This is a genomic window from Spongiimicrobium sp. 3-5 (assembly GCF_046557915.1).
Classification (GTDB): Bacteria; Bacteroidota; Bacteroidia; order Flavobacteriales; family Flavobacteriaceae; genus JBHEBG01.
Window position 1 is genome coordinate 1 of the sequence record NZ_JBHEBG010000003.1, and the last position, 230,686, is coordinate 230,686.

The 230,686-nt window shown below is 40.6% G+C and carries 210 protein-coding genes and 2 tRNA genes (1 of these 212 cut by a window edge); 130 read left to right on the forward strand and 82 right to left on the reverse strand.

Annotated features, from left to right (window positions below; genetic code table 11):
• Positions 1–105: 105 nt before the first annotated feature.
• Positions 106–972 carry an AraC family transcriptional regulator gene (locus ACEQ81_RS11505; protein WP_411031048.1) on the reverse strand — a complete coding sequence of 289 codons (867 nt, stop codon included), beginning with the start codon at positions 970–972 and terminating at the stop codon, positions 106–108.
• Positions 973–1,203: 231 nt separating this feature from the next.
• Here ACEQ81_RS11505 and ACEQ81_RS11510 point away from each other — a divergent pair, with 231 nt between their 5' ends.
• The 7 genes from ACEQ81_RS11510 to ACEQ81_RS11540 all read left to right on the forward strand — a co-directional run bounded on the left by ACEQ81_RS11510 (position 1,204) and on the right by ACEQ81_RS11540 (position 7,238).
• A complete protein-coding gene (locus tag ACEQ81_RS11510; protein ID WP_411031049.1) occupies positions 1,204–1,884 on the forward strand; it encodes an RraA family protein in 681 nt (226 codons plus the stop codon).
• 32 nt (positions 1,885–1,916) lie between these two features.
• Positions 1,917–2,714, forward strand: a complete 798-nt coding sequence (locus ACEQ81_RS11515; protein WP_411031050.1) for an SDR family NAD(P)-dependent oxidoreductase — start codon at positions 1,917–1,919, stop codon at positions 2,712–2,714.
• A 13-nt stretch (positions 2,715–2,727) separates the two neighbouring features.
• Positions 2,728–3,861, forward strand: a complete 1,134-nt coding sequence (locus ACEQ81_RS11520) for a mandelate racemase/muconate lactonizing enzyme family protein (RefSeq protein WP_411031051.1) — start codon at positions 2,728–2,730, stop codon at positions 3,859–3,861.
• A complete protein-coding gene (locus ACEQ81_RS11525; RefSeq protein WP_411031052.1) occupies positions 3,858–4,736 on the forward strand; it encodes a RidA family protein in 879 nt (292 codons plus the stop codon). The genes ACEQ81_RS11520 and ACEQ81_RS11525 overlap by 4 nt, the downstream gene beginning before the upstream one ends.
• Positions 4,737–4,862: 126 nt before the next feature.
• Positions 4,863–5,618 (forward strand): creatininase family protein, encoded by a 756-nt coding sequence (locus ACEQ81_RS11530; protein WP_411031053.1) that lies wholly within the window; start codon positions 4,863–4,865, stop codon positions 5,616–5,618.
• Between the two features lie 10 nt (positions 5,619–5,628).
• The gene (locus ACEQ81_RS11535) at positions 5,629–7,104 is read left to right on the forward strand and encodes a sodium:solute symporter family protein (protein WP_411031054.1); all 1,476 of its coding nucleotides are present in this window, start codon (positions 5,629–5,631) and stop codon (positions 7,102–7,104) included.
• Positions 7,105–7,106: 2 nt separating this feature from the next.
• Positions 7,107–7,238, forward strand: coding sequence for a hypothetical protein (locus ACEQ81_RS11540; protein ID WP_411031055.1), 132 nt, complete (start codon positions 7,107–7,109; stop codon positions 7,236–7,238).
• Positions 7,239–7,322: 84 nt separating this feature from the next.
• Here ACEQ81_RS11540 and ACEQ81_RS11545 read toward each other — a convergent pair whose 3' ends face one another.
• The 3 genes from ACEQ81_RS11545 to ACEQ81_RS11555 all read right to left on the reverse strand — a co-directional run bounded on the left by ACEQ81_RS11545 (position 7,323) and on the right by ACEQ81_RS11555 (position 14,778).
• Positions 7,323–8,789 (reverse strand): glutamate synthase subunit beta, encoded by a 1,467-nt coding sequence (locus ACEQ81_RS11545; RefSeq protein WP_411031056.1) that lies wholly within the window; start codon positions 8,787–8,789, stop codon positions 7,323–7,325.
• Positions 8,790–8,800: 11 nt separating this feature from the next.
• On the reverse strand, positions 8,801–13,309 hold the full coding sequence (gene gltB / locus ACEQ81_RS11550) for a glutamate synthase large subunit (protein ID WP_411031057.1): 4,509 nt from the start codon (positions 13,307–13,309) through the stop codon (positions 8,801–8,803).
• Positions 13,310–13,635: 326 nt separating this feature from the next.
• Positions 13,636–14,778, reverse strand: a complete 1,143-nt coding sequence (locus ACEQ81_RS11555) for an acyl-CoA dehydrogenase (RefSeq protein ID WP_411031058.1) — start codon at positions 14,776–14,778, stop codon at positions 13,636–13,638.
• Between the two features lie 307 nt (positions 14,779–15,085).
• Between ACEQ81_RS11555 and ACEQ81_RS11560 the strand changes: the two genes are divergently transcribed.
• From ACEQ81_RS11560 to ACEQ81_RS11600, 9 genes are all read left to right on the forward strand, one after another.
• Positions 15,086–16,318, forward strand: a complete 1,233-nt coding sequence (locus ACEQ81_RS11560) for a Glu/Leu/Phe/Val dehydrogenase dimerization domain-containing protein (RefSeq protein ID WP_411031059.1) — start codon at positions 15,086–15,088, stop codon at positions 16,316–16,318.
• A 19-nt stretch (positions 16,319–16,337) separates the two neighbouring features.
• Positions 16,338–17,672, forward strand: coding sequence for a sodium:proton antiporter NhaD (gene nhaD / locus ACEQ81_RS11565; RefSeq protein ID WP_411031060.1), 1,335 nt, complete (start codon positions 16,338–16,340; stop codon positions 17,670–17,672).
• A gap of 50 nt (positions 17,673–17,722) precedes the next feature.
• On the forward strand, positions 17,723–18,415 hold the full coding sequence (locus tag ACEQ81_RS11570) for a MotA/TolQ/ExbB proton channel family protein (protein WP_411031061.1): 693 nt from the start codon (positions 17,723–17,725) through the stop codon (positions 18,413–18,415).
• Between the two features lie 9 nt (positions 18,416–18,424).
• A complete protein-coding gene (locus ACEQ81_RS11575) occupies positions 18,425–18,811 on the forward strand; it encodes an ExbD/TolR family protein (protein WP_411031062.1) in 387 nt (128 codons plus the stop codon).
• Positions 18,811–19,707 carry a cell envelope integrity protein TolA gene (locus ACEQ81_RS11580; protein WP_411031063.1) on the forward strand — a complete coding sequence of 299 codons (897 nt, stop codon included), beginning with the start codon at positions 18,811–18,813 and terminating at the stop codon, positions 19,705–19,707. The genes ACEQ81_RS11575 and ACEQ81_RS11580 overlap by 1 nt, the downstream gene beginning before the upstream one ends.
• Positions 19,708–19,738: 31 nt before the next feature.
• On the forward strand, positions 19,739–20,950 hold the full coding sequence (locus ACEQ81_RS11585) for a bifunctional folylpolyglutamate synthase/dihydrofolate synthase (RefSeq protein ID WP_411031064.1): 1,212 nt from the start codon (positions 19,739–19,741) through the stop codon (positions 20,948–20,950).
• A 148-nt stretch (positions 20,951–21,098) separates the two neighbouring features.
• Positions 21,099–21,173 (forward strand) — tRNA-Val (locus tag ACEQ81_RS11590).
• Positions 21,174–21,899: 726 nt separating this feature from the next.
• Complete coding sequence (locus ACEQ81_RS11595; protein WP_411031065.1) at positions 21,900–23,105, forward strand: porin; 1,206 nt, start codon at positions 21,900–21,902, stop codon at positions 23,103–23,105.
• A 78-nt stretch (positions 23,106–23,183) separates the two neighbouring features.
• Positions 23,184–25,475: an inorganic phosphate transporter gene (locus ACEQ81_RS11600; protein WP_411031066.1), complete on the forward strand. Its 2,292-nt coding sequence runs from the start codon at positions 23,184–23,186 to the stop codon at positions 25,473–25,475.
• 330 nt (positions 25,476–25,805) lie between these two features.
• On the opposite strand, the gene ACEQ81_RS11605 is transcribed toward ACEQ81_RS11600, so the two are convergent.
• Entirely contained in the window at positions 25,806–26,222 is a 417-nt protein-coding gene (locus ACEQ81_RS11605) for a Fur family transcriptional regulator (RefSeq protein ID WP_411031067.1), read from the reverse strand.
• 300 nt (positions 26,223–26,522) lie between these two features.
• On the opposite strand from ACEQ81_RS11605, the gene ACEQ81_RS11610 reads away from it, so the two are divergent.
• Both ACEQ81_RS11610 and ACEQ81_RS11615 read left to right on the forward strand, forming a co-directional pair.
• Positions 26,523–26,852, forward strand: coding sequence for a YegP family protein (locus ACEQ81_RS11610; protein ID WP_411031068.1), 330 nt, complete (start codon positions 26,523–26,525; stop codon positions 26,850–26,852).
• A 351-nt stretch (positions 26,853–27,203) separates the two neighbouring features.
• A complete protein-coding gene (locus ACEQ81_RS11615) occupies positions 27,204–28,253 on the forward strand; it encodes an endonuclease/exonuclease/phosphatase family protein (protein ID WP_411031069.1) in 1,050 nt (349 codons plus the stop codon).
• Between the two features lie 84 nt (positions 28,254–28,337).
• On the opposite strand, the gene ACEQ81_RS11620 is transcribed toward ACEQ81_RS11615, so the two are convergent.
• The 10 genes from ACEQ81_RS11620 to ACEQ81_RS11665 form a co-directional block, all read right to left on the reverse strand.
• A complete protein-coding gene (locus ACEQ81_RS11620; RefSeq protein ID WP_411031070.1) occupies positions 28,338–28,811 on the reverse strand; it encodes a YHS domain-containing (seleno)protein in 474 nt (157 codons plus the stop codon).
• Between the two features lie 209 nt (positions 28,812–29,020).
• A complete protein-coding gene (locus ACEQ81_RS11625) occupies positions 29,021–29,371 on the reverse strand; it encodes a hypothetical protein (RefSeq protein WP_411031071.1) in 351 nt (116 codons plus the stop codon).
• Between the two features lie 95 nt (positions 29,372–29,466).
• Complete coding sequence (locus ACEQ81_RS11630; protein WP_411031072.1) at positions 29,467–30,519, reverse strand: helix-turn-helix domain-containing protein; 1,053 nt, start codon at positions 30,517–30,519, stop codon at positions 29,467–29,469.
• Positions 30,520–30,622: 103 nt separating this feature from the next.
• Positions 30,623–31,684, reverse strand: a complete 1,062-nt coding sequence (locus ACEQ81_RS11635) for a nitronate monooxygenase (protein ID WP_411031073.1) — start codon at positions 31,682–31,684, stop codon at positions 30,623–30,625.
• Positions 31,671–32,042: a nuclear transport factor 2 family protein gene (locus ACEQ81_RS11640; RefSeq protein ID WP_411031074.1), complete on the reverse strand. Its 372-nt coding sequence runs from the start codon at positions 32,040–32,042 to the stop codon at positions 31,671–31,673. Before ACEQ81_RS11640 ends, ACEQ81_RS11635 begins: the two co-directional genes overlap by 14 nt.
• Before the next feature lie 15 nt (positions 32,043–32,057).
• On the reverse strand, positions 32,058–32,804 hold the full coding sequence (locus ACEQ81_RS11645; RefSeq protein ID WP_411031075.1) for an SDR family NAD(P)-dependent oxidoreductase: 747 nt from the start codon (positions 32,802–32,804) through the stop codon (positions 32,058–32,060).
• Positions 32,801–33,007: a tautomerase family protein gene (locus ACEQ81_RS11650; protein ID WP_411031076.1), complete on the reverse strand. Its 207-nt coding sequence runs from the start codon at positions 33,005–33,007 to the stop codon at positions 32,801–32,803. The genes ACEQ81_RS11645 and ACEQ81_RS11650 overlap by 4 nt, the downstream gene beginning before the upstream one ends.
• 118 nt (positions 33,008–33,125) lie before the next feature.
• Complete coding sequence (locus ACEQ81_RS11655; protein ID WP_411031077.1) at positions 33,126–33,701, reverse strand: Crp/Fnr family transcriptional regulator; 576 nt, start codon at positions 33,699–33,701, stop codon at positions 33,126–33,128.
• Positions 33,702–33,841: 140 nt separating this feature from the next.
• Positions 33,842–34,123, reverse strand: coding sequence for a hypothetical protein (locus tag ACEQ81_RS11660; protein WP_411031078.1), 282 nt, complete (start codon positions 34,121–34,123; stop codon positions 33,842–33,844).
• Between the two features lie 132 nt (positions 34,124–34,255).
• A complete protein-coding gene (locus tag ACEQ81_RS11665) occupies positions 34,256–34,852 on the reverse strand; it encodes a Crp/Fnr family transcriptional regulator (protein WP_411031079.1) in 597 nt (198 codons plus the stop codon).
• Between the two features lie 141 nt (positions 34,853–34,993).
• On the opposite strand from ACEQ81_RS11665, the gene ACEQ81_RS11670 reads away from it, so the two are divergent.
• Positions 34,994–35,068 (forward strand) — tRNA-Val (locus tag ACEQ81_RS11670).
• A gap of 37 nt (positions 35,069–35,105) precedes the next feature.
• On the opposite strand, the gene ACEQ81_RS11675 is transcribed toward ACEQ81_RS11670, so the two are convergent.
• From ACEQ81_RS11675 to gldJ, 5 genes are all read right to left on the reverse strand, one after another.
• Entirely contained in the window at positions 35,106–35,507 is a 402-nt protein-coding gene (locus tag ACEQ81_RS11675) for a thiol-disulfide oxidoreductase DCC family protein (protein ID WP_411031080.1), read from the reverse strand.
• A gap of 23 nt (positions 35,508–35,530) precedes the next feature.
• Positions 35,531–36,199 carry an ABC transporter ATP-binding protein gene (locus tag ACEQ81_RS11680; RefSeq protein ID WP_411031081.1) on the reverse strand — a complete coding sequence of 223 codons (669 nt, stop codon included), beginning with the start codon at positions 36,197–36,199 and terminating at the stop codon, positions 35,531–35,533.
• Positions 36,196–37,413 carry an ABC transporter permease gene (locus tag ACEQ81_RS11685; RefSeq protein ID WP_411031082.1) on the reverse strand — a complete coding sequence of 406 codons (1,218 nt, stop codon included), beginning with the start codon at positions 37,411–37,413 and terminating at the stop codon, positions 36,196–36,198. The genes ACEQ81_RS11680 and ACEQ81_RS11685 overlap by 4 nt, the downstream gene beginning before the upstream one ends.
• A 54-nt stretch (positions 37,414–37,467) precedes the next feature.
• Positions 37,468–38,742 (reverse strand): UDP-N-acetylmuramoyl-tripeptide--D-alanyl-D-alanine ligase, encoded by a 1,275-nt coding sequence (locus ACEQ81_RS11690; protein ID WP_411031083.1) that lies wholly within the window; start codon positions 38,740–38,742, stop codon positions 37,468–37,470.
• Positions 38,743–38,806: 64 nt separating this feature from the next.
• Positions 38,807–40,468 carry a gliding motility lipoprotein GldJ gene (gene gldJ, locus ACEQ81_RS11695; RefSeq protein ID WP_411031084.1) on the reverse strand — a complete coding sequence of 554 codons (1,662 nt, stop codon included), beginning with the start codon at positions 40,466–40,468 and terminating at the stop codon, positions 38,807–38,809.
• Between the two features lie 409 nt (positions 40,469–40,877).
• Between gldJ and porV the strand changes: the two genes are divergently transcribed.
• The 6 genes from porV to ACEQ81_RS11725 all read left to right on the forward strand — a co-directional run bounded on the left by porV (position 40,878) and on the right by ACEQ81_RS11725 (position 47,173).
• Complete coding sequence (porV, locus tag ACEQ81_RS11700) at positions 40,878–42,020, forward strand: type IX secretion system outer membrane channel protein PorV (RefSeq protein WP_411031085.1); 1,143 nt, start codon at positions 40,878–40,880, stop codon at positions 42,018–42,020.
• A 33-nt stretch (positions 42,021–42,053) separates the two neighbouring features.
• Positions 42,054–42,593, forward strand: coding sequence for a cytidine deaminase (cdd, locus tag ACEQ81_RS11705; protein ID WP_411031086.1), 540 nt, complete (start codon positions 42,054–42,056; stop codon positions 42,591–42,593).
• Between the two features lie 127 nt (positions 42,594–42,720).
• On the forward strand, positions 42,721–43,719 hold the full coding sequence (pdhA, locus tag ACEQ81_RS11710; protein ID WP_411031087.1) for a pyruvate dehydrogenase (acetyl-transferring) E1 component subunit alpha: 999 nt from the start codon (positions 42,721–42,723) through the stop codon (positions 43,717–43,719).
• Between the two features lie 4 nt (positions 43,720–43,723).
• Positions 43,724–45,373, forward strand: a complete 1,650-nt coding sequence (locus ACEQ81_RS11715) for a pyruvate dehydrogenase complex dihydrolipoamide acetyltransferase (RefSeq protein WP_411031088.1) — start codon at positions 43,724–43,726, stop codon at positions 45,371–45,373.
• 81 nt (positions 45,374–45,454) lie between these two features.
• On the forward strand, positions 45,455–46,489 hold the full coding sequence (locus tag ACEQ81_RS11720) for a M28 family metallopeptidase (protein ID WP_411031089.1): 1,035 nt from the start codon (positions 45,455–45,457) through the stop codon (positions 46,487–46,489).
• Positions 46,490–46,492: 3 nt separating this feature from the next.
• On the forward strand, positions 46,493–47,173 hold the full coding sequence (locus ACEQ81_RS11725) for an SDR family NAD(P)-dependent oxidoreductase (protein WP_411031090.1): 681 nt from the start codon (positions 46,493–46,495) through the stop codon (positions 47,171–47,173).
• A gap of 11 nt (positions 47,174–47,184) precedes the next feature.
• Here the strand turns inward: ACEQ81_RS11725 and ACEQ81_RS11730 are convergent, their stop codons facing one another.
• Positions 47,185–47,844: a methyltransferase domain-containing protein gene (locus ACEQ81_RS11730; RefSeq protein ID WP_411031091.1), complete on the reverse strand. Its 660-nt coding sequence runs from the start codon at positions 47,842–47,844 to the stop codon at positions 47,185–47,187.
• Positions 47,845–47,982: 138 nt separating this feature from the next.
• Here ACEQ81_RS11730 and ACEQ81_RS11735 point away from each other — a divergent pair, with 138 nt between their 5' ends.
• From ACEQ81_RS11735 to ACEQ81_RS11745, 3 genes are all read left to right on the forward strand, one after another.
• Positions 47,983–48,582, forward strand: a complete 600-nt coding sequence (locus tag ACEQ81_RS11735; RefSeq protein WP_411031578.1) for a SprT-like domain-containing protein — start codon at positions 47,983–47,985, stop codon at positions 48,580–48,582.
• 86 nt (positions 48,583–48,668) lie between these two features.
• Positions 48,669–49,748, forward strand: coding sequence for a mannose-1-phosphate guanylyltransferase (locus ACEQ81_RS11740; RefSeq protein WP_411031092.1), 1,080 nt, complete (start codon positions 48,669–48,671; stop codon positions 49,746–49,748).
• 2 nt (positions 49,749–49,750) lie between these two features.
• Positions 49,751–51,208: a DUF389 domain-containing protein gene (locus tag ACEQ81_RS11745; protein ID WP_411031093.1), complete on the forward strand. Its 1,458-nt coding sequence runs from the start codon at positions 49,751–49,753 to the stop codon at positions 51,206–51,208.
• Here the strand turns inward: ACEQ81_RS11745 and ACEQ81_RS11750 are convergent.
• Together ACEQ81_RS11750 and ACEQ81_RS11755 are read right to left on the reverse strand one after the other, a co-directional pair.
• Positions 51,205–51,972, reverse strand: coding sequence for an ABC transporter ATP-binding protein (locus ACEQ81_RS11750; RefSeq protein ID WP_411031094.1), 768 nt, complete (start codon positions 51,970–51,972; stop codon positions 51,205–51,207). The genes ACEQ81_RS11745 and ACEQ81_RS11750 overlap by 4 nt on opposite strands.
• Positions 51,972–52,709, reverse strand: coding sequence for an MlaE family ABC transporter permease (locus ACEQ81_RS11755; RefSeq protein ID WP_411031095.1), 738 nt, complete (start codon positions 52,707–52,709; stop codon positions 51,972–51,974). Before ACEQ81_RS11755 ends, ACEQ81_RS11750 begins: the two co-directional genes overlap by 1 nt.
• Positions 52,710–52,822: 113 nt before the next feature.
• Here ACEQ81_RS11755 and pafA point away from each other — a divergent pair, with 113 nt between their 5' ends.
• On the forward strand, positions 52,823–54,505 hold the full coding sequence (gene pafA, locus ACEQ81_RS11760; protein WP_411031096.1) for an alkaline phosphatase PafA: 1,683 nt from the start codon (positions 52,823–52,825) through the stop codon (positions 54,503–54,505).
• Here pafA and ACEQ81_RS11765 read toward each other — a convergent pair.
• The 4 genes from ACEQ81_RS11765 to gcvP form a co-directional block, all read right to left on the reverse strand.
• Positions 54,497–55,348, reverse strand: coding sequence for a glycosyltransferase family 2 protein (locus ACEQ81_RS11765; RefSeq protein ID WP_411031097.1), 852 nt, complete (start codon positions 55,346–55,348; stop codon positions 54,497–54,499). The two genes, pafA and ACEQ81_RS11765, sit on opposite strands and share 9 nt — an antisense overlap.
• Positions 55,349–55,395: 47 nt before the next feature.
• Positions 55,396–55,926 (reverse strand): methyltransferase, encoded by a 531-nt coding sequence (locus ACEQ81_RS11770; protein WP_411031098.1) that lies wholly within the window; start codon positions 55,924–55,926, stop codon positions 55,396–55,398.
• Between the two features lie 117 nt (positions 55,927–56,043).
• A complete protein-coding gene (locus ACEQ81_RS11775) occupies positions 56,044–57,105 on the reverse strand; it encodes a 3-oxoacyl-ACP synthase III family protein (protein WP_411031099.1) in 1,062 nt (353 codons plus the stop codon).
• 175 nt (positions 57,106–57,280) lie between these two features.
• Complete coding sequence (gcvP, locus tag ACEQ81_RS11780; protein ID WP_411031100.1) at positions 57,281–60,130, reverse strand: aminomethyl-transferring glycine dehydrogenase; 2,850 nt, start codon at positions 60,128–60,130, stop codon at positions 57,281–57,283.
• A 127-nt stretch (positions 60,131–60,257) separates the two neighbouring features.
• On the opposite strand from gcvP, the gene ACEQ81_RS11785 reads away from it, so the two are divergent.
• Positions 60,258–61,091, forward strand: a complete 834-nt coding sequence (locus ACEQ81_RS11785; RefSeq protein WP_411031101.1) for a hypothetical protein — start codon at positions 60,258–60,260, stop codon at positions 61,089–61,091.
• Positions 61,092–61,316: 225 nt separating this feature from the next.
• Here ACEQ81_RS11785 and ACEQ81_RS11790 read toward each other — a convergent pair whose 3' ends face one another.
• The 4 genes from ACEQ81_RS11790 to ACEQ81_RS11805 form a co-directional block, all read right to left on the reverse strand.
• Complete coding sequence (locus ACEQ81_RS11790; protein WP_411031102.1) at positions 61,317–61,871, reverse strand: sigma-70 family RNA polymerase sigma factor; 555 nt, start codon at positions 61,869–61,871, stop codon at positions 61,317–61,319.
• A gap of 196 nt (positions 61,872–62,067) precedes the next feature.
• A complete protein-coding gene (locus tag ACEQ81_RS11795) occupies positions 62,068–64,098 on the reverse strand; it encodes a M3 family metallopeptidase (protein WP_411031103.1) in 2,031 nt (676 codons plus the stop codon).
• 70 nt (positions 64,099–64,168) lie between these two features.
• Positions 64,169–64,666: a 5-(carboxyamino)imidazole ribonucleotide mutase gene (gene purE / locus ACEQ81_RS11800; protein WP_411031104.1), complete on the reverse strand. Its 498-nt coding sequence runs from the start codon at positions 64,664–64,666 to the stop codon at positions 64,169–64,171.
• A gap of 2 nt (positions 64,667–64,668) precedes the next feature.
• The gene (locus ACEQ81_RS11805) at positions 64,669–65,823 is read right to left on the reverse strand and encodes a 5-(carboxyamino)imidazole ribonucleotide synthase (RefSeq protein ID WP_411031105.1); all 1,155 of its coding nucleotides are present in this window, start codon (positions 65,821–65,823) and stop codon (positions 64,669–64,671) included.
• A gap of 142 nt (positions 65,824–65,965) precedes the next feature.
• Here ACEQ81_RS11805 and ACEQ81_RS11810 point away from each other — a divergent pair, with 142 nt between their 5' ends.
• From ACEQ81_RS11810 to ACEQ81_RS11825, 4 genes are all read left to right on the forward strand, one after another.
• On the forward strand, positions 65,966–67,072 hold the full coding sequence (locus ACEQ81_RS11810; RefSeq protein ID WP_411031106.1) for an adenylate kinase: 1,107 nt from the start codon (positions 65,966–65,968) through the stop codon (positions 67,070–67,072).
• Positions 67,073–67,115: 43 nt separating this feature from the next.
• Positions 67,116–68,117 (forward strand): GTPase ObgE, encoded by a 1,002-nt coding sequence (gene obgE / locus ACEQ81_RS11815; protein WP_411031107.1) that lies wholly within the window; start codon positions 67,116–67,118, stop codon positions 68,115–68,117.
• Between the two features lie 55 nt (positions 68,118–68,172).
• Entirely contained in the window at positions 68,173–68,709 is a 537-nt protein-coding gene (locus ACEQ81_RS11820) for a DUF4136 domain-containing protein (RefSeq protein ID WP_411031108.1), read from the forward strand.
• A 232-nt stretch (positions 68,710–68,941) separates the two neighbouring features.
• The gene (locus tag ACEQ81_RS11825; RefSeq protein ID WP_411031579.1) at positions 68,942–70,954 is read left to right on the forward strand and encodes a S9 family peptidase; all 2,013 of its coding nucleotides are present in this window, start codon (positions 68,942–68,944) and stop codon (positions 70,952–70,954) included.
• A 64-nt stretch (positions 70,955–71,018) separates the two neighbouring features.
• On the opposite strand, the gene ACEQ81_RS11830 is transcribed toward ACEQ81_RS11825, so the two are convergent.
• Positions 71,019–71,393 (reverse strand): DoxX family protein, encoded by a 375-nt coding sequence (locus tag ACEQ81_RS11830; protein ID WP_411031109.1) that lies wholly within the window; start codon positions 71,391–71,393, stop codon positions 71,019–71,021.
• 77 nt (positions 71,394–71,470) lie between these two features.
• Positions 71,471–77,548, reverse strand: a complete 6,078-nt coding sequence (locus tag ACEQ81_RS11835) for an alpha-2-macroglobulin family protein (RefSeq protein ID WP_411031110.1) — start codon at positions 77,546–77,548, stop codon at positions 71,471–71,473.
• 182 nt (positions 77,549–77,730) lie between these two features.
• Between ACEQ81_RS11835 and ACEQ81_RS11840 the strand changes: the two genes are divergently transcribed.
• Complete coding sequence (locus tag ACEQ81_RS11840; RefSeq protein ID WP_411031111.1) at positions 77,731–78,609, forward strand: tetratricopeptide repeat protein; 879 nt, start codon at positions 77,731–77,733, stop codon at positions 78,607–78,609.
• A 1-nt stretch (position 78,610) separates the two neighbouring features.
• On the opposite strand, the gene ACEQ81_RS11845 is transcribed toward ACEQ81_RS11840, so the two are convergent.
• Together ACEQ81_RS11845 and ACEQ81_RS11850 are read right to left on the reverse strand one after the other, a co-directional pair.
• Entirely contained in the window at positions 78,611–79,396 is a 786-nt protein-coding gene (locus tag ACEQ81_RS11845; protein WP_411031112.1) for an SDR family oxidoreductase, read from the reverse strand.
• Between the two features lie 28 nt (positions 79,397–79,424).
• Entirely contained in the window at positions 79,425–79,742 is a 318-nt protein-coding gene (locus ACEQ81_RS11850; RefSeq protein WP_411031113.1) for a cupin domain-containing protein, read from the reverse strand.
• A 104-nt stretch (positions 79,743–79,846) separates the two neighbouring features.
• On the opposite strand from ACEQ81_RS11850, the gene ACEQ81_RS11855 reads away from it, so the two are divergent.
• Together ACEQ81_RS11855 and ACEQ81_RS11860 are read left to right on the forward strand one after the other, a co-directional pair.
• The gene (locus ACEQ81_RS11855) at positions 79,847–81,205 is read left to right on the forward strand and encodes a UDP-N-acetylmuramate--L-alanine ligase (RefSeq protein ID WP_411031114.1); all 1,359 of its coding nucleotides are present in this window, start codon (positions 79,847–79,849) and stop codon (positions 81,203–81,205) included.
• Positions 81,206–81,340: 135 nt separating this feature from the next.
• Positions 81,341–81,490, forward strand: coding sequence for a hypothetical protein (locus ACEQ81_RS11860; protein WP_411031115.1), 150 nt, complete (start codon positions 81,341–81,343; stop codon positions 81,488–81,490).
• On the opposite strand, the gene ACEQ81_RS11865 is transcribed toward ACEQ81_RS11860, so the two are convergent.
• Positions 81,475–82,116 (reverse strand): FMN-binding negative transcriptional regulator, encoded by a 642-nt coding sequence (locus ACEQ81_RS11865; protein WP_411031116.1) that lies wholly within the window; start codon positions 82,114–82,116, stop codon positions 81,475–81,477. The genes ACEQ81_RS11860 and ACEQ81_RS11865 overlap by 16 nt on opposite strands.
• A 15-nt stretch (positions 82,117–82,131) precedes the next feature.
• Positions 82,132–82,581 carry a DUF1569 domain-containing protein gene (locus tag ACEQ81_RS11870; protein WP_411031117.1) on the reverse strand — a complete coding sequence of 150 codons (450 nt, stop codon included), beginning with the start codon at positions 82,579–82,581 and terminating at the stop codon, positions 82,132–82,134.
• 60 nt (positions 82,582–82,641) lie between these two features.
• On the opposite strand from ACEQ81_RS11870, the gene radC reads away from it, so the two are divergent.
• From radC to ACEQ81_RS11900, 6 genes are all read left to right on the forward strand, one after another.
• The gene (gene radC, locus ACEQ81_RS11875) at positions 82,642–83,340 is read left to right on the forward strand and encodes a RadC family protein (RefSeq protein WP_411031118.1); all 699 of its coding nucleotides are present in this window, start codon (positions 82,642–82,644) and stop codon (positions 83,338–83,340) included.
• Between the two features lie 82 nt (positions 83,341–83,422).
• Positions 83,423–84,670, forward strand: coding sequence for a polysaccharide deacetylase family protein (locus ACEQ81_RS11880; RefSeq protein WP_411031119.1), 1,248 nt, complete (start codon positions 83,423–83,425; stop codon positions 84,668–84,670).
• Positions 84,663–85,352, forward strand: coding sequence for a YjjG family noncanonical pyrimidine nucleotidase (locus ACEQ81_RS11885; protein WP_411031120.1), 690 nt, complete (start codon positions 84,663–84,665; stop codon positions 85,350–85,352). The genes ACEQ81_RS11880 and ACEQ81_RS11885 overlap by 8 nt, the downstream gene beginning before the upstream one ends.
• 76 nt (positions 85,353–85,428) lie before the next feature.
• The gene (locus ACEQ81_RS11890; protein WP_411031121.1) at positions 85,429–85,983 is read left to right on the forward strand and encodes a hypothetical protein; all 555 of its coding nucleotides are present in this window, start codon (positions 85,429–85,431) and stop codon (positions 85,981–85,983) included.
• Positions 85,980–87,443, forward strand: coding sequence for a DUF5723 family protein (locus ACEQ81_RS11895; protein ID WP_411031122.1), 1,464 nt, complete (start codon positions 85,980–85,982; stop codon positions 87,441–87,443). Before ACEQ81_RS11890 ends, ACEQ81_RS11895 begins: the two co-directional genes overlap by 4 nt.
• Before the next feature lie 19 nt (positions 87,444–87,462).
• Entirely contained in the window at positions 87,463–88,371 is a 909-nt protein-coding gene (locus ACEQ81_RS11900) for a hypothetical protein (protein ID WP_411031123.1), read from the forward strand.
• Here the strand turns inward: ACEQ81_RS11900 and ACEQ81_RS11905 are convergent.
• Positions 88,368–89,645 (reverse strand): replication-associated recombination protein A, encoded by a 1,278-nt coding sequence (locus ACEQ81_RS11905; RefSeq protein WP_411031124.1) that lies wholly within the window; start codon positions 89,643–89,645, stop codon positions 88,368–88,370. The two genes, ACEQ81_RS11900 and ACEQ81_RS11905, sit on opposite strands and share 4 nt — an antisense overlap.
• 91 nt (positions 89,646–89,736) lie before the next feature.
• Here ACEQ81_RS11905 and ACEQ81_RS11910 point away from each other — a divergent pair, with 91 nt between their 5' ends.
• Entirely contained in the window at positions 89,737–90,480 is a 744-nt protein-coding gene (locus tag ACEQ81_RS11910; protein WP_411031125.1) for a rhomboid family intramembrane serine protease, read from the forward strand.
• Here the strand turns inward: ACEQ81_RS11910 and rlmB are convergent.
• From rlmB to ACEQ81_RS11940, 6 genes are all read right to left on the reverse strand, one after another.
• Entirely contained in the window at positions 90,477–91,217 is a 741-nt protein-coding gene (gene rlmB / locus ACEQ81_RS11915; RefSeq protein WP_411031126.1) for a 23S rRNA (guanosine(2251)-2'-O)-methyltransferase RlmB, read from the reverse strand. The genes ACEQ81_RS11910 and rlmB overlap by 4 nt on opposite strands.
• A 71-nt stretch (positions 91,218–91,288) precedes the next feature.
• Complete coding sequence (locus ACEQ81_RS11920) at positions 91,289–94,621, reverse strand: VCBS repeat-containing protein (RefSeq protein WP_411031127.1); 3,333 nt, start codon at positions 94,619–94,621, stop codon at positions 91,289–91,291.
• Between the two features lie 52 nt (positions 94,622–94,673).
• The gene (locus ACEQ81_RS11925) at positions 94,674–96,023 is read right to left on the reverse strand and encodes an aryl-sulfate sulfotransferase (RefSeq protein WP_411031128.1); all 1,350 of its coding nucleotides are present in this window, start codon (positions 96,021–96,023) and stop codon (positions 94,674–94,676) included.
• Positions 96,024–96,217: 194 nt separating this feature from the next.
• Positions 96,218–97,516 (reverse strand): hypothetical protein, encoded by a 1,299-nt coding sequence (locus ACEQ81_RS11930; RefSeq protein ID WP_411031129.1) that lies wholly within the window; start codon positions 97,514–97,516, stop codon positions 96,218–96,220.
• Between the two features lie 31 nt (positions 97,517–97,547).
• Positions 97,548–99,263: a SusD/RagB family nutrient-binding outer membrane lipoprotein gene (locus ACEQ81_RS11935; protein WP_411031130.1), complete on the reverse strand. Its 1,716-nt coding sequence runs from the start codon at positions 99,261–99,263 to the stop codon at positions 97,548–97,550.
• Between the two features lie 21 nt (positions 99,264–99,284).
• Complete coding sequence (locus ACEQ81_RS11940) at positions 99,285–102,530, reverse strand: SusC/RagA family TonB-linked outer membrane protein (protein WP_411031131.1); 3,246 nt, start codon at positions 102,528–102,530, stop codon at positions 99,285–99,287.
• A gap of 510 nt (positions 102,531–103,040) precedes the next feature.
• Between ACEQ81_RS11940 and ACEQ81_RS11945 the strand changes: the two genes are divergently transcribed.
• The 43 genes from ACEQ81_RS11945 to ctlX all read left to right on the forward strand — a co-directional run bounded on the left by ACEQ81_RS11945 (position 103,041) and on the right by ctlX (position 134,446).
• The gene (locus ACEQ81_RS11945) at positions 103,041–103,841 is read left to right on the forward strand and encodes a hypothetical protein (RefSeq protein ID WP_411031132.1); all 801 of its coding nucleotides are present in this window, start codon (positions 103,041–103,043) and stop codon (positions 103,839–103,841) included.
• Between the two features lie 250 nt (positions 103,842–104,091).
• Entirely contained in the window at positions 104,092–104,466 is a 375-nt protein-coding gene (gene rpsL, locus ACEQ81_RS11950) for a 30S ribosomal protein S12 (RefSeq protein WP_013305196.1), read from the forward strand.
• A gap of 22 nt (positions 104,467–104,488) precedes the next feature.
• Positions 104,489–104,965 (forward strand): 30S ribosomal protein S7, encoded by a 477-nt coding sequence (gene rpsG / locus ACEQ81_RS11955; RefSeq protein WP_411031133.1) that lies wholly within the window; start codon positions 104,489–104,491, stop codon positions 104,963–104,965.
• A gap of 9 nt (positions 104,966–104,974) precedes the next feature.
• Positions 104,975–107,101: an elongation factor G gene (gene fusA, locus ACEQ81_RS11960; protein WP_411031134.1), complete on the forward strand. Its 2,127-nt coding sequence runs from the start codon at positions 104,975–104,977 to the stop codon at positions 107,099–107,101.
• Positions 107,102–107,112: 11 nt separating this feature from the next.
• Positions 107,113–107,418 (forward strand): 30S ribosomal protein S10, encoded by a 306-nt coding sequence (rpsJ, locus tag ACEQ81_RS11965; protein WP_007094989.1) that lies wholly within the window; start codon positions 107,113–107,115, stop codon positions 107,416–107,418.
• A 160-nt stretch (positions 107,419–107,578) separates the two neighbouring features.
• Positions 107,579–108,196: a 50S ribosomal protein L3 gene (gene rplC, locus ACEQ81_RS11970; protein WP_411031135.1), complete on the forward strand. Its 618-nt coding sequence runs from the start codon at positions 107,579–107,581 to the stop codon at positions 108,194–108,196.
• Positions 108,196–108,825, forward strand: a complete 630-nt coding sequence (gene rplD, locus ACEQ81_RS11975) for a 50S ribosomal protein L4 (protein WP_411031136.1) — start codon at positions 108,196–108,198, stop codon at positions 108,823–108,825. The genes rplC and rplD overlap by 1 nt, the downstream gene beginning before the upstream one ends.
• A gap of 7 nt (positions 108,826–108,832) precedes the next feature.
• Positions 108,833–109,123, forward strand: a complete 291-nt coding sequence (gene rplW, locus ACEQ81_RS11980) for a 50S ribosomal protein L23 (protein WP_411031137.1) — start codon at positions 108,833–108,835, stop codon at positions 109,121–109,123.
• A 9-nt stretch (positions 109,124–109,132) separates the two neighbouring features.
• Positions 109,133–109,957 carry a 50S ribosomal protein L2 gene (gene rplB, locus ACEQ81_RS11985; RefSeq protein ID WP_411031138.1) on the forward strand — a complete coding sequence of 275 codons (825 nt, stop codon included), beginning with the start codon at positions 109,133–109,135 and terminating at the stop codon, positions 109,955–109,957.
• 13 nt (positions 109,958–109,970) lie between these two features.
• The gene (gene rpsS, locus ACEQ81_RS11990; protein ID WP_411031139.1) at positions 109,971–110,249 is read left to right on the forward strand and encodes a 30S ribosomal protein S19; all 279 of its coding nucleotides are present in this window, start codon (positions 109,971–109,973) and stop codon (positions 110,247–110,249) included.
• A gap of 3 nt (positions 110,250–110,252) precedes the next feature.
• Positions 110,253–110,660, forward strand: a complete 408-nt coding sequence (gene rplV, locus ACEQ81_RS11995) for a 50S ribosomal protein L22 (protein ID WP_411031140.1) — start codon at positions 110,253–110,255, stop codon at positions 110,658–110,660.
• Positions 110,661–110,669: 9 nt separating this feature from the next.
• Entirely contained in the window at positions 110,670–111,389 is a 720-nt protein-coding gene (rpsC, locus tag ACEQ81_RS12000) for a 30S ribosomal protein S3 (RefSeq protein WP_411031141.1), read from the forward strand.
• 21 nt (positions 111,390–111,410) lie between these two features.
• Positions 111,411–111,830: a 50S ribosomal protein L16 gene (rplP, locus tag ACEQ81_RS12005; RefSeq protein WP_411031142.1), complete on the forward strand. Its 420-nt coding sequence runs from the start codon at positions 111,411–111,413 to the stop codon at positions 111,828–111,830.
• A gap of 19 nt (positions 111,831–111,849) precedes the next feature.
• A complete protein-coding gene (gene rpmC, locus ACEQ81_RS12010) occupies positions 111,850–112,041 on the forward strand; it encodes a 50S ribosomal protein L29 (protein WP_411031143.1) in 192 nt (63 codons plus the stop codon).
• A 13-nt stretch (positions 112,042–112,054) separates the two neighbouring features.
• Positions 112,055–112,312, forward strand: coding sequence for a 30S ribosomal protein S17 (gene rpsQ, locus ACEQ81_RS12015; RefSeq protein WP_411031144.1), 258 nt, complete (start codon positions 112,055–112,057; stop codon positions 112,310–112,312).
• Positions 112,313–112,314: 2 nt separating this feature from the next.
• Positions 112,315–112,683, forward strand: coding sequence for a 50S ribosomal protein L14 (rplN, locus tag ACEQ81_RS12020; RefSeq protein ID WP_411031145.1), 369 nt, complete (start codon positions 112,315–112,317; stop codon positions 112,681–112,683).
• Between the two features lie 13 nt (positions 112,684–112,696).
• Positions 112,697–113,011 (forward strand): 50S ribosomal protein L24, encoded by a 315-nt coding sequence (gene rplX / locus ACEQ81_RS12025; RefSeq protein WP_411031146.1) that lies wholly within the window; start codon positions 112,697–112,699, stop codon positions 113,009–113,011.
• Positions 113,012–113,013: 2 nt separating this feature from the next.
• Entirely contained in the window at positions 113,014–113,565 is a 552-nt protein-coding gene (gene rplE, locus ACEQ81_RS12030; protein WP_411031147.1) for a 50S ribosomal protein L5, read from the forward strand.
• Between the two features lies 1 nt (position 113,566).
• Positions 113,567–113,836, forward strand: a complete 270-nt coding sequence (gene rpsN, locus ACEQ81_RS12035; RefSeq protein WP_411031148.1) for a 30S ribosomal protein S14 — start codon at positions 113,567–113,569, stop codon at positions 113,834–113,836.
• A 19-nt stretch (positions 113,837–113,855) separates the two neighbouring features.
• Positions 113,856–114,254, forward strand: coding sequence for a 30S ribosomal protein S8 (gene rpsH, locus ACEQ81_RS12040; RefSeq protein WP_411031149.1), 399 nt, complete (start codon positions 113,856–113,858; stop codon positions 114,252–114,254).
• A 21-nt stretch (positions 114,255–114,275) separates the two neighbouring features.
• Positions 114,276–114,818 carry a 50S ribosomal protein L6 gene (gene rplF / locus ACEQ81_RS12045; RefSeq protein WP_411031150.1) on the forward strand — a complete coding sequence of 181 codons (543 nt, stop codon included), beginning with the start codon at positions 114,276–114,278 and terminating at the stop codon, positions 114,816–114,818.
• An 11-nt stretch (positions 114,819–114,829) separates the two neighbouring features.
• Positions 114,830–115,186 carry a 50S ribosomal protein L18 gene (gene rplR / locus ACEQ81_RS12050; RefSeq protein WP_411031151.1) on the forward strand — a complete coding sequence of 119 codons (357 nt, stop codon included), beginning with the start codon at positions 114,830–114,832 and terminating at the stop codon, positions 115,184–115,186.
• An 8-nt stretch (positions 115,187–115,194) separates the two neighbouring features.
• Positions 115,195–115,719 carry a 30S ribosomal protein S5 gene (gene rpsE / locus ACEQ81_RS12055; RefSeq protein ID WP_411031152.1) on the forward strand — a complete coding sequence of 175 codons (525 nt, stop codon included), beginning with the start codon at positions 115,195–115,197 and terminating at the stop codon, positions 115,717–115,719.
• Positions 115,720–115,731: 12 nt separating this feature from the next.
• Entirely contained in the window at positions 115,732–115,911 is a 180-nt protein-coding gene (gene rpmD, locus ACEQ81_RS12060) for a 50S ribosomal protein L30 (RefSeq protein WP_411031153.1), read from the forward strand.
• 15 nt (positions 115,912–115,926) lie between these two features.
• A complete protein-coding gene (rplO, locus tag ACEQ81_RS12065; protein ID WP_411031154.1) occupies positions 115,927–116,379 on the forward strand; it encodes a 50S ribosomal protein L15 in 453 nt (150 codons plus the stop codon).
• Between the two features lie 10 nt (positions 116,380–116,389).
• Positions 116,390–117,733 (forward strand): preprotein translocase subunit SecY, encoded by a 1,344-nt coding sequence (secY, locus tag ACEQ81_RS12070; protein WP_411031155.1) that lies wholly within the window; start codon positions 116,390–116,392, stop codon positions 117,731–117,733.
• A gap of 3 nt (positions 117,734–117,736) precedes the next feature.
• The gene (gene infA, locus ACEQ81_RS12075; RefSeq protein WP_011710675.1) at positions 117,737–117,952 is read left to right on the forward strand and encodes a translation initiation factor IF-1; all 216 of its coding nucleotides are present in this window, start codon (positions 117,737–117,739) and stop codon (positions 117,950–117,952) included.
• Positions 117,953–117,956: 4 nt separating this feature from the next.
• Positions 117,957–118,073 (forward strand): type B 50S ribosomal protein L36, encoded by a 117-nt coding sequence (ykgO, locus tag ACEQ81_RS12080; protein ID WP_073370549.1) that lies wholly within the window; start codon positions 117,957–117,959, stop codon positions 118,071–118,073.
• Between the two features lie 2 nt (positions 118,074–118,075).
• The gene (gene rpsM, locus ACEQ81_RS12085; RefSeq protein ID WP_411031156.1) at positions 118,076–118,450 is read left to right on the forward strand and encodes a 30S ribosomal protein S13; all 375 of its coding nucleotides are present in this window, start codon (positions 118,076–118,078) and stop codon (positions 118,448–118,450) included.
• Between the two features lie 13 nt (positions 118,451–118,463).
• On the forward strand, positions 118,464–118,856 hold the full coding sequence (rpsK, locus tag ACEQ81_RS12090; RefSeq protein WP_411031157.1) for a 30S ribosomal protein S11: 393 nt from the start codon (positions 118,464–118,466) through the stop codon (positions 118,854–118,856).
• A gap of 108 nt (positions 118,857–118,964) precedes the next feature.
• Positions 118,965–119,570 carry a 30S ribosomal protein S4 gene (gene rpsD, locus ACEQ81_RS12095; protein ID WP_411031158.1) on the forward strand — a complete coding sequence of 202 codons (606 nt, stop codon included), beginning with the start codon at positions 118,965–118,967 and terminating at the stop codon, positions 119,568–119,570.
• 18 nt (positions 119,571–119,588) lie between these two features.
• Positions 119,589–120,581, forward strand: a complete 993-nt coding sequence (locus ACEQ81_RS12100) for a DNA-directed RNA polymerase subunit alpha (RefSeq protein ID WP_411031159.1) — start codon at positions 119,589–119,591, stop codon at positions 120,579–120,581.
• 59 nt (positions 120,582–120,640) lie between these two features.
• Complete coding sequence (gene rplQ, locus ACEQ81_RS12105; protein ID WP_411031160.1) at positions 120,641–121,138, forward strand: 50S ribosomal protein L17; 498 nt, start codon at positions 120,641–120,643, stop codon at positions 121,136–121,138.
• A gap of 96 nt (positions 121,139–121,234) precedes the next feature.
• A complete protein-coding gene (gene carA, locus ACEQ81_RS12110) occupies positions 121,235–122,347 on the forward strand; it encodes a glutamine-hydrolyzing carbamoyl-phosphate synthase small subunit (protein ID WP_411031161.1) in 1,113 nt (370 codons plus the stop codon).
• 121 nt (positions 122,348–122,468) lie between these two features.
• Positions 122,469–123,758 carry a phosphopyruvate hydratase gene (eno, locus tag ACEQ81_RS12115; RefSeq protein ID WP_411031162.1) on the forward strand — a complete coding sequence of 430 codons (1,290 nt, stop codon included), beginning with the start codon at positions 122,469–122,471 and terminating at the stop codon, positions 123,756–123,758.
• Positions 123,759–123,946: 188 nt separating this feature from the next.
• Positions 123,947–125,491 (forward strand): glycogen synthase, encoded by a 1,545-nt coding sequence (locus ACEQ81_RS12120; protein ID WP_411031163.1) that lies wholly within the window; start codon positions 123,947–123,949, stop codon positions 125,489–125,491.
• A 148-nt stretch (positions 125,492–125,639) separates the two neighbouring features.
• Positions 125,640–126,923 carry a citrate synthase gene (locus ACEQ81_RS12125; RefSeq protein ID WP_411031164.1) on the forward strand — a complete coding sequence of 428 codons (1,284 nt, stop codon included), beginning with the start codon at positions 125,640–125,642 and terminating at the stop codon, positions 126,921–126,923.
• 104 nt (positions 126,924–127,027) lie between these two features.
• Entirely contained in the window at positions 127,028–127,942 is a 915-nt protein-coding gene (locus tag ACEQ81_RS12130; RefSeq protein WP_411031165.1) for a dimethylarginine dimethylaminohydrolase family protein, read from the forward strand.
• A gap of 160 nt (positions 127,943–128,102) precedes the next feature.
• Positions 128,103–128,699, forward strand: coding sequence for a TetR/AcrR family transcriptional regulator (locus ACEQ81_RS12135; RefSeq protein WP_411031166.1), 597 nt, complete (start codon positions 128,103–128,105; stop codon positions 128,697–128,699).
• A 164-nt stretch (positions 128,700–128,863) separates the two neighbouring features.
• The gene (locus tag ACEQ81_RS12140; protein WP_411031167.1) at positions 128,864–131,245 is read left to right on the forward strand and encodes an efflux RND transporter permease subunit; all 2,382 of its coding nucleotides are present in this window, start codon (positions 128,864–128,866) and stop codon (positions 131,243–131,245) included.
• A gap of 24 nt (positions 131,246–131,269) precedes the next feature.
• Entirely contained in the window at positions 131,270–132,043 is a 774-nt protein-coding gene (locus ACEQ81_RS12145) for an outer membrane lipoprotein-sorting protein (RefSeq protein ID WP_411031168.1), read from the forward strand.
• A gap of 129 nt (positions 132,044–132,172) precedes the next feature.
• On the forward strand, positions 132,173–133,378 hold the full coding sequence (locus tag ACEQ81_RS12150) for a hypothetical protein (RefSeq protein WP_411031169.1): 1,206 nt from the start codon (positions 132,173–132,175) through the stop codon (positions 133,376–133,378).
• Between the two features lie 135 nt (positions 133,379–133,513).
• Positions 133,514–134,446: a citrulline utilization hydrolase CtlX gene (gene ctlX / locus ACEQ81_RS12155; RefSeq protein WP_411031170.1), complete on the forward strand. Its 933-nt coding sequence runs from the start codon at positions 133,514–133,516 to the stop codon at positions 134,444–134,446.
• Positions 134,447–134,452: 6 nt separating this feature from the next.
• Here ctlX and ACEQ81_RS12160 read toward each other — a convergent pair whose 3' ends face one another.
• Genes ACEQ81_RS12160 through ACEQ81_RS12175 form a run of 4 tightly spaced genes read right to left on the reverse strand, consistent with a single transcriptional unit; the run spans position 134,453 to position 138,213 of the window.
• Positions 134,453–135,973 (reverse strand): BCCT family transporter, encoded by a 1,521-nt coding sequence (locus ACEQ81_RS12160; RefSeq protein WP_411031580.1) that lies wholly within the window; start codon positions 135,971–135,973, stop codon positions 134,453–134,455.
• A 2-nt stretch (positions 135,974–135,975) separates the two neighbouring features.
• Positions 135,976–137,400: an SDR family oxidoreductase gene (locus tag ACEQ81_RS12165; protein ID WP_411031171.1), complete on the reverse strand. Its 1,425-nt coding sequence runs from the start codon at positions 137,398–137,400 to the stop codon at positions 135,976–135,978.
• A gap of 3 nt (positions 137,401–137,403) precedes the next feature.
• Positions 137,404–137,829 carry a hypothetical protein gene (locus ACEQ81_RS12170; protein ID WP_411031172.1) on the reverse strand — a complete coding sequence of 142 codons (426 nt, stop codon included), beginning with the start codon at positions 137,827–137,829 and terminating at the stop codon, positions 137,404–137,406.
• Positions 137,830–137,832: 3 nt separating this feature from the next.
• Positions 137,833–138,213, reverse strand: a complete 381-nt coding sequence (locus ACEQ81_RS12175; protein WP_411031173.1) for an MmcQ/YjbR family DNA-binding protein — start codon at positions 138,211–138,213, stop codon at positions 137,833–137,835.
• Positions 138,214–138,383: 170 nt separating this feature from the next.
• Here ACEQ81_RS12175 and argS point away from each other — a divergent pair, with 170 nt between their 5' ends.
• Positions 138,384–140,162, forward strand: coding sequence for an arginine--tRNA ligase (argS, locus tag ACEQ81_RS12180; protein WP_411031174.1), 1,779 nt, complete (start codon positions 138,384–138,386; stop codon positions 140,160–140,162).
• Between the two features lie 6 nt (positions 140,163–140,168).
• Here the strand turns inward: argS and ACEQ81_RS12185 are convergent, their stop codons facing one another.
• The 3 genes from ACEQ81_RS12185 to ACEQ81_RS12195 all read right to left on the reverse strand — a co-directional run bounded on the left by ACEQ81_RS12185 (position 140,169) and on the right by ACEQ81_RS12195 (position 144,268).
• Positions 140,169–142,730: a TonB-dependent receptor plug domain-containing protein gene (locus ACEQ81_RS12185; RefSeq protein ID WP_411031175.1), complete on the reverse strand. Its 2,562-nt coding sequence runs from the start codon at positions 142,728–142,730 to the stop codon at positions 140,169–140,171.
• The gene (locus ACEQ81_RS12190) at positions 142,711–143,619 is read right to left on the reverse strand and encodes a FecR family protein (RefSeq protein WP_411031176.1); all 909 of its coding nucleotides are present in this window, start codon (positions 143,617–143,619) and stop codon (positions 142,711–142,713) included. Before ACEQ81_RS12190 ends, ACEQ81_RS12185 begins: the two co-directional genes overlap by 20 nt.
• A gap of 136 nt (positions 143,620–143,755) precedes the next feature.
• Positions 143,756–144,268: an RNA polymerase sigma factor gene (locus tag ACEQ81_RS12195; protein WP_411031177.1), complete on the reverse strand. Its 513-nt coding sequence runs from the start codon at positions 144,266–144,268 to the stop codon at positions 143,756–143,758.
• A 106-nt stretch (positions 144,269–144,374) separates the two neighbouring features.
• On the opposite strand from ACEQ81_RS12195, the gene ACEQ81_RS12200 reads away from it, so the two are divergent.
• The 3 genes from ACEQ81_RS12200 to folD all read left to right on the forward strand — a co-directional run bounded on the left by ACEQ81_RS12200 (position 144,375) and on the right by folD (position 148,620).
• Positions 144,375–146,138 (forward strand): hypothetical protein, encoded by a 1,764-nt coding sequence (locus tag ACEQ81_RS12200; protein WP_411031178.1) that lies wholly within the window; start codon positions 144,375–144,377, stop codon positions 146,136–146,138.
• A gap of 167 nt (positions 146,139–146,305) precedes the next feature.
• Positions 146,306–147,643 carry a signal recognition particle protein gene (gene ffh, locus ACEQ81_RS12205; protein WP_411031179.1) on the forward strand — a complete coding sequence of 446 codons (1,338 nt, stop codon included), beginning with the start codon at positions 146,306–146,308 and terminating at the stop codon, positions 147,641–147,643.
• Between the two features lie 89 nt (positions 147,644–147,732).
• A complete protein-coding gene (folD, locus tag ACEQ81_RS12210) occupies positions 147,733–148,620 on the forward strand; it encodes a bifunctional methylenetetrahydrofolate dehydrogenase/methenyltetrahydrofolate cyclohydrolase FolD (RefSeq protein ID WP_411031180.1) in 888 nt (295 codons plus the stop codon).
• Between the two features lie 23 nt (positions 148,621–148,643).
• Here folD and ACEQ81_RS12215 read toward each other — a convergent pair whose 3' ends face one another.
• Positions 148,644–148,784 carry a hypothetical protein gene (locus ACEQ81_RS12215; RefSeq protein ID WP_411031181.1) on the reverse strand — a complete coding sequence of 47 codons (141 nt, stop codon included), beginning with the start codon at positions 148,782–148,784 and terminating at the stop codon, positions 148,644–148,646.
• 203 nt (positions 148,785–148,987) lie between these two features.
• Between ACEQ81_RS12215 and ACEQ81_RS12220 the strand changes: the two genes are divergently transcribed.
• From ACEQ81_RS12220 to ACEQ81_RS12230, 3 genes are read left to right on the forward strand one after another with little or no spacing between them, the layout of a single operon-like run.
• The gene (locus tag ACEQ81_RS12220; RefSeq protein WP_411031182.1) at positions 148,988–150,724 is read left to right on the forward strand and encodes an alpha/beta hydrolase-fold protein; all 1,737 of its coding nucleotides are present in this window, start codon (positions 148,988–148,990) and stop codon (positions 150,722–150,724) included.
• A gap of 38 nt (positions 150,725–150,762) precedes the next feature.
• Complete coding sequence (locus ACEQ81_RS12225; protein ID WP_411031183.1) at positions 150,763–152,070, forward strand: Zn-dependent hydrolase; 1,308 nt, start codon at positions 150,763–150,765, stop codon at positions 152,068–152,070.
• Positions 152,067–153,077 carry an NAD(P)-dependent alcohol dehydrogenase gene (locus ACEQ81_RS12230; protein WP_411031184.1) on the forward strand — a complete coding sequence of 337 codons (1,011 nt, stop codon included), beginning with the start codon at positions 152,067–152,069 and terminating at the stop codon, positions 153,075–153,077. The genes ACEQ81_RS12225 and ACEQ81_RS12230 overlap by 4 nt, the downstream gene beginning before the upstream one ends.
• 9 nt (positions 153,078–153,086) lie before the next feature.
• Here the strand turns inward: ACEQ81_RS12230 and ACEQ81_RS12235 are convergent, their stop codons facing one another.
• Both ACEQ81_RS12235 and ACEQ81_RS12240 read right to left on the reverse strand, forming a co-directional pair.
• Positions 153,087–153,512, reverse strand: a complete 426-nt coding sequence (locus tag ACEQ81_RS12235; RefSeq protein WP_411031581.1) for a VOC family protein — start codon at positions 153,510–153,512, stop codon at positions 153,087–153,089.
• Between the two features lie 27 nt (positions 153,513–153,539).
• Positions 153,540–154,379 (reverse strand): alpha/beta fold hydrolase, encoded by an 840-nt coding sequence (locus ACEQ81_RS12240; protein ID WP_411031185.1) that lies wholly within the window; start codon positions 154,377–154,379, stop codon positions 153,540–153,542.
• 131 nt (positions 154,380–154,510) lie between these two features.
• Here ACEQ81_RS12240 and ACEQ81_RS12245 point away from each other — a divergent pair, with 131 nt between their 5' ends.
• Positions 154,511–154,939, forward strand: a complete 429-nt coding sequence (locus ACEQ81_RS12245; RefSeq protein ID WP_411031186.1) for a winged helix-turn-helix transcriptional regulator — start codon at positions 154,511–154,513, stop codon at positions 154,937–154,939.
• On the opposite strand, the gene ACEQ81_RS12250 is transcribed toward ACEQ81_RS12245, so the two are convergent.
• The 4 genes from ACEQ81_RS12250 to ACEQ81_RS12265 all read right to left on the reverse strand — a co-directional run bounded on the left by ACEQ81_RS12250 (position 154,940) and on the right by ACEQ81_RS12265 (position 158,435).
• The gene (locus tag ACEQ81_RS12250; protein ID WP_411031187.1) at positions 154,940–155,902 is read right to left on the reverse strand and encodes a YybH family protein; all 963 of its coding nucleotides are present in this window, start codon (positions 155,900–155,902) and stop codon (positions 154,940–154,942) included.
• A gap of 73 nt (positions 155,903–155,975) precedes the next feature.
• A complete protein-coding gene (locus ACEQ81_RS12255; protein ID WP_411031188.1) occupies positions 155,976–156,338 on the reverse strand; it encodes a cupin domain-containing protein in 363 nt (120 codons plus the stop codon).
• 25 nt (positions 156,339–156,363) lie between these two features.
• On the reverse strand, positions 156,364–156,915 hold the full coding sequence (locus ACEQ81_RS12260; protein ID WP_411031189.1) for a hypothetical protein: 552 nt from the start codon (positions 156,913–156,915) through the stop codon (positions 156,364–156,366).
• A 5-nt stretch (positions 156,916–156,920) separates the two neighbouring features.
• Positions 156,921–158,435: a helicase HerA-like domain-containing protein gene (locus tag ACEQ81_RS12265; RefSeq protein WP_411031190.1), complete on the reverse strand. Its 1,515-nt coding sequence runs from the start codon at positions 158,433–158,435 to the stop codon at positions 156,921–156,923.
• A 161-nt stretch (positions 158,436–158,596) separates the two neighbouring features.
• On the opposite strand from ACEQ81_RS12265, the gene ACEQ81_RS12270 reads away from it, so the two are divergent.
• Positions 158,597–159,229: a 7-carboxy-7-deazaguanine synthase QueE gene (locus ACEQ81_RS12270; RefSeq protein WP_411031191.1), complete on the forward strand. Its 633-nt coding sequence runs from the start codon at positions 158,597–158,599 to the stop codon at positions 159,227–159,229.
• Positions 159,230–159,332: 103 nt separating this feature from the next.
• On the opposite strand, the gene ACEQ81_RS12275 is transcribed toward ACEQ81_RS12270, so the two are convergent.
• Entirely contained in the window at positions 159,333–160,130 is a 798-nt protein-coding gene (locus tag ACEQ81_RS12275; RefSeq protein WP_411031192.1) for a hypothetical protein, read from the reverse strand.
• Between the two features lie 77 nt (positions 160,131–160,207).
• Positions 160,208–160,921, reverse strand: coding sequence for a class I SAM-dependent methyltransferase (locus ACEQ81_RS12280; protein ID WP_411031193.1), 714 nt, complete (start codon positions 160,919–160,921; stop codon positions 160,208–160,210).
• Between the two features lie 92 nt (positions 160,922–161,013).
• Here ACEQ81_RS12280 and ACEQ81_RS12285 point away from each other — a divergent pair, with 92 nt between their 5' ends.
• Both ACEQ81_RS12285 and ACEQ81_RS12290 read left to right on the forward strand, forming a co-directional pair.
• On the forward strand, positions 161,014–161,505 hold the full coding sequence (locus ACEQ81_RS12285) for a YkgJ family cysteine cluster protein (protein ID WP_411031194.1): 492 nt from the start codon (positions 161,014–161,016) through the stop codon (positions 161,503–161,505).
• A gap of 46 nt (positions 161,506–161,551) precedes the next feature.
• Complete coding sequence (locus tag ACEQ81_RS12290; RefSeq protein WP_411031195.1) at positions 161,552–162,388, forward strand: sterol desaturase family protein; 837 nt, start codon at positions 161,552–161,554, stop codon at positions 162,386–162,388.
• A 28-nt stretch (positions 162,389–162,416) separates the two neighbouring features.
• Here the strand turns inward: ACEQ81_RS12290 and ACEQ81_RS12295 are convergent, their stop codons facing one another.
• Positions 162,417–163,625, reverse strand: a complete 1,209-nt coding sequence (locus ACEQ81_RS12295) for an exo-beta-N-acetylmuramidase NamZ domain-containing protein (RefSeq protein ID WP_411031196.1) — start codon at positions 163,623–163,625, stop codon at positions 162,417–162,419.
• A 126-nt stretch (positions 163,626–163,751) separates the two neighbouring features.
• Here ACEQ81_RS12295 and ACEQ81_RS12300 point away from each other — a divergent pair, with 126 nt between their 5' ends.
• Positions 163,752–164,993: an ABC transporter permease gene (locus tag ACEQ81_RS12300; protein ID WP_411031197.1), complete on the forward strand. Its 1,242-nt coding sequence runs from the start codon at positions 163,752–163,754 to the stop codon at positions 164,991–164,993.
• 65 nt (positions 164,994–165,058) lie between these two features.
• On the forward strand, positions 165,059–166,420 hold the full coding sequence (locus tag ACEQ81_RS12305; protein ID WP_411031198.1) for a pyridoxal-phosphate dependent enzyme: 1,362 nt from the start codon (positions 165,059–165,061) through the stop codon (positions 166,418–166,420).
• A gap of 16 nt (positions 166,421–166,436) precedes the next feature.
• Here ACEQ81_RS12305 and ACEQ81_RS12310 read toward each other — a convergent pair whose 3' ends face one another.
• On the reverse strand, positions 166,437–166,988 hold the full coding sequence (locus ACEQ81_RS12310; RefSeq protein ID WP_411031199.1) for a YSC84-related protein: 552 nt from the start codon (positions 166,986–166,988) through the stop codon (positions 166,437–166,439).
• Between the two features lie 258 nt (positions 166,989–167,246).
• Between ACEQ81_RS12310 and ACEQ81_RS12315 the strand changes: the two genes are divergently transcribed.
• The 5 genes from ACEQ81_RS12315 to ACEQ81_RS12335 all read left to right on the forward strand — a co-directional run bounded on the left by ACEQ81_RS12315 (position 167,247) and on the right by ACEQ81_RS12335 (position 173,351).
• On the forward strand, positions 167,247–168,545 hold the full coding sequence (locus tag ACEQ81_RS12315) for a M20/M25/M40 family metallo-hydrolase (RefSeq protein WP_411031200.1): 1,299 nt from the start codon (positions 167,247–167,249) through the stop codon (positions 168,543–168,545).
• Between the two features lie 3 nt (positions 168,546–168,548).
• Positions 168,549–169,328, forward strand: a complete 780-nt coding sequence (locus ACEQ81_RS12320) for an aldose 1-epimerase (protein WP_411031201.1) — start codon at positions 168,549–168,551, stop codon at positions 169,326–169,328.
• Positions 169,329–169,341: 13 nt separating this feature from the next.
• Entirely contained in the window at positions 169,342–169,974 is a 633-nt protein-coding gene (locus ACEQ81_RS12325; RefSeq protein WP_411031202.1) for a Crp/Fnr family transcriptional regulator, read from the forward strand.
• A gap of 128 nt (positions 169,975–170,102) precedes the next feature.
• Positions 170,103–171,830, forward strand: a complete 1,728-nt coding sequence (locus tag ACEQ81_RS12330) for a SulP family inorganic anion transporter (RefSeq protein ID WP_411031203.1) — start codon at positions 170,103–170,105, stop codon at positions 171,828–171,830.
• Between the two features lie 108 nt (positions 171,831–171,938).
• A complete protein-coding gene (locus ACEQ81_RS12335; RefSeq protein WP_411031204.1) occupies positions 171,939–173,351 on the forward strand; it encodes an MBL fold metallo-hydrolase in 1,413 nt (470 codons plus the stop codon).
• A gap of 20 nt (positions 173,352–173,371) precedes the next feature.
• Here the strand turns inward: ACEQ81_RS12335 and ACEQ81_RS12340 are convergent, their stop codons facing one another.
• The 5 genes from ACEQ81_RS12340 to ACEQ81_RS12360 form a co-directional block, all read right to left on the reverse strand.
• Positions 173,372–174,760, reverse strand: coding sequence for an exonuclease domain-containing protein (locus ACEQ81_RS12340; RefSeq protein ID WP_411031205.1), 1,389 nt, complete (start codon positions 174,758–174,760; stop codon positions 173,372–173,374).
• Positions 174,761–174,768: 8 nt separating this feature from the next.
• On the reverse strand, positions 174,769–177,069 hold the full coding sequence (locus ACEQ81_RS12345; protein ID WP_411031206.1) for an FdhF/YdeP family oxidoreductase: 2,301 nt from the start codon (positions 177,067–177,069) through the stop codon (positions 174,769–174,771).
• Between the two features lie 94 nt (positions 177,070–177,163).
• Positions 177,164–177,688 (reverse strand): cupin domain-containing protein, encoded by a 525-nt coding sequence (locus tag ACEQ81_RS12350; protein WP_411031207.1) that lies wholly within the window; start codon positions 177,686–177,688, stop codon positions 177,164–177,166.
• 5 nt (positions 177,689–177,693) lie between these two features.
• Positions 177,694–178,110, reverse strand: coding sequence for a cupin domain-containing protein (locus ACEQ81_RS12355; protein WP_411031208.1), 417 nt, complete (start codon positions 178,108–178,110; stop codon positions 177,694–177,696).
• A 50-nt stretch (positions 178,111–178,160) separates the two neighbouring features.
• Complete coding sequence (locus tag ACEQ81_RS12360; RefSeq protein WP_411031209.1) at positions 178,161–178,661, reverse strand: nuclear transport factor 2 family protein; 501 nt, start codon at positions 178,659–178,661, stop codon at positions 178,161–178,163.
• Positions 178,662–178,841: 180 nt separating this feature from the next.
• Here ACEQ81_RS12360 and ACEQ81_RS12365 point away from each other — a divergent pair, with 180 nt between their 5' ends.
• Complete coding sequence (locus ACEQ81_RS12365) at positions 178,842–179,270, forward strand: SRPBCC family protein (RefSeq protein ID WP_411031210.1); 429 nt, start codon at positions 178,842–178,844, stop codon at positions 179,268–179,270.
• A 14-nt stretch (positions 179,271–179,284) separates the two neighbouring features.
• Here ACEQ81_RS12365 and ACEQ81_RS12370 read toward each other — a convergent pair whose 3' ends face one another.
• The 3 genes from ACEQ81_RS12370 to ACEQ81_RS12380 all read right to left on the reverse strand — a co-directional run bounded on the left by ACEQ81_RS12370 (position 179,285) and on the right by ACEQ81_RS12380 (position 182,392).
• Positions 179,285–180,562 carry an RNA polymerase sigma factor gene (locus tag ACEQ81_RS12370; RefSeq protein ID WP_411031211.1) on the reverse strand — a complete coding sequence of 426 codons (1,278 nt, stop codon included), beginning with the start codon at positions 180,560–180,562 and terminating at the stop codon, positions 179,285–179,287.
• Positions 180,563–180,565: 3 nt separating this feature from the next.
• Positions 180,566–180,904 (reverse strand): YciI family protein, encoded by a 339-nt coding sequence (locus ACEQ81_RS12375; RefSeq protein ID WP_411031212.1) that lies wholly within the window; start codon positions 180,902–180,904, stop codon positions 180,566–180,568.
• 219 nt (positions 180,905–181,123) lie between these two features.
• Positions 181,124–182,392, reverse strand: a complete 1,269-nt coding sequence (locus ACEQ81_RS12380; protein WP_411031213.1) for a hypothetical protein — start codon at positions 182,390–182,392, stop codon at positions 181,124–181,126.
• Positions 182,393–182,502: 110 nt separating this feature from the next.
• Between ACEQ81_RS12380 and ACEQ81_RS12385 the strand changes: the two genes are divergently transcribed.
• The 7 genes from ACEQ81_RS12385 (at position 182,503) to ACEQ81_RS12415 (ending at position 187,750) form a co-directional block, all read left to right on the forward strand.
• A complete protein-coding gene (locus ACEQ81_RS12385) occupies positions 182,503–183,603 on the forward strand; it encodes a hypothetical protein (protein WP_411031214.1) in 1,101 nt (366 codons plus the stop codon).
• A 246-nt stretch (positions 183,604–183,849) separates the two neighbouring features.
• Complete coding sequence (locus ACEQ81_RS12390; protein ID WP_411031215.1) at positions 183,850–184,392, forward strand: RNA polymerase sigma factor; 543 nt, start codon at positions 183,850–183,852, stop codon at positions 184,390–184,392.
• Complete coding sequence (locus ACEQ81_RS12395; RefSeq protein WP_411031216.1) at positions 184,389–184,931, forward strand: hypothetical protein; 543 nt, start codon at positions 184,389–184,391, stop codon at positions 184,929–184,931. The genes ACEQ81_RS12390 and ACEQ81_RS12395 overlap by 4 nt, the downstream gene beginning before the upstream one ends.
• Positions 184,915–186,003, forward strand: a complete 1,089-nt coding sequence (locus ACEQ81_RS12400; protein ID WP_411031217.1) for a hypothetical protein — start codon at positions 184,915–184,917, stop codon at positions 186,001–186,003. Before ACEQ81_RS12395 ends, ACEQ81_RS12400 begins: the two co-directional genes overlap by 17 nt.
• Before the next feature lie 143 nt (positions 186,004–186,146).
• On the forward strand, positions 186,147–186,815 hold the full coding sequence (locus tag ACEQ81_RS12405) for a hypothetical protein (RefSeq protein ID WP_411031218.1): 669 nt from the start codon (positions 186,147–186,149) through the stop codon (positions 186,813–186,815).
• Positions 186,805–187,023 carry a hypothetical protein gene (locus ACEQ81_RS12410; RefSeq protein ID WP_411031219.1) on the forward strand — a complete coding sequence of 73 codons (219 nt, stop codon included), beginning with the start codon at positions 186,805–186,807 and terminating at the stop codon, positions 187,021–187,023. Before ACEQ81_RS12405 ends, ACEQ81_RS12410 begins: the two co-directional genes overlap by 11 nt.
• 7 nt (positions 187,024–187,030) lie before the next feature.
• Positions 187,031–187,750 carry a head GIN domain-containing protein gene (locus ACEQ81_RS12415; protein WP_411031220.1) on the forward strand — a complete coding sequence of 240 codons (720 nt, stop codon included), beginning with the start codon at positions 187,031–187,033 and terminating at the stop codon, positions 187,748–187,750.
• Positions 187,751–187,771: 21 nt separating this feature from the next.
• Here ACEQ81_RS12415 and ACEQ81_RS12420 read toward each other — a convergent pair whose 3' ends face one another.
• On the reverse strand, positions 187,772–190,012 hold the full coding sequence (locus ACEQ81_RS12420; protein WP_411031221.1) for a DUF5916 domain-containing protein: 2,241 nt from the start codon (positions 190,010–190,012) through the stop codon (positions 187,772–187,774).
• An 80-nt stretch (positions 190,013–190,092) separates the two neighbouring features.
• Here ACEQ81_RS12420 and ACEQ81_RS12425 point away from each other — a divergent pair, with 80 nt between their 5' ends.
• The gene (locus ACEQ81_RS12425; RefSeq protein WP_411031222.1) at positions 190,093–191,052 is read left to right on the forward strand and encodes a helix-turn-helix domain-containing protein; all 960 of its coding nucleotides are present in this window, start codon (positions 190,093–190,095) and stop codon (positions 191,050–191,052) included.
• 46 nt (positions 191,053–191,098) lie between these two features.
• Here the strand turns inward: ACEQ81_RS12425 and ACEQ81_RS12430 are convergent, their stop codons facing one another.
• From ACEQ81_RS12430 to ACEQ81_RS12455, 6 genes are all read right to left on the reverse strand, one after another.
• The gene (locus tag ACEQ81_RS12430) at positions 191,099–192,541 is read right to left on the reverse strand and encodes a sulfatase (protein ID WP_411031223.1); all 1,443 of its coding nucleotides are present in this window, start codon (positions 192,539–192,541) and stop codon (positions 191,099–191,101) included.
• A 10-nt stretch (positions 192,542–192,551) separates the two neighbouring features.
• Positions 192,552–194,303, reverse strand: coding sequence for a RagB/SusD family nutrient uptake outer membrane protein (locus ACEQ81_RS12435; RefSeq protein ID WP_411031224.1), 1,752 nt, complete (start codon positions 194,301–194,303; stop codon positions 192,552–192,554).
• 140 nt (positions 194,304–194,443) lie between these two features.
• Positions 194,444–195,688: an RNA polymerase sigma factor gene (locus ACEQ81_RS12440; RefSeq protein ID WP_411031225.1), complete on the reverse strand. Its 1,245-nt coding sequence runs from the start codon at positions 195,686–195,688 to the stop codon at positions 194,444–194,446.
• Positions 195,688–196,032 carry a YciI family protein gene (locus ACEQ81_RS12445; protein ID WP_411031226.1) on the reverse strand — a complete coding sequence of 115 codons (345 nt, stop codon included), beginning with the start codon at positions 196,030–196,032 and terminating at the stop codon, positions 195,688–195,690. Before ACEQ81_RS12445 ends, ACEQ81_RS12440 begins: the two co-directional genes overlap by 1 nt.
• A 40-nt stretch (positions 196,033–196,072) precedes the next feature.
• Positions 196,073–196,405: a hypothetical protein gene (locus ACEQ81_RS12450; protein ID WP_411031227.1), complete on the reverse strand. Its 333-nt coding sequence runs from the start codon at positions 196,403–196,405 to the stop codon at positions 196,073–196,075.
• A gap of 256 nt (positions 196,406–196,661) precedes the next feature.
• A complete protein-coding gene (locus ACEQ81_RS12455) occupies positions 196,662–199,646 on the reverse strand; it encodes a GH92 family glycosyl hydrolase (protein WP_411031228.1) in 2,985 nt (994 codons plus the stop codon).
• A 209-nt stretch (positions 199,647–199,855) separates the two neighbouring features.
• On the opposite strand from ACEQ81_RS12455, the gene ACEQ81_RS12460 reads away from it, so the two are divergent.
• From ACEQ81_RS12460 to ACEQ81_RS12510, 11 genes are all read left to right on the forward strand, one after another.
• Complete coding sequence (locus tag ACEQ81_RS12460) at positions 199,856–201,022, forward strand: DUF4185 domain-containing protein (RefSeq protein WP_411031229.1); 1,167 nt, start codon at positions 199,856–199,858, stop codon at positions 201,020–201,022.
• 63 nt (positions 201,023–201,085) lie between these two features.
• Positions 201,086–201,841, forward strand: coding sequence for a GntR family transcriptional regulator (locus ACEQ81_RS12465; RefSeq protein ID WP_411031230.1), 756 nt, complete (start codon positions 201,086–201,088; stop codon positions 201,839–201,841).
• A 65-nt stretch (positions 201,842–201,906) separates the two neighbouring features.
• The gene (locus ACEQ81_RS12470) at positions 201,907–202,356 is read left to right on the forward strand and encodes a DUF5004 domain-containing protein (protein WP_411031231.1); all 450 of its coding nucleotides are present in this window, start codon (positions 201,907–201,909) and stop codon (positions 202,354–202,356) included.
• Between the two features lie 11 nt (positions 202,357–202,367).
• Positions 202,368–203,342 (forward strand): DUF4961 domain-containing protein, encoded by a 975-nt coding sequence (locus ACEQ81_RS12475; protein WP_411031232.1) that lies wholly within the window; start codon positions 202,368–202,370, stop codon positions 203,340–203,342.
• A 14-nt stretch (positions 203,343–203,356) separates the two neighbouring features.
• Entirely contained in the window at positions 203,357–206,497 is a 3,141-nt protein-coding gene (locus tag ACEQ81_RS12480; RefSeq protein WP_411031233.1) for a SusC/RagA family TonB-linked outer membrane protein, read from the forward strand.
• Positions 206,498–206,515: 18 nt separating this feature from the next.
• Positions 206,516–208,015, forward strand: a complete 1,500-nt coding sequence (locus tag ACEQ81_RS12485; RefSeq protein WP_411031234.1) for a RagB/SusD family nutrient uptake outer membrane protein — start codon at positions 206,516–206,518, stop codon at positions 208,013–208,015.
• Between the two features lie 7 nt (positions 208,016–208,022).
• Positions 208,023–210,836: a GH92 family glycosyl hydrolase gene (locus tag ACEQ81_RS12490; protein ID WP_411031235.1), complete on the forward strand. Its 2,814-nt coding sequence runs from the start codon at positions 208,023–208,025 to the stop codon at positions 210,834–210,836.
• A 58-nt stretch (positions 210,837–210,894) separates the two neighbouring features.
• A complete protein-coding gene (locus tag ACEQ81_RS12495) occupies positions 210,895–214,350 on the forward strand; it encodes a VCBS repeat-containing protein (RefSeq protein ID WP_411031236.1) in 3,456 nt (1,151 codons plus the stop codon).
• A 111-nt stretch (positions 214,351–214,461) separates the two neighbouring features.
• Positions 214,462–217,152, forward strand: coding sequence for an ROK family protein (locus ACEQ81_RS12500; RefSeq protein ID WP_411031237.1), 2,691 nt, complete (start codon positions 214,462–214,464; stop codon positions 217,150–217,152).
• Positions 217,153–217,177: 25 nt separating this feature from the next.
• Positions 217,178–218,518: a sugar porter family MFS transporter gene (locus tag ACEQ81_RS12505; RefSeq protein ID WP_411031238.1), complete on the forward strand. Its 1,341-nt coding sequence runs from the start codon at positions 217,178–217,180 to the stop codon at positions 218,516–218,518.
• A gap of 34 nt (positions 218,519–218,552) precedes the next feature.
• Complete coding sequence (locus tag ACEQ81_RS12510; RefSeq protein WP_411031239.1) at positions 218,553–219,575, forward strand: tetratricopeptide repeat protein; 1,023 nt, start codon at positions 218,553–218,555, stop codon at positions 219,573–219,575.
• A 7-nt stretch (positions 219,576–219,582) separates the two neighbouring features.
• Here the strand turns inward: ACEQ81_RS12510 and ACEQ81_RS12515 are convergent, their stop codons facing one another.
• From ACEQ81_RS12515 to ACEQ81_RS12525, 3 genes are all read right to left on the reverse strand, one after another.
• Positions 219,583–220,782 (reverse strand): DUF4185 domain-containing protein, encoded by a 1,200-nt coding sequence (locus tag ACEQ81_RS12515; RefSeq protein WP_411031240.1) that lies wholly within the window; start codon positions 220,780–220,782, stop codon positions 219,583–219,585.
• Between the two features lie 152 nt (positions 220,783–220,934).
• Positions 220,935–222,371 (reverse strand): amidohydrolase family protein, encoded by a 1,437-nt coding sequence (locus ACEQ81_RS12520; protein WP_411031241.1) that lies wholly within the window; start codon positions 222,369–222,371, stop codon positions 220,935–220,937.
• A gap of 107 nt (positions 222,372–222,478) precedes the next feature.
• On the reverse strand, positions 222,479–223,555 hold the full coding sequence (locus tag ACEQ81_RS12525) for a helix-turn-helix domain-containing protein (protein WP_411031242.1): 1,077 nt from the start codon (positions 223,553–223,555) through the stop codon (positions 222,479–222,481).
• A 192-nt stretch (positions 223,556–223,747) separates the two neighbouring features.
• Here ACEQ81_RS12525 and ACEQ81_RS12530 point away from each other — a divergent pair, with 192 nt between their 5' ends.
• A complete protein-coding gene (locus ACEQ81_RS12530) occupies positions 223,748–224,557 on the forward strand; it encodes a helix-turn-helix transcriptional regulator (protein WP_411031243.1) in 810 nt (269 codons plus the stop codon).
• A 60-nt stretch (positions 224,558–224,617) separates the two neighbouring features.
• Positions 224,618–225,601 (forward strand): prolyl oligopeptidase family serine peptidase, encoded by a 984-nt coding sequence (locus ACEQ81_RS12535; protein WP_411031244.1) that lies wholly within the window; start codon positions 224,618–224,620, stop codon positions 225,599–225,601.
• Between the two features lie 63 nt (positions 225,602–225,664).
• On the opposite strand, the gene ACEQ81_RS12540 is transcribed toward ACEQ81_RS12535, so the two are convergent.
• Positions 225,665–226,678 carry a helix-turn-helix domain-containing protein gene (locus ACEQ81_RS12540; RefSeq protein ID WP_411031245.1) on the reverse strand — a complete coding sequence of 338 codons (1,014 nt, stop codon included), beginning with the start codon at positions 226,676–226,678 and terminating at the stop codon, positions 225,665–225,667.
• Between the two features lie 200 nt (positions 226,679–226,878).
• Here ACEQ81_RS12540 and ACEQ81_RS12545 point away from each other — a divergent pair, with 200 nt between their 5' ends.
• Positions 226,879–227,337: a (2Fe-2S)-binding protein gene (locus ACEQ81_RS12545; RefSeq protein WP_411031246.1), complete on the forward strand. Its 459-nt coding sequence runs from the start codon at positions 226,879–226,881 to the stop codon at positions 227,335–227,337.
• A 56-nt stretch (positions 227,338–227,393) separates the two neighbouring features.
• The gene (locus ACEQ81_RS12550; RefSeq protein ID WP_411031247.1) at positions 227,394–229,553 is read left to right on the forward strand and encodes a molybdopterin cofactor-binding domain-containing protein; all 2,160 of its coding nucleotides are present in this window, start codon (positions 227,394–227,396) and stop codon (positions 229,551–229,553) included.
• A gap of 6 nt (positions 229,554–229,559) precedes the next feature.
• Here ACEQ81_RS12550 and ACEQ81_RS12555 read toward each other — a convergent pair whose 3' ends face one another.
• The gene (locus ACEQ81_RS12555; RefSeq protein WP_411031248.1) at positions 229,560–229,691 is read right to left on the reverse strand and encodes a hypothetical protein; all 132 of its coding nucleotides are present in this window, start codon (positions 229,689–229,691) and stop codon (positions 229,560–229,562) included.
• A 290-nt stretch (positions 229,692–229,981) separates the two neighbouring features.
• On the opposite strand from ACEQ81_RS12555, the gene ACEQ81_RS12560 reads away from it, so the two are divergent.
• Positions 229,982–230,686: the 5' portion of a helix-turn-helix domain-containing protein gene (locus ACEQ81_RS12560; RefSeq protein ID WP_411031249.1), read on the forward strand. 165 nt of this gene lie beyond the right edge of the window; the window shows 705 of its 870 coding nt (coding positions 1–705); it begins with the start codon at positions 229,982–229,984; its stop codon lies beyond the right edge, outside the window.

Sequence of the window (230,686 nt, forward strand, 5' to 3'; positions counted from 1 at the left end):
CACCAGGTGGGAGAGTAGGCCGCCGCCTTTCTTCGAGGTCCCTTGCAATTTGCAAGGGACCTTTTTTGTTTTTATGCCTTATCTAATGGAAATGTCCATTGAAACTCAAAATAAATACGACTTAAGATATTCCCGGGGAGACACTCCCTTAATAATCTTAAATTGTCTATTAAAATTGGAGATGTTGTTAAAGCCCACCCGATAGCAGATTTCAGAAACATTCAACTTTTTTTCGAGTAGTAGTTTGCAAGCATACCCTATACGCACCTCATTTACATATTGCGTAAAATTCTTCTTGTGATTTTTTTTAAAATACCTCGAAAATGAGGTAGGATTCATATGAACAATTTCTGCGGCCCTTTTTAAGCTAATATTTTTGTCCATATTGTTCATCACATAGTCATAGACCTTTCCCATTCTACTTTTTTCAATGTTGGCAACGGAATTGGAAAACCCAGAACTGGAAAGTAACCTATAATCAGAAGTTTTGGAAAGCGAACATAATAAATGAATCAGTGCGAGCATCCGCTCATAATCGGCAAGTTCAAAAATCCGCTGTGCCGCAAGAAGTGCCTGCTCCCTAACAACCCCATGAAATTTAATCCCTCGCAGACTTAAGTCCAAAAGGGTATTAATAGATGCCATTTCAGGCAAGGACAGAAAAGTGCGCCCTGCAAAATATCGTTCAAAATTAATTACTATGGCCCGTGCAGCAAGCGTAGACCCTTTCTCAAAATAATCACTATCGTTCAGCATAAGGTGGGGTAAATTTTTACCTATCAACACCACATCACCAGCCTGAAATTGTTCAATACTATCACCTACGAACTGAGTGCCCGTACCTTCCAATATAAATACCAACTCCAGTTCCGGATGGTAATGCCATACCTTAAAAAAGTACTGCTCATCCAAATAGCTTACGCTAAACGACTGGTCTTTAGAGTTACTACGATCTATTAGTCTAGGTTTCATAAAAAGTATCTGGCTAAACTAAAATTACACTTAATTAATTGCAATTGAAAGGAATAATATACACAAAAAGCAATTAAAGTATTAGTAAGCAGCCTAAATTTATAGGTTATGTATCATTTCTGGTTGAAATTTTGGTAGCATTGCTTAAACATTTGTTTCAACTTTGTTTAAAATCGAGCGCACATTCTCGGTTCATGTATTTTTAAATAAGGATAATAAATAGAAATCAGAATGAATTGGAAGAACGATGAAGAGCTATTTGCTTTAATGAGAAAGGAGTTATTTTCGGCTGTTGTTGGTGATGTAATGGACCAAGAAGGGTACTTACATCAGTTTTTACCTCCAAAAATTCAACCCTTAGATTCTAAAATGGTTGTAGTAGGACGAGCGATGCCAGTTTTGGAAGCTGATATTTTAGAAGAACAGGAGGCCAACCCTGTGGTTTCAAAACCTTTCGGATTGATGTTAGAGGCTCTAGACGATTTAAAGAAAAATGAAGTGTACATATGTTCGGGAGCCTCCCCTACCTATGCGCTTTGGGGAGAACTTATGAGTACTAGAGCCATGGTTTGTGGAGCCTCTGGAGCTGTTGTAAATGGATTTTCTAGAGATACAAAAGGTATTTTAGAACTTAAGTTCCCTACCTTCTCCCATGGTCGGTATGCACAAGATCAGGGACCACGGGGTAGGGTTGTGGATTTTAGGGTTCCTTTGAAAATGGATAAGGTGTTGATTCAACCTGGAGATATTGTCTTTGGCGATTTGGATGGGGTATGCATCATTCCCCAGTGGATAGAGGTGGAAGTAATTCATAGAGCACTGGAAAAAGTAAGAGGTGAAAAAATGGTTCAAAAAGTCATTGAAGGCGGTATGTCTGCATGTGAAGCTTTTGATAGGTACGGAATAATGTAATACCTTGTTTTCTCTAAAACTAACATGTTTTTATGATGGATATTGATTTTACGGGCAAGAACATTCTGGTAACCGGAGCGGCTGGTTTTGGTGTAGGAGTAGGAATTTGTGAAGCGGTAGTAGCTGCTGGGGGAAATCTGATCATCAATGATTTGGACGAGGAAAAGGCTAAAGACGCAGCCAATAAATACCCTAATGCCATTGCAGCTCCGGGAGATATAAGCCAAGCTAGGGATGTCAAAAAAATTTTTGAGAAAGTCAATGGCCAATGTGGAGTGGTTCACGGATTGGTTAACAATGCTGGCATAGGATTAAGCAAAAAAGCACATCTGGCAGAGGAGCAAGAATTTGATAACCTCTATGACGTAGATGTCCGTGGAATTTGGTTGATGTCCAAAACCTTTGTAAAACAACTCTTGGCCCACAAAGCCGTTGGGAACATCGTAAACATTTCGTCCGTACACGCCCAGGCAACTATGTCCAAATACGCTATCTATTCTAGTGCAAAATCTGCGGTAAACGGCCTTACAAGAGGTATGGCCTTAGAATTGGGTGAACTGGGTATCAGGTGTAATTCTGTGGCTCCGGGCTACATTCATGCAGAACAGAATCTCAGCCTTATTAGTACCTGGACCGATGACCCAGAACAATGGGTAGAAGACTATAAGAAGGAGTATCAAAGTTTAAAACATACTGTTAGTGCCCGCGATTGTGGGAATGCCGTAATCTTTCTTCTTTCCGATTTAAGCCGATCAATTACGGGTCAAAATATTGGAGTAGATGCAGGATTCAGCAATATGCTGTTCAAGAATAGCTTTGTATCCGAATAATAACGAACACAAAATGAAGATTACCCACATAACATTGTACGAAGTATTGGTGCCGGCACATCCGGGGGCAATAGCAAGTGATAGCGTCAACAAACCATTACATAAGTTACCCGTTGGGGCCAAAGCGGGCTGGAGTATACAGTTCGATCAGGTTACCAAACTTTTGATTAAACTAGAACTTCAAAATGGACTCGTAGGATGGGGAGAATGTTATCGGGGACATAACTGGGAGACGGTAGAGGCCATATGCACCATTTTATTGGGTAAAAATATTGAGCAACTGGTATTGCAAAAATTACCTTTTGTCTTCAGCAGGGAGTATGATGGCTTTGAGTGCGCTGTATGGGATGTATACGCTAGGTTAAAAGAAGTTAGGGTCGTAGATCTTCTGGGAGGAGCATTGAAGGAAAAAGTTAAGGTAGGTGCCTGGTCTAGTCATCGCAGTCAAGACGATATTGCAGATTTGGCAATCAAGTACCAACAAATGGGTTATGATTGTCTTAAGTTTAAAAGCGATTTGGAAGACGATGTAGTTGGTTGGTGTAGTACCATTGCAGATGTTGCGCCGGATATGAAGGTTATTTTGGATCCTAATGAACGATGGGACTACGCTTTTGAAGCGAAATCACGAATAGATGGGCTGCAGAAAATAGGTAATGTTCTTTGTTTGGAAGATCCTATCCCACGTTGGCAACTTTCCGAATATGCGAAGCTAAGGGCTTACAGTTCAGTTCCAATTGTACTTCATGTTTCTTTACCTTATGTATTACACGGCCAGCGAGTTAAAGATAGCATTCGGGCGATACAGGAGCAGGCCGTGGACGGATTCAATTTTAATTGTGGCCTTGCCAATTTTCAACGTTTGGACCATATTGCTTCTGCGGCCGAAAAACCGTGTTGGCATGGATCCGAAATCGATCTTGGAATATTGGAAGCCATGTATGTACACTCGGCTGCCGCTGCTGCTTCGTGCATATGGCCAAGCGACATTTTTGGACGATTAATAAGAGAACACGATTTACTACAGACTCCCCTGAAAATAGAACCCCCATTCGTTCACCTGCCACAGGGTCATGGCCTTGGTGTAGTTCCCGATATGGAAGCCATCAAACATTACAAAGTAAGCCAAAAGGAATATAAGCAATGACCAACAATCCATTTTCGCCAAAAGATGAAGATAGATACTACCTCTGGAATATGTTGGTGGAACGAGATATCGATGCATTTGTTGCTCAGAATTGGAACATGGTAAAGGACGATTTTTTGGAAAGTGCTTTCATGGGAATCGATGCCGGACAAATGAAGAATATGGACGAGTGGAAGTTACAATTTCCTAGTCTGGATGCTTACAAAAAAGAATGGCTAGAACATGCTAAAATTACGAGTGAAACTACCTGGGGCGAAGATATTGGGCAGGCACTTCATAGGATTACCGTTTTACAGCATATAGAAGTGCAAGGCGAAAGTGCCTTGGTCCGCAAAAGATGTTGTGGTGCTATTAAAAAGAAAGATGGCCTCATGGAGAATACAGATTGGCAAGCATTGTATAGATGTCGAAAAGTAGATGGTCAATGGAAAATTACGGGGTTCACCGGAAGTATGCCGGTAACAAAAAAGGAGCGAGAAGGGCCGCCTAAAAATCTTAAGTCCATGCCAAAAGGAGCAGGGCAACACAAAACCGCAGGACCCTACGCACCTGTTCTCGTTGTAGATCCGGGAAAGTTGGTGGTTATTTCGGGGCAGGCAGCTATAGATAACAATGGAGATATCGTTGGGGATACTATTGAAGAGCAAGCCGCGTACACCTTGGCCAATTGCAGTAAGCAATTGGCCTCGGCTGGTTGTACCTTACAAGATGCATTTAAAGTAAATGTATATATTAAAGATTTAGGGCAGTGGTCGAGATTCAACGAGGTCTATAAAAACTATTTTGAAGAACCAAAACCGGTACGCACGGCTGTTGAAACCGGTCTGTTGAAAGGTCTGTTGGTAGAGCTTGAAATCTGGGCCGTAAAAAAATGATGCCCGATATAAATAACAAATGGGAGGAACATCTTTTATAGTGCTAATTGGTTTAGGGTAGCCCAAAAAGGCTGAAGATTTTAGTCGGACGAATGAAATTTTGAACATATTTAAAATTTAAGTGATATGATCTGGGACGAACTTACGACCACACAATTAGATCAAATAAGCAGGAACATTCCTGTTTTATTAGTAGTTGCGGCAACGGAACAACATGGTTCCCATTTGCCTTTAGCCACTGATAGACTCATAGGCGAACACTTTGCCCAAGCATTGCACAAAGCAGTTCCCGATAAGATTCTTGTTTTGCCATCAGTGGCAGTGGGTTGCTCCAATCATCATATGGATTTTCCCGGCTCTTTAAGCCTAAGTCACGAAGGTTTTGTACGGCAGGTAACAGAAATTATAGCTTCTGTGCTAAAACATGGTTTTACCAATATCATCTTGTTAAATAGTCATGGCGGAAATCAGGCCGCAGCACAATTGTTTGTAGAAAAAATGGGCTATGAAAACCCCAAAGCGAACCTTGTATTGGCTACATGGTGGCGTATTGGTGGCAAGGCCATGGAAGCATTAAATGAAAGCGGGCCAGGAGGAACCGGTCATGCCGGAGAATTTGAGACTTCCTTAATGCTATATATTGCGCCACATCTGGTCCATATGGATCAGCAGCAGAAAGGCGCACATAACGATACATTTCCATGGGCTGAAGGCGATATGTTGAATGGCCCTCAAGTCTCCTATTACAGAACAATGAAAGAAATGACAGCTAATGGCGTTTTTGGCGATCCAGGTCTGGCTTCCGCTAAAAAAGGAGAACAAATCACGGTGTTGGTGGTAAATGCCTTAAGGCAGATTACACAAGATATGCTAACGCTTTGATTACTTATAGATGACCAATTTTGACCCTTTTATAGACGGCCTCATTGTTTTACTATACCTTGTAGGTACTATTACTGCCGGATTATGGGTTAGAAAATTTGTCAAAGGAGTTGATGATTTTTTGGTGGCAGGTAGAAGTGTCGACCTCTATTTGGGGATAGCTTCCTTGGCAGCAACGGAGTTTGGAATTGCTACCTGTATGGCCAATGCCGAGTTGGGATTTAAGTATGGCTTTGTTGGCATAGTGCCCGGAATTGCTTTGGCTTTTGCCATGTTTGTTGTGGGTAAGACCGGCTTTTGTATTAAGCCTTTAAGGGATAAGAGGGTAATTACCCTACCCGAACTTTTTGAGACAAAATTTGGAAAGAAAGTGAGATGGGCCAGTGGCGTGGTCATCGTTTTGGGAGGATTACTTAATATGGGGGTTTTTTTAAGACAGGCCGGTAATTTTCTAGCAATAGTATGTGGATTCGATTTGGGTTATATCGAGATTATTATGACCCTTATCCTTTTAGGGGTTGCTGCATATACCATTCTTGGCGGAATGATATCCGTACTTATTACCGACTATATTCAATTTGTGGTCATGAGCATAGGTCTCATTACAGTGATTGTCCTTTTCATAATAAATTTTGGCTGGTTCGATATATTGACCACATTAAAAACAGAGTTGGGAAACGAGGCATTTAACCCATTCGACAATGGTAGGTACGGTTGGGACAGAATTATGCTAGATATCCTATTGGCTTTTGCCGCCATTCTAACATGGCAAACAATTATAACCAGGGTCTTAGCGGCCAAGAGTACAAGAACGGCCAGAAAGATATACATTGGCACTTCTCCCTTTTTAATAGTACGTTTTGCCGTACCCGCTTTATTGGGAATTGTGGCGTTGCATTACTTTGGGCCAGGAAAATTTGGAGAAACAGAGACCATTATGGCCATGCCTAGCTTAATGGCTGCGGCCGTACCGGTTGGTTTAATTGGGATTCTTGTAGCGGCCATGCTTGCGGCGGACATGTCTACAAATTCTTCTTATTTGATCGCTTGGAGTTCAGTGATTTATAATGATATCATGAAGCCTATACATAAGGGAGTTTGGTCAGATAAAAAAGGACTGTTATGGAACAGAATACTGATTGGCCTAATCGGGATTTTTTTACTGTTATATGGGCTTTGGTACCCGTTGAAAGGGGATTTGTGGGTTTACATGCAAGTTACAGGAACCATATATCTGGCCAGTATGAGTGTTCTCTTAATAGCGGCCTGTTATTGGCGCGAAGCGAATAATTGGGGAGCCATAGCGGCAATTGTAGTCGGAGGAGCTCTCCCGGTAGGTTATTTGGTATTCCAGGAAATAGAAGCCACAAAGCAATTTGTTCTTTCTATTGGTCCTTATAAATTTGGTATTGCAACCTATATAGGAGCGGCCCTAGCCATGATTATAGGCTCAAAATTAAAACTACTTTTTACTAAAGAAATATAATTATGGATTATTGGTTTTGGACGGTATTTTGTGGATTGATCCTGGGATGGTATATCTTAGTGACCATCGTAGTTGCCTATAAAGGATGGGGAAATATTAGAAGTATGATAGAAAACTTAAAGGAAAAAGGCTAAATCGATCTACTCAACTGTTTTCTTAAAATTACAAAAGCCGCTCCCTAAATAGGGAACGGCCTTCATCGACTAATTCAAATAAAACTAAATTCTTGGTAAATCGCCCTCACCTTTTAGAGGAAGATTGGATTTTCCCATCAAATAATGGTCTACATGATGAGCAGCCTCCCTACCTTCGGATATGGCCCACACGATCAATGATTGTCCTCTTCGTTGATCCCCGGCGACAAAAACACCCGGGATGTTGGACATATAATTTTTTATAGAAGCCTTGATATTTGTTCTTGGATCCATTTCTAGCCCCAACTGATCGGCAATTGTCATTTCAGAACCGGTAAATCCCAAAGCAAGAAGTGCCAAGTCACATTTCCATTCTTTTTCGGTTCCTTCAATTTCTTTAAGTATAGGGCGCTCTCCAGGTGTTGTTATCCATTCTACTTCGGCCGTAATCAATCCGGTGAGGTTTCCTTGTTTGTCCCCAATAAATTTTTTGGTAGAAATACTAAAAAAACGCTCCGCACCTTCTTTATGTGACGAGCTTGTACGCAACCTCATGGGCCAAAACGGCCAAGGCTGATCCTCGGGGCGCTCTGGTGTACCTTTTCCCATAATTTCAAAATTGGAAACGGATTTTGCTCCATGTCTAAAGGAAGTGCCAATACAATCGGAACCGGTATCTCCACCACCGATAACAATAACGTTTTTGTTTGTGGCCTTAATTTCTTCACCTAAATCGGTAATGCCATCCACCCGTTTATTATTTTGGGCAAGGAAATCCATGGCCTGTACTACGCCTTTAAGATCCGAACCTTCTATTGGCAGTGGTCTTCTTACTGTAGCACCTCCACATAAAACCACCGCATCAAAATTTGTCTTAAGTTCATTGGCCTTTATGTCCACACCAATTTCAATGCCGGTCTTAAATACAATGCCTTCCTCTTCCAAAATGGCCAATCGCCTGTCTATTACATGCTTTTCCATCTTAAAATCTGGAATCCCGTAGCGTAGTAGTCCGCCTACTTTTTGGTCGCGTTCAAAAACGGTTACGGAATGGCCCGCCCTGTTCAGTTGTTGCGCAGCTGCCAATCCTGCAGGACCAGAACCTACTACAGCTACTTTCTTCTCTGTTCTTTGTGCAGGTGGATTGGCAGTAATCCACCCTTTTTTAAAGGCTGTTTCCACAATATTCTTTTCAATATTTTCAATGGAAACCGGATCCTCATTGATGCCTAGTACACATGCTTCCTCGCAGGGCGCAGGACAAAGCCTGCCTGTAAACTCAGGGAAGTTATTGGTAGAATGCAGAATTTCTGCCGCTTTTTCCCATTTGCCCCTATAAACAGAGTCATTAAAATCAGGGATCATATTGCCCAACGGACATCCACTATGGCAAAAAGGAATGCCACAATCCATGCACCGGGCCCCCTGGTCCTTAAGCTCTTTTTCTTTTAAGGGTATGGTAAACTCCTTATAATGTTGCACCCTATCTTCCACAGGGGTATATTCTTCAACCTTTCTATCGAATTCCAAAAATCCCGTAATCTTTCCCATATTTCAATAGCTTAAATAGTTTCTACTTTTTCTTTTTCCAACCGTATCAAGGCTTGTTTGTATTCTTCCGGGAAGACTTTGATAAACTTTGGTAAACTTTGATCCCAGTTCTCTAAAATTCGCTGAGCCAATGGACTTAAAGTTGCGTTGTAATGTTTTTCGATAAGTGACCTTAACTCTGCGATATCGTTGTCTTCATCCACAGCCAATAAATTCAGTGCTTCCTTATTACATTTCTTTTCAAAAGTGTTTTGTTCATCAAATACATAGGCGATACCCCCGCTCATTCCGGCGCCGAAATTTCTACCTACTTCACCCAGAATTACGGCAACGCCCCCGGTCATGTATTCACAGCCGTGATCCCCGATACCTTCCACAACGGCATGCGCTCCGGAATTTCTAACACAAAACCTCTCTCCTGCCTTTCCGTTTATGTAGGCTTCCCCGGAAGTGGCGCCATATAGGGTAACATTACCGGTAATTACATTGTCTTCGGGTTTAAGGGTAGATTTGTCTGGTACTTTTATTACCAATTTGGCGCCAGAGAGCCCTTTACCCAGATAATCGTTGGTATTTCCATTGACGATAAGTGTTAGCCCTTTGGTTGCAAAAGCCCCAAAACTTTGTCCTGCCGAACCCGTAAAGTTCAATTTTAAGGTGTTTTTTGGTAAGCCTTCGGCACCATAAATCTTGGAAATCTCATTGCTAATGATAGCTCCAACCGTTCTGTCAGTGTTGGAAATTGGAAAATCCAGCGTGGTCTTTTCCTTTCTGAACAGGGCCGGATGTGCTTTTTCAATAATATCAAATTCGATAGAATCCTCAATATGATGTTGTTGCTTCTGTGTGTTGAAAAATTTGGTGCCCTTTGGTACATCTGGTTGATACAATATAGGCGTTAGGTCTATGCCTGCGGCTTTATAGTGTGCTATGGCTTTCTTACGATCCAATTTATGAACCTGCCCCACCATTTCGTTTACGGTTTTAAAGCCCAACTGTGCCATAATTTCGCGAAGCTCTTGTGCTACGAAATACATATAATTTACCACATGCTCTGGTTTCCCTTTGAATTTTTTGCGCAATTCAGGATTTTGGGTGGCAATGCCAACAGGGCATGTATTGAGATGGCAGACACGCATCATTATGCAGCCCGAAGCTACCAAAGGAGCCGTGGCAAAACCAAATTCTTCTGCTCCCAATAAACAAGCAACTGCCACATCCCTTCCTGTTTTTAACTGTCCGTCGCATTCCACAACAACTCTATTTCTTAAATCGTTGAGTACAAGGGTTTGTTGTGCTTCAGCTATTCCCAATTCCCAAGGTAGTCCGGCATGCTTTAGGGAAGTTAGGGGAGATGCCCCTGTACCTCCATCAAATCCTGAAATAAGGATTACATCGGCTTTTGCCTTGGATACCCCTGCGGCTACTGTGCCTACGCCAACTTCCGATACCAATTTTACATTGATGCGAGCTTCGCGGTTGGCTGATTTTAGATCGAATATCAGTTGGGATAAATCCTCGATGGAATAGATGTCATGATGTGGTGGTGGAGATATTAGGCCAACGTAGGGCGTGGAATTTCTTGTTTTTGCAATGGCAGGATTTACTTTAGGCCCTGGCAATTGTCCACCTTCCCCAGGTTTAGCCCCTTGGGCCATCTTAATTTGTATCTCCTGCGCGTTGGTAAGATAGTTTGAGGTAACCCCAAAACGTCCCGACGCTACTTGTTTTATTGCACTGTTTCTCCAATCCCCATTTTGACTTTTGTAAAAACGTTCGGCGTCTTCTCCGCCTTCTCCGGAGTTGCTTTTACCCCCAATTCGGTTCATGGCTATAGCCAGATTTTCGTGCGCTTCTTTACTAATAGAACCGTAAGACATTGCTCCGGTCTTAAACCGTTTAACAATCTCTGTCCAAGGTTCTACTTCTTCCAGAGGGATGGGGTCATAGTTGGAGAATTCGAACAAGCCGCGGATGGTCATTAAACTTTTGGCCTGTTCATTCACCATTTCAGAAAATTCCTTATAGGTATCGGGTTCATTATTTCTTACCGATTTTTGAAGTTTGGCAATAGTAAGGGGATTAAACATATGTTTCTCGCCATCTCTTCTCCATCGATATTCACCCCCGATCTCCAAATCTAGATTTGCCGCTATTTCTTGTTTTTTAAAGGCTTTTTGATGACGTTTGGTAATTTCCTTCTCTATTTCGTAAAGGCCAATACCCTGTATACGGGTGGGTGTATTGGGGAAATATTTTTCAACAGTTTTTGTGTTGATTCCGATACATTCAAAAAGTTGTGACCCTCTGTAGGAATTAAGTGTTGAGATCCCAATTTTGTTCATCACCTTTAAAATTCCTTTTCCTATGGCCTTGTTGTAATTTTGAATTGCTTCTTCAAAGGAATATTCGGTAATATCGTTCTGCTCTATTTGTTCTGCAATGATTTCATTTACTAGATATGGGTTGATAGCACTGGCGCCAAACCCGAATAGAAGTGCAAAATGATGCACTTCCCTAGGTTCTGCCGATTCTATGATTACACTTAATTTAGAGCGCTTACCTAAATGTTGTAATCCGCTGTTTACGTAAGAACATGCCAACAACGCAGGTATTGGGGCATAGTCCTTATCCACATTCCGGTCAGATAGGATAATGATATTGGCCTCATCATCGATAGCTTGTGTCGCCTGCTCTAAAATACTTTCTAGCGCCTCTTCCAAGCCGTTATGCCCCTTTTCTATAGGATAAAGCATGGGAATGGAGACTACTTTGTAATCCGGACTTGCATCATAGTTTTTTATCTTATCCAAATCTTCCTTGGAAATAACCGGATTCCTAATCTTTAACTTTCTGCAATGCAATTCTGTAAAGTCGAAAATATTATAATCGCTTCCCAGCGTTAAACTAATATCGGTAATGAGTTCTTCACGGATACCATCTAACGGAGGGTTGGTTACTTGTGCAAATAGTTGTTGAAAGTAATTATAGATTAACTGTGGCCGCTCGGACAATACAGCAATAGGTGTGTCCGATCCCATAGATCCAATAGGTTCCTTGGCGGTTTTGCCCATAGGAAGGATAATGGTATTTACGTCTTCTAGCGTATATCCAAAGACCGATTTCCTTTTTTCCAGGGAAGCTTCATTTAAAAACAATGGACAATCGTTGTAAGGAATATCTTTTAAATGCACCAAATTCTTGTCCAACCATTTTTTATAAGGATGCCTATTGGCAATTTCCTCTTTTATTTCTTCATCATTAACAATACGTCCTTCTTCCATGTTTACCAAGAACATTTTTCCAGGTTCCAACCTTCCATGAAATTCAATATTTTCGGGTGCAAGTTCTACCACTCCGGTTTCCGAGGACATTACCACATACCCATCTTTGGTGACCGAGTATCGGGATGGGCGAAGGCCGTTCCTGTCCAGGACGGCCCCAATGTAGTTGCCATCGGTAAAAGGAATAGATGCGGGTCCGTCCCATGGTTCCATTAAACAAGAATTATACTCATAGAAGGCTCTTTTTGCCTCGGACATTTCTGTGTTTTTTTCCCAAGCTTCCGGCACCAGTATCATCATAACCTCGGGTAAGGAACGTCCTGTCATCAATAATAATTCTACTACCATATCCATGGTGGCAGAATCAGATTTTCCTGGTAAAATAACAGGAAGTATATTCTTTATTTCGTCTCCAAACCAATCACTTTTTAAAAGCTCTTCTCTAGATCGCATTCGGCTAACGTTACCTCTTAGGGTGTTTATTTCTCCATTGTGGCACATATATCTAAAGGGCTGGGCCAAATCCCAAGTGGGGAATGTGTTGGTGGAAAAACGCTGGTGTACCAAGGCCAGCCTCGTTACTACACGGGGATCCATAAGATCTTTGTAATACAACTTAATGTCTTGGGGCATTAAAAGCCCTTTGAAGATTATAATTTTCGTGGAAAGGCTGGGTAAATAGAAAAATTGACTTTCTGAAAGTTTGGAATCAATGATCGTGTGTTCGGTTACCTTTCTAGCAATGAACAGTTTTAAATTAAAATCGAAGTAATCCTGATCCTCAGTGGCTTTCGCCACAAAAACTTGCCTTACAAAGGGTTCTGTCTGGGCGGCTATTCTTCCTGGTACGGCCTTGTTAACCGGTACATCTCGCCATCCTAGAAGTTGCAGGCCTTGTTTTAGAATATTCTCTTCAAAAATGGAAATGCAATATTTCCTTTGATTTTCTTTTTGAGGTAAAAAAACATTACTCACGGCATATTCTCCGGGTTCGGGAAGGTCAAAGTCACAAACGGCTTTAAAAAAATCGTGAGGGATATCGATTAGGATACCGGCACCATCACCCGTTTTACCATCCGCACTCACTGCACCCCTATGTTCTAACTTGTCCAGTATTTCCAACGCCTTATGGATGATATCGTTAGATCTTTTCCCTTTAAGGCTACATATGAACCCTGCACCGCAGTTATCGTGCTCAAATTCGGGAAGGTACAAACCTTGTTTTCTCAGCTTCATGATTATGGTATTTATTCAAAAATATCATTTTATCTGAGTTATATTCAAAGCTTTAACCCTTACTTAATAAAAAATTCAACGTTTATAATTAAACGTTAAAAAAAACGTATATCAAGACTTTTAGGAGTGTTAATTTATCATTATCATAAATTAAGGATGTGAGAACCCTTCTTGGGGTATTTTTATAGGGGTATACTGTTAGAAAAACAGTTAATACTAAATATAACCCTTCAAAAATAAGCGATCATGACAATAAAAGACATAATATACGCAAGACAACCCTAAAAACGATGGGGTATATAATGTTTCTTATAATTGATAAGCTACTAATTCCTTAGAATGCTTCGCGAAATTACTATTTTTTGGATTTCAGAAGTACCTTCATAAATCTGGGTAATCTTGGCATCGCGCATCATTCTTTCTACATGATAGTCTTTCACAAAACCATTTCCACCATGTATCTGAACTGCCTCTACAGTTGTTTCCATGGCAACTTGTGAGGCATAAAGTTTTGCCATGGCGCCAGAAAGGTCATAATCGTTGCCATTATCCTTATCCCAAGCCGCCTTGTAGACCAAATGACGGGCTGCTTGTATTTGGGTATGCATATCGGCCAATTTAAACGCAATGGCCTGATGGTTGCTTATTTCTGTTCCAAATGCCTTACGTTGTTTGGAGTATTTTTTGGCTAAATCATAGGCTCCTGCAGCAATACCAAGAGCTTGGGCGGCAATACCAATACGGCCACCTGCAAGGGTTTTCATGGCAAATTTAAACCCAAACCCATCTTCTCCTATCCTATTCTCTTTGGGGACCTTAACATCATTAAATAGTAACGAATGGGTGTCACTGCCCCGTATTCCTAATTTATTTTCCTTCGGACCTACCTCAAAACCGGGGGCGTCTTTTTCTACAATTAGTGCATTAATGCCCTTATGTCCTTTTTCTACATCTGTCTGTGCAATTACCAAATACACGGAAGCAGAGTTTCCACTGGTGATCCAGTTTTTGGTTCCGTTTAGCACATAATGGTCTCCCATATCCAATGCGGTTGTCTTTTGTGATGTAGCGTCGCTACCCGCTTCGGGTTCGGATAGACAAAAAGCCCCGATAATTTCACCGGAGGCCAATCTAGTTAGGTATTTTTCCTTTTGGGCTGCGTTGCCATAGGTCTCCAACCCCCAACATACCAAGGAATTATTTACGGAAACAATGACCGAAGCAGATGCGTCTACTTTGGAGAGCTCTTCCATGGCCAGCACGTAGGATATGGTATCTAAACCACTACCTCCATATTTTGGGTCTACCATCATGCCTAAAAAACCCAGCTCACCCATTCTCTTTACCTCTTCTGCGGGAAATTTCTGTGCATCGTCCCGTGCTATGACCCCCGGGAGTAATTCCGTTTCAGCAAAGTCTTTGGCAGCTTGCTGTATCATCAATTGCTCTTCTGATAGTGTAAAGTCCATTTTGCTATTATATTGATAAAAAATTACTGCAAATATAAGCTTATGATGGGATATATTTAACAATATCAGTTATAATTTAAGAATGCTTTAATGTCGAAATTAAACTTTTTGATCTAAAATATTCAGATCTCCGGGCGACAAAAATTATGAAACCAGTGCAATATTTTTATATTTGTTTGGCTATAAGCCGCACAATTGATTTAATCCAAAATTATGAGACAGCATTAGCCCCTTTTGGGGTAGTTAAATGAAGTATGCAAGCAGTTTAGTAGGAAATCTAGATCACATAATTTTATAATCAATTGAAATGAAAGAATTATTATCCAAGTACGAAAATAAACAGCCCGAAATAGTATTTAACTGGAAGGATTCCGAGACGGAAGCCGAAGGTTGGACGGTTATCAATTCGCTTCGAGGAGGAGCGGCAGGAGGTGGTACCAGAATGCGAGAAGGCCTAGATATGAACGAAGTGCTTTCCTTGGCAAAAACGATGGAAGTAAAATTTACCGTATCCGGACCACCCATTGGGGGTGCAAAATCGGGAATTAATTTTAATCCGCACGACCCAAGGAAAAAAGGGGTTTTAGAACGTTGGTACGGTGCAGTGGCCCCCTTACTAAAAAGTTACTATGGAACGGGAGGGGATTTAAATGTGGACGAAATACATGAAGTTATCCCCATAACCGAAGACGCCGGGGTATGGCACCCTCAGGAAGGGGTCTTTAACGGCCATTTTAAGCCTACGGAGGCCGATAAAATAAACAGAATAGGCCAATTAAGGCTTGGTGTAATAAAGGTGTTGGAGAGTAATACATATTCTCCGGACGTACGTAGAAAATATACCGTGGCGGATATGATAACCGGTTTTGGCGTAGCAGAGGCGGTTAGGCATTATTATGATATTTATGGAGGAACAGTGGTAGGAAAAAGAGCTGTGATCCAAGGATTTGGAAATGTAGGGGCCGCTGCGGCCTTTTACTTAGCACAAATGGGGGCTAAAGTTGTTGGAATTATTGATAGGGTAGGCGGTGTAATTAATGAAGATGGGTTTTCTTTTGAAGAAATAAGTGCTTTTTTTCTGAACAAAAAAGGCAATACCTTAATCGCTGACGCCCATCATATGATTCCTTTTGAAGAGATCAACGAGCAAATATGGAACTTGCCCACAGAAATATTTGCACCATGTGCGGCTTCAAGATTAATAACCAAGGAGCAGATTGGTGAAATGATAGATAGTGGTTTAGAGGTGATTACCTGTGGTGCAAATGTTCCTTTTGCGGACAAGGAGATATTTTTTGGCCCTATTATGGAGTATACGGATGAACGCGTAAGTTTAATACCAGACTTCATTTCCAACTGTGGAATGGCACGTGTTTTTGCTTATTTTATGGAAAGAAGGGTAGGAATGGACGACGAATTAATTTTTAATGACACATCGAATACCATTCGAAAGGCAATTTTGAATATCTTTAAGCAAAATCCAGCAAAACAGAATTTGTGTAAGACAGGATTTGAGATTGCATTGAAACAATTAATATAAATATTAAACCAACCGAACTATGGAGACCATCATCATCATTGTATTTTTGGCCGGGTATCTCGCAATTACCCTAGAACACAATCTAAAAATTGATAAACTTATACCAGCTTTGGCCATGATGGCCATTTTGTGGGCCATAATAGCGTTAGCGCATATGCCTGTTTTTGAGGTGAATGCAGAACTTAGGGAATTAGAACCCACGCATATTGATGAGATTCTCCTGCACCATTTAGGGAAGACTGCGGAAATACTTGTTTTCCTGTTAGGTGCAATGACCATTGTAGAGATAATAGATTATTTTGATGGGTTTGCTACCATTAAAGGGTATATAAGAACAAAAAGCAAGCGAAAACTATTATGGCTGTTCTCCATTTTGGCGTTCATCCTATCTGCGATTATTGATAATTTAACGGCCACCATTGTTTTGGTGACCATTTTGCAAAAAGTTATTAATGACAGACAAACCAGGCTGTGGTTTGCCGGTATGATAATTGTTGCCGCCAATGCTGGGGGCGCCTGGTCGCCTATAGGTGATGTTACCACCACAATGCTCTGGATCGCCAACAAGGTGTCTGCAGGTCAGTTGGTAATACATGTATTGATACCGTCAATTGTATGTATGATAGTGCCTACCTTGATCGCCGGTGGTAAAAAGGCCTTTAGCGGTGAAATAGACGGCACATTTGAAGATAATGCGCCAAAGTCTAGATTCGGTGCTACCATGCTATATCTTGGGTTGGGAGCCATTGTTTTTGTTCCTTTCTTTAAAACGATAACCCATTTGCCCCCATATGTAGGGATGATGTTGTCCTTGGCCGTAGTTGCTACTTTTGCGGAGATTTATAGCGGCACAAAATTTAGTATATCCAATGCGGATGGTGATGACCACGATACGGCGGGCCACCATAGTCCGGTGCATCATTCACTTTCAAAAATTGAATTACCAAGCATACTGTTTTTCTTAGGAATATTATTGGCCGTTGCGGCTTTGGAGTCCTTAGGGATGTTGTTCCATTATGCAGGTAGTTTAAACGCCGCCATCCCCAATACGGATATTGTTGTTATGCTTTTTGGTGTTGGGTCGGCCGTTATTGACAATGTTCCCTTGGTGGCAGCCAGTATGGGCATGTTCTCCGAGCCTATGGATAACCCACTTTGGCATTTCATCGCCTATTCCGCTGGTACGGGTGGTAGTATGCTTATTATTGGATCTGCTGCCGGTGTAGTTGCCATGGGAATGGAAAAAATAGACTTTTTTTGGTATCTAAAGAAAATAGCATGGTTGGCAATGGTTGGTTTTGTTGCCGGTGCCATTGCTTTTGTGTTAATGAGAGATTTTGTCCTGCACGGATAATTTAATCGATAAAATACCGTTATTAAGGCAACTTTAATACGAGAAAATATATGTTATTGTTTCAAGACCTTGCAAACGGGGCAGAAGTTGGGGATGCCATATCCGAAGAAAAAACACTTTCAGTAGTCGATTTAATAGTAAATGGTGGTACGGGCAGTATCGTTATTATTTCGGTGTTGTTTGTACTTTTATTTGTGGCGATGTATATTTATTTTGAGCGCATATTTGCCATAAAGGCAGCGTCCAAAATAGATAAGAATTTCATGAATCAAATACGCGATCATGTAATGAACGGCAAGCTCGAAGCTGCCAAATTACTTTGCGCCCAAACAGATTCTCCTGTGGCCCGTCTTACCGAAAAAGGAGTTTCCAGAATTGGAAAACCCTTGGACGATATCAATACCGCAATAGAAAATGCAGGTACCCTAGAGGTTTACAAACTAGAACGTAATGTCAGTGTGCTAGCCACAGTAGCCGGAGCAGCGCCCATGATCGGGTTTTTAGGTACGGTAATCGGAATGATATTGGCTTTCCACGAAATGGCCTCTAGCGGGGGACAGGCAGAAATGGGTTCTTTGGCCTCCGGTATATACACCGCCATGACAACCACTGTGGCAGGCCTTGTTGTAGGTATCATTGCATACATAGGCTACAATCACCTGGTAAACAGAACGGATAAAGTGGTACACAAGATGGAGGCAAACGCCGTAGAGTTCCTAGACTTATTGAACGAACCTGTTTAGTGCTGAAATATGAAATTGAAAGGTAGAAATAAAGTAAGTCCAGACTTTAGCATGTCGTCCATGACAGATATCGTGTTTTTATTGCTGGTCTTTTTCATGCTCACATCCAACTCTCCAAATGCCTTGGATTTATTATTACCAAAGGCAAAAGGGAAATCTACCAATACTCAAAATGTCTCGGTTACCATCAACAAAGACCTGGAATATTTTGTGAACAACGAGAGAATTAACGGAGAATACATAGAAATTGAATTAAAAAAGGCACTGGAAGGGCAAGAAAAACCTACGATTATCCTAAGGGCGGAAGAAAGTGTGGCCATTAAAGAAGCGGTCCACGTTATGGATATCGCCAATAGGAACAGTTATAAGGTTATTTTGGCAGTGCGACCCAATTAATGTCGCTATTAGATACGAGACACAAGAAAAAATCCTTTACACTTACAACTTTGTTGTTAAGTGTACTATTACTCTTGCTTTTTTATATAGGACTCACCTATATGGATCCTCCCATTGAAAATGGTATTTCCATAAATTTTGGCACTACGGATTTTGGTAGTGGTAATGTACAACCAAAAGAAAAAGTAAAATCCGAACCCAATAAGAAACCTACAGAACCAAAAATAGAAGAACAAGAGATAGAAAAAGTAGCCAAGGAGACTGCCGAAGAAGCCCCGGCAAAAGCACCACCGGCAGAAAAGGTCTTAACGCAAGAAAGCGAAGAATCCATTAAAATAAGACAAGAACAAGAGGCTAAGCGAATAGCGGACAATGCTGCCAAAAAAGCCAAGGCAGAGGCGGAAAGGGAGGCTAAAAGGAAACGCGATGCGGAGGCCAAGGCCGAGAAAGAACGCCAGGCAAAGAAAAACAAACTCGATGCCCTTATGGGAGGACTCAATAAATCCGATGGCACGGCCTCTGGTTCTGAAGGTGATGACCACAAAACAGGGGATAAAGGACATCCAGATGGTGATCCGTATGCTACTAGTTATTACGGAAGCCCTGGTTCGGGAAATGGTACAGGCGGTTATGGATTAAATGGTAGATCCTTGGTAAGTAGGGGTAAGGTACCTCAAGAATGTAACGAAGAAGGTACTGTAGTTGTAAAAATTGTTGTGGACAGAACAGGAAAGGTAATCAGTGCCACCCCCGGGGTAAAAGGTACCAATAACAGTCACCCTTGTCTTTTAGATCCTGCCAGTAAGACCGCATTTAAACACAAATGGAATTTGGATTCCAATGCGCCCAGTCAACAAATAGGATTTGTAGTGGTCAATTTTAAATTGAGTGAATAGATTGTACCTTTGCAGATTCAATCAGCATTGAATGACCTATAAGGAAACTTTGGATTGGATGTTTGTACAACTTCCAATGTATCAGGAAAAAGGCAAAGTTGCCTTTAACGGCAAATTAGATACTATTAGGTCTTTTTCCGATTACTTAAACTCCCCCCACAAAAAATTTAAAAGTATCCACGTTGCGGGTACCAATGGAAAAGGTTCCTGTAGTCATATGTTGGCTTCCATACTACAAGAGGCGGGCTATAATGTTGGACTGTATACTTCTCCGCATTTAAAAGATTTCCGAGAGCGCATTAAAATAAATGGACAAGAGGTCAGTGAACAGTTTGTTGTGGATTTTATAGAAGGCAATAGTTCATATTTTGAGGCACATAAAATGTCCTTTTTTGAAATGACCGTAGGTATGGCCTTCAGTTATTTTGCGGACCAAGAAATAGATATAGCGGTCATTGAAGTGGGATTAGGGGGGCGACTAGACTCTACCAATATTATAAGACCCGAAGTGTCCCTGATTACGAATATCGGTTTTGACCATATGGACATGTTAGGGGATAGCCTGGAAAAAATAACATTTGAAAAAGCCGGAATTATTAAAGAGCAAGTGCCCGTGGTCATCAGTGAACACCAAGAAGGGGTGGCCATGGTCTTTAAATCGATCGCCCAGAAGAAAAATTCCGAGATTATATTTGCCGACAGCACTATCAAAACTATCTATCCAACATCCTTATTGGGAGACTATCAAACTAAAAATGTCAAAGGAGTGGTAGCTACTTTAAGGTTGTTACGGAATTTTCATATTACCGAGGAGCATATAAAAGCCGGGCTTATGAAGGTAGTGGAAAATACTGGCTTGTTGGGAAGATGGCAAGTGCTCCGTAATAAACCCACGGCAATATGCGATACTGCCCATAATAGTGAAGGACTAACCTTGGTATTAGAACAGTTATTTAAACAAAAGTATGGCAAGCTCCACATGGTATTGGGTTTTGTGGTGGACAAAAATTTGGATGCCATTTTACCCCTTTTACCCAAAGATGCCCTTTACTTTTTTACTCGCCCAAATATTCGACGAGGTTTGGATGCCGAAACCTTGATTAAAAAAGCAAGGGAATATGGGTTAAAAGGCCTTACTTATGGCAGTGTTAATGAGGCGTATAGCGCAGCACTTAAAGCCGCTGGCAGCACCGATTTGATCTTCATTGGGGGAAGCACCTTTACGGTAGCGGAGGTACTGTGATTTTTTGTAGGTTTTTCTTTTGGGAAAATAAAAACAATCCTATATTTGCACTCCCTAATCTAAGGATGGGGATTTTGATATAATGGGGCTCTTAGCTCATCCCGATAGTTATCGGGAGGTTCAGGGCAATATTGAAGAATTTTAAGTGGGGCTCTTAGCTCAGTTGGTTCAGAGCACCTGCCTTACAAGCAGGGGGTCACTGGTTCGAATCCAGTAGGGCCCACATCAAACGGAAAACCCGTGCTGAAAAGTGCGGGTTTTTTTATTTCCAGAAAACACAAAACAGGAGTCTTGATGTTTGGAAGGGAAGACAACGTAGGGTGTTCTCAAGCTTTTTAATTTTCTCTTTCAATAGTGGTTTTGCCCAGGGAGATATACAACTAGATGTCGATCATATTAAAGAACAAAGGTTTTCTGTAGCGTTGCAAGTAGGAAAGTAAACTTGGGATGAAACTCCTTAACTCTTAATAGTTTTTAGGTTTCTTTGCTCAAAATCTTTGAGCGTTTTTCTTCGATCAATCAGAAAACCTTACATAACATTAGCTTAATACAATAACAATAAAATAACCCAAAGTAAACAGATTTTTAATTTGAGGTTAACACAATTTTTACAGCCGATGAGGTACTTTGTAGATGTGTTTAAACACAATAATTAGGTATTTCATGTAATCTATTAGTTTTTGTCGACTATATGTGAATTCCAATTGACTGCCTCTGGCCAAGGCAGTTTTTCTTCTCTTGGATCAGAAACACTGTTGATGGCGGGGGCTATTGAACCGTACCCCATCCCTCTTTAAAAAAGGATAAAGTTTTTTCTATTTTGCACAAGAACATCACCAAACACTGATTGTTAATAACATCAGTTGTAGCCTGTTCTAAAAATAACGTTTCCGAAACAATTACTTAACATTGGTATTGGTTATTTGCAGCGACAAAAACTAATACTTAAATGAAATCCAAAATCCTAACCCTAGGATTACTTGTATCCGTATTTTTTTCTTCATTTTCACAAGAAACCAATGCTCCATCTTTTGGCAAGGGACTTTTTAACCTTATTGGAAAAGATAGCACCTGGAGTATGAAAATAGCCACCAGAATGCAATTGTTGGCAGTTGCCAATTGGGAAGAAGGACCAGACGGAGGCCTCGTAAATCCAGAATCGAACACTTTAGTACGTAGGGCCCGTCTAAAATTTGACGGGTTTGCCTATACACCAAAACTGAAGTATAAGTTGGAACTGGGTCTGTCCAATAGGGACATTTCCGGAGCTTCGGAATTTAACCGTAATACCTCAAGATATATACTAGATGCCGTGGTAATGTGGAATTTTTACGAAAATTTTGAACTCTGGTTTGGCCAGACCAAACTTCCAGGTAACATAGAACGAGTAATTTCCTCGGGTAATCTTCAACAAGTAGATCGTTCCTTGGTTAACAGTAGATTCAACATAGACCGCGACATGGGAATTCAGCTAAGACATCATTTTAACTTATCGGAAAACTTTCTGATAAGAGAAAAGCTAGCCATCTCGCAAGGAGAGGGGAGAAATGTTACCGAAGGTAATTTAGGAGGGCATCAGTTTACCGCCCGTATAGAGCTCCTGCCCTTTGGGAAATTCAAAAGCAAGGGAGATTATAGCGGAAGTGATTTAAAGCGGGAGACGAGGCCAAAACTAATGATAGGGGTTACCTACGACAGCAATCAGGACGCGGTTAGGAATAGAAGTAATATGGGGTCATATATGGTTAATGACGTTGGGTTCTACGAGACTACTATAAATACTTTCTTTTTGGATGGAATGTTTAAATACAATGGTTTTTCGCTAATGGGTGAATATGCCCATAGGGATGCCAAAGATGCTATTGCCAGAAATTCTGATGGCTCCGAGACGGGCGATGTGGTACAAGTAGGAGATGGTCTTAACCTACAGGCGGGTTATCTTCTGAACAAAGATTGGGAAGTATCTGGGAGGTACACAAATATTAAACTGGATGAGAATATAACGGGGAGTAACCCCGAAACGCAATATACACTTGGACTCTCCAAATATATTGTGGGTCATAAATTGAAGGTTCAAACAGATATTAGCTATCTTTCTGTAGAAAATGGTACTGATGAGTTAATGTATAGGTTGCAGTTCGACATTCATTTTTAAAGGATGAAAAATAACCTTTAGATAACATTGTAACTATGTATTGGACAGATATTTGCCAACTTGATTTTTATTTAAATTATGGATAATATTTACTTATTAATGGTGATTGCCCTGGCTGCCTTGGCCGTGGCAGATCTTGTGGTCGGGGTCAGTAACGATGCCGTAAACTTTTTGAATTCAGCGATAGGGTCCAAAGCTATTTCGTTTAAGACTATAATGATCGTTGCAAGTTTGGGAATTGCCTTTGGCGCTATTTTTTCTAGTGGAATGATGGAGGTTGCAAGAAAGGGAATATTTAACCCTGGGGAGTTCTATTTTAACGAAATCATGTTCATTTTCATGGCCGTAATGATTACGGACATTCTACTTCTAGATTTCTTCAACACCTTAGGTATGCCCACCTCAACAACAGTGTCCATAGTATTTGAACTGTTGGGTGCAGCGGTAGCAATGTCTTTAATAAAGATCGCAGCGGACGGCGGAAATTTTGGTGATGTTGTAAATTATATCAATACCACCAAAGCAACGGAAATTATTTTGGGTATTTTACTTTCGGTGGTAGTCGCGTTTTCCATTGGTGCTTTTGTGCAATGGTTATCTCGTTTGTTACTTTCTTTCAACTTTGAGAAAAAGGCGAAATGGGTAGGTGCCATTTTTAGTGGCGTTGCATTATCCGCAATTACCTATTTCATTCTAATGAAAGGAATTAAAGGTACACCATTTGCTGGTCAAAGTTTTGATTTGATTGGGGGAATGAAAATAAAAGATTTCTTGGAAGATCAGGTACTTCCCATTGTTTTGGTGAGTTTTGTTTTTTGGTCTCTTCTTTCGTATTTGCTTATTACTTTACTAAAAACAAATATTTATAAGTTAATAATCGGTGTGGGAACTTTTGCCTTGGCCTTGGCCTTTGCCGGCAATGACCTGGTTAATTTTATTGGAGTGCCCATAGCAGCTTGGCAATCCTATGAAGCATGGAGCGCTTCAGGAATAGCGGCTACTGAATTTAGCATGGAGATTCTGGCTGCAAAAGTGCCAACGCCTACCCTTCTGCTATTTCTTTCGGGTATGGTAATGGTGGTTACACTATGGTTTTCCAGTAAGGCCAGAAACGTTTTAAAAACCTCCATAGATTTATCAAGTCAGGGTGAAACAAAAGAACGTTTTCAACCCAACTTCCTGTCACGAAATTTGGTTCGGTTTTCCATATTGATTGGGAAATATACCTCCGTTGTAACTCCTTCGCCAGTTAAGAATGTAATAGAACAACAGTTTAAGAAACCCAGTATTCAATTATCCAAAGGGAAAACCCATGAATTGCCAGCTTTTGATATGGTGAGAGCGGCGGTAAACCTGATGGTTGCCGGAATACTGATCTCCATTGCTACTTCCTACAAACTACCTTTGTCCACTACCTACGTTACTTTTATGGTAGCCATGGGAACCTCATTGGCTGATAGGGCCTGGGGTAGCGAAAGTGCAGTATATCGTGTAGCCGGAGTGGTCAATGTAATAGGAGGTTGGTTTATGACTGCCATTATTGCTTTTGTTGCTGCAGGAACCGTATTGGCCCTCATTAGTTTTGGTAAAGGTGCCGCTATTGCAATATTATTGTTCGCTGCTATATTGCTTTTAGCAAGAAACTACATTTCCCACAATAAAAAAACCAAAGAGATTAAGGCGGAAGATAGTTTAAATAGGGCCGAAAGCAGTTCTATTCAGGGTGTTATCGAAGAAAGTGCTAAAAATATATCTAGCGTTATAAATCGGAGCAATAAAATTTACACCAATGCCATCGATGGTTTGGCCAAACAGGATTTGGATCTCTTAAAAAAGAACAAAAAACAAGGAGCCAAACTGTCCGAAGAGATTGACGATCTAAGGGATAGCATCTTTTACTTCATAAAAAACCTTGATGATAGCAGCGTAGGGGCAAGTAACTTCTATATCAATATACTGGGATATCTGCAAGACATGGCTCAGTCTCTTGAATACATTGGGAAAGTTAGCCATAAACACGTTAACAATAACCACAAAAAGTTAAAGTACAATCAGATTAAGGAGCTTAAGGAAATAGATCATAAACTCGATGAAATCCTTAGCAATGCAAAAAATGCCTTTGAGGAACGTTCTTTTGAGCAAATTGGCAAGGTCCTTAACAGTAAACAGGAATTGTTTGATCTTGTTTCACAAAAAATAGAGAAACAGGTGGCTAGGACCCGCACAGAGGAATCCAGTCCTAAAAATACCACATTGTACTTCTCGTTACTTTTGGAGACTAAAGATTTAATGAATGCTATGATGAATCTTTTGGAGCAGTATTATGAAGCACATAATAGTACTGCTAAACCAACTTTGTTGGAAGAATAGGCTTCCTATAGAGGTTAAAACAAGGCAGAACCTCGCCTTACCTATTTTAATAATAGAATTAAAATCCACACTTTTGTGTGGATTTTTTTATTTCCAGAAAAATCGGGAGCAAGAAAAAGCCCGATAGACTTCGGGCTTTTTTAATAAACTAACTCAAACTAAACTAACTCAAAACTCAATACAAATTTGGGGGTTATGTCAGTATTGTATGTTAATGAAACGTCATCATTGGATTAGGAAAAAAATAGTTGGCCCAGTGGGCCTAAAAACCTTACCCTTCATTAACACTTTGCGCTGCCTTTTACGCGTTGCGATACGCTGTTTTCAAAATCATTGGAGGTTACAAGTTTCGCATACGCCTTTGATTACCAGGTTTGCATTTTCGGCCAGGTAGCCCTCGGGGAGATTTATAAGGGGAATTTTAAATTCCTTCAAACAAATGGTTTCTCCACATTTATTGCAATGAAAGTGTAAATGCAGGTCTTTGCCCAGTTTACAATTACAGCCCTTTTCGCAGAGCGCATATTTGGCGGTGCCGGTACCATCATCGATTTGGTGCGCTATATTCTTTTCTTCAAAGGTTTTTAAGGTCCTGTAGAGTGTGGTTCTGTCCACTTGGGTAAATGCTCGTTCTATATCGTTTAAGGTTTTTGCCACCTTGCTTTCTGTCATATGCTTAAAAATAAGTAGTCGCATGGCCGTTGGCCTAATTCCCTTGGCATTTAAAAACTGAGCAATGTTGTTCATCAAAAAAAGAATTATTTGTTATGTTCGTGGCTATACTAGACTTAATGCCAACGACTTCATATTGTAAAATTAAGGATTTACTTGCGCAATGGTATTGTAAAAACATTGATCCATTGCGCTTGTTTAAAAAACATTGCGTTAAAAAAGGGTATTTGTTGGGAAACATAGATGGGTCCACAATCAATGAATGTGCAATAACCAAGAAAGTTTGGAGATAAAATCTTAATACCTCTGTTTTTGAATTATGGAGAATCATAAATTATTCGTATGTTTATCCATATACATCAAAACTAAATTGTAATGGGAAAATTTGAAATTAAAAAGGATAAGTCTGGACAGTTCAGGTTCAATCTTAAGGCATCCAATGGACAGGTAATACTTAGTAGTGAGGCGTATACCACAAAAACGGCATGTGAAAATGGTATAGCTTCTGTAAAAAAGAATTCGGCCAATGACGGAAACTTTGAAAGAAAAACTGCAAAGGACGGGAGTCCATACTTTAACTTAAAAGCTACGAACGGTCAGGTAATAGGTTCTAGCGAAATGTATAACAGTACCGCTGCCATGGAAAATGGTGTGGCTTCTGTTGCAAAGAATGCTCCGGATGCTTCGGTAGAGGACAACTCCTAATACCAGGGATCAATCTATCCCGATAGTTTGTGAATTCAATGATTTAAAAAGGGTGGTTTTTGCCACCCTTTTATTTTTCCCCAACCTTTTCCAAAAATTGCTGATCAAAAACGTATTTCTTTTAAGGTGTTTCCTTGTTGAAAAACCATAAAAACCTTAACTAAATTAGGGTTTTAATTGCAAAAATACACTTTGTCCAAGTTAGTAGTCCTTTATCGAATACACTTTCCAATTTCTTCAGTTATCGTAACTTAAAAATGTTTTGATAGTGCAGTTCAGTTCCCCCTTTTTTTGATAGTTATCATCCTTAAGGGATGGGTGAGTACGTATATTATTATAAAACTCCGCATCATGTCATTAAAGGTTACTACCTGGAACATAGAGCATAGTTCTGAACTCATTACAGCCAATCCCTCCGCCAACGATTTGGACAGGATTAGAAGAATACGGGAGACCATCACTGAAATGGATCCGGACATTCTTTTAATCGTAGAAGGCCCAAAAGGAGAGCAGGCAATTACCGATTTCTGCAATACCGTATTAAATAATACTTGGGTACCCGTACTTTTAAAGCAACCTGGAGATACTTTGGGAGACAAAGATAGTGACTACGGCTATGATGGTAGGGGCACGCAATGGATGTGGTATGTGGTAAAACCAGGAATTTTAAACAATTGTAGAATACAACAGGCCCAAGTTTGGCATTCCTTTATTGGGTCAGCGGATTGGAGTGTTAACTATTGGGGTAAGATAAAACCAGATGACCATGATCATTATAGACAACCACAAGTACTTGTTTACACCTTGGGAAATGGAGAGGAAATAGAACTGATCGGAGTTCATCTAAAGTCTAAAATAAATTTAAAGAGTATAACAAGGGATCCGGAAGGTAATTTGGATGGCAATTATCTTGAGACTGCGCTTAAGGCCCGCGTAAAGTTGGCCACGGAAGCACGGAACATTAGAGATTATGTGGACGCTAAATTCAATCAATTACCAGCCCCCGGAATTATGGTGCTGGGCGATTGCAACGATGGACCTGGTCATGATTTTTTTGAACAGCAGTACCTTTTCTTCGATCTTATCCAGAACCTACAGGGCGAAGTACTCTTGGCAGAACGCTATTTTAACCATGTTTTGTTCGATTTTCCTGCTAACCTAAGATGGACGGCCAAATTCCGGGACCCTATACTTAATATCCCTGCAAGTCAGAACCCCTTGCTGATCGATCATATCTTAATAAGTCAGCCCTTGGTAAATGGAAGCCTTTCCTTAAAAGTAAATTCGGGCAATGGTCTTGTGGAGCATCAAGCCTTCGAACGTGGCAATGCCGGCGCTAACAATAGCACAAGATCTAGTGATCATAGACCGGTGTCCTGTGTTTTGGATGACAATCCTTAGGAAGTCAACAGGATGGTCTTAACATACAAAAACACCCTTTCTCTTCTAAGAGATTGGGTGTTTTTTACAAACAAACAACAATCATTAATTGTAAGACTTGCTTAAGTTATCCCAGTTTTTGTTCGCTATGCCTACCAGCTTATTGTGGTTCTTTTCCGCTAACCAAAGTTGCTGGGCGTCTAGTTCTAAATTGTACAGGTATAGAAAGTACTTCCCGTCCTGTACGATAAATTTATTGGGATCGGGTCTAAATTTTGCCCCGGCATAAACACCAAAGGCACAGTATCCGCCATATTGTGGCTTATACTTCCCAGGGTTTTTGTCGAACTTGGATTTTTGGGCAGCCGTGGTAAAATAGTAAACTACCTTTTGGTATTCGGATTTATGTTCCTTTATACCTTTTTGCGCAATACCTAGATCCAAATAAGATACCGGACTATAACCTTGAAGGGCAATATTGCTATTATCTATGTTATTGGCTTTTTTATCTTGACCATAAGTCATTGATGCGGTAAGCACTGCAATGACCAAAATTGAAATATTCTTTAAATTTTTCATCGTTTTTAGATTTTGTTTTTACTTAATTATTTGATTTCGCCTAAGGAAACTACAAGAAATACCGCCGTTGTATTAAACCGGTATAAAAGATTTGGCTGCCATAAGGTCGATCGTCAGATGAACCTAAAAAAGAATTGCCTAAGCCGGCCGTATAATCTGTTACCCTGTGAAATGTTGTGGTAATGAATCGTAGTTTCATCTTCTTCGGTTTAAGCGTTAAAATATTCTTCGTTAATAACCTTGCCCTCGTCGTTCCAAATCCGTCGGATGATTTCGTGCCAGTAGATACTGCTACCGTCTTTCATATCAAAATCAAACGTAAACTCAGAAGCAGAGACATTGCCGTCTACTAGGGTATGATGAAGAGTAATACCGTTTACCTTGCCTATGGCGCTGGCAAACCCTTCCATTTTCTCAACCATTTCGGTTTTGTTGCTCGTGGCAACGTTGTTGTAATCCGAAGTGCGTGCGTCCTCGGCAAAGAATTGTTTTACAGCATCTACAATGGCCCCTTGGGCAACGATGCTGTCGATTTCTGTAGCTAATGCTTTAATATTCATACTTATTGTTTTAATGATTTAACAAAAATTGCTTTGTAATTAATTACAGGGCAAATGTCCGTATGAAGTGTGTGAAGAGAGCTACAAAAAGAACGCTAAGAGTTGTACTTTTTACGCTTAAAATCTGTTGGGGAGTGGCCGGTGTAATGCTTAAAAAAGCCCGAAAAATGGTTAGGCTCCTCAAAACCCAAACGATAGGAGATATCTTGTATGGGAGCGTCTTGGGCTAACATGGATTTGGCTGTATTTACGAGCTCAAAACGGATAAGCTGCCCTAGGGAAGTATTTAACTTGTCTTTGGTTTTTTTTGATAATGCTTTCACCGATAAATTCATCTTATCGGCATAGAACCCTAACGACCTTTGTTCCGTATGATGGGTACGTAGCAAGGTTATAATATCCTCTATAAAACTGTCTCGTTTGGAGTAATCAAAATCTTTTCGGAATTTGGCAGGACTTTGCCCTGTTGTGTTCTTAAAAACCCTATTGAAATACGCAGGGTCCTTGTATCCCATCCCATAGGAAATCTCCTGGATGTTTTTATCGGTAAAGGCGATTTCCTTTTTACTTTCAACCAATCTTTTGTTGGTTAGCATAGATTTAACCGTTAAACCTATCTTGTCCTTTACCAAAGCTTGTGCATGGTGTCCATTCTCATTGATCAAGCTTACAAGATCTTCATTGTTTAAATGGTTGGCGTATTGCTCGTCTATAACCTCCTTAATGTCAAAAATTGTCTGATATTCACTTTTACTTGCATGAAATGGGTTTTGCCAATACCATTGTTCAGAAGAGACATCGATGATGTTGGTCACCTGCTCCGCGAACACAGTATCTGACAAGTATTTTTTGCAGGCTTCGCATTCGTTAAAATTGATATACCCAAGGGAGATAAGATGTTTAAACAAGACCCTAACTTCCTTGTTCCGGTAAATGGTCTCATTTGGAAACTGTATTTTCCGAACGCTGAAATCGTCAGAAAGAAATTTTATATATTGTCCTTTTTCGAGGTAAATGGCCTTGTCTTGCCAGTCGTAATAGTTCTTAAAATCTACCTGAATACTACCAGTGCCCGATAGAATCTGGAATAAGGAGTAGGTGTTTATAAAGTATACCTTGTTTATTTCGGGTGTAAATTTTTCTACCATCGCTAGGGTTAACTCACACAGTATTGGTCGTATTTTATAAGCGAAATTAACAAAGACCCGATGTTTTTAGATCAGTAGGTTTAGAATCGATATGCCAATGTCGCTATATTTCGGTTAGCAGCATATTGAACAAGGCAGTAGCGCTACTATGCTCAAGGGGTGAAGTGGGTTGTCCAGCCCAGAGGGCTATTTCATCATAACGCCCTTGCCTGATCAATTCCTTACGCAACGGTGCCAAAAAAGAGCTTTGTATTGGAAAGGGTGCCATCTGTTGGCTTTGGACATCTGAATATCGTTCTGAAAAATTATTCGAGATCGCCCTGGCCAGTCTTCCGGTATATACGGTGGTAAGACTTGTTTTAAGCAGTTTTTTAGAACGAAGGGCAGTTTTGTGATAGTCGGGTGCGCCAGATTCTTTTGTGGCCAAGAAAGCGGTCCCTATCTGTACCGCCGAAGCACCGGCCTTTAGCATTTCAACAACCTGTTTAGAGTTACCTATACCGCCCGCGGCTATTATGGGAATCTTTATTTTTTTTGATATCCGGGAGACCAGGGTATATGTGTCGTAAAGCGAGTCTTCCGCCGATTTTAAGAAGGCCGCCCTATGACCACCGGCAGCCGCCCCTGAAACAACTACCAAATCTAAACCTGCAGCTTCTATGAGCAAAGCCTCCTCTTCAGTAGTAGCGGTACCAATTGTAGTTGTCCCAGCCTTTTTGAACGATTTTAGCACCTCTTTTTCCGGGATGCCAAAAATAAAACTCATAACAGGTGGTTTTACTTTCAATACAGCCTCTACCTGTTGCTCAAAAACAGGTCCTTGGGGTTTGGGTAAACTGGGAACAGGAAGTTTTAATTCCTCAAAATAGGGCCTAAAAAGTTGTTTTAACTGGTTAAACTCTCGTGGTGTATACTTTTTGGCCGGATCATCTTTTAAAGGCACCCAAAGGTTTAACGCGTAGGAATGTTGGGTAAGTCTTTTAATTTCGTTATCCACTTCCAATATCTCCTCTGGTTCATAAGCGTTTAAACCAAAAGAACCCATTCCCCCCAAATTAGAAATTGTGGAAACCAATTCAGCGGAAGAAAACCTTCCGCCAAATGGTCCTTGTATTATTGGGTATTTTATTCCTAGAAGTTGAGTAGCCCGTTTATCCTTCCACATGGGTAAAAAGTTTGTTTACAATTTTCCATTCTTTATCGGAACAATGTAGGGATAAAAAGTCGTAATAGTTTTTCCCCAACATGGGCACATGGGCTTTTACCATTGCGTTATGACCCATAGCCTCAATACCTAAAACCTTCATTTTAAAAGTTTCGTTAAGATCATTAGGGCTTTTGCGTTGTTTTACCCTTGCTAAAAATTGTCCAATGGGCATTTCAAAGACTTCGCCATGAATGTCGCCATAAACAACGGCCTGTTTGTCAAAAACGTTCTTTAATTGGTCTACATTGCCCAAAAAGAGTCCTTCAAAGTAGTTATTCACCACAGTTTCTATGGCTTTGGATTTTGATGAATACATAGTTAATGCTTTAGATTAGCTTATTGCATGCCCCACGGTATGTCCGCCGGCAACATCAATGGTTTCCCCTGTAACAAAATCGGCATTTGCCAAATAATAGGCCGCCTGGGCAATTTCCTCGGGTTCTCCTACACGGTTTAATAAATGAAGTCCTGCCAAGCTGTCCGCATTATCTACCCCAATTTTACCTTGAAGCGGGCTCCGTATTATACCAGGGGATATGGTATTAACTTTTATGTTGTCCTTTCCGTATTCTACTGCCAATTGCTTTGTAAATGTATGTATGGCCCCTTTGCTAGATACTGCTGCACTTGCAGGAAACCCGGCAATGGCATGATCTACCAATACGGTACCCATATTTATGATGGCACCCTGTTTTTGTTTTTTCATGGTGGGGATTACTGCCTGCGAGGTAAAGAAGGTGCCTTTGAAATTTATATCCAAAAACATGTTTAGATCTTCTTCGTCTACATCCAAAAAGGGCTTGGGAAGGAATACGCCGGCGTTATTGATCAGGACATCTATGGTCCCAAATTTTTCTATGGCTGTTTTCACCAATCGCTCCCCGGTTTCTTTTTTACTGACATCCCCAACAACCCACTCGGCGTTTTTGGGCTTTCCAAATTCTTCGTAGGTGGCCTTTAGTCGGCCTTCATGTTTCGAGTTCATAATTACATTGCTGCCGTTTTCTAAGAACAACCGCGTAATAGCTTTACCAATTCCGGTAGAAGCTCCTGTTACAATTACTGTTTTTTCTTTCATTTCTTTGTTTTTGTTTTAAATTCTGAATACTGCTTCCCATTTACGCCCCAATTATCTACCGCAATTTCATCGATGACAACATGGGTGGTTTTTGGGTCTTTTTGAAGAATCTCCACAACTAGTTGCGTTGCACCTTCAATGAGCTTTTGCTTTTGTTTTTTTGTTACCCGCTCATCCGTAACCTTAATGTTTATATAAGGCATATCAATAGATTTAATTACAGTACAAAGATCAAGGGAAATTTAACCCAACGATAGGAGGTAGGTCACTATTTAGAAGTGAGGTAGGTCACGTTTTGCAAGAAGTATTGGCGTAACAAAATTACTCCGAATCGCTATAAAGTCTGCTTAAGGTCTCACGCGATATGCCCAAATAGGAAGCAATGAGTTTTTTGGGTACGCGTTGTAGCAGATCGGGATATTGTGCCGATAACTGCTCATAACGATCTTTGGCGGTATTTTTTAACAAGGACAGTACCCGGTTCTGAGAGGCTATATATCCAAGTTTAGTCTTTTTTGCCCAAAAACGTTCCATTTTGTGCATTTCCGCACTTAGTTTTTCCCTGTTTTCAAAGGTAATGTAGAGTAATTGACAGTCTTCCAGGCAGTCTATAAAAACCTTGGAAGGCACTTTGTTGTTGAAGGCTTCGTAATCTGTAATCCACCAGTTTTCCATGGCAAACTGAATGATGTGCTCTTTTCCAGCGGAATCGAAAAAATAGGAACGCAAGCATCCTTGGATAACCCAAAATTCCTTGTTTACGGGTTCCTTTTCTTGGATAAGGTATTGATGCTTTCTACGCCGAATTGGCTCAAAATGAGATAGGATGTATGAAAACTCCTCGTCCGTAAGGGAGATAAGTTCTTCTATGTGTTTTCTAAGCGGGTGCAAATCCATTTATAAATCAACGATTGGACAGATTATAAATATAAGGATAAAGAACCGACTATTGGTATTTGCGAATAGGTGTAGAGGCCTATAGACGCAAAGCACGGACAAAGCACGTAGAGCTGTCTTTTAGGCCTCTATAATTGGTTTTATACCAAGTTGGCTATGAGTAGCAATAGACTAGTGATTACACTTCCTATAAGTAGGTTAAGTATTAGTTTTGGTTTCTGTTGTGATAGCACAGCACCATTAAAAAACATACACATAATGGTAACAAAAAATAACTGAACCATTTGTGTCATCCCATTGCCATTCATAAGGATAAACATGGCGGCCGCAGAACCCAAACAACTTTGTGCTATAATGAATATTGCAGAATAACCTTGTAGACCACTTTTAAACTCTTTTAAAGATCTCAGATATAATTCCATGATGTGTGATTTAGCATAATAACACAAAGTTAAGCTCGGTAGGAGGCCCAGGTTTATGACCTAAATCATAACCGTCATTAGTTTGCATTTTGTGGAATAAGTGGAAGCCCGCAGCTAAATTGAAGGTAATAGTTAACGCAGTATTTTATGATGCTCTAACTTAATGGCGCCTTTTTTCTGTAAGGATTTAATGGAGCGTATTACGGTTTCTACACGCAATCCGGTTAAATCTGCCATTTGTTGTCTAGAGAGCTCTACTTTATAGATTTCATCTGGGTTTAGCTTATGGATATGTTTTTTAAAATAATCCATTAAACGTAACAAGCGGTGCTCGGCATTTTCTGAAGAGATTTCCGCAACCATCATAGCTTTATAATGTAGGCGATTGGCTAGGGTCTGGGTAACCTGTAAGTGTACATCAGGATTGGCTACCAAAAGTTCAAAAAATGCTTCTTTTTTTAGTTTCCAAACATAACTGTCCGTTACAGCTTCTGCATGGGCAGGATAGTTTCTTTCGCTAAACAGCGGCGGTTCCCCAAAACTACTACCTGGTTTAAAGATACCTTGTATAAACTCCTTACCATCATCATTAAAATTGTTCATTTTGATTTCACCCAAAGCTACCTGATAATAGAATTTTGCTTTAGAGTTAATGGTAAAAAGTGTGTCCCTTCGTTTTACGAATATCTTTTCAGCATTATAGGATACAAGCAACTCTTCGGAAATCATGAAAATGTACAAATAACGATTTTGTAGGCAGCAAATTAAGAACTTAAGCTGTTTTGAAGCGTATTAAACCTAAAAAACTTGGCGGATGGCTATAATTATATAAATAGGATTCAATAATTTTCCGATATTGCATGCCCTAAGGGGATATTAGCTCAGTTGGTTTAGAGCGCTGCCTTGACAGGGCAGAGGTCACTGGTTCGAATCCAGTATATCCCACAATCCCGATACCATTTTAGGACTGGTATGGTAATGTTTAATTGGCTTGTACAGAGGAAAAAACAATAGTGCAGGTCTTGGATTTACCAAACCATTGCACTCTTTTCTTTGCGGCCGTTGTATATATGAAGTCCCTGATAATTTTGGGTACAAGGGTCATTAACCTAGCGACTTTTTGAAACTTTGGAATTTTGGATAGGATTTTTAGAAAACCATCGGAGTGGGTATGTACACCCTGCTCATCTATAAGTATTACCGTCTCTAAACGTTCCACAGCAAAGTTATTTGCTTTTAACAGCGTTTTTCCTTCCCAGGACTGGAACGCTACAAATCGAAAGTTCTTATCCGGTGAAAAACGCAAAATATTCGTCACCACACCGTTGCACAGCCTGCATTCGCCATCAAAAATGATAATATTTTCCTTGCTTATATTTTTCATCGCTAAATTGAAGCGGTTTTAGATTATAGTCGTACAGAGCCATCAATAATTTCAATTACCCTATCCGATTTTTTTTGGAGCTCCAAATTATGTGTTGCCATAATTACGGTCTTGTTCTTTGCCGCTGTTATTTCCCTCAGGAGTTCAAAGATCAACAGGGTGTTTTTCTGATCTAGGTTTCCCGTGGGTTCGTCGGCAATTAGGATCGATGGATTGTTGATCAGGGCCCGGGCAATGGCAACTCGTTGTTGTTGGCCGCCAGAAAGCAATTGAGCTGGATGTTTCGAATAACCTTCCATGCCCATTTCCCTTAATAAGGTTAGTGCTTCCTCCCTAATTAGACTTACTTTTTTTTCTCCCAGTTTCATGGCAGGTAACATCACATTTTGTAATACATTGAATTCCGGTAATAGATAATGGAATTGATATACAAATCCGATATGTTTGTTTCTAAAGGCCGCTAGACGATCGGCCTTTAAGCTTTTAATGTTTTTGTCATGTATAAACAAATCACCTTCAAAATCCGTGTCCAAGGTGGCCAGAATATATAAAAGTGTGGATTTTCCACTCCCCGAAGTACCAAATATTGATACCAATTCCCCTGCTTCTGCATATATGGAAACGTTATTGAGTATCTGCTGCCTTTGGGGAAGCAGGAAGTGTTTATAAATATGTTTGGCCTCTAACATCATGTATTTCTTATTATTGTGGCCGGATCTACCTCGCTGGCCTTTTTGGCAGGAAAGTAACCAGCTAGTACCGCGGTTATTATCCCAAAGGACAGTCCAAGCAGGTAAAATAAATAATTGAAGTTTACAGGATAGGTATCCACGATAATAAAGTCGGTGGTTTCCAAGGGAGTTTTAGAAATAGCAAAACTGATCAAAAAACCAAAAATGACCCCCAGAAATGCACCTATGGCTCCTATTAACAGCGATTGGGTAAGAAAAACGAATATGATATCTTTAGATGTGTAACCCATGGTCTTAAGAACTGCAATGTCCTTTCTTTTTTGGACAACGGTGATATTCAAGATATTATAGATACCAAACCCTGCAACGAGCAAAAGGGCTATGGAAATGGTCCATGTAAGGACATTTCTTACCTTATTGCTAACAACAATGGTTTTGTTGTTTTCTTTCCAATCATTTATAGCCACATTTTCCAATGCTTCGTCAAGTAGCCCCCTAAGGCTTATGTTCTCCCTATCTTTTAGCTTTATATGTACGTGCGAGATCACGGGCTTATCTGCAAGCAAGTGCTGAAGTGTTTTACCAGCTACGTACGTTCTAAGATGGTCTATAGTAGTGAGTCCAAAACTGAATATCCCCGAAACCTCCAGCATACGGCTCCTTCCGTTGGGTAAGATCATTTTAAGACTATCGCCAACAGCGAGCTCCAATTTTTGGGCAAGGTTTACACCTAGAAGTATGGCATTGTCGCGATTGAGGCTTGGAAGACCTTCTCCTAGCACTAATCTTCGGTCCAAATCTACCATTTTTGTTTCCTGATCAGGAAAGACCCCGTTAACACTCACTGGCAATTGAGCAGTGTTACTGATTAGTATTGCGGGAGAAATAGTTTGATGCGCGTAAGCGGCAACATTACTGTTTTCGTCCAATAATGAATTTATCTTATCAATCTCATCTAGATGGGGTATACTGTTCTGGAAGATGCTTTTTTCTTTGTTTGCTCCATGCTTGTTACTTATTATTATGTCCGGGCTCCCATTGAAAACGGCATCGTCCAAAAAAGCATTTACTCCGGTCATGAAGCTAATCATGACAATAAAAATGGCCACACCCAGGACCACACCGAAAGTGGCCAGAATACTTTGTTTTTTGCGGTTCAATAAATATTGTAACGCAATAAACAGGTTTACCTTGTTAAAGGGGTTATTGGACATACCAATAGGTCGGGGAAACCTGTAGTCTATTACATTGGTCCGTGGGTGTTTCTTCTAAAGGAGCGGTAAGATCCTTTCTAGGGCCATACCCCTGGAGCCTTTGATCAGGATTGTACTTTTTTCCGGTTTATGCTCCTTTAGGTATAACTTCAGGGTATCAAAAGAGCTAAAGGTTTGTAAAGAGGAAGTTACTCCATCAAAATTGACGCCTACTAGAAAAATCTTGTCAAATCCCAGTTTTGCGGCCATGTCTGCAATATATTGATGTTCCTTGGCAGCGGTTTCCCCAAGCTCGAACATATCGCCCAAGAATACTATTTTTGGAGTTCCTGTCATGTTCTTGAAATTCTGTAATGCCGCCTCCATGCTCGTAGGGTTCGCATTGTAGGCATCCAAGACTATTTTATGTCCGTTTTGGATTATGACTTGAGAGCGGTTGTTTTGCGGTACAAAACTTTCAATAGCACTTTTTGTATCCGCTATTGGAACGTTAAAATATTTACCCATAAGTACAGCAATGGCACAGTTGGTAAAGTTGTAACTACCGATTAACTGCGATTTAATAATAACATCCTCGGCCTTGAGTGCCACGTACGGATCGGCCCCTAAAAAAAGGATGTTGTAATAGGTATGGTTATGCCCGCTAAACCCCATTTTTTTAATATAGCTGCGTAGTTTCTTTTCTTGGATTTCGTCATCGGCATTTAGAAAAACCGATTTGTCGTTATCCATTAGATAATCATAAAGCTCGCTTTTTCCTTTAATAACTCCTGCTTCACCACCAAATCCTTCTAAATGTGCTTTGCCAAAATTGGTGATATACCCAAAATCTGGCTGCGCTATTTTACAAAGGAAACTTATTTCTTTTTGATGGTTGGCACCCATTTCCACGATTGCTATTTCGGTATCTTGGGTAATGGAGAGCAAGGTAAGTGGAACCCCAATATGGTTATTTAGATTTCCTTGGGTGGCAATGGTGCTGTATTTTTTGGAGAGCACGGCATGGATGAGTTCTTTTGTAGTGGTCTTGCCATTACTTCCGGTAAGAGCAATTACACGCGCCTTGTAATAATTTCTGTGAAAGTTGGCCAATTGCTGAAGGGTTTCCAGTGCATTGTCCACCAATAAGGTCTTGTTGGAAAAATGTTGCTCTTTTTCGTCTATTATGGCTAGGCTTGCTCCTTTGGCAAGGGCTTCTGATGCATAGAGGTTACCATTAAAGTTGTCTCCTTTTAAGGCAAAGAAGATATCATCCTTTTTAAGTTTTCTTGTGTCCGTACAAACGTTGGGGTGTTGTAAAAAAAATTGGTGCAATTCTTCTATGCTCATAAATCTAAGATATAAAAAAAGCCCTTTTTAAAAAGGGCTTTTTTACACATATTTTTTTTTGCCGTTATCTTACTTTTTTGCCTCTAACGGTTTTATTTTTTGTTTTTGATTTGGATCCAACACGAGACATGGCACATCTAAATCCGATATAATCCGTAGCCATATATTGAGGTAGGTACCTGCGCTGTGCAGGGTCTAACCAATAGGCTCTATCTCTCCATGACCCACCTTTGAAAACTCTTACCTCATCATTGATCAGGGTAGTTCTATTGTTGGAGGTATCGTATTGACGAACCACCCTACCAAGAGAATCTCGTTCCACATTATGTTTAGGAGAATTGTACATGGATCTGCCATCCTCGTCTTCTTCATCACTAAATCTATCAAAGAATCTTGAAGACCCTGGATCACCATCTCTATAACCCCTGTTGTCACTAGAGGAAAAGTTAGTCCTAAGATAAGTTTCTTCGTCTCCTACAGGTACCATTTTAATTTCACCAGGAAGGTTCACCGCTACAATTTTGCCATTTGGCAAGGTATCGTAAACGATAGAGTCTCTTAGTATGTTTACTTTGCCATCTTCTCCGATAGCAGTTTTCATATAGATATTACCTCTATAATAGTTGAAGTCACTAATTTCGTCGTCTACAATTGGACGGTATACATCGGATACCCATTCTGCAACATTACCGGCCATGTCGTAAAGACCAAGGTCATTGGGCTTATACGATTTAACTTCTGCAGTAATATCCGCTCCATCGTCAGACCATCCGGCAATTCCGCCGTAATCTCCTTTTCCTTGTTTAAAGTTCGCCAATTGGTCTCCTCTACCAACACGTTGTCCGTTTCGGGTATAATCACCTTCCCAAGGATATTTTTTTCTACCTCTATAGTTGTTGTATTCTCTAGTACCTTGAAGTGCAGCCGCAGCGTACTCCCATTCGGTTTCTGTTGGAAGTCTATATTCTGGCATTATGATACCACTGCTTCGCTTTGCAAAGGCAGATACGGAATCTTTTTTCTGTTTTCCCTGTAGGGAATCTATCTGGCCGTTATAAACGGACTCTGGCCTGTTTAAATAGGCCTCGGTACTAAAGGTGCCTTCTACCTCACCGGTAGCAGCTTTATATTTTGCGTCTTGTGAAAGATACCCTTCCTTTTCCAACATGGCCTCGTTTACTCGGTCTGTTCTCCATTTGGCAAACTGTACGGCCTGTATCCAATTTACACCAACTACGGGATATTCGGCGTAGGCCGGGTGTCTTAGATAGTTGTTGGTCATAGTCTCGTTAAATCCGAGTCTATTTCTCCATACCAACGTATCTGGTAAAGCACCCTTGTAAATATTTGCATATTTTGGATTTTCTGGAGGATAAACACTCTTTAGATAGTCCAGGTATTCTAAGTACATAACATTGGTAACCTCCGTTTCATCCATGTAGAAAGATTGCACATGTTGTTGCGATGGGGTATTGTTCCAATCGTGCATTACGTCATCTTGTACCTTACCTTTTGTAAAGGTACCGCCTTCCACAAACACCAAACCAGGGGCAGTTGCCTGTTCTTTGAAATCTGTGTTGTACTGAAAACCACCTTCTTTTGCATTGATTTTCCAACCTGTAGCCCTTGAAACATTTTTGGATGAGGACGAGGATTTTTTACAACTTGTAAAACTACCCGCTACAACCAGACAAGAGAGTACAACTTTGATAAACTGTTTTTTCATAATTTGGACTTGAGTTCAAATACAAACCGCCACATGTGGTGGTTTGGAATTCGTATTTTAATTAATTTGTGCGTCACTTTCGGCTTATAAAACGACGAATTGCCTATTATATTTTGTCGCTCTAAAAATATTTTGGCCAATTTAGCCTGGGCGTATGATGTAAAGCATACCTTCCCAAAAATTATAACGATATAATATGCAATCTAGTATGGATAAACGAGTTTCTTTTTCGTTTTGACGAATTGTACCGCTTAGAAATTTCATTTTAGGTTAATTTCGCCAGCCATTAGGCCTTTTTTTTGCCCTATTCTTCGTATTGATAGGGATTCGCAAAAATAATAATGCTTTTATACAAGATAATATTAAAATGGACGTTTATTTGTAATACAACTAAATCATAATAGAAAAAATGAAGAAATTATTGATACTCACTTTGCTCTGTTTTGTGTGCAAAATATTTGCACAGGAAGACAGGGTAATAACCACTGCAGTGCCCTTTCTTACCATTGCAGCGGACGCTAGGGCAGCGGGTATGGGTGATATGGGTGTGGCTACATCTGTTGATGCCTTTTCTCAACAATGGAACCCCGCTAAGTTTGCTTTTGCGGAGCGAAAAATGGGAATAGGAGTTAGTTACACGCCTTACCTGGAGAGCGTTACTACAGATATAGCGCTCTTAAACGCTAATTTCTACAATAAAATAAATGATCGGAGTGCCTTCGCTGTTAGTGTTAGATACTTTACCCTAGGGGAAATAGAGCTAAGACAATTTGCCAATGACCCAGGTACAATAGCAAAACCTAATGAGTTTGCCATTGATGGATCTTACTCATTAAAATTAAGCGACCAATTTTCCATGGCCGTGGGAGGTAGGTTTATCAGTTCCAATCTAAAACTTCAAGATGCCGGGGTAGATTCTCAGGCGGGCAATAGTTTTGCCGTAGACGTGGCAGGTTATTATAGATCAAGGGAGATTGCCTATAACAGTTTTGACGGACGTTGGAGGGCAGGTTTCAACATTTCCAATCTTGGAGGTAAAATACAATACGATGAAGGCGGACAGGAAAACTTTTTACCTGCCAATCTTAAATTAGGTGGTGGTTTCGATTTTATTCTGGATCAGGATAATGTATTGGGAATTACCACTGAAATAAACAAATTATTGGTTCCTACACCAAGGGATTTTGATGGCGATGGCGATGTAGACTCGGAAGATAATGCCGAATACCAAGATATTACCTTCTTCAATGGTATATTCGAATCGTTTGGGGATGCCCCGGATGGTGGTAGCGAAGAACTTAAGGAATTAACCTGGGCCGTTGGTCTAGAATACGTTTATCAAGAAGCCTTTATGGTAAGGGCCGGATATTTTAACGAAAGCGAAGAAAAAGGGTCTAGAAAATTCTTTACACTTGGAGCGGGCTTTCAGTTTAAATCAGCGCAGATAGATCTATCTTATTTATTCTCTTCCTCACAAGTAAGGAACCCTCTGGAAAATACCCTGAGATTTTCCTTAACCTTTAACTTTGGAGAAGAATACTATAACAACTAAAATAATCATCAGATTTGATGGAAAAACCTGCCTTTGGGCAGGTTTTTCTATTTTTGTTCAGATACTAATCGCAATCCAACTAGACTTATGAAGAAGCGCCAAGTTACTTTTGACCTAAATGTCTATGATTCTTTTGAGACCCTTTCTGCAGAAGATCAACAACTTATGAAGATGGCTGTGGCTGCCAGAAAAGATGCCTATGCACCGTATTCAAATTTCTTGGTAGGAGCTGCAGTATTGATGGAAAACGGCGAGGTAGTCATTGGAAACAATCAGGAAAATGCTTCGTACCCATCCGGATTATGTGCTGAAAGAGTGGCCGTCTTCCAAGCAGGGGCAAAATATCCCGGTATACCAATAAAAGCCATAGCGATAACTGCAACTTCCAGAAATTATGTGGTAGGAGAGCCTGCGGCCCCGTGCGGTAATTGTAGGCAATCCATAGTTGAGTACGAACAAAAACAACAATCGCCCATTAGATTATTGCTTATGGGGGAAGCAGGGGAAGTGTTACAATGTAAATCCATTGCGGATATTTTACCCTTGGCCTTTAACAGCTCTTTTTTAAGATAGGTTTTTGCCATCAATTAAATAATGGCATAACCTGTAACTAGCTTTTACCTCAATGTTTTTCCACTATTGATTTAATGTGTATTTTTGTTTTTCCGTTTTATGAAAATTCTACAAAAAAAATAGGTTAATGGAAAAAATTACCAAAGAGGTCTACCTAAAGTGGTATGAGGATATGCTCTTCTGGAGAAAGTTCGAGGACAAACTGGCGGCAGTTTATATTCAGCAAAAAGTTAGAGGTTTTCTACACTTGTACAATGGACAAGAGGCCGTTTTGGCCGGAGCATTACATGCTATGGATCTAAGCAAGGATAGAATGATCACTGCATATCGAAATCACGTTCAGCCCATAGGTATGGGGGTAGATCCTAGAAAGGTAATGGCCGAATTGTACGGAAAGGTTACAGGGACGTCTCAAGGAATGGGTGGTTCCATGCATATCTTTTCCAAGGAGCATCGTTTCTATGGCGGTCATGGTATTGTTGGAGGTCAAATTCCACTAGGGGCCGGGTTGGCTTTTGGTGACAAGTATTTCAAAAGAGATTCAGTAACCCTTTGCTATATGGGAGATGGTGCGGTACGGCAAGGTTCCTTACACGAAACCTTTAATCTTGCCATGTTGTGGCAGCTGCCGGTAGTGTTCATTTGTGAAAATAATGGATATGCCATGGGAACATCCGTAGCCCGAACTTCGTATTCTACCGATATTTGGAAACTTGGATTGGGTTATGAAATGCCTTGTGGCCCAGTTGATGGTATGGATCCTGTTACCGTAGCCAAAGAAATGAGCAAAGCAATAGAGCGTGCTAGAACAGGGGGCGGACCTACCTTTTTAGAAATGAAGACCTATAGATATAGAGGACATTCCATGTCAGATGCACAGCATTATAGAACCAAAGCGGAAGTGGAAGAATACAAAAAAATAGACCCCATCACCCAGGTCTTGGATGTGATAAAGGAAAAGCAGTATGCCACAGAGGAAGAGGTTAAAGAAATTGATGCGCGTGTAAAGCAATTGGTTAAGGAATGTGAGCAGTTTGCAGAAGCATCGGATTACCCTCCTATAAGCCAGTTATATGATATGGTATATGAGCAAGAGGATTATCCATTTGTAGAACATAAATTATAAGTAAATGGCTGAAGTAATAAATATGCCCAGACTTAGTGATACCATGGAAGAAGGTACTGTGGCTAAGTGGCTAAAGAATGTTGGGGACAAGATAGAAGAAGGCGATATTTTAGCGGAAATAGAGACCGATAAGGCCACTATGGAGTTTGAGTCGTTCCACGAAGGAACACTTTTGCATATAGGAATTCAAGAAGGCGATGGTGCCCCGGTAGATACTTTATTGGCAATTATCGGTGAAGAAGGAGAGGACATTTCTGGATTGTTAAACGGAAAGTCGTCCGCACCGGCACCGTCCAAAGAGGAAACACAATCAGATACACCAGAGGCGGTAGATAACAAAGAGATTGAAGCAGCTTCTGGCGAAACAACCGCCATCCCGGAAGGGGTAGAGGTTATAAAAATGCCCAGACTTAGTGATACCATGGAAGAAGGTACCGTGGCTTCATGGTTGAAAAAAGTAGGAGATACCGTAGAAGAAGGAGATATACTTGCGGAAATAGAGACGGACAAAGCTACCATGGAGTTTGAATCCTTCTATAATGGGACCTTGTTGCACATAGGGATCAATGAAGGAGAATCTGCACCTGTGGACACGGTTTTGGCCGTGATAGGCCCGGAAGGGACCGATGTAGGTGCTGTGCTTAGTGCCAAACCTTCTGCAGCTGGGCCAACGACAGATACAAGTAGTGCTCCGGAGACTAAGAAGGAAGACTCTCCTGCTGTAGCAACGGAGAAAGTAGTTACTCCCAACGGACAACGTATTTTTGCTTCGCCTTTGGCAAAGAAAATTGCAGCAGAAAAAGGAATTAACATTGCAGATGTAAAAGGTACCGGTGACCATGGTAGAATTGTTAAAAAAGATGTGGAAGGTTATCAGCCTTCGGAAAAACCGGTCCAGACCACTCCTGCAGCAATTGAGCAGCCCACGGCGGCACCTATGGCAATGGCTCCGATAAATCTTCCTGTAGGCGAAGAGGGTAGTGAGGAAGTGAAAAACTCCCAAATGCGGAAGACTATTGCCAAAAGGTTGGCAGAATCAAAATTCACCGCACCACATTATTATCTAACCATAGAAGTAAATATGGATAGCGCCAAGGCATCCCGGGCCCAAATAAATAGCCTGCCCGATACCAAGGTGTCCTTCAACGATATGGTTGTTAAGGCTTGCGCCGTAGCACTTAAAAAACATCCACAGGTCAACACTATGTGGAATGGAGATACAACACGCTACAACCAACATATACATGTGGGTGTGGCCGTTGCTGTTGATGAAGGGTTGGTAGTGCCCGTTGTGAAATTTACGGACCAACTTAGCCTTACCCAAATAGGTGCATCCGTAAAAGATTTGGCCGGTAGGGCAAGAAATAAAAAATTAACCCCGGATGAAATGCAGGGGAGTACGTTCACGGTATCCAATTTAGGAATGTTCGGTATTCTGGATTTTACCTCAATTATTAACCAACCCAATTCTGCCATCCTCTCTGTTGGCGCAATTGTAGAAAAACCAGTGGTTAAAAACGGCGAGATTGTGGTGGGAAGCACAATGAAAGTTACCCTGGCCTGTGATCATAGAACGGTTGATGGAGCTACTGGTGCGCAGTTCTTACAAACTTTAAGGGCCTATTTGGAACATCCTGTAACAATGTTGGCATAAGACTTTTCAAAAGATTATATATGAAGCATCCTGATTAGTTCAGGATGCTTTTTTTATCTTTAAACTCAAAATTGATAAATAATGGAAAAACTTATCTGTACCGTTTTGCTTTCGCTAGCATTGGGTTGTGGGTCTACACAAATCAAAGAATCAAATACATCCGAAATTTCAAATTCACCAGACGGACTCAAAGCCCGTGTTGATGCTGTAGAAAAAAAAGATGATATGGTCATGGACCAAAAAGAAACTTCTTTCTCAAATAGTACTGGTGTTGGGGAAATTATCAGTTTTCTATCTTCCAATGGATTGAAGGGTAGAGATTCTGGTAGCGAGGGTATTGCCAAAGCCGCCGATTTTATAGAAAAGGTGTTTTTAAATAATGGTGTGGCACCTTATTTTAACTCCTACAGGGACACCTTGTCCAATTTTTCGGAACCGGCTTATAACATGGTAGGTTTTGTTGAAGGTAGTGACCCTGAATTAAAAAAAGAGTTCTTGGTAGTGGGGGCACATTACGATCATATCGGCGTTATAAAGGCAGTAGCCGGGGATTCAATAGCCAATGGCGCCAATGACAATGCTTCCGGTACTACCACAGTACTAGAGTTGGCACGATATTTTGGAAACGCCAAGACCAATAAAAGAAGTATCATTTTTGCACTTTTCAGTGCCGAAGAAAAGGGACTTTTGGGATCTATACATCTGGCCAAAAAACTGAAAGAAGAAAATTTAAACCTATATGCCATGTTAAATTTTGAAATGGTAGGGGTGCCTCTAAAGGAAAAGGATTACTTCATGTACATAACGGGTTATGAGGCCTCCAATTTAGCCGAGGTAAGTAACAATTATGCCAAAGAAAACCTAATAGGGTTTTTACCCACGGCCAAAGAATTTGATTTGTTTAAACGCTCGGATAATTATCCCTTCCATACCGAATTTGGAGTACCTTCCCAAACGTACTGTACTTTCGATTTTACCAATTTTGATCATTACCATAAAGTTGGCGATGAGGTTTCCCTAATGGACTTTGAACATATGGCTGCAGTTGTAAATAAAACCATTCCGGTACTAGAAGGCATTGCCAATGCATCTTCCCAGGAGCTTAAATATAAGTAGTCCATGGCCAACGTAGTTATTACAGGAAGTAGTAGGGGTATAGGTTTCGAAATGGCCAAACTTTTTGCCAAAGAAGGACATCAAGTGTTGGCACTCTCCAGGAATACCGAGCCAATATCCAAAATAAGCCATAAAAATATTACAACTTTCCCTTTTGACATTTCCAAACCTTCCGATTTGAAAAAATTGAAAGGTTTTCTAGATGAAAATTGGGAAACAGTGGACGTACTAATCAACAATGCGGGTAAATTGTTGCGAAAACCCTTTTTGGAAACCACAGCTTTGGAGTTTGAAGCGGTTTACGCCGTAAATGTTCTTGGCCTGGCTAACCTTACTAGGGCCATTATACCCAAGATGGCCAAAACCGGACATGTGGTCACGGTAAGTTCTATGGGAGGTGTTCAAGGAAGCATTAAGTTTCCTGGTCTCGCGGCTTACAGTTCCAGTAAGGCGGCCGTTATTGGTCTTACTGAAGTATGGGCAGAAGAGTTTAAAGAATCGGGGCCATCATTTAATGTATTGGCACTGGGTGCGGTTCAAACAGAAATGTTGGAAGAGGCTTTTCCAGGTTATCAGGCTCCTACCACACCTTTGGAAATGGCAACATATATTAAAGACTTTGCCCTTACCGGACATAAAATGTATAACGGAAAATTGTTACAGGTTTCAAATTCTACACCCTAAGCAATGCGGCGTTAAGCGTTTTTCTCATAAATAAAGAAATCGGCAAATGACGTAGTTTTTGGATTTTTTGCATCAAACGGATACCTGTTGGGTATTTTGTCGATCAGCTGAAAATTAAGCCTGTTCTTTGCCACCCAATCCGTAAACTTTCTATGCTTTACGTGTACCGCTGATTCGCTATTATTATCGTTGGAAGAATAAACGATAACATATTTATATGAAGAATCAAATAACCGTTCCATATAATCTTCGAAAACTGTATCCTCTACCAAATGATAGATAACATCAAGACTAAGTGATAAATCAAAAGTCTGGGGACGATAGGCACTTAGATGAAAAAAGGATTTGGTTGGATCATCACCAAAAAGATCTTTGCACTTTTGGATTATGGAATCACTTACGTCGTAAGCAGTGTACGAATTAAATTTGAAAAGTTGTAGTTGATTACCATCTCCACACCCAAATTCTACAACAGTATCTATCTTGTTTGTGGAGACAAAAGGGTTTATTACTTCTGCCTTAAATTCTGCGAGCCTATTGTAAGAGCCCGCACCGGAGTGCCCTCCTTTTTCATAGCGTTCTTCCCAGTATTGCGTAGATGTCTCAAACGGCACTTTAGGGTTTTTTTTCTTTTTGAAAAAAGCTGAAATCTTTTTTACGATGTTTGACATAATCCGGTAAGTTGTGAATGTTGGGTTAAACTCAAAACTTCAAAATACTTTGTTCTTTAGCTTGGGCGAAGTTAATTTTTTTTGATGAATTGTTCATTGCAAAGTAAAGGTGTTTACAAAAAAACTATTTTTGTCTTAATGGACGATGTTTTAAAGAAATACCTTCCCGAAAGAGCAGTTTTACCCTGCTTGGAGCTTATTAAGGAGACAGGGGTTAATTTAAAAATTGTAAACCAACGAGTTACACGTCATGGGGATTACAGGCGCTTGCCCAACGGCACGCATCAAATAACGGTGAATGCCACTGAAAATAAATATCGGTTTTTAATTACCCTGATACATGAGATTGCACATTTGTTGGCCTTTGAAAAATTTGGCAGGGCCATTAAACCCCACGGAATAGAATGGAAAAAGACCTTTCAGTATCTGATGCTTCCATTTATTAGACCAGATGTATTTCCGTCCAATCTTTTGCCCGTACTGGCCAGACACTTTAAAAACCCCAAAGCCAGTAGCGGTACCGACGCCGATTTATCAATTGCTTTAAAACAATTTGATGTTAAGACCAATAAAACGTACATTTTTGAACTACCATGGGGCAGTATCTTTAGAATATATAATGGTAAGCGTTTTAAAAAAGGAAATAAAAGGGTTAAAAGGTACGAGTGTGTTGAAATTGGCACCGGTAAAATGTATCTTTTTCAGCCCAATGCAGAAGTAGAATTGCTAAGTGATTAGCGAAGTGTTTGGCTTCCGAATGAAAAAGGATGTTAACCATTGAGGCCAGAATGGCTTTTTTTGGGTAACCAATAAAGAACAAAAAGATGAATAATAATTATTATGCGGTTTTAATGGCCGGTGGAGTTGGTTCTAGATTTTGGCCAGTAAGCACTTCTTCTTATCCAAAGCAGTTTCATGATATGCTTGGCAGTGGAGAAACACTCATACAGAAGACCTTTCATAGGCTTAACAAGTTTGTGCCCAAAGAGAACATATTGATTCTTACCAATGAAAGATATAACGACCTTGTATTGGAACAATTGCCGCTGGTAACCTCCGAACAGGTAGTCTTGGAGCCTGCCATACGAAATACGGCCCCTTGTATTTTATACGCAGCCTTAAAAATCCAAAAAATGAACCCGGACGCCGTAATGATAGTAGCCCCAAGCGACCACTGGATTGAGGATGAGGAGGCATTTGCGGCAGATGTGAAAAAATGTTTTACCAAATGCGAACAAGAAAAAGTGCTGTGTACCCTGGGCATTAAACCAACATTCCCGAATACGGGTTTTGGGTATATCGAATTTGAAAAGGAAAGCTCCGAAGTATTGAAAAAAGTACGTCAGTTTAGAGAAAAGCCCAATTACAAAACGGCTAGATCATTTTTGGAAGAAGGTAATTTTTTGTGGAACGCAGGAATATTTATGTGGAGTGCCAATACCATAGTTGACGCCTTTAAGGAATATCAACCCCAACAATATAAATTGTTCCATTCCGGATGGTCTTGCTATAACACCACCGAAGAACGGAGTTTCATTGCAGAGAACTACCCGGTAGCCGAGAATGTTTCAATAGATTATGCTATCTTGGAAAGATCAAAAGCAATTTATGTGCTTCCTGCTTCTTTTGATTGGAACGATCTGGGAACATGGGGTTCGCTATATGACAAGTTGGATAAGGATACAGATAACAATGCCGTGGTAAACAGCAAAGTTATTACGACCGATGCGCATGGTAATATGATAAGATCCGCCAAGGACAAGGTGGTGGTGGTAGATGGGCTAGACGACTATATTATAATCGATAAAGAAGAGGTGTTACTGATTTTTCCCAAATCCAAAGAACAAGACATCAAACAAGTGCTAGCAAAGGTTAAAGATAAATTTGGGGATAAGTACGCTTAATTATGCAAGAAAATCAATTTCAACAAAACAACGGAAAGCCGGAAGAGGAAGAACTGAGTGGCGAAGAAGTAAAAAAGAACTTTCAGGGACTATTGGGGAGTTCTAAAAAGTTTCTCTCGGAATTATTGGATATTAGAAACAATACCGATCAAGATGCCACCAAAGAATCAATAATAGCGGATATTCCTTTTAAGGGCCATACTTCATGGATTTTGATCTGCTCTATTTTTATAGCTTCTGTAGGCTTAAACGCAAATTCCACTGCCGTTGTTATTGGTGCAATGTTAATATCACCCTTAATGGGGCCTATTTTGGGTATAGGGATGTCTTTGGCTATTAACGATATAGATACTTTAAGGCGCTCCTTAAAGAATTTTGCCGTAATGGTGATACTTAGTGTTTTTACCGCTTTTTTGTTCTTTTACTTTTTTCCCTTGCGGAATGAATCCTCCGAGCTGCTTGCACGCACCGCACCCGATATCAGGGATGTGTTGATCGCTTTTTTTGGAGGACTTGCACTAGTGATAGCTAGGGCCAAGAAAGGAACCATTGCAAGTGTAATTTTCGGGGTTGCCATTGCCACGGCTTTGATGCCCCCTCTCTGTACTGTAGGTTTTGGTTTGGCCATTGGTAATTTGGACTATGCCGGAGGAGCCATGTTCTTGTTTGGTATAAATACGGTTTTTATTGCACTAGCTACTTTTTTGGTCATCAAATTACTGCGTTTTCCCATGGTCCGTTACGTGAATTCTAAGCGTAGAAGACTTATTGCAAGACTTGCCTCGCTCTTGGCAATAATCATGATGGTGCCGGCCGGGGTTACTTTTTATAATGTGTTTCAGGAGTCTAGATTTATGAAACAGGCACAAGACCTCATCAATGAGACCATAGGGGTCTATCAGTTTAACAAAAGTGGTAGATTTATGGATGATCTTACGCAGATTAATTATAATGGCGATGTAAATCCTACCATAGAATTGGTCTGTATGGGCGATGAACTTATCCCGGAAAATGTTATTGAGACATGGCGAACCCAGAAAAATAAATATTCCAAACTAACGGATACGGAACTTAGGATAGTACAGGGCGGAAAAGACGATACCGAACAAAAGTTTAATTACGTAAACGAGCTGTACGAATCTAAAAAAGCCGAACTTTTGGGTAAAGACGAAAAGATTCTTATGCTCGAGGAAGAATTGGGAAGATTGTCAAAACTATCTATTCCCTTTGCAGACATTAGTGCGGAAGCCAAAACCACTTATGAAAATCTTATGACCCTTGGTTTTTCACCGACTATAAAGACCGACTTTAACAAAACGGATACCATTCCTGTATTTGAGGTGAGGTGGAAAGATAAATCTAGGAAACAGCAAATTGAAGCGGACACCAAAAAACTGCATGCCTGGTTAAAACTTAGACTGAAAAACGATAAAATCGAAATTAAGGAAACAGAGAGCTAATTACGCTCTTCTATGTACATCTGCCTTACTTTTTTGAAGAGTTCCGAGGAATAAACAAAATTGGTGACCGCTTCATTGTCGGTTTTAAAGATCTCTTTATTAGTGCCTTCCCATTCCTTAAGTCCATTTTTGAGGAAGATTATTTTTTCCCCTATTTCCATAACGGAATTCATGTCATGGCTATTTATAATTGTGGTGATATTGTATTCTTTGGTGATTTCTTGTATAAGATTGTCAATGAGGATGGCCGTTTTAGGATCCAATCCAGAATTAGGTTCATCGCAGAATAAGTATTTGGGGTTCATTACAATGGCCCTTGCAATAGCGACTCTTTTTTGCATACCACCAGAAATTTCGGAGGGATATTTATGATGTGCATCCACTAGGTTTACCCGCTTTAACACAAAATCTACCCGATCTTCCATTTCTGATTTGGACCGTTTTGTAAACATTTCCATTGGAAATCTAACATTGCCTGCCACCGTCATGGAATCAAAAAGGGCACTTCCTTGGAATACCATACCCATTTCTTGGCGTAAATCCCTTTTTTCATCTCCGGAAAGCTCGGCGTAGATCTTTCCGTCATAACTTATGGTGCCTTTTTCTGGTGTAAACAACCCCAAAAGACATTTTAGGAAAACCGTCTTTCCCGATCCGCTTTGGCCAATGATTAAATTGGTTTTCCCCTTGTCAAAACTGGTGGAAATTCCCTTTAGTACTTCCGTTTCTCCAAACGATTTTTCTATATCCTTTACCTCTATCATTAGCCTAATAGTAACTGGGTTAGTATATAGTTGAGGATGATTATCACCACACTGGTCCAAACGAACGAAGTGGTACTGGCCTTACCAACTTCCAAGGCCCCACCCTTCATGTAATAACCATGATATGATGGTATTGTAGCTATTACAAATGCAAATACAATAGTCTTTATAAAGGCATAGGTTATATGGAAGGGTATAAATTCGTTCTGTATTCCCTTAATAAAATCGGCACTAGAACTAAAACCTCCAAAAACACCGGCAATCCACCCTCCCAAAATTCCAACATACATGGCTATAGCTATGGCAAACGGGTACATTAAAAGCGCTATTATTTTGGGAAATACCAAATAGTTAAGTGAATTTACCCCCATAACCTCCAAAGCATCAATCTGTTCCGTAACACGCATGGTACCTATACTGGAAGTGATATAAGAGCCCACCTTACCTGCCATGATAATGGAGGTAAAAGTTGGGGCAAATTCCAAAATTACAGACTGTCTTGTGGCAAAACCTATCAGACTCCGCGGTATCAATGGACTTGTTAAGTTTAACGCTGTCTGTATGGTAACAACTCCGCCAATAAAAAAAGATATAAAAATAATTATACCTAAAGAACCAAAAATTAACTCATCTATTTCTTTTAGAATTAAGGTTTTCATCACCGACCATTTGGTGGGTTTTTTAAAAACCTCTCGGATCATTATAGAATAGCTACCAATAGATGCTATATAGTTCATGCAGTAAAAATATACTTCTTGTTGTAAAAATAACAATATTAAATGTCATTTAATCTTCAATTAAAGTTTTAAGACTTTAATTTATTTACTTTTACTTTTTTAAGAAATTCAACATGATCAGAAATAACACGCTGCTTTTTATTTTAGTATTTCTATTCGCCAGCTATCCGGTTGATGGATGGGCTCAAAGAAAATCAAAAACAAAATTTCAACAACAACAGGTAAAGGCCCCAAATACCAGTCCCCGATTAGTGGTAGGTATTGTGGTAGATCAAATGCGTTATGATTATCTAACCCGGTTTTGGAATCACTATGGAGAAGGTGGTTTTAAGCGCTTGGTCAATGAAGGTTTTAATTGCAAGAACAATCATTTTAATTATGCGCCGACCAAAACAGGTCCTGGACATGCTTCCGTCTTCACCGGTACTACGCCGGCGGTACATGGAATTATTGCCAATGACTGGTATGATAAGGATCTGGATAGATTGGTTTATTGCACCGAGGATCAGACCTTTGGTTCTGTTGGGACAAGCTCGGACGCCGGAAAGATGTCGCCCCAAAGAATGTTGGTTACCACAGTAGGGGATCAATTACGGTTACATACTCAAATGCGAGGTAAAACCATTGCGGTTTCCTTAAAGGATAGAGGTGCTATATTACCCGGTGGGCATACTGCAAATGCCGCCTATTGGTTCCATGGCCAGAACGAGGGACTCTGGATTAGCAGCACTTTTTATATGACAGAACTGCCAGCATGGGTCAATGATTTTAATGTTTCGGACGCGGTTGAACAATATAAAAAGGTATGGTCACCAATAAAGGATATTAACAGCTATTTGGAGAGTGGATCAGATGCAAATAAGTACGAGCGTTTGTTTGTAGGCGAAACTACTTCTGCCTTTCCCCATGATCTTGTAAGTCTTTGGGACTTGAACGAAGGATTCGATATACTTAAGGCCACTCCTTTTGGAAATAGTATCACTACAGATTTTGCATTAGCTGCTTTAAAAGGCGAAAAGTTAGGGCAAGATACTATCACCGATTTTTTTGCCATAAGTTTTTCCAGTACGGATTATGTGGGCCATCATTTTGGGGTAAACTCAAAAGAAGTACAGGATACCTATGTACGACTGGATAAGGATTTGGAGCGACTTTTAAACGCGCTCGATGAACAAGTTGGAGCAACAGAATACACCGTATTTTTAACCGCCGACCACGGTGCCATTCATGTGCCGGCTTTCCTTAAGGATAAAAAGATTCTTGCAGGGTATTCCGAACTGGCCGAGAAGCAATCAGAATTTGACGATTTTTTAAAATATACCTTTGGAACTACAGATATAGTGAAGAACATTTCTAACGATCAAGTTTTTTTGGATCACAAGATAATTGGGAATCTAGATTTGGAAATAAAAGAGGTTCAGCAAGTTATTGCCCAGGAATTATTGGGGTATTCCTTTATAGAACGGGTGTATACCGGATATCAGATGTGGAACAATCCATATAATGAGGGCATACCTCATATTTTGCAAAATGGATATCACCAAAAACGCTCTGGCGATGTCTTAATGGTTCTAAGCCCGGGAACGGTTGATTATGATCTAACAGGATCTACCCATGGAACCCCACAGATATATGATACGCATGTACCATTATTGTTTTATGGGAAGGGTATAAAAAATGGAAGTACTTTTGAAAGAACCGAGATTCCCGATATTGCGCCGACCATAGCATCTTTATTGGGTATTGCTTTTCCCAATGGAGCTACAGGAAAGACTTTGGAAAAGGTGTTAAAGTAACTTTTTTAATATAGCGTTCCAACGAAGTTTACGGATAAATTTGCCCTCTTCTTCGGTTACCAAAAACTGGGACTTGTTTTTTGCGGCTTTAAAAAATCCCTTTAGATTGTCTGTAAAAGCAAATATCTTGCGGTTTTTTATGGCCATCTTTAGGGAGGCTATTAAAGTGATCCAAAACCCATAGCGCATGGTATACATGGCTTTGCCCTGCAGTAGTTTAGCCTTTTTATTGTAGGCATTCCCAATAGGGCGTAGGTGCTTCACTTTTAGTTCGGGATTGGTAAAAATATCAAAGCCCTGGTATTTGGCAAGAAGTTCGTCTACGGTATCCCAACCCATGGCACTTTTTAAACCGCCTATGGCCTTGAAACACTGTTTTGAATAAGCCTTAAACGCACCCCGTACATGGTCAGAATTCATGGGGTGGTTCAATATCCAGGCCCCATTTTTATTCTTTTCGTAGGCAAACCCCCCAGCAATACCTACTTGGGGCTGTGACTCAAAAATTTTGGATATTTCAGCAAAATAATTTTTGGGAAGTACTATGTCGGCGTCCATTTTTACCATAAAATCATAAGGTTCCGTCAACTGCTCTAAACCCTTGTTAAATGCGTTGATGACCTTACTGCCCGGCATGTGTGAAGTAGATGAAATAGTGTTCACCTTTACAAAAAAAGAGTGCTTATTAACAAATGAATCTATTATGGCCTCTGTGGTATCCGCGGAGTTGTCGTTGACAACTATTACCTTTTGTGGTAGATGAGATTGCTGAACTACTGAGTCTAGGGCTTGCGTTAAAAAAGCCTCCTCATTATGTGCAGGAATTATAATACAGTATTTCATAAATACAGAAACCAAATTACAATATCATAGCCAAAGATCGATTTCTTCTACTGATCTTTTTTGCGGATTGCGTATACAATGTAATATCTGGGGGTAAAGCTTCTAAGAAAGGGTCTAAAACCTAACTTGTTTACTGGATTTGTCCATTTTGCCATGTCCCTTATTTCCCAACCGGCTTTTTGCAGCAACCAGTCAAATTGCCAATCCTCAAATTCGTGATAGTGCCTATCCCATGGGTCCGTTTTGCTTTTATAAGCAGGTGAGAACCATAGTCGTAAAGGGATGCTGGCAACAAGCTTGTCGGCTTTTATCTCCCGCAGTACATTGAACGGGGCTACTAAATGCTCAAAAATTTCAAAGGCCGTTACCACTGATGCCGTGGACTCTACAACGGAAGAAAAATCAATATCAAGGTCTTCACCTTTAGTGTTTTCTACCTCATATCCTTCGTTTCGCATTAATTTTGAGAATGGATTGTCCACTCCCAAATCCATTATTAGCTCTTCTGGGCGAATATGCTTTTTAAGGAACTCCAGGGTATGTTTATATCTTTTGTTGGGATAGGTGTTATCGTACATACCAGCTGTGCCGTTTTTTTAGTCTAGATTTCTAAGTACGAAAGTAAAAATAAAGTATGGTATTAACTAAACAACGAAGCACTTAAGGTAAAGCCCGTAACGCTTTCCTGATAATAGTCAATATTTGTAGACCAATGCATTTATGTTCATTCCGGCACCAACACTGGCGAAAATTAGGACATCTCCCTTATTAATATGCTGATTTTCCAACTCACCAGATTTTACCATATCTAGAAGTATAGGAACGGTAGCTACGGAATTGTTTCCTAATTTGCTGATATTCATGGGTACAACATCTTCCGGGACTTCTAAGTCATATAATTTGTAGAAACGTTTCACTATAGCTTCGTCCATTTTGGCGTTCGCCTGATGGATGAATATTTTCTTAACATCGTTTATAGAAACACCACTATCATCCACACAATCCTTCATGGCTTGTGGAACGTGGGTAACAGCAAATTCATAGATTTTTCGGCCGTGCATTTTAATATAACGCCTATCATTTTTTGATGATTTGTCATAACCTTCACCAAAAAATAAATAATAAGCCTCACCGTTGGCATATGTAGCTGAGGTATGGCCCAAAATATTCCCAGTTCCGTTGGAAGTAGCTTCAATGATAGTAGCACCCGCTCCATCCGAATAGATCATGGAATCCCTATCGTTCTCATCTACAACTCTAGAGAGCGTCTCTCCGCCAATCACTAGACATTTTTTTGCTAAACCACTTTTGATAAAGGCTTTGGCCTGTATAACACCTTCTATCCAGCCTGGGCAACCAAAAAGAACGTCATAAGCAACGCATCTAGGATTTTTTATTCTTAGATGATGTTTTACTCTTGTGGCCAAGCTAGGAAGTGTATCGGCTTGGCATTTACCGTAGGAAACATCACCAAAATTATGGGCAAAAATGATATAATCTAACTGTTCTTTATCTATACCGGCATCTTTGATTGCTTTTTGTGCTGCCAAAAACCCCAAATCTGATGCGTTCAAATCATTGGTGGCATATCGTCTTTCGTCAATTCCGGTAATTGCCTGGAACTTATCTATAATTACATCGTTAGGATATTGAAAATTGGAGCCGTCAGAATTCAAGAATTCGTGATGCCAAAAGTTTTCATTGGGAGTAATAATTGTAGGTATATATGCACCTGTTCCGGTAATTGCAATATTCATTAGAATTGTAAGTGTTGGTTGTTTGGTATACAAGATATCAAAAAACCGAATCCTTAATTATGCGTGCATAAGAGTTCTTATGATGTTCAATTCGTATCCCATATCAGCGCACGGCTTTGCAGAAATCACAGGTAAAACCCTTAGCGACCTATTTTAATGGGTTTATGACGGATTTTTAGGCTTCCATGTATGCTTCAATAGGAGCGCAGGTGCATATCAAATTACGGTCTCCATATGCATCATCGACTCTTCTAACACTTGGCCAAAATTTGTTTTCACTTATGTAGGGCAAAGGAAATGCAGCCACCTGTCTGCTGTACGGATAATCCCAAGTATCATTTGTTACCATATCCATAGTATGCGGTGCATTTTTTAATACATTGTTATCATTGCCTTGTTCTATTTGGTCAATTTCGGATCTAATGGCTAGCATGGCGTCGCAGAACCGATCTAATTCGGCCAGATTTTCACTCTCCGTGGGTTCAATCATTACCGTGCCAGCTACAGGAAAGGACACTGTAGGTGCATGAAACCCGTAGTCCATTAATCGCTTTGCTATGTCGGTCACTTCAATTCCTTTTTGTTTAAAGGGCCTGCAGTCTATGATCATTTCGTGTGCGGCTCTGCCGTTTTCTCCAGTATAAAGCACATCGTATTTCTTAGTCAATCTATGTTTTATATAATTGGCATTGAGAATCGCTATTCTTGTTGACTGTGTCAATCCACTTTCTCCAAGCATTTTTATATAACCATAGGAGATAAGACATGCCAATGAACTTCCCCAAGGAGCGGCCGAAATGGCGCTAATAGCTTTTTCACCACCTGTCTTAACCACTGGGTTTCCGGGTAAGAAAGGAAGTAATTGCGGTGCAACGCATATGGGCCCCACCCCCGGGCCGCCTCCACCATGCGGAATTGCAAATGTTTTGTGCAAGTTTAGATGACAAACATCGGCTCCAATGGTTGCGGGGTTGGTAAGCCCTACCTGGGCATTCATATTGGCTCCATCCATATAAACCTGCCCGCCATGATCGTGGATCAACTTGGTTATTTTCTTTATCGAGGATTCGAAGACCCCATGGGTAGAGGGGTAGGTTACCATTAGAGCTGCAAGATTTTCTTTATGTGCAACTACTTTCTCTTCTAAATCCGCTACATCTATATTTCCTTTTTCATCGGTCTTGGTAACCACTACCTTCATCCCGGCCATAACCGCCGAGGCAGGGTTGGTGCCATGGGCAGAAGCAGGAATGATGCATATATTTCTATGTCCTTCATTTCTAGATTCATGATAGGACCTAATGGTCATTAAACCTGCGTACTCTCCTTGAGCACCAGAATTTGGTTGCAAGGATGTGCCCGCAAAACCAGTAATTATGGTCAAATCTTTTTCTAGCTCTTTTAGAACAATTTGGTACCCTTCGGCCTGTTCTAAAGGTACGAACGGGTGAATATTACCCCATTGAGACCAACTTAAAGGAAGCATTTCCGTGGCAGCGTTCAATTTCATGGTGCAAGACCCCAAGGAAATCATGGAATGATTCAGTGCAAGATCTTTCCTTTCCAATTTTTTAATGTACCGCATCAGCTCTGTTTCCGAATGGTAAGAATTAAAAACTTCGTTTTCCATAAAAGAAACGGAGCGCTGCAAACTACCAGAAATTATAGACTTATTTCGTATTTCTTTGACTTCCAGGGTCTCCTTACCCAAAGCCTCGGCAAAAACATCTATTATCCGCTGTAGATCTTTTAATGACGTAGCTTCGTTCAAAGCTATGGAAACAGTCTCTTCATCAACATATAAAAAATTTATGTGTTGTCTTTCTGCGATGGCTTTGATATGTTCTACACTTAGTTTAACCGTTATGGTATCGAAATAGGAAGTATTTATCTGGTAGAGTCCCAATTTCTCCAGGTTATCCGCTAAGGTAACTGCAGAAGTGTGGATTTTGTCAGCGATATACTTTAGTCCTTTAGGACCGTGGTAAACTGCATACATACCCGCCATGACCGCCAATAACACTTGTGCGGTACATATATTGGAGGTCGCCTTGTCTCGCTTTATATGTTGCTCGCGCGTTTGTAGGGCCATACGCAAGGCTGTTTTTCCATCAGTATCTTTGGTAACGCCTATTATTCTACCCGGGATGTTTCTTTTATAGGCTTCTTTTGTAGCAAAAAAGGCGGCATGGGGCCCACCATAACCTAGCGGTATGCCAAATCTCTGCGTAGTACCCACTACAACATCAACGCCCAATTCGCCCGGAGGGGTCAATAGTGCCAAACTCAAAATATCGGCGGCAACGGCTATTTTAATGGAGGCGTTTTTTGCCTTGTAAACAAATGTTGCATAGTCATGGATTTGACCATGTTTGCCGGGGTACTGTAAAATTGCCCCATAAAAATCACTGGAAAAATCAAAATCCTCATGGTTTCCAATTACCAGTTCTATCCCCAATGGTGTGGATCTGGTTTGTAAAAGCGATAAGGTTTGTGGTAAAATTTCCTCGGACACAAAGAATTTAACTGCTCCATTCTTCTTCTGATCCCTATTTCTAAGGTCGAAGAGCATTGTCATGGCTTCCGCGGCGGCCGTACTTTCGTCTAACAAAGATGCATTTGCCAATTCCATCCCTGTAAGATCGCACACCATGGTCTGAAAGTTCAAAAGAGCCTCCAAACGTCCTTGGGCAATTTCTGCCTGATAGGGTGTATAGGCCGTATACCATCCTGGGTTCTCCAAGATATTCCTTTTGATTACGGACGGGGTAATACACTCATGGTATCCCAAACCAATATAACTTTTGTACACCTTATTTTTTTGCGAAAGATGTTGCATGTGTTCCAGAAAATCCTGTTCATTCATCGGGGCAGGTAGATCGAGAGGTTTTTTAAGCCTAATTTCATCCGGAATGGTTTCATAAATAAGTTGTTCCAGGCTTTCTGCTTCAATGGTTTGAAGCATATTTTGAAGGTCTTCTTCCCTTATGCCGATATGGCGCGATGCAAACACGTCTGTTCTCATAGAATTGTAAAAATAAGCTCCGCAAAATTAGGGATTAATTCTCTTATTTAAACGAATTTCAAAGCCGTAACCAGTAAAGTTTTTAACGTTAAATAAGGGTTATAAACAGTTTGGCTACTTTTGCCTAATGAAGCTATTTAGGCAAGTCTTCGATTTTTACCTTGATGCTAGTATTCATGTGGCATTTTCCGTTGTTTCCCTCGTTTATATCACCACTCGTTTCCTAAGCATTCCGGTAGATATGCATTTGGCCTACTTCATTTTTTTTAGCACTATTTGCTGTTACAATTTCATTAAATACGGCGTAGAGGCAGAAAAATACCTGGTAATGACCAATCTTTACCACAAATACATACAGTTTATAAGTTTGGCTGCCCTTGCCGTTGCCCTTTATCATGGTTATTTTCTGTCGGGAGGTATTTGGTTGGCAATTGTTGCGTTGGTAGGGGTTGTTGCGCTATACGCCATGCCCGTATTACCAAAGGCCAAGAATTTAAGGAGCTTGGGAGGTTTCAAGATTTTTCTAGTGGCTCTGGTATGGTCGGGAATCACTGTAGCGCTTCCGGCTCTAAAGTTATATTTAACAATGCCTTGGGACCTTACCCTTGTTTTCTTTCAACGATTTTTATTGGTGTTGATATTGATGTTGCCCTTTGAAATAAGAGACTTAAAGTACGATGTGCCAGAACTTAGAACCCTACCGCAGCGTTTTGGTGTTCAACCAATGAAGCGACTGGGGATATTACTGGTTGCAGTATTTTTTTTATTGACTTTTTTTAGGGACGAAATCTCCTTTCTTGAAATTTCGGGTAGATTTTTTTTGTCGCTGATCTTAATAATGGTGTTATTGATCACTTCCAAAGAGCAACCTAAATATTTTGCCTCTTTTTGGGTAGAAGCTGTTCCAATTTTTTGGTTGGGAATTTTATGGGGATTCGGGATAATTCTAGGGGTAAACTAGGAATTTCGTAGTTTGTTCTTCATTTCGTTTTTCTCCCTTTCCGAAAGACCATGTAATTGTGCCCGCTCGCAGAGCGTCGTAAGGCGGGTATTCTTTTTAGTAAAAGCTGTGCATGTTTTGCACATAAGCAGATGAAACCTCAGCTTTAGGGTCTCCCAAAAGGTAGCTTCTTTATATTGCGTTTTATTACAGATATGGGACGCTTGTTCGCAAGAAATCATAATATTAATACCAATTTTGATTAAGGCAGCCCATAAGCGCCGTTCTGGCCCTATGTATCATTACCCATAGGTTAGACGGGTTAATTCCTAATTCATTACAAATATCTTCCGTGCTAATACCCTGCACTGTTTTCATGGTAAAAACCAAGGACTGTTTTTTGGGTAACTTCGAAATACATTGCTGTATTGCCAAGCCCAATTCTTCATTTTCCAAGGCGTTATTTTCCATTTTACTATAAGGATCTGCCACCTGTTCTTCCAACCAATCACCTTCAGAATCACTGTTGGAATTGTAATTAATGCGTACTTCCGCTTTGCCCTTATTGGAATTTATTTTTCTATAGTGATCTATAACTTTTCGCTTTAGAATGGCAATAAGCCAAGTGCGTTCCGCGGCATCACCCTTATAGTTCTTGGCAGAGTTTAACCCGGCAAAGAATGTTTCTTGTACTAAATCTTTTGCTATCTCTGCATCACTAACCCTGCCTATGGCATAATTGAAAAGGTAGTCTGCATAGAGGTCTACCCATTTATCCGGATTTAGTTGATGCGCTGTCATATTAGAATTTGCAAGTATCAAAGTAAATGATTTTTTTGTTAATGGCTTCGTTTATTTTAATTCATTATGTTTAACCAACCTTATGGCCTCTCCTTACGGTTCATTGCCTGAACAAGGTTTCAACATGACCAAATAACCAAAAAATCTATCACAGAAGTTTCACAAAAAGGTTTTAAAAAGAAACATTAACTAATATTTATGAGGCCTTGCCTATTAATCCGGCCCTTTTCAACAAGGCTTCTTCGTTGGGCTCGGCACCTCTAAACCTTTTGTAGAGTACCATAGGGTTTTCTGTTCCACCTTTAGAAAGGATATGCTCTTTAAACTTCCCTGCTATTTCCTCATTGAAAATGCCTTGCTCCTTAAAATAGGCAAAAGCATCAGCATCCAAAACCTCTGCCCATTTATAACTGTAATACCCGGAAGAATAACCACCCTGAAAAATATGTGAAAAAGAAGTGCTCATACACGTTTCCGAAGTCTCCGGAAAGAATTGAGTGCCCTTAAAGGCAGATTCTTCCAATGCTTTTACATCCGTTATTTCTGAAGGGTCTTTTCCATGCCAAGCCATATCCAAAAAGCCAAAACTTAACTGGCGAAGTGTTGCCAGACCTTCCTGGAAAGCTGAAGAATCCTTTATTTTTTTAATTAAATCCATTGGTATGGGTTCTCCGGTTTTGTAGTGTTTTGCAAATAGTTCCAAGGCCTCTCTTTCATAACACCAGTTCTCCATAACCTGACTTGGTAGCTCCACAAAATCCCAATATACGGATGTGCCCGATAAGCTAGGATACGTGGTATTGGCAAGCATACCGTGTAGTCCATGGCCAAATTCGTGAAACAACGTGGTGACTTCATTAAATGTAAGCAGCGAAGGTTTGGTCTTGGTAGGCTTGGTGAAGTTGCAGACATTGGAAATATGCGGACGTACGTTCACGCCATTTTTTACATATTGCGATTTATATGAAGTCATCCAAGCACCGCCACGTTTTCCTTCCCTCGGATAAAAATCCGCATAGAACAAGGAAATGTACTTACCGGTTGCATCATAAACTTTATAGGTCTTAACCTCCTCATGGTATTTTTCAGTATCGAAGACTTCTTCAAATTTTAACCCAAATAGTTTTTCCGCTACCTTAAATACCCCGTCGATCACATTATCGAGCTTAAAATAGGGTTTTAATTGTTCGTCGTCCAAATTAAATAACTTTTGCTTTAGCTTTTCGGAATAATAAGCGCTGTCCCATTTTTCCAGTTGATCCAATTTGTCCAAACTCTTCGCAAATTCTTCTAACTCCTTAAACTCTTTTTCTGCGGCCGGTTTGGCTTTTTTTAATAGGTTGCTTAAGAAAGTGGTTACCTTTTCCGGGGTTTCTGCCATGCGTTCTTCTAAAACAAAATGGGCATGGGTCTGGTAACCTAACAGATTGGCACGCTCATGGCGTAAATTGGCTATATTGATTACCAGATCTTGGTTATCCAAGGCATCGCCCTTAAAACATTTGCTACCGAACGCTATAGACATTTTTTTTCGGAGTTCCCTGTTCTTGGCATATTTCATAAAGGGTATGTAGCTTGGATAGTCCAGGGTAAACAACCATCCTTTTTTGTCTTTGGACTCGGCCAGTTGCGCCGCACCTTCCTTGGCGCCCTCTGGTAGCCCTTCCAGATCATCTTCATTAGTAAGTAAAAGTTGAAATTTATTGGTTTCTGCCAATACATTTTCTCCAAACTTTAGTTTTAATTTTGAAAGAACTTCATCTATCTCACGTAACCTTTTCTTATTTTCATCACTTAAATTTGCTCCATTTCTACTGAATCCCTTGTATTTTTTTTCGAGCAAGCTAGTTTGTTCCACGTTAAGTGTTAAACTATTTTTTTGATCATAAACGTGTTTTATTCTTTTAAATAGGGCCTCGTTCAAAGTAATATCGTTGCTGAACTTGGAAAGAAGCGGAGAAACTTCTTGCGCTATTTTTTGAATTTCCTCATTGGTTTCCGCAGAATTCAGATTGAAAAATACACTGGATATCCGGTCTAATTGTTGCCCGGAAAACTCCAAAGCTTCAATGGTATTTTCAAAGGTTGGCGAGGCCTGCGAACTTGCAATGGCGTCAATTTCCTTCTGGGCCGCTGCAATGGCTTGCAAAAATGCAGGTTTAAAATGTTCGTTCTTTATTTTTGAAAATGGAGCGGCATCAAATGATTTTAATAAGGGATTGCTCATTTATGGGTGATATCTTTAATTTTAAATTGATTTAGTGTAGGTTGTCCAAATAATTAAAAGGAAGGCAGGTTCAGCTTTCACCTTTTTTTCTAACTTCTTGGGCTCCGCTAATGACCTTTTGTTTTAATCCTTCCTTGTAGATCAAAATCTTATCAAGTGTACATTGGTCAGAGGCTCCTATGATCTGCGCTGCTAAAATGCCGGCGTTTTTGGCGCCGTTAAGGGCAACGGTAGCTACCGGCACACCTCCGGGCATTTGTAGTATGGACAGTACAGAATCCCAACCGTCAATAGAATTACTGCTTTTTACCGGAACCCCTATTACAGGTAGTGGCGACAATGATGCTACCATACCAGGCAGGTGTGCTGCTCCGCCGGCTCCTGCGATGATTACAGCATATCCTTTTTCGTGGGCGGTCTTGGCAAAATCGAACAATTTTTCGGGTGTTCTATGGGCAGAGACAATGTCTACATCCACTGCTATGTCAAAACCCTTTAAAATGTCCACTGCTTCTTTCATTATAGGCAAATCACTGGTACTGCCCATTACAACCGCTACTTTACTCATACTTAATTGCTTATTACCTTAATTGTATTTTTAACCTGTTCCGCAACTTTTCGGGCCTTTTCCATATCGTCATTGATAATTGTAACGTGTCCCATTTTCCGAAACGGACGGGTCATTTTTTTACCATAGATGTGTGGGGTAACCCCGTTCATCCCAAGTATTTTATCTATATTTTCATATACCACAGGTCCCGAATGTCCTTCGGAGCCTACCAAATTTACCATAATCCCGGCAACTTTACTACGGGTACTTCCCAAAGGTAGATCTAGAATTGCCCTGATGTGCTGTTCAAATTGGTTGGTATAACTTGCCTCAATACTGTAATGACCGCTGTTATGAGGTCTTGGAGCTACTTCGTTCACCAAAATTTCATCCTCGTGCGTCTGAAACATTTCCACAGCCAATAGGCCCACCTGTGCTATCTTTTCTGAAACCCTAAGCGCTACCTCGGTAGCTTTTTGGGCCACTTCCGTGGAAATACGAGCCGGACAGATTACATATTCTACCTGATTGGCCTCGGGATGAAATTCCATTTCCACAACGGGATAGGCCACTACTTGTCCCGAAACGTTGCGTGCAACGATTACCGCAAGCTCATTCTTAAAAGAGATCAACGATTCCGCAATGCATTCCACGTTGGGAATACCTTTTAGATCGTCTAATGTTCTGATTATCTTAACACCTTGCCCGTCATAGCCAAATTGGGAACTTTTCCATACAAAAGGAAAAGATAGCCCCCCGTTGGTAATGCTGTCTTCAATTTCATTGGTATAGGCAAAGCGTACAAATGGTGCCGTAGGAATATGATTATCCATATAAAAAAGCTTTTGAGCGGCTTTGTTCTGAATAATTTGCAATGCCTGGGTGGGGGGGTATACCTTAACCCCTTCTTTTTCTAACCTTTTCATGGCCTCCAGGTTTACATTTTCAATTTCTATGGTAAGGACGTCCAGACCTGATCCAAAATTGTAAACCGTATCAAAATCCAACAGATCCCCAACGACAAATTCGTTACAGGAAATTTTACAAGGTGCCTCATCGGAAGGGTCTAGCACCTTGGTGTAGATATCAAATTTACGGGTCTCGTACAACATCATTTTCCCCAATTGGCCACCCCCAAGGATTCCTAGCTTAAATTCTGATGAAAAATAGTTCATTAAAGTACTTTTTTGGCTTGTGATGGGATAGCATACACTTCGCGGCACAAAAATACATCTAAATCTTAGAATCGACCCGTATACGGGCAAAAAAGAGAAATCAAAGTGTTATCTTTGCCAACCTTAATTTAATTTATTGGAGTTGATAAAATTACACGACAAACGGTTTAAGCCCTTTCTTAGTGAAGAAGAGATTCTTTCTGCCGTAAAGAAGGTAGCTGAAGAAGTGGCCTTGGATTATAAGGACCAAGTACCCATTTTTGTTGGTGTGCTCAATGGTGCTTTTGTCTTTGTAAGCGATTTTCTTAAATATTATCAACATCCCTGTGAGGTGTCATTTGTAAAATTGAGCTCGTATCATGGACTTACATCTACGGGTATAGTAGAAACTCTTTTGGATATTCCGGATAATCTTGAAGGACGAAGCGTAATTATATTGGAGGATATCATAGATACCGGCCGAACCTTAAAAGAGCTGGTACATCTTTTTTCCAATACAAATGTCAAAGATTTTAAGATTGCCACACTCTTTTATAAACCAGAAGTATATAACGGGGAGTATTCCATAGATTATGTTGGGATGGAAATCCCGGATAAGTTTATAGTGGGCTATGGGCTAGATTATAATGAATTAGGAAGAAATTTACGAGAAGTATACCAACTAAACCAAAACCATATGATCAATCTTGTTTTGTTCGGCAAACCTGGCGCAGGCAAAGGAACACAAGCAGAGTTTTTAAAGGAAAAGTATAACCTTAAACATATTTCCACAGGTGATGTGTTCCGTTATAATATTAAAAATGGTACAGAATTAGGGAAATTGGCCCAATCCTACATGGATAAAGGCGATTTGGTGCCCGATGAGCTTACCATTAAAATGTTGCAAGAAGAGGTTGAAAAAAACCCTGATGCCTCGGGTTTTATTTTTGACGGATTTCCCAGGACTACCGCGCAGTCAGAGGCCTTAGACAATTTTTTGGAGTCCAAGAACATGAAGATAAATGCCACTATAGCACTAGAGGCGGATGATAAGGTCTTGGTAGAACGCCTTTTGGAAAGAGGAAAGTTAAGTGGCAGGCCAGACGATCAGGATAAAGAAAAAATTGAAAACCGTTTTGAGGAGTACAATCAGAAAACGGCCCCATTGAGGCAGTACTACGAAGCCCAGTCAAAATTCCATAGTGTAAATGGCATAGGTACCATTGACGAAGTTACGCAACGACTGAAGGCTGTTATAGATACGCTTTAGCTACTAAATTAGTTCCTCCAAACCTAGTGTTGGACCACTCATTATGACCGAAGGCAATTTTGTAGATTACGTAAAAATGTATGTGGCCTCTGGCAAGGGAGGCAAAGGATCCGTGCATCTACATCGAGAGAAGTACATTACAAAAGGAGGCCCTGATGGGGGTGACGGTGGTCGTGGAGGCCATGTAATAGTAAGGGGTAACAAAAACCTTTGGACTTTACTTACCTACAAGTTTAAAAGACATTTTAAGGCAGGCCATGGAGGGCATGGCAGCAAAAATAGAAGCAGTGGGGCAGATGGTGAAGACATATTTCTAGATGTACCCTTAGGTACCATAGTAAGGAATACCGAAACCAACGAGATCGTTTTTGAGATTACCGAAGACCAACAAGAACGGATTATAGCCCAAGGTGGTATGGGAGGCCGTGGCAATTGGCATTTTAAAAGTCCAACCAACCAAACCCCTAGATACGCTCAACCCGGTATTCCTGGGCAAGAAGTGGAGATAACCCTGGAACTTAAGATTTTGGCAGATGTTGGTTTGGTAGGTTTCCCCAATGCAGGTAAATCTACGCTGCTTTCCGTAATTACCTCTGCGAAACCCAAAATTGCGGATTATGCGTTTACCACGCTTAAACCCAATCTGGGCATAGTGAAACACCGCGATTTTCAGAGTTTTGTTATGGCCGATATCCCGGGCATAATTGAAGGGGCTGCTGAAGGAAAAGGGCTGGGACATTATTTTTTAAGACATATTGAGCGTAATGCCATTCTCTTGTTCCTTATCCCCGCAGATAGCAACGATATCTCCAAAGAATACGAGATTTTATTAGACGAGCTCCGTAGGTACAATAGTGAGCTTTTAGACAAGGATAGATTGGTGGCCATCTCTAAAAGTGATATGTTGGACGAGGAACTGATGGGCGAAATGAAAATTGAACTCGACAAGGATTTAAAAGGGGTGCCTTATCTATTTATTTCCTCTGTAAGCCAGCTGGGATTGCAAGAATTAAAAGACCGGCTATGGACGCTGTTGAACGATTAAACCATGTATTTTCCTACCTACACTAATTTTTTCATTAATTTTATATAAAGCCTCGATGATGAAAAACATTGGATACTACATGCTGTTGGCCATACTTTTTGCCTCTTGTAGCGCGGTAAAGGTGAATTACGATTATGAAAAGACAACCGATTTTTCTGGCTACACCACATATAACTACTACCCAGATTTAAATACAGGGCTTGGTGAACTAGATACAAAACGACTTCTTAAGGCCGTGGATGCGGCTATGCAGGCCAAAGGAATATTGCTGGCAGAGGAACCCGATTTCTTTATAAATATCCAAAGTAGCTCGTTCAGGGCCCCGAGGAGTAACAGCTCAGTAGGAGTTGGTGTAGGTGGCGGTGGCCGCAATGTGGGAGGCGGGGTGTCCATAGGTATTCCGGTAGGACAACCGAGTTTTTCCAGAGAAATAGTTTTTGATTTTGTGGATAGCCAAAGAGATGCCTTATTTTGGCAAGGTGTTACCGAAAGTTCCTATAGGGACAACGCCTCCCCAAACACTCGAGAGCAATTGCTAAATCAGATTGTAACAAAAGTTTTTTCAAAATATCCGCCAGCTATCAAAAAATAGGGCTTACAATTCCAACATAAGTATTTTCAAGATAAGTGGGTTGTTGGTTTAACGATTCATCCTTTTGTTCAATGCCGCTTTAGGTCTGTTCCCACTTCAAAAAAAACCCTAATCCTTGTAACAAATTATAGGTTTACGCAACTAACAAATTAAGACCTTATGGCGCAGCCAAGAGCGTTGAGGATTAAATTAAACCATCAAGAAAAGTAAAATGAGAACAGACACACTTAAAATGAACAAAATGCTAGCCATCGTACTGCTACTTTTAGGTATGCAGTCTTATGCCCAAACGGAAAAACCCCTTCCAGGAAATACGGAACTGGCAAGCTCCGACGAGGAACTAATGAAATTGGCCGCTATGGACGTAGGCGATTACAGGTACACCGTAGAGGACTATTTTGCAAGACCCAAGGCCTCCACGTTTAGATTTTCGCCTAATGGCAAGTATATTTCTTATAGAGAGAAAGACGAACATGGTAAAAGGCATATACAGGTCAAGGACATTGCAACAGGAAAGGTAACTAGGGCCATTGAGGAGAAAGAGGAATTGGTTAGGGGCTACGGATGGGTTAACAATTCGCGTCTGGTATATCTTATGGATCAGGGCGGAGATGAAAATTATCATTTGTACGCAGTAAACTTGGATGGTACAGAATTAAAAGACCTTACACCCTTTGAAGAGGTGCAGGCCAGTTTTTTGGAGTTGTTGAAAGAAGACAAGGACCATATTATTATTTCCTTGAACAAAAACAACCCTCAAATTTTCGATCCTTATAAAATAAACGTGCTTACCGGCGAAATGATACAGTTATACAATAACGAAGATGCCTCTAACCCCATCGCTGGTTACGATTTTGACAAGGATGGTAATTTAAAAGCCTTTACGAAGATAAGGGATGGGGTAGAACAAGATCTTTATTATCAACACGAAGACGGTAGTTACCAGGTGGTTAAAAGCTTAAATTGGAAAGATGCCTTTGGTATCTTACAATTTGATTACAGAACAGAAAACCCGCACGACGCCTTCGTTATATCTAACCTAGAAAGTGATAAGGCAGAAGTAGTGCTTTACGATTTCATGGAGGGCAAGCAATTGGCAAAAGTTTTTTCTCATGATCAATACGATGTAAGCAATCTATCTGTTTCCAGAAAGCGGAATTACGAGCTTGATTATTTTGAATACGAAGGGGAGAAGAGTGTAATTGTTCCGGTGAGCGATTATTACAAGGCATTGCATACCAAATTTGAAAAGGAATTTAAAGGAAAACAGTTCAGTATCGCCGATTTTACGGATGATGAAAACAACTACCTCATTTTTGTGGATAGCGATAAAATATACGGTATTTACTATTCGTACGATGTGGTTAAAGATGAGTTTAAGGAGGTCTTTAATCTAATGCCCCAGCTTAAGGAGGAGGATATGGCGGAAATGCGCCCTATCACGTTTACTAGCAGGGATGGCCTTACCATCCATGGATATATTACTATGCCCAAAACGGCTGTGGAGGGGCAAAAGGTACCCGTTATAGTAAATCCGCATGGCGGCCCACAAGGCATACGCGATTCATGGGGCTTTAATCCGGAAGCACAATTGTTTGCCAGTAGGGGATACGCTACCCTTCAGGTTAATTTTAGGATTTCCGGGGGATATGGTAAAGAGTTTTTGGAATCTGGGTTTAAACAAATAGGAAGAAAGGCCATGGACGACGTGGAAGACGGATTGCAATACGTAATTGATCAGGGTTGGGTAGATAAGGATAAAGCGGCCATATATGGAGGCAGTCATGGCGGATATGCCGTACTCCGTGGACTCACTAAAACCCCGGATCTATATGCTTGCGGAGTAGATTATGTGGGTGTTTCCAACCTGTTTACCTTTATGAAGTCTATACCACCCTATTGGAAACCCTATTTAAAGATCATTAAGGAAATATGGTATGATGAGGACATTCCCGAGGAAAAAGCAATTATGGAAGAGGTTTCCCCGGTTTATCAGATTGATAAAATTAAAAAACCGCTATTGGTGGCCCAGGGGGCCAATGATCCAAGGGTAAATATTGATGAGTCCGATCAAATTGTAGATGCCCTACGTAAAAAAGGTTTTGACGTGCCTTATATGGTAAAATATGATGAGGGACATGGGTTTGGTAAAGAGGAAAACTCCATTGCTCTTTACAAAGCTATGATTGGTTTTTACGCCAAACATTTAGGACAAAACGAAATTCCGAAACCTATGAAGGACTAAGGTTGGTTTTTGGATAAAAGAAAAAGGGCGGCCATGGCCGCCCTTTTTGATTACTAAGTTGGTTTTACCCCTGAAGTAAATCTTTATATTTATCCTTATAGCCATATAACATAACAATATTTAGGACCAATAGCCCCAATGCCCCACCAATAGATGCTGGTTCCAAGGTGGCATGGAACAATACCGCGTTTACTGAGATACTCATTAAAATTAGCATCATTAAGGCCCCATATTTGTTAGTTAAGAGTGCCAGTGCCGATATAATCTCTATAATGCCTACCATTACCACCGTTTTAGTGCTAACAAGAGCGGTAAAATAAGCCATACCAGCTTCCGACATTTCCCCGAAAGGCATAAAATGTAGAAACTTATTAGCCCCAAAGGTCAGTAGGAAAAGCCCGAAAACAATTCGGAGGATCAGAAAAACTTTAGAATTCATAATTGCCTGTTTTTAAATTAGTTCAGTGTCAATTTATGAAAAATAATAAAGCGTAATTGCAAATTTCGCAATTATTTCTACTTTATTGTCAACCTAATTCCTTCGCTATGGCTGCTGAACTCAGGAGCATACATACTCTGTGCGGTAGTAATTCCATTGCTGAAATCGCCCGCATTGTTCACCCTTAGGTCGTATTCAAAAACGTGCACACCTTTGGAGAGATAATCAAAAAAGAAATTGGTGCTGGCATCCTTGGTGCTCTCGTAATACCCAAGACCATCTTGCCATTTGTAACCCGAAAGTACATTAATTGGTTCCAGACCGGAAGCACGCATATCTTTTAAATGTATAAACTCCATTGGCCTATCCGCCGTTAGTACTACCCGTACCCTTACTAGATCTCCGATCTTTAAATCCGTGGTAGGGCCAATCTCGGAAATCTCTTCTCCAAAATCGGTATTCTTTTTAAGGAACAGTTTTTTACTCAATTCTAAGGGTGTTTTTGCTCCCGTAATTTTGTCCAAATCTTCAAAATATTGCCAGTAGAGGCCTCCCCAGGCTATTCCTTTCCCTTTTTTCGAGATTTGTACTTCTGCCATTTTAGAGGTAATTTCAGCACCCGTCCATGCAGTTTTAAAATACCCTGTGCCTGCTTCTACCTTAACATTCTCCAATTTTTTTGGCTCAATTTTGGTGCCACCAAGCAATACGTCCACACTTTCTGTGACAGACAGCCATTTACTTCCCTGAAGCAATAATGCGTAAACTGCATTGGCCGTGGCTTTAGTGGTCTTCCATTGGTTTGTCTGCTTATGTTTTAGTAACCATACTTTAAGGTTGTCCACAGTAGCGGTATCCTTGTTTATTTCAGAGAAGGCCTCTATAAGCAATGCTTGAGTTTCTATTGGAGCTTGATACCAATGCCAGGAGCCTATGTTCGCCTTCCAATACATGCCCAATTCCTCATTAACAATACTGTTCTCTTTTAGTGATCTCATAATATTCTCTGCAGTTGCGGGCTGGTCCATCCTATATGAGATCAATGCCAACATGCCTTGGGCATAGAGACTCTTGGACAACCAGTACTTTTTCGTTTGCCTTAAGTAGTAGTCCGTTATTTCTTTCACTTTTTTAGAGGAAGTGATCTCCGGAAAGAAGCTACGCATATATAAATAATGTATTTGAGTATGGCTTAAGTGATCTTTTGATAGGTCTTTGGCGTACCTTTTGGTCTCTTCATATTCCTTTACAAATTCAGCATCCAAATAGTTCAAGGCTTGCGTTAGCATCTGTTGCATGCCGTTTTTGGAAGACGTTACATTAAGTTTTTTTAGATGCCCCATACCGGTTACAATATGCTGGGTAATAAACCTATTTTCTCGGCCTCCTTTAAACCACGCCCACGCTCCGGACGACATTTGATTGGTCTGCAGCTTGCGCAGTGCGTCTGCCCGTTGGTCTTTCATTTTGTTGAGATCAAAAAGGAGTGCAATTCTTTTCTTTTGTTCCGTTTCTGACTGGGCATCCCTTAGCCAAGGGGTTTCTTGTATTAGAAGCGATTTTAGTTCCTGATTCTGCTCTAAATTGCTTAACAGGGCGTCGCCACTTGCCCATTGGTCAAAGACTTCTTTAATTCTGGGGCTGCTATTTGCAATGTGGGCGGCCAAAGTATTGGCATAGTACCTAGAAAATGTTTGCTCATTACAATCATAAGGATACTCCATTAAATAGGGCAGGGCCTGCACAGCATACCATGCCGGGTTTGAGGTCATTTCTAATGTTAGCCTATGATGTTTTAAGGTAGTTGAAGCATTGTTCTTTAGCTTCTGCAGAACAAACGTCTTGGTATTATCACTGCCTACCCACATGGGTAGGGTTTCCGTTACCAGCATTCTATTGGTAAGTACGGGTAGGGCCGCTTGTTCCCCATCGCTAAAACCTTCGGCCTTTGCAATTACGGTATATTGTACCGCCCCGAGGTTTTCAGGGATGCTTAAGGCCCATGATACTTGGGTGTTACCTAATGAATCTACCGAAAAAGAATGTTCGGCCGTTCCATTTTTAGCGTCTTTTACCAGTTTGGCGGTTACATTCTCTCCTGTAATTAAATCTGTCAATTCCAAGTGAGCATTACCGGAAAGAGTTTTTTCCGTTAGGTTAGAAATCTTACTGCTTATGATTACCTTGTCGCCTTCCCTCAAAAAGCGGGGAACGTTTGGCATTACCATTAACTCCTTTTGGGTTAAAGTAGTTAAACTTGTAGTGCTGCTTTTTAAGTCTTTGGTATGGGCAAGGAGTTGCAATTTCCATTTGGTAAGGGCTTCAGGGGTTGTAAAACTAAAGGAAACATTACCTTCTTTATCCGTTTGCAATTTTGGAAAGAAGAAAGCGGTTTCTTGTAAGTTTTTTCTAGGTTGAACAGTAGCATCTTCTACATTTTCGGGAAGTTCTTGGGATTGATCTCTGTCCGACTCATTGGATCCTATGGAGACACCGGCCACCTTCCCCTCCAGTTTATCGCTAACCACTACAATTTCATCCAATGATTCCTCCTCCGCATCCATCTCCATCATAGCGGCAGCAGGCTCGGCGGAACGTTTGTTTACACTGTTTGCATACCCTATACGTATGTTATTGCCTAAGCCAAAATAAAAGCCAAACCAATTGAAGCTATCGTAATTTTGCAGGGTATAAGGGTATGTGCGATTATTATCATTATAGTTCCAAAACTGATCTATACCAAAACTTTGATACCCTCTTATATTACTTCGGCCATAATAGTTGGGTAGAGAAATAGGGTTAAAGTTCCAATTATGACCCTTAAATGCATCCAAGGACGCGTCGTACATGCTTGCGAGCAATTCTGCGGACACCCGTTCCCCTTTTGGACCCTTTACCTTAAAGGTCCAAGTTTCATCCGTTCCGGGCTTCAATTTATCACGAAAGGTTAGGGTTTCTATTTCCAAATCGGTTTTTGGATAAGGAACAGAAATAGTGATAGCACCCGATTGGAAGGCATTATAGGCCGAAAAACTGTAGCTGATGGCAAAACCCCCTAAATCCGTTTCTTGGACAGGAATTGTTAACTTCTTAATGTCATTCTTCAATTGGACCACATAGGTATTTACTATTTTCCGGTCTTTTTCTACTTGTACCGTTACGCTAAGATTGGGGGCGGCAGATGCTAGGGATACCGATACCTTATCCCCTGAAGAATAAGAAGGTTTATCAGTCTTTATTTCGAACAACTGATTGTCTGCTAATTTTTTATCTCTATCACTATATAAGGTCGTATACACGATATCCGTCACTAGCTGACCAAATTTATCTTTACTTTCTAGTTCGATCACATATTTTCCAGAAGCCCATTTTTTTAGGTTCTCCAGAGTTGCTTTCTTAGATTTTCCTGTGTTGAACGCAGTTTCCCATAAAACAGGCCCTTTTTTCCAATGGATATAATTATGCTCATCGGAATAGGCCTCATAGGGGTACAACTCTTTATATTTTTCCTTGGTGAAGGATTGGTAGTCGGGTGCTTCCCAAAGTCGGGGTCTAAGTACCTGTTTTGGAGCTATTAGTTTATATATTTTTAGCGTTCCAGTGTTGGCTACAAACTGCCCATTAAGATTTTGGGTAACGATATCGATATCATGATCGGATTTATATTTGTCCAACATAGGTGCTACCGATAATCTAGCTTCAAGCGAATGATAACCTACCCTTATTGTAGATAAAGTACTTTGTGTTTCTCCATTGACGTCCGTTACATCAGCCGTCACTTCATAGGTAAATACGGGCAGGTTCTTTTTTAAGCTACCCAGGTCGGGGATGGCCACAAACTCAATTTGGTAGTTGCCAGAGGCGTCGGTACGTGTCTCCCCATGGGCTATTTCTTGCGGAGCAGTGTTGTAGTAAGGTCTGCTCCAATAGTACCATCTTGGGAAATAAACTGTTCTTTTTACCCGGTATACCACTTTTCCATCGGTAATATTGCTACCCGCATAGGCCGTTGCCTTACCTTTTACCAAAATGGTGTCGTTTACACGGTAGGATTGGGTTATGGGTTCAAATGACGTTTCAAATTTGGGTCGTTTGTACTCTTCTACGGAAAAGTAATGGTTCTCCCTTACCAATCCGGAAATGGCATAAACCTGAATATAAAATTCACCCGTTAACCCAGAAGCAGGTAGCACAAATTCTCCATTGAACGAGCCGTAGTCGTTAGTCTCAAAATCGAGCTCGGAAATCTTTTGTCCGTTTACATCGTGCAGACTGGCAAATACGTTTTCATCGGACAGTACTTTGGATTTATCCTTAAAGGTTTCCATTACTATTCCCTTAAAATAAACAATCTGTCCGGGACGGTAGATGCTTCTATCCGTAAAAAGAAAACCCCTTTGGGTTACCCGCTCCTCATTGCCACGTTTGTACTTTCTGTTTATACTGAAACCTCCAAAGTGGGCCTTGTCCTTTCCATATGTTATGGTGGCGTTCAGTGATGTTAACCGATGTTCTGCCAAAGCAATACCAATTTTACCCATGGCATCGGTCTTTAGTTGTTTTGATAGTGTAGGTCCGTTATAGTCTTTTTTATAAGTAAGCCTTACATTGGCACCTACCACAGGATTCCCATTGTTGCGATCTATAACTTGAAAATACTGATGTGTATTGGTACTTATCTCCAAAAAGGCCAGATCGGTGACTTGTATCGGAGAAAATGCAAATGCCGTTGTATCTTCGGAACTTGGTTTTGCCAGAATTAGGTATGATCCTCCCGGTAGCGCTGGCAACAAAACTTCTGTACTGTGTTGCTGATGGTCCCCTTCGTTTTTTAAATCTGCATTCCAATGTTTTACAAGGGGCAAGTTTTGGATGATGTTCAGTTTTTTCTTTTTTTCATAGGTGGTGTTAAGTCTTTTAAGCTGAGCTTGGGTTACACGGTAGGTGTACAGCTGTAAACCTTCATGGTTTCTATAGTTTACTAATAGCTTAGAACTTTTGTCAATAGGAAGATTCCTTTCAGTGGTCAATTCAAGATATGTATTTAGAATTTCCGATTTTAGACGTTGACATTTTAATGCACCCGTACTTTTAGGGTATTTTGAAATAACCGAATCACAAAGTTCCAAGGCTTCTTTACGCTTCCATTGATGTTTGGTTTTTTTCTTTGGAATATAGCTGGTGCCTTGTGTGTTGTAAAGAGATGCTATTTCATAGGAGTACAAGGACGATACCTTGTGGTTTGGATACTGTTCAACAGAATTCTGAAGGGCCTCCAAAAAATGACGTTGCTTGTCTTCGAAAGTAGCATTTTCATAAACGAATTTAAGCCGATCAATATCTACATCTACCAAAGCCTGTGGGTTTTTGTTCTGGGTATGGAAACGTATCAACTGCTGATATATCCCTAAGGCCTTAAATTGTAGTGCGTGTTTATCTTTGGTGTCGAGCGTTATATCTTTGAAAGTATGTGCCTCGCAGAGCAGATCGGGTTGGGAAATTTCAAATTTGTACGCAGGGCGGGTAATGCTATTTTCTTGTGTTTTATAAAAGTTTAATGCAGTATGCGCAAGGATATCGAACATTGTAGGCCTAAAAACTTCGGACTCCTTTTGCTTGTTTAGAATAGCAGACCACTTTTCCAATCCAATTTGTTGCAACCTTTTTGAATTGCCTAATGAATTGTCTAAATGGATCTCAATTTCGCGAAAAAGTGTAGTAAGATCCCAAGTTCGAAAGTCTAAGGAATCAATTTTATTGGCTGTTTTACTTCGGTTATAGAAAACATATCTATTTTGCTGAAAATACTGCCAATAAAGGTTGCCCAAATAGCTTTCAAGAACATTTTTAACAGGGAAATCACTTTGCGAAATCTGAGTTTTAAACTGCTTAATGATTTTCAGTTGGGCGTCTTCCTCCAATATCATGGCATATTTGGAGGTATACAACAGCGCCTTTATGGTCTGTGCAGAATTATCCTCTTTATTAGCTTTTTTGGAAATGGAGGCCACTGCTTTTAAGGCAGACTGCGTTAAACCCTGCTGCTCCAATTGCTCAACTTTTTTCCAAAGGGCCCTGTATGCCTCATCACTATGCTGTGAAATGCCCATTTGTGCATATAATAAAACTACAATAAGGGTAGTAAAATGTTTCATATCGATAAATTTACTGAACAAATATGTATCCTAATCCAAAGCTTTGCAATATTAAATTAGGGAACATGTCTTTTGATTGAGGGAACTTGCCTATTGATACAGATGCAAAAAGAATACCAAAGATAGCATACTAATAAGGATAAGTTTTTCGTTTCGACTAAGCACCAAAGTCTTTGTTTATAATGAAACTCCTATTTGTATGGTGTTTTTGCTTAATTCCCTTTTTTGGACTGGCCCAAGAAGATGTCATTGCATTGGTAGACACCTATATTTCCGATAAAAAATACCACAAGGCAGAGCGGTTATTACTATCCCATGGTTATCCTGGTACCAGTGATATTCTGCGCGATAAGCTGGGCGAAGTATATAGTTGCCAAGAAAAATGGGAAGAAGCCATAGACATCTACCGAGAATTGGCCAAACAATACCCCGAAAATGCGGAGTATCATTTTAGGTATGGAGGTGTATTGGCCAAGAAAGCCCAGAGTAGTAGTAAGTTTACCGCATTTACTTTATTAGGAAGATTAAAAGAAGGATTTCTATCTGCCGCCGCTTTGGATGCCGAGCACGTAGGCGCCAGATGGGCACTTGTAGATTTGTATGTATCGCTACCCGGAATTGTTGGAGGTAGTATTAGTAAGGCTCAAAAATATGCCGAAGAACTTAAGGCAATATCGCCCTTGGACGGCTATTTGGCATTGGGTTATGTGTTCGAATACGATGAGCGACCCCAAAAGGCCAAACAATACTATTTAAAGGCCTTGGGCTATATCGATAATTTGGAAAAAGTGGAGCGTAATCAATTAAATTATCAAATTGGAAAGGTATGTGGGGATTACAACTTAAAACTGGATGACGGTATAGCACATATGAAGCAGTATATTGCCGATTTTACTGTTAAAGATGGTGTGCCATTAGATTGGGCCTATTATAGGTTGGCCAAACTGTACCGGAACAAAGGTGATAAAAAATTGGCGGTGCTATGGATTACAAAAGCATTGGAAAAGAGACCCAATTTTGCACCTGCATTAAAAGAGCAAGAGAAAATCAATGCCCTATAATTTATAACGATTTTAATAACCCGCCATCAATGGGAATGTTTGTGCCCGTGATAAATGAAGCTTGTTCGGAAGCCAGAAACGCCACCAAATAACCGTACTCTTCCGGATTGCCAATTCTCTTTAATGGTACCCTAGATGCCATCTCCTCCCGAACCTCGGAAACTGGTATTCCAAACTGCTTGGCCTTGGAAGCATTTAATTGAGCCACGCGTTCCGTATCAAAGTAGCCTGTTAGGATATTGTTTACCGTAATGCGGTGCTGACCCACTTCCCCGGCCAAGGTCTTTCCCCAAGTAACAACCGCCGCCCGTATGCTGTTAGATAAGGTTAAGTAAGACAAAGGTTCTTTTACAGAAACGGAGGCCACATTAATAATACGCCCCCAATGCTGGTCTTGCATTCCTTTAAGGGCCAATTCCGTAGTGAACACAACGGTTTTAAACAACAGATCAAAAGCTTCTTGATAGTGGGTCACTTTCTTTTCCAAAACACCTCCCGAAGGTGGCCCCTGCGTATTATTGACAAGAATATCAACTTTGTTATTTTCAAAGTATTGCGTTACACTCTTTTTGTACTTCTCAAAGTCGTTGAAGTCTACTAAAATGTAATTATGTGCCTGTTCCTCGGAAAAGGGTAAGTCCTTTATAACGTTTTTTAATTTCTCCTCGTTTCTGGCCATCAACGTTACACTGGCCCCGCTTTTTGCCAATTGTATGGCAATTGCCCTGCCTATGCCTCCACTACTAGCACCTATCAAAGCCTTTTTTCCTTTTAGGGAGATATTCATATCAATTAAATTTTTAAAAACGCAAAGCTTACATGTAATCCTCTCTCGCAGGGCTAAAGACATCCATCAATCTGCATGCCGTTAGTGCTTTACCGCCATGAGGAACGTTAGCTGGTATCACGGCTATGTCCCCGGCTTCATAGGTATTGGTAATCCCATCCACCGTAAATTCAAAACTTCCCTCCAATACTTGCATCACTTGTTCGTTCATATGCGAATGTTCTGGAACCACGGACCCCTCTTTAACATCCCAATAAGCTAGGGTCATATGCTGGGTGTGAAAGAATTTACCGAAATAACCAGGCATAATTTCCCTTGCCGGAATGTTAGATAGGTCGATGTTCATTTACCTTTGATTTAAACACGAAGATAAAAATATTAATGCGTTAAATGAAGATGTTTGTAGTAGAAGTGGCAATCGCTATCTTTACCCAATAATTACCGTATTTTATGCAAATCCATTTTATTGCGATAGGAGGTAGTGCCATGCATAATTTGGCATTGGCCCTTCACCATAAGGGCTATATCGTTTCTGGCAGCGATGATGTTATTTTTGAACCGTCCAAAAGTAGGTTGTTGGAAAAAGGACTACTTCCGGAAGTATTTGGTTGGTATCCGGAGAAAATCCACAAAGACCTCGATGCCGTTATTTTGGGCATGCATGCCAAACCAGATAACCCAGAACTGAAACAAGCGCAAGCATTGGGACTTAAGATTTATTCCTATCCGGAGTTTTTGTACGAACAGTCTAAAAATAAGACCAGGGTAGTTATTGGGGGTAGTCACGGGAAGACCACAATAACTTCTATGATTCTACATGTTCTCAACTACCATGATCGAAAAGTGGATTATATGGTCGGTGCACAACTAGAGGGTTTTGACCGTATGGTTCATTTAACCGAGGAGAATGATTTTATTGTTCTGGAAGGGGACGAATACCTGTCGTCTCCTATTGATAGACGCCCTAAATTTCATCTTTACAAACCCAATATTGCCTTGTTGAGCGGCATTGCATGGGATCATATAAACGTTTTTCCTACCTATGAAAATTATGTGGAACAGTTTCAAATTTTTGTAGACAGTATAGTAAAAGGCGGAAGCATTAGCTATAACGAAGAGGACTTGGAAGTAAAACGTGTTGTGGAAGCTTCTGCCAATACTATTCGAAAGTTACCTTACCAAACTCCTGTGTATTCTGTGGATGATGGAACCACCTTGTTGGAGACTCAAGAGGGCCCAATGCCCCTTGAAGTTTTTGGAAGACATAATCTGAACAATTTGGCCGGGGCAAAATGGATATGTCAAAATATGGGTGTTGATGAAGACGATTTCTATGAGGCAATTGCCACTTTCTCAGGAGCGTCCAAGCGCTTAGAGAAGATAGCGGAAAATACCGTTAGTGTGGCTTATAAGGACTTTGCGCATTCTCCTAGCAAGGTGGCGGCCACCACAAGGGCCGTAAAGGAGCAATACCCACAGCGAAAACTTGTGGCTTGCCTAGAATTGCACACTTATAGCAGTCTTAATGCCGAATTCTTGAAGGAATACAAAAATTCATTAGACCGCGCCGATCTACCCATTGTCTTTTATTCTCCGGAAGCTGTAAAAATTAAGCGTTTAGAAGAAGTTACCGAAACACAGATTGCAGAGGCCTTTGGAAGGAAAGACCTTATGATCTTTACCAATGTAAAAGCTTTTAAAACCTTTCTTTTTGAACAATCTTTTGAAAACTCGGTACTTCTTTTGATGAGTTCTGGAAACTATGGCGGGTTGGATTTTAATACCATAAAAGGACTTTTGGAAAACTGATGCTTAAAGGTCTACCTGTAAGTCTGTCAGGAATAAGTTGATTGGAACGAATTTTGAATCCATAAAGGCATGCGAAGCCCAAGACAACCAAATTATTTTAAATCCTTGATGGAAATCTGTCGGCGCAAAACCTCTATGGTATTAATTGCCTTTATGTTGGGGGTTTCCAATATTATTTTGGAAGAAACCAGGATGGTCAATGATACCCGGGAACATATAGAACAGCAAGAGGTGTCGCCCGAAGAAGGGGATTTAGACTCCAATACAACCTATACGGATTTCTGAGCATTTTCATGATGCTCAAAAATGGCTTCAATAAAGGCGCTTACATCTTTCATCTGGCTCCGAATTAGTTCTTGCTTGGCGAGCTCCCTATCTTTTTTAAGTTTATCCTGAGAGAATTTAAATTTCCCTTCCCACCCGGTAATTTCAATTTCAAAACCAATTATATAATCGATTAGACTTTCCATCCTTGGATCGTCTTGTTGAAGCACATGCTTAGGGTTTTCGCCCTCCAAAAAAGAAGTCATGCGGACCATGGTACTTTTAACCGCTTCTTTATCTGTGAGTAGTTTAATCTTGCCTTTGATGTGGGCAAAAATGTAGTTCCATGTTGGGAGTTGTTTTGTGGTATAAATCGAAGGTGAGATATAACAATCTGGCCCGTAAAAGACAGCTGTTACCAAGGCATCGGGTGTTAGGGTCCCTACTTGGGGGTTAAAACGATCTATATGGGCCACAAGTTTTCCGTATTTACTACCATCTTCTTCATATACAATAGGAATGTGGGTAATAAGCGGTTCCCCGTCCTTAACGGTAACCAAGGTCCCAAAGGGAAAGTTTTTCACCACTTCAAGAACGTTCTCAAAATTCCGTTCCTGATGGTGTTGGGGTGGATATTTAATCTTCATTGAAAAAGAATTTTACTAAACTCCAAATTGTCTTAAATGATGATCTAAATGTTTGTATTGCATTTGGCCCCACTGCTCGTGAGTGAAATTCCCGAAAGCGGGGTGGGGGTCCCACGATTTTCGTTCCCTTAGGTCGTGGAAACTATTTATGAGCATCCTTAATTGGGTTATCTCTTCATTGAAATCTTTTTCGGTCTCCACTTTAAACTGGGCAGGCGTAGGTAGGTTTGGTTTCCAAATTTTGTCATTGTACATACTGGCCTTAAACCCCTTCATAAGCAGCTTCATGATTGGATTTGGTTTTTTTAAGGATTTCTTTCCCAGAGCCAGCTCTAAAGGGTACTTGCAATGACAACACATCTGGGCAACGCCCATCTTACCCCAATTTGCCTGGGAGTTTTCCGTTAACATATCAATTCGTTCCAAAACCTCTTGGTAGCACGTCTTTTCAAAAATCGACTTCATATTCGTTTAATTTACGGTTGAAATTTACAACAAAATTATTTAGTTCGTTATCTTTAGCGCATGCAAGAAAAGCTTTCTTCGTTTTCAATAAAACACTGGTCGGATGATGACAGGCCAAGAGAAAAATTGGTACAGAAAGGTCAGGCCTCATTATCGGACGCAGAATTGATCGCCATCCTTATTGGTTCGGGAAACAAGACCGATAGTGCAGTAGAGCTCTCCAAAAAGATACTGGCTTCCGTAAACAATAACCTAACAGAACTTGGTAAACTGTCCATTGCGCAATTAATGCAATTTAAGGGTATTGGCGAGGCTAAGGCGGTCTCTATAGCTGCGGCTTTGGAGATAGGAAGAAGGAGAAGAGGTGAGGTTGGGGGCAAAATAACTAAGATCAATGGCAGTAAAGATGTATTTGAACTCCTACATCCCATTTTAGGGGAATTGCCGCACGAGGAGTTTTGGATCATCTATCTAAATAATTCCAACAAGGTCGTTCATGCCACACAACAGAGCAAAGGAGGTATAACAGGTACTTTGGTAGACGTTAGGTTGGTGCTTAAGCGTGCCTTGGAACTCGGCGCGGTCTCTCTGGTACTAGCTCACAATCATCCTTCGGGTACGCTGAGGCCAAGTACTGCCGACAAGCAAATTACGGCGAAGTTGAAAACTGCGTCCCAAGCATTGGACATACAAGTTTTAGATCATGTAATAATCACTGAAAAAGGCTATTTTAGTTTTGCCGATGAAAATATGCTTTGATCTTTTTATTGAGAATTAGGACTTTAAGAAATTTATGTTACTGATCTATACCCATAAAATTACACCACGCTTCACATACATAATGAAGCACATATTTACCGGTATTTTAGGGGTAGAAGCCGTTTTTACGACTAAAATTGAAGATTTCATTAAACATACCGGTCCTAAGATCACCTATACCAAACAACCCCTACAAAACGAGTTTTTTATAAGAAGCAACGATTTGTTGTTTGAACAAGGAATCAATGACTTTGAAGTACGGATTATGGATTGGGAAGGGGTGCCATGCTTTTTTGAGACAGGGGATCGCAGTACGGTTCCCTATGACCTGTTTTCGGCCAGTTTTTATTTATTGAGTAGGTACGAGGAGTATTTGCCCCACGTAAAGGACATACATGGAAGGTTTCCCCCATCGGAAAGCGTTTCTTTTAAAAACGGATTTCTACAGATGCCGGTTGTAGATATCTGGGCCTTTAAATTATTGAAAAAACTCAAAGAACGATTTCCCGATATTGATGTAAAAGAAAGAAAATACAAATATAATTCCATTATTGACGTAACGTCCTCACATTGTTTTGCATGTAGGGGGTTTGCTCGGAGTTTTGCAGGGTTTCTGTTAGATTTGGGCAACTTTAGGTTAAGACGTGTGGCCGCCCGCTTTCTAGTTTGGCTAAATCTTAGAAAGGACCCCTATGACAACTATTTGGAGTTGATCGATATACACAAGAACTATACTATTCGCAGTATGTTCTTTTTTCAATTTGCCGAATACTCTACCTATGATAAAAATATATCGCCCAACAATAACAGATTTAAATATTTAATCAAATCCATATCGGATTATAGTATCGTTTCCCTTGCTGCCTCCTACAGTTCAGCCAATAATATAGATGTACTGGCGGATGAGAAAAAACGCCTGGCCAATGTAATCAACAGGCCTGTGCGTTATTCCCGTTTACGATACAATAGGGTAGACGTGCCGGAAACTTACAGAAATCTGGTAGATGCCGAATTCACCGATGACTATACCATGGGATATACCCATGAAATTGGATTTAGGGCGGGTACTTGTACCCCTTTTTATTTTTACGATATTTCTTTGGAAATACAACAACCAATCAAAATACATCCTTTTGCCGTACATGACTATGCTTTGGTAAAATATAAGGATCAACAAACAATTTTGGCCAATGTGGAGCGCTTGTATAGCCAGGTAAAGGAAGTACAGGGCAATTTTGTTACCATTTTCTCCAACGAACTTCTGGGTGAGGAACATGCTGTTAACTGGCTTAATCTTTACAGCAACGTTATAAAAAATTACCATGTATAGTCACCTTGTTACAGACGTTTTCTTTGACTTGGACCATACCTTATGGGATTTTGATAAAAATTCTTCCCTTACCTTCCAAAAAATATTGCTTCAGAATAATGTTGAGGTAGATATAGAGGACTTTTTAGATATTTATGTGCCGCTAAACCTAAGGTTTTGGAAATTGTATAGAGAGGAAAAGATTAGCAAGCAAGATTTAAGGTATCAACGTTTAAAAAAAACATTTGTAGCTCTTAAATATACCGTGTCCGATGCCATGATCGATTTACTGGCAGAGCAATACATTGCCAATCTGTCCACATTTAACCATTTACTGCCCAATGCATTGGAGACCTTGGATTATCTAAAACCCAATTACAATTTGCACATAATTACGAATGGTTTTCAGGAAATTCAGGAAAAAAAGATGAAAAATGCCAAAATTCATGGTTATTTCGATCAAATAATCGATTCTGAAATGGCAGGTGTAAAGAAACCCAATCCTATCATTTTTAAACTTGCCCTAAAAAGAGCTGCTGTAGAAGCACAAAGATCTATGATGATCGGGGACAATATAGAGGCAGATATTCTTGGGGCCATGGCCGTTGGTTTCCATTCCATTCATTTTAATGCACACAACGATCCAAAGCACGATCATTGCAAAATTATCCATGATCTTAGTGAAATAAAAAGTTTTTTATAGAGTTATCATAGTACGGAAACACTGTTTATTTCTTTATTGTTTAATGGGATACATGGCGTTGAGAACACGGTAACATATGATTAATTATTGTAGACTTCTGATCTTTATACTGGTTGTTTCGGGGATGTTCAATTCTTGTGCCGATGAACAGAATTTTGATCAATTGGATAATTTTACCGCAACTCCTTCTGTGGAGGCAAGTATACTTTATGTGGAGGCGCCAGAACAACTGATCAATGCGGTACCTGCAGGAACCAATTTCTATTCGCAAGAGTTTAACTTCGATGCTTTTAGTGAGCAATTTTTTTCGGAAAGGGTTCTGGAAGGAATTATTACGTATGAGATTGAGAACACCACCAGTAAGACCTTGAGCGTAGTTCTCGAGTTTTTGGATGAGAGTGGAGCCGTTTTGGATACCGAACTGTTCGACATAGACCCCACGCCTACTGCCAATTTGGAGCGCCAAATCGCTTATGGACCGGGTGGAAGAAGTATCGATATAATTAAAAACACTTCGAGCATTAGAATCAGTGCTACCAATCTTGCAGATAATACAAGCGTTTCTAACACATCTCCCAACAAAATAATTGTAAGATCTAGTGGGAGGTTTACCATCGAACTCATACGATGAAGTCATCCATCTCTGGTTTTTTGATCGTTCTGGCCGGATGTTTGTCTGTATATGGGCAAAACAAACAACTTTTATATGATTTCAATGAAATACCACAAGGGCTTATGGTAAACCCTGGGATGCAAATGTCCTATCAGTGGTATGCGGGTGTTCCTTTGCTATCCGGAATAGCAGTGCAGGCGGGTACAAGTGGTATTACAGTAAATGATATTTTTGCGGACGATGGAATAGATATAAACCTTAAAATTAGGGAACGAGCAGTTTTTGGTCTCAGCAAAAGGGATGAATTTGGGGCTACCGTTCAGTTAGAAATTCTGAATGGCGGTTTTAGAAGTGGTAATGGCCATGGTGACTTTTATTCCTTTGGTATTTATTTGGAAGAAGATTTGATAACCTATTGGCCGCAAGACTTGGCAATTTTAGGATATGAGGGCAACGCCGATAATCTTGGTAGAAGGTTTAACCTTGGTCATCTTAAAACAAGGGGAGAATTGTTGAGTGTGTTTCACTTTGGTGTTAATAGGCAGGTGAGAAATAACCTTACGCTGGGAGCTAGGGGCAAGATATATTCTAGTATATTCAATTTCAATTCTACTCGTAACAAAGGCCATTTTGTTACCAATGAAGGACAAAACAACCTACTGTCCAACACTTTGGTAGCGGATATGATGTTGCGGACATCCGGGCTTAAGGAAATAGAAGAAATATTGGATGACGATACTGTGGATAGCGGATCGGCCATTGCCTCCCTTTTAAGAAAAAGAGCTTTACTGGGCGGAAACCTTGGACTGGGCTTCGATGTTGGATTTAGCTATAACCTTAATGAGCAAACCATTATTACGGGAAGCCTTTTGGACGTAGGCTTTATTTATCATACAAAAGATATAGAGACAGTAACGCTAAAGGGAGAGGCCACCGTAGAAGGGGTAGAAGTTATTTTCCCAGAAGCCTTGGTAGACCCCAATAGGGATTTCTGGCAAGATTTGGTAGATGAAGTAGAAGGACTTGTACCTTTTGAGACAACAGATAAGAGCTATATATCTTTTAGGCCAACAAAGTTGTACGGATCAATTCGGCACGATTTTGGTAAACCCTTAAATGGAGGAGGTGTTTTGGATTGCGACTGTACGTATAACGGTAAGGGGTCTAAAAGCGTAAATAGGGCAAAGTATACCAATAGTGTAGGAGGCCAAGTATACGTTATAAATAGGCCAAGAGGACCACAGGCTGCACTAACTGCTTTTTATCAACGCCGATTTGGGAACGGATTGGCCGTAAAAGCAGCATACACCGCTGATAAGTTTTCGTTTACCAATATAGGATTGGGGGTAAACGTACAGGCAGGCCCGGTAAATTTTTATTTAATGGCCGACAATCTGCTGGCATATAGGAATATCGCCGATAGCCATTATGCCTCTTTACAGTTTGGATTAAATATTATATCTTGGGGCAGCAAATAAATTAAAGAACAAATTTGAGATGAAGAATTTAGTGTTAGGTCTTTTTTTACTATTAGGATATTGTGGATTGTCACAAGTGCAATTAAGCAATTACAAATATATCATTGTACCTAAAACTTTCGATGGTTTTAAAGAAGAGAATAAGTACCATACCAATTCACTTGTTAAGTTTTTGTTTACCAAAAAAGGATTCAATACAGTATATGAGGATGCACTACCAGAGGATTTGGTCCATGATAGATGTTTGGGCTTGGTGGCAGAACTGGTGGATGATTCTTCCATGTTCACAACAAAAGTGGTCTTGGCGCTCAAAGATTGTAATGCCGTGGTGGTGTTTACCAGCCAGGAGGGAAGGAGTAAATTAAAAGAATATAGGCCATCTTATTCGCAAGCCATAAGGAATGCTTTCAGTTCTTTTGAAACTTTAAATTATAGTTATGTTCCCAAGCAACCCAAAAGCAATGTTCCAATAACGGTAAGTTATAAAAACGATGTAAAAACGTTACCAAAAGAAACGAAACCGGAGCTGGCAGTTAAGACAACAAAAACCAGTACAATGGTAAAACAAGAAGCTACCCCGGAAGAACAAAGGTTTAAAAGTGTAGAGCCCATGCCCTCCTCAATCAAAAAAGAAGTCGTTGAGGCTGTAGCCGAAACACAAGCGCCAAAAGTGGCTGTAACATCGGAACCTGTTAGCGTTAAAGCTGCTTCGGATATTCTCTACGCCCAAGAACTACCCAATGGTTATCAGCTGGTGGATAGCACACCAAAAATTAGGTTTAAGATTTTTAAAAGCTCCCTGCCTGATTATTACCTTGCCGAAACTGAAGATAAAAAGGGGGTGGTCTATAAAAAAGATGGCAAGTGGTTGTTTGAATATTATGTAAATGACAATCTAACGATAGAAGAGCTTAACATTAAGTTTTAGAGCTCATATTTATCCTTCCACCTATTTTTTAAAAAATCCTTGAGGGCATTTTCCCTTTGATTGTTTCCGGGAGAGTAAAAAGAATTTCCCGATAAGTCATCTGGCAGAAATTCGGTAGCGATAAAATTGTTCTGAAAATCGTGGGCATATTTGTAATCGTCACCATAACCTAGATCTTTCATCAATTTTGTGGGCGCATTGCGCAATGGTAATGGGACAGCCAGGTCACCGGTTTCCCGTACGGCTTGTTGCGCTCTTTTAATGGCGATATAACTGGCATTACTTTTAGCCGAGGTTGCCAAATAAATTGCACACTGGCTCAATATAATTCGGGCTTCGGGATAGCCAATGGTAGTAACTGCCTGAAAGGTATTGTTGGCCACAACTAAAGCCGTGGGGTTTGCGAGTCCTATGTCCTCAGATGCAGAAATGAGCATACGTCTGGCGATAAATTTTACATCTTCCCCTCCTTCTATCATTCTGGCCAACCAGTATACGGCTGCATTAGGGTCACTGCCCCGTATAGACTTTATAAAGGCCGAGATGATATCGTAGTGCTGCTCTCCGGTTTTATCATATAAAACGGTATTCTTTTGTACCTTACCTAATACCAGTTCATCTGTAATTGTGATTTTGTCACTTTTTTCGGCCGATACTATCAACTCAAAAATGTTCAATAATTTTCTACCGTCACCGCCAGAAAGACGTAGCAGTGCTTCCGTCTCCTTTAAATTTATTTTCTTGGTTTTTAACAAAGCATCTTGTTTCATGGCCCGTTCTAAAAGATCTTCCAGATCCTTTTTTCCAAAAGGGTTTAGAATGTATACTTGGCATCTAGACAATAGCGCCGGGATTACCTCAAAGCTTGGATTTTCCGTAGTGGCTCCAACGAGGGTTACCCACCCTTTTTCCACTGCGCCCAACAGGGAATCTTGTTGCGACTTGCTAAAACGATGAATTTCGTCAATAAAGAGAATAGGGTTCTTGGAAGTGAATAACCCGCCGCTCTGCTTGGCCTTTTCAATGATTTCCCTAACATCCTTAACACCACTGCTAATGGCGCTCAATGTGTAGAAAGGCCTACCACTTTCGTTGGCAATAATATTGGCCAAAGTGGTTTTGCCGGTCCCAGGAGGCCCCCATAATATCAAAGAGGGAATAATACCCTTTTTGATTTGATATGTTAAAGATCCCTGTTCACCTACCAAATGATGCTGACTAACATAGTCTTCCAAGGTTTTAGGGCGCACTCTCTCTGCAAGCGGTTCGTTCATACCATAAAAGTAAGATAATTATCCAGATGACAATTTATCAGGTTTTGGATTTCTGGCCAATATATTGAAGTAAAAAATGTAAATTCAAGGTATGTCAGAAAGTAGTTATTTCAGGTTTTCCGATAAGGTTGTTCTAATGCCTTTTCTAACCGTGTTGTTAATATGGGTTGTTTTTTGGGCAGAAATACGCTTTCACATCAATTTAAACGAATATGGCGTATACCCACGCACCCTTGAAGGGCTAAGAGGCGTATTACTTAGTCCATTCATTCATGGATCCGTGGAACACTTGTATAACAATACTATTCCCATAGCCGTTCTTATGGCTTCCTTATTTTATTTCTATAGAAAAATTGCAGTTAAGGTATTATTATGGGGTGTATTGCTCTCGGGGTTACTTACTTGGTGTATTGGCAGACCTTCTTACCATATAGGTGCAAGTGGCCTCATCTATGTTTTGGCTAGTTTTATTTTCTTTAAGGGCATTTTTACGAAACACTATAGGTTAACGGCACTATCATTTTTTGTTGTTTTTATATATGGGGGATTACTATGGTATATTTTCCCGGTACTTGGCAATATTTCGTGGGAAGGACACCTATCTGGTTTTATAACAGGTTTGCTATTGGCAATATTTTTGAAAGTACAGATGCCGTCCACAAAAAAGTATGCATGGGAGCGGGAAGATTATAAAGAGGAAGAGGACGAATTCTTAAAACATTTTGATGAGCAGGGTAATTTCATTGAAAGTCAGGAGCAAGAGCCACCACCAGATGATCCTGGCTTAACTATCCGGTACCATTATAAGAAGAATAAGGACAACCAAAGCGACTAATCTTCCTGTCTTTGTCGTACTGCTTCATAAAGGAAAACACCACATGCCACGGATACGTTTAAAGAGTCTATTTCACCCAAGAGAGGTAGCTTGGCCAATTTATCGGAAGCCTTTAGGATGGACGGGGAAATACCTTTATCCTCGGCGCCCATAACAATCGCGGAACCTTGTTTAAAGGAAACATCATAAACCATGTCTGTAGTCTTTTCGGTAGCCGCAACTACATTTATTCCGGAAGCTTGTAAATAAAAAACAGCGTCCTTAAGATGATCTACTTTTGCAATTGGAACTTTAAAAGCTGCTCCTGCAGAGGTTTTTATAGTATCTGCAGTTACCGGAGCGGCACCTTTTTTTTGAATAATTATAGCATCTACACCAGTACATTCAGCGGTTCTTATTATGGCTCCAAAGTTCCTTACATCGGACAATTGATCTAATAATAGAAACAAAGGTTTCTTTTTTTTCGCAACTATTTCCTCAATCAACTCTTCAAAATCAGGAAAGGTAATAGGGGAGATGTTCGCAATTACCCCTTGGTGGTTATTTTTGGTAAGTCTGTTGAGCTTTTCAACCGGTACGTAAGAAGAGCTGATCCCCAATTTACGAATCAATGCCTCTAGCTCCTTGGACAGACTTCCTTGTAACCCTTTTTGAATAAAGACCTTGTCTATAGGTTCATTGGCGTTGATGGCCTCGATTACCGCTCTGATACCATAAATTTGGCTGGTATTTTTCATGGGGTAAAGGTATACAAAACAAAAAGGATTTGCACTAGTTTAGCGAGGGAGATGATTTAGAGGATTTTCTTTTAGTTAGAAAGGGTATGAACGCCTAGATTACCATTATTCGCAGTATTTATTAAGAATGGTTTGCGATCGATCTCAACAATGCTAAGCGATTTTACATTTCCATAAAAACTAAGCCCCGATGAGGTATAGTCCATTTTATAATAATCGCCCTTGCCATTGGAAATAAGGACTAACCCTGAAAAAGCATCCAATCTTGGCGTTTCTACCTCGGTCTCATATATATTACCACCTATAATGGCATCTTCAAAGCCATCATGGTTGATGTCCATAAAAACGGCATCCATTATTGGGAAAATTTGCGCTTCTATAGGGAGGAGTCGTTTTTCGAAGGTTCCATTTCCTTTATTCACCAAAATCATGGAGTTAAATTCGGTAACTTCATTTTCGTAGGAAACATTTAACTTTTCGCCATAGATTTCAGATAAACTGGCGTTGGCAAAATCATTATAAGTAGGAAATTTGCCTTGGATAAATGGCATTTGTTGAGAAGAACATTCCCTACCCCTTACGGGTACATATTCGCCATTATATTTTTTGCTCAGAACAATGTCATTAGTGCCGTTATCATCAAAGTCATTGGCAAATATCTTGAACGGCTTTTTCTTGCTGGCTTTAAATTTTAAATTAAGGCCAACATTGCCCACTAGGTAATCTTTTAGCCCATCATTGTTTATATCTGTTTCATTAACGGAAAACCACCAGCCCTTTTCCTGATTTATTTGGTTTTCGTTGGCAACTCTTCTAAATATTCCGTTACGGTTTTCAAAAAAGCCTACCGGTGTCCATTCTCCAACAGCAATAAAATCTTGCCACCCATCATTATTGAAATCCGTACTGATTATCTTATTTACAATGCCAAAATCAATTAATTCGGGAGCTTTTTCCGAGGTTACATCCTTTAAGACCCCATTATCATTTTCATAGATCACCGAGGGACTAAATCTGGGATATTTCTTCGGGATTATCCTATTACCTACTATGATGTCATTGTCACCGTCTTTATCAAAATCCAAAGCAACTACCGTTTTCCCACTTTTTGGGTTTTTGTTCAAGATATTACTAGACAATTTTGAAAACTGGCCCTTTCCATCGTTTATATAGACTCTGTCTGCATAAAAAGAGGAGTTTTCTTCAAATTCATTACCCCCACTGACTACGTATAAATCCAAATCCCCATCTTGATCTAGATCAAAAAAAGTAGATTCCATGTCTTCATAACCGCTATCTTGCTCCAAGACATTCACAGATATTTTCTGAAAACCATTTGCGACCTGTACATAAAGGGCCCCCGCTTGTCCGGATGCTCCTCCAATATGGACATCATCCTTTCCATCACCATTAATATCTCCTTTGGAAATAAACGGCCCCATAGATGATTGTTTATACGGTAGCAATATTTCGGTCTCAAAATCATCATAAAAATTTTCCTTGTGCGTAAAACCAAGTCCTAGATTTTTTTGGTCCAATTTTTTAAAAAGCAGTTTCTTTTTGGGTTTTGACGCATACTTTTCTGCATTTTTCTCTTCAAATTCAATCGTTGTATTAGCAGCTACTTTGTATTTTTCTTCCACTTTACCGTTTAGCCATGTAACGGCAACAGTATCTATAACAGTTTCTTTTCCTAGGCCAAAATGGGCGGTATTGTCATGAGAAGACATGTAGCCCCTTACCCTTTTGCTTTCTACAAACTGCGATTTACCATTATAGGCAATCCTAACCTTCGCAAATGGTTCGGAGTTGTTTCCCAAGGTTTTTACCTTAAGAAAATTTCCAAGCTTTTTATCGGAAGTAAGGTTTTGGTATAAGAAGGCATTCTCATCTATATTATTGACCACCAGATCCAAATCCCCATCGTTATCCAAATCTGCGGTAGCCGCGCCATTGCTAAAGGAGAAATCTGCCAACCCCCATTCTTGGGCAACATTCTTAAAATTTAGGTCTTGTCCGTTCTGGTAAAGAATATTGGGAAGTTTCTCTGAAGGCATACTTTCATATAGGTTTCTTTTAACCTCCAAGGGAACGTTGCCCCTATATTTTCTTTTGGCCTCAATGACCTTCATTTGTAGATCGTTATCCAAAGCATATCTTCGGTAACCATTGGTAATGTATACGTCTTTGTCTTCATCATGATCAAAATCTGACATAAGAACAGACCAACTCCAATCCGTATTTGCCATCTGGGTAAGCTGTTCTATATTATTGAACTTGTTATTCCCCATATTCAGTTGGAGGGAATTGTACATGTATTGATAATGAAAATTGGCCTTGTTCACCAAATAATCAAATCTACTGGTACTCATGGAGGCCATTAGGGTTTTAGATCTAACATGATCATTGGATGCCATATCCAACACAAAGATATCTTGTAGTCCATCGTTGTTGATATCGGCAATATCCAACCCCATTCCGTAGTAGGAGATATGATTGGTATATTCTTTTACCTTATCGGTGAAAGTACCGTTTCCGTTATTAATGAAAAGTGCGTCGGGAATGTAGTAATCACTTGCTAAATAGATGTCTAACCAACCATCGCTGTTTATGTCACTAATAGATAGGCCTAGTCCAAACAAGGGTCTAAGGAGTCCTGCTTCGGCCGTTATATTAACAAATTTACCGTTATCATTTCTGTATAAGTGAGCACTGTTAAACTTTTGTTCTTCCGGATTTTCTTTAAGAATCCTATAGAGATTCACTGGATCTACCCCATACAGTTCGTTTTCGTTCATAACGATGCAATCCAAGTCGCCATCATTATCGAGATCAAAAAATGCGGATTGGGTGCTGATTCCCATGTCTGCCAGGCCATATTCTTGGGCTTTTTCCAAAAAGGTGCCATCCTTTTGATTTATGAACAACAAATTTTTACGTTGATCCCGGATTTTTGGCCCGCCTTGGGAGACATAGATATCTTTCCAACCGTCATTGTTAATGTCTACGAAGGTAACCCCGGTAGACCATCCGTTATCACCCTTTATTTTGGAGCTTTCCGTAATATCCTTAAACTTAAGATTTCCTTCGTTTAAAAACAGTCTGTTTTGCACTTGGTTGCCACAGAAAAAAACATCAAAAAGACCGTCGTTGTTTAAGTCCTCTACACCTACACCAGCTCCGTTGTAGAAGTAATCATAGTCGAATAGGTTTTCTTTGGTAGCTACATCGTGCACCAAGGTATTGGAAAAATTAATACCGCTCCAAGAAGGTTCTACTTTTTTAAAAACCGCAGAGCTAGAGCCTATTGCGTCACCATCATCTTTTTCAGGGGTATTGTTCTCCTTGTCTGCGCATCCAATTACAAGGAAAGCTAGTATTGTTCTTAAAATTCTTGTGTTCATTAAACAATAGTCTATTTTATACCAAACCCCTAACAGTACTGCTAGGAAAAGATCAATTTGTTAGTGCAAGTACTTCCGGAGCGTTTTTGTCATAATTATATCCCCTCCAAAAGAAGCCGACCCCTGTAAATCGCCAAACAACCTCTCCGTCAGAGGTAACTTCCCAAAAACCTCCACCAGGATCACCGGTACCTTGGGTAATTAAGGTGTTTCCATTCTTTAGTCTTACGGCTCCGGAAACTTTTGGGGAATATAGTTCCTCATTAGTAAATGACCAAACAATTTCAGGTTCGTTATTTGTGTTGGGTTGAAGATCGAAGGTAGTGGGCATTTTAAGCTCATAAACTGCAGACTGGTCCGTATCGTTCATTCGATTCACAAAAATCAATATGTTTCCGGCACCCGAGACAGATCCTTTTAGCAGATTGGGGAAGTGGTTGTTGAAAAATAGGCGTTCACCCATGTTATTGTCATATGCCGAAGGGTTGCCAAAACGATAAAGTAAATCACCTCCTTTACCAAAGTTGCCTCCACTACTGGTTTTAGCCTCTTCTGTGGTAGTACTATGGTCAATTACCCATACTTCACTGAAGAAGTTAACACTGAGGTAAATAATATCGTTGATTTCATCATAAGAAAAGCCATTGGCATGCATAATGTCTCCATCATCAATATCTACATGGTTTAGGTCTATCAATTGTGGATTATCTGCAACTACCCCAAAATTCTCTTTGGTATTGTCATGATCTTGTATCAAATGATCCCAGGCATGCCATTCCCATTCAATTTCGTCCGTAGTAGGATTTATTTCTATAATGGCTTCGGGGAACACATCAATGGTTAAATTAGACCCGGCATTTTCTGCTTCTTCCACGGTCTTTCTTTCCCATACCAGGGCTAGTACATTGCCATTGGGTAATAGTTCCACGTCGTGATGAATGATATAGTCCTCTGAGGAATAGAAAAAATCCCAGTCTAGAGTGTTATCCGGATTTATCAACTGTACGACACCTCCTAGTCCACCAAACGGGATTGCGGGGTCTTCTACTTTAAGGCTGGCCAACAGTTTGCCATCAGGTAGTAAAAGCATGTCGTTTCCCGGGGCACCTTTTAATTTCCATTCATGGGTAATATTGGCATTTCTATCCATCAGATAGGCCCTTTTGTTACCAGGGTCATTGACTAGGATAAGTCCGTCCTCTGTAAGGCTTTCATTAAAGAATTCCACAGTACCCGGCGGTTCTGCTTCTATTGGGGGTTCTTCTTCCTCTTCTTCCTCTTCTTCCATTTCAATTTCAGTGGCGTCTTCATCTGGAAGGGGGGACTCATCATCCGAACATGAAATAAACAAAGAAACAAGTACGAGCGAAACGCAAAGTAACCTAAACGTTTTGTGTATCATAGTAATTTTTTTTTTTGGTATTCGAGGTAGTTGAATTGTTACGATTAGTAAACAAATCAGTTACAAAGAATTATATAAAATTAATCTATATAGACCATTATCCTTAACGGATTGTGTTAAAATATAAAGTAAAAAAGGGCTATCATAGAGATAGCCCTTTTAAAAAATTATTGTAATAGAATCACTCTATTTATTTACTCACAAACAAGTATTGGAATTTCTCCCGGAGCCGGATTGGGGCCATCACTTGCCGCAGATTTTCCGTTTGGATCTAAAATGTTGTAACTATGCTCATTTTCGTAATTACCAGGAACATATGTAAATACTAAACTAGTAGTTCCTTCCGGTACGTTAACAGCAACTACAACTTCTGAACCAGCTTCCAAGGTATAGTCAGTGCCAACACCGTCTATCTCAACAGTTATGAAAGCACCATCCCATCCGTCACCAAAACTATCAACAATTTTAATGGAATAGTCACCAGGGAACGGAGCATCCAAGTTCAACTGAACACATTCGGATACGATTAACGCCACATAGTACTCAGTGTCGTTCTCATCAGTAGTTACAATTCTACCATCCGCGGTAACAATCTCATAACGCAATTGCACTTCATCGTTAACTCCAAGATCATCGAATGTTAGGTTGTCACCGTACAATTCTTCTTGAGTATATACCAAGTTCAAGATTCTGGCACCTTCTTCCAAGGTAAGGGCAGAAATATCATAGGTGTCAAACAAGGCCTCTGGCTCCGATACGTTTATGTCATCAACAATACTTCGGTCAACAAAGGCTCTGTATACATTTAACGTTTGCATAAGGGCACCATCTGCACCATCGTTGATACTTAGATTAACCTCATAATCGTCCAAGGCAGCAGTTAATGAGATCTCGTTGGCGTTTACATTTTCAATATCAAACTCTATACCGTCATCCACTAATGTAGTGTATTGATAAGGAGAGCTAAAGAAAGAACCTCCACTTACGTTACCTGTAGCATCAGAAGCTCCAAAAGACCTACCATCCGTAAGGAAAAGTTGTAAATCCAATACAATTTGATCTCCTGGTAAAACTTGTGTTAACGCTACTCCTAGCGCAGTAAGTGCTTCAGCCATAGTATAGGAGAAAGAAGCGTTAGGTAGTCCGGAATCACCAGTTGAGAAATCACTGGCCGCAAGAGTTCTGAATGCCACCGGGGCTACAGATTCTCTGTCGGTCTCACCATCTTCATCTTCAAAATTGTTATCTACAAAACTGATAGAAAGTTCTACACGGTCTAATAAAGCACCCCCTTGATCATCTTGCTCATCTATGTTAAGATCGAAGACTTCCTCGGTTCTAAACATATCAAAATTAGCAGTCTGGGTTATTGTTCTGATGATTGCTCCCCTGGTTACAGTTTCCTGCACGTCAATAGTCAATTTATCATCCTCACTGCACGAGGCTATAAAGACTACCAATCCCAGTAGCAAAAAGATTTTTAGATTTTTCATGAATTTTATTTTTGTTTTCATTGCTTTATCATTAATTGGCTGTAGGACCATTTGCGTTAGTATCCCAGAAAACTGGCACCGTCTGAGTTGCTTTTTGACTAATGCTCGAGTTGGTGTTCACCAAATCAGAAGGATAATACATAGATCTTATAAATTGATCTGGACTGGCCTCTAAATTTGGTTGTAAGGTTCTTGGGTAGTCATTCCTTCTATAGAAGTTGTATGGGTCTACACCGTTACCGAAATGTGCAATAAAATGCTGTTCTGCCAATACATTCCATTTTCCGTCCGTATCGCCATCATCAAAATCGATGGAAACATCGTTGATGTAGGTGGAAACATCTGCTGGCGAAGGCTCAAAAGAAGTGTCCGCTCCGTTTTCTCTTCCAATTAAGAAAGCTTGTACCTTTGCAATGGACTTAGTTACTCCGCTAAGCATTTCCGCTTTGGCACCTGGGATATCTCCACTTACCATAGCTACCTCTGCCTGCATAAAGTCTACACCGTAAGCAGTAAGGAAGGTAGTTATACCAGCACCTCCGGCACCTGTAAGAGGACTAATTTCAGAGAAACTATCATCGTCAAACTGTCCGCCAATAGGATAAGTCCCATATGCAGCTCTTAAGAGTCCATCTGGTGGAATACCATCGGCATCACCGTGATCACGACCCCAATATCCGTTGTTCAACCAACAAAAGGTAAACCCACCATCGATATAGTGCTGTGGAGGACCTTCCAAAGAACAGTTAAGTGTTTGCTCATCCGGTGCAATTTCTGCACCTGGAACTGCTGGAGCTTGTCTGAAGAAATAGTAACGAAGTCTAGGATCATCACTTGTGTCCATCAAATTCATCAACCAGTTAGACATATATTCGTTAGCACCAGAATTCTGGTAGCTAATACCGAATCTTGGATGTCTAGTATCTGGCTGTGTGGCACTTGTTGCAGGCCAATTCCATTGAAAGTCATCAGCGGTGTCTTGAATATAGTTTCCACCTGCCACAATAGCGTTAAAGCTTGCAATAGCATTAGGATCTACCAATCTACGCTGAAGGTAGATTTTCATTTTTAAAGTGTTTGCCGCTCTTACCCATTTTTCATAATCCCCTGCATAGAAGAAATCCAATGCTGGTTCCGTACCGGCAGGAGCATTAAAATTGGCAATTGCTTCGTCTATAAGCACTAGCATAGCGTCATAGATGCTTGCTCCCGGATCTGCAACCGGGTTAAAGATACCTTCATCGGCTTTTAAGGCCTCAGAGTAAGGTACATCTCCAAAGAAATCCACCAAGGTTATCATTAAGTAAGCTTCTATAAATTGTGCAATGGCTACATGATGTATTTGATCTGCTTCCAAGGCCAAGGGAGTCATGGCACGGATATCTGCCAATACCCCTCGGTAAGCGTTGATCCATTCATCATCCATATCACTGTCTTGGTAAACACTGGTATAGTTTCTACCGCTCATGTTTACAATACGCGTCAATTCCATTCCAAGTTCGTTCAAGCCATCACCATCGGTGTTACCACCAGATTGCCAGTTATCATTGAAATCGAAATCCGCATCTCCTTCAAATTCCCTTACGAAATCCTCTTGAATCGAATTCAAGAAGAAATCTACACTTGCCTGATCCGGAGTAAGATCATTAGGGTCAGCCGTAATATCTAGCTCTGTAGTCTCACAAGAAGTGAATGCGAGCATACCTCCAAAGACCGCTAAGGCTACATAATTCCTTATATTTTTCATTATTTTCATAGTTATTAATTCTTAGAAAGTTGCTTTTACACTAAATCCGTATCTTCTGGAGCTAGGTCCGTTTATAAAGTCAAAACCAAAACCGTTACCCACACCTGTACCTGAAGTATTTGGGTCAAAATTAGCTCCCTTAGGAGTATTTATGGCCCTAAAGTATAGGTTGTTACCAGATACTGTAAATACCAGCGATCCAAAAGGTGTTTTGTCCAAAAATTTACTTGGCATTCTATAGCTCAAAGATGCTTCCTGTAATCTTATTAGTGTTGCATCATAAACCTGTAGTTCGCTAGGTCCGTTCAGAACGTTACTAAAGAAGTACGTAGAGTTGTTTATCTGCAGATTGTTAGGAGCTCCGTTTAAATCCACACCAGGAAGAATATAAGTGTTTTCCCTATCTATGGTCTCAACAATTAGACCCCTTCCTAATAGTGTAGAAATCGTAGAAGAGTATACATCACCACCTTGGGTATAATTCCACTGGAATCCTAAGGTAAAGTTTTTGTACCCTATACTATTTCTTAGGTTCATTACCCAGTCTGGGTTGGGGTCACCAATTATACCGTCGTTAGCATCCTGAACGTAGTTACCATCCAATCCAACAACTAATCCGCCGTTATTTGCATCTCTTTGAACACGACCTCCAAAGAAAACACCTAATGGCTCTCCTTCGATTGCTGCGTTACCCAAGTTTCCAAATCCGGAATATACTACTTGATCTGTATCCAAACCTAAGTCGGTTACAGTTGCTTCGTAAGCCGTGAAGTTAACATTGGTATTCCAGTTAAAGCCATCGCTATCGTTGCTTCTAAACCAATCTACTCCCAAATCAATCTCGATACCTTCAGATTCGATCTCCCCAATGTTGGTGGCAACTATTTCAAATCCTGTAGAAGGATCCAAAGGTCTGTCCAATATAAGGTCGTTTGTCTTACGGGTATATACGGAAGCATCTAAAGTAATGCGACTGTCCCACCATCTAGATTCGATACCTACTTCTATCTCCTCCAATGTTTCTGGCTGTAAGTCTGGATTACCCAATCGTTGTGCTGTGGTATTGGATACTGTGTTGGATCCTCCATTTTGGAAATCCTGAGTGTCCAAGATCAAGGTGTTGGCAATAGGATAGGCAGATGATTCAAAGTTAGCCGATACCCCAATACCACCACGTAGCTTTAAGTAGTTCAGTACTTTTTCAGATTTCAATCCATCAAAAGTTTTTGTTGGTATCCAAGATACACTGGCACTAGGATAAAACTGTGATCTGTTTGCAACTGCGAAGTTGGATACCCAGTCATTTCTTCCTGCAAGTGTTAGATATACTTGAGTGTCATAATCAAATTCAGCCTGTGCATAAAGACCAACGATGTTTCTTTCTCTAAAATCTTGAATCTCGTTTTGGTTTAAGAAGTTAAAGTGTCTCAAAACACCAAATACCTGTTGTCCATCACTGGCAACACCGTTTTGGTCGAAAACCTCTCTTCTTGTAGTTCCACCAATGTTAAAAGAACTTCCAATTTTTTCAGTAATATTAAAAGAACCGTTAAGCACCAAGTTGTGATCCCAAATCGTATTGGTGTTGTTCCAAGTCTCATAAACACCACTTTGCTGTCTAATGTCATTACTACCACCAGTACCACCTTTGTTCTGGAAGTTTACATTGTTCTCACTGTAGACATCGATACCAGCCCTATATACAAGGTTAAGATTATCGCTGATATTGTATTGGATAGCCGCGTTACCAAATACACGATTAGTTTCCTGGTTGGACTCTGCGTTGGCAACTGTCCAAAGAGGATGCTGAATATCCGCTGTTTGTCTGTAGTAAACACTACTACCGTCTATAGGGTTTGTAAAGGGAAGGCCTTGGATGTCTATACTACGAGGTGTAAAGAACAAATCTCCAAAAACAGAAGAACCTGTACCCGTAGCACCATCACCCTGACTTAAAGCTACTGGTGGAGATATAAATTTGGTTCTTGCGAAGTTAAGTGTACCGGTTACGGTGAACTTGTTACTTAACTGTGCTCTACCACCAATACCCAAGTTGTTACGTGTAACACTATTGTTAGGTGTAAATCCTTTGTCATTTAAATGACCATAGTTAATGTTGTAGTTGACCTTTCCATCTTCAGACGATCCTCTGGCATTTATAGAGGTATTGGTAATGATACCTGTCTTAAAGAATTTTTCAACACTGTCATAAGGTCTCCAATCGTAACGTACTCCCTGGAACTCTGGGAAAGCTGCCTGTACCCCTGAAGTAGAAGTGGAGTAAGGGTGAGCCAAGGTCGCATTGTCATCGATCAAAGGCTGAGCCGCCCAACCAGATGCTCCCTCTCTTCTAAAGCTTGGTCCCCAGTTACTGAAGAACCATCCAAAAGATTGGTCAAAACCGTTTCCGTACTCATCCTGATAATCTGGAAGTGACGCCAGTTCGTTGATAAAAACCGAAGAAGTCACTGTAATTTCGGTCTTCTTAGGACCGCCTTGTCTGGCAGAACCCCCTTTAGTTGTAATAAGTATAACACCGTTCCTACCTTGAGAACCATATAGTGTGGCTGCAGCAAGACCTTTAAGAACGTTTACACTTTCAATACTGTTGGGATCTAAATCCAAAAACCTACTGGATCCGTTGTTACCGTTAACAAAATCGTTTCGGTCACCTTGTCTACCTTGTGAGTTGGTATCTGTACTAAATGGTACCCCATCAACGATGAAAAGGGCTTGGTTACTAGAACTAAATGTACTAAGACCCCTAATAACTATATTGGTACCGGAACCGGATAAACCACTCTGCTGGGTGATTTGCACCCCGGAAGCCTTTCCTTGAAGTACTCTGGCAACATCACCATCTGGGCGTTGTTCCAAATCTTCCTCACCAACTTCCGTAACGGCATATCCAAGGGCTTGTTTCTCCCTTTTAATACCAAGGGCGGTAACAACTACCTCCTCTAGCGCTTGGGCATCCTCTTGCATTTGCACGTTTATGGTGTTGTCCGCACCTACATTTATTCTGACATCGCGCTGACCGATATAGCTAAAAAGCAGTGTTTGACCTGCACTAGCATTTATCGAATAGTTTCCGTCAAAATCCGTCTGGGTACCCGTAGTGGTACCGTCAACAACAATGTTAACCCCAGGAAGCGGAAGACCATCTTGGTCCGACACCGTACCTGAAATCGTTTTTTCCTGTGCAAAAGATAAATGCACAACAAACGCCAACAATAGCGTTAAGATTCCATTAAGTTTTGTTCTCATTTTTTAATTATTTGAATTAGCTAGCCGCTAAAATCATAATTTCATGTTAATAATCCAAACTAATTTTGATAAAACATTAAGAAAGTGACCAATAATTTAACTTTACAAGCGCCTTTTGTTAAGATTTTAAGGTTGGATTATGTTAAAAAATTTTAAAATCCATTCGCGATTATGCCGTTTTTTACAAATACTTGTTTTAATTGGGATAAGTATTGAAAATATTGCAATTCTTTTGTTTTTTTCTTGGTTCAACTATCTTCCATAAACAACGATTGTTAATAGAAGGTTGCCAAAAGCTTATGTTTTGAAATAGTGTATATATATAATAGGTATAACAAATAGTGCTTTTACATTTTGAGAAGGGTTATGATAAGGGGCTATACCCCTAAGCGGTAACCAAAGCAGGGTATTTAAATAGTGCACTACAAAGGGTAACCTAAAAACGCTATGAAAGGATTACAAATATTCTTTAAAATTGTATCTTTAGGTATTAACCAAAAACCAGGTACTATGCTTTACAGTAAATTGAAATTCCCATTCTCATTGGTTAGTACCATATCACTTTTTACAATATCTGTTTTAATGGGGCAACAGACCGTAAATGTGCAACAGAGTGCCTATGCTTCTTATCAAGTAGGGCTTCAAGGTCTGGGGCCCGACTTTGGGAATAATCCGGCTTCCGAAAACTTCTATAGCGATATGCGAATTAGATTTGGTAAGATGGGTATAGAGGAAAAACTTGAGTTAGAGGATATCGATGGTTCAATTTATATAAATGAGGTATTTGTATTGGGAGCGGTTTATTTTGGCGATGAACCTGCCAAAAATCTTTACATGCGATACAATGCGTTTAACGATGAGATAGAGATTAAGGAATCTAAATCGGCCGCTACCAAAACCATGGCCTTGGTTAAGACCAAGGACGTTTCCTGTACAATGGGCGTGGACAAGTGGAACTATATGCAATTTGAGGATAAAACCGGGTCGCAGTCCCAAGGGTATCTAAACCTTATCTATTCCGCAGAGGAATATAAACTCTATGAACAAAAGCGTAAATTGTTTAAAGAGGGGAAGCAAGCCAAAACCTCTCATGCCACTTCTTTTCCACATAGGTTTGTGGACGAGACTAATTATTATCTTTCCGTTTTGGGAGCTACTCCCGCATATATCAACGGCAAAAAAGCAGATGTCGTAGCCCTGTTCGATCCAAAAAAGCAGAATGATATAAAAAAATTCCTCAAACAAAAGAAGGTTAGTCTAAAAGACAAAAATGGCCTGGTTAATCTTATGGCCTATGCCAATTCTCTTTAACAATCTTTGATCTTGTAGTCTTACGTTTGGCCAATATCATCGCCTATGCTGTTTTAAGCGATTGAAAACGCTAAAAATAAAATATAAAAACCCGCTATTTTACGGGTTTTTTTCATCCATGTAACAGACTTTCATTCCTATTTTTAAAAGCACCGGAAAAATTAATGTCTTAAGGTTTGAATTATTATGAATAATTATTACATTTGCCAGCCCTTAAAAGGGGGTAAAAATTATACATATATAATATAGTATGCCAACAATTTCACAATTAGTACGAAAAGGAAGGGCCACAATTACTAAGAAGAGTAAATCGGCTGCTTTGGATTCGTGTCCTCAAAGACGAGGGGTTTGTACGCGTGTTTATACCACTACGCCTAAGAAACCAAATTCTGCAATGCGTAAAGTTGCTAGGGTAAGGTTAACCAATGGTAAAGAGGTAAACGCATATATCCCAGGTGAGGGTCACAATTTGCAAGAGCACTCGATAGTATTAGTAAGAGGCGGAAGGGTAAAGGATTTGCCAGGAGTTAGGTATCATATCGTTAGGGGAGCTTTGGACACCGCAGGTGTTGCAGGTAGAACCCAACGTAGATCTAAGTATGGTGCAAAACGCCCTAAAAAGTAATCATAACTTTTAAAGAGAAGACATGAGAAAAAAGCAGGCAAAAAAGAGACCACTTTTACCAGATCCACGGTTTAACGATCAATTGGTTACGCGTTTTGTAAACATGATGATGTGGGACGGTAAAAAATCCATCGCCTTTAAGGTGTTTTACGATGCCATAGATATCGTTGACGAAAAGAAAACGGATGATGAAAAAACTGCGTTGGAATTATGGAAAGACGCACTTTCCAATGTCATGCCGCACGTAGAAGTAAGAAGCCGAAGAGTTGGAGGGGCTACCTTCCAGATACCAATGCAAATTAGGCCAGACCGTAAGATTTCTACCGCTATGAAGTGGTTGATCAGTTTTGCGCGTAAGCGAAACGAAAAATCCATGGCGCAAAAATTGGCATCAGAAATTTTGGCCGCGGCCAAGGAAGAAGGCGCCGCCGTTAAAAGAAGGGTAGATACCCATAAAATGGCCGAAGCAAACAAAGCATTCTCTCACTTTAGATTCTAAGCATCAAAAATGGCAAGAGATTTAAAATATACAAGAAATATAGGTATTGCAGCGCATATTGATGCTGGGAAAACTACTACTACAGAGCGTATCCTTTATTATACAGGGGTAAGTCATAAAATTGGTGAGGTACATGATGGCGCGGCCACTATGGACTGGATGGAGCAAGAGCAAGAGCGTGGAATTACAATTACTTCTGCCGCTACTACATGTACTTGGGATTTTCCAACCAATAATGGTCAGAAAATTGATAGCTCCAAACCATACCACTTTAACATTATAGATACTCCCGGTCACGTGGATTTTACTGTTGAGGTAAATAGGTCGCTAAGAGTATTGGACGGTCTGGTATTCCTATTTAGTGCCGTTGACGGTGTTGAGCCTCAATCCGAGACCAACTGGAGATTGGCCGATAATTACAAGGTGCCAAGAATGGGCTTTGTAAACAAAATGGATAGACAAGGATCTAACTTCCTTATGGTTTGTAAGCAAGTTAAAGACATGTTGAAATCTAACGCAGTACCTATCGTTTTGCCTATTGGTGACGAAGCTGATTTTAGGGGTATTGTGGATTTGGTAAAAAACCGAGCCATTGTTTGGCATGAGGAAAACATGGGGTCTACTTTTGACATTGTGGACATTCCTGCCGATATGGTGGACGAAGTTAAGGAGTACAGGGCAATTTTGATTGAAGCAGTTGCCGAGTATGACGAAAATTTAATGGAAAAATTCTTCGAGGATGAAGATTCCATAACAGAAGATGAGGTACATGCAGCTTTAAGGGCGGCGGTAATGGACATGAGCATTATTCCAATGATCTGTGGTTCGTCCTTTAAAAATAAAGGCGTTCAATTTCTTTTGGATGCGGTATGTCGTTATTTGCCATCACCTTTGGATAAAGAAGCTATTTTAGGTACTGATCCAAATTCTGGAAACGAGATTTCTAGAAAGCCAGACCCAAAAGAACCATTTTCTGCGTTGGCTTTTAAAATTGCAACCGACCCGTTCGTAGGTCGCTTGGCATTTTTTAGGGCATATTCAGGAAGGTTGGATGCCGGCTCCTATGTACTCAACAATCGTTCTGGGAACAAGGAGAGGATTTCTAGAATTTATCAGATGCATTCCAATAAGCAAAATGCCGTTGAATATATCGAGGCCGGAGATATTGGCGCAGCTGTAGGTTTTAAAGATATAAAGACAGGAGATACGCTTTCCTCAGAGAAACATCCTATTGTTTTGGAAAGCATGGATTTTCCAGATCCGGTAATAGGTATCGCAGTTGAGCCTAAAACCAAGGCCGATATTGATAAGTTGGGTATGTCACTGGCAAAATTGGCCGAAGAAGATCCTACTTTTCAGGTAAAAACAGATGAAGCTTCCGGGCAAACTATTATATCCGGGATGGGAGAATTGCATTTGGATATCATCGTGGACCGTCTTAGGCGCGAGTTTAAGGTAGACGTAAACCAGGGGCAACCCCAGGTAGAATATAAAGAAGCTATTACTGCTGCGGCTGATCATAGGGAAGTTTACAAGAAACAGAGTGGTGGTCGAGGAAAATTTGCTGACATTGTGTTTACCATTGAACCAGCAGAAGAAGGTAAAAGTGGATTGGAGTTTGTTTCCGTGATTAAAGGTGGAAACGTACCAAAAGAATTTATTCCTTCTATAGAAAAAGGGTTTAAAATGGCCATGAAGAATGGTCCGTTGGCAGGTTATGAAATGGATTCCATGAAAGTAACCTTAAAGGATGGGTCTTACCACGATGTGGATTCTGATCAATTATCCTTTGAGCTTGCAGCAAAATTGGGATATAAGAATGCTGCCAAAGCTGCAAAAGCGGTGATCATGGAGCCAATTATGAAGTTGGAAGTACTTACACCTGAAGAAAACATGGGTGATATCGTAGGTGACCTTAACCGTAGAAGAGGACAGGTTAGTGACATGTCGGATCGTGCAGGTGCCAAGGTTATCAAGGCTACTGTGCCACTTTCGGAAATGTTTGGGTATGTAACCTCATTGAGGACTTTGTCCTCGGGTAGAGCTACATCAACCATGGAGTTTTCACACTACGCTGAAACGCCTTCCAATATAGCTGAAGAGGTGATTAAGTTAGCTAAAGGTGTAACCGCTTAAATTTTAATGAGATGAGTCAGAAAATCAGAATAAAATTAAAATCATACGATCACAACTTGGTTGATAAGTCTGCCGAGAAAATCGTTAAGACGGTGAAAACCACGGGTGCCGTAGTTACCGGGCCAATTCCTTTACCAACGCACAAAAAGATATTTACAGTATTGCGTTCACCGCACGTAAATAAAAAATCTAGGGAACAATTCCAACTAAGTTCTTACAAAAGACTTTTGGATATTTATAGTTCTTCTTCCAAGACCATAGATGCTCTTATGAAGTTAGAACTCCCCAGTGGTGTTGAAGTAGAGATAAAGGTATAGTGAAATTTCGTTTCGGAAGGAAACGGATAACATGTCCCGAGCGTTTCGCGAAGGAAAAACGGTTAAAAAATATATTCAGGGTTGAATTATTTTTAACCCTGTTTTTTTGCCTGGTATTGGCAAGTTAGAAAGAGTAATTAAAACTAAATTAAATATAAATATGTCTGGGTTAATAGGAAAAAAAGTAGGTATGACCAGCATTTTCGATGAGAATGGAAAAAATATTCCATGTACTGTTATCGAAGCTGGGCCATGCGTAGTTACCCAAGTCAGAACCGAAGAGGTAGACGGGTACAGTGCCCTTCAGCTTGGTTTCGATGACAAGGCAGAAAAGCGTGCAAATAAGGCCGAAACAGGTCATTTTAAAAAAGCAGGTGCTTCTCCCAAGAAAAAAGTCGTTGAGTTCCATGGTTATGAAGGAGAATACAAATTGGGCGACACACTTGGTGTGGATGTCTTTGTAGAAGGAGAGTTTGTGGACGTGTCGGCAACATCCAAGGGAAAAGGTTTCCAAGGGGTGGTAAAACGACATGGTTTTGCTGGTGTAGGCCAGGCAACCCACGGACAACATAACAGATTAAGGGCTCCAGGATCTATCGGTGCCGCCTCGTATCCTGCAAGAGTTTTCAAGGGTATGAAAATGGCCGGAAGAATGGGTGGCGGAAAAATAACGGTCCAAAACCTTAGAGTTTTAAAAGTAGTTCCGGAGAAGAACCTTTTAGTTGTAAAAGGTTGTGTGCCCGGTCATAAAAACGCTTACGTAACGATTCGAAAGTAATGAAGGTAGCAGTTTTAGATATCAAAGGAAAAGAAACAGGAAGAAAGGTAGACCTTTCTGATGCTGTTTACGCGATAGAGCCCAATAACCATGCTATTTACTTGGATGTAAAGCAATACTTGGCACACCAAAGACAAGGTACGCACAAGGCAAAGGAAAGAGCTGAGATCGTGGGTAGTACAAGAAAGATCAAGAAACAAAAAGGGACAGGTACGGCCCGTGCGGGTAGTATCAAATCTCCAATATTTCGTGGTGGTGGTAGAATTTTTGGGCCAAGACCTAAGGATTATAAGCAAAAACTGAATAAGAACGTAAAGCGTTTGGCAAGAAAATCGGCCTTTAGTTTGAAGCTTAAAGAGAAGGCTATTTTGGTTGTTGAAGACTTCAGTTTTGATACACCAAAAACTAAGGATTTTATGCAAGTTTTGAAGTCCCTCGGACTGGAAAACAAAAAATCTTTAATTGTGTTGGGCGATTCAAATAATAGCGTATATTTGTCGTCACGCAATTTGAAACGTTCAGACGTTGTAAGTAACTCAGAATTAAGCACTTACCAAATATTAAATGCAAATAATATTGTGCTGCTTGAAGGTTCATTGGAAGGTATTGAATCGAACTTAAATAAATAGGAAAACCATGAGTGTGTTAATAAAACCAATTATTACGGAAAAGATGACTGCGGATAGCGAGTTGTACAATCGTTATGGTTTCGTGGTAGATCTTAAGGCGAACAAGCTTCAGATCAAAGATGCCGTTGAGGCTACCTATGGAGTTTCCGTGAATAAAGTTCGTACAATGAATTATGGCCCTTCGCGCAAAACGCGTTTCACTAAAACTGGTGTGCAGCACGGAAAAACGAATGCTTTCAAAAAAGCTATCGTTGATGTTGCAGAAGGTGATATTATTGATTTTTACAGTAATCTATAAAGACAAGAAATGTCAGTTAGAAAATTAAAACCAATCACTCCTGGACAGCGTTTTAGAGTAGTAAACGGATTTGACGCGATTACTACTGATAAGCCGGAGAAAAGCTTGCTTGCTCCGTTAAAAAAGTCGGGAGGTAGAAACAGTCAGGGAAAAATGACCATGCGCTACAAAGGCGGGGGTCATAAAAGAAGGTACAGGATTATGGATTTTAAAAGGGAGAAGCAAGGAGTTGCAGCTACCGTAAAATCTATTCAGTACGATCCAAACAGAACAGCTTTTATTGCTTTGGTGGAATACACCGATGGTGAGAAGAGATATATATTGGCGCAGAACGGTCTTCAGGTAGGTCAGCAGGTTTCCTCAGGGGAAAAGGCGACTCCAGAAATTGGAAATGCACTTCCTTTAAGTGAAATTCCATTAGGAACCATTATTTCTTGTATTGAATTACGTCCCGGTCAGGGAGCTGTAATGGCAAGGAGTGCAGGTACATTTGCGCAATTAATGGCAAGGGAAGGCAAGTTTGCCACTGTAAAGTTACCATCTGGGGAAACAAGATTGGTATTGGCAAATTGCTTGGCAACAATTGGTGCCGTATCCAATTCGGACCATCAGTTGATTGTGTCTGGTAAGGCAGGTAGAAGTAGATGGTTGGGAAGAAGGCCAAGAACTAGGCCAGTAGCCATGAACCCTGTGGATCATCCGATGGGTGGTGGTGAAGGAAGGGCCTCCGGTGGTCATCCAAGATCTAGAAACGGCGTTCCTGCAAAAGGGTATAGAACACGTTCCAAGACCAAGAGCACCAATAGATATATAATAGAACGTAGAAAGAAATAAAAAGTAGAAAGAAATGGCACGTTCACTAAAAAAAGGACCTTACGTTCACTATAGTTTGGATAAGAAAATCCAACAAAACGTCGATTCAGGAAAAAAGAGTGTAATTAAGACCTGGTCCAGGGCTTCAATGATCACTCCGGATTTCGTTGGACAGACAATTGCGGTTCATAATGGTAGACAATTTGTACCCGTTTATGTTACAGAGAACATGGTAGGGCATAAATTAGGAGAATTTTCACCTACACGATCTTTTAGAGGTCATGCCGGTGCAAAAAATAAAGGAAAAAAGTAAGCTATGGGAGTTCGAAAAAGACAAATGGCCGAAAGAATCAAGGCAGAGAAAAAGCAAATTGCATTTGCAAAGTTGAACAACTGCCCTACTTCACCCAGAAAAATGCGCCTTGTAGCGGATTTGGTTAGAGGTGTTAAAGTAGAACAGGCCCTTGCGATATTGAAGTTTAATCAAAAAGAAGCTTCCCGTAGGGTAGAAAAGTTATTGCTTTCCGCTATTGCCAACTGGCAAGCCAAAAATGAGGATGCCAATATTGAGGATGCCGATCTCTTTGTACAGGAGATCCGTGTAGACAGTGGTAGCATGCTAAAAAGGTTAAGACCGGCCCCGCAAGGAAGAGCACATAGAATTAGAAAGCGTTCCAACCATGTTACCTTGGTTTTGGGAGCTAACAATAACGCACAAAGCTAGAGTAGTAGTATGGGACAAAAAACAAATCCAATCGGGAATCGTCTTGGTATCATCAGAGGATGGGAATCCAACTGGTACGGTGGAAACGATTATGGCGATAAACTTGCCGAAGACGACAAGATCAGAAAATATGTTCATGCACGTTTGGCAAAAGCAAGTGTATCCAGAGTTATCATAGAGCGTACTCTTAAACTTATTACCGTTACCATTACTACTGCAAGACCAGGTATTATCATTGGTAAAGGTGGTCAGGAAGTGGATAAATTAAAAGAAGAGCTTAAGAAGATTACAAGTAAGGAAGTACAGATCAATATCTATGAGATTAAAAGGCCAGAGGTCGATGCCAATTTGGTAGCGGCAAGTGTGGCCCGTCAGATCGAAAATAGAATTTCATACAGACGAGCTATAAAAATGGCTGTTGCAGCGGCAATGAGGATGAATGCAGAGGGCATAAAGATTCAGATTTCAGGACGTTTGAACGGTGCGGAAATGGCACGATCGGAATCTTATAAGGATGGCCGTATACCACTATCCACTTTTAGGGCCGATATCGATTATGCCTTACATGAAGCACATACTACCTATGGAAGATTGGGTATAAAAGTATGGATCATGAAAGGTGAAGTATACGGTAAAAGAGAGCTTTCTCCTTTGGTAGGTATGTCCAAAGGTCAGGGTAAAGGTGGCAAGCAAGATGGCAAGAAACCACAACAACGTCGTAGAAAGTAATTGTTAAAGAAGTAAGAAGAAATGTTACAGCCAAAAAGAACTAAGTTTCGCAAAGCGCAAAAGGGACGTATGAAAGGGATTTCCGGAAGGGGTCATCAACTTTCTAACGGTATGTTCGGTATCAAATCATTGGATTCCAAGTTTATTACCTCACGTCAGATTGAAGCTGCGCGTATTGCGGCAACTAGATATATGAAAAGGGAAGGACAATTGTGGATAAAAATATTCCCGGACAAGCCTATCACCAAAAAGCCTCTAGAGGTTCGTATGGGTAAAGGTAAGGGAGCCCCGGAATATTTTGTAGCAGTAGTTACCCCCGGAAGAATAATGTTCGAGGTTGCAGGTGTCCCCATGGATGTTGCCAAGGAGGCCTTACGGCTGGCCGCACAGAAACTACCCGTTAAAACAAAGTTTATTGTAGCAAGGGATTATTCGGCTTAATTTTTAATTGTAAGGTATTATGAAACAATCAGAAATAAAAGAACTATCGGTTGAAGCATTGGCAGAAAAATTTGCCGAATACAAAAAGCAACACGCAGATTTAAAAATGGCCCATTCCGTTACACCGTTGGAAAACCCTCTACAGATAAGAACTCTGAGAAGGACCGTGGCGAGATTGGCTACTGAATTAACAAAAAGGGAAAACCAATAACTGGTTCTGCTTTATGGAAAAAAGAAACTTAAGAAAAGAAAGAGTAGGAGTTGTTACGAGTAACAAAATGGAAAAATCAATTGTGGTTTCCGAAGTTAAGCGTGTTAAGCACCCTATGTACGGTAAGTTCGTTTTAAAGACGAAAAAATATGTTGCACACGATGAGACCAACGATTGCAATATTGGAGATACGGTAAAGATCATGGAAACACGTCCTTTAAGTAGAACCAAATGTTGGAGATTGGTAGAAATCATTGAAAGAGCTAAATAATTATGTTACAACAAGAATCTAGATTAAAAGTAGCGGACAATACGGGGGCAAAAGAAGTTTTGACCATTCGTGTGCTTGGTGGTACAAAAAGAAGATATGCTTCTGTAGGTGATAAGATAGTGGTTACTGTTAAAGAAGCTGCTCCAAATGGTACAATTAAAAAAGGTGCCGTTTCCACAGCCGTTGTTGTACGTACCAAAAAAGAAGTTAGGAGACCCGATGGTTCTTATATACGTTTTGATGACAATGCATGTGTGCTTTTAAACCCAACGGGGGAAATGAGGGGAACACGTGTTTTTGGCCCTGTGGCAAGAGAGCTTCGAGACAAACAGTTTATGAAGATAGTATCATTGGCCCCTGAGGTGCTTTAATATAATTAGGAAGATGATAAAGCTAAAAATAAAAACAGGAGATACCGTTAGAATAATTGCCGGAGACCATAAAGGGACAGAAGGTAAAATACTAACGATAGACCGCGAAAAGAATAAGGCTATTGTTGAAGGTGCCAATATGGTATCTAAACACGAAAAGCCTAGTGCCAAGAACCCACAAGGTGGCATCGTAAAAAAAGAGGCTCCTTTACATATTTCAAATTTGGCGTTGATCGATTCAAAATCGGGAGAGACCACCAGAATTGGATATGAGATAAGGGATGGTAAAAAAGTAAGGTTTTCCAAGAAATCCAATGAAGTAATTTAGTTATGGCTTACGTTCCAAGATTAAAACAAGAATATAAAGAGCGCGTTATAGACGCCCTTAAGGGAGAGTTTGGTTACAAAAATGTAATGCAGGTTCCCAAATTGCAAAAAATAGTTGTCAGTAGGGGAGTTGGTGCCGCTGTGGCCGATAAGAAGCTTATTGACTACGCTTTGGACGAGCTCACAACCATTACCGGCCAAAGGGCAATTGCCACAATGTCCAAAAAGGATGTTGCTGCTTTTAAATTGCGTAAAGGTATGCCTATCGGAGCCAAAGTAACCTTGCGAGGAGAAAAAATGTATGAATTTCTAGATAGGTTGGTAACAACAGCATTGCCACGTGTAAGAGATTTCCAGGGCATAAGGGCAACAGGGTTTGATGGCAGAGGAAATTACAACCTTGGGGTAACGGAACAGATAATCTTTCCAGAGATGAATATTGACAAGATCAATAGAATTAATGGAATGGACATAACTTTTGTAACTACCGCAGGTACGGACAAAGAAGCAAAATCATTATTAACCGAGTTAGGACTTCCTTTTAAAAAGAACTAGTATGGCTAAAGAATCAATGAAAGCCCGCGAGGTAAAAAGAGCAAGAACGGTAGCTAAATATGCCGAAAAGAGAAAGGCATTGAAAGAAGCCGGGGACCATGAGGCCTTGCAGAAATTGCCGAAGAATGCATCACCTGTGCGCATGCACAACCGGTGCAAATTAACAGGAAGACCTAAAGGATATATGAGAACCTTTGGTGTTTCTAGGGTAATGTTCAGGGAAATGGCCAATAAAGGGTTAATTCCTGGGGTTAAAAAAGCAAGTTGGTAATACTTAAAAGGTAGAGAAGATGTTTACAGATCCTATAGCAGATTATTTAACAAGAATTAGGAATGCCAGCAGAGCAGGCCACAGGGTAGTAGAAATACCTGCTTCCAATTTAAAAAAGGAAGTAACAAAAATATTGTTCGATCAAGGATATATCTTAAGTTATAAATTTGAGGACAACGCGGTTCAAGGGATCATCAAAATCGCTTTGAAATACGATAGATTGACGAAAGAACCCGTAATTAAAAAAATACAACGTATCAGTAAGCCCGGTTTGCGTAAGTATACTGGATCTGGCGACTTGCCACGCGTACTTAACGGCCTAGGGGTAGCAATTGTGTCTACTTCCCATGGTGTTATGACCGGTAAGCAGGCCAGAAAGGAAAATGTCGGCGGCGAGGTTTTGTGTTACGTCTATTAATACGATAAAAGAGTTAGAACAATGTCTAGAATAGGAAATAACCCAGTAGCGCTTCCAGAAGGTGTAACCGCAGAGGTAAAAGAAAATGTGATTTACATTAAAGGGAAGTTGGGAGAACTTGAGCAAGAATTTTCCGCAGTCTCCATTAAGGTGGAAGATGGACAGGTTTGGGTAACCAGGCCATCAGATTCCAAGGAGCATAAGGCCAAACACGGACTGTACAGATCTTTAGTGTTCAATATGATCGAAGGAGTCTCCAAAGGTTGGACCAAGGAGTTGGAATTGGTTGGTGTAGGATATAGAGCCAGCAACCAAGGTCAAAAATTAGACCTTGCCTTAGGATTTTCTCACAATATAGTAATGAATCTGGCTGCTGAGGTTAAAATAGAGACCACTTCCGAAAAAGGGAAGAACCCAATTATAAAACTAACGTCGCACGATAAACAATTGGTGGGGCAGATTGCCGCCAAGATCAGATCTTTCCGTAAGCCAGAACCTTACAAAGGAAAAGGAATTAAGTTTGTGGGCGAACAATTGAGAAGAAAAGCAGGTAAATCAGCATAATTAGTAGTATTATGATATTGTCAAAGACGCAAAGAAGACAGCGAATAAGAAGAAGAATCAGAAAAGTTTCTTTTGGAACTGCTGAAAGACCAAGATTGGCCGTTTTTAGAAGCAATAAGGAAATATATGTTCAACTTATAGATGATAACAAAGGAACTACTTTGGTAGCTGCTTCGTCTAGAGATAAGGAGTTCAGTGGTGCCAAAGGCACAAAAACGGAGATTGCAGCGCTCGTTGGAAAGGCTATCGCGGAAAAGGTGAAAAAAGCCGGATACGAAGCAGTTGCTTTTGACAGGGGTGGTTGTTTGTACCACGGACGTGTAAAATCATTGGCGGAAGCCGCAAGGGAAGCAGGACTTAAATTCTAAAAAATATTATGTTCCAGAAATACAAAAATGTAGAAACCGTAAAGCCAGGGGGATTAGAGTTAAAAGATCGCTTGGTAGGTGTGCAAAGGGTTACCAAAGTTACCAAGGGTGGTAGAGCCTTTGGATTTTCGGCTATCGTTGTGGTAGGTGATGAAAATGGCGTTGTAGGTCACGGACTGGGTAAATCAAAGGAAGTAGCTACCGCAATTGCGAAAGCTATTGAAGATGCCAAAAAGAATCTAGTGCGAATTCCTTTGAATAAAGGGACGCTTCCACACGAGCAAAAAGGAAAATTTGGTGGTGCCCGAGTTTACGTTCAACCTGCGTCACACGGTACCGGAGTAATTGCAGGAGGAGCGGTTAGGGCGGTCTTGGAAGCTGTTGGAGTACATGATGTACTATCCAAGTCCCAAGGATCTTCCAACCCGCATAACGTTGTTAAAGCTACATTTGATGCGCTTTTACAGTTGCGTGGAGCAACGACAGTTGCAAATCAAAGAGGTATTTCTTTGGAGAAAGTGTTCAAAGGGTAAAGCAAGGATATAATGGGAAAGATCAAAGTAAAGCAGTTAAAGAGCAGTATTAAGAGACCACAGAACCAAAAAAGAACTTTGGAAGCACTTGGTCTAAGAAAAATTGGGCAAGTAGTGGAGCATGATACCACGCCTAATATTCTTGGTATGATAAATAAAGTTAAACACTTAGTTTCTACTGAAGAAGCTTAATATAATAACAGTGTGATGAATTTAAGTAATCTAAAACCAGCAGAAGGCGCTGTCCATAAAGCAGGAAAGAGAGTAGGAAGAGGGCAAGGTTCCGGCAAAGGGGGTACAGCTACCAGAGGGCATAAAGGTGCGAAATCTAGATCTGGGTATTCCAAGAAAATTGGTTTTGAAGGTGGTCAGATGCCCCTTCAAAGACGTGTTCCTAAGTTTGGTTTTACAAATATCAATAGAAAGGAATATACTGGGATCAACCTAAACAAATTGCAAGAATTGGTAGATAAGAAAGTGGTGAAGGATACCATTACTTTGGAGACCCTTGTAGAAAATAGATTGGCCGGTAAAAACGATTTAGTTAAAATTTTGGGAGGTGGAGAATTAAAGGCTTCCCTTAAAGTTACCGTACATAAATTTACTGCTACCGCCAAAGCGGCTATAGAAGCTACAGGTGGCGAAGCAATAAGTTTATAAGCATTACATTATGAAGAAATTTTTTGAGACAATATCCAATATTTGGAAAATAGATGAACTTAGAGGTAGGATAATAATTACCCTAGGATTACTCTTGGTTTATCGTTTTGGCGCCCAAGTGGTGCTTCCAGGTATTGACACATCTCAATTGGCGGAATTATCCTCCAATACGGACAGTGGTATTTTGGGTATTCTTAACGCATTTACTGGTGGGGCTTTTGCCAATGCATCGGTATTTGCCTTAGGTATTATGCCCTATATCTCGGCTTCCATTGTAGTACAACTCATGGGAATCGCAATTCCGTATCTTCAAAAATTACAGAAAGAAGGAGAAAGTGGAAGAAAGACCATAAATCAAATTACCAGATGGCTAACCATTGGTATCTGTATTGTGCAGGCACCGGCTTATCTATATAGTTTAGGAGCACTAGGTGTTCCGGATAGTGCTTTTCTATTGGGCAAAGGACTTGGTTTTATAGTACCCTCCGTAATTATCTTGGTTACAGGATGTGTTTTTGCGATGTGGCTAGGTGAAAAAATTACGGATAAGGGGATAGGTAATGGAATATCATTACTGATCATGATTGGGATCATTGCCACTTTACCACAATCTTTTGTTCAAGAATTCATTTCTAGAACGGCAAACAATACTGGTGGATTGATGTTCATTCTTATTGAAGTCATTATTTGGTTCGTGGTTATCCTGGCAAGTGTGCTATTGGTTATGGCCCAACGACAAATACCAGTACAATATGCCCGCAGAACGGCGTCTGGTGGCTACGAAAAAAACGTTATGGGTTCTAGGCAATATATTCCACTTAAGCTAAACGCTTCGGGAGTTATGCCAATAATATTTGCACAGGCAATTATGTTTGCCCCAGGCTTACTTGGAAAAACTTTTAACAATACAGCTGTTGGCCAGTGGATGGAGGTACAGTTCCAAGATATTTTTGGCTTGGCCTATAACATCCTGTTTGGATTGTTGATTATAATTTTTACTTATTTCTATACCGCTATTACGGTACCGACCAATAAAATGGCCGATGACCTAAAGAGAAGTGGTGGTTTTATCCCCGGGATTAGACCAGGAAAGGAAACAGGTGAATTTTTAGATAAGATAATGTCTCTTATAACCTTGCCAGGTTCCGTATTTTTGGCCCTTTTGGCCGTACTACCGGCAGTTGTTGTAAAGCTTATGGATGTACAACCCGGATGGGCACTGTTTTATGGTGGAACATCACTACTTATTATGGTAGGTGTTGCCATAGATACCGTTCAACAGGTTAATTCCTATTTGTTGAATAGACATTATGATGGATTGATGAAAACCGGTAAAAACAGAAAAGTAGCATAAGTAATGGCTAAACAAGCAGCGATAGAGCAAGATGGAACCATAATTGAAGCGTTGTCCAATGCAATGTTTAGAGTAGAATTAGAAAATGGTCATGTAGTAACGGCACATATCTCTGGTAAAATGCGCATGCATTACATTAAGTTATTACCAGGGGATAAAGTAAAGTTGGAAATGAGCCCGTACGATTTGACCAAAGCAAGAATTACATATAGATATTAAGACGATGAAAGTTAGAGCATCAGTAAAAAAGAGAAGTGCCGAGTGCAAAATTGTGCGTAGAAAAGGCAGGTTGTACGTAATTAATAAAAAGAATCCTAGATTTAAACAAAGACAAGGGTAATTATGGCAAGAATTGCAGGAATAGATATACCAAAACAGAAGAGAGGGGTAATAGCACTTACCTATATTTTTGGTGTCGGTAAAAGTAGGGCCAAAGAAATTTTGGAAAAAGCCCAAGTCAGTGAGGATACGAAGGTATCGGATTGGAACGATGATGAAATTGGTCGTATTAGAGATGCGGTTTCGTCGTATACGATTGAAGGTGAATTACGTTCCGAAACGCAATTGAACATTAAGCGTTTAATGGATATCGGATGTTATAGAGGTATCCGTCATAGATCTGGTCTTCCACTTAGAGGGCAAAGGACCAAGAATAATTCTAGGACGCGAAAAGGAAAAAGAAAAACAGTTGCTAACAAGAAAAAAGCAACCAAATAATACGTAGGTAACTATGGCAAAGACAGGTACGAAAGCGACAAAAAAGCGCAAGGTAATTGTAGAGTCTGTTGGAGAAGCCCATATAACAGCTTCTTTCAATAATATCATAATCTCGTTGACCAATAAAAAGGGCGATGTAATTTCTTGGTCCTCAGCAGGCAAAATGGGTTTCAGAGGTTCTAAAAAGAATACTCCGTATGCAGCTCAAGTAGCCTCTGAAGATTGTGCGAAAATAGCACACGAGGCTGGTCTAAGAAAAGTAAAAGTTTACGTAAAAGGACCTGGTAACGGCAGGGAATCTGCAATTCGTTCCATACACAATGCCGGTATAGAAGTTACGGAAATCGTAGATGTTACCCCATTGCCGCATAATGGGTGTAGACCTCCAAAAAGAAGAAGAGTTTAATCAATATTAATCAATAGTCCGTTAAAAAAGGACGTTTCACAGGAAAGGTAGTTACGATTATCGAAGGATAAGCCTTAATTCATAATCACGTTTCCAAATTAAAAGAAGATGGCAAGATATACAGGACCAAAAACTAAGATCGCGCGTAAGTTTGGCGAAGCGATTTTCGGAGACGATAAGTCTTTTGAGAAAAAAAGTTACCCACCAGGGCAGCACGGGCAAAACAGACGCCGAGGAAAAAAATCGGAATATGCCGTTCAGCTTATGGAAAAGCAAAAAGCAAAGTACACCTACGGTATTTTGGAACGTCAGTTCAGAAATTTATTCTCCAAGGCCAATAGAAGCAAGGGAGTAACCGGTGAGGTATTATTACAATTATGCGAATCGCGTTTGGACAACGTGGTTTATAGAATGGGTGTTTCTTCCTCTAGAAGAGGAGCAAGGCAGTTGGTATCCCATAGACACATCACTGTAAACGGTGAATTGGTCAATATACCTTCATATTCCTTAAAAGCCGGTGATGTTGTAGGCGTTAGGGAGAAATCCAAATCACTACAGGCTATCCAAGACTCATTAGCTGCCAACAGCAGTGTTTATGAATGGATTACATGGAACTCGGAAAAGATGGAAGGCACTTTTGTTTCCATACCGGAAAGGGTTCAGATTCCAGAAAACATCAAGGAACAATTAATCGTCGAGTTATACTCAAAATAAAACAACACTGATCCAATTATGGCATTATTTAATTTTCAGAAACCCGATAAAGTAATAATGATTGATTCCTCAGATTTCGAAGGGAAGTTTGAATTCCGCCCTTTGGAACCTGGTTATGGATTAACCGTTGGAAATGCACTAAGAAGAGTTTTACTTTCCTCTTTGGAGGGTTTTGCTATCACTTCTGTTAGGATTGATAAAGTAGAACACGAATTTTCCGTTATTTCAGGTGTTGTAGAAGACGTTACTGAGATTATACTTAATCTTAAACAAGTACGCTTCAAAAGACAGATAGAAGACGTGGATAGCGAAACAGTATCTATTTCCGTAAGCGGAAAAGAACAATTGACAGCTGGGGATTTTCAAAAATTCATTTCAGGCTTTCAGGTTTTAAATCCGGATATGGTAATCTGCAATATGGATCCCAAGGTAAGCATCAACATGGAGTTGATCATCGAAAAGGGAAGAGGATATGTCCCTGCAGAGGAGAATAAGAAATCTAACGCACCTTTAGGAACCATTGCTGTGGATTCTATTTTTACGCCGATCAAAAACGTAAAATATAGTATAGAGAACTTTCGTGTAGAGCAAAAAACCGATTATGAAAAATTGGTTTTCGAAATTGAGTCAGATGGTTCTATACACCCTAAAGATGCTTTAACAGAAGCTGCTAAGGTATTGATTCATCACTTTATGTTATTCTCTGATGAGCGTATTACCTTGGAGGCCGATGAAATTGCGCAAACGGAAACCTATGATGAGGAGTCTTTACATATGCGTCAGCTTTTAAAGACCAAACTTGTGGATATGGACCTATCCGTAAGAGCCTTAAATTGTTTGAAGGCTGCAGAGGTAGATACCTTGGGTGATTTGGTTTCTTTTAATAAGAACGATTTAATGAAATTTAGAAACTTTGGTAAAAAGTCGTTGACCGAGTTGGAAGAGTTGGTCATCAACAAAGGGCTAAGTTTTGGAATGGATTTATCAAAATATAAATTGGATAAGGATTAATTTACTTTATACATCTAGGTTAAACCTAATGTTATAGGGGAAATATATAGTTAAGAACGATGAGACACGGTAAGAAAGTCAATCATTTAGGAAGAAAGGCAGCCCATAGAAGGGCTATGCTGGCCAATATGGCCTGTTCCTTAATAGAACACAAGAGAATAAATACTACGGTTGCCAAAGCCAAGGCCTTAAAGCAATTTATAGAGCCTTTGATCACAAAATCAAAAGCAGAGAACAACCAAACGGTAGAGAAAGGTACCCACAACAGACGTATCGTATTCAAAAACCTTAGGGACAAGTATGCGGTTACGGAACTTTTCAGCGGGGTTGCCGAGAAAGTAGGCGACAGACCAGGAGGATATACAAGAATCATCAAGTTGGGAAATCGTCTTGGGGACAATGCCGATATGGCCATGATAGAGCTTGTGGATTTTAATGAAATCTATAACGCCGGGAAACCAGCGAAAAAGAAATCAACAAGAAGAGGTAGAACCAAAAAGGCAGCTGCTCCCGCCACTCCGGTAGCGGAAACTAAGACCGATGATTCAGAAGAATAAATTGTTATTAAATTTTTAATAATTGAAAAAGGATAAGCCTAAAAGCTTATCCTTTTTTTGTGTTTATTTGTTAAACTTTAATTCATTATACGCTAAATGAAGTATCAAACAAGAAAAAAGGCAATATTACTTTTGGCCGACGGTACCATTTTCCATGGAAAATCCGTTGCAAACAATGAAGGAACAGCTTTCGGGGAGGTGTGTTTTAATACTGGAATGACAGGCTACCAGGAGATTTTTACCGACCCTTCCTATTTTGGACAACTTATGGTGACAACCAATGCACATATTGGTAACTACGGCACCAATAAAGATGAAGTAGAGTCTAATTCTGTTAAGATTGCAGGCTTAATCTGCAAAAATTTCAGTTATGAATACTCCAGACCCAGTGCGGATCTAAGCTTAGAGCAGTTTTCGGAAGAAAGTAAACTTTTTGCCATTTCCGATGTGGATACCAGGGCATTGGTGAGCTATATAAGGGATAATGGTGCCATGAACGCTGTTATTTCCACTGAGGTAGACAACGTTGAAGGCCTTAAACAACAATTGCAGAAAATTCCGAGTATGGTTGGTTTGGAGCTTTCATCCAAAGTATCGACCAAAGAACCCTATTTTTTCGGTAAGGAAAATGCCAAATATAAAATTGCAGCCTTGGATATCGGCATTAAAAAGAACATTCTCCGCAATTTGGCCAAAAGGGATGCGTATATAAAGGTATTCCCCTATAATGCTACCTTTAAAGACCTTAGTGATTGGAATCCGGATGGGTATTTTATTTCCAATGGCCCTGGAGATCCAGAGCCTTTGGAAGATGCCATACTTACCGCCAAAGAAATAATAGCCAATGATAAGCCGCTTTTTGGTATCTGTCTTGGGCATCAGGTGATCGCATTGGCAAACGGAGTATCTACCTATAAAATGCATAACGGACATAGAGGCATAAATCACCCTATAATGAACTTGGTTACCGGAAAGGGAGAGATTACCTCTCAAAACCACGGTTTTGCCATCAATAGAGAAGAAACCGAAGCCAATAAAGAATTGGAAATTACCCATGTGCATCTAAACGACCAAACGGTTGCTGGGATACGAATGAAAAACAAAAAGGTGTTTTCCGTGCAGTATCATCCGGAAGCCAGTCCAGGACCTCATGATGCCGAATACCTTTTCGATCAGTTTTTTGAAATGATAGGATCTTCTGTGAACTAAAACGTTTTCGTTTAAGGAATTGTTATTTTCTTAAGAATACTCATGGTTTATGACAAATGTTCAGCCTTGGCTTTTGTATATTTGCAGCGTTGAAAATCAACCATAAACAAAATAAAATCATATGAGTATTATCATTAATGTTCACGCAAGGCAAATTTTGGATTCTAGGGGCAACCCTACGGTAGAAGTAGATGTAATTACGGAAAATGGCGTTTTGGGTAGGGCGGCAGTTCCTTCTGGTGCGTCTACCGGTGAGCATGAGGCCGTTGAACTTAGGGACGGTGGAGATACCTTTATGGGCAAAGGCGTTCGCAAGGCCGTGGATAACGTAAATACCACAATTGCGGAAGAAATAGTTGGAATGTCCGTATTTGAACAAAACTTACTAGATCAGACCATGATTGATCTAGACGGTACCCCGAACAAATCAAAATTAGGCGCCAACGCCATTCTAGGCGTTTCTTTGGCAGTAGCAAAGGCCGCAGCTGATGAAATGGGGATGTCATTATTTCGTTATGTTGGTGGAGTAAGTGCCAATACCTTGCCAGTTCCTATGATGAACATTATTAATGGAGGTTCGCATTCCGATGCTCCAATAGCTTTTCAGGAGTTTATGGTAATGCCGGTTAAGGCAAAGAACTTTTCCCATGCCATGCAAATGGGTACGGAAATCTTCCACAATCTTAAAAAAGTCTTGCACGATAGGGGTTTAAGTACAGCTGTAGGTGACGAGGGAGGTTTTGCGCCTACTTTGGACGGTACGGAAGATGCTTTGGATACTATTGGAAAGGCCGTGGAAAAAGCAGGATATACTTTAGGAGATGATGTAATGATAGCCCTGGACTGTGCCGCAGCGGAATTTTATGTGGACGGAAAGTATGACTACACCAAATTTGAAGGTGACAAGGGAGCAGTAAGGACCTCAGAGGAACAAGCACAATATCTGGCAGACCTATGTGCAAAATACCCGATTATATCTGTAGAGGACGGCATGGATGAAAATGATTGGGATGGCTGGAAAGCCTTAACCGATAAGGTGGGTGACCGTGTACAATTGGTGGGAGATGACCTATTTGTTACAAACGTGGAGCGTTTGTCCAAGGGTATTGAAAATGGCATTGCCAATTCCATACTTATAAAAGTAAATCAGATAGGAACACTTACCGAAACCATCTCTGCTGTAAACATGGCGAAGAATGCCGGTTATACTTCAGTAATGTCGCACCGATCTGGTGAGACCGAAGATAATACTATCGCGGATTTGGCAGTGGCTTTAAATACCGGACAAATAAAAACAGGTTCGGCATCTAGATCGGATAGAATGGCAAAATATAATCAGTTGCTTCGTATAGAGGAAGAATTGGGAGATACGGCTTGTTATCCTCAGATGAAGGCCTTTAAGATAAAATAAAATTACCTTTTGTTAACCCATAAAAAGCCTTTCCAATTTGGAAAGGCTTTTTCTTTGTATTATGATAAGATTTTGTTGAAATCAGAACACTAATTTCCTTATCTTTCAATATAAAAGTTATATAAAATAGGGGTTTTCCAGCGATTTATTGTGTTTTGAAGAACCCCCTACCAACTTCCTAAAAAAGCATGAATAACTTCTTGTTTGTAGCCGCGGAAAATGACGCAATTGCCAACTGTAAAGCCGGGGGTATGGGTGATGTGGTGCGCGATGTGCCCAGACAAATTTCAGAAAGGGGAGATAAGGTACATGTAATAGTACCTGCCTATTCCAGACTCCATAGAGATGGGGGCACCCTAAAGGCCCGCCTTAATTTTCAACTTCGGGGAATTCCATATACCGCAGAGTTGTATGAGCTAATTCCAAAAAAAGAGTTTAAGAATATTCATCATTATGCCATTCATCATCCCGAAATTGAAGCGGGAGACATAGCTCACATTTATCATAACGACCCCACGGAACCTTTTTATACCGATGCTATTAAATACTTTATTTTTTGTACTGCGGTGGCAGAAGCAATAAAAAAGGGCGCATTTGGGAAATTAGATGTTGTACACCTTCATGATTGGCACGCAAGCCTGCTTTTGTTCCTAAAAACATATCATAGGGGGTATCGGTCCCTAAGAGAAATCGGCTTTGTGTATAGCATTCATAACTTGGCCATCCAGGGTATTCGTCCTTTTGAAGATAATTATTCTTCACTTAAGAACTGGTTTCCAGACGTACCTATCGATTATGAAGGACTAAAGGATTATCGCTATCAGGATTGCATTAACCTTATGGCAGTAGGTATTCGTCTAGCAGATAGGGTGCACACGGTTTCCCCATCTTACAAAGACGATGTACTACTTCCCAGCTCGCCTCCCGAGTTTATAGGCGGCGAAGGGTTAGAAAAGGATTTGCAGCAGGCAGATGCCGAAGGCAGACTCTTTGGTATCCTAAACGGATGCAATTATAAAAATATAAGGACTGCGGAAAAGAATAGACTCTATAAGAATATCATCCGTGCCGTTTTTCAATGGGTACAGGAAGAATCCAAAAAGTATAAGGCCCATTTTTTGGCCCATACAGGAGAAAAGGTAGAGGAGTATCTTACCGAGCCACCCAGTTTTGTATGCTCTAGCATAGCCAGACTTACCGAACAGAAATTCTATTTTTTTAAGCGTTCGCCAGAAGCCCTGATCCAAATCCTTAAAAAATTGGAAGAGGTTAATGGTATATTGATGATTTTGGGTACCGGGGCCCCAGAGTATGAAGAGCTTTTCAGGGATGTTAGTAGAGAGCATAAGAATTTTATTTTCATCAATGCACAATCCGAAGATGTTATCGATTCCATTTACTTGGAGTCCGATCTTTATTTTATGCCTAGCCTGTTTGAACCATGCGGAATAAGCCAAATGTTGGCCATGAGAAATGGAAATCCTTGTTTGGTTCATAACACAGGAGGACTAAAAGATACTGTGCATCATATGAAGACGGGCTTCAGTTTTGACGGACATACCTATGACGAGAAAATAAAAAACATGGTCGTTGCTTTTGATGAGATATTGGCACTCTATCTCAATGACAAACCAAGTTGGAAAAAAATACAAGGTAATGCCAAAAAAGTACGTTTTACCTGGAAGAAATCGGTAGATGCCTACTATGAGTTACTTTACGCGACAAATCGTTGATCTTTAAGAAATTTATTAAAGATTTGCACGACAAATTGAAGGCATAACGGGTTTTATTAAAAATATGCCAAAAGAAATTATGACATTGTTAACCTGCCCCGTTTTTCGTAATTTTATGGCTCCAATATTAAACAAGTAAACTATACAAATGTCAGATAACGCTACTATTGAATACAAGGGTGAAAAATATGAGTTTCCGGTTATAAAAGGTTCTGAGGATGAACTGGCCATAGATATAAAAACATTACGAGGGTCCACAGGAATGACTACATTGGATCCTGGTTATAAAAACACAGGTTCTTGCGAGAGTGCCATAACTTTTTTGGATGGAGAAAAGGGCATATTACGTTATAGAGGTTATTCTATTGAGGAACTTGCGGAAAAGGCCGATTTTTTGGAAGTAGCGTACTTATTAATTTTTGGGGAATTACCGGATAAGATACAATTAGAGAAGTTTCATAACGACATCAGGGAAGAATCTACCGTAGACGAGGAGATGAAGAAAATCTTGGATGGTTTTCCAAAATCTGCCCACCCCATGGGCGTGTTGTCTTCCTTAACCAGCGCACTTATCGCCTTTAATCCATCTACTGTTGATGTAAGCTCTGAAAAGGCCATGTACCACGCCATTGTACGTATCTTGGCAAAATTTCCGGTTTTGGTGGCATGGACATTAAGAAAAAAGAAAGGACTGCCCCTAGATTATGGAGACGATTCCTTGGGCTACGTGGAGAACATTCACAAAATGATGTTCAAAAAGCCAAATCAAGAATATAAGAAAAACATGATCGTAATAGATGCTTTGGATCAATTGTTGATCTTACATGCCGATCATGAGCAAAACTGTTCTACCTCCACAGTACGGATCGTGGGCTCGTCCCATGCCGGTCTTTTTGCTTCTCTTTCTGCCGGAATATCGGCACTCTGGGGACCACTTCATGGAGGTGCCAACCAGGCCGTTCTAGAAATGCTGGAAGCCATTGAAGCAGATGGGGGCGACACAAAAAAATATATGGCCAAAGCCAAAGATAAAAACGATCCGTTTAGGTTAATGGGTTTTGGACATAGGGTCTACAAGAATTTTGACCCAAGGGCAAAGATCATTAAAAGGGCTGCGGACGAGGTGTTGGCAGATCTTGGAATAGAAGACCCAATTTTGGAAATCGCTAAAGGATTGGAAAAGGAAGCATTGGAAGATCAGTATTTTGTGGATAGAAAACTATATCCCAATGTTGATTTCTATTCAGGAATAATATATAGGGCACTGGGCATCCCAACAGAGATGTTTACCGTTATGTTTGCTTTGGGCAGACTTCCCGGGTGGATTGCACAGTGGAGGGAAATGCGACTTCGCAATGAACCCATAGGTAGGCCCAGACAAGTTTATATTGGCGAAAATAGTCGCCCTTTTGTTGGGGTAAATAAACGATAATCCAACAAAATAGTAAAGAATAGGCTGCCCAAAATCATTATAAAATGGGCAGCCTTTTTATATCCAAAGTTTAAGGAATCCCTATATTTGCGCAAATTTAAATTATGCTCCATCTAAACGTTACTGACGAGATTTCACCTTTAAAAGCGGTTCTTTTGGGTACTGCTGAAAGCTGTGGACCCACCCCCTCACCAGAAGAGGCTTACGATCCTAAATCCTTGGAACATATATTAGCGGGTACCTACCCGAAGGAGGTAGATATGGTAAAGGAAATGGAAGCTTTTGCCACCATCTTTCACAAGCACGACGTTGAGGTGTTTAGACCTGAAGTACTTAAGGACTGTAATCAGATTTTTTCGAGAGATATTGCTTTCGTAATAGAGAATAAATTGATAAAGGCCAATATACTTCCCGATCGGGAAAAGGAATTTGATGCCATCCTTCATGTATTGGACCGCATTGCACCGGAGAACATTATTTGTGCCCCTGAAGAAGTGCATATAGAAGGAGGTGATGTTATGCCGTGGAACGAATATATTTTCATTGGGACGTACACAGGTGATGATTACCCGGATTATATTACCGCTAGGACCAATAAGGAGGCAGTAGCCTTTATTAAGGAGCAATTTCCGCACAAAAAGGTAAAGTCTTTCGAATTGCGCAAGAGCAACACCGTTGCCAGCGAAAATGCACTACATCTCGACTGTTGTTTTCAACCCCTAGGAAAAGGAAAGGCAATTTTACATAAAAATGGGTTTTTGGTGGAAGAGGAATATCAATGGCTGGTGAACTATTTTGGTAAGGAGAATATTTTTGAGATTACCAAGGATGAAATGTACCAGATGTTCAGTAATGTGTTCTCCATATCGCCGAGTGTAGTAGTTTCCGAACGTAAGTTTACAAGGCTCAACAATTGGCTGCGCCAACAAGGATTTACCGTAGAGGAGATTCCCTATGCGGAGATTGGCAAGCAAGAAGGACTTCTGCGTTGTAGTACCCTTCCGTTGATAAGGGAATAACAAATCACCGGAAATTCTAACCCTTTATTTTTATAACAGCTTTTAAATACCTGAAAAACAGAAAGTTAATTCTTAAATCTGTATTTTAAGAAAAACTTTAACATGCTTTTATTTGGTTTACTAGACGACTGGTCATATTTTTGCGTTATCGTTTAAAACAATGGAGAAAACCTTAAAACATGAGATAAAGGCAAATTACCTTTTGGAGAAGGGAATGGAAATTCTTTGGTCTAAAGGTTATAATGCTACCAGCGTCAATGATATTGTTGTGGCGGCCGGTGTCCCTAAAGGATCCTTTTACTTCTACTTCGATAGCAAGGAAGATTTTGCGGTGCAGGCCATTCAAATGTATTTTGAGGAGCATTTTGTTCCAGCTCAAGAGATTTTGGACAATAAAAAGGTTTCCCCAAAAAAACGCCTGTTAGATTTTTATGAATACCGTTGCAACATCCTAATTGATGAGCTAGACTGTAAAATGGGTTGCTTAGCGTGTAACGTAGGAAACGAAATGGCCGAGCATAGCGAAAATATACGTAGGGTAATCGTGGAGAAAGAACGCTATGCGCAAGATCAGATTACTGTAGTGGTCAAAGAGGCGCAGGCTGCAGGTGAGATAGATGACTCCCTTGTTCCCGAAGATGTAGTTGCCTTTTTTGAGGATGCCGGAAAGGGGGCCATGACCAGTATGAAGGAATTACGGAGCCGTTATCCTATCGATAATTTTATGTATATGCTCAAAACATTGTTTTTAAAATGATGAAGAAATAACCACCACCAACCACGAGTAACAAACTCTTTTCAATAATCTTTAAAATTTTGTCCAAAAGGAAGTAATTAAATCGTCCTTAATGTAAAGACTTTAAAACTGGAACAACATAACTTAATTTATAATCGACTGGTCAACTATTAAATCTAAAAACAATGAATGCACTAAAAAAGGCGGGTAATGCCGCAAACACTTTTGCCAAAAAATGGGCAGAATTCGTAATCAAGTTTAAATGGCCCGTACTTCTCGCCTCATTAGCCTTAGCCTTAGGTTTGGCTTCTCAGGGCAAGATGGAGTTTGATGGGGACTATCATGTATTTTTTAGCGAATCTAATCCAGAATTGGAGGCTTTTGATGCCCTACAGGAAAAATATACAAAAGACGACAATATCGTAATTGTCCTAGCTCCCAAAAATGGGGATGTATTTACTCGTGAGAACCTTATCGCCATTGAAGAGCTAACGGAAGCGGCATGGAACACGCCCTATTCTTCCAGGGTAGATGCGGTGACCAATTTTCAGCATACCAGTGCGGACGGTGACGATCTCTACGTAGACGATTTGTCTTATGAATCCGCTAATAAGACCGCTGGTGAAATTAGGGAAATAAAGGAAAAAGCGCTAAAAGAACCATTATTGGTACATCGTATCATCAATGAAACGGGTAGTGTAACCGCTGTTAATGTAACGGTGCGCCTACCTGGTGTTAACAGTGCTGCGGAAATTCCTGAGGTTACCATAGCCACCCGAAATATGATTACGGAATTTAAGGAGAAACACCCACAGTTCGATGTTTACACAACGGGTTTGGTGCCCTTGAACACGGCATTCTTTGAAGCATCGCAAAGCGATCTTGGCCTTATCGGTATTATGTTGATCATCGTAATCTTCGTAACCTTTTTATTGACCAGAAATATTTTTGCTACCATATCCACCCTAGTAGTGGTACTGTTCTCAATTTTAAGTGCAGTTGGCTTTGTGGGTATCATGGGGATTAAACTTACACCTCCGTCGGCCGTATTCCCTACAATGATACTAACCCTAGCCGTTGCAGACAGTATTCATATACTCATTACAATGCTCCAAAAGGTGCGTAAGGATGGGTTAGACAAAAAAGAAGCCCTGGCAGAAAGTATGCGTTTAAATTTTATGCCTGTATTCATTACCAGCCTTACAACGGTAATTGGGTTTCTTACCATGAATTTTGGGGATGTACCTCCTTTCTGGCACTTGGGTAATATAACAGCCTTTGGTATGACCATGGCTTTCATTTACTCCACCACTACCTTACCTGCCTTAATGGCCATCTTTCCTATCTGGAAAAAGAAAGATGCAATGGTAAAAGAGGATAGGATTGGGAGGTATACCAAACTTGGTCTTTTTGTGTCTAGGCAACCTGTAAGGCTCACCATTGTTTCTTTGGCTGTCATAGCCGGCTTAACGTATTTGGCCACCTTAAATGTCTTTAATGATGAGTTTGTGGAATATTTTGATGATTCCGTGGAATTTAGAAGGGATAGCGATTTTGTAAACGACAACCTTACCGGCTTCTATAATGTGGAATTTTCAGTAGGAAGCGGAGAGAGTGGCGGAATAAATAGTCCTACATACCTAAAAAGCCTAAATGCTTTTGAAGATTGGCTTAACGATCAGCCCGAGGTGGTCCATGTAAATGCTTTTAGCGAAGTAGCACGCAGGGTAAACAGATCTATGCACGGTGATGACCAAAACTATTACAAAGTTCCGGAAAATAGGGAAGAAGCAGCACAGTATCTATTACTCTATGAACTATCCCTACCGTTTGGACTGGATTTAAACAATCAGATAAACGTAGACAAATCCGAAACTAGGGTTACCGCCACCTTAGAGAATATTTCTAGCGCGGAAATGATAGCTTTTTCAAACCGTGCTGAATCGTGGCTTAAAAACAATACTGACAAACCGATGCATGCGCTTGGTGTGAGTCCGACCATGATGTTTTCCAAATTGGGATTCAGACAGGCAGATAGCATGTTCAATGGAAACATCATTGCACTTATTCTAATTTCCCTGGTCCTAATGTTGGCCTTAAGAAACTTTAAGTTGGGGCTTTTGAGCATAATCCCAAATGTTACCCCAGTTTTAGTAGGGTTTGGAATATGGGCATTGTACAAAGGACAGATAAATACCGGAATGGTGATCGTTTTTGGAATGACCTTGGGTATTATTGTAGATGATACGGTTCACTTTATGAGTAAGTTTCTTAGAGCTCGGAGAGAATTGGGTTATGATGCCAAACAGGCCGTTATCTATGCCTTCGAAACCGTAGGCCGTGCCTTGGTAACCACTACCTTGGTTTTATTGGCCGGTTTTGCCGTATTGTCCACATCGTCCTTTGCGCTTAACAGTTATATGGCGCGGATAACCGTAATCATAATTTTATCGGCCCTAATTATAGACTTTATCCTATTACCCTCCTTACTTATTCTGGTAAGTAAAGAAAGTGAGGTTAAGGAAGATGTAAAAGAGTTTAAACCACAAATGCAATTAGATAAATAAAATAAACACTTAAAATTTTAGTATATGAGAACATCAATTTTTATGTCGTTGGCACTTTTTGGAATGATAACCGCAAGTGCGCAGAGCCCTGAAGAAAAGGGACTGGAAATTGCCGAGGCTGCGGAAGAAGCAGACCTAGGATTTGGCAGTAGCATTGTAGACCTTAAAATGACTTTAAAAAACAAAAATGGTCAGTCCAGTGAGCGCTTCCTTACCAATAGAACGTTGGAACTTACCGAGGATGGGGATAAATCCCTTATTGTTTTCAATAGCCCCAAAGATGTTAAAGGTACAGCCACGCTTACCTTTACACATAAGGTAGGATCGGATGATCAGTGGCTGTATTTACCGTCCATTAAAAGGGTAAAAAGGATATCTTCCAACAACAAATCGGGTCCTTTTGTGGGAAGCGAATTTGCCTACGAAGACCTGTCTTCACAAGAAGTAGAAAAGTATACCTATAAATTCTTGGACCAGAAGGGAAGCCTTTTATTGGTAGAACAAGACCCCGTAGATCCCAAATCTGGATATACTAGGCGCATTGTTACGTATAACAAGGATAAAGGATATCGAATTGAAAAAATAGAGTTCTATGACAGAAAAAATGCACTATTAAAAACGTTGACCTATAGTGATTATAAACTGTACAAGAACAAATTTTGGAGGGCAGATACCTTTAATATGGTCAATCACCAAAGTAACAAGGAAACGCTACTTAAGTTCAGTGGGTACAATTTTGGGGTAGACCTTTCGGATGATGATTTTTCGCAGGTTGCCCTGCAACGAGCCGGAAAATAGATAAATGGTATAATGAAATATTAAGGCAAGGCCGGTCGGTGAGCACAAGGTAATGCGTTTTTAAAAGACGCGGTTGTTGGTTGTTTCTGGTGCTGTTAAGGTTGGTCTTGTCTTTTGTTATAAGAATATATGTACATAAAGAGCATATTGGGCATTGTTTGCCTTGGTTTCACTACGTTCCTTGTAGCACAAGAAGAGGATTCTAAGAAATTGACCCACGACTTTGAACTGGAAGTAGAGGCAGAATACCGATATTTTACGGATGACGCCCAGTTTAACGGGCAAGAAGATCACTATCCGGCGGTTTCCTTTCAACCAGAATACAGCTTGGAATGGAACAAAGGTTATGAGAGCTTAAATTTTAAAGGTTTTTTAAGGGTAGATCGGGATGATGAACGTACGCATTGGGACATTCGCGAATTGTACTATCAAAAGGCCAAAAACAATTGGGAGCTTAACGTAGGTCTTAAAAAGGTTTTTTGGGGAGTTATAGAAAGCAATCATTTGGTAGATATCATTAACCAGACCGATGCTGTGGAGACGTTTGATGGGGAAGAAAAATTGGGGCAACCCATGGTACAATTCAGCTACATAACCAATAAAATAGGCACCTTTGATTTTTTCTACCTGCCCTATCATAGAAAGCGCACTTTTGCAGGTAGCGAGGGGCGTTTACGTTTTGGAACTGTGATCAATAAGGATGATATTGGCTATGAGAGCGGAGCTCAGGAATGGCGGCAGGATATGGCAGTGCGCTGGAAACACTACTTCGGTATCGTAGACGTTGCACTTTCGCATTTTTACGGCAATGGCAGGGAACCACTCTTTGTCTTTGATGCGCAAGGCAATATTAACTCGTTCTATCCTGTAATCAATCAAACCGGGTTAGAAGTACAGATTACCCACGATGCCTTTCTATGGAAACTGGAATCCATCTATCGAAATGCGGATGCTCAGGACTTTTTGGCTCTGGCGGCAGGGGTAGAGTACACGTTTAGCAATATTGATGGCAACGGCCTCGATATTGGCATTTTGGGGGAATACTTGTATGATGAACGAGACGAACTTGCCCTGAATGCCCTACAAAATGATGTATTCTTCGGTAGCCGAATTGCCTTTAACGATACCCAGGACACCTCTTTTCTTATTGGCGGAATTGCCGATCTGAAATCGAGTAGTAAAATATTTAGTCTAGAGGCGTCTCGAAGATTTGGTAGCACCTGGACCGCTGAAGTGGAAGCACGTATTTTTAATTCCATCGATCAAAATGAATTAATATTGGGTAATTTTCAGGACGATAGTTTTCTTAGGATTTCGATTTCGAAGTTTTTTTAGAGCTATTTGCAACTATAAATTTGGCAAGGAACATTGTTCCAAAATAATGTAAAAAAAATGTGCTTCAATATTTGCGGATTCGTTACAAAATGAAAGCGGATTTAACTACATTTATCGCCAATTTTTAAACCGCAAATGAAACAGATTACCAATACCATATTGATGATTAGGCCGGTTAGCTTTCGGATGAATGAACAGACGGCCGTAAACAATTATTTCCAGGAAGATCTGGATATTAAGAACAATGCAATAAATGCCAAGGCCCAAGAAGAGTTTGATGCGTTCGCAGCTGTTTTAAGGGACAAAGGCGTAAATGTGGTGGTGATTGATGATACCAAGAAACCAGATACCCCAGATTCTATATTCCCAAACAATTGGATATCCTTCCATGCCGATGGTACGGTGGGACTCTTTCCCATGTTTGCGGAAAACCGACGGGGAGAACGAAGACCTGAGATTTTGGACACCCTGGAGGAAAAAGGGTTTCTCATAGAGAATATCATGGACTATACCTCGGCCGAGGCCGAAGGATTCTTTTTGGAAGCTACCGGGAGTATTGCCATGGATAGGGTTAACAAAATTGCCTATTGTGCGCTATCCGCTAGGGCCGATGAAGAATTGTTTGTAGAATTTTGTGAAGATTTTGATTATGCACCGGTGATTTTCACAGCCAATCAAACTGTAAATGGTGAGCGTCTTCCAATCTATCATACCAACGTAATGATGTGTTTGGCAGAACAGTTTTCAGTAATTTGTCTAGATACCATTGACGATAAAAAGGAACGTAAAACAGTAGTCGATCACCTTAAAAAAAGTGGGAAGGAGATTATAACGATCTCCGAAGCACAGATGCATCAATTTGCGGGTAATATGCTGCAAGTATTGGGTAATGACGATCAACGCCTTTTGGTAATGAGCAGTGCTGCATACAATAGCCTTACCTCAGAGCAAATAGAGACCATTCAGAAATCGAGTCAAATAGTACATAGTTCCTTGGATACCATAGAAACTTGTGGTGGTGGTAGCGCCCGTTGTATGATGGCCGAGGTGTTTTTGCCCAAGTCCTAATAGGATCTATTTGCGATCAATTTTACGTTTCTTGCCTAAGATTACCTCCTTAAGGAAAACGGCCGTCATTGCAACCATAAAAAATGCGAAGGGCAAGGAAGTAATTATCAAGAGTTTTTGCACTGCGGTCAGTACATCAATATTTGGTTTGGCAGTACCGAGCACAATAAGGGCCAAAGTTGCCAATAGGATAAAAACGGACCAAAGCAACCTGTGTTTTTTGCTTGGATCTTTTTTGCCTTTGTCCGTAAACATACTGAGTACAAATACCGCAGAATCCACAGAGGTTACCAAAAAGCTAATTAGCAAAACAATGGTGGTAAAATTAAGGACTCCGGCAAGAGGATAGTTTTCGAAGAATACAAAAATTGATGAAAACACGTTACCAAACTCATTATTATAAGTTCCCCATGTCTCAATAACATCAAAGGCCGATGTGCCAAAAACCGAAAACCAAAAGAAAGTGCCTAGGGAAGGAATGATCAATACGCCCAGTAGCAGTTGGCGTAAGGTTCTCCCCTTAGAGATTCGAGCTATGAAGATACCTGTAAAAGGTGCCCATGCCAACCAAAACGCCCAATAATAAAATGTCCAATCCGTTAGAAAGGCAATACCAGGGTCATAACCATTGACCGCTATGCTCATAGGTACAAAGTCTATAACATAATGCAGCGTGGCCTTTGCAAAAGCTACCAAGATGGCGCCCATATCACTTAAGATAAATACAACCATCAGCAGCGCTAGGGTAATAAGAATGTTAAGTTTGGAAATGAGTTTTATGCCCTTGTTTACCCCTTTCCAAGCAGAGATGAAGGCCAGGACCGAGATTATGGTTGCCAATAACAGCGTGGTGGGCAAACCAAATTTACCATCAAACACATGATTAAGTCCACCATTGATCTGGGCGGTGCCCAATCCAACGGCAGCTATAAGACCAAATACGGTAGTAATAATGGTCATGATATCAATACCGTTCAAAGCCATTTTATTGGAAATGGTATCTTCTATGGTGGCACTTACCCTTACTTTCTTTTTACGAACGAAGAGTGCATAACCAACAATCATGGCAAAGAGTCCATAAAAGGCCCATGCCGTAAACCCCCATTGGTAGAAGGTAAATTCCAAAGCTAAAATTTTGGGCTGTAATGTAGAGGTATAAGGTGGGTTTTGCTGCATAAAAACAGGCTCTTGAACGGCACGGAGCAATATGCCGGCACCCATACCGGCGCTATACAGCATAGCGGTCCATGCCCATAGCGAATGTTCTGGTTTTTCCTTTTTTTTCCCAAGTTTTATCTTCCCAAGCGGAGAAATTGCAATACCCAATAGCAATAGTACACACCCAAGGCCTAGATAGAGATAAAAATACCCAAAATAGTTCCGTACCCAAATGGAGGTAGATTCTATGGCTTCATAGCTCTTTTCAGTTGCAAAAAAAACGATAAGTGTTAGCAGAAATACGGTTCCTACGGAAAAAAGAAGTAGTGCATGCTTTCTTAATGCTTTATATAGTGTGATAAAATGGATTTTTAGCTTTTAACAATATTTCTGATCATCCCCTCAAAGATAAAATAATGAAAGGGAATTATGCTGTACCAGTACAGTCTACCTTTTAAGCCTTTAGGTCTAAAGGTGGCAGTTTGATGCAATACGTTATTTTCATCTATTTTAAATTCTAACCACGCTTCGCCCGGTAAACGCATTTCCGCAAACAGCAGTAGCCGCCGAGCAGATTTATCCGCGAGTAAAACCCGCCAAAAATCCAGGGCATCCCCAGGGTATAACTTATCCGGGTGGGTGCGCCCCCTTCTAAGGCCTACCCCTCCGCTTAATTTATCCAGGAAACCACGTAGTTTCCAAAGCCAATTGCCGTAGTACCATCCATTATCCCCACCAATTTTCCATATGTTTTGCAACACCTTTTGGTCATCATTTACTTTCATTCTTTTTTCATCCTTTAACACCCCATATTTTGGTACCTGAATGTACTTTTCCAAATTTTTATCAAACCTTCCACTTACCATGCTGTCTTTCCAACTGCTTACAACCAAGTTTTGCTCAATTTTCTTAAAGGCCATTGCAATGGCCTCTTCATAGGTATGGGTCTCAATACCTAAAAGTTGCTCTAATCTGTTGTCTTTTGCTACCACTTCTATTTTCATACTGTCCACAAGGCTCAGTGCTAGTTTATAAGAGGTAGAGGTTACAAAATAGAGCCAATATGAAGAAAGTTTAGGGGTCATAACCGGTACTGTAAATATCCAGTTTTTGAATCCTCTTACCCGTGCATATTGCTGCAGCATTTGTTTATATGTAAGCACATTGGGACTTGCAATATCAAAGGATTTGTTGAACGTACTTTTATGTCCAAGTACCTTGGTCAAAAAAGATATAACATCTCTAATGGCTATGGGCTGTGTTTTAGTAAGTACCCATTTAGGGGTGATCATTATCGGCAGTTTTTCACATAAATCCCTGATTATTTCAAAAGAGGAACTCCCCGATCCCACAATAATTCCGGCTTTTAAAACGGTAAGATGGTATTTTCCTTTGGAGAGAATCTGCTCTACATTTTTTCGGGACCGGAGGTGCTTGGAGAGGTTTTCATCATTTACAATACCACTAAGGTATATCACCTGCCGTACCGAGGTGTTTCGCAGATACGAAATGAAATTAAGGGCCGTCGTAGCTTCCATTTCATCAAAGGTTGTTGTAGATGAACTCATGGAATGTATCAGAAAATATGCAGCGTCAATATCATGGGGAACCAGGTTCTTGCTTATCGGTTTCAAAAAATCAATTTCTAAGATTTGTAGTTTAGCTCTTATTACGGGATCTATGGAAAGCCGTTCCTTATCGCGTACGGCACAAACTACCTGATGCCCTTGTTCTAACAGCTGTGGCAACAAACGCATACCGATATAACCATTGGCGCCGGTAAGTAATATTTTCATGGTTTAGATGTCTTCAATGGATGTGGGCAAATTATCCGCTTTATAATCCAGTATTTTTTTAAAAAATTTCTGTACCGCCTTGGTATCGGAATTTACCTTTATAAAATATTGATCTTTATGTACTGAATAGACACTTGCATTTCCCTTGTAAATGGTTAGTTTATAGTAGGGTATTACCAGCGCAAAAGTTTCTAAAAGCGACCGAAACCTAACAATAATGCCCTTAGGACGCATTTCTATATTGCAACTATCTATAGTATTGTCCAAAATCAACAAATTCCGAATTTCCAAGCTGGTCTCCGTTATAAACATTTTTGGAGACCCTATACCACCCATTTTAAAGCGCTCTTTAAGCAGAAAGGGTTTTCCCACGGCCTCATCTACCTTTTTTGTTATTTCTTTATTGTTATAGGAAACATTAACCAGCATAGCCTACTTTTTTTTTCCAAGGTGTTCTTCGTTTCGCAGCTCCAAGCGCGCCGTTTTTGGTAAGTTGGCCACTACTAGGGCATACGATTTGTCTAACCACTGGTAAAGAAGTTCGTCGGCAACGGAACCGTCCATAAGTACTTTGCTCCAATGTTTTTTACTGAAATAGGAGGGGTCTTGCATTGCAGGATACATTGCCCTTAGTTCATCAATCGTTTCCGGATCACATTTTACACTGATACTTTCAAAAGTGTTTAGATCCGTAGCCGTGAACATCTTCCCTTTTACTTTAAACACTAAAATATCCGGTAATTTGGGAAAGGGAATGGATTCCGTCACTCCTTTTTTTGAGAGACAGTACTGGCGGTATGCTTCAATATTCATGGCTTTCTCAAAATTATAAAAGGTGAAAATTAGCGCTGTTGAGGTTAAATATGCTTTGTATCGTCCTTAAAGTTAACAAAATTAGGGGCCTTTAGTGGTTATCGTATCATTTTTCGATCTAAAAAAGCATATATTTTATGTAGTTTTGCAGCCTTAAATACCTGTAAGTAATGAATATCCAAGAAGTCTTATCAACAAAAGTTAAGGAAGCCATTTCTTCTTTGTATTCCGTGGTACTCCCAACCGTTGAATTTCAACCCACACGCAAAGACTTTGAGGGAGATATAACCGTAGTTGTTTTTCCTATGCTTCGCATTGTAAAAGGAAACCCGGTAGAAATTGGCAACGCCGTAGGGAGTTTTCTTGTAGACAATGTAAAGGAGGTATCTGCCTTTAATGTGGTAAAAGGTTTTTTAAATATTTCAATCAGTGATAAGTACTATCTCAATTTTTTCAATACTATAAAAAACAACGCAAATTATGGTACTGTTGAGGAGCAGGATAAAAAGGCTGTAATAGTGGAATATTCCTCGCCCAACACCAATAAGCCCCTGCACCTGGGTCATATTAGAAATAACCTGCTGGGCTATTCGGTTTCCGAAATCTTAAAAGCTTCCGGTAAGAAGGTGTATAAGACCCAAATAATAAACGACAGAGGCATCCATATTTGCAAGAGCATGGTGGCCTATGTTAAGTTTGGAAAGGGAGAGGAACCCTCGGAAACCCTTAAGGGAGATAGGCTCGTTGGAAATTATTATGTTGCCTTTGATAAAGTTTATAAGGAACAGATTAAACAATTGGTAAATGAAGGGGTAGATATAAAGGCAGCAGAAAAAGAAGCCCCTATTTTGTTGGAAGCTCAGAAAATGCTGCGTAAATGGGAGGCCGGAGATACGGAGGTGGTAGCACTTTGGAAGAAAATGAATGCCTGGGTATATGCAGGGTTTGATATCACCTACAAAAATTTGGGTGTAGATTTTGACAAATTATATTATGAAAGTGATACCTATTTATTGGGTAAGGATGTGGTTGCGGACGGTCTTAGAAAAGGGGTTTTCTTTAAAAAGGATGATGGTAGCGTATGGATAGATCTTACCGATGAGGGGCTCGATGAGAAGATTGTATTACGCTCCGATGGTACCGCCGTTTATATGACACAAGATATAGGCACCGCCATTCAACGGGTTACGGACCATCCGGATGTGGGCGGCATGGTGTATACTGTTGGCAATGAGCAAGATTACCATTTTAAAGTACTGTTTCTGTTACTTAAAAAGTTAGGTTTTTCCTGGGCAGAGAGCCTTTATCACCTAAGTTACGGTATGGTAGACCTCCCTAGCGGTAAAATGAAGAGCAGGGAAGGTACCGTAGTGGATGCTGATGACCTTATTGCGGATATGACGGCCACGGCCGAGAAAATTTCTAAAGAACTTGGCAAGTTGGAAGAGTATAACGAAGATGAAAAACAGCGTCTTTATAGGATGATAGGACTTGGAGCCCTAAAATATTACATTCTAAAGGTAGACCCCAAGAAAAGAATTTTGTTCGACCCGGAGGAGTCCGTGGATTTTCAGGGAAATACAGGACCCTTCATTCAATATACCTATGCAAGGATACAGTCGATACTAAGAAAAGCGACCAGTATCGGTTTTAATGATACAATTCCGGACGTTTTGGTATTGCATCCCAAGGAAAAGGAACTTTTGAAACAAATACAATTGTTTCCGGAAACGGTATTGTTGGCCGCTGAGAACTATAGCCCGGCATTGATTGCCAATTATACCTATGATTTGGTAAAAGAATTTAATTCGTTCTATCAAAATGTGTCCATATTAGGTGAGGAAGATGAACAAAAGAAAATCCTAAGGGTACAACTTTCCAAAAAGGTAGGCGAGGTCATTGCTTCGGCGTTTAAACTTTTGGGGATTTCTGTACCTCAGCGGATGTAAGAACGGCTAAAACCATACTCTAAAGCTAAAATTGGGGGTAATACCCAGGGAAACGTTTTCTACAGTTTCTATTCTATCTTGATTATTGACCCGATAGTAGGTATTCAATATGTTTTCGCGGTCTAGAAAATTTAATACGGAGGCTCCTACCGAAGCCTTAACCCTAGGGCTTAGTTCAAAATCATAAATGGCAGAGGCATCGGCCCGTATATAGTCTGACAGTCGACTGCTATTTGGATCTTTGTAATTGATGGATAATGGAAAAGTAGAACTATCTATAGCACCTGGTCCGTCCAAAGGTTCCGTAAAGGGTTTTCCTGTTCTGTAATTGAAACCAATACCCAATTTTAGATTGTTTCGCGAATATGTTCCTGCAAAGGTAAGGGTGTGTCTAATATCCAAATTGTTGGGAAATTTACTTGGGTCTATGTCCTCAAAGGTGTAATTATTAACATTGTAGGCATAACTTAACCAGGTACTAAAGCGCGGTGTCTTTTTATTGATCAGGAATTCTACCCCTTTAATGTCGTAGCTGCCAATTTCTCCATTAAATTGATCTTGGTTCTGAAAACCTTGGGTAGCAATACTTACACCTTCCACTTTTTTATAAAAGCCTTCTAGGCCTATATACAGGTTGTTTTTCTCGTGTGCGAAACCCATGGATCCCTGCTTGCTTTTGGTGATTGGTAAAGTAACCTCATCAGATAATATCCATCTTCGTTTTTCAATGCCCAGAAAATTCTGCTCCAAATCTATGATCTGGTTGGTGGTCTGACTTTTAAATTCCCCCAAAACTTCAACTTTAAGGTTTCCCGTAAGGGCGTAGTTAACGTTTAATCTTGGTTCTATGATAAACTCTCTAAACGTGTCCAGGTTTTCCATGTAATTGAGCCGCGCACCTCCTCTTACCTTAAGGAGGTTGTTGTTGGAGGTATAACCAATTTCCGAGAAAAGTGCGTGGGTACGGATCACCCCTTTGATATTACTGTTGAACGGGGGTTGGGTAACATCTGTAAAATTGGTAATGCCCACCTCGTTAAATTGATATCCATTGAAGAGCTTTATGGTATTTGTTAGGGTATAATCGGTTTTAAGCTTTACGGCCGTTTCCAAAACCCTATTGTTTTGAAACAGTTGTTGTACGGCATCTGGCGAAATGCTTAGGGCGTCTAGATTATAACGGGTATAGTAGATGTTTAGAAAAGTAGAAAAATCATCGGTCCAATTACTTTCCAAACTACCACCAAAAGAAATATTGGTTTGGTCTAATCGGCTTTCCGTAGTTCTGCCACTTACTTGGGCAGTTTCCATATAATCTAGATTGTTGACAATATTGATAAAGCTTAGACGTACTTTCTGCCAGTTATTAATATCGTATAATAGTTTGCCCGTAAAATCGTAAAAATAAAAGTTCTCTTCCCTAAGGATATCAATATCTGCTGAAGGGCTGTTACCCTCCTTTACCTCGGTATCCTGAAATGCCCTATCGAAAAAGCGGTTAAAGGTAGGGGTGTTTAAAAAATCAGTTACGGAACGACGAGCGGAAAACTGAAGGGCCATGTTATCGGTTACGGGTATCTGACCGTACATATCGCCTCCAATTAGGTTAAAACCAGCTCCGCCGAAAAAACCATCTTCAAGATCATTTTTTGTCTGCATACTAATAACCCCACTTACGCCATCGCCATATTGGGCACTGGTACCATTTTTTACAATGGTCACCTTATCCGTTAGATAGGGATTAAAAACCGATATCAACCCAAAAAAGTGTCCGGACTGATACATTTTTATACCGTCCCATAGGATTAAGTTTTGGTCGTTGGTGCCACCACGTATGTTTATATCGGACACAGTTTCGTCTATGCTTTTTATACCTGGAAGTGCCTGCACTGTCTGCAGTACATCGGGTTCTATCAGTCCTGGCAATATTCCAAAATCCTCTGTATTTAACAATATGCTGGCATCGTCTTCTTTGGATAGTCCGGTGGTCAAAAACTTAAAAAGTACCACTTCGTCCAGCTTTTGAAAATTTTGTGCCAGTAATAAGGTTTTGCAAGGACGGCCCGTGGTAAGATCTTCTGCACTCACAAATTTGGTTTTATAACCCAAATGCCGAATACCGATCATGGTTTTCCTGGGAATATTCTCCAATCTAAACTGTCCGTTAAGGTCTGTAACCGTAACGATATCGCTTCCTAGCACTTCTATTGTGGCCCCCGTAACGGTATTTTCTTCAAAGTTATCCAACACCATGGCACAAATATCCACTGTAGTACTTTTAGACAAGGTGTAATAACGTTCATTAAGTTTCTTGATCTGTATTTGTGTTTGTTGCTGAATGGCGCTTAGTATTTCATCCAAACTGCCCTCCCGGGGTACGGTGATTCTTAGTGGAGCAATATCCTCGTCAACATAGGAAAATTTAATATCGAATTTCTCCTCTAAGGTTCGGATGTAGGAGATGAGGCCTTCGGACAGAGGAATACCGTCCTGCGCCTTGCCAACGGCAATCAGAAAAAGTAAAGATAAAAAAAGTGTTACAACGTGTCTAGGGTGCGCTTTCGGCATAGAATAGCACTTTATTATCCTCTAATTTAAACTTTATTTTAGAGGGAGTACTAATACTCTGTAACGCTAAATCCATGTTTGTGTTGCTAAACGATCCTGTAAACAACTGGTCTACATCAATATTTTGGGTCGCCACTTCTATATTGTACTGTCTTTGAAACTCGTTCAATACAAAGGTCAACGGAATACTTTTAAAAGTACTCTCATTGTTCATCCAAGTAGGTTCAGCAGTATTTGGGATTTCCGCGTCTAATATTCTCCCGTTAACAACAAGGAAGGAAGATCCTCCCGGGAGTTTAATCTCCTTATTTTTATAAGTAACACTTACCAATCCTTCAAAACAGGTAACTTCAAAGAATCCTTTTCTATTTTCTACATTAAATTGGGTGCCTAAAACGGTTACAATTCCATCTTCCGTGGAAACGGTAAAACGCTTGCCCTTGGCTACTTTAAAAAAGGCCTCACCTTCTAGGGAAACATTTCGTTCTTGGTCCCATTTCCTCTCACTATAGGAAATTTCGGAATCGGCATTTAAAACTATTTCGGAATTATCGGGAAGTACCACTTCCGTTCGCTGGGCAAACTGGGTACTTACTTGTTCATCCATTGAGTTTATGTAGAAGTAAGAAACAGCAAAAATTACAGCAATGGCGGCAGCTACTCTCATTATCCTTTTAAAAGGACTCAAAGGAATAACCTTTACCTCGGCTTTCTGCTTTTCTTTTATCAAGTTAAGCGCCTCTTCAACATTGAACTCAGGGGCCTCCAACTTGTTGGAAGCGGCCAAAATCTTCTGGTAAGAAGTATACTCATCCGTTTGTTTAAATACGGCGAGTTCCTCTTCCGAGAGTTCGTTGTTAAGCCATTTTGCCAAATAATTCTCTTGCATGATTTCTATGCTTTACGTTAATATAACAACCCAAAAGAAAAAAACCCTACCTGCCATCTTCCATTCCTACTTCCAATTCCCGTCTTTTCCTATTATGTTTCAACTTTTTAACTTTCCACCTCTCACTACCTACTGCTTATATCCCGTCAATCTGTTCTCGAAGGGCTTTTAAGGCCAAATGCATTCTTTTTTCAATGGCCTTAACGCTTACACCTTCCATTTCTGCAATTTCGGCATATTTTTTTCCATCGATCCTATTCAACAAAAAAGTGGCCCGTTGGTTTTCCGGTAAATCGTTTAGAGCCTTATCCAATTTTTCTTGATATTGTTTTTCTTCCAACAAAAATTCGGGAGACTCGTTAGAGATATCGTTTTGGGTGTTGGCATACTTAAGGCGTACCTTTTCTGCCTTCAGCACATTTAAATATAAGTTATTGGCCACGGTATATACAAAGGACTTGGCTTTGTCCGGGCTTACCTTGGCACAGTTTTCCCAAAGCTTAATAAAAGCCTCTTGTACAGCATCGTGCGCTTTTTCTTCATTGCCATACTTATAATATATGTAATTGAAAACCGTTTTGGAATTAGTTCTAAAGAGAGAGCTATATACTTGCTCCTCGCATACGTTGTCCTTATTAGCAGTGCTCAAGTGATTGGTTTTTTCAAAGATATTTTAAAAAAAATTAAAAACGGAGTAGGGTATTTTTAAAGTTGGTTGTTTTATGATTGTACGAACTAATAAAATCCAAATCGTTATGAAAAAGTTTTTTAATACTACATGCTATGTAAGCTTACTTGCTATGGTGCTTACATTTTCTGCCTGTCAGGAAGAATTTGAAGAATTGCCTACAGGTGACGAACAAGAAACCATTATGGCCAGTTCATCCACAGCCAAGCTTATAGAGAGAACCTCCTCTAAAGACGGCTCTTATGATAATATAATAGATGAAGCCAGTTGCTTTGCCGTTCAATTTCCTTATACCGTAAATGTAAATGGAGTTGAGGTTAATATTGATTCTCTAGAAGATTTAGAGGTGGTAGAAGAGATTTTTGATGAGGTTGATATTGATGATGATATTTTGGAAATTTTATTTCCTATCACCATTACCTTGGCAGATTTTACCGAAATCGTTATTAACAACAAGGAAGAGTTGCGAGAGTTGGCCGAAGAATGTATAGAAGGAGGAGATGACGATGATATTGAATGTATAGATTTTGTTTATCCTATAACACTTTTTACGTTCGATATAAATCTTGAGCAAACAGGAAACGTATCTGTGAACAGCGATGAGGAACTAAGACGTTTCTTCGCCGGATTGGACGAAAATGACCTTATCAGTATAGAATTCCCAGTTACTTTAAAACTTTATGACGGAACCGAGATTGTAGTAGATAGCAACGCTGAATTGGCCAATGCCATTGAAACTTCCAAGGAAGCTTGTGACGAAGATGACGATGATGATTTTAACGATGACGATTTTGAGGATGGTAGATTGGATTTCTGTTTAACCGCTTGTCCATGGGTAGTTAAAGAAGTGGTACGAGACGAGGTTAACCAAACAGATCAGTACTTTGAGTACGTTATGAATTTCTTTGAGAGTGGAGAGGTAGTTGTAAAAGACAGAATGGGTAACAATATTGAAGGTACTTGGAGCACAAGGGCTACCGATAATGGACCATTGTTAAAACTAGAGTTTGATGTCTTGGTAGACTTTACCTTGGAGTGGTTTGTATACGAAATAGAAGATCATAAGATAAAATTGTATGCCGAAGGTGGAAACAAGATCATCATGAAACAAATATGTGTGGATGATGAAACTGGTCCGGATACGCTTAGAGCCGTCTTAAACGAATGTGTTTGGGTAATTAAAAAAGTGAAAAACCAGGGCGAGGAGATAGACAGACTACTTGGATATGAGTTTAAGTTCATGCCAGAAGGAGTGGTAACCTTAAGTAACGAAGAAACTACTTCAGAAGGTACATGGGAGATTACATCCAGTGAAGAAGGAAGATTGGTAATGGCAATTACCATGGGTGACGAACCAGGGGTTAGTTTTGAATGGCCTTTGACAGACCTTAGGGACGACCGCTTGAAGTTTGAGGTAGAGGATATTGATTACGAACTTATACTACAACGCGTTTGTGAAGACAATGCCGATGACGGTGATGTACTGGAAATCCGTAATGTTATGATGGACGGCGAGTGGATCGTAGCGCTGCATCAAGACGGCGATGATAACGATACAGCTGATTTTGCAGCATATACGTTTGCCTTTGGAGCAGAGCATATGATTACTGCTACCCTTGGAGAAACCGGTCCATCCTCTCCCGGACTTTGGAGAGTATTGCGTAACAGCGATGGCAAGCTTAAAGTGTACCTTAACTTAGGCGATCAGAACCCATTGGGTGAGCTTACGGACGATTGGGATTTTGTTTCCATCAATGAAGGCCGTGTAGAGCTTAAAGACATAAGCGGTGATGACACCATTACCACGCTGGTCTTCGAGAAAAAACAATAGTGACCATTATATAGGCACTACTTAACAATACCTTATTTGCCCCAATTTTAGGAAAAGGGTAGTTTTCGGAAGAAGCTACCCTTTTCTCTTTTATATTTTTAAGGGCGGGGCTTCCCACTTCCCATTGTTATTGTTAAATTTGCATTTCCTGTAAAGAAGACAAGACCATGTTCGATAATTTAAGTGAAAAATTAGATAAGGCACTGCACGTGCTTAAGGGCCACGGCCAAATTACGGAGATCAACGTAGCGGAAACCGTAAAAGAAGTGCGTAGGGCTTTGTTGGATGCCGATGTTAATTTCAGAATTGCAAAGGAATTTACCAATAAGGTAAGGGAAAAGGCTCTTGGACAAAATGTACTCACCACCTTGCAGCCCGGCCAATTAATGGTGAAGATCGTAAAAGACGAACTTACGGAGCTAATGGGTGGGGAAACCGCAGGGGTAGATCTCTCCGGAAATCCGTCGGTAATCCTCATGTCTGGCCTGCAGGGTTCTGGTAAGACCACTTTTTCTGGAAAGTTGGCAAACTATCTAAAAAATAAAAAAACAAAAAACCCATTATTGGTAGCCTGTGACGTCTACAGACCTGCGGCCATAGATCAATTGCATGTCGTTGGTGAACAAATAGGTGTGGAGGTATATTCCGATAGGGGAAACAACGATCCGGTGGCCATTGCAAAAGCCGGTCTGGCCCATGCCAAGACCAACGGATTTAATGTAGTCATTATAGATACCGCAGGCCGCTTGGCGGTAGATGAACAGATGATGCAAGAGATTGCAAATATCCATAAGGCCATTAAACCCCAAGAAACCCTTTTTGTAGTAGACTCCATGACGGGGCAAGATGCGGTAAATACGGCCAAAGCCTTTAACGATATACTAAATTTTGATGGGGTAATCCTCACCAAACTAGACGGTGATACACGTGGAGGGGCCGCCATTTCCATTAAATCGGTAGTGGATAAACCAATAAAGTTTATTGGAACCGGGGAAAAAATGGACGCTATAGACGTATTTCATCCGTCGCGTATGGCCGATCGTATTTTGGGTATGGGCGATGTTATCTCGTTGGTAGAAAGAGCACAAGACCAGTTTGATGAAACGGAAGCGCGGAAAATCCAGAAAAAAATAGCCAAGAATAAATTTGGATTCGATGATTTTCTGAGTCAGATTCAGCAGATCAAGAAAATGGGGAACCTAAAAGACCTTATGGGAATGATTCCAGGGGCGGGAAAGGCTTTAAAAGGATTGGACGTAGATGATGATGCCTTTAAGCATATAGAGGCCATAATACATTCTATGACCCCTCTAGAACGGTCTACGCCTTCCAAATTGGACGCCAGTAGAAAAAAACGTATTGCCAAAGGCAGTGGACGCACCATACAGGAAGTAAACCAATTGTTGAAGCAATTTGACCAGATGAGCAAAATGATGAAGATGATGCAAGGCGGTGGTGGTAAAAAAATGATGCAAATGATGGGAGCAATGAAAGGTATGCGCTAACACCGACCCGGTTGCGCCGGGCACGTTCGGAGTTATAAATATCCAAAAGCTTACCTATCAACCTTAAACCAATAACCAGAAGAAAGCACATGAAACTATTAGACGGGAAGAAAATCTCTAACGAAATTAAGGATGAAATTGCTATAGAAGTTGCCCAAATGAAGAAAGGAGGGGAAAAAGTACCGCATTTGGCTGCTGTGCTTGTTGGTAACGATGGAGCTAGTTTAACCTATGTGGGAAGCAAGGTAAGGTCTTGCGAAAGGATTGGCTTCCAATCTACCTTGATACATCTTCCCGAAACCACTTCTGAAGAAGCCTTGTTGCAAAAAATAAACGAACTCAATAAAAATTCCGATATAGACGGGTTTATAGTACAGTTACCACTGCCCAAACACATAGATAAACAAAAAGTCCTTATGGCCGTAGATCCCGATAAGGATGTCGATGGTTTTCATCCCACTAATTTTGGTAGAATGGCTTTGGATATGGAATCCTTCATATCCGCCACCCCTTTTGGCATCATGGAGCTTCTAAAGCGATATGAAGTAGATACACAAGGGAAACATACTGTGGTTATTGGAAGAAGCCACATTGTTGGGCGTCCTATAAGCATTCTTATGAGTCAGAAAGGGAACCCCGGTAATGCTACCGTAACACTGGCCCATAGCCGTACCAAAGATATAAAAGCACTCACATTACAAGCCGATATCATCATATCCGCACTTGGAGTCCCCAAATTTTTGAAAGCGGACATGGTTAAGGAAGGCACTGTTATTATTGATGTTGGTATAACCAGGGTTCCAGATACCACTAAAGAACGTGGCTACTACATTACAGGCGATGTAGATTTTGAGGGTGTTAGCAAAAAAGCATCCTTCATTACCCCTGTACCGGGAGGTGTAGGTCCTATGACCATCGCTATGCTCTTAAAAAATACACTTCTGGCACGGGAAAGACATAGGGCAAGAAACCATTAGGCCACTTACTGGTATATATCTCATCAGTTCAACTGACCCGAAACACTTTGTATGGTATCGTTGGGGTTAAGGATGTCTAAATCGTTATTTCCCTCATCATTTGTGCAGCTACTGAAACATACCACCGAGAGCAGTATGGAAACTGCAAGTATCAACTTTTTCATAAACTAGGTTTTAGTAGGTGTTATTACCAAGTTCGCTCTAGTACATAACGTAATAAAGCCAAAATTCTTGTAATTTCAAGGTGGTTCTGACCAGCACTTAAAAGTAGTATTCGATATATAGGTTGAACAAACTTGGGTATGGTCTATTTTTTAGTTTGACGCTGGATAAGAAATCAGTATCTTTTTATCAAATATCCAACCTAATGAAAAAACTGATTCCGCTAACGGCATTTCTCCTTATTCTATTGTTTGGTTGCAAACTTGAAAATAATAAAAATGCAAAAATTTCCTTTGAGGTATCCTTCTCGGACCAAATAGGTGTGGATAGCAAGAATGGCCGACTGCTATTGATGCTTTCCAACAACAATGCCGATGAACCTAGGTTTCAGATAAACGATGGTCTTAAGACACAACTCATTTTTGGGGTCAATGTTGATAAACTGGCACCTGGCCAAGGGGTGCATTTCGATGGGCAGGTCTTTGGGTCGCCCATACCAAGCTTATCAGACATACCACCCGGGGAATATTATGTACAAGCCCTCTTGCATGTCTATGAAACGTTTAACCTTGCCACAGGCCATACAGTACAGTTGCCTATGGACAATGGGGAGGGGCAGCAATGGAACAGGTCTCCGGGAAATATTTATAGCAAACCGTTTAAAATAACCATAGGAGAAAACGGAAATGAAACCATAAATGTAGTGATGGACCAGATAATTCCTCCCATCGAAGAACCCGAGGATACGGAGTGGATAAAGCATATCAAAATAAAATCGGAGCGTTTGTCCAAATTTTGGGGAAGGGATATGTATTTGGGCGCCCATGTACTATTACCTAAGGGGTTTAAGGAACATTCTGAGGCCAAATACCCACTTATGGTCTTCCATGGGCATTTTCCGTCCAATTTTGGAGGTTTTCGTACTACACCGCCCGATCCCAATATGAAACCAGAATATTCCGATCGTTTTAAATTAGATGGGTATAATATTCTTCAACAACAAGAGGCCTATGATTTTTATAAACGATGGAACGAGCCCGATTTTCCAAGATTCCTGATTATAGAAATACAGCATCCAACACCTTATTATGACGATTCTTATGCCGTAAATTCAGCCAATCAGGGGCCATACGGAGATGCCATTACTTACGAACTGATACCACATATAGAAAAAGAATTTAGAGGCTTGGGAGAGGGTTGGTCTAGATTTCTTTATGGTGGTTCCACAGGAGGGTGGGAAGCTTTGGCAGTACAGGTAATGTACCCCGAGGAATACAATGGCTGTTTTGCCGCGTGCCCAGATCCGATAGATTTTAGAGCCTATTGCCTTACCAATATTTATGAGGATAAGAACGCCTATTTTTATGAGAGCGATTTTAAAAAAGTGGAAGTGCCTAGTCATCGCGATTATTTGGGACATGTACAGACCACACTTAGAGAAGGAAATCACCGAGAACTGGTTTTAGGCGATAAATCGCGTTCAGGACAACAATGGGACATTTGGGAGGCTACATATTCTCCTCAAGGGGATGATGGTTATCCGGTTCGACTTTGGGATAAAATGACAGGGGATATTGATCAGGAGGTAGCTGCATACTGGAGGGAAAATTACGATCTAAGACATATTCTGGAAAGAGATTGGGATAAACTGGGCGAGCACTTAAAAGGAAAGATCCATATCTATTGTGGCGATATGGATAATTATTACCTCAATAATGCAGTATACCTAATGGAAGATTTTTTGGAGGGTACAAAAGATCCTTATTATGCAGGTGAAGTCACCTATGGGGATAGAGCTGAGCATTGTTGGAACGGAGACCCGGATAAGCCCAACCATATTACACGTCTTAGGTATAATAGTATGTACGTTCCTAAGATAATGAAACGAATTGCGGAGAGTGCTCCCGAAGGTGCAGATCTCACTAGCTGGAGGTATAAATAATGTCCTAGTGCCTTGTAAAAAATTATAGACCATTAAATATGCGTTTAAAACACCTTTTTATAATTGCCTCGTTCATTTTGGTAAGCGGAAATTCATTACAAAGTCAGGCCACAGTAATGATAAACAAAGATCGTTTGGAGAGCAGTATTTTTGAACTCGCCAAGTTTGGCCAAAAAGAGAATGGGGAAACAAGTCGCGTGGCGTTCAGTGATGCCGATGTTGCTTCAAGGGCCTATGTTATGAATCTTATGAAAGCGGTAGGTATGGAAGTAAGCATCGATTTTGCAGGGAATATCATTGGTTTTAAAGCTGGCACCGATTCTTCCAAAAAAACCATTTCCTTTGGCTCGCATATTGATACCGTTCCTGATGGCGGTAATTATGATGGTTGTGTAGGCTCCATGGCCGCAATAGAAGTTATGTGGACCTTTATGGAGGAAAATGTACATACTACCCATCCGCTGGAACTTATTATTTTTTCCAATGAAGAAGGTGGCGTAATGGGAAGTAGGGCGTTGGCAGGGGAACTTGGAGAATCTGCATTGAATGTTGTTAATAGTACCGGGTTTAGCATGCGAGAAGGTATTGAAAGACTTGGGGGTAATCCAAAATTACTTGCTGAGGTGGTTCGCAAAAAAGGACAAATGGCCGCTTTTCTAGAACTGCACATAGAACAGGGCGCTATCCTTGATCAAGAAAATATAGACATCGGTATAGTGGAGGGCATTGTTGGCCTCAATTGGTGGGATGTAGAAATAAGTGGTTTTGCAAACCATGCAGGGACCACCCCGATGGATATGAGGCAAGATGCGCTTTTGGCAGCTTCAAAATTCATAATCGCCGTGAATGATGCGGCAAATAGTTATGAAGGCAAGCAGGTGGCGACGGTAGGTAAGATAGCTGCAGAACCGGGAGCTCCCAATGTAATTCCCGGTAAAGTTACCCTAAGTTTGGAGATTAGGGACTTGTCTTCCGAAGTAATTCAAAAGCTGTTTTTGGATATTGAGCAGCGCGCAAAAAAAATAGCGGAAGAATCAGGTACAGAGATACGTTTTAGAGCTTTGGATACCACGGGAAAACCTGCACTAACGACCGTTTTTGTTCAGGACAAGATCAAAATGGCAGCGGAAAAACTTGGCCTTTCACATAAAAACATGCAGAGTGGGGCCGGGCACGATGCCCAAGATATGGCCCTGATTGCACCTACGGGAATGATTTTTGTACCGAGCAAAAATGGTATAAGCCATTCTCCCGAGGAGTTTACCACTGCTGAGGATATGGCCAATGGAGCCAATGTACTTTTGCAGACGATTCTTATTTTGGATAAATATTTAATAAAAAAATGATGATAGAAGTAAATGCGTATGCGGCCCATGAGGCCCAAGGTAAATTAAGCCCTTTTCAATTTGATTTAGGAGAATTAGGGAGCGAACAGGTAGATATTAAGGTACACTATTGTGGTATGTGCCACTCGGATTTAAGTATGTTGAACAACGAATGGGGCCTTACACAATACCCTTTTGTTCCCGGACATGAGGTAGTAGGAGAGGTGATTGCTGTTGGCGATGAGGTAAAAAATCTGGCAAAAGGAGATTTGGTTGGTCTGGGCTGGTTTTCTGCTTCTTGTATGCATTGCAATGAATGCATGGATGGCAGCCATCATCTTTGTGCTACGGCAGAGCAGACCATAGTAGGTCGTCATGGCGGATTTGCAGATCATGTAAGGAGTCATTGGTCTTGGGCTACACCGCTACCAAAAGGGATCGATATGGCCAAGGCAGGACCTTTACTTTGTGGTGGGATAACCGTGTTTAACCCAATAATACTATCTGGCGTAAAACCTACGGATAAGGTGGGGGTAATCGGAATCGGTGGTTTAGGCCATATGGCGCTAAAATTTCTTAAAAATTGGGGTTGCGAAGTAATAGCATTTAGTTCCAATCCTGCTAAAAAAGAGCAGATCATGGCCATGGGTGCAACAAAGGTTATCAACTCTAGGGACCCCAAGGATTTGGAAAGCATTGCTGGTAGTCTAAACTTTATTTTAAATACTACCAATGTTACCTTAGACTGGAATTCTTACTTGGGTACATTGGCGCCCAAGGGTAAATTACATAACGTAGGAGCGGTGTTAGAGCCTATGGCCATACCGGCATTTAGTCTTATTGGAGGCGAAAAATCGGTAGGTGGCAGCCCATTGGGGAGTCCGGCCCTTACTCGGCAAATGTTGGATTTCTGTGTGCGTCATAACATTTACCCAACAACTGAAGAATTTCCATTGGCAGAGGTCAATGCAGCTATAAAGCATTTGGAGGAAGGGAAAGCCAGGTTCAGAATTGTACTTAAGGTTTAGAACAGACCCTTATTTTTCGAAGAGCTGCTCCCTATCCTTAAAAGCCTTGAATTCCAAAGCGTTTCCGGAAGGGTCTAGGAAGAACATGGTTGCCTGTTCCCCAACCTGTCCTTTAAAGCGTATGTAGGGTTCAATAACGAATTTAATCCCTTTTGACTTAATTTGGTCCGCAAAGTCGTGGAAGATCTCCCAAGGCAGCACCACACCGTAATGCGGTACCGGTACATCCTTACCATCCACAGGATTGGAATACAAGTCCTGATTTTCTGTTTTGGGCTTATAATGAATGACAAGCTGATGTCCAAAAAAGTTGAAATCTACCCAATGGTCACTGCTGCGCCCTTCTTCGCATTGTAATACCTCGTTATAAAAAATGCGGCATTCTTCAAGATTATGCACGGGGATGGCAATGTGAAATGGAGATACGGTCAAAATCTATCTTTTTATAAAAATATTCTTTTTCTAGGACTTTAGAAAGGCAACGATTTGATTTCTTACTGCATCTTGATGCAAGGAATGTCCCAACCCGTTGGTTCTTATGAGGGTGCTGTTTTTCCAACTGGCATGTAAGTTTTCGGAAGAGGTTATAGACGCAATGGCATCTAGTTCGTCGTGGATCAATAAACCTTCCTTGGTAAAGGATTTGGCAAATTTGGGTGTTGAGAAGTCGGAAAAACCAAAGTTGAAAGTTTTAATAAAATACGCTTCTAAACTTGTCATCATCCGTTGGTTTAACCCTAGAAGGTTTCGGTATTGAGCCATAAAATCCGACAATTCCGAGGGAGCGCCCAAGGACACCATTTTTTTTACTGCGTCATTAGGATGTTTGTATTGATTGTAGATCATGGCCATACCACCGAAAGAGTGCCCTATAAGGTAGGTGGGATTGTAGGTTTTAATAACGGCTTGGATGCATTCCGCATACAGGGGAACGTTTAGTTGTTTCCCTGTGCTATTGCCATGGGCGGGGCCGTCCAATGCAATAATATTGTAGTTCTCTTCTTGTAATTTTGAGATTAGGTTGCGCCAACGAAAGGTATTGCTTTCCCAACCATGCATCAATAGCACCGTTGGCCCGCTCCCCGGCCAACAATATGTCTGTATGGAGGTGTTTTGGATTTTCAATACTTGGTCTTTGGCTTCATCCAAATATACACTTTGCTCTGGGAGTACCCTTCCTTTTCGGGGTGTGCAAAAGAGCACAAAGGCCTTTTCTGCCGCCCGTTCGCTAGAGACTACAGCGAGGCTTTTAAAATAAGAGCCATAGGCCAAAGGGATGTATTTATTAAGTAGTCTTTTCATGAATTCCCCATATTTGTATTATTTTTCTTTTACCAAAAAAATGGTTACTTTTGGTAACCAACTCTTTAATAAAAACCAAAATTAAACAATTTAAGATCAATATAAAATAGGTGTTATAAATTATACTAGGTATGAAAACAGTTACTGTAACTGAAAATCAGAAACTTAAGGCTGCAAAAAAAATCAAGGAAATGTATGGGCACATAGATTATCGCAATCCACCGCAATGGTGCCCAATTAGGGATGTCATGGCAATGGCATCCGATAAATGGAGCATTCTAATTTTTCTCTATTTGGGGTACTTTCCAGTATTGCGTTTCAGTCAATTAAAGCGCTATGTTTATGGAATATCCAATAAGGTGTTAAGTGAACGTCTTAAAGTTTTGGAAGCAGATGGCTATCTTTATAGACAGATGTACCCAGAAGTACCGATTAGGGTAGAATACCAACTCACGGACTTTGGGCATACCTTTCTCGAAAAGTTGTTAGAGCTTACCGAATGGGCCGAAAAGTATGGGGATAAGGTAATCGCTAATCGTGCGGAGTGGACCAATAAATAATTAGTCTACCATGCGGTTCCAAATATCTAAATACATTTTCCATGTATTGCCTTGCTTTTTCCAAACCACTACGTATTTGCCTTTCCAATCTACTACGGATCCATCCACTTTTTTTGTTTTCCCTTCGTAGTATCCATAATCATAAGCATGTGCTCCTAAAAAGTTTATTTCTACCGGGGTCATCTTATGATGTAATATCTTGGCTCCCTTACCCAACATCCAGCGATTTTTAATGGCCTCATGGCCTTCAATGACATCTACATCCGTCGGAAAAATTTTAGCATCCGCGGTGTAGGCTTGGAGCATTCCGTTATAATTTGCCTCCATATAGTCTTGGGAAAACTTTTGTAATACAGCTAGTATTTTTGTCTTTTCAGCTTCATTGCCCAAAATTTTGGGTCTGGTACAATCTATTTTCCATGTAGGAAAAACAATGGAACCATCTTTGGACACCCATTCACCCGTCCATTTGTAACCCTGTGCGCTTATTTCCGAAAAAGTAAGCCTGTAATTGCCTGCTACGCCATTGGGTGCTTTTTGCTCTCTGTACAGCACAATGTTGCCATTCTCGTTTTTGTTCCCTTCCCACACAGGTAACAAAGTACTTGGTTTTGCCGTATTGTAGTAATGCACGTACCATCTGGTACTGTCCGGAATAAATTGTCGTATGCTACCGCCATGGGAGCCGTCTTCTTTTAAGGTCTCGTCTTGCACGGCCATCCCATTCATAATGTATTTAAAACGCCATTTCATGGCCACTGGAGCGGCCCATGTACGATCTGGTTTTCTTCTTATGGAACTGCAATTGCATTCTCCGATTAAAGGGGCAAAATCCAATAGTTCTTTAGGGGCCTCGGGATTGGGAAGTCCGTATGGATGTTCAAATGAGGGATCAAATTGGTATTGCGAAAAAATGGAAAACGAAATACAGAAACAAATTGCAGTGAGTACATGGGTTTTCATAACACGATGGTTTTATGTCAAGGTAACTAAAATTGCGGTTGTATTTGTTTGGTGCCACATATGGATAAGCAACTCAATCTGCCTCTCTATTTACATTTTCGATAGTAAATGCAGGTAAACATATGGCAAGGTATTCGCAAGGCTCGTTAAAAGGATTGGAATATTGAATACGGGTGTTTTTATTTATTTTGATGGACTGCCCAATTTCTAAAATCACCTTTTCACCCTCAATGATAAATTGCTTTTTACCTTTTATGATATAGGTGTATTCATCAAAAAGTGGTGTTTGGAAGGGTTCGCTCCAACCTGGAGGTGCTACCATATGCGCAATGCTTATCTCAGAATTTCCATCGGTTGCCTGGCCAAAATGTTCTTCAATAAGTTTCCCATCGTTCGTAGGAACAACAAAGGGAAATTTTTGAACGGTATATTTCATATCCTTGATTTTGGATTCCTTATGGCTAGTCCCACCCGATCATGAGATACTTAATTCTGGCTGCATCGGGTATTTGAACGGCTTCTATATTGGTGCTGGAAGCATACCTAAGACTTGCCGGAAGTTCTTGTTTATCTATGGTGAAATACATGTCGTTTTCTTTTAGAAAGATTACCACGTTGTTTAAGGAGGTAACCACCTTTCTTACCGAATAATTGTCCTTTATATCTTTAAAAGTACTGTTTAACCCCACACCCTTGTCGGTAACAAAACGCTGGTCGTAAACCCTAATGTTCTCAATAACAGGGAGGCTGTCCGTTGAAGGTGTTAAGGTGAGCAGGTGTTTTCCACCTTTTTCATAAATCCTTACCTTTTTGGTAGAAGAACCCAATCGTATTTTGGTAGTATCTTTTACAATAGAATCCAAGGCGTAAATAGCATCCAAATCTTTTAGTACGGACGATCTTTCCAGCTTGCCTACCCTATCTTTGGTTACAAGAAAAGTGGTGTCTTTTTCTTGGCATTGTGTAAGGGTCAAACTAGCCATAAGCAGGGCTATTTGGTATATTTTTCTCATAAATTTTAGCGTATAACTTTTTTCAATACCCCTAAGACACCCCTTATAAAAGTGGCGCTTGTAAGTACTTTGATAACCGGATTTTGTCTGGTGCTTGTTCTTCTTCGGGTTGTGCGACTGCTACTTGCCTTACTTCTACTTGCTTCTTTTTCCGCTTCTTTTTCGGCTTTCGCTATTTTTTCATTCAAAATTTCATAGGCACTTTCCCTATCTATCACCTCATTGTATTTTTTTACCAGTTTTGAGTCCGATATCACTGATTTCAGCTCTCCGCTCGTCAAAACGTCCATGCGGCTCATAGGCGCTCTTAACATGGTTGCTGCTAAGGGCGTAGGTCTTCCTTTTTCATCCAGGGCAGATATAAGGGCTTCCCCAATACCCAATGAAGTTAGTACTTCCTTGGTATCGTAATATTCGGATTCCGGATAATTTTCCGCGGTAAGCTTAATGGCCTTTCGATCTTTGGCGGTAAAAGCCCTTAGGGCGTGCTGCACCTTTAAACCTAATTGCGCCAGTACGTCATCGGGAACGTCGGTTGGGTTTTGGGTAACAAAATACAACCCAATACCTTTGGAACGGATTAGCTTCACTATACTCTCTATCTGATCCATTAGGGCTTTGGAGGCTTCCTTAAATATTAAATGGGCCTCGTCTATAAAAAGAATCAATTCTGGTCTGTCACTATCCCCTTGCTCAGGGAAGGTTCCGTATATTTCTGCCAAGAGGCTTAACATAAACGTAGAAAATAGTTTGGGACGATCCTGAATGTCCGTTAAGCGAATTATGTTTATATATCCACGACCATTTTCATCAATGCGGGTAAGGTCGTCCACCTCAAAGGATTTTTCTCCAAAGAAAAGGTCTGCACCTTGCTGCTCTTGCTCTATAACCTTTCTTAGAATGGTTCCAGTAGAACTTGTGGAGATTCTTCCATAACTTTCGGTAAATTCTTTTTTGCCTTCTCCTGTTGCGTATTGCAGCACCTTTTTAAAATCTTTGAGGTCTAAGAGCGGTAATTTGTTATCGTCGCAGTATTTAAATATGACAGCAACAATACCCGATTGTGTTTCCGATAGATCTAGGATTCGGGACAATAGCACAGGCCCAAATTCGGAAACGGTGGCCCTAAGTTTTACACCGCCTTGTTCTGACAGTGATAATATTTCCACAGGAAAACTCTTTGCTTCAAAAGGTAGTCCAATTTTTTGATGGCGTTCGTCAATTTTGGGATGGCCCGGGCTAGGTTGTGCCAATCCGCTAAGATCTCCTTTTAGGTCCATCAAAAGTACAGGAATACCTTTGTCCGATAAGTTTTCGGCCATAACCTGCAATGTCTTTGTTTTCCCTGTTCCTGTGGCACCCGCTATCAGTCCATGCCGGTTCAACGTTTTTAGAGGAATCTTTACGTATGCGTTGGTAACAGTTTCACCGGCCAACATGGCCGAACCCATGGTTATATAATCTCCTTTTGTGGTATATCCTTTTTCTATATGGGTAAAGAAAGCGTCCTGACTGCTCATGCTGGTTTATTTTTGATAAAAATAGGGTAATTTTAGTTAAAAGTAAATTTACTTTTTTCCGAGTTGTACTATTTAAAATTGTACACTTTCTCCCAGGATATAAAAGCAAAGTGCAGTTCCATTCCATACACTATGGTTGTCTTTTTATATATCTTTGCAAAATGATTACAGATGAAGTAATGACATTAGTGGATAAAGGGCTAATGCTTCCTCTTATGGAGGAGTTTTATACCATTCAGGGCGAAGGATATCATAAGGGTACCGCGGCCTATTTTATACGCGTGGGCGGCTGTGATGTAGGCTGCCATTGGTGTGACGTAAAAGAAAGTTGGAATGCAGGCACGCATCCCCCCACAGATGTGGAGAGCATTGTACACAATGCCGCAAAATATTCGGATACCATTGTTGTTACAGGCGGGGAACCCCTTACCTGGGATATGGAACCATTGACCAAGGCGTTAAAGGCCAAAAACCTAAATACCCATATTGAAACTTCAGGTGCCTACCCGTTAACGGGAGAGTGGGATTGGATTTGTCTTTCTCCAAAAAAGAACAAATTGCCCGAAGGATTAATTTACAAAAAGGCACATGAGCTTAAAGTAATTGTCTATAACAAGCACGATTTGATTTTTGCCGAAGAACAGGCAGCCCTTTTAAATGCCGAGTGTATCTTATATCTTCAGCCAGAATGGAGCGTCCGCGAAAAGGTTATCCCAATGATCGTGGATTATGTTATGGAACACCCACAGTGGAAAGTATCGCTACAAACCCATAAATACTTGAATATCCCTTAGACTTGGATGGTTTACAGTAAACAGTTGGCAACAACCAATTGTCAATAAATAGGGCTTAGCAAATAATTACCAATCGATTAGTGTGTATCAGGTATATCGATGCCTAACGACCTCCGTTGGCTTGCAGGTCCAAAATACATTCTGGATCCAAAACTGGGGTGGCAGCCAATCCTTTAGATGCCATGCTCTCCAAACGGTTCATCATACTACCACCGAATTGTAGTTCGGCTTGCATAAGACAATCCGGTACGTTACAATGACTTTCCGCATCTGGATCTTCATGATTATTTACCATAGGGGTTCCCAAATTTACGAGACCGAACAAATGACCAAATTCATGATTTAAAGTAGCTGTTTCTATATCTGAAACCGAAATTATATTGCTTCTACTTGCCAAATTTCTTATGGTAGACTCATAAATGATCATAGAGGTATTTCTATACACGGCACCTAAGGTTACCAAGCCTTCCCCCTCGTCATCATCATCCGCTGGCGCATCTGCAAAGTAAATATAGACTGCCAATGTGGTACCTTCATTATAGGCTGTTCTGTTTTCGTTTTCCAAATCTGCAATTTCTTCCAAAATTAGCGTCTCCTCATTGGGTGAGGCTAATTCAAGAAACGATACATCTACACTTGTTTTAAAAGTACGGGACCTAAGAAATATCTCAAACGCGTCCATTGTGGTTTCAGTAGGTCTAAACCCTTGCACATAGGCAACTTCAATATGTAGGCTATCAAAATTGTCGTTGGACAATAAATCGTTGGCAGAGTCTCCTGTTGCCAAAAGATTAGCGGACTTGTCAATTGTCTGCGGAGTTGGTCCGTCATTGGAATCTTTGGAACACCCTAAAACAAAAACTAATAACAATATCCAGGGTAAGGCATTTACTTTTTTCATATGACTTCCTTTTTTAAATCAATCTTTTGTACAACCAATAAATGGGTACCTGTTTAACGGCAAAAGTACCACAACTATTATGCCTTTAGGGTAAGTTTAGCTAAATAGTCGTAATGTTTACCCTCACATATCAGTTCACAAATTAAATTATTTGCCGTTGCCGCGCGCTGCAGCGTATTATAATCTATATATAACCATGGAAAAGCATCGCCTTTTATTCCTTTATATTGCATTGTAAATATTACCTCTCCATAATAGGCAGGTCCACTAGGAATCCAATATTCGTTCGTGTCCTCCGTACGATACATGTAAATGATATCTGAGGAGTCCAGTAAAATTTGCCCCTTGGGCTTTAGGAGGGTTTTTAGGTGCGCAAAAAAAAGATCGAGCTTGTTTAACTTACCCACTATACCTATACCGTTCATTAACATTAATAGGGTATTGAACCGCTGTCCTGTAAACGCATAAATATCGGAATGAACAACTTGGTCTATGCCTCGTAGCAAACAAGTTTCCACTGCACCTTTGGAGCTATCGAGAGCGGTAATCTTTAAATTTTTATTTTGTAAATAGAGACTATGACTGCCGGCACCACACCCAATATCCAGTATGTTGCCGTATGAAAGTTCCATGGCTTTTTGCTCTAAAGTAGGCATGTCTTTGTAATCTCTAAAGAGATAGGGAAGAGGCATGCTGTCGTGTTCTTCCAGAGAAGAATAAGTTGCAATATCCTCGATATAGTCTCCATTTTGAAAATCGAGTAAGGCCTGCCCAAGTATATCTTTTCCCATAGTGCTATTAATGCAATGTAAATGTCTGTCTTTATTTGTTTTCTAACAAGTATGATTACCTAATGTAACAAGTATTGTAACTTAGAGGCGTTATGGAAAAAAGGTTAGGAGAGCTCCCTCAAAAAGCTAGGGAGAAACATAAAGAGAATAAAAAGTTCTTTACTAAACTTAAAAGAAAGCCCCCGAAGAATTTGGATTACCTTATGCAGGAACTGCATACGGAGGAGTTCGAAAAAACGGACTGCCTTACCTGCGCCAATTGCTGCAAAACTACAGGCCCGCTTTTTACCCAAGCCGATATAGCCAGAATATCCAAACATTTAAGACAAAAACCCCAGCAGTTTGTAGCACAATATCTTCGCGTTGATGAGGAAAACGATCATGTGTTAAAGCAGGTGCCCTGTACTTTTCTCGATGCAGAAAACCAATGTTACATCTATGATGTTCGTCCCAAGGCTTGCAGGGAGTTTCCCCATACAGATCGAAAAAAGTTTCACCAAATTGGAAACCTCACCCTTAAAAATGTAGCTATCTGCCCTGCTGCCTTTAACATAGTGGAGGCCATGAAACAACGTTTGAAATAATGGGGCCAAACTTGATAAAATTGACGGTATAGCCTATATTGTGGACATGGAAGCTATTTTAAACTATTTTGAAACCATTCCTTCGTCCCATAGAAGTATCTTATTGGTTTTTGGGATTACCTTTTTTTGGTTGTTGGAAGGGGTCGTACCACTCTTTAAGTTCAATTATAAAAAGTGGCGCCATGCTTTGCCCAACTTATTCTTTACACTCACTACCGTTATTATAAATTTTGCCTTGGCCTTTTTACTCCTTAAAACTGCCGATTGGACCGCGGCCAATAACTTTGGGATAATAAATTGGCTGACCCTGCCGTTGTGGGCCTATATAATTTTGGGCGTTCTGTTATTAGATTTTATAGGAGCCTATCTGGCACACCTGGTAGAGCATAAGGTAAAACCATTATGGATGATTCATTTGGTGCACCATACCGATCATAATGTAGATACCACTACGGCCAATAGGCACCATCCACTAGAAAGCGTTATCCGATTTGCATTTACGCTTTTCGGGGTATACCTTATTGGTACACCCATAGGAATAGTGATGCTATATCAATCCATGTCATTGGTGGCGACCCAATTTGGCCATGCCAATATTAAACTACCGAGGAAAGTAGACGAGGTACTTAGTTGGGTCATTGTTTCTCCAGACATGCATAAAGTACACCATCATTACAAATTACCATATACAGATAGTAATTATGGGAACATTTTTGCCATTTGGGACAGGATTTTTGGCACATTTATGAAGTTCGATAGGGAGGCTATAGTTTATGGGGTGGATACTTTTCCTGATGAAAAGCAGAATGGCAGTATCGCAGGTCTTTTAAAGCAACCTTTTCATAAGTATAGAAAGCCTACCACCATGAAGGGGGAAGGCTAAAACATCAATGCTAAGGAGGCGTACGCTTCTAATCGTACAGCAAATATTTTTGCCTTATTTTGTTGAAAGTGGAAAGGTCTTGCTGCCATGAGGCTCTTATAGCTTCTTCTGAAAGACCCGCTTCTATCTGTTTTTGAAGCTTGTCCGTACCCGCATGTTTGGTAAAAGAAGCGGTTCTAAAAAAAAGACTCTTATCCGTAGTATTTTTATAGGCATCCAAAATCCAACTTAGATTTACACTATTCACTGTAGGATGCGAGGATAGGTCTACCCCAAAGCAAACTTTGCCTTCTTGTTTGGGATGCTTGGATCCAAAATTGGGCTGGGGCACATAGCGGAATTGGTATTGCGTACTATCTAAAAAGGGAGCTCCGTAGCGTTGAAATTGATATTCCGTTCCCCTTCCGGCATTTACGTGGGTACCTTCAAATAATCCCATACCGGGATATAAATTTATGGCGGTATCACTTGGTAAATTTGGAGAAGGTCTTATCGGTAAGCTGTAGGGAGTTTTATGGGTGTAGTTTTTTAAGGTTATTACCTGTAAATCCGCTTTTACGCCATTTTCCAACCAACCTTCCTTATTAATCATTTGTGCATATTCTCCAATGGTCATTCCATATACCAAGGGTATGGTATTCAACCCCAAAAAACTGGTATTCTCTGCTTCCATGGTAGGTCCGTCCACGTAATGACCATTGGGATTGGGGCGGTCTAAAACCATTACGGCCACCTTTTGTGCGGCACAGGCTTCCATAACCAGTTGCAGCGTAGCAATATATGTGTAGAAGCGGACCCCAACATCCTGAATGTCGAAAATTACCACATCCAACCCTCTTAGTTGCTCTTCAGAGGGTTTTCTGTTACTTCCATAAAGCGATATCAATGGAAGTCCGGTCTTAGTGTCCACGCCGTCTAAAACAGCCTCTCCGGCATCTGCCTGGCCCCTAAAACCATGTTCAGGAGCAAAAACGGTTTTTATATCAACCTCTAAAGCAAGCAACGAATCTACCAAATGAACATAGCCCGTGGTTTCTTTAAGGACCACACTGGTCTGGTTAGCTACAATACCCACTTTTTTATTTTTTAATAGCGGTAGATACGTTTCCATTCTGTTGGCACCCAAAACTATGGGTTCGTTATTTGTTGAAGCCTTTTGTGCAGTGGCAAGTTCCTTTCCTTTTTTGGTATTATCCACTCTATTTCCACAGGATGATGATAGTATTAAACATATCATAAGGGCAACTGCCTTAAGATGGTGGCGATTCAAAAAATTGCTTCGTATTTTGGAGTTGGTGTTTGAAAAAAAAGACGAATACCGGATGAAAACTGTACTTTTGGAATTGAATAAAAAGACCATCGATTGAATTTTGAATATTTTGTAGCAAAACGCCTTATAAAGGGTAAGGAGCATAAAATTAGCATTTCTGCCCCAATTATTAAAATAGCTATTGCAGCTATTTCGTTGGGGATAATCATGATGTTGGTTGCTATTGCCACAGGAGTAGGCCTAAAACACAAAGTACGGGAAAAAGTTGCTGCCTTCAACGGACATATTCAAATTTACAATTACGACAACAATACTTCCGATGTTTCTGTAGTACCCGTATCAACCGAACAGGATTTCTACCCAAAATTTACGGAAATAGAAGACATTTTGCATGTGCAAGCAGTGGCGAGTAAAGGCGGAATCATACGAACCGAGGATACTTTTGAAGGAATTATTGCCAAGGGCGTAGGGAAAGATTACAAATGGGACGTTTTTAAGGAATACTTGGTCGATGGCCGATTGCCAGATTACAGTGGTGAGCTTAATGATGAGGTAATGATTTCTAGGAGCATGTCGAGCAGATTACAACTTTTCACGGGAGATTCGTTTTTTACCTTTTTTTTGAAGGACGACGATGCTGCTAAAACACCGAATAAACGTAATTTCAACGTTGTAGGTATTTACGATAGCGGATTTGAAGAGTTTGATCGCACCTATGTTTTTGTTGATATCAGGCATATTCAGCGTATGAATAAATGGGAAAGCGATCAGGTAGGGAATTTTGAGGTATTTCTGGAAGATTTTGAGGCTATAGACCAAAAAAGCAATGAAATTTACGGAAAAACACTATCTACATTGGACACGCAGAATATTAAGAATAAATATTACAGAATATTCGAATGGATCGGTCTCTTCGATTTTAATATTGCGCTGATTATTGGTATTATGATCATTGTGGGGGGCATCAATATGATTACAGCACTTTTAGTACTCATATTAGAACGTACGCAGATGATCGGAATCCTAAAGGCATTGGGTTCGTCTAACTGGAGTATCCGCAAGGTCTTTCTTTACAATGCGGCCTACCTCATCGGAATAGGCTTGTTTTGGGGCAATGTTATAGGATTGGGATTTCTATGGATGCAACACAAGTATCGCTTGTTTAAATTTCCGAACCCCGAAGAATACTACATAGATTACGTACCTGTTTATATAGATCCCATTACGGTACTTCTTCTCAATATCGGCGTTCTTGTCCTATGTATGCTGATGTTGTTGTTGCCTTCCTATATTATCACCAGGATAACCCCGGTTAAGGCTATAAAGTTTGAATAACGGTTTCCTTAAAAGGTAGTTATACTTTTCTTTATTCTTATACAAAAGCTATCTTTGCCCAATATATGGAATACGCAAAAAATATACTGGAGACCATAGGCAATACGCCTCTTGTTAAACTCAATAAACTTACAGCAGAACTCCCCTGTTTGGTGTTGGCAAAGTACGAGACTTTTAACCCAGGGAATTCCGTTAAAGATCGGATGGCTTTGCAAATGGTTGTAGATGCCGAGGATGCAGGTGTTTTAAAACCGGGAGGGACAATTATTGAAGGTACCTCTGGTAATACTGGTATGGGGTTGGCCCTGGCTGCCGTTATCAAAGGATATAAAATGATTTGCGTAATAAGCGATAAACAGTCCAAGGAAAAGGTAGATATCCTTAAGGCCATGGGCAGTGAGGTTTATGTGTGTCCTACAGACGTTTCACCAGAAGACCCGCGGAGCTATTATTCCACGGCTAGAAGGCTAGCCCAAGAAATCCCGAATTCTTGGTATGTAAACCAATATGATAACCCTTCCAATACAAAGGCGCACTATATAAGCACCGGACCCGAAATTTGGGAGCAGACCAAAGGAAAAGTGACCCATTTTGTGGTAGGCGTCGGTACGGGAGGTACCATTTCCGGAGTTGGATCATTTCTAAAAGAGCAAAACTCAAATGTAAAAGTCTGGGGAATAGACACTTATGGTTCAGTTTTTAAGAAATATCACGAGACAGGAATCTTTGATGAGAATGAAATCTACCCCTATATAACAGAAGGAATAGGGGAGGACATCTTACCCAAAAACGTTAATTTCGATGTCATCGATGGGTTTACCAAAGTAACGGATAAGGATGCGGCGATATATACCCAGCGCTTGGCGAAGGAAGAAGGGATGTTTTTAGGCAACTCGGCAGGGGCAGCTGTAAAAGGACTGCTTCAGCTAAAAGAGCATTTTAGTAAGGACGATGTAGTGGTGGTACTATTCCATGATCATGGAAGTCGCTATGTAGGCAAAATGTTCAACGATGATTGGATGCGTAACAGGGGCTTCTTGGAAGATAAAGTTACCAAAGCTTTGGATTTGGCAAAAAGCCATGAAGATTTGCCCTTGGTAACGGTTAAAACCGAGGAATTGGTAATGCATGCCATTGAACGAATGAAAAACAACAACATATCACAAATTCCTGTGGAAGATGTAAACGGATTTGTAGGTTCGGTAGATGAAGCCATTTTGTTCCGTGCCATTATGGAGGATGGTGAAATTACGTCGAGGCCAATAAAAGAAGTAATGCAAAAACCGTTTCCGATTGTAGACAGAAACACTTCTATAGATGAGGTGGCCAAGTTAATAAATAGGGACAATCAGGCCGTATTGGTAGGTTTGGATGATGAAAAATACCAAATCATTACCAAATATGATATTATAAGTGCCTTACATTAATTAAAACGGTATTTTGTTATAACCGTTTAAAGGTAAATTTTTGACCTCCCACAGAGGCTTCATACATTAGTCCTCCCTTAGCCATGGTAAATACCAATACCCCTTCGGAATATTTAGCGTCGGCCGAAACACCGGAAGCAACGGCAACAGCTGATACCTGTGCCGAAAATTCTACCTTGTTGGCCTTTAATCTGCTTAGATCATCGTCGGCTTCAAAAAAGACAACCTCTCTATAGGCTTGTCCTCCTGCCTGAAAACCAATACTAATTTGCTTTAGACGTGCAGTACCAATAAGTTCGCCCTGCTGCCAAACAGCTCCGGTACCTGCTGCTGCGCCTACGCCTAGTCCTCCTTTACCCACATTGGGGAAAATAACATAACCATAGGAAGAATTAAAAAATTCCGCCATATCCGGATCAGCCTTTAAAAAAGCAGCTTTGGCCTCCTTGGCCTCACGGATAATTTCGTTTTTTTTCTTGCTCGACTGGCCATAAGTGTTTACACACAAGAAGAATGTTGCGGCTATCAACCCTGCAATTTTAGCCGGTCTTATAATAGAAGATTTCATAGTACTGGTTATCAAAATTTATAATGACAAAGATATTGGACAGTAAAGAAGAAACCAATATATTTTTGGTAAAGCTATGCTAAATTTTATCTCGGAAGGAATGGGAATTTACGGTTTTGCATACCACAATTTAAAACATTTATAAATGTCCGATGACTGGTGTTTGTATCATAAATCACGGGTGCATTAAGGATGGTTTTTACGTTACTTTTTGGTATCTTCGGCAGTGTTTATTGATACTCTAAAAACTAACCAATAATGAAATTTTATCCCCTTGCGATACTGGTTTTAACGCTCGCCGTAACTTTGCCCCTTTCCGCGCAAAAATTATCGCGTACGGAGAAAAAGCTTTTAAAAACCATAGAAGATAACAACGATGATGCCCTGGCTTTTTTAGAAAAAGTGGTCAATGTAAATAGCGGTACCTTAAATATAGCAGGTGTAAAAAAAGTAGGCGCTGAATTTCAAGAAGTGTTCAACACCATAGGGTTTGCTACTACTTGGATTGAAATGCCACCGGAAATGAACAGGGGTGGACATCTATTTGCCGAGACATCCGGAAGCAAAGGCAAAAAGCTATTGCTTATCGGTCATTTGGATACGGTTTTTGAAGAAGACAGTCCATTTCAAAAATTCGAAAGGATAAATGACAGTATTGCCCATGCTCCTGGGGGCAACGATATGAAAGGAGGCAATGTAATTGTACTTTATGCCCTTAAGGCGCTACATCAAAATGGCTTATTGAAAGATGCCCAGATAATTGCAGCTTTTACCGGAGATGAAGAGAGTACGGGAAAACCTCTGGATATCAGTAGAAAAGATTTGGTAGATGCCGCTAAAAGAAGTGATATTGCCCTTGGCTTTGAAACTTCTACAGGATTTAATTACGCAACAGTGGCCAGAAGGGGAGCTTCTGGATGGGCGTTGGATGTTACGGGCAAAAGGGCACATTCTTCCGGAATTTTTAGTGAAACTGTAGGAGCGGGTGCAATTTTTGAGATGTCGAGAATCCTCAATGCGTTCTATGAAGATGTTCGCGGAGAGGAATTCCTTACTTTCAATCCTGGAGTACTTTTAGGAGGCACTTTTATAGATCATGATAAGGCAAATAGCAAGGGAACAGCCTTTGGGAAAAGTAATGTGGTGTCGCAGTCCGCAACAGTCACTGGTGGGCTTCGGTTTATTTCCGAAGAACAAAAAGAAAGGACCCGAACCAAAATGAAAGAAATTGTTTCCAATAATTTACCACATACTTCGGCTAACATTAGTTTTACAGACAGTTACCCGGCGATGGAACCTACCAAAGGCAACAAAGCCCTCTTAGAAGTATTGAACAGTGTAAGTTTAGATTTGGGACAGGGTGTTGTTAAAGCCTACGATCCGGGAAAACGAGGAGCTGCGGACACCTCTTTTGTAGCGGCTTATGTAGATTGTTTAGATGGTCTTGGCACCATGGGGACCGGAGCACATACCCCAGAAGAAACTGTTAATTTGGCCACATTTGAGGCATTGACCAAAAGAACCGCAGTACTAATTTATAGACTTATTAAGGATTAACAAATGATAGAACTGATCAACGGTAATCAAACCGTTAACATAGACGCGGGCGAATTGGTAGGTTTTCTGATAAACGATCACCAGCTGATACATCAGAAAGGTAGTCCCGGTTGGCGCAGTTCGGATACCGAAATGTTTCCAATTATTGGCCCTACCAATGAAGCTGATTTTAGAGTACAGGTATCCAAAGGAGGGGCAGCCGTGCAGGACCAGCATGGGCTGTTACGGGAGTTGACCTATGAACTGGTTTCGCAGACAAAGCAAAAGGCCGTTTTTAGTAAGAATTATGAAGCTCTTACTCGCGTAGAAAACTCCAAATATCCAGAAAAATCGACAGCCCCAAGACTTATTTGGCCATTTTCCTTCCAATTCCAAAAAACCTTCGAACTAAAAGAAGATGGCTTGCACATCACGTTCTCCGTAAATGGCGAAAAAGGGATGCCTTTTATGTTGGGTTACCATCCGGCCTTTAAATTACATACCACTACTCCCCAAATAATTTCAGATTCCAAAAAGATTGGGTTGGACCAAATTTTGGAAGTCGGTAGTAGAGCACTAGAGGTACCTCATTGTGAACATTTAATTTTAGAAGACACCTACTCTTTGGAGATAAGGACCGAAGAATTTGGAAGTTTTATGCTCTGGACAGAAGTACCCAACATGGTATGCATAGAGCCAATCACCTTCTATCCCTATGCCGTATCACAAGGAATGTTGCACGAAGGGTTTCAATATTTAGATAATGGCGCAAAGGAATTTAAAGTCGTAATTTCCGTTAAATAGAACTATACAGCCAATGAACGTATCCCTGGAAGATAGCTATGGTTATTTATTTGAACCGGAATTGCTTCGAGAAATTGAAGCGGTCGGCAAATTCAAAAAAGTATTGCAAGGGGTTGTATTAATGGATATTGGCGAAACTATTAGCGCAATGCCGTTATTGTTGAACGGAGCCATAAAAATTCTTAGGGAAGACGATCAAGGCGATGAACTATTGTTGTATTTCATTGAGAAAGGGGATAGCTGTGCAATGACCTTTTCCTGCTGTCTTGGTAAAAGAAAAAGCGAAATTAGGGCAGTAGCCGAGACAGATACCGAACTTTTAATGATTCCGATAGGGCAGATGGAAGTTTGGATGGCAAAATACAAAAGTTGGCAACACTTTATTTTGGATAGCTATCATACCCGCATGATGGAATTGTTGGAAACCGTTGATACCCTTGCTTTTCTTAGAATGGATGAACGTCTTCTGAAACATTTACAAGATAGGGCCAAGGTAACCCACGATGATGAGATACACATTACCCATCAAGATATAGCATATGACCTTCATACCTCTAGAGTTGTGGTTTCCCGACTTTTAAAGAAACTGGAGCGCGATGGAAAAATAACCATGCAGCGAAACAAAATTCGAGTTTTAGATCTATAAGGATTGGCCTTAGCGTTTTGATATAAAAATATATACCCCACAGCAAGCTGGTTGTAAGACCCATATATTAATGGTAGACCGTAACCAGTGTAACATTAAGTTTTCGGATTTAATGGTACATTTGATGCATGCAACGGTTTTTTCCATTTCTGGGTTGGCTCCCCCAATATAAAAAGTGCTATTTTCCCAGAGATTTAGTGGCAGGTCTAACAGTTGGGATTGTGCTGATTCCACAAGGAATGGCCTATGCCATGATTGCCGGACTCCCACCAGTTTATGGCTTGTATGCTTCCTTGTTCCCAATAATCATATATGCATTTTTGGGGACTTCCCGCCAATTGGCCATTGGACCTGTAGCCATGGACTCGCTCCTTGTTGCCGCCGGCCTAGGGGCACTTTCAATAGTTGGTTTGGAAAACTATATAGCCATGGCCATATTACTATCTTTTATGGTGGGGCTAATACAACTTTTCTTAGGACTTTTTCGGATGGGGTTTTTGGTAAATTTTCTATCCAAACCAGTGATTAGCGGGTTTACCTCCGCTGCCGCTCTCATCATTATATTTAGTCAGTTAAAACACCTTTTGGGGGCCGATATTGAGCGGAGCAATCGTTTTCATCAATTGATTTCCAATGCTTTCGAAAAGATTTCGGAAACCAACCCTTATGATTTTGCCATTGGGATAACAGGTATAATCCTGATTGTTGTACTAAAAAAATGGAGCAAGCGTATTCCCGGTATACTATTGGTGGTAGTTTTGGGGATTCTTGCAGTTTATTATCTAGGATTGGAGAGGTTTGGTGTGGCGTTGGCAGGGAACATTCCCAAGGGATTACCCTCTTTTGTATTGCCTGAGTTTGGATGGGATCCGTTTCGGGATATGTGGCCAATTGCGCTGACCTTGGCCCTTATCGGTTATTTGGAGGCAATTTCCATAGGAAAGGCCATTGAAGAAAAAAACGCAGAGGATACCATAGACGCCAATCAGGAATTGGTGGCGTTGGGCACCTCAAATATGATAGGTTCTTTTTTTCAATCTTATCCTGTTACCGCCAGTTTTTCGCGTTCTGCGATAAACAATGACTCCGGAGCTAAAACTACCATAGCTTCCCTTCTTAGTGTGGCCATGGTAGTGGTTACACTCTTATTTCTTACACCGCTGTTTTATTACTTGCCAAATGCCGTTTTGGCCTCAATAATTATGGTTTCGGTTTTTGGATTGATAGACGTTACATATCCTAAAAGCCTTTGGAAACACAGGAAGGACGAGTTTTTGGTTTTGATGTTCACTTTTTTGGCAACATTGTTCATCGGAATAAAGGAAGGTATTCTAATTGGAGTGTTGTTTTCCCTTTTGCTTATGGTTTACAGAACTTCCAATCCTCATTTTGCAATTTTGGGAAGGATTAAAAATTCGGACTATTACAAAAATGTCAATCGCTTTAGTGATGAGGTCGTTGTTCGTGAAGATTTATTGCTTATCCGTTTTGACGCACAACTGTATTTTGGCAATGCCACTTATTTTAAAACACAGCTTTTTAAGCATATAGATGCCAAGGGTCCCAATTTAAAAGGAGTTATTTTAAATGCCGAAGCCATAAATTATGTGGATAGTACCGCTGCCAAGATGTTGCTAAAGGTTATTGATGAACTACATAATAGAGGTTTGCGATTTTTTATCGCTGGTGCTATTGGCCCTACTCGCGATATAATTTTTAGAAGCGGTATCATCGATATACTAAAAAAGGAACATCTTTTTGTAAAAACTATGGAAGCCGTGGCCTATTTTGATGATCCTAGCTCGGTATCCAATATGCACGGGAAGGTAGCGTATCAGAATCAAAACCTTATGTGACCAAAGTAACATGGCATTAATTATGGAAGCCTTATTTTTGTTTTAAAGTTTTACCGATATCAACAAGGAGATAACAATATTTAAGGCACAAAGTAAAAGTTTATTATCATGAATATAGAGCAAATTTATACGGGTTGTTTGGCCCAGGGAGCCTATTATATAGAAAGCAAGGGGGAAGTTGCAATTATTGATCCCCTTAGGGAAGTTGAGCCTTACCTAAAAAGGGTCCGGGAAGACAATGCCAAGATTAAGTATATTTTTGAAACCCATTTTCATGCGGATTTTGTCAGCGGCCATGTTACCTTATCAAAGGAAACCGGTGCGCCCATTGTGTTTGGTCCTAATGCAAACCCAAGCTTTGAGGCTACCATTGCAGAGGACGGACAGGAGTTTGCACTGGGGGAAATTACCATAAAAGCGTTGCACACCCCCGGGCATACCATGGAAAGTACTACCTATTTGTTAAGGGATGCCAGTGGAAAGGATTATGCCATTTTTTCTGGGGATACTTTGTTTTTGGGTGATGTGGGAAGGCCCGATCTTGCCCAAAAGGCAGCCGATATGACCCAAGAAGATTTAGCAGGAATACTTTTCAACAGCCTTAGGGAAAAGATAATGCCTCTTGCGGACGAGGTTATTGTGTATCCGGCCCACGGAGCAGGATCGGCCTGTGGAAAAAACATGATGAAGGAAACTGTGGATACCTTGGGCAACCAAAAGAAAATGAACTACGCCTTGCGGGCAGATATGACCCGGGAAGAGTTTGTAAAAGAAGTTACCGAGGGCCTTTTACCCCCACCCAAATATTTCCCGTTAAACGTAAAACTAAATAAGGAAGGTTACGAGGATATCGCGGATGTATTGGATCGGGGAACAAGAGCGCTTACGCCAGATGCATTTGAGACAGCTGCCAATGAAACCGGTGCGGTGGTGCTGGATGTAAGGCATCAGAACGATTTTGTGGAAGGACATATTCCCAGGGCAATATTTATAGGTCTCGAAGGAGGTTTTGCTCCGTGGGTAGGTGCGCTCATCGCAGATGTTAAGCAGCCCATACTTTTGGTTACACCCAAAGGCAGGGAAGAAGAAACGGTAACCCGATTATCTAGAGTAGGTTTTGACGGTACACTGGGTTACTTGGAAGGCGGGTTTGAAGCTTGGAAAAAAGCTGGAAAAGAATGGGATACGGTAACCTCAATACATGCCGAAGAGGCAAAACAAGGACTAAATGCAAAAAAGCGAGCTGTTTTTGATGTACGGAAAGATGCGGAATATAGTGCAGAGCACATAGCGGATGCCATTAATACTCCCTTGGACTTTCTAAACGATCATATGGCAGAATTTCCTAAGGACGATACTTTTTATGTGCATTGTGCCGGTGGATACCGTTCCGTTATTGCAGCTTCAATACTAAAAAGCAGAGGTATTCACAACCTAATAGATGTTAAGGGTGGGTTTGGAGCCATGAAAGAAGCCGGGATGGAAGTTACCGATTATGTTTGTCCTACCACTTTAAAGTAGCCAAGGTAACACTGTTTCGTTTAGGAAGGCACTTCATCGTAGTCTTTAAGAATATGTATCTTATCCGGATTTCTGTGCATATAGGATTGTACTATACGTTGGGTTTCCAGGGTATTTTTTTTGGGGTCGATATGAGCTTTTAAGTCCGCCAGCGAGGAGATATTGGCTTCCTTGTCAATAAATCCATACCCCGCATATAAGGTGTCCTTTATAAAAACAATGGCATCTTCATCTGCAGATCTTCCCTTTTCCCTAATAATGAAATCTTCATTTTGTGCGCCTATTTCCTTTACGGCCGTCCTTACTTTTTTGTTATAGTCTTCTATCTCTTCTTTTCCCCTACAGATACCTCCACAACTTGTAATACTATAATGGGAGCAGCTAGAAACGTTTTCCTGTAGATGGCAATATTTGGGGCAAAGTTCGTAAGTGGCACAAAGTTTTTCCAAATATGTTCTGCAATCTGTTTGATTATAAAAAATAGACAGGGAATCGGGGCACATTTTTAACTTGTTATAGGCCAAATGCAAGATTCCGTTCCGATCCTCATAACTAAAAATACCATACTGCTGTACAGTTCTTTTTTGTGCTTGGTTATATAGTGGGTAATGATGTTTTATTGCAGCGGATTCCATTAAAAGGGCCACCAACTCACTTCCCGATAGTTCAAAATCGATGTTGGCGGTCTCACTGCACATGCGGATTTCTTTGTTTGCTTTATCATAAAAATGACTTAACACCCTTTTTTTGATGTTTTTGGCCTTTCCTATGTAAATAATCTTGCCTTTACTATTCTTAAAATAATAAATGCCAGGAGCCATGGGCAGTTGCTCGTAGATTGCTTTTGGCAGGGCTGGGGGTAAGGTAGCTTCCTGAGAGCGGGCGTTTAAAAAAGTCTTGAAAACCACATCTGCACCCTGTACCCTAAGTAATTTTTGGAACAAAAGGACCGTGGCATGCGCATCACCCCTAGCCCTATGTCTGTCCGTCAACGGAATATCCAATGTAGCACATAATTTTCCCAAACTGTATGAGTGATATCCTGGAAACAGTCTTCGAGATAAACGTACCGTACAGAGTTTCTTCCGAATAAAATCGAGCCCCAATAACTTTAATTCGTTCTTTATTACATTGTAATCAAAGTTTACACTATGCGCCACGAAGATGGTGTCTTGTGTAAACTCCAAAATTTTTGGAGCTATTTCTTCAATTTTAGGGGCATGCCGCACTAATTGGTCGTCTATTCCCGTCAACCCTGTAATAAAATGGGGAATCTCGCACTCGGGGTTTACCAAACTGGTGAATTCGTCCACAATGTCATAGCCATCGTATTTAAAAATGGATATCTCGGTAATTTTATTGCCTTTGATACCATTTCCGGTGGTTTCTATGTCTACAATGGTGTACATCCGTTATCTCAAAGTTGTTTTTCTAGGGTTACAATAACCGATTTACTTATTGGGGTATTGCTCTTATCGGCAAAATGATTGTAGGGTACCAAGACATTGGTTTCGGGAAAATAAGAAGCCAGGTTACCACGTGGAATGTTATATGGAACGACCAAAAAATTAATTGCTTTCCGCTCCTTTTGGTCATAATTGCTTATCAAATTAACAACATCCAACTTTTTAAACCCCTGTTGGGCCATATCATCAGGATTCATAAAAACAACCCTTCGCTCGTTAAAAACACCACGATACCTATCGTTTAGTCCATAAATGGTAGTGTTGAACTGGTCGTGTGAGCGTATCGTCATCAAAACAAATTGGTTTTCCTTTAAATTATGGTCGGGCAGGTTACACAGGCTAAATTGTGCCTTACCATGTGGAAGTTTACTAAAATCTAACTGTCTTACATTATTGGGCAGATAAAAACCGGAACCTGAGGATTGTTCGTTTAGGCCCTTAAAACTTTTGATGACCTGTTCCAATTTTTGACGGATGAGATTATAATCCTCACTTAAATCTTTCCATGCTACCGGGTGATCTCCTTTGAAATAAGCATGGGCCATTTCCCCGATAATCTCTGGTTCGCTCTTCAGATTGTCTGAAACTGGTGGCAATATACCCTTCGACCTGTGTACTTTACCCATACTATTTTCTACCGTAAAAAATCTAGGAGTGCCATTTTTATGGTCTAACTCCGACCTGCCCAGGGTAGGGAGTATTAAAGCTACTTTACCGGGTACCAAATGCGTTCTGTTTAGTTTGGTGCTAATATTTACAGTAAGATTACAGTTTTGCAGGGCTTCCATAGTATATTCCGTGTCCGATGCCGCTGATACAAAGTTGCCTCCCAGTGCAATAAAAACTTTGGCTTTGTTCTGATACATGGCCTCAATGGCGTGTACGGTATCTAAACCTTCCGTGTTTGGGGCCTCAAAACCAAATGTTTTTTCAATCGCCGTATTTAATTCTTTAGATACATGGTGCATAATACCAACACTTCTGTCTCCCTGCACATTACTGTGTCCACGTACCGGACATGTACCGGCTCCAGGTTTTCCCAGACTACCTTTAAGCAGCAGTAGGTTTACGATTTCCTTTATATTGTCTACCCCGTTCTTATGCTGGGTAAGGCCCATGGCCCAACAAATAATAATTTTATTTCTATTGGCCAGCAGATCAACAGCCTCGTTGATCTGTTTTTGTTCGACCCCGGATTGAGAAATCAATTCTTCTTCGGGGAACCGATCTAAATCGTTTAAAAATTCGTTATATCCATGGGTATAGGTGTTAATGAAATCATGGTCAAAAACGGTACCGTGTTCCCTGTCCAATGCCGCCAGTTTTTTTATTAGCAGTTTTAACAAGGGAACGTCCTGATTTATTTTTACTTGTAGATGAACATCGGTGAGCGATGTTCCGGAGGCCAATACTCCTTTAATTTCCTGAGGGTTTTTAAAGCGGATCATACCCGCTTCTTCCAGCGGATTGATGCTAATTATCTTTCCGCCATTTTCTTTACATTTCTGTAGAGCCGATAACATTCTTGGATGGTTGGTTCCAGGGTTTTGACCCATAACTATAACCACTTCTGCCTTATCAAAATCTTCCAGCTTTACAGAACCTTTGCCTATGCCTAGTGTTTCTGTTAGCGCTACGCCACTAGATTCGTGACACATATTGGAACAATCGGGCATATTATTGGTGCCAAACGCCCTAACGAACAAGCCATATAAAAAAGCCGCTTCGTTGCTAGATCTACCAGAGGTGTAGAAAATACCTTCATCTGGCGAATCCAAATTATGCAGTTCTTGTGCTATGAGGTCAAAAGCGGCCTCCCAGCCAATAGGTTCATAAAAAGTATTGTTGGCCCTTAAAATCATAGGTTCTGTTAACCTACCGCTTTTGCCTATTTGAAAATCTGTCCATGTAGATAGTTCCTCTATGGAATGACGGGCAAAAAAGTGGGCATCAGCACGTTTTAGGGTTGCTTCTTCTGAAAGTGCCTTGGCCCCGTTTTCACAATACTCTCCCAATTTAGATGGTTTGTCGGGGTCTGGCCAGGCACAACCTGGGCAGTCAAAACCTTCTTTCTGGTTCATATGTGCCAGGGCATTTAAAGAACGTACTACCCCCATTTCCTTAAAAGTATGTTGCAAGGCGGTCTTTACTGCAGTAAGTCCGGCAGCATAGGTGGCAGGTTCTTTTACAGTGATACCTGTAAATTCCGTAGAACCGGTTACTGAAATCTTTCTCTTTTTATTGTTGCCCATGGATAGTAATACGTATAAGGAACACTAAGTTATCACAAACTACGGAAATAACAGGATCGCAAACCTGATTGTTTTAGAATTGTGGGAAATTTGGTTAAACCCGGGTGAATTTAACAATGAGTTCCTTATGTTCTGGAAAGAGGGTAATAAGTTCCTGTCTAAGCGGAAGTTCAAAATCCTCAAAATCAAACCCGGGAGAGACCGTGCAACCCACGAGCGAGTAGGAAGTTTTGTTTATAGTTTTTGCTGCAAACCAGTACCCTCCTGGCACCACAAATTGCGGCTTTTCATTATTGTCAATATCTAGACCTATGGTTATCTCCGTATGTTCACCTTTTGGAGAAATCATATGAAGTTCAATCGGCGATCCCTTATGAAAATGCCAAATTTCGTCTTGTTTGATTTTGTGAAATGCAGAAAAGGTATCCGAGGTCAATAGAAAATAAATGGCGGTGGTGTAGTTACGCTTGCCTCCATAATTTGCAGCAAGATTATCGGGGCTTATTTCCCCAATACTTCTATAGGTTTCCCTAAAATACCCCCCTTCTGGATGTGGTTGTAGATTTAAGGTTTTCACCAGTTGAGTGACTTCGTTCATAGGAATGCTATTATGGTTCATCAATACTATTTTTTAATAACGGTTACCGGATTTCCCTTGGTGGCCGCATAGAAAACTATTATTTCTGCAGGTTGGGACCCTTCATTTTTTCCATAGTGAAAGGTATTTACCAATTCTACAATAGGGTCGCCTGCTTTAAGGTGCAAAGTGTTCTTGTATTCGTCTATTACCGTTAGTTCTCCTTTGAGCAATACCCCTGCATTGATTACAAGATGTTTGTGTACCGGTAATTGGGTGTTGGGTGGAATCGTATACTTTAAGATTTTTATTTGCGGATCACCTTCTGGGTAATGTGGTAGTTTGTTGCCGTCCCAACTGGTTTCGGTCTCTACCAAGGTAACTACTTCGGTCTTGGTTGGTTGCTCTTTGCACGAAATCAATAAAAAGCTTAGTATTAGTGCCAAAAAAAGAGAAGTTCTCATACTTGATTAAATTAGGTTTTTCGCAAGAAGTACAAAATCCCGTTTTGCAATTATTTGATCCAATCGTTAGAATTTTTTCTCTTGGAATAATCTACAAGACCCGATGGATAGTTGATCCAATCAATTTGTTTTATTATTTTCCCCGAAGTGTTAAAAATCAGAATGGTAGTAAAATGCATAGCTTCAAAGGAGTGTTCTCCCCATTTGAAAGGGGTAAAATATCCTTTTGTAACAACTGTTGTTTCGTCAAAAACCTGATGATCAATGACTAGGGTAACGGCATCGCTCTTATGGAAGTTTGGGTTTTGCCAGTCAAAAAAAGCGGTAAGAGCTCTTTTACCTTCAATTTTGTCGCCGTTAACAATATCTTCCAAAATGACGTCGTCGTGATAAAAGCTTAAAAACTTTTGAAAATCTTTCCGCAACTGAAATGTTTCGTAATAGGCAGTAGCTATTTCTTCAATCTTGTCTGTTTTAGACCGTTCAACACAGGAGACATTCACCAAAAACAATAGGCATGTGCAACTAACCAATGACATCTTAACCTTCATATCTTTTCGCAGTTAAAATAAAATTAAAGACTTCTGCCAAATTAATTATTTAAAACCGAAAGCCCTGTTAAAAAAGGTTTGGGTTTTATTTGTTCTATAGCGATAATTAAGTAGGATATAATGTCCTAATTCTGAATACTCGGTTGTCATTAGAGAAAATTAATCATTAAACTAAGACAAATGGACATTACGCATAATTTAGTTATTAAGGCTACAGCAGAAAGGGTTTACAAAGCGGTGGCTACGGAAAATGGCATCAAAGGTTGGTGGTCCAAGAACTGTACTGTTGGCGAAACGGTAGGAACAACATCACATTTGAAGTTCGACAAACAGGGAACTTTGGTGGAAATGGGATTTAAAACCTTAGACTTGCAACCCAACAAGGTAGTATGGGAGTGTATAGAAAATGCTAACCCTGCTTGGTTGGGAACGCAAATCAATACGGAGATCTCTGAAGACGAGAAAGGGTGCAAGGTAGTTTTTAAACATACGGGGTTTGAAGATAAATGGGCAGGACACGATGCCTTCGAAATGACGAAAGGCGGTTGGGACCACTTTGTTGGCAGTCTTGTCTCTTTTTGTGAAAAGGGAGAGGGCCAACCTTGGTGAAGACAAAAACTTACCTATTGCGTGGTTTTTGAAGCTCGAAGTCTTTTTTCACAAATTTCAATTTTCTTTAGTAAAAATCTATGTTCTGTAGGGGAAGGCCTTAAACTTAAGGCTTTCCCCAAAAAGAAAATGGCTTGCTCGTAATTGTGCAACTTCATATGAAATATCCCCTGGGTGGCCGGTAGTAGGTGGTAGTTTTTTAACTCGCTATGGGTATTCAGTTTTTGTAAGGACAATAGTGAAGCTTGCAACCCTTTTAATTTACTCTCTATAATCGCTAAATTTAGCTTAATGATGGCGCTTGGTTTATGATGTTGCAGCAACATATAGAGTTTATGGATATTTTTCCAATTGGTACCGTCAAAGTCCCGGGCCGTGCAATGTTCGGCAGCAATGTTAGCTTCTATATGATAAGTGGAAAGTGTTTTGTCATGGGCAGATTTTTGCAAATATTGCATTCCATAAACAATCAATTCTTGGTTCCACAGGGAGCGGTCCTGATCTTCAAACAACACCAGGGCCCCTTGTTTATCTATTCTAGCATCAAACCTTGCGGTATGGAAACACATAAGGGAAAGTAGGGCAAATATTTTTTTGTTCTCATCAAAACGGTTCGCCAATAGTTTTGTTAATCTAATCGCTTCTAGACATAAGTCTCGCCTGATTAAAGAATCGTTCGCGCTAGAATTATAGCCTTCATTGAAAAGTAAATACAAAGTCAAGGTTACTACATCCAACCTGTTTTCCAATTGTTTGCCGCTGGGTATCTCAAATGAGGGCCCCAATTCCCGAATATTGGTCTTTGCCCTGTAAAGTCGCTTACTTATTGTAGACTCTGTAGTTAGCAATGCCTTTGCAACTTCCTTTACCCCAAAACCACATAACGTTTTTAAAGTAAGTGCAATTTGAGACTGGAGATTAATTGCTGGGTGGCAACAGGTAAAGATCATTCGTAACTGATTGTCCTCAATTTCACCTTGAAGGAAAATTGTACCGATTTCATTCTTGGAATAACGTGCCGCAACATGGTTCCAATGGTGCTCCTTCTTCATTTTGTTGCGCTTTAGCTCATTGAATACCTTACGTTTGGCAACTTGTATTAGCCAGGCACTGGGATTTTCTGGAATACCCTTAACACTCCAATGATCCATGGCGGTTATGAGGGTTTCCTGTACAATGTCTTCGGCCAGCTGAATATGGGAGGCCCCAAAAATCCGGGTCAGGGTAGCCACTAATTTTCCATATTCCTTTCTAAAAAGGTGCGCTACAATATGATGGCTATCGGCTGTCAAGAACTACTTCATTTTAGGAAACACAATAGGCCTAACCTCTATACTATAAGGCCCCAAATGAGGTGAAGATTGCGCAATATTGCTGGCTTCATCCAAGTCTTTGGCCGCAATAATGAAAAACCCGGCGATAATTTCCTTGGATTCCAAAAAAGGCCCATCCGTAGTAATTTTGTCGGTCTTGGAGGTTAATAGACTACCATTTTCCTGTAAACGTTGCCCGGCCAGGTAATTTTCACCCAAGGTATTTACCCAATTTGTATAACCGGCCATGATTTTTTGCAGTTCATCCGGTGACATATGGTTCATACCATCTCCTCTTAATATCAATAAAAATTCTTGCATACTATTTTTCTATGTAGACAATTAAAACAACGACATTAGGACAGGGTAAGCACATTATTATCTATGTCTAAATTTATGTCCATACTGGGGTACGGTAAAGATAACCAATTGCTTAGGTTCTATTAATAAAAGGGAAGGACCCCTAATGTTTTTGCGTTGCTATGGCAAAGTAACGTTCTTTGTTTAAGTAAGTCTAACCCCGTGTCGGCATTGGGTTTCTTATTTATAATCACCAAAAGTATCGTTCAATATCGATTCCCCGTTAGCGTCTGCCACGCTTACATGGCGTACTTCCCCGGCTCCCAAAAAACGGTACCGGACACCTACCAATTTACCAATGGATTTGCTATAGGCCCCTTCAAAGATTGTTTTGCCGTCCAAAGCTATAAGCACTTTTTTATCTTTTACCTCTAAATGTACATTCCTGAATTCCGAAAAATCGGCGCCAAAGGCAGAAAGATCATGTTCCTTACCGTTTAAATAGAGGTCGTTTAGCATTAATGAGATGTCCGAAACACATCCAGTAATGGAAAAAGGTAAAATAAAAGCTCCTTCGGTACCAAGAAGCAATATATTAATGTTTTGACACACGGCCCACTTGTCTTTATAGGCATTACGGATCGATGTGTTGAACGTTATGTTATCTCCTGATACATTTCCGAAATCCTGTACCTTATGAAAACTACTACCTACAGGTGTTTCGTTCACTGCAATTTCATCGATTATACTACTGCTAAAGGCCAGTTTTTCGTCCAAAAAACCGTCTTGGTCCACATATTTGGGAATGGGTCTGTAATCTATTGCCCCCATCCAACTGTCGGACTTTACAAAAAGGTCATGTTCCTTTACTATTTTACCATCTAAGAGCAATTTGGCCCTGAAATAACCAGGGTAATAGTAAATTCCTGTGGCCTGTTTTTGATTGGCCTTTACGCCAAAACTTTTTTGGGTGTCCCAAGACTGTTGAATAGAGATGCTGTCCGCACGCACAGAACCTAAGTCAAAATTAAAAATTACGGTGTTGGGTATCCCTTCGGTAACAGGCTGGCTGCTAAACTGAATTTGTGAAAGATCTGCAATGGAAGGATTGCTTTTATTGAGATTGATCATAGAAAACAAGGAGATCAATAAAATCAGTAGAAATGCCGAGGACATTAGTACCAAAGCAATATGGGATTTCTTTTTTCGGTTTTCTGCCTTAGCCTTCGGTAATTTGCCCTTCTGCTTAAAATCTCTCCAATTTAGATAACCGGCAAATTGTGCAAGTGTATTTAAGGTGCTTATGCTGGGTGTGCCTTGGTATTTTAACCTTCCCCAAACGCGCTTAAGGGTTGTAGGGCTAAGTAGTACATTGGTCTCTTGCCTAATAGCTTCGCTTAATTCGGTATAAACCTCATTATGCCATAAGTCTGCGCTTCCCCATCCCAGTTTATTTTCTATTAGTGCTCTGCACCGCTGTAATAATATGTCCTCATTCTGTTTCTTCATGTACTGCAAAAATCATCAATTTATCCGATGTGGTCAATATTGAACGGATTTGCTCGGATTTGTTCAAATGGGGTCCGGCCCAATTATTTAGTTTTAAAAAAAATGCAATCATGAACAAATTTGTAATACTCTTAATACTGAGTTTAGTTTATTCACAAACCCATTTCTCCCAACAAACCATTCCTATGGATACCACCAATTGGGACGTAACGGCCAATGCCCATCTATTTGAGAACTACAAGGGCAAGGATGCCGTTTACCTCCAAGGTGGATTGGCAACACTTAAAGATACCAAATTCATAAACGGAACCATAGAATTTGATATGTATCTTGATGGTCGTAGAGGATTTCCAGGGATTAGATTTCGAAGATTTGATGATGTTAACAGTGAGTACTTTTACGTAAGACCCCACCAATCTGGAAACCCAGATGCAAATCAGGCTTTATCCATTTTTAACAGAATGGCCTCTTGGCAATTGTTTCACGGGCCTGCCTATTCTGTACCCTATGTGTATAAGGTCGATGATTGGACGCATGTTAAACTTGTGGTCAATGGAAAGCGGGCACAAGTATATTTTGACCATGCCGAAAAACCACATCTTTCATGGTACCTAAGACACAGCCCCAAGGAAGGTAATTTATCTATCGGGGGAAGTGGCGCAGCGGTACATTATGCCGATTTTAAGATAGACAAGCAAGCCAGTGAAATGGTAGATTTTAAAGTTGCGGAGACCAAGCCCATACCGGGGATTATAAAAGAGTGGGAGATTTCGGATAAGTTTGATGAAAGTGCATTGACGAACACTGATGGGTTACCGGCATTGATCAAAGCAAGAAAATGGATCAATAAAATACAAACAGAAGAGAATAACGCCGCGGACATAGCAAGGGTAACAGATCGTTACGGATCCGATGGCAATACGGTATTTGCCAAACTAACGGTTAGATCGGCTAAGGCCCAGGAAAAACTTTTTCATTTTGGATATAGCGATCGGGTAGTACTAATACTGAATGGCAAACCCATCTACAAGGGCAACAACGGATTTAGCACCCGCGATTATCGTTATTTGGGCACTATTGGTCTTTTTGAGACCGTCTATTTAAATCTAAAACAAGGTAAAAACGAAATACTGCTGGCAGTATCCGAAGATTTTGGCGGTTGGGGGGTAACGGCAAAGTTTGAAGACCCCCAAGGAATACAATTGCAGTAACAAATGCATAGATAATAGTACATTTCTCTTTTTCTTATGGTGGCCCGGCCGGTACGTCCCAGTACCTCCGGGCTTTGCCTTTCACTGCGTTAACGGTACTAGATTGTGGACAAGGTGACCGCTAAGTATTTATTTTTCCTTAATTCCATCATTTTATTCCCCATTGCTGCAACCCTTTGTTTTTTGAACTGTCTATTATTGAAAAGAAGGGTATTTTTACACAACTTTTTAGCTAGCAGTATCTAATTGGAACCCAACATCCTATATACACATAAAGACCTGATTGAAAAGAGTAAATCTGGTCATAGAGATTCGCAGTATCGCCTGTATGGGTTATACGTGGACGCTATGTACAATGTTAGTATGCGTATGCTGGGTATAAAAGAAGATGCTGAAGACGTAGTACAAGACAGTTTTGTGGAAGCTTTTAAACAATTGGATTCTTTTCGTTATGAGAGCACTTTTGGTTCTTGGTTAAAGCGGATCGTAATCAATAAGAGCATCAATTTCACAAAATTGAAAAAGGTAGCTGTGACCCCCTTGGAAGAACACGACTATTACATAGCCGGAGAAACCGAGGAGAAGGCGAAAACCATGGATATCCAGAAAATAAAAAATGGAATATCCCAATTACCGCCTGGTTATCAACAGATTATTAATCTGTACCTCATTGAAGGTTATGACCATGTAGAGATTGCAGAGATTTTGGGGATAACGACCTCCACTTCCAAATCGCAATACCACAGGGCAAAAAAGAAATTGATAGAATTAATAAATATGGTGGCATGATGGACGAATTTGAAAAACACATCCGGGATAATAAAGATTTGTTTGATGGGCACAAGGCAGATAGGGACAAAATGTGGGAAAGCATCTCCTCTCAATTGGAAAAGCCAAAAACAAAAGTGATTCCCTTATGGAAATCCCCATTATTTAAAGTAGCGGCCAGTATTGTATTGGTGTTTGGACTTGCCTTTATGGCAGACGCGACTTTTAGAACCGGATATGGGGCCGAAGACAATATTGTGAGTAGGGAATTATTGGAAATAGATATGCATTATCAGAGTTTGGTTGCAAGTCAGGTGCAACTGGTAAAAGATCATCCCGAACTGTCCAATGCGGACAAGGAAGAATTTTTATCGTTCATGGATGAACTCGATGTGGAATACAAGGAACTTAAACAGGAAATGGGCGAGAATTTGGATAATGAGCTTGTTTTGGAAGCCATTATCGGTAATTACAAAAAACGCATAGAACTAATAGAAAATCTTTTACGACAAATAAAGGATTCTAAAAAAATAAACGATGAGCATGGGTACGTACTATAAAAAACTGCTGTTGATAGCAATATGCCTTGCTTTTGGGTATAACCTGGGGGCACAGGAACGCGCATCAAAAAAAATAGAAAAATCATATGCCATGACCAATGCCGGTGAGCTGCATTTGGATAACAAATATGGTAACGTGATCATTAATGGGTGGAACAAAAATAATATTGCGATCACCGTAGATGTAAAAGTATCGCATCGCAAAAAAGACAACGCCCGGGAATTATTGAACCGCATTAGTGCCGAATTTAAGGTTGTGGACGACTTTATTGGAGTTACTTCGGTAATTGCCGAAAGAGGTACCGGATTTTTTGCCCGTTATTTCAATAAGGCGAATCCGTTCGATTTTGATAAGACCAACGTGCAGATCAACTATACCATTTATTTGCCCGTTAATGCAGAAATTGATATCAAAAACAAGTTTGGGGATGTTATCATGGGCGATTGGACAGGGAAATTGAAAGCTAGGGTTACCCATGGCGATATGTGGATCAATGATGATCTTACGAATGCCAATATTGTTATGGAATTTGGAAAACTACGTACCAAAGCCATTACCTATGGAAGCATTAACATGAAGAACGGTGGAATAGACCTGGAGAGATCGCAAGATTTAAGAATAAACAGTAGTGGTACTACTATTAAATTGGAACAGGTTTCTACACTAGACTTATTTTCTAGCAAAGACGAGGTTACCATTGAAAGTGTTGGTAGCATCGTAGGAGACCTTAGATTCAGTAATGTGCAAATACAAAGTTTGGGTAGGGAAATAGGTCTTAGGATGAAATTGGTAGATTTTAGAGTGGGAGCTGTTGAAAGTCGGAAACCATCCATCAAAATAGATCAGGAATCTTCCGAAATCTATATTAATGTTGATGGGCTTTCGTTTGATTTTGAAGCAAATCTAGAACAAGGGCTTTTAAGGATACCGACCACGAGTACAAACATAAAGACCAATGTGCTAGATAGGGGGAAAAAGATTCGGGAAATAAAGGCATCCTATGGTAAAGGAGACCCCGGCACCTTCTCGGTTACCGGTATAAAAGGTGTGGTGGTGCTTCGGGAGCAGTAATCATTTGACAACTTAAAGCTATAACTACCACGCAGCTGGCCCAATTTTGATTTCCATAGTACAAAAAAATAAAAAAAACACTAAAAAAATGCAACCATTATCAAATTAGCTTGTCTATGATAATGTCAATCAAAAACAAACACATGAAAAATTTTAGTTACTTGTCACTTCTTTTTCTCTTGGGTGGCATCTCTTATCTCAGCGCACAAGGTTCCGATAATTTTATCGAATTCAACGATCGCAAAAATGTAGTACACGGTGTTTATATCGGGATTACCACGCATATTGGGGAAATCGACGATAAAGAGACCTATTTGGGAGGTTTAAAAATAGCCTATGTTGCCAATCAGCAGTTTGAAGTAGGTTTTTCGGGGGTCTTTTTTTACTCTCAACAAAACTTGCCAGGGTTTTCCTTTTCGGATAATGAAGATTTAATTGGAGCCTACGGAGGACTTCATTTAGAACCTATCTTTTTTAGTAAATCTAGGGTAAACCTGTCATTCCCCATTCTTATTGGGGCAGGTGGGGTAGCCTATGTTGACGGAGATCGCGACTTTGATGATGATTTTGATAACGATATTAACGAGTCCGATGCGGTCTTTGTGCTAGAACCTGGGGCCAATGCACTTTTTAATATCTCTAGGTACCTGCAGATAGAAGCAGGCGTACGGTACAGATTCTCTAGCCGATTGGACTTGCAGCCAGGACCGATAACCCGGATAAACGGCTTTTCAGCAGGACTAGGCATCAAAGTAGGGGTATTTAACTTGGGGAGAAATAGGTATAAAAAAAACATAGATAATGAAAGATAGTTTTAATTACAATAACACAGAATACGATCAACATATACAGACCCAATATGTATTTGCCAAGGACGATCAGGTATACCTCCGAAAAAATGGAACTAATACTGCTACAGACCTATCTATGGCAGACGACGACGAATGGTTTCCTGTAAACTTCCAATGGATTCCAGTATTTGAATTACGAAAAAATTTGGTGGAGACACCGATAATCTAACAACATTATGAGAACAAAATTAATTATTATTGCCCTTTTCGGGGCCAGCACCCTTATGACCTCTTGTGATTACGATAACATAAAGGTATCCAATGATGTAACAACTTTAAGCTATGATATTTCTGACTATTCCAGATTAAAAATATCGGATAGTTTTAACGCCTTTGTTACTTTTTCGGAGACAGAGGAAAGTATAGAAGTAGAGGCCAACACAAATTTGCATGGCCATATAATTATTTCTAAGGAGGGAAGCACCTTGGAAGCCAGACTTAGGAGGTTTACAAACCTTAGGGGAAATGTTACGCTAAACATCTATATCACCACCTCTAACATTGAAAAATTTAAAGCATCCGGAGCTTCCAAGATTTCTTTAGAGAACGATTTGGTTTCTGATGATGTCTTGGTAGAGCTTTCGGGTGCGTCATCCTTTACCGGGGAAATCCATACGGATAGATTGGATGTAGAATTGCGAGGCGCCTCTACTATCGACCTTTTTGGAACGGCCGATAGGTGCCACGCACAACTATCTGGCAGCAGTAGTTTGTTGGACTATGATTTGTCCGTTAACGATCTAAATATAGATATGGCAGGTGCCAGTGATGCTTTTTTATCCGCAATGGAAAGCATAGATATAGAAGCAGCGGGCGCCAGTACACTTTATTACATGGGCAATGCCACCATAGAACGGGAGCGTTTGTCAGGGGCTTCCAAAATTGTTAAGCGATAATTTTAAGTATACGGCAAGAACTTAAAGATTTAACCAATAGTTGAGTTTAAGAACTATGGCCCGTTGTCTGGGAAATTGTATGCTTGGAAAGGTGAGGGAACCACTGGCGGTTTGGCTTTCGGCAAAATAGTTATCTGTATAAACCAAAAAAATATCAGAAACAGGTTTAAATCGCCATTGCAATCTGGAGTTGAGGTTAAGGTTTTCTATTTGGCTATTGAACTGTACAAAGGTGGTCCAAAAAATATTTTTGGTAAAAGTGAAATCGAGTCGTGAGCCGATTAAAAGCAAATCGGCATTTTTAAGAGGTTCAGGAAGGCGTACGTGGTTGTAGGCAAAATTTAAGGAGGCAAAACCCAATGGCTGATAACGATAGGTAAGCGTTCCGGAAAGATTGTATAAGTTACCGTTAAAATACTCCCCCAATTGCGTAGATAAGTTGTAGGAGAACTTTCTGCCCGCATTGGAGAAGTAGTTGGCCTTAACAAAATTATAATTGTATTGGGTGTCTGCGGGCAACGGGGTATTCCCCAGTCCACTGGGATCAAAAGGCCTCAACAACCGAGTGTACTGTCTCACCACCGAAAAATCCCAGAAAGCGGTACTCTTAAGATTGCCCCTATAATTTAAAGCAAGATTATGATCTAGGGCATCAAAAGATGTATTGTTCCTTATCAGATCTGCAGATACCCCGGGTCCGTGTCTTTGCGTACCTCCCTTTTTTGGATAAAAATTATACCAAACACTTGGTGTTGCCTGAAAAATATCTCTGCGGCGAACAAAACCTACTTCCGGGTCGTATCCCTCTCCAATACTTTGGACGGTAAGATTTGCCTCCCAACGATAGGAACTGTGGTTAAGAAAACCACCCGTAGCGTATTTGGCTTCCGTATTTGTTTCATCGAAAGAACGGTGGTAAAAGTATTTACCGTTCCAAGTATTATCATTGGAGGCCAAATTTACGTCTAGTCCCAAGGTTCGGTTATACGAACTGGGAGAGAATGTAAAATCCCCGCCGATAGCATCCGTAAAAGCCTGTTTGTTTATAAAGGTCATACCAATATATGAGCGCGATAGTATTTTTTGCTGTAGGGCGGCTACGAGATAATTGGTAGAAGCCAGTTGTATGTCTTTATTTTCCTCAAGCTGGGCGTTAAGTATTCCCAGTCGTAAATTTTGATTGAGCTTACCGTTTAAACGCAAGCCCCCGTAGATTCTATTTTGCACATTCTGACCTGTGGACTCGTCCCTGGCCACGCCTATCCTTCGCGAGAAAAACGGACGTGTGCCTTCAATACCGAAATTGGCGAATAGATCGGCATTTTCCAAAAAGAACTGACGGCGTTCGGGAAAGAAGATCTCGAAGCGATCTAAATTGGTGACCTGCTGATCCACTTCTACCTGCGAAAAATCGGGATTCACTGTAACATCCAGGGTCATCGCCGGACCCAGGCCTATTTTTGCATCGAGACCTAGGTCCAAGTCGTTAATGGTGGGTGTGTCGGTCTCAAAGTTTTTGGAATTTCTAAAAATGCTGTAGGGGATAAGGGATATGTTCCCCTTTGTCTTTTTTAAAGGAGCGTCCCAAAGTAGTTTTTGGGTAAAGGCTAGGTTGATGATAAACTGGTTTCTGGGAATGGGGGTCCAGGTAGATTGTTCGGCATAAGCACTATCAAACCTATAAAAATTGATATACCAAGTGTCCAGGTTTTCTTTGTAGCGCAAGGTTTTAAAAGGGATGGCCATTTCAGTAATCCAATAATCATCGTAGATTTTGGCCTCGGAATGCCAAATGTTGTCCCAGCTGGTAGAAAAGGTATCGGCAGAAGCCACACTGCCACCGTTTGCAATAAGGCCTTCGCGCTGTACCCCAAAAGGGTTTACGCCAAAAAGAAAAGCATTATTCCTATCAGAATAAGTGTCTATAACAGCACTAAAAACATCATTGGCTTCGCCTCTAAAATCTCGGCGTAGTGATGGGGTTACGTATTTACGTGGTCCTAGATTGTACATTTTGGCAATGATATAAAGGTTATTGTCATCGTAAGTCATCCTCACCTCGGTCTGTGCCCTGGCAGTTACAGAATCACTGGGAAAGAATTGCATAAAATTGGTAGCCACTTCTGCTTGGATCCAATCCGTCTCATCCATCACCCCATCAATAGCAATGGTACCTTTTGCACGTTTAATATGAAGTCCCTGAGCGGTTAGGGTGCCAAATGTAAATAACACGGTCAATAAAGCTATAAAAACCTTCTCCATGATAGTTTGTTTTAATGTTCTAAAAATATTACATTGAACAGACCGAGTGCTTATTGCATCGGGAATACCACTTATTCAGAATGAGGAAATCGGCACGGTATACGGCACAACAAAACAACGAGGAAGTTGCACTACAAAGCAGTACGGAGGAAGATATTAAAGGCGATGGGCTATCGGGCAAACGCATCACGTTTCAGATCAACCGCTTTTCTATTTACCTTACGACTTTGGAGACTACCAAAGCTGTGGTTATCCGCAAGGGACTTACGCAGAATTGGTTGCAGTTTCATTATCAACTCTCCGGGCGTACCAAAACGGTTAAGATAGAGGGACAAAAAGAAATTCATACCCAACCCAACTCGCTCTCCATTATCTACGAAAAGGCTGGAAGCTGTGAGATTCATTTTCCGGAGGGTTGCACCTATAACAGTTTTGGATTTACTGTAGCCCCCGATTATTTTATGAACTCCTTTCTAAAAGACTTTAAAGAACTACAGCCTTTGAGAAAGGCATTGGTGGCCGGAAAACTGTTTTTTCTCGATGAAGAGTATTCGCGCTTGGATTCCCGAACCAGAGAAATCATAGCTGCCATAAGGAACAACCCCTATAGTGGAAATTTAAGAGAGGTTTTTATAGAGAATAAATTGATAGATTTAATCTTTTATTCCATTCCGTTACTACGACAACATAAGAACGCCTTGGTTAACAATGGTAGGTCTTACGATAACAATGTACTTGACGCACAACAATATATTCTAGATAATTTGGACCAACGCCTATCCTTAAAACAGATCGCCAAACATGCCGGATTAAATGAATATACGCTAAAGACCAAATTTAAGGAGACCTTTGGCAGAAGTGTTATCGACTACTGCATAGAACTAAAATTGAACAGGGCGTATTCCGAAATTCAGAATACCGATAAAAAGATAACTGTTATAGCCTATGAAACCGGGTATGCCAGTTTGGGCAATTTTTCCAACGCCTTCTTTAAGCGATACGCAATAAGGCCTAGTGAGGCACGTGGGTCCAAAAATTAAGAGAGGTCTCGCGATTCAAAGTTGCCGACGAAGTACGCCCCCAACCTCACCCTCGATCTTTTAATTGATCTGCACCTTTCACCATTTTGGCCTCGTGTGCTTTTACCACATTTTCGATTCTTGCAATTACATCTGGGTGGTCAGCAGAAATATTAAACCTTTCCGAGGGGTCTATCTCAACATTGTATAGTAATGGTGGATGGTGTTCCTTACGTGTGTTTGCCGTATAGCCGGCCTCGGTAATAAAATGAGCCTTGTAGGCACCCACCCGTATTGCGTATAATTCATCGCCACGATAGTAATAAACCGCATTCCTGGGACTTTCGGCCCCTTCGAATAGTACAGGGCTAAGATCTAAGCCATCAACTACCCGATCATTAGGTATTGGAACACCGGCAATTGCACTAAAAGTGGTAAAAAGATCCATGGTAGTACCCATATCCATCACTACTTTTGGTTTAATTTTTCCGGGCGACCAGAAAATACCAGGTTCTCTCATACCACCTTCCCAGGTGCTTCCCTTGCCATCTTTAAGAAGCCCTGCGGTTCCTCCGGAATTTTCTGTAGGTAGCCACGGCCCATTGTCCGAAGTGAACACCACTATAGTATTTTCAGCTAAACCCTCTTCCCTTAAATAGTTTAAGATACGGCCAATGCCATGATCTATTTCCTCTACTACATCCCCATACAGCCCTCGCCTACTTTTTCCCAAGAATTCTTCGGAAGCAAAAAGCGGAACATGGGGTAGATTATGGGCCAGATAGAGAAAAAAGGGTTTTTCTTTGTTTTCTTTGATGAATTTTATAGATTCTTCCGTAAATCTTCGAGTAATGGTTGTTTGATCTGCCGGGCGTTCTACAATTTCTGTGTTTCTTATAAGAGGTACATTAAAATCTTCGCTTTTTAAGTTTTCCGCTTCCTCGGTCCAAAGGTCCCAATAGCCACCGGGGGTATTGAGCTCTCTTGTTAGGTCCATATCATTGGAATAAGGAATACCGAAATAGTAGTCAAAACCATGGTTGGTGGGTAAAAATTCTTCTTTATGTCCTAGGTGCCATTTACCAACTATTGCCGTTGCGTAGTCTACAGATTTTAGCTGTTCTGCCAAGGTAATTTCACTTTTGGGAAGCCCGTTGTGGGAGTTGGGAAACAAAACCCGGGCAATAGGACTTGCCATGCCGCTCCTAACAGGTAAACGCCCTGTAAGAAGGGCCGCCCTACTTGGTGTGCAAACACTGGCACCAACATAAAAACTGGTCCATTTTTGACCTTCGGAGGCCATTTTATCCAGGTTGGGTGTGTTAATGGTGGGGTGGCCATATACGCCCAAATCACCATATCCAAGGTCATCGGCAAAAATGATTATAAAGTTGGTCTTTTTATCGATAGGAGTATCTTGGTTTTCTACCTGTTTATGGTTTGGTCCGTTAGTACATCCCAATAGGAGTATTAGTAAAAAACCGACTGTTGAATTTAAAATTGCTTTCATGATACTTTGTTTAGTACCCAGGATTTTGTGTGGCACCTTGGTTAAAATTCAGCTCCTCCTGAGGTATAGGCCAAATGTACTTGTGCGGTTCGTAATTTTTTGTGTTCTGTGGATTACTGAGATTGAACGACTCAACAACACTTTGTAACTGTTGGGTGCGGACCAGGTCGTCTTTTCTGTGACCTTCAAAACAAAGCTCCAAGCTACGCTCCTTCAATATGGCTTCTAAAAACTCTTGTTGACTAAGCCCAGCAGGTAAATCATTAAGGTTATCGCCAAAAGCCCTTCTCCGCACCTGATTTACCGCTTCATAAGCAATAGCTGTAGGGCCATTGATAGCATTTTCAGCCTCAGCGAGCATTAAAAGTACATCTGCATATCGCAAATAGGGAAGGTCAAAAGACTCACCATTGGCAACCACAGGCAAAGCAGTATCCTTTCGGAACTTATATGGTCTCCAATCACTTATCTCGGTGGCATTTGCGGCATTGCCATTATCTAAGGTAAAGGCGGCTATATTTTGTGCAAATCTGCTGTCCTCGATGTCCAAGGGAAAGGTCACAGGACTCACAATATTGGCAGGAATTTCGAAAAAACTTTCTGGAAATCCGGGTGCCAAAAGCAAATAGTCGTGTATCGAAATCCCTTGTGGTCCCCATAGAACACCATAGTTTCCACTGGTATTGATATCATTGGCATCAAAATCGATTCTAAAGATTACTTCTGTGGTACTTGTTTCGTTGGTGAGAGAAAAGATATCGGCATAATTGGTTTCCAGACCAAATACCCCGGTCAATTTGTTAAATTGTGCTAGGGCAAGAGCATATTTGTCGTTCTGCAAAAGAGGAAAACCAGCCATTTGGAGATATACTTTGCCTAACAAGGCTTGGGCAACAGGAACGGAAGCCCTGTTGGAAGGAGCGTTGGCTTCTAAATTAGCTTCGGCGAAAATAAGGTCGTTTTCAATTAGTTGATAGGTTTCATCCATGCCTTGTATGGCAGTAGGCGGGTTTTGTAAATCGATTTTTGCCGTGGTTACCACGACAGGATTACCATAAATCTTTACCAAATTAAAGTACAGCAATGCCCGAAGAAATCGAAACTGCGCCGCCGCCACACCCTCGTTAATGGGTTGGTCTTTGTTGTAATTGTCATCTTCTATGGCATCCAAACCAAGATTTACCATGCGAATGGCTTTATAGTGATCGGCCCATACCTTTAAAACCGTATTATTGCCTGCCGTAAAATTATAGGTATCCAAGTCGTTGAATACAGTAAAGTTTCCAGGGTTTACATAAGCCAGATCTGTACCGATATCGCCCCAATAAAGTCCAAAACCGCCAGCATCAAAAAGAAAGTCTCCTTTTAAAAGATTGTAGGTTTGGGTTATTAAAAAACTGAGATCTATAGGTGTGGGCTCAATAACATCTAGTCCTAAGATTAAGACCTCTGCGGTCTTATCCGCTTCTATGGAGACCACTTCCTCAATGGGTTCTAGTTCAAAAGGTACTAATACCGAGACTTCATAATTGCCGATATCCAAGTTTTCAAATAATACTTTTCCTGTTGGCCCTGTAGTTAATTGTTGTGTGGTGGGGGTTGTGGTCACCACGGCGCCTTCAATGGCCTCACCATCGCTGGTAATTACGGTAACTTCCAGACTTCCTTTTGGGTCGGGCGTTTGGGGTTCCTCATTATTGTCGGAACTACAACCTATAATTAAGATAACGTTAAGGACAAGTAGGTAGACTTTCAGTTTCATATAAAAAGGTTAAAGATACTGGTTAGGATAACGTGAATTAAGTAATTTATTTTATGATATACAATTATAATTTTTGGGATAGTTTGGATACAAGGCAGGTTGATAGCTTTCTAAGAAAATGGATAAGATAATGGAGTTGTCTATGTAGCCTCGTATTCTGATTTTTTCTTGCGTAGATACTTTAATTCAGCATCGTTCCGTACCATGGTGATAGCTTGGTCAATATATTTTAGGGCCAGTGTTTTATTACCAATGTGCAACGCATATTCTGCATAGGTGCCATAATAGAGGTAGGCCCTTTGTTCTAGAAGGTTAGGGTTGATCTTCTCTAGAAGTTCTCTGGCCGCCGGCAAATCGCCACGTTGTATTTGTACCACGGCCATGTTCAGGAGATTAAAAGGTGAGTTTTCTAGTGTGTTCAATCGTTGATACCACATTAGGATTTTATCCCAATCTGTTGATGCGTACGAAGATGCTAACGCATGTTGGGCGGCAATGGCGGCTTCATAATGGTAATACCCGTAGTTTTCACCAGCAACCGCCTTTTCCATATTCCTATGTCCCAATGCTATAAGAGGTCTGTGCCATTTGGACCGGTCTTGGTCTTTAAGGCTTATAATTTCTTTTTGACTGTTTATTTTACTGGACAAGCGAGCGGATTGAAAACAAAAGAGCGCAAATACAGCATAACTATTGGGAGTAGCGGTAAAAGGGTTGGTGAGTAGAGTTTTGGCCAGCCTCATAGCCTCTCCACATAGCTCCTCGCGGATAAGGATATCTTTTCGGTTAGAATGAAAGCCTTCATTAAAGATGAGGTAGATAACTTCCAATACCCTATGGAGTCGATGTTCCAATTCTGCTCCGGCGGGGATTTCGAAAGCGATCTGCCCTTCCTGAATATTTTTTCGGGCACGCGTCAGTCTTTTTTTAACCGTTTCCTCCTTTAGTAGCAGGGCGGTAGCAATCTCTTTTCCGCTGAAACCAGATATGGTTTTGAGGGCAAAAGCGATCTGGTCCTTGGAATTGAGAATGGGATTACAGGCAGCGAATATCATACGTAGTACGCTATCGTCTACCTCATGTTCCAAAAACAGTTCGTTTATGGCAATGGTCTCTGCCCCCGTAACTATTTTGGCAATACGCTTGTCCTCGGCCGAAAACTTTCTAAAAAGATCCAAAACCCTGTTTTTGGCGGACATGGTAAGCCAGGCCTCTGGGTTTTCTGGGATATTGCCCTGCCAAGCCTTTATGGCATTGATAAAGGTGTCTTGAACCGCATCCTCAATGGTCTGCAAGTGCTGCAGCCCAAAAATCCGTGTTAAAATGGAGACCATCTTCCCGTACTGATGTCTAAAAAGATGGTCGATCATTTTTTGCTGAATCATTAACCGTAATGTAGTACTTCGCGCACTTCCACGGTACCTCCCAGATCGTAATCGGGGTAGTCTTGTGCTATAGCAATAGCCTCGTCAAAACTGGCTGCTTTTACGATGTAATATCCGCCGATAAGCTCTTTTAGTTCTGTGGCAGCCCTGTCCGATACGGTTCGTTGTGGACCCACAACACGTTTTGCATCGGCTTTAAGGGCATTACCCTCCTTAACAATGCCTTGCTTGGCCATTTTTTCTTGCCATCCCATCCAACTACCTGCTCGGCCCTGAATCTCTTCTGGGGAGAGGTTTAGTTCGGCGTAGTTGGCCCCGATAAAAATTAACATAAAATCTTTCATTTGGATTTTTTTAGGTGTTAAACAAAATTAAGAAAACCGACTACATGGCAATACATTCGTGTATTTCAATTGAAGCCGTTGGGTGCCAGTGCAGATGGGGGTGTCCATCAAACAGTTTGTGGGCAGCTTCCATACTCTCCGCTTGCACCAGCGAATAACCAGAAACCTGTTTGGTGCTGTTGGTCTTGGCTCCGTTAGGGGAGATAGCCACTCCGCCCATTACGGCGGCTCCAAGATCGATCATAGCACTACCGATTCTGTCCTTCCAGTCTAACCAATGCTGCATGCCCTCCGCTTTTTGTTCTGGAGTAGCATCGGCCATTTGGGCCATGGCCTCTGGGGCCGAATGATAGATTGCAATAAATTTTTTCATCCTTGTTATTTTATGGTTCATATATCTAGATAACGAAGCTGAAAAAAGGTAAGGGGACAGTTTTTGGAATTTTTTCGTCCCGTTTTAAGGTAAAAAAGATTTATGATTGTATAAAACCTCAGAGATTGTATGGTTTTATATAGCGATGATCGAATTTTTCTCTTCTTTTAAGGTAGTTGATTTCTCTTGGGCAAAACAATATAGCCAAACCAGTATCTTCCAATGAAAATTAGATGTTAGGTCACAGGTATTTCCGTTACTTCAGGTATTTTGTCAATTCCTTTTTCCAATCTAGATAGCCTTTCCCATTTAGGTGCAGACCGTCAATACTGTGGGCTTTATTAAGTTTGCCATTCTCATCGGTAAAAATGGGCATTAAATCAATATAAATAATACCCTTTTCCCTGCAAAGCCCTTTCAAAAATTTGTTGATCTGAAGAATGCTACTATTGGGCCTGGTTGTATGCAAACCGTCATCAACAGGAAGGACACTTTGGATATAAATCTCCGTTTTTGGCGATTGTTCCTGCACCCTTTCAATTATTTTTACATAATTGGTATTGATATGATCTACCGTTTTACCATAGGCAAGGTCATTGGTTCCTATCATAATAAACAGTTTTTTGGGATTGGAAGAAGTTATTTCCGACAAACGCTCTAAAACACCATCGGTATCGTCTCCTCCAATTCCACGGTTCTTTATGTTAGGATTCTGAAAAAGTTCGAACCATTCTGCTCCGTCGGTGATACTGTTCCCCAGAAAAATAATCTCGCCCTCTGTGTCCGGTAAGGATTCAAAATGTTCCTTCTTATGATAATAATAGGCTTTTATGGCCCTGTTCCACGCTTGCAATTCCTCACCCAATCTGTCATAGGCCAAAATGGAATCCTGTTCTTTTTTGGATAGGATACTGCTCATGGATGGAGGGGCATCTTCTTTATCGGACCCCCACTTTTTATTGGGTTTTGGCCCCATTTTCAATATTAAACTTCCGCCCTTTATTAAATCTTTATGATAGAACCACGGTTTGCCGAGCGTTTGTCCGTTTAATTTGGCCGACTGCACATATATGTTCTTCTCCGAAACGTTTTTTGCTTCTATTACAAAGGTATTTCCTGGATAGTATGCCTTGTCCAGGCTTATGGTAAGCTTCTTAAATTGTGGGCTTCCTATTTCATAGATAGGATTTATAGAGGTACCCCCGTCCATTTGGAACAGCCCCATGGCACTCATCACATACCAAGAACCCATTTGCCCCTGATCTTCATCCCCTTTCCAACCACCAATAGGGTCATTTCCATAATAATTGTCCATAATTTCATTGGCCCATTTTTGTGTAAGCCATGGTTTTCCCGAATAGTTGAATAGGTACGAAGCCTGCATATTGGGCTGATTGCCATGGTTTATGGGTAATATACCCATGCCGTCCAAAGAGTTGCTACCTAAATGTTCCGAGTTAAAGTTGTGTTTTTTAGAGGTCTGGAACCCTTTTTCCAAACGGTTGCTAAATTCTTCCTTTCCCATTAGCGATATGAGTCCGTTGATGTCGTGCGGTACGTAGTACGTATACTGCCATGCGTTGCCCTCCACATAACCAGATCCCAACCAGGCGACGTCACCAAAAGGTTTAAAATTGGCTACCCAGGTTCCGTCGGCATGCTTGCGGCGTACATAGCCAACGTCTTTGTCAAAAACATGTCTGTAATTATAGGCTCTTTTGGTAAACTCTTTATAATCTTTTTCTTTTCCCAAAGCTTTGGAGAACTGACCTACGGTATAATCGTTATAGGCATAGGCCAAAGTGTTGGATACGGGCCCTTCTTCATCTGGAACATAGCCTTTTTCTATATATGATTTTAGGTTTCTATTCCCTACATATCCTCCACTTTCATGATAATGCCCGGGTTCTTTTTGAAGTTTCTTCACTGCTTCATAGGCTTTGTCAATATTGAAACCCCTGATGCCTTTGTGATAAGCGTTGGTAATCAATGAAATTTGGTCCGAGGCCACCATAATTCCCGAATATTCTATTCCGGTAGCTCCCTTGGGCAACCATCCTCCTTTGTCATAGATTTCCAACATGGTTTTTACCCAGTTATTGGCAATATCAGGAGTTACCAATGACCATAGCTGATTTAGATTCCAAAAGGAAACCCAAAAACCATCACTGCCATACAAGGGCATTGAAGGATCTTCTAGTTGTTGTTCCTTCTCGTTCATGTCTAGATACTTTCCATTTACATCGCTCCAGGTACTTCTTCCGGCATATGCCCGATACATATTGGTGTAGAACTTTTTCTTAAGGGCAACACGATCATCATCGATCCTAATTTTACTCAAAAGGTTGTTCCACCCGTTTTGTGCATCCGCTTTAACCGCATCAAAATCCCAAGCAAAGGAATCTAGTTCGGTTTTTAGATTTAATCGGGCTTGTGGAATACTCACCAAGGAAATTCCGGTCTGTACCATTATCTGTTCGCCTTCCTCAGTATCAAATTCTACAAAGGCCCCAACGTCCTTATGTCCAAAACCCGAAGAAATACTAGTGACATTTCTACTTACTTCCTCTTTTACCCAACCATTAAAACTTTTAAAGGGTTTGTTGAACCGCATCACAAAATTTAGTGTATAATCGTTAAATTGGGCCTTTCTTTGACTTTGCTGGTAACTTACTCCTTCTATCTCATGGTCACTTATCTTGGTTATTTGGGTATAAAAAATTTCGTAACCGTATTCTGACGGAATTAAGAGATCTATTAATATCCTTGCGTCTTTTGCCTCTGGAAAAGTATACCGTTGAAAACCTGTTCTTGTGGTGGTGGTAAGTTCTGCTTTTACGTTGTAATCATCTAAAACGACCGAGTAATAGCCAGCTTCCGCCTTTTCATTTTTATGGGAGAATTTGGAGCGATATCCCCTGTCCGGATCTTTTTCCGTTCCTTCCTGAATTTTAAGGGCACCGGTGGTGGGTATGGTCCGCAAGCCTGCCATGGTCCACGAATGAATGTGACTAAAACCGGCAATGTTGTCTATTTTATATTCATAGCCTGCCTTCCATCCCAATTCCTGATTGTCGGGACTTAGTTTTACCATTCCAAAGGGTCTGGTAGGCCCTGGAAACATATTCCATCGAGAATCGTGGGAACCAACCATTGGGTCCACAAAATCTACCGGGCGCGATTGGCAAAACACAGTTTTGGAAAAAATGGTCAATATGAGGAGGAAGATCAATCTTTTCATACGGGTTATACGGTTTTTAAAGGTATGGTGCCAATGAGGGTACCTTTTATTTGTTCGAATATATTTGATCACTTTCATGCAAATGTATCAAAATAATATTTTATATGTACGAACATATGAACAAATTGATTATATTTGGCACTTTAGGATACTAAAATTGGTATTGTCCCTTTTTTGACACTATTCATTTTACACATTAAGCCCTTATTATGCGGTACTTCGGTTTGTCCTTTTCAAATGGTATTATAAAATCAGCTATTCTACTAGTTGTAGTTATTTGTATTGCCTGCGGGGAAAACAAAAAAAATAGGGACGGGCACCCGGATGTTTTAGTGGAAGATAGCACAGTTGTTAAAGCCGCGAGGTTTAACAAGCTCGTAATTGTTGATAGCTTAGGAGTAACCGGGGCAGATGGGGCAATTTCTTTTCCTCTGTCCAATGGAAATTCTGTTTTTATGATGGGAGATTCGTTCCTAGAGCCGGTCATGGAAGGCAAAAGAAACCCAAAAAGTAAGATGATCAACAATACTTTTATCGTTACGGACACAGAAAATAGTCGATCAACATCAATTTTTAAAAATACCTTGGACAATCCCGAAACTATGTTGATTCCTATTAATGACAATGGTATTAAAGAGTATTATTGGCCGGGTCATGGCTTTGAGTTTAACAACGAGCTACACATTTTTATGTCGAAATTTACGCATGACACCCAGGATGTGGACAATACATGGGGGTTTGCATATACAGGCACAGATTATTTAAAATTGGAGAAAGACACGTATAAAATAATTGCTCAGCAAGATTTTCCCTATTCAAACCAAAACGGCGTACATTATGGGCATTCCATTGTAAAGGAAGACGACTACACCTATATTTACGGAAGTAAAGTTGAGGGTGAAAATGCGGTGCTGCACGTGGCGCGTGGAAAAATTAGCGAAAAGGATAGTAAATTATCCGATTATCAGTTTTTTAACGGAAGTAATTGGGTTAATGACCCTACTACATCACAAAATTTAAAGGGAATTGAAAAACAAGTTCCCGAACAGTTTAGTGTCTTTAAGCATAATGACACGTACGTTTTACTATTACAGGAAAGGGATTTGGTTTCGGGGAACATATATTCCTACATAGCTGATTCGCCTACCGGTCCGTGGACAAATGAAAAACTTTTGTACCATACAACAGATCAAGAGCAGTACAAAGAGGATAAGGTGTTTACCTATAATGCCATGGCACATCCGCAATATATTGAAGATGATAAATTGTTGGTTTCTTACTGTGTTAATAGTTTTAATGTTCCCAGTATACATGATAATGTTGATTATTACCGACCACAATTTATATGGATACCAATAACGTTGATTTTGAATTAGACTATTCCCGATTATGGGATTAAATTGTTTGTAGTATTCATATGTTTTATTATATTTGTTTATATGTATGAACATAGTGACATAGGAGAATTATTAAAGAAAGTGGATCACACCAGTGTAGTTCCCTTACATATACAGGTAGAAGAACTTTTGTTGAACATTATTAAATTACCCGACTATGCGAACGGGAAACTACTTCCTAAGGAGATAGAACTGGCTAAAAATTTAGGCGTCTCCAGAAGTACGGTAAGACAAGCCAGCAATAGGCTGTCGGAGAAAAATCTTATAATTCGCAAAAAGGGTATAGGCACAAGGGTCAACAAAGATATGATTACCACTAGCTTGGACAGCTGGTCTAGTTTTAGCAAGGAAATGTTAGAGAAGGGGAAGACGCTTGTAAACTTTGAGTTTGAACTAAAATCGGTGAAGTCGGATAAGCTGGTCAGTTTAAAATTAGGGATAGATTATGACGCAAAAGTGTATAAGCTATCTAGGGTAAGGGGAATAAAGGATGAGGCCATGGTATATTTTATCTCCTATTTTCATCCGAAGGTAACACTAAAAGACAGTTACGATTATTCTCGGCCACTTTACAATATTATTGAAATGGAGTGCGGCTACTATGCAGAAGTCTCTAAAGAAGAGATTTCGGCAATTGCGGCAGACGAAGAATTGGCGGAGAAACTCAATATTGAAATAGGTGAGCCTATTCTTAAAAGGGAACGGATCGTTTTTGATAGGGGCCAAGCGGCCTTAGAATATAACATAGGCTATTATAAAGCTGAAAACTTCAAATATTCCGTCGAATTAAGACGATAAACGATAACAAGAAAGGGTGTAAACAAATATTCTTTTTTATGTATAAACATATAAACATAATAATTATGAAAAAAGCTTTTTTTGCAATCTGTCTGATTGCCTTCTTTTTTGTCAGCTGTGATGATGACGAAAAAATTAACCCGGACGGGCTGGTAGAATATACCGTAGACATCAGTGGAACCTGGAGCGTTGTTAGTGTAACCCAAAACGACGTTGATATTACAGGTCTATTCGACTTTCAATCGTTGAATTTAGAATTTGTCTATGATGGTGATACCCCTTCGTCATTTAAAATGACAAAAACTTCAGGAGTGCCATTTCCCTTTTCTATGGCCGATGGGGACTTTACATTCGATGATTTAACCTATCCTACCGAATTGGCCTTCTCTGGAAACCAAAGCACTTCCATTAAACTAGCCGCTGTACCACTGATATCCAATGGCAGCAATATGCAGTTGGCCGTTAACTACGGTTGTGCAGATAATAGCTATGTATACACATTTAAAAAGAACTAGACCCGATTAAAATGAAAAAAATATTTAAGCAAATCAAAAGACAAAGGGCAACGGTAGTATCGCTCTTTTTCCTGTTTTTCTTGTTTACCATGTGTATAACAATAACAGGGGTCATACAACCATCAACTACAACGGTAGGTGAGGAAATTAGTATAACCGTAGATATTAATGTAAACCCTTCCACCGACGATACCCAATTTCTGGTTTTCGGGTTTTTGGCACCTATAACATGGGATGTTGAAGGCACTGGAACAGTTTCCTATACGTCTACCGTAGGAGATGGGACCATGAGTCTGATATCCGACAGTGAAATTGCACCCAATTCGGCCGGTGGTCTTAACTGGGAAGATGAAATAAAAACGGTACTGGGAATAGGTGAGAACTATGGCGAGGTTAAATGGGTGGTATATAAATCGGATCAAACCCTGACCGCTCAAAATGGAGTGGCCATAGTGGGCCAAATTCAATTGGGCGTAACCGTAGGTCCTGATAACCTTGTTACCCAACTTGGATATGTTGTGGCCAATACGGGTTATGGTGTTAGCGGGGCCGATCATGCGGTGCTGTTTACGGATTGTATGGAAGTAACAGGAGGGTCTAATCCTTCTTTCGATTTATGCGGACCTGTTCCCGATCCTGTGACATTTGAACCCGAAATTTTTTCTTTTGAAGACATCATAAAAATCAATTTCGATGCTACAAAAGGGGATACAGCATTGTTGGACGTTGATCAGGTATATCTGTGTGCTTCGGCCATGGTTGATGGTATGCCCGTAGCGGCATGTGATATTGATAGTGCACTTGGAATGATCAATATGGGAAGCAATTTATGGAGCATTTCCATATGGCCAAGAGGATTGTTCAATGTGGACGACGGCTCTAGTATCTCCGAAATCACCTATACTTTTAGAAATGAAGCGGGTGATATTGTGGTCCAAGATCCAAACACAGTTGAAGATTTTATTCTGGAACAAAATTGTAACTAACTAAAAAATAAATTATGAACCTTAAAATATTAAGCCTTTCCCTATTGTTTATGGTCGTTGGAAATTTTATATCCTATGCCCAAAACAATATCACCGTAAAGGGAATTGTAACTTCCAGTGCAGATAGTTTTCCATTACCGGACGCCAATGTTTTGATCAAAGGAACTTTAACCGGTGTTACAACGGATTTTAATGGCATCTACACCATTGAAGTGCCAAGTACAGAAACGATTCTAGTGTTCAGCTATCAAGGATATAAAACTTTGGAACTATCTGTTGGGTCGCTGACAAACATAGATGTTGCCCTAGATGAGGACGTTTCCAAATTGGACGAAATTGTACTTATTGGGTATGGAAGCTCTTCAAGAAAGGATTTAACAGGAGCTATTTCCTCCATAAAAGCCAAAGATCTGGAAGCCATTACCGTTACATCGCCAGATGAGTTTGTACAAGGGCGGGTTCCCGGATTGGTATTGACACAGACATCCGGACAACCTGGAGGGTCATCTTCTATTCGAATTAGGGGAACCAGTTCAATTTTGGCGGGTAATGAGCCCCTGTACGTTATTGATGGTGTTATCGTTGAAAGTAATAACGCAAATCAATCTTCTGGCGTAACCGAAGGGCCTCCAATAAATGCATTATCAACCATCAACCCATCAGATATCGAATCCATAGATGTACTAAAGGATGCCTCGGCTACTGCAATTTATGGGTCTAGGGGTGCAAGCGGAGTCATTATCATCAAAACAAAAAGAGGGTATAATGGCCAGGTAAAAGTAAATTTTGATTCCTATTTGGGGATTCAAACGGTAGTTAACGAGCTAAATTTGTTAAATGGAGAGCAGTTTGCCCATTATATCAACGAAGCGAATTATAATGCGGGAATGCCAAGAACATATACCAACCCCGCATCATTTGGACAAGGTACGGATTGGCAGAAAGCACTATATAGGGACGCTATCATTCAAAATTACGATATCTCCGCACGTGGAGGAAATGAGAATGTAAAATATGCCATGAGCACCTCCTATTTGGAGCAGGAAGGCGTAATAGTAGGGACAGATTTTGATCGGATAAACTTTAGGGTAAATTTAGATTTTAGAATTAGCGACAAAGCATCGATTGAAAATACTTCAAATATTAGTAGAACCAATTTCAATACTACAAATGCGGAGGGCGGCATAGAATTTGGTAAGGGAAGCGCCGTTTCCAGAGCCTATGTGTTTAGTCCGTTGCTCCCTGTTTTTGATGCTGATGGAAATTATACAAAAGCAAATTTTGTCGTTGGCGATGACGGATCGTTTTTTAATTCTACCGACAATAAAGTTTTTCAGAACGGAACTACGCCCCTGGTTAATCCAATAGCGGATATAGCTTTAAACGAGAGTACCGGAAAAAACACAAGGATTCTAAATAATTTGGTGTTTAAATGGAACATACTTCCAAATGTGGATTTTAAGACTTCCCTTGGTGTAGATTTTTTGTTCAACGATGAGAGTGTTTTTAGAACGGCCGATATAGATTTTACCCCTACGGGTTCTGCCGCTTCCGCATTTAGGGCAAAACAATTGTCCTCTAACTGGATGAGTGAGACCACCTTAAGTTATTCCAATACCTTTAACGATAAACACAGAATAAATGCCTTTGTGGGGTTTTCGGGGCAAGAATCCAAAATAGATAATATAAGTGCTGTAGTCCTTGGATTTCCAGTAGAAAATTTTGGAACGGATAATCTGGGATTGGGATTAGATTTTACCGCCAATTCCTTGTTATCCAAAAAAACGTTGATATCCTATTTTGGTAGGGCCAATTACACTTATGATGATAAATATATTCTTACCCTAACAGGTAGGTATGATGGTGCATCGGTATTTGGTAAGGATAATAGCTGGGCATTTTTTCCTTCTGCCGCCTTTGCTTGGAATTTATATGAAGAAAACTTTATAGAAAACCTAAATGTCTTTTCTTACCTTAAATTAAGGGTTGGATATGGTGAGGTTGGGAATTCCGATATAGCCCCATTTTCATCATTGGCAAGATATCGGGTTGCGTTCCATTATTTTGGCGACACCGCTGCACAGGGGTTTATTCCCATATCACCAGCAAATTCTGACTTAGGTTGGGAGATATCCAAACAGTTTAATGCAGGATTGGACATGAATTTCTTCAATGATAAACTGGGAATTACTTTGGACTATTACGATAAAACTACAGATGATCTTTTATTACAGCTCCAAACACCAGTACATACCGGGCAAACACAAGCAGTGGTAAATGCCGGTAACGTTAAGAACAGTGGTTTTGAGCTTGCGATCAACACCAAAAATTTCTCCGGAAAAAATTTCAACTGGTCAACAAACCTGTCGTTGTCGTATAATGAAAACGAAATTACAAGTTTGGCGGGCTTAGATCAAATTTCGAGCGGTTTCAGCGCAAATGGAATTAGTGAATGGCAGCGATTGGTGGAAGGCGGTGAGATAGGTGCTTTTTACGGCTACGTTTCCGATGGAATTGCACAATTGAGCGATGATATCAGTAGCATTCCACATTTTCAGACAGAAACCCTTGTGCCGGGAGAACGCAAGTACAAAGACCTAAACGGGGACGGAATAATTAATGCGGATGATCGGACTTTTATTGGAAATCCAAATCCGGAATACAGCTTTGGAATCAACAACACTTTTAATTATAAGGGTTTTGATTTAAACGTTTTTCTACAGGGTGTTTCGGGGAATGAAGTGGTAAACTTCAATAGATATAACATTGAAGCATTAGACGGACAGTCCAATGCAACACTTGAGGCATTTAGCAATAGATGGACCCCACAAAACCCTTCCAATACTTATACACGGGCGGTAACAGGCGGAAGGATCAATAGGTTTTCCGATTATTATGTTGAGGACGGCGCTTATCTAAGACTTAAATCGGTATCCTTGGGGTATACCTTGCCTTCCAAATTAATGTCTAAGCTTAAGATGAACCGATTAAGACTTTATGTAACCGGGAAGAACCTGCTTACGTTTACCGACTATAGCGGTGTAGATCCGGAAGTAAGTGTTGGGGGGCAGGACAATAACCTTAGTGCAGGAGGCGATTTTGGTAGCTATCCGGCAACACGGACAATACTGGTTGGATTAAATGTAAATTTTTAACGCTAAAATTTATTTAAAATGAAAATACATAATACATGTAAACTGATTTTGGCCTCAACAATGTTTTTAACATTTTGGAGCTGTAGCGACTTTTTGGAAGAAGACCCAAGTTTTATTACGGAAGACACCTTCTACCAAACAGAACAAGATGCTATTTTAGCGGTAAATGGTATTTATGAAACCCTAGGTGGGGGCAGTGCCAATAGAGGTTGGGAAGGTGTTTATTTTAATAACTACTGGGCGGCCACCGCTTTGGCATCCGATGAGGGGAAACCCGGACCGCTTAATTTTGATAACAATTACCTACAATTGGCAAATTACACCTTTGATGCTACCAATACCGTAATTTTTAATATTTGGAGTGATTTTTATCAGGCGATTAACGCCGCAAATTTGGCCATCGACAATATTCCGGATATAAATATGGATCAAGCTTTGAAAAATAGACTTATGGGAGAAGCACATTTTTTAAGGGGCCTATTCTATTTTGAACTTGTAAGAATGTACGGGGATGTGCCACTGCAATTACATGCCACAACTACGTTTACAACGGAAACATACCTGGCAAGGACTCCCTCTAGCGAAGTTTACGATCAAATTATACAAGATTTTACCTTCGCCGAAGCTAACCTACCAGGTTCTTTTAGCGGTATAGATAAAGGCAGACCAACGTTGTGGTCGGCCAAGGCATATTTGGCAAAAGTAGCTTTAACGCAGGGAGATTGGCAAACGGCCGTTACCAAAACAGAAGATGTTATGGGAGGCCCGTTTGAGCTTTGGGCAGATTACAAAGAGGCTTTTTTAATTCCCAATAACAACGGTAAGGAATCTGTATTTGCAATTAATTTTGATAGCAATGGAACAGGGATCGATTTAATATGGGAAGGAGCCCATTTAACGTTTAGGCCCATGGCACAGGAATATAGGGTCATAGGTGCAAATGCCGGAGATTTGGATATACCTACAGATCAGGTTTACAATGTGTTCGATGATTTGGACCGTAGAAAAAATGTAACGTTCGTTGCTGAAGACAATATTGGTGGTCAGGACGTGGTATTAAGCAGTCCACATGTTCACAAATATTGGGACAGGGATGCAGAACCCATACCCAATAATACTGGGAACGACCTACAATTGATAAGATATTCGGATGTATTGTTGATGCATGCCGAAGCACTTAACGAGTTAAATAGCGGACCTACGGCAACTTCTCTAAATTCGATCAATTTGGTTAGACAAAGAGCAAGAAATCATGCGGGGGTCATAGAAGATGTATTGCCAGATCTAGAAGCAACATTGTCCTATCAGGAATTTAAGGATGCTATTTTGTTAGAGCGTTTCAAAGAGTTTGTATGGGAAGGGCAGCGTTGGTTCGACTTAAAAAGGTTTGATCAATTTGTCCAAAAAATAAATGAGGCCAAGCCCGGGGTAGGGGTTCGACCAGAAAATACGCTTTTCCCGATTCCTCAAAGAGAAAGGGATATCAATACCAATTTAACCCAAAACAATGGATACTAATTAACATATGTCAGAACCAGGGGTACTCTTAGAAGGAAAGCATAAATGCAATAATGGATATAAAATGATGAGGGTATTTAATGTCTTGTTAATCGTGTTCAGCGTTCAAATGGTGATCGCTGGCCCCTACAATATCGCCCCAGAAGCAAAAGTATCTGCATCCACGGCCGAAACAGGTTTTAGCGCCAACAATGTGGTTGATGGTATTATTAGAATTAGCAATCTTGGGGAATGGGCAAGCGTAGGTTCTAAACGTGCATGGGGAGAAACGAGGTTGCCCTGGGTTCAATTGGATTGGGATGTATCGCAGGCCATAAACAAAATTGTACTCTATGATCGGCCTACGGAAAATGAACATACCGCTGGCGGAAAATTACTATTTAGTGATGGTACGGAGATTACAGTAACTACCATTCCCAATAACGGCGATCCCAAAGTAGTATCGTTTCCGGCAAGAAATGTAAAATGGGTCCGATTTGTAGTTACGGACGGGGATGGATTTAACCTTGGACTTTCCGAGGTAGAGGTCTTTCCGGCACCCGATGGTCATAGGGATTTGGTATCGTGGGTAAATCCGTTCATAGAGTCCGCCAAAGGGCGTTATTTCTTCTTTACTCCTGCTGCAAGACCCATGGGAATGGTTGCAGTGGCACCCATTACCAGAAATAAGAACCAGTACGGAGGAGGATATAACTACAATACAACAGAGGTACTTGGTTTTGGCCAAATACATGGATGGTGTCTTTCTGGAATTCAGATCATGCCTACTTTGGGAAATATAGATCCCACACAAGGTGCACAGGGCTGGAAATCCAAATTTAGCCATGATGATGAGATTGCCATGCCAGGATATCAAAGATTGTATCTAAAGGATCATAAGGTCTGGACAGAACTAACAAGTACCAAAAGAACTACCCTTTACCGTTTTAAGTTCACCGAGGCAGATGAGGCCAATATTTTGGCAAATCTTGGTGGTTATCTGGGCAATTCAACTATGATCAATGCCAATGTGGAAAAAGTTGGCAATACGGAATTTGAGGGGTCTTTTGATTCTTCGGGAAGATTTTGGGGCGGTCCGGAAAATGTAAAAATATTTTTCGTGGTTAAGTTCAATACCCCTTTTAAGTCGTTTAACGGATGGAATGAAAAGGAAAATCTGAGCCATATTAAAAAACTGGCGGGAACATCAACGATGACCAGAAGGGATTCCATTGTTTTTCCAGGAATAACGCAAAGTTATTGGGATGCTCCAACAACTGGCGTTTCGGCGAAATACGATGTAAAGGCCGGGGACGAGATTCTAATGAAAATTTCAATCTCATATACCTCAATTGACAATGCCCGAAAGAACATGGAAGCGGAAGCCAAACATTGGGACTTTGACAAATACAAAAAAGAGTCCATTGCTATTTGGAATGAAAAGCTATCAAAAATAAAGGTGAAAGGGGGCTCCGAAAACCAGAGAACAAAATTCTACACAGATCTATGGCATGCACTGCTGGGAAGACGTATACTTAACGATGTCAACGGATACTATCCTGATTATACACAAGGAGAAAGATATGCCAATTTCACAAAAGCTTCGCTTAAGGTTCGCCAGTTACCAATGGATGCTTCCGGTAACGCAAAATTCAATATGTATAATTTTGATGCACTTTGGCTAACGCAATGGAATCTTAATATACTATGGGGCCTGGGCTGGCCAGAAATTATGGACGATTTTTCCGCTTCTTTGGTACAATATGCAGATAATGGCGGATTACTTCCCCGTGGCGCCATTGCAGGAGGGTATTCCTACATTATGACAGGAACACCCGCAAGTAATTTATTGGGTAGCACAATGATGAAAGATTTAATGCGGAAGGCCGATCCGGAGCATGCATTTAACGTTACCAAAAGAAACCACATGCCGGGTGGTATGATGGGAGACAACCCCCAAGAACTGAAATTCTATATAAAAAATGGATGGTGTCCCAATAATGCCGGAAAAACTTTGGAATGGGCATTTCAGGATTGGTCATTGGCGCAAATGGCCAAAAAACTAGGCAAGGAAAAAGAGTATGGTACTTTTTTAAGACGTTCCAAAGGATGGCGAAAGTTATTTAACCCGGAAATAAGTCTGGTACTTCCCAAGGACAAAAAAGGAAAGTGGATGCACAAGGATCCGTTGAGCAATAACGGTTGGATAGAATCTAACTCCTGGCAGGGTTCCTGGTCCGTTTCCCATGATATTGATGCGCTTTCGGACCTCATGAAGGGAGATGATAATCTTACCAAAATGTTGAATCATGCTTTTGAACAAGCAGAACCCAATGATTTTGTATTTGGGTATGGTAGTGGGTATGTAAGTTATGCCAATCAACCCGGGTGCTCCAATGCACATGTATTCAATCATGCAGGGAAACCATGGTTAACGCAGTATTGGGTTAGAAAGGTAAATGAGCAAGCCTATGGCGGAGTAACGCCGGATGAAGGTTATGGAGGCCATGATGAAGATCAAGGACAGATGAGTGGCGTTAGCTCCTTAATGTCCATGGGACTTTTCAGTTTAAGGGGTAATAATGCCGTAGAACCTAGGTATGAACTTACCAGCCCTGTATTCGATGAGATTAGTATTGCATTGAATACCGAGTATTATCAGGGGAAGGAATTTAAGATTACCGTAAAAAACAATTCAGCGGAGAACATGTACATCCAAGGTGCCACATTAAATGGTAGTCCTTTGGATACCTATTGGTTTTCGCACCACGATTTTCAAAAAGGAGGGCATCTAGAATTAGTGCTAGGACCGGAGCCGAATACAAATTGGGGTAGAGAGTAGCGGTTTTTAGGAGATTAACGTCTGGTATTACCGTTAGTGTAGAAATATATGAAATACTATGGGAAAGTATAGTTGTTTAATTTTATGTATTCTTTTCATCTATGCATGTTCCAAAGGGGATAAGGCATTTCAGAATTTGCCCAACAGTAGCACCGGAATCGATTTTTCCAATGATCTGTCATGGGATGAAGATTTACATATTCTAAACTATATCTACTATTTCAACGGGGGCGGTGTAGCTGCAGGAGATATAAACAATGATGGGTTGGTGGACTTGTATTTTACCGGAAATCAAGTATCCAGCCGATTGTACCTCAATAAAGGAGACCTTCAATTTAAGGACATTACGGAAACGTCAAATACCAAAACAACAGCTTGGGCATCGGGTGCTACCATGGTAGATATAAATGCGGACGGCTGGTTAGATATTTACGTATCCATTTCTGGCAGTAGAACACCCGAAGGAAGGGAAAACCAACTGTTTATAAACCAAAAGGACGGTACATTCAAGGAGATGGCGAAGAACTATGGCCTGGCCGACAAATCGTATGCTACGCAAGCCGCTTTTTTTGATTATGACCTCGATGGGGATTTGGACATGTATCTGCTTAACCATATGCATGGATTTGAAGGATTGAACACGCCAAAAGTAAAAAAGGTAAACGGTGAAGCGGAAAATACAGATAAACTTTATAGAAATGAGGGTTTGGGCCAGAAAGGCCACCCGGTGTTCAAAGACGTTTCCCAGCAAGCAGGAATTGTAATTGAAGGTTTTGGGTTGGGTGTTGGTATAAGCGATGTAAACGAGGATGGTTATCCGGATATCTACGTATCAAACGACTTTGTAAGCAACGACATACTATACATTAATCAGGGCGATGGTAGTTTTAAAAATGAAATAGCCTCGTTCTTAAATCACCAAAGCCATAACGGAATGGGCAACGATGTGGCCGATATTAATAATGACGGACTCGCTGATATTTTGGTAATGGATATGCTTCCATCAACAAATGAGAAAAGAAAAAATATGCTCAACAAGCCCAACTACGATTTGTTTGCCTATAGTTCTTATCTAGGTTATGAACCCCAATATATGAGAAATACCCTGCAACTTAATAGGGGTTCAGAAAATGGAAAAACATATTTTGGGGAAATTGGACAACTTTCCGGAATCAGTAGTACAGATTGGAGCTGGGCGCCCTTATTGGCCGATTACGATTTGGACGGGCAAAAAGATATCTATATCACCAATGGATATTTAAAGGACATGACCAATCTGGATTTTATCGTTTACAGAAAAAGAACATCCATTTTTGCCACGGCTCAAAAAGCGGATAGTATTTATTTGGCAAGTATTAAAAAGCTTCCAGAGGTGAAGACACAAAACTACTTCTTCAAAAACAATGGCGATCTGACCTTCAATGATGTGTCTTCAGATTGGACAAAGGATAGCCCTACTTTTTCTAACGGAGCGGTCTATGCGGATTTGGATAATGACGGTGATTTGGACATTGTCACTAATAATATCAACGAAAAAGCAACCATATTAAAGAATACGGCAATAGAAAAACAAACAGAAAATAAGTATCTCGGCATTCGGTTCAAGGGATCGCGGAACAATGGGTTTGGAATTGGGGCCAAGGTATGGGTATATACCAATAACGGTGTGCAGTTTATGGAGAACTATGTGTCTAGAGGGTTTCAGTCTTCCGTTCCGCCACAATTAAACTTTGGTTTTTCTAAAGATACGGAAGTAGATAGTGTAAAGGTCATATGGCCAGACGGTAAAAGTAAGGTAGTAGGCAATATTGTTTTGGATGAGGTTACGACGCTGACATATAGTGATTCGGAAGTTGTACCGGTCAATGCAGATTCCAAAGAGCCCCTGTTCTCCGAAGTTTTGGGTGAGACGGATATTCCGTTCAGGCATCAAGAGTTGGTGTTTACCGATTTTAATAGGGAACCTTTAATTCCAAGCGGCTATGCCAACAACGGGCCGTCGGTTTCGGTAGCAGATATTAATGGTGATCGTTTGGACGATTTTTACGTAGGCGGATCCAATACATTCCCCGGTAACTTATTTGTGCAAAAAACGGATGGAACCTTCGATACGATTCCTATGCCCTTTGATGAAAAATACGAAGACCTGGGAGCAGTTTTTTTCGATGCTGACAACGATGGCGATCAAGATTTGTATGTAGTAAGTGGAGGTAGCGAATTTTTGGACAAGGCGTATTATCAAGACAGATTATACCATAACAATGGAAAAGGCAAATTCTCCCAATCAAAAAACGCACTTCCTACAATAACATCAAGTGGCAGTTGTGCTGTTGTTTCGGATTATGACCAAGATGGCGATTTGGATGTATTTGTAGGCGGAAGGGTGGTACCGGGAGATTATGGGGCTATACCCAAGAGTTATTTGCTAAATAATGAAAACGGAGTGTTCAAGGACGTAACCGCTTCGGTTATGGGAGCAAATGAAATAGGTATGGTGTCCTCCGCATTATGGACGGATTTTGACAATGATGGCTGGACAGACCTAATAGTGGTCGGCGAATGGATGCCGATTACCATTTTCAAAAATAGCAAGGGTATTTTATCAAAAAAAATAGAACTTAAAGGTACAAAGGGATGGTGGAATAGCATCAATGGCGGCGATTTTGACAATGATGGTGATACCGATTATGTTTTAGGGAATCTTGGGACCAATTCATTTTTTAAGGCATCCCAAGACCTTCCTATGACATTGACCCTTGGCGATTTTGATAAGGACAAAAAAAACGACCCTATTCTCAGTACCTATTCAAAAGATAGCGACGGAGAATATAGAAGCTATCCATTTGTATCGCGCGATTTGTTGGCCGATCAAATGGTTCTGATAAAAAATAAGTATCGCACCTACAAGCAATATGCAACCGCCCAAGTTAAGGACATTGCTTCGGAAGATGCTGAATTTATTACGTTGGAATGCAATAACCTAAACAGTATTTATCTGGAAAATCTGGGTAATAACGAATTTAAACCGCAGAACCTTCCTCAAGAAGCACAATTTGCCCCTATAATGGGCACAAGTATCAAAGATTATGATTTGGACGGTAATTTGGACGTACTGCTCATTGGTAATTTTTATCATGCCGAAGTAGGTTATGGGCAATACGATGCTTCCCTGGGCCTATTTTTAAAGGGCAATGGAAAGGGCAAATTTGAAGCGCAAAATTTTAGGGATAGCGGATTTGTCGTAGCTGGCGATTCGCGAGCATTGGTACAACTTACAACGGCCAAGGGCAATTTAATTTTAGCCGCCAGGAATGACGATACCATAAAAGTATTTGAACAGAACGGACCCAAGGGAAAAACAATTGCCTTAGATAGGGAAACAACGCATGCCATTATAACCTCAAAGGAGGGAACAAAGCAAAAGGTGGAGTTCTATTGCGGTGAGGGGTATTTATCGCAATCTTCAAGGAGTATTACAATTCCAAATGAGGCAACAATTCAACAATTTAATTAAAGCGTACAACAAGGTTATGGCCAGATAATGCCAATAATAAGAAACACAATTTACAACGGACATTTTTTAAAAGAAAAGTAAGTTTTAACAACCATTAGAATAGCATTTTAAATGAATAAAGATTTCGCATTAGGAATTGATATAGGAGGAAGTCACCTTGCGATTGCAATAGTAGATATTGCGAACAAAAATATTATTTCGGACACCAAGGTCCATGTCAATATAGATAGTAAACAACAAGCTTTGCCAATATTGACGACAATAACGAACTCGATAAAGACCTGTATTCAAAATTTTGATCATCCAATTCTTGGCATAGGCATATCCATTCCCGGTCCTTTGGATTATGAAAATGGTATCTCCAAAATATATAAATGCAATAAATATGACCATCTTTTTGGCGTAAATATAAAATCATATTTATTCGATCATTTACGAGAATTCGTGGATAGTCCATCAAACATTGTTTTTACCAACGACGCCAATTGCTTTCTCTTAGGGGAGGCCTGGCGTAATTCGCTAAATGGGGGTAGGGTGGCGGCCGTTACCTTAGGAACCGGTATTGGGTCTGGATTTATGGCAGATGATAACATTGTATCCGATGCCGAAGACGTACCACCTGGGGGTGAGGTCTTTAGATTGCCCTATAAAGGAAAAAGAGCGGAAGATTGGTTGGGGACCAATTGGTTCCTAGAAGCGTATAGCAAAGAATTTGGCATAGAAATCAATAACGTAAAGGCCATAGCGGAAGAGGCGGAAACGTCACCCGCTGCCAAAAACATATTCAACACTTTCGGGTTAAATTTAGGAACCTTTCTTTCTCCCCTTTTGAAAGATTTTGAGGCAGACCATCTGGTTATAGGAGGTAGTATCGCTAAAAGTTATGCACTTTTTAGTTCGTCGTTCGTGGCTTGCTTTAATAAAACGCTTCCTAACATAATTGTTTCTGGGAATACAGAAGATTCTGCAATTTTGGGAGCGGTACAAAGACTTATTGGCCAAGGTGACGATCGGTTACAGAACGGAAGGCACACTAAACAATACTTAATGCCAATAAAGGAAGAAGCCGGAAAAGAAGATGAAGGCTACCAAATATTTCCTTCGTTCAAAATAGACGAAGGCTCCATCCAACAAGGTTATAAGAGTTTGGCGCAAGAAATAGCCGCTTTCAAATCTGTAGTTATAGATGGTTACGTAGGGGTGTATTGGGACGATTTCATATTTCAGCTTACCCAAGAATTACAGGCGTTGGGTGTAAACAGCATTTCCTATTCCACCAGTGCAGCTTTTAAGGACCCTGAGGAAATTGATACCATGATCGCTCCGTTTTTAGGAGGGGACGATCCTGTTTTCGGTAAATTATTTCATGGAACACTGTTGGATTTTTTTGATGGTGAAAAACTAAATAGCATTAAAAGAACTCCCGCCGTCCTAAGTATTTTGTATGGGCCCGGAGCTGCCCTGTGTAAAGAGGATAGTAAGGTTATATACCTGGATGTACCAAAAAATGAGATTCAATATAGGTCACGCTCTGGAGGTATCTTAAATTTAGGCGCAAAAGATCCTATTCCCCCGAAACCGCAATACAAGCGCATGTTCTTTATAGATTGGGTGGTTTTAAACAAACATAAGGCCCAACTAACAAAGGGTATGGATTATTTTGTGGATACGCAATATCTCAACGATATCACTTGGTCCAAAGGTACTACCATAAGGCAAGGATTGGAGGAAATGTCCAAAAATGCATTTAGGGTCAGACCATGGTTTGAAGCCGGGGTCTGGGGAGGCCATTGGATGAAGGATAAGATAAATGGCCTCTCACAGGATGTAGCCAATTATGCATGGTCCTTTGAGCTTATAGTACCCGAAAACGGCATTGTATTTTCCAAGAACGGAGTGCGTTTGGAAGTCTCTTTTGATTTGTTGATGTTTTATAACAACCAGGCGGTTTTGGGCGATGCGGCTAAAACCTTTGGTTACGATTTTCCAATACGTTTTGATTATCTAGATACTTTTGACGGTGCCAATTTATCTTTGCAATGTCATCCCACACAGCACTATATAAGAGAGCATTTTGGGGAAAAATTTACGCAGGACGAAACCTACTATATCTTGGATGCAAAACCAGGGGCACAAGTATACCTAGGATTTAAAGAGGGTGCTGAAAAAGAGGAGTTCCACCGTGCTTTGGTAGCAAGCAATTCCGAGGAAAAACCTATGGATATCGACAAGTATATCCAAAAACATACCGCAAACAAACACGATCTGTTCCTAATTCCCAATGGCACCATCCATTGTTCGGGAAAAGATAATCTGGTGTTGGAAATAAGCAGCACACCATATATCTATACCTTTAAAATGTATGATTGGATGCGATTGGATCTTGATGGGAGCCCTAGGCCATTGAACATTGAACGCGGTATGGAAAATGTAAATTTTGAATGTAAAGGTGCGGTGGTGAAGGAGGAATACATTTCAAAAGAAAGTAGCGTTGCATCTGGAAGGGATTGGGAGATATTGAAGCTAAATACCCATGCCAAACATTTTTATGAGGTACATCGTTTTGAATTTCAAGATACCATGGAAATTAAGACCCATAACCAATGTCATATTCTAAATTTGGTCGAAGGGTCCAAAATTAAGGTTGTTACGGGAGATAGAACTATAATTATCCATTTTGCGGAGACTTTTGTTGTTCCTGCCGATACCCGAACGTATACGATACAAAATCTTGGTGATAACAAGGCCAAGGTAATCCAGTCCAATGTAAAACCAGAGTTTTGTAGTACAGGATTTTTATAAGAGCATATTAAATCAGAAGAAAGTAATGAATAAGAGAAAATATTTATTAATGGTCACCGTAATCGGTGCACTGGGCGGATTATTGTTCGGATACGATACAGCGGTAATTTCTGGGGCCATAGGCTTTTTGGAAACCAAATTTGGTCTAGATGCCAATCTAAAAGGATGGGCGGTATCCAGTGCCATATTGGGATGTATAATCGGTGTGGCCGTGGCGGGTATTACGGCAGATAGAATAGGTAGAAAGAAAACGTTGTTGATAACGGCCTTTTTGTTTGCCGCTTCCGCATTGGGATCGGCCATTGCCAATGATTTTACCTTTTTTGTAATTGCGAGGATCATTGGGGGCGTAGGCGTAGGCGCCGCATCCATGTTATCTCCCTTATATATTTCAGAAATAGCACCGGCGCATAAAAGGGGTACCCTGGTATCGTTCTATCAGTTGGCCATAGTCTTTGGGATCAATATCGTATTCTTTTTTAACTATAAGGTGGCCAATTTTGGAACGGAACAATGGAATATAGATACCGGTTGGCGGTATATGTTGGGGTCAGAATTGGTGCCGGCACTTCTCTTTTTTATTGCGTTGTTCTTTGTGCCCGAAAGCCCAAGATGGTTATCCAAAGAAGGGAGGGATGAGGAAGCACTTGGTATTTTACGAAGCGTAAACACCGAGGAAAAGGCCAAAGAAGTGCATAAAGAGATTAAGGAGGCATTAAATCAGGAAAAAGGGACGTTAATGGAGTTGTTCGCTCCCGGTTTGCGCAGGGCCCTGATCGTTGGTATGTTTTTGGCGCTGTTCTCCCAAATTACGGGTATAAATGCCATTATGTATTACGCTCCCGAAATATTGAAAAGCGCCGGGTTTGGTGTGGATTCGGCCTTAATGCAAACTGTTATTATAGGCATAATCAATACAATTTTCACTTTTATCGCCATTAACTACATAGACAAAGCGGGCAGGCGGGCACTACTACTTTGGGGAGTATCGGGAATGATACTATGCCTGTTCGGAATTGGGTTGCTTTATCAATTTAATTTAACATCGGGCCCTTGGTTATTAGTCTTAATTCTTGGTTTTGTGGCCTGTTTTGCATCATCATTGGGTCCAATTCCCTGGGTTTTGATTGCTGAGATATTTCCGACAAAAACAAGGGGTATTGCCATGTCCTTTTCCATTGTAATACTGTGGATAGGCGTAATGCTTATTTCTCAATTTACGCCGGTTTTGTTGGAGATGGGAGAATCTTTTACCTTCTGGATATTCATGGTCAACGCAATCATTTTACTGATTTTTACCTATAAGATGATACCTGAGACCAAAGGGAAGACGTTGGAAGAGATTGAACAAATGTGGAAAAAGTAAAAAAATAAATTGTGTTATTAAAAGTAGCCTCATTATGAATAAATCGAGCATTGCAGTCTTATTTCTTTTTGTTTTGATGACCTCTTGTAAATCTGATAAAGAGAAAGATACGGACGTCCGCATAAACAGGGAAATCCTTGCATCTTTGGGTACGGCGCCCAAAAAGGAGTTTTCAAAAGGGCTAACTATTTTTAAAGAACAGATTGCCCAGGATTCAATGAATGTCGATGCATATTTAGGTTTGGCCGAAACTAATATTCTTTTATTCGCTTTTGGATTGGAATCTCGCGATAATACCATTTCCGAGGCACTGCTGGCTTCTGAAAAAGCGTACGTTTTGGACTCTTTAAACACCGATGTTCAAAAGCTTTCGGCAAAATTGCATTTTTTGAACAAAGAATGGGAAAAGGCGGAGATGGCCTTTCTTAAGTCGATTGAGGCAAACCCAGAGAATTTGGACGCACGTCATTGGTATTCCTTGCTTTTAATGGCTACAAAACGTATTGATGAGGCCTTTGCACAATCGGAAATTATTATGTCTAAGGATGTCAACGGTGATTTTCTAATTGCACGAGCTTCCCTTTTGTATTTTCAATATCGATTTGAAGAAATGAAACCGTTGATGTATAAGGCAATCGAGAAAGATTCTACCATACCATGGACCTACGACTGGCTGGGAATGGCTTATAATGGGTTAAACGAGCATAATAAATCCATAGAGACCTACATTAAAGCTTTTGAGCTCTCGGATGGTACCGTAGAAGTAGGAGGAGGATTAGGACATGCATTGGCATTGGGAGGTGAAACAAAGCTTGCCAAGCAAATGGCGGACTATTACCATACAGCTTCAAAAGATAATTACTTGCCACCTGTACAACGCTCTTTTATCCATTTGGGTTTAGCCGAATACGATGAGGCTATTGCCTTATTGGAACAGGCCTATGAAGAAGAATCGTGGTTTTTGATCTTTATGCAGATAGAGCATTGGTACGACCCAATTAGGGAAGATCAACGGTTTAAGGATATTATGGATAAAATGAATTTTCCAAGGCCATAGTACATTATCATTTGTATTTAACCCGTATAAATCTTGGGTGATATATGGTGGCATCTTTTTGGATATCTTCCCAGAAATCAAAAGTAATGGTATTATAACTGATCAATAATTCCCCTCGTTTGGATAAGTGGTAGTGGGCTTTTGCGTTATAAGGGAGCAATCCTTTTTCTGCATACTCCGGACAGGTATAGACTTCCTGTAATTCTCCAAAAGGTCCTATTGGGCTTTCACCTACTTGTATTCCCACTTTATCAGAAATACCCAAAATCTGGTAGGTGAGTAAATAACGACCATCTTGGGTAGGAGTTACACTCAATTCGTTAGAGACTCCATTGGACAAAGATGCTACCTCTTGTTTATTGGCCACCCAGTCCGTACCGCTCCAATAGGTCCATGTGTCCGTATCTTCAAAGTTCTTTGGTAATGTCCTTGCTGCAATTAAGGATTTGGCACCTTCTATGACCCCATAAATGTAGACGTAACCATCCGGATATGGGGCTTTGGCTTCCTTGGTGTTTACAAAGATTCCGCTTCCAAAATAACCCCTCTTTTGTGTGGATTCATGAACAAAACCCAAATTGGTCGGTATTTGTTCTTGGGTTTTAATGCCTTCTTTTGTCGGATCTTTAATCTTTAGCAGGCTTATGTCGGTCTGTTCAAAATCGAACACATTAGGTCCGGTTTTATGTACATGATAAGCAAAAATATAGAGTGCATTGTCCTTTTCCTGATTAATGAACCCATCGCCCAACCAATAATACTCGTTCTTTTTTGCCAAAGTATTGTTGGGAATAAAATAGGATTTGGGATTACCCTGGTCATCTGTATTATATTCAAAAGCAATGGCCGACTTTTTAGGAAGGTTGCCCTGCATCCAGGCGGTTGTATTGTTCACCATAACATTTCCGGGTTTTGGAACGTTGTTTTCAACCTCCCCGATATAGGTATCGCTAAAAATAAATAGGGTTTCCTTGTGCTGTATGCCCTGTTCTTCCTTACCATCCAAAGGAATTGTAAAAATACCATCGGCAGCAAACCAACCGGAAGTACGTTCCATAAGGGCGGTCCATTCAGGGGCGGCTTCGGCGGTAAAGGTCAGGGGTTTTAAAACTTCTTTTTGTATAGCATTGTCCTTATCTTTTTTGTGACTGTTACAGCTAAGGAACAAGCATAGGAATAGTAGGGAAAAGTAGTTTATGTGCTTCATAAGATTTGTCTTTTAATGGACATGATTAGTTATATGTACATACATATGTACAAATATACATAAATTACCAACTTACTACGCTTTTTTCCTTCGTTTTTGCACTGCCAAAAGGAGAGTTTGTCACATGAGCAGCGTGGCCCAATCCTAAGCTATTACTTTTGTAGAAGATGATCTAAAAACCTACCGATTGTGGTATAGGTGTACGCTTTGTTCCGTCCCAAATCTCTTAGGGCAACTATTGCCTCCTGGTCATAGAAAATGTCTTGCGTCAATATCATATGTGGATGCTTTAGGGTTTTAAGTTGCTCCAGCGGATTTTGTTCTACTACTAACAGCTCTGCCTTTTTTCCAACGGCAATGGTGCCCAACTCTTTTTCCAGACCCAGGGCCTTGGCCGCATTTGCAGTGCCCGATCTAAGTATGGAATGGGGTGTTAGGCCATTTTTTGCCAGCAAGGCTATTTCGTTATGTAGGGTAAGGCCCGGGATGGTTAAATTGGGACCAGTATCCGTTCCCAATAGCATGGTTACCCCTTCTTCATCAAAAATACGGACCAAAGCTTCCATGCACTCGTATTTTTTTACGTTCCATTCGTAGGTGCCCTCATTGGCGTTTACCCACTGTTGTAATTGCCTATTTCCTATAAACCGAACAAAGGGATTTATCTGATCAGTTGGGATATTTTCCAGAAACGGAGTACCCTCGGTGGTCGTTTTATAGATTGCATGAAAAGGGGAGAGTGTAACCGTAATTTTGGCCTGATGTTTTTTTAGTTTTTTGGCAATTTTCCTACCATGAACGGTATCTAGCTTGTAATCCATCATGCCCTGTACTACCTCTTCTATATGTTCATAGGTATTTATGGGATAGTTTAATAAAGTATCCAAATCAATATCGTGCGGTGGGTGTCCGGCAACTTTAAGTCCCGCTTTTTTAGCTTCGCGCATTATGGCTTTAAACTGGGATAGCGTTAATCCGTCGTAGATTTTAATAAAATCGTACCCTTCCTCCTTATACTTGCGTACCGCATTGGCGGCCTCTTCCGCACTATCAATATTTTTATGAAAAGGGCTGGTATTGGAACCTTCGTTTATGGTAGGTGTCGCTGTTATTAAGCGAGCTCCGGGATAAGCACCCTTGTTTATCTGGTCTCGCCATCTAAGATGCATGGGAAACCCCATCATATTTCTTACGGTAGTCACCCCATACCCAAGATACATGGGCAGGTCCGATCGATCAAAAATATGGCTGTGCATATCTATAAGTCCGGGCAGCACATACTTCCCATTTAGGTCTATACGTTTGAAGCGTGCAGGAATTTCTACCGAATCCGGTAAAATATCAAGGATAATACCCCGATCTATAAGCAGCGTATGTCCTGTAATTATTTGGAGGGTATCTTCTTGCATAGGAATAATGTGGGCGTTGCGCAGGGCTACGGCCTTCAGTTTTGCACCTATAGGAGCGGTAGGGTCGTTATAATCTTTTTTCGAGATTAAGACGGAAAGGAGTAATCCAATGAGAATTGTTAATAGCAGGTAACCCAATACCTTTAGGGTAGTAGTTAGTATGCGGCGTACTTTTTTCATCGTAGTGTATTATATGGGTTTTGGGTACAAAGAAAAATTGAAAAGTACTGGCAAGGGTTCGCAGACGTGTTTCCGAACCCATTTTTATAGAAAACTTAAGGCAATTATTAGGTTGATGTAGTGCTGTGTTTCTTTCGGTACTCCGTAGGAGTAAGGCTGCAATCTGCTTTAAACAGGGTATTGAAGGACGATTTAGAGTTGAAACCCACATCGAACATTACCTCTTGTATGGTCTCGTCCTTATCCTTGGGGTTGGACAGTCTTTTTTTGGCATGCTGAATCCGGTAATGGTTTACGAATCCCATGAAATTTTGACCTAGAAAGGCATTGATGAGGTAAGACAACCTACGTGGAGACATTTCCATGGCAATCGCAAGCTCTTTAAGACTTAACTCGGCCTGCGTATGAAGGTCCTGCGTTTGCATAAAATTTTGAATCCCTGCCAACTCTTTTTTGTCGTGGCTATCGGGAACTTTGGGAATGGTGGTATTTTTTTTATCTCTATAAACGTCTTGGTCCAATACGGATATCCCCAAAAATATCTGTGGTTGCTTAAGGCCTTTATAAAACATCCAATTTATGAGCAGCAGCAGGCCTATGTGTATGGAAGATATGCCCTGGTAAATGTCCGTACTCCAAAGTAGCTGATCAAAAATATCGAGTAGAAGTGTAATACAAAAAATAATCATGGTCCATTGCAACCAAATAAGGTCTGTACGCGCTTGGGAAGATTGTGTTTCCCTAAGTATGTTTCGGTAGGCCGCCATAGCTAGTATGGCGAGTATAACATAGGTTATTAAACTAATATATATGAGGAAACCCAGACTATTGCAGGGCGAATATCCCATAGCAATTACCACAAGCAATACAATTACAGGGATGCTGTGCAGTAAATGCCCTGGTTTAAAGTGAAATGACTTATAAATCAACGAATTGGTATATAAATAGAGTAACGGCCCGTAGGCAAACCCATAAATACATACACTATTTTGTATAAACTGGGTGCCAAAACCTAAAGGTTCGCTAAGGATTGCGGTAAATTGTATTCCCAATACCAGTAGAAAGGCGGCCAGGTAGCGGTTACTCGTTTTTTTTGGACCTTGGTCCGTAAGTAACACAAAAGCAAAGCAGAAGCTCTGAAAAGCAACGATTACAGGGATAACATCCGCAAGATATAAGGTCATTGGCGGGGTGGTTTATCGTTGTGTACAAAAAGCTGTTGCATAGGTATAGATCAATAAATCAAAGTTAAGAACATTCCGCCCTTTTTTGAAAATGTTATTGCAACTCCCTGGCTTTTGTAACAAATAGTTAATTCGGTGTCTTTATAGGAAAGACGAAATCGATATATTTGATAGGGTCATAAAAAACACCGTATGGATTGCTTAAAAAGGGGCCATTATTTTAGTAACCACAAAAAGACGAATCACCTAGGTCATTTAACACTTACCGAGGCCGAAAGCAATAACGAACCTGTAGACTGGCACTACCATGAGAACGCCTATTTTTCCTATACGTTGGAAGGACATTGCATCGAAAAAAACAAAAAAGAGTCGTACGAGGTGAAGCCCGGAACCCTATTGTTCCATAATTGGCAAGATGTGCATACCAATGGCAACCACTCTAGCAATTCCAAAACCCTATATCTAGAATTTGAAAAAGATTGGTACCCCGCTTTTGATTGTGATATTGCGGCCCTGGAAGGTAGTTTTAACATAGAAAACCCGTTTTTAAAGGCGCTGTTTAACCAAATATACCTAGAGGCCCGCATACAAGACGAGACCTTTCAACTTGCTGTGGAAAGTCTGGTCCTAAATGTATTTGCACTTCTGAAAAAAGATTGGCCCATCAAAAACAGGGATAACCCAAAATGGGTAGGCACCGTAAAGGAGATGATCCATAGCGAGTTTAATCAAAAACTAAGTTTGCAAGACCTTTCTTTGGCGGCCAATATACATCCGGCGCACTTATCCCGAGATTTCTCGCGATATTTTGGGGCTACCTTGGGGAATTACATCAGAAGGGTAAAAGTAGAACACGCTGCCGTGCTGCTCTCCGGACCGGATTCTTTTACGGAAATTGCATATCACTGTGGGTTTGCGGACCAAAGTCATTTTATCCGATGTTTTAAGGCATCCTATAACATGACCCCAAAAATGTTCAGGACAAAAATTACCACACGTTAAATCTGTTCTATCCACCCCAAAAGTTCTTCCCTATGTTTGCCCACCTAAAAGGAACCCATTATGAAAATTCCCAAATTTGTAATCTTAACGGTGCTACTCTGTATGGGTATCACAAATCTTTTTGCACAAGAACATGCCTACGTCTGCCCTCCGTGTGCATCTGACTGCCATAAAGAAGAATATAAAAACCCCGGAAAATGTCCTACTTGTAATATGGATCTGGAGCAAAGAGAGGAGCTCTCCGTTGCAGGTTTTACGGCAAACAAGGTAAAGATAAAAAGTGGTGATATCTATTTAAATGCGGCCTATGTAACACCAAAAGATATCCAGAAACCAAATGCTGTGGTGGTCATCGTCCATGGGTCGGCCCCCTCCAGATATACGGATGTGGGTTATTATATTTCGTTGGCTACCAAAATGGGAATGTCCGTACTGGCCATTGATAAGCGGGGCGTTGGTGGTTCTGGGGGTGTCTATGAGTTCTTTACGGTGGAAAGGAGTGCCGCTTGGTTTCAGCTTTTGGCAGAAGATGTGGTTGCCTGCTTAAAATGGTTGGGAAAGCAGCCCAGTGTTGACCCGGCCCGCATTGGCCTTTTGGGCGGTAGCCAGGCCGGTTGGATAATGCCCTTGGCAGCCTCCATGGATAAAAGTGTTAAGTTTATTATTGTGGGGGAAGGAGTATCAGTTTCTGCCGGGGAGGAAGATTATTTTAGTGCACTAAGTGGGGACGGTACCGAAGAAGGGATTTCTTTGGAAGAAGCCGATGAAAAGTTGAAGCAATTTAAGGGCGACCGGGGTTTTGACCCTAGGGGGATCCTAAAAAAGCTGAATGCCAAAACCTTATGGATTTTTGGAACCAGCGATCCGGTGATTCCGGTAAATGCCTCCCTTAGGGAATTGGAAAAAATTGACAACGATGACTATGAGGTGGTGATACTTCCACACGGAGATCACAATTTTTATAATACCAAAACCGAGGTTCGGTACAACTTAGTGGATTATATAATGCCGTGGTTGGTAAAACATGGGTTTATAAAAGATTGATATACGGAATCTACGTTTTATATTGGGTTCTTTCCTTTTTGTTTAAAACCAGCTCCCAGCTCCCTAACCCTCCCCAGCTTGGTTCAGTTGTTGTTTTCTAAAGGCCTGTGGGGTTACTTTCATTTCTTCTTTAAAGGCCTGGTATAACGAAGAGGTACTAGAAAAACCCACGGCCGTGGCAATAACCTCTATTTTGGCATTGGCTTCCAAGTCTTTTAGGCGGTCCTTTACCTCGGCCACTCTATAGGTATTTACAAAAGTGTTGAATTTGGTACCGTAGTGTTCCTTTATGGTTTGGGAAACCAAATAAACGGGATGATCCAACGCACTGGAAACAGATGACAAGGTAAGTCCCTTTTGGCGATATATTTTTTGTGTTTGGAACAAGGCTTCCAAATCCTTTACTATCGCGGTACGGGTATCGGGGTTTAGCTTCTTGGTACCATTACTTTTGGGGTTAAGAATAGACCGATCGCGCATAATCATAAAATTGATACAGTAAAGCACCACTAATGCCAGCGCCGTACCTATGGCATAGGATTGTATGGTGCCAAAAAAACTTTGAAAAACAAAGATTAGACTTATAACGGCTACACTGGTACCAAAAAGTAAAAATCGGCGCCGGTTACCATTCCAGTTTCCTTTCCAAAACAGTAAAAAACTGGCCAATACATATAGGGCAAAGACAATGGCTCCGGTATTGTAGATTTCAATAAGTGGCCAGGAGCGATCTATTACCAAACTGCCCAATACCAATAGGGCAGTGGGCGCATAATGGAGATAATCTGCTTTTCGGGGTTTATAGGGCTTGCTAGATACCGTGTATAGCCAAAGCGAGGGACCAACGGCCCAAAGTCCGGCAGCGGCCAGGGCAGTGCCCCATAGCGGTACTGCGGAAAAAACGTAATAGAAGTAAGATTTTCCTATCCTAAGGCTTAGCCCCAATAACATAATACTTAGAAAAAGGGGCGGTAAAGACCTTCCCCGATCTTTTACCAATACATAAACCCCCAAAAAAATACCTTGGGCAATGGCTATTCCACAAACAATGGCAATAATTAGGGTCCAAAGGGTCATGTTTCCTTACAATTGGGTTTGTATTGCTTCTCCAAAATTTATTTCAGATTCGCGGAATCCGAAAATAATAAATGCGCAAAAGAAGCCTCCAAGGCCTTGGAATGGCTTTATTTGTTAGTGGATTACATCACCTATAAAAAACCATTCCAACCAGCCATTGATCCAAATATAAAAGATTAAACAGCGCTTACATTTTTTTTATGATAAATTTAAAAGTAAACGGAAAACGCTACGCCCTGGAAGCATCGGACAAAATGCCCCTACTTTGGGCATTACGCGATATCTTGGAGTTAACAGGTACTAAATACGGCTGTGGCAAGGGTTTATGTGGTGCCTGTACCATACATATAGACGGTGAGGCCATACGTTCTTGTACTACTACCGTTGGGATGGCCGTAGGTAAGGAGATCTCCACTATTGAAGGAAAACAAAACAATGCCATATTGCAGGCCGTACAGGAGGCGTGGATCGCCGAGGATGTTCCCCAATGCGGATACTGCCAAAGCGGGCAGATAATGAGCGCAACGGCCTTGCTATCCAACAACAAAAACCCCAACGACGCTACTATCAATGAAGTAATGAAGGGCAATCTGTGCCGTTGTGGCACCTATTTACGAATTAGAAAGGCCATTAAACGGGCCGCAGAAAAATTGGGATAAACCCTGCAGTAATACCGTAAGGGATATCGAAAGCTTTACAAAGACAAATAGGCATCATGGAACGCAGAAATTTTTTTAGAATCACGGCCCTTAGTGGGGGCGGAATACTGTTGGGCACTTTTATACCCCTTGGCTGTGCAGGGGAAAGAAAGGTCTTGCCAGATTGGGAACCCAATTTTTTTATAAAGATAAGTCCGGATAATAGCATCACTTTTGTTTCTAGCCAATCCGAATTGGGGCAGGGGACATCCACGGGGCTTGCCATGATAGCCGCCGATGAATTGGGGGTGTCCATGGAAGACCTAAAAATAGAATTTGGAATAGGTAGTACGGAACGTTACGGGCACCTTCAGGGTACGGGAGGTAGTAATGGGGTTCGAATATTATGGCAGCCGCTGCGCGAGGCCATGGCCACTACCCGGGAAATCCTAATTTCTGCCGCAGCACAAAAATGGGGGGTAAGTACCACCGAATGCTATAGCGAGCAAGGCCATATACTACATAAAGACCAAGACTGGAAGATTCCCTTTGGAGATTTATTGGACATAGCGGTTACCCTAAATGCACCGCAAGAGATTAAACTAAAAGACCCGTCGGAATTTAAGTATATCGGCAAACCTATCATTGGTCCAAAAGCTGCACAGGCCGCTACTGGTAGTACCCCCTTCAGCATTAATGTAAAATTACCCGATATGCTCTACGCGGGTATTGCACGCTGTCCCGTTTGGGGTGGGGAACTGGTGTCTTTTAATGCCGATAAGGCACTGGCCATCCCCGGCGTGGTAGAGGTTCTGGAGGTAGAACCTACAGAAGTGCAGCCCGATGATTACAAAGGGGGTGTACGACCCGGTGTTGCTGTTTTGGCCACCAATACCTGGGCCGCTTTTGAAGGAAAAAAAGCATTGGAAATAGTATGGGAGAAAGGGAAAAATGGATCAAAATCCGACATCGACATTAGGCAAGAATTGATAGACGGTCGTATGGGAAAACGGGAAGTAAGTTCCGATATAAATGGGGCCAAAGCCCTTTTTAGACGTGGCAGACGTTTTGTTTCAGCTACCTATGATTCTCCCTACCAGGTAAATGCATGTATGGAGCCCTTAAATGCTACCGCCTATCATCGGGGACATAAGGTTGAAATATGGGCGGGTACCCAAGCACCACAATTAAACCAACAACGGATTGCCGAACTAACCGGTTTACCGCAGGCAGCCATCACCGTCCACAATCAACCCTCTGGGGGCGGTTTTGGACGCCGTTATTTTTGCGATTATGTGGAGGAAGCCGTTATACTTTCAGATAAGGTACGTAGGCCCGTAAAAGTTACATGGAGTAGGGAAGACACTTTTTCCACTTCCAAATACCACCCCTATTGCAAGGACTACTGGGAGGCGGCACTAGATGAGGATAATATGCCCATTTCATTGGTATTACATGGTACGGTGAGTAGGCCTAGCGGATATAGACCCTACCCGTATAGCATTCCCTTGGCGTATAACCATAGGCTGAGGTACAAAGAGGGAAACCTATTGCCCCGAGCATCTTGGCGGAGTGTATTTGCACATCCGTGGGGATTGGGGCTAGAGAGTTTTATGGACGAACTGGCGCATAGTGCGAATAAGGATCCCGTACAGTTTCGGTTAGATCTCTTGGAAAAGGCCAAAATTGTAGAACAAAAGGAATTGCCATGGGTGGGCGACGACCTATATCCCCAGAAACTGAAAAAAACCTTGGAGATAGCCGCAGAGAAATCGGGCTGGGGCAAGCAAGGAGAAAATGGCATATATCAAGGAGTGTCCGCACTAGGGTACAACACCTCTTATTGCTCCCAAGTAGTTGATGTCTCCTTGGAAAATGATCAATTAAAAATAGTAAAAATTACGGCGGTCATCGATTGTGGCCTGGCCATAAACCCCAATCAGGTAAAAGCACAGATAGAGGGTAGTATTTTATGGGGGTTGAGTGCACTTTTAAAAGGATCCATAACCGTAAAAGATGGCGAAGTCCAGCAAGATAATTATGATACCTATGATCTGCTACGGATCCATGAGACCCCGGATATTGACGTATTTATAGTAGACAGCAACGAAGCCCCTACGGGGACGGGAGAACCCGCCGTTCCGGGTGTGGCACCGGCAGTACTCAATGCCGTATTTGCAGCTACCGGTAAGCGCATTAGAGCGCTGCCCGTACCCCAAGGATTGTTTAAAACCTAAATGGCACTACAGTACCCCAGGTCTGTTCAGTACGCCCATAATGAAGAAAATGGAAATGGAAAGGATAAGGCAAGTAATGGCCGCAACCAAATTGTCTTTGGAAAACTCTTTTTTGAAACCTAATATTACAGTCTTCATATCGTTTTGTTTGCTACAAATTTGATACGAATGCTCCCCTTGGCATAAACTAGTCGGTAAAGGTAACACTTGCCCGTTCAATGGTCTTCCACGGTACTTTTAACGAAAAACACGGCGGTTAATCCAAAAAATACGGGCTAAAAAAGACATGCCAAACAACCTGTTATCGACTTTTTGTGGCCGTTGTTCCAATATTGGGATTTGAATGTACATAGCTTTTAGGGCAAGGTATTAAAACCAAAACCCTATAGCTAGAAGATAATTGGTAAATTGTGTATATTGTTTCCTCAATGACCAATGTTTTTTCACATATACGCGATTGTAGTCTGTTTCGGAAATTTACGGTAGATGAGCTGTTGTTTGTAGAGTTCAAATGTCTTGTTGAAGAAATCCGCTTTGGTATGTGGTCCGATGCCAACTACTTTGTCTTTGTGACCAACGGTAAAAAAATGTGGAAGACACACAGGAACGATTATATGGTTAGGGCAGGGGATGCCCTGTTCGTAAAAAAGGGGGCCAATATTGCCCATCAATTTCACAGCGAGGATTATTGTGCGCTAATGATTTTTATGCCGGATGAGTTTATTAAAAAATTTATGCTGAAATTCAGTGATACCCTTTCCTATAAAAAAAATACAGAACCGATGGACTCCGATGGTGTGCTGCGCTTGGAAATGGACGATTTTTTAATGTCCTATATGAAATCCTTGGAAGTGTATTTTGAAGCACATGAAAACCCCAATACCAATGTGATTAAATTGAAGTTTGAAGAGCTTCTGCTCAATATTTTTACCTCTAGCAAACATCAAGAAATAGCGTCTTACCTTTGTAGTCTTCAGGCGTCCAACAGTACACAGCTTAAACAGATTATGATGGATAACTATCCGTATAACCTGAAGTTGGAGGAATACGCCACACTTTCCAACATGAGTTTAAGCACTTTTAAAAGAAGTTTTAAAGCGGCCTTCGGGGAAAGTCCGGGACGTTGGATTTCC

Bases quoted from the DNA above. Each gene is read 5' to 3' on its own strand.
- ACEQ81_RS11505 (WP_411031048.1), bottom strand. From the start codon at position 972: ATGAAACCTAGACTAATAGATCGTAGTAACTCTAAAGACCAGTCGTTT.
- ACEQ81_RS11510 (WP_411031049.1), top strand. From the start codon at position 1,204: ATGAATTGGAAGAACGATGAAGAGCTATTTGCTTTAATGAGAAAGGAG.
- ACEQ81_RS11515 (WP_411031050.1), top strand. From the start codon at position 1,917: ATGATGGATATTGATTTTACGGGCAAGAACATTCTGGTAACCGGAGCG.
- ACEQ81_RS11520 (WP_411031051.1), top strand. From the start codon at position 2,728: ATGAAGATTACCCACATAACATTGTACGAAGTATTGGTGCCGGCACAT.
- ACEQ81_RS11525 (WP_411031052.1), top strand. From the start codon at position 3,858: ATGACCAACAATCCATTTTCGCCAAAAGATGAAGATAGATACTACCTC.
- ACEQ81_RS11530 (WP_411031053.1), top strand. From the start codon at position 4,863: ATGATCTGGGACGAACTTACGACCACACAATTAGATCAAATAAGCAGG.
- ACEQ81_RS11535 (WP_411031054.1), top strand. From the start codon at position 5,629: ATGACCAATTTTGACCCTTTTATAGACGGCCTCATTGTTTTACTATAC.
- ACEQ81_RS11540 (WP_411031055.1), top strand. From the start codon at position 7,107: ATGGATTATTGGTTTTGGACGGTATTTTGTGGATTGATCCTGGGATGG.
- ACEQ81_RS11545 (WP_411031056.1), bottom strand. From the start codon at position 8,789: ATGGGAAAGATTACGGGATTTTTGGAATTCGATAGAAAGGTTGAAGAA.
- gltB (WP_411031057.1), bottom strand. From the start codon at position 13,309: ATGAAGCTGAGAAAACAAGGTTTGTACCTTCCCGAATTTGAGCACGAT.
- ACEQ81_RS11555 (WP_411031058.1), bottom strand. From the start codon at position 14,778: ATGGACTTTACACTATCAGAAGAGCAATTGATGATACAGCAAGCTGCC.
- ACEQ81_RS11560 (WP_411031059.1), top strand. From the start codon at position 15,086: ATGAAAGAATTATTATCCAAGTACGAAAATAAACAGCCCGAAATAGTA.
- nhaD (WP_411031060.1), top strand. From the start codon at position 16,338: ATGGAGACCATCATCATCATTGTATTTTTGGCCGGGTATCTCGCAATT.
- ACEQ81_RS11570 (WP_411031061.1), top strand. From the start codon at position 17,723: ATGTTATTGTTTCAAGACCTTGCAAACGGGGCAGAAGTTGGGGATGCC.
- ACEQ81_RS11575 (WP_411031062.1), top strand. From the start codon at position 18,425: ATGAAATTGAAAGGTAGAAATAAAGTAAGTCCAGACTTTAGCATGTCG.
- ACEQ81_RS11580 (WP_411031063.1), top strand. From the start codon at position 18,811: ATGTCGCTATTAGATACGAGACACAAGAAAAAATCCTTTACACTTACA.
- ACEQ81_RS11585 (WP_411031064.1), top strand. From the start codon at position 19,739: ATGACCTATAAGGAAACTTTGGATTGGATGTTTGTACAACTTCCAATG.
- ACEQ81_RS11595 (WP_411031065.1), top strand. From the start codon at position 21,900: ATGAAATCCAAAATCCTAACCCTAGGATTACTTGTATCCGTATTTTTT.
- ACEQ81_RS11600 (WP_411031066.1), top strand. From the start codon at position 23,184: ATGGATAATATTTACTTATTAATGGTGATTGCCCTGGCTGCCTTGGCC.
- ACEQ81_RS11605 (WP_411031067.1), bottom strand. From the start codon at position 26,222: ATGAACAACATTGCTCAGTTTTTAAATGCCAAGGGAATTAGGCCAACG.
- ACEQ81_RS11610 (WP_411031068.1), top strand. From the start codon at position 26,523: ATGGGAAAATTTGAAATTAAAAAGGATAAGTCTGGACAGTTCAGGTTC.
- ACEQ81_RS11615 (WP_411031069.1), top strand. From the start codon at position 27,204: ATGTCATTAAAGGTTACTACCTGGAACATAGAGCATAGTTCTGAACTC.
- ACEQ81_RS11620 (WP_411031070.1), bottom strand. From the start codon at position 28,811: ATGAAAAATTTAAAGAATATTTCAATTTTGGTCATTGCAGTGCTTACC.
- ACEQ81_RS11625 (WP_411031071.1), bottom strand. From the start codon at position 29,371: ATGAATATTAAAGCATTAGCTACAGAAATCGACAGCATCGTTGCCCAA.
- ACEQ81_RS11630 (WP_411031072.1), bottom strand. From the start codon at position 30,519: ATGGTAGAAAAATTTACACCCGAAATAAACAAGGTATACTTTATAAAC.
- ACEQ81_RS11635 (WP_411031073.1), bottom strand. From the start codon at position 31,684: ATGTGGAAGGATAAACGGGCTACTCAACTTCTAGGAATAAAATACCCA.
- ACEQ81_RS11640 (WP_411031074.1), bottom strand. From the start codon at position 32,042: ATGTATTCATCAAAATCCAAAGCCATAGAAACTGTGGTGAATAACTAC.
- ACEQ81_RS11645 (WP_411031075.1), bottom strand. From the start codon at position 32,804: ATGAAAGAAAAAACAGTAATTGTAACAGGAGCTTCTACCGGAATTGGT.
- ACEQ81_RS11650 (WP_411031076.1), bottom strand. From the start codon at position 33,007: ATGCCTTATATAAACATTAAGGTTACGGATGAGCGGGTAACAAAAAAA.
- ACEQ81_RS11655 (WP_411031077.1), bottom strand. From the start codon at position 33,701: ATGGATTTGCACCCGCTTAGAAAACACATAGAAGAACTTATCTCCCTT.
- ACEQ81_RS11660 (WP_411031078.1), bottom strand. From the start codon at position 34,123: ATGGAATTATATCTGAGATCTTTAAAAGAGTTTAAAAGTGGTCTACAA.
- ACEQ81_RS11665 (WP_411031079.1), bottom strand. From the start codon at position 34,852: ATGATTTCCGAAGAGTTGCTTGTATCCTATAATGCTGAAAAGATATTC.
- ACEQ81_RS11675 (WP_411031080.1), bottom strand. From the start codon at position 35,507: ATGAAAAATATAAGCAAGGAAAATATTATCATTTTTGATGGCGAATGC.
- ACEQ81_RS11680 (WP_411031081.1), bottom strand. From the start codon at position 36,199: ATGATGTTAGAGGCCAAACATATTTATAAACACTTCCTGCTTCCCCAA.
- ACEQ81_RS11685 (WP_411031082.1), bottom strand. From the start codon at position 37,413: ATGTCCAATAACCCCTTTAACAAGGTAAACCTGTTTATTGCGTTACAA.
- ACEQ81_RS11690 (WP_411031083.1), bottom strand. From the start codon at position 38,742: ATGAGCATAGAAGAATTGCACCAATTTTTTTTACAACACCCCAACGTT.
- gldJ (WP_411031084.1), bottom strand. From the start codon at position 40,468: ATGAAAAAACAGTTTATCAAAGTTGTACTCTCTTGTCTGGTTGTAGCG.
- porV (WP_411031085.1), top strand. From the start codon at position 40,878: ATGAAGAAATTATTGATACTCACTTTGCTCTGTTTTGTGTGCAAAATA.
- pdhA (WP_411031087.1), top strand. From the start codon at position 42,721: ATGGAAAAAATTACCAAAGAGGTCTACCTAAAGTGGTATGAGGATATG.
- ACEQ81_RS11715 (WP_411031088.1), top strand. From the start codon at position 43,724: ATGGCTGAAGTAATAAATATGCCCAGACTTAGTGATACCATGGAAGAA.
- ACEQ81_RS11720 (WP_411031089.1), top strand. From the start codon at position 45,455: ATGGAAAAACTTATCTGTACCGTTTTGCTTTCGCTAGCATTGGGTTGT.
- ACEQ81_RS11725 (WP_411031090.1), top strand. From the start codon at position 46,493: ATGGCCAACGTAGTTATTACAGGAAGTAGTAGGGGTATAGGTTTCGAA.
- ACEQ81_RS11730 (WP_411031091.1), bottom strand. From the start codon at position 47,844: ATGTCAAACATCGTAAAAAAGATTTCAGCTTTTTTCAAAAAGAAAAAA.
- ACEQ81_RS11735 (WP_411031578.1), top strand. From the start codon at position 47,983: ATGGACGATGTTTTAAAGAAATACCTTCCCGAAAGAGCAGTTTTACCC.
- ACEQ81_RS11740 (WP_411031092.1), top strand. From the start codon at position 48,669: ATGAATAATAATTATTATGCGGTTTTAATGGCCGGTGGAGTTGGTTCT.
- ACEQ81_RS11745 (WP_411031093.1), top strand. From the start codon at position 49,751: ATGCAAGAAAATCAATTTCAACAAAACAACGGAAAGCCGGAAGAGGAA.
- ACEQ81_RS11750 (WP_411031094.1), bottom strand. From the start codon at position 51,972: ATGATAGAGGTAAAGGATATAGAAAAATCGTTTGGAGAAACGGAAGTA.
- ACEQ81_RS11755 (WP_411031095.1), bottom strand. From the start codon at position 52,709: ATGAACTATATAGCATCTATTGGTAGCTATTCTATAATGATCCGAGAG.
- pafA (WP_411031096.1), top strand. From the start codon at position 52,823: ATGATCAGAAATAACACGCTGCTTTTTATTTTAGTATTTCTATTCGCC.
- ACEQ81_RS11765 (WP_411031097.1), bottom strand. From the start codon at position 55,348: ATGAAATACTGTATTATAATTCCTGCACATAATGAGGAGGCTTTTTTA.
- ACEQ81_RS11770 (WP_411031098.1), bottom strand. From the start codon at position 55,926: ATGTACGATAACACCTATCCCAACAAAAGATATAAACATACCCTGGAG.
- ACEQ81_RS11775 (WP_411031099.1), bottom strand. From the start codon at position 57,105: ATGAATATTGCAATTACCGGAACAGGTGCATATATACCTACAATTATT.
- gcvP (WP_411031100.1), bottom strand. From the start codon at position 60,130: ATGAGAACAGACGTGTTTGCATCGCGCCATATCGGCATAAGGGAAGAA.
- ACEQ81_RS11785 (WP_411031101.1), top strand. From the start codon at position 60,258: ATGAAGCTATTTAGGCAAGTCTTCGATTTTTACCTTGATGCTAGTATT.
- ACEQ81_RS11790 (WP_411031102.1), bottom strand. From the start codon at position 61,871: ATGACAGCGCATCAACTAAATCCGGATAAATGGGTAGACCTCTATGCA.
- ACEQ81_RS11795 (WP_411031103.1), bottom strand. From the start codon at position 64,098: ATGAGCAATCCCTTATTAAAATCATTTGATGCCGCTCCATTTTCAAAA.
- purE (WP_411031104.1), bottom strand. From the start codon at position 64,666: ATGAGTAAAGTAGCGGTTGTAATGGGCAGTACCAGTGATTTGCCTATA.
- ACEQ81_RS11805 (WP_411031105.1), bottom strand. From the start codon at position 65,823: ATGAACTATTTTTCATCAGAATTTAAGCTAGGAATCCTTGGGGGTGGC.
- obgE (WP_411031107.1), top strand. From the start codon at position 67,116: ATGACCGAAGGCAATTTTGTAGATTACGTAAAAATGTATGTGGCCTCT.
- ACEQ81_RS11820 (WP_411031108.1), top strand. From the start codon at position 68,173: ATGATGAAAAACATTGGATACTACATGCTGTTGGCCATACTTTTTGCC.
- ACEQ81_RS11825 (WP_411031579.1), top strand. From the start codon at position 68,942: ATGAACAAAATGCTAGCCATCGTACTGCTACTTTTAGGTATGCAGTCT.
- ACEQ81_RS11830 (WP_411031109.1), bottom strand. From the start codon at position 71,393: ATGAATTCTAAAGTTTTTCTGATCCTCCGAATTGTTTTCGGGCTTTTC.
- ACEQ81_RS11835 (WP_411031110.1), bottom strand. From the start codon at position 77,548: ATGAAACATTTTACTACCCTTATTGTAGTTTTATTATATGCACAAATG.
- ACEQ81_RS11840 (WP_411031111.1), top strand. From the start codon at position 77,731: ATGAAACTCCTATTTGTATGGTGTTTTTGCTTAATTCCCTTTTTTGGA.
- ACEQ81_RS11845 (WP_411031112.1), bottom strand. From the start codon at position 79,396: ATGAATATCTCCCTAAAAGGAAAAAAGGCTTTGATAGGTGCTAGTAGT.
- ACEQ81_RS11850 (WP_411031113.1), bottom strand. From the start codon at position 79,742: ATGAACATCGACCTATCTAACATTCCGGCAAGGGAAATTATGCCTGGT.
- ACEQ81_RS11855 (WP_411031114.1), top strand. From the start codon at position 79,847: ATGCAAATCCATTTTATTGCGATAGGAGGTAGTGCCATGCATAATTTG.
- ACEQ81_RS11860 (WP_411031115.1), top strand. From the start codon at position 81,341: ATGGTATTAATTGCCTTTATGTTGGGGGTTTCCAATATTATTTTGGAA.
- ACEQ81_RS11865 (WP_411031116.1), bottom strand. From the start codon at position 82,116: ATGAAGATTAAATATCCACCCCAACACCATCAGGAACGGAATTTTGAG.
- ACEQ81_RS11870 (WP_411031117.1), bottom strand. From the start codon at position 82,581: ATGAAGTCGATTTTTGAAAAGACGTGCTACCAAGAGGTTTTGGAACGA.
- radC (WP_411031118.1), top strand. From the start codon at position 82,642: ATGCAAGAAAAGCTTTCTTCGTTTTCAATAAAACACTGGTCGGATGAT.
- ACEQ81_RS11880 (WP_411031119.1), top strand. From the start codon at position 83,423: ATGAAGCACATATTTACCGGTATTTTAGGGGTAGAAGCCGTTTTTACG.
- ACEQ81_RS11885 (WP_411031120.1), top strand. From the start codon at position 84,663: ATGTATAGTCACCTTGTTACAGACGTTTTCTTTGACTTGGACCATACC.
- ACEQ81_RS11890 (WP_411031121.1), top strand. From the start codon at position 85,429: ATGATTAATTATTGTAGACTTCTGATCTTTATACTGGTTGTTTCGGGG.
- ACEQ81_RS11895 (WP_411031122.1), top strand. From the start codon at position 85,980: ATGAAGTCATCCATCTCTGGTTTTTTGATCGTTCTGGCCGGATGTTTG.
- ACEQ81_RS11900 (WP_411031123.1), top strand. From the start codon at position 87,463: ATGAAGAATTTAGTGTTAGGTCTTTTTTTACTATTAGGATATTGTGGA.
- ACEQ81_RS11905 (WP_411031124.1), bottom strand. From the start codon at position 89,645: ATGAACGAACCGCTTGCAGAGAGAGTGCGCCCTAAAACCTTGGAAGAC.
- ACEQ81_RS11910 (WP_411031125.1), top strand. From the start codon at position 89,737: ATGTCAGAAAGTAGTTATTTCAGGTTTTCCGATAAGGTTGTTCTAATG.
- rlmB (WP_411031126.1), bottom strand. From the start codon at position 91,217: ATGAAAAATACCAGCCAAATTTATGGTATCAGAGCGGTAATCGAGGCC.
- ACEQ81_RS11920 (WP_411031127.1), bottom strand. From the start codon at position 94,621: ATGAACACAAGAATTTTAAGAACAATACTAGCTTTCCTTGTAATTGGA.
- ACEQ81_RS11925 (WP_411031128.1), bottom strand. From the start codon at position 96,023: ATGATACACAAAACGTTTAGGTTACTTTGCGTTTCGCTCGTACTTGTT.
- ACEQ81_RS11930 (WP_411031129.1), bottom strand. From the start codon at position 97,516: ATGAAAAATCTAAAAATCTTTTTGCTACTGGGATTGGTAGTCTTTATA.
- ACEQ81_RS11935 (WP_411031130.1), bottom strand. From the start codon at position 99,263: ATGAAAAATATAAGGAATTATGTAGCCTTAGCGGTCTTTGGAGGTATG.
- ACEQ81_RS11940 (WP_411031131.1), bottom strand. From the start codon at position 102,530: ATGAGAACAAAACTTAATGGAATCTTAACGCTATTGTTGGCGTTTGTT.
- ACEQ81_RS11945 (WP_411031132.1), top strand. From the start codon at position 103,041: ATGCTTTACAGTAAATTGAAATTCCCATTCTCATTGGTTAGTACCATA.
- rpsL (WP_013305196.1), top strand. From the start codon at position 104,092: ATGCCAACAATTTCACAATTAGTACGAAAAGGAAGGGCCACAATTACT.
- rpsG (WP_411031133.1), top strand. From the start codon at position 104,489: ATGAGAAAAAAGCAGGCAAAAAAGAGACCACTTTTACCAGATCCACGG.
- fusA (WP_411031134.1), top strand. From the start codon at position 104,975: ATGGCAAGAGATTTAAAATATACAAGAAATATAGGTATTGCAGCGCAT.
- rpsJ (WP_007094989.1), top strand. From the start codon at position 107,113: ATGAGTCAGAAAATCAGAATAAAATTAAAATCATACGATCACAACTTG.
- rplC (WP_411031135.1), top strand. From the start codon at position 107,579: ATGTCTGGGTTAATAGGAAAAAAAGTAGGTATGACCAGCATTTTCGAT.
- rplD (WP_411031136.1), top strand. From the start codon at position 108,196: ATGAAGGTAGCAGTTTTAGATATCAAAGGAAAAGAAACAGGAAGAAAG.
- rplW (WP_411031137.1), top strand. From the start codon at position 108,833: ATGAGTGTGTTAATAAAACCAATTATTACGGAAAAGATGACTGCGGAT.
- rplB (WP_411031138.1), top strand. From the start codon at position 109,133: ATGTCAGTTAGAAAATTAAAACCAATCACTCCTGGACAGCGTTTTAGA.
- rpsS (WP_411031139.1), top strand. From the start codon at position 109,971: ATGGCACGTTCACTAAAAAAAGGACCTTACGTTCACTATAGTTTGGAT.
- rplV (WP_411031140.1), top strand. From the start codon at position 110,253: ATGGGAGTTCGAAAAAGACAAATGGCCGAAAGAATCAAGGCAGAGAAA.
- rpsC (WP_411031141.1), top strand. From the start codon at position 110,670: ATGGGACAAAAAACAAATCCAATCGGGAATCGTCTTGGTATCATCAGA.
- rplP (WP_411031142.1), top strand. From the start codon at position 111,411: ATGTTACAGCCAAAAAGAACTAAGTTTCGCAAAGCGCAAAAGGGACGT.
- rpmC (WP_411031143.1), top strand. From the start codon at position 111,850: ATGAAACAATCAGAAATAAAAGAACTATCGGTTGAAGCATTGGCAGAA.
- rpsQ (WP_411031144.1), top strand. From the start codon at position 112,055: ATGGAAAAAAGAAACTTAAGAAAAGAAAGAGTAGGAGTTGTTACGAGT.
- rplN (WP_411031145.1), top strand. From the start codon at position 112,315: ATGTTACAACAAGAATCTAGATTAAAAGTAGCGGACAATACGGGGGCA.
- rplX (WP_411031146.1), top strand. From the start codon at position 112,697: ATGATAAAGCTAAAAATAAAAACAGGAGATACCGTTAGAATAATTGCC.
- rplE (WP_411031147.1), top strand. From the start codon at position 113,014: ATGGCTTACGTTCCAAGATTAAAACAAGAATATAAAGAGCGCGTTATA.
- rpsN (WP_411031148.1), top strand. From the start codon at position 113,567: ATGGCTAAAGAATCAATGAAAGCCCGCGAGGTAAAAAGAGCAAGAACG.
- rpsH (WP_411031149.1), top strand. From the start codon at position 113,856: ATGTTTACAGATCCTATAGCAGATTATTTAACAAGAATTAGGAATGCC.
- rplF (WP_411031150.1), top strand. From the start codon at position 114,276: ATGTCTAGAATAGGAAATAACCCAGTAGCGCTTCCAGAAGGTGTAACC.
- rplR (WP_411031151.1), top strand. From the start codon at position 114,830: ATGATATTGTCAAAGACGCAAAGAAGACAGCGAATAAGAAGAAGAATC.
- rpsE (WP_411031152.1), top strand. From the start codon at position 115,195: ATGTTCCAGAAATACAAAAATGTAGAAACCGTAAAGCCAGGGGGATTA.
- rpmD (WP_411031153.1), top strand. From the start codon at position 115,732: ATGGGAAAGATCAAAGTAAAGCAGTTAAAGAGCAGTATTAAGAGACCA.
- rplO (WP_411031154.1), top strand. From the start codon at position 115,927: ATGAATTTAAGTAATCTAAAACCAGCAGAAGGCGCTGTCCATAAAGCA.
- secY (WP_411031155.1), top strand. From the start codon at position 116,390: ATGAAGAAATTTTTTGAGACAATATCCAATATTTGGAAAATAGATGAA.
- infA (WP_011710675.1), top strand. From the start codon at position 117,737: ATGGCTAAACAAGCAGCGATAGAGCAAGATGGAACCATAATTGAAGCG.
- ykgO (WP_073370549.1), top strand. From the start codon at position 117,957: ATGAAAGTTAGAGCATCAGTAAAAAAGAGAAGTGCCGAGTGCAAAATT.
- rpsM (WP_411031156.1), top strand. From the start codon at position 118,076: ATGGCAAGAATTGCAGGAATAGATATACCAAAACAGAAGAGAGGGGTA.
- rpsK (WP_411031157.1), top strand. From the start codon at position 118,464: ATGGCAAAGACAGGTACGAAAGCGACAAAAAAGCGCAAGGTAATTGTA.
- rpsD (WP_411031158.1), top strand. From the start codon at position 118,965: ATGGCAAGATATACAGGACCAAAAACTAAGATCGCGCGTAAGTTTGGC.
- ACEQ81_RS12100 (WP_411031159.1), top strand. From the start codon at position 119,589: ATGGCATTATTTAATTTTCAGAAACCCGATAAAGTAATAATGATTGAT.
- rplQ (WP_411031160.1), top strand. From the start codon at position 120,641: ATGAGACACGGTAAGAAAGTCAATCATTTAGGAAGAAAGGCAGCCCAT.
- carA (WP_411031161.1), top strand. From the start codon at position 121,235: ATGAAGTATCAAACAAGAAAAAAGGCAATATTACTTTTGGCCGACGGT.
- eno (WP_411031162.1), top strand. From the start codon at position 122,469: ATGAGTATTATCATTAATGTTCACGCAAGGCAAATTTTGGATTCTAGG.
- ACEQ81_RS12120 (WP_411031163.1), top strand. From the start codon at position 123,947: ATGAATAACTTCTTGTTTGTAGCCGCGGAAAATGACGCAATTGCCAAC.
- ACEQ81_RS12125 (WP_411031164.1), top strand. From the start codon at position 125,640: ATGTCAGATAACGCTACTATTGAATACAAGGGTGAAAAATATGAGTTT.
- ACEQ81_RS12130 (WP_411031165.1), top strand. From the start codon at position 127,028: ATGCTCCATCTAAACGTTACTGACGAGATTTCACCTTTAAAAGCGGTT.
- ACEQ81_RS12135 (WP_411031166.1), top strand. From the start codon at position 128,103: ATGGAGAAAACCTTAAAACATGAGATAAAGGCAAATTACCTTTTGGAG.
- ACEQ81_RS12140 (WP_411031167.1), top strand. From the start codon at position 128,864: ATGAATGCACTAAAAAAGGCGGGTAATGCCGCAAACACTTTTGCCAAA.
- ACEQ81_RS12145 (WP_411031168.1), top strand. From the start codon at position 131,270: ATGAGAACATCAATTTTTATGTCGTTGGCACTTTTTGGAATGATAACC.
- ACEQ81_RS12150 (WP_411031169.1), top strand. From the start codon at position 132,173: ATGTACATAAAGAGCATATTGGGCATTGTTTGCCTTGGTTTCACTACG.
- ctlX (WP_411031170.1), top strand. From the start codon at position 133,514: ATGAAACAGATTACCAATACCATATTGATGATTAGGCCGGTTAGCTTT.
- ACEQ81_RS12165 (WP_411031171.1), bottom strand. From the start codon at position 137,400: ATGAAAATATTACTTACCGGCGCCAATGGTTATATCGGTATGCGTTTG.
- ACEQ81_RS12170 (WP_411031172.1), bottom strand. From the start codon at position 137,829: ATGCTGGTTAATGTTTCCTATAACAATAAAGAAATAACAAAAAAGGTA.
- ACEQ81_RS12175 (WP_411031173.1), bottom strand. From the start codon at position 138,213: ATGAATATTGAAGCATACCGCCAGTACTGTCTCTCAAAAAAAGGAGTG.
- argS (WP_411031174.1), top strand. From the start codon at position 138,384: ATGAATATCCAAGAAGTCTTATCAACAAAAGTTAAGGAAGCCATTTCT.
- ACEQ81_RS12185 (WP_411031175.1), bottom strand. From the start codon at position 142,730: ATGCCGAAAGCGCACCCTAGACACGTTGTAACACTTTTTTTATCTTTA.
- ACEQ81_RS12190 (WP_411031176.1), bottom strand. From the start codon at position 143,619: ATGCAAGAGAATTATTTGGCAAAATGGCTTAACAACGAACTCTCGGAA.
- ACEQ81_RS12200 (WP_411031178.1), top strand. From the start codon at position 144,375: ATGAAAAAGTTTTTTAATACTACATGCTATGTAAGCTTACTTGCTATG.
- ffh (WP_411031179.1), top strand. From the start codon at position 146,306: ATGTTCGATAATTTAAGTGAAAAATTAGATAAGGCACTGCACGTGCTT.
- folD (WP_411031180.1), top strand. From the start codon at position 147,733: ATGAAACTATTAGACGGGAAGAAAATCTCTAACGAAATTAAGGATGAA.
- ACEQ81_RS12215 (WP_411031181.1), bottom strand. From the start codon at position 148,784: ATGAAAAAGTTGATACTTGCAGTTTCCATACTGCTCTCGGTGGTATGT.
- ACEQ81_RS12220 (WP_411031182.1), top strand. From the start codon at position 148,988: ATGAAAAAACTGATTCCGCTAACGGCATTTCTCCTTATTCTATTGTTT.
- ACEQ81_RS12225 (WP_411031183.1), top strand. From the start codon at position 150,763: ATGCGTTTAAAACACCTTTTTATAATTGCCTCGTTCATTTTGGTAAGC.
- ACEQ81_RS12230 (WP_411031184.1), top strand. From the start codon at position 152,067: ATGATGATAGAAGTAAATGCGTATGCGGCCCATGAGGCCCAAGGTAAA.
- ACEQ81_RS12240 (WP_411031185.1), bottom strand. From the start codon at position 154,379: ATGAAAAGACTACTTAATAAATACATCCCTTTGGCCTATGGCTCTTAT.
- ACEQ81_RS12245 (WP_411031186.1), top strand. From the start codon at position 154,511: ATGAAAACAGTTACTGTAACTGAAAATCAGAAACTTAAGGCTGCAAAA.
- ACEQ81_RS12250 (WP_411031187.1), bottom strand. From the start codon at position 155,902: ATGAAAACCCATGTACTCACTGCAATTTGTTTCTGTATTTCGTTTTCC.
- ACEQ81_RS12255 (WP_411031188.1), bottom strand. From the start codon at position 156,338: ATGAAATATACCGTTCAAAAATTTCCCTTTGTTGTTCCTACGAACGAT.
- ACEQ81_RS12260 (WP_411031189.1), bottom strand. From the start codon at position 156,915: ATGAGAAAAATATACCAAATAGCCCTGCTTATGGCTAGTTTGACCCTT.
- ACEQ81_RS12265 (WP_411031190.1), bottom strand. From the start codon at position 158,435: ATGAGCAGTCAGGACGCTTTCTTTACCCATATAGAAAAAGGATATACC.
- ACEQ81_RS12270 (WP_411031191.1), top strand. From the start codon at position 158,597: ATGATTACAGATGAAGTAATGACATTAGTGGATAAAGGGCTAATGCTT.
- ACEQ81_RS12275 (WP_411031192.1), bottom strand. From the start codon at position 160,130: ATGAAAAAAGTAAATGCCTTACCCTGGATATTGTTATTAGTTTTTGTT.
- ACEQ81_RS12280 (WP_411031193.1), bottom strand. From the start codon at position 160,921: ATGGGAAAAGATATACTTGGGCAGGCCTTACTCGATTTTCAAAATGGA.
- ACEQ81_RS12285 (WP_411031194.1), top strand. From the start codon at position 161,014: ATGGAAAAAAGGTTAGGAGAGCTCCCTCAAAAAGCTAGGGAGAAACAT.
- ACEQ81_RS12290 (WP_411031195.1), top strand. From the start codon at position 161,552: ATGGAAGCTATTTTAAACTATTTTGAAACCATTCCTTCGTCCCATAGA.
- ACEQ81_RS12295 (WP_411031196.1), bottom strand. From the start codon at position 163,625: ATGATATGTTTAATACTATCATCATCCTGTGGAAATAGAGTGGATAAT.
- ACEQ81_RS12305 (WP_411031198.1), top strand. From the start codon at position 165,059: ATGGAATACGCAAAAAATATACTGGAGACCATAGGCAATACGCCTCTT.
- ACEQ81_RS12310 (WP_411031199.1), bottom strand. From the start codon at position 166,988: ATGAAATCTTCTATTATAAGACCGGCTAAAATTGCAGGGTTGATAGCC.
- ACEQ81_RS12315 (WP_411031200.1), top strand. From the start codon at position 167,247: ATGAAATTTTATCCCCTTGCGATACTGGTTTTAACGCTCGCCGTAACT.
- ACEQ81_RS12320 (WP_411031201.1), top strand. From the start codon at position 168,549: ATGATAGAACTGATCAACGGTAATCAAACCGTTAACATAGACGCGGGC.
- ACEQ81_RS12325 (WP_411031202.1), top strand. From the start codon at position 169,342: ATGAACGTATCCCTGGAAGATAGCTATGGTTATTTATTTGAACCGGAA.
- ACEQ81_RS12330 (WP_411031203.1), top strand. From the start codon at position 170,103: ATGCAACGGTTTTTTCCATTTCTGGGTTGGCTCCCCCAATATAAAAAG.
- ACEQ81_RS12335 (WP_411031204.1), top strand. From the start codon at position 171,939: ATGAATATAGAGCAAATTTATACGGGTTGTTTGGCCCAGGGAGCCTAT.
- ACEQ81_RS12340 (WP_411031205.1), bottom strand. From the start codon at position 174,760: ATGTACACCATTGTAGACATAGAAACCACCGGAAATGGTATCAAAGGC.
- ACEQ81_RS12345 (WP_411031206.1), bottom strand. From the start codon at position 177,069: ATGGGCAACAATAAAAAGAGAAAGATTTCAGTAACCGGTTCTACGGAA.
- ACEQ81_RS12350 (WP_411031207.1), bottom strand. From the start codon at position 177,688: ATGAACCATAATAGCATTCCTATGAACGAAGTCACTCAACTGGTGAAA.
- ACEQ81_RS12355 (WP_411031208.1), bottom strand. From the start codon at position 178,110: ATGAGAACTTCTCTTTTTTTGGCACTAATACTAAGCTTTTTATTGATT.
- ACEQ81_RS12360 (WP_411031209.1), bottom strand. From the start codon at position 178,661: ATGAAGGTTAAGATGTCATTGGTTAGTTGCACATGCCTATTGTTTTTG.
- ACEQ81_RS12365 (WP_411031210.1), top strand. From the start codon at position 178,842: ATGGACATTACGCATAATTTAGTTATTAAGGCTACAGCAGAAAGGGTT.
- ACEQ81_RS12375 (WP_411031212.1), bottom strand. From the start codon at position 180,904: ATGCAAGAATTTTTATTGATATTAAGAGGAGATGGTATGAACCATATG.
- ACEQ81_RS12380 (WP_411031213.1), bottom strand. From the start codon at position 182,392: ATGAAGAAACAGAATGAGGACATATTATTACAGCGGTGCAGAGCACTA.
- ACEQ81_RS12385 (WP_411031214.1), top strand. From the start codon at position 182,503: ATGAACAAATTTGTAATACTCTTAATACTGAGTTTAGTTTATTCACAA.
- ACEQ81_RS12395 (WP_411031216.1), top strand. From the start codon at position 184,389: ATGATGGACGAATTTGAAAAACACATCCGGGATAATAAAGATTTGTTT.
- ACEQ81_RS12400 (WP_411031217.1), top strand. From the start codon at position 184,915: ATGGGTACGTACTATAAAAAACTGCTGTTGATAGCAATATGCCTTGCT.
- ACEQ81_RS12405 (WP_411031218.1), top strand. From the start codon at position 186,147: ATGAAAAATTTTAGTTACTTGTCACTTCTTTTTCTCTTGGGTGGCATC.
- ACEQ81_RS12410 (WP_411031219.1), top strand. From the start codon at position 186,805: ATGAAAGATAGTTTTAATTACAATAACACAGAATACGATCAACATATA.
- ACEQ81_RS12415 (WP_411031220.1), top strand. From the start codon at position 187,031: ATGAGAACAAAATTAATTATTATTGCCCTTTTCGGGGCCAGCACCCTT.
- ACEQ81_RS12420 (WP_411031221.1), bottom strand. From the start codon at position 190,012: ATGGAGAAGGTTTTTATAGCTTTATTGACCGTGTTATTTACATTTGGC.
- ACEQ81_RS12425 (WP_411031222.1), top strand. From the start codon at position 190,093: ATGAGGAAATCGGCACGGTATACGGCACAACAAAACAACGAGGAAGTT.
- ACEQ81_RS12430 (WP_411031223.1), bottom strand. From the start codon at position 192,541: ATGAAAGCAATTTTAAATTCAACAGTCGGTTTTTTACTAATACTCCTA.
- ACEQ81_RS12435 (WP_411031224.1), bottom strand. From the start codon at position 194,303: ATGAAACTGAAAGTCTACCTACTTGTCCTTAACGTTATCTTAATTATA.
- ACEQ81_RS12440 (WP_411031225.1), bottom strand. From the start codon at position 195,688: ATGATTCAGCAAAAAATGATCGACCATCTTTTTAGACATCAGTACGGG.
- ACEQ81_RS12445 (WP_411031226.1), bottom strand. From the start codon at position 196,032: ATGAAAGATTTTATGTTAATTTTTATCGGGGCCAACTACGCCGAACTA.
- ACEQ81_RS12450 (WP_411031227.1), bottom strand. From the start codon at position 196,405: ATGAAAAAATTTATTGCAATCTATCATTCGGCCCCAGAGGCCATGGCC.
- ACEQ81_RS12455 (WP_411031228.1), bottom strand. From the start codon at position 199,646: ATGAAAAGATTGATCTTCCTCCTCATATTGACCATTTTTTCCAAAACT.
- ACEQ81_RS12460 (WP_411031229.1), top strand. From the start codon at position 199,856: ATGCGGTACTTCGGTTTGTCCTTTTCAAATGGTATTATAAAATCAGCT.
- ACEQ81_RS12465 (WP_411031230.1), top strand. From the start codon at position 201,086: ATGTATGAACATAGTGACATAGGAGAATTATTAAAGAAAGTGGATCAC.
- ACEQ81_RS12470 (WP_411031231.1), top strand. From the start codon at position 201,907: ATGAAAAAAGCTTTTTTTGCAATCTGTCTGATTGCCTTCTTTTTTGTC.
- ACEQ81_RS12475 (WP_411031232.1), top strand. From the start codon at position 202,368: ATGAAAAAAATATTTAAGCAAATCAAAAGACAAAGGGCAACGGTAGTA.
- ACEQ81_RS12480 (WP_411031233.1), top strand. From the start codon at position 203,357: ATGAACCTTAAAATATTAAGCCTTTCCCTATTGTTTATGGTCGTTGGA.
- ACEQ81_RS12485 (WP_411031234.1), top strand. From the start codon at position 206,516: ATGAAAATACATAATACATGTAAACTGATTTTGGCCTCAACAATGTTT.
- ACEQ81_RS12490 (WP_411031235.1), top strand. From the start codon at position 208,023: ATGTCAGAACCAGGGGTACTCTTAGAAGGAAAGCATAAATGCAATAAT.
- ACEQ81_RS12495 (WP_411031236.1), top strand. From the start codon at position 210,895: ATGGGAAAGTATAGTTGTTTAATTTTATGTATTCTTTTCATCTATGCA.
- ACEQ81_RS12500 (WP_411031237.1), top strand. From the start codon at position 214,462: ATGAATAAAGATTTCGCATTAGGAATTGATATAGGAGGAAGTCACCTT.
- ACEQ81_RS12505 (WP_411031238.1), top strand. From the start codon at position 217,178: ATGAATAAGAGAAAATATTTATTAATGGTCACCGTAATCGGTGCACTG.
- ACEQ81_RS12510 (WP_411031239.1), top strand. From the start codon at position 218,553: ATGAATAAATCGAGCATTGCAGTCTTATTTCTTTTTGTTTTGATGACC.
- ACEQ81_RS12515 (WP_411031240.1), bottom strand. From the start codon at position 220,782: ATGAAGCACATAAACTACTTTTCCCTACTATTCCTATGCTTGTTCCTT.
- ACEQ81_RS12520 (WP_411031241.1), bottom strand. From the start codon at position 222,371: ATGAAAAAAGTACGCCGCATACTAACTACTACCCTAAAGGTATTGGGT.
- ACEQ81_RS12525 (WP_411031242.1), bottom strand. From the start codon at position 223,555: ATGACCTTATATCTTGCGGATGTTATCCCTGTAATCGTTGCTTTTCAG.
- ACEQ81_RS12530 (WP_411031243.1), top strand. From the start codon at position 223,748: ATGGATTGCTTAAAAAGGGGCCATTATTTTAGTAACCACAAAAAGACG.
- ACEQ81_RS12535 (WP_411031244.1), top strand. From the start codon at position 224,618: ATGAAAATTCCCAAATTTGTAATCTTAACGGTGCTACTCTGTATGGGT.
- ACEQ81_RS12540 (WP_411031245.1), bottom strand. From the start codon at position 226,678: ATGACCCTTTGGACCCTAATTATTGCCATTGTTTGTGGAATAGCCATT.
- ACEQ81_RS12545 (WP_411031246.1), top strand. From the start codon at position 226,879: ATGATAAATTTAAAAGTAAACGGAAAACGCTACGCCCTGGAAGCATCG.
- ACEQ81_RS12550 (WP_411031247.1), top strand. From the start codon at position 227,394: ATGGAACGCAGAAATTTTTTTAGAATCACGGCCCTTAGTGGGGGCGGA.
- ACEQ81_RS12555 (WP_411031248.1), bottom strand. From the start codon at position 229,691: ATGAAGACTGTAATATTAGGTTTCAAAAAAGAGTTTTCCAAAGACAAT.